The 230,131-nt window shown below is 60.2% G+C and carries 206 protein-coding genes, 1 tRNA gene and 2 pseudogenes (1 of these 209 cut by a window edge); 79 read left to right on the top strand and 130 right to left on the bottom strand.

Annotation, left to right across the window (positions count from 1 at the left end):
• Positions 1-844: the end of a bifunctional lysylphosphatidylglycerol flippase/synthetase MprF gene (mprF, locus tag ACVWVP_RS18010; RefSeq protein ID WP_176994376.1), read on the top strand. The gene continues 1,799 nt to the left of window position 1, outside the view; the window shows 844 of its 2,643 coding nt (coding positions 1,800-2,643); its start codon lies beyond the left edge, outside the window; it ends in the stop codon at positions 842-844.
• On the top strand, positions 844-2,130 hold the full coding sequence (locus ACVWVP_RS18005; RefSeq protein WP_457407487.1) for a virulence factor family protein: 1,287 nt from the start codon (positions 844-846) through the stop codon (positions 2,128-2,130). Before mprF ends, ACVWVP_RS18005 begins: the two co-directional genes overlap by 1 nt.
• A gap of 76 nt (positions 2,131-2,206) precedes the next feature.
• Here the strand turns inward: ACVWVP_RS18005 and recJ are convergent, their stop codons facing one another.
• On the bottom strand, positions 2,207-3,916 hold the full coding sequence (gene recJ, locus ACVWVP_RS18000; RefSeq protein ID WP_259174671.1) for a single-stranded-DNA-specific exonuclease RecJ: 1,710 nt from the start codon (positions 3,914-3,916) through the stop codon (positions 2,207-2,209).
• A 175-nt stretch (positions 3,917-4,091) separates the two neighbouring features.
• The gene (locus ACVWVP_RS17995; protein WP_178921689.1) at positions 4,092-4,634 is read right to left on the bottom strand and encodes a YaeQ family protein; all 543 of its coding nucleotides are present in this window, start codon (positions 4,632-4,634) and stop codon (positions 4,092-4,094) included.
• A 148-nt stretch (positions 4,635-4,782) separates the two neighbouring features.
• Between ACVWVP_RS17995 and ACVWVP_RS17990 the strand changes: the two genes are divergently transcribed.
• Together ACVWVP_RS17990 and ACVWVP_RS17985 are read left to right on the top strand one after the other, a co-directional pair.
• Complete coding sequence (locus ACVWVP_RS17990; RefSeq protein ID WP_259174672.1) at positions 4,783-5,982, top strand: CaiB/BaiF CoA transferase family protein; 1,200 nt, start codon at positions 4,783-4,785, stop codon at positions 5,980-5,982.
• A gap of 44 nt (positions 5,983-6,026) precedes the next feature.
• A complete protein-coding gene (locus ACVWVP_RS17985) occupies positions 6,027-6,869 on the top strand; it encodes a TIGR02285 family protein (protein ID WP_457407483.1) in 843 nt (280 codons plus the stop codon).
• 170 nt (positions 6,870-7,039) lie between these two features.
• Here the strand turns inward: ACVWVP_RS17985 and ACVWVP_RS17980 are convergent, their stop codons facing one another.
• Positions 7,040-7,339 (bottom strand): DUF3509 domain-containing protein, encoded by a 300-nt coding sequence (locus ACVWVP_RS17980; RefSeq protein WP_457407480.1) that lies wholly within the window; start codon positions 7,337-7,339, stop codon positions 7,040-7,042.
• Between the two features lie 312 nt (positions 7,340-7,651).
• Here ACVWVP_RS17980 and ACVWVP_RS17975 point away from each other — a divergent pair, with 312 nt between their 5' ends.
• The gene (locus ACVWVP_RS17975; protein WP_457407478.1) at positions 7,652-7,852 is read left to right on the top strand and encodes a hypothetical protein; all 201 of its coding nucleotides are present in this window, start codon (positions 7,652-7,654) and stop codon (positions 7,850-7,852) included.
• A gap of 89 nt (positions 7,853-7,941) precedes the next feature.
• Here ACVWVP_RS17975 and thrC read toward each other — a convergent pair whose 3' ends face one another.
• The 10 genes from thrC to ffh all read right to left on the bottom strand — a co-directional run bounded on the left by thrC (position 7,942) and on the right by ffh (position 16,842).
• Positions 7,942-9,351, bottom strand: coding sequence for a threonine synthase (thrC, locus tag ACVWVP_RS17970; RefSeq protein ID WP_457407477.1), 1,410 nt, complete (start codon positions 9,349-9,351; stop codon positions 7,942-7,944).
• A gap of 67 nt (positions 9,352-9,418) precedes the next feature.
• Positions 9,419-10,723 carry a homoserine dehydrogenase gene (locus tag ACVWVP_RS17965; protein ID WP_010207988.1) on the bottom strand — a complete coding sequence of 435 codons (1,305 nt, stop codon included), beginning with the start codon at positions 10,721-10,723 and terminating at the stop codon, positions 9,419-9,421.
• Between the two features lie 129 nt (positions 10,724-10,852).
• The gene (locus ACVWVP_RS17960) at positions 10,853-11,584 is read right to left on the bottom strand and encodes a thioredoxin fold domain-containing protein (RefSeq protein ID WP_010207987.1); all 732 of its coding nucleotides are present in this window, start codon (positions 11,582-11,584) and stop codon (positions 10,853-10,855) included.
• A gap of 142 nt (positions 11,585-11,726) precedes the next feature.
• Entirely contained in the window at positions 11,727-12,623 is an 897-nt protein-coding gene (xerD, locus tag ACVWVP_RS17955) for a site-specific tyrosine recombinase XerD (RefSeq protein WP_259174677.1), read from the bottom strand.
• Positions 12,624-12,775: 152 nt separating this feature from the next.
• Entirely contained in the window at positions 12,776-13,189 is a 414-nt protein-coding gene (locus ACVWVP_RS17950) for an acyl-CoA thioesterase (protein ID WP_457407475.1), read from the bottom strand.
• An 81-nt stretch (positions 13,190-13,270) separates the two neighbouring features.
• Complete coding sequence (gene rplS / locus ACVWVP_RS17945; RefSeq protein WP_003175895.1) at positions 13,271-13,621, bottom strand: 50S ribosomal protein L19; 351 nt, start codon at positions 13,619-13,621, stop codon at positions 13,271-13,273.
• A gap of 45 nt (positions 13,622-13,666) precedes the next feature.
• Positions 13,667-14,440: a tRNA (guanosine(37)-N1)-methyltransferase TrmD gene (gene trmD, locus ACVWVP_RS17940; RefSeq protein ID WP_024077235.1), complete on the bottom strand. Its 774-nt coding sequence runs from the start codon at positions 14,438-14,440 to the stop codon at positions 13,667-13,669.
• On the bottom strand, positions 14,422-14,958 hold the full coding sequence (rimM, locus tag ACVWVP_RS17935) for a ribosome maturation factor RimM (RefSeq protein ID WP_003175898.1): 537 nt from the start codon (positions 14,956-14,958) through the stop codon (positions 14,422-14,424). The genes trmD and rimM overlap by 19 nt, the downstream gene beginning before the upstream one ends.
• A 5-nt stretch (positions 14,959-14,963) precedes the next feature.
• On the bottom strand, positions 14,964-15,215 hold the full coding sequence (gene rpsP, locus ACVWVP_RS17930; RefSeq protein ID WP_003209587.1) for a 30S ribosomal protein S16: 252 nt from the start codon (positions 15,213-15,215) through the stop codon (positions 14,964-14,966).
• Between the two features lie 250 nt (positions 15,216-15,465).
• Complete coding sequence (gene ffh, locus ACVWVP_RS17925; protein ID WP_003193965.1) at positions 15,466-16,842, bottom strand: signal recognition particle protein; 1,377 nt, start codon at positions 16,840-16,842, stop codon at positions 15,466-15,468.
• A 219-nt stretch (positions 16,843-17,061) separates the two neighbouring features.
• Here ffh and ACVWVP_RS17920 point away from each other — a divergent pair, with 219 nt between their 5' ends.
• The 3 genes from ACVWVP_RS17920 (at position 17,062) to ACVWVP_RS17910 (ending at position 20,792) form a co-directional block, all read left to right on the top strand.
• Complete coding sequence (locus tag ACVWVP_RS17920) at positions 17,062-17,874, top strand: cytochrome C assembly family protein (RefSeq protein WP_372339912.1); 813 nt, start codon at positions 17,062-17,064, stop codon at positions 17,872-17,874.
• Between the two features lie 12 nt (positions 17,875-17,886).
• Complete coding sequence (locus tag ACVWVP_RS17915; RefSeq protein WP_178921675.1) at positions 17,887-19,125, top strand: transporter associated domain-containing protein; 1,239 nt, start codon at positions 17,887-17,889, stop codon at positions 19,123-19,125.
• A gap of 356 nt (positions 19,126-19,481) precedes the next feature.
• Positions 19,482-20,792, top strand: a complete 1,311-nt coding sequence (locus ACVWVP_RS17910; RefSeq protein WP_457407472.1) for an MFS transporter — start codon at positions 19,482-19,484, stop codon at positions 20,790-20,792.
• Between the two features lie 105 nt (positions 20,793-20,897).
• On the opposite strand, the gene purT is transcribed toward ACVWVP_RS17910, so the two are convergent.
• The 7 genes from purT to ACVWVP_RS17875 form a co-directional block, all read right to left on the bottom strand.
• On the bottom strand, positions 20,898-22,079 hold the full coding sequence (gene purT / locus ACVWVP_RS17905) for a formate-dependent phosphoribosylglycinamide formyltransferase (RefSeq protein ID WP_457407470.1): 1,182 nt from the start codon (positions 22,077-22,079) through the stop codon (positions 20,898-20,900).
• Positions 22,080-22,148: 69 nt separating this feature from the next.
• Positions 22,149-22,616: a VUT family protein gene (locus ACVWVP_RS17900; RefSeq protein WP_178921670.1), complete on the bottom strand. Its 468-nt coding sequence runs from the start codon at positions 22,614-22,616 to the stop codon at positions 22,149-22,151.
• A gap of 162 nt (positions 22,617-22,778) precedes the next feature.
• On the bottom strand, positions 22,779-22,994 hold the full coding sequence (locus tag ACVWVP_RS17895; RefSeq protein WP_178921668.1) for a DUF1289 domain-containing protein: 216 nt from the start codon (positions 22,992-22,994) through the stop codon (positions 22,779-22,781).
• Complete coding sequence (locus ACVWVP_RS17890) at positions 22,991-23,515, bottom strand: gamma carbonic anhydrase family protein (RefSeq protein ID WP_178921665.1); 525 nt, start codon at positions 23,513-23,515, stop codon at positions 22,991-22,993. The genes ACVWVP_RS17895 and ACVWVP_RS17890 overlap by 4 nt, the downstream gene beginning before the upstream one ends.
• 35 nt (positions 23,516-23,550) lie before the next feature.
• Positions 23,551-24,153 carry a CoA pyrophosphatase gene (locus ACVWVP_RS17885; protein WP_016971944.1) on the bottom strand — a complete coding sequence of 201 codons (603 nt, stop codon included), beginning with the start codon at positions 24,151-24,153 and terminating at the stop codon, positions 23,551-23,553.
• A 412-nt stretch (positions 24,154-24,565) separates the two neighbouring features.
• A complete protein-coding gene (locus tag ACVWVP_RS17880) occupies positions 24,566-27,151 on the bottom strand; it encodes a hypothetical protein (RefSeq protein WP_457407466.1) in 2,586 nt (861 codons plus the stop codon).
• Positions 27,141-28,106: a hypothetical protein gene (locus ACVWVP_RS17875; protein WP_457407464.1), complete on the bottom strand. Its 966-nt coding sequence runs from the start codon at positions 28,104-28,106 to the stop codon at positions 27,141-27,143. Before ACVWVP_RS17875 ends, ACVWVP_RS17880 begins: the two co-directional genes overlap by 11 nt.
• Before the next feature lie 214 nt (positions 28,107-28,320).
• Here ACVWVP_RS17875 and ACVWVP_RS17870 point away from each other — a divergent pair, with 214 nt between their 5' ends.
• The 7 genes from ACVWVP_RS17870 to nagE all read left to right on the top strand — a co-directional run bounded on the left by ACVWVP_RS17870 (position 28,321) and on the right by nagE (position 36,833).
• Complete coding sequence (locus ACVWVP_RS17870; protein ID WP_176994392.1) at positions 28,321-28,869, top strand: NUDIX hydrolase; 549 nt, start codon at positions 28,321-28,323, stop codon at positions 28,867-28,869.
• 28 nt (positions 28,870-28,897) lie between these two features.
• Positions 28,898-29,401 carry a L,D-transpeptidase family protein gene (locus ACVWVP_RS17865; RefSeq protein ID WP_178921663.1) on the top strand — a complete coding sequence of 168 codons (504 nt, stop codon included), beginning with the start codon at positions 28,898-28,900 and terminating at the stop codon, positions 29,399-29,401.
• A 264-nt stretch (positions 29,402-29,665) separates the two neighbouring features.
• A complete protein-coding gene (locus ACVWVP_RS17860) occupies positions 29,666-30,424 on the top strand; it encodes a GntR family transcriptional regulator (RefSeq protein WP_259174683.1) in 759 nt (252 codons plus the stop codon).
• Between the two features lie 10 nt (positions 30,425-30,434).
• Positions 30,435-31,541: an N-acetylglucosamine-6-phosphate deacetylase gene (nagA, locus tag ACVWVP_RS17855; RefSeq protein ID WP_259174684.1), complete on the top strand. Its 1,107-nt coding sequence runs from the start codon at positions 30,435-30,437 to the stop codon at positions 31,539-31,541.
• Positions 31,522-32,544 (top strand): SIS domain-containing protein, encoded by a 1,023-nt coding sequence (locus ACVWVP_RS17850; RefSeq protein ID WP_457407458.1) that lies wholly within the window; start codon positions 31,522-31,524, stop codon positions 32,542-32,544. Before nagA ends, ACVWVP_RS17850 begins: the two co-directional genes overlap by 20 nt.
• Before the next feature lie 36 nt (positions 32,545-32,580).
• On the top strand, positions 32,581-35,100 hold the full coding sequence (gene ptsP, locus ACVWVP_RS17845; RefSeq protein WP_457407457.1) for a phosphoenolpyruvate--protein phosphotransferase: 2,520 nt from the start codon (positions 32,581-32,583) through the stop codon (positions 35,098-35,100).
• Between the two features lie 26 nt (positions 35,101-35,126).
• The gene (gene nagE / locus ACVWVP_RS17840; RefSeq protein WP_457407455.1) at positions 35,127-36,833 is read left to right on the top strand and encodes an N-acetylglucosamine-specific PTS transporter subunit IIBC; all 1,707 of its coding nucleotides are present in this window, start codon (positions 35,127-35,129) and stop codon (positions 36,831-36,833) included.
• 104 nt (positions 36,834-36,937) lie between these two features.
• Here nagE and ACVWVP_RS17835 read toward each other — a convergent pair whose 3' ends face one another.
• The 3 genes from ACVWVP_RS17835 to purL form a co-directional block, all read right to left on the bottom strand.
• Positions 36,938-37,324, bottom strand: a complete 387-nt coding sequence (locus ACVWVP_RS17835; protein WP_457407453.1) for a DUF6124 family protein — start codon at positions 37,322-37,324, stop codon at positions 36,938-36,940.
• A 252-nt stretch (positions 37,325-37,576) separates the two neighbouring features.
• On the bottom strand, positions 37,577-37,888 hold the full coding sequence (locus ACVWVP_RS17830) for an NIF3 1 (protein ID WP_016971954.1): 312 nt from the start codon (positions 37,886-37,888) through the stop codon (positions 37,577-37,579).
• Between the two features lie 4 nt (positions 37,889-37,892).
• Positions 37,893-41,789, bottom strand: coding sequence for a phosphoribosylformylglycinamidine synthase (purL, locus tag ACVWVP_RS17825; protein ID WP_259174792.1), 3,897 nt, complete (start codon positions 41,787-41,789; stop codon positions 37,893-37,895).
• Positions 41,790-42,076: 287 nt separating this feature from the next.
• On the opposite strand from purL, the gene mltF reads away from it, so the two are divergent.
• Positions 42,077-43,537, top strand: coding sequence for a membrane-bound lytic murein transglycosylase MltF (gene mltF, locus ACVWVP_RS17820; protein WP_178921653.1), 1,461 nt, complete (start codon positions 42,077-42,079; stop codon positions 43,535-43,537).
• 123 nt (positions 43,538-43,660) lie between these two features.
• Here mltF and ACVWVP_RS17815 read toward each other — a convergent pair whose 3' ends face one another.
• The 5 genes from ACVWVP_RS17815 to treP form a co-directional block, all read right to left on the bottom strand.
• The gene (locus tag ACVWVP_RS17815) at positions 43,661-43,939 is read right to left on the bottom strand and encodes a PTS transporter subunit EIIB (protein ID WP_259174687.1); all 279 of its coding nucleotides are present in this window, start codon (positions 43,937-43,939) and stop codon (positions 43,661-43,663) included.
• A gap of 2 nt (positions 43,940-43,941) precedes the next feature.
• A complete protein-coding gene (gene ptsP / locus ACVWVP_RS17810; RefSeq protein WP_457407451.1) occupies positions 43,942-46,467 on the bottom strand; it encodes a phosphoenolpyruvate--protein phosphotransferase in 2,526 nt (841 codons plus the stop codon).
• A gap of 117 nt (positions 46,468-46,584) precedes the next feature.
• Positions 46,585-47,805, bottom strand: coding sequence for a carbohydrate porin (locus tag ACVWVP_RS17805; RefSeq protein WP_457407449.1), 1,221 nt, complete (start codon positions 47,803-47,805; stop codon positions 46,585-46,587).
• Between the two features lie 131 nt (positions 47,806-47,936).
• Complete coding sequence (treC, locus tag ACVWVP_RS17800) at positions 47,937-49,583, bottom strand: alpha,alpha-phosphotrehalase (protein ID WP_178921647.1); 1,647 nt, start codon at positions 49,581-49,583, stop codon at positions 47,937-47,939.
• Between the two features lie 133 nt (positions 49,584-49,716).
• A complete protein-coding gene (gene treP, locus ACVWVP_RS17795) occupies positions 49,717-51,159 on the bottom strand; it encodes a PTS system trehalose-specific EIIBC component (RefSeq protein WP_457407446.1) in 1,443 nt (480 codons plus the stop codon).
• 268 nt (positions 51,160-51,427) lie between these two features.
• On the opposite strand from treP, the gene treR reads away from it, so the two are divergent.
• Complete coding sequence (gene treR / locus ACVWVP_RS17790) at positions 51,428-52,132, top strand: trehalose operon repressor (protein ID WP_176994407.1); 705 nt, start codon at positions 51,428-51,430, stop codon at positions 52,130-52,132.
• Between the two features lie 228 nt (positions 52,133-52,360).
• A complete protein-coding gene (locus ACVWVP_RS17785) occupies positions 52,361-54,433 on the top strand; it encodes a TerD family protein (protein WP_457407443.1) in 2,073 nt (690 codons plus the stop codon).
• Positions 54,434-54,706: 273 nt separating this feature from the next.
• Here the strand turns inward: ACVWVP_RS17785 and guaA are convergent, their stop codons facing one another.
• The 4 genes from guaA to ACVWVP_RS17765 all read right to left on the bottom strand — a co-directional run bounded on the left by guaA (position 54,707) and on the right by ACVWVP_RS17765 (position 59,514).
• Positions 54,707-56,284 carry a glutamine-hydrolyzing GMP synthase gene (gene guaA, locus ACVWVP_RS17780; RefSeq protein ID WP_177006534.1) on the bottom strand — a complete coding sequence of 526 codons (1,578 nt, stop codon included), beginning with the start codon at positions 56,282-56,284 and terminating at the stop codon, positions 54,707-54,709.
• A gap of 81 nt (positions 56,285-56,365) precedes the next feature.
• A complete protein-coding gene (guaB, locus tag ACVWVP_RS17775; RefSeq protein WP_178921644.1) occupies positions 56,366-57,835 on the bottom strand; it encodes an IMP dehydrogenase in 1,470 nt (489 codons plus the stop codon).
• 220 nt (positions 57,836-58,055) lie between these two features.
• Positions 58,056-58,604, bottom strand: coding sequence for a sugar ABC transporter ATPase (locus ACVWVP_RS17770; protein ID WP_178921643.1), 549 nt, complete (start codon positions 58,602-58,604; stop codon positions 58,056-58,058).
• A 142-nt stretch (positions 58,605-58,746) separates the two neighbouring features.
• The gene (locus ACVWVP_RS17765; RefSeq protein ID WP_259174693.1) at positions 58,747-59,514 is read right to left on the bottom strand and encodes a sulfite exporter TauE/SafE family protein; all 768 of its coding nucleotides are present in this window, start codon (positions 59,512-59,514) and stop codon (positions 58,747-58,749) included.
• Between the two features lie 99 nt (positions 59,515-59,613).
• Between ACVWVP_RS17765 and ACVWVP_RS17760 the strand changes: the two genes are divergently transcribed.
• The 4 genes from ACVWVP_RS17760 to leuA all read left to right on the top strand — a co-directional run bounded on the left by ACVWVP_RS17760 (position 59,614) and on the right by leuA (position 64,824).
• Complete coding sequence (locus ACVWVP_RS17760; RefSeq protein WP_457407439.1) at positions 59,614-60,504, top strand: LysR family transcriptional regulator; 891 nt, start codon at positions 59,614-59,616, stop codon at positions 60,502-60,504.
• A 10-nt stretch (positions 60,505-60,514) separates the two neighbouring features.
• A complete protein-coding gene (gene xseA, locus ACVWVP_RS17755) occupies positions 60,515-61,894 on the top strand; it encodes an exodeoxyribonuclease VII large subunit (protein ID WP_457407436.1) in 1,380 nt (459 codons plus the stop codon).
• Positions 61,895-61,897: 3 nt separating this feature from the next.
• Positions 61,898-62,719, top strand: coding sequence for a peptidoglycan DD-metalloendopeptidase family protein (locus tag ACVWVP_RS17750; protein WP_259174695.1), 822 nt, complete (start codon positions 61,898-61,900; stop codon positions 62,717-62,719).
• 425 nt (positions 62,720-63,144) lie between these two features.
• Complete coding sequence (gene leuA / locus ACVWVP_RS17745; protein ID WP_178921636.1) at positions 63,145-64,824, top strand: 2-isopropylmalate synthase; 1,680 nt, start codon at positions 63,145-63,147, stop codon at positions 64,822-64,824.
• Positions 64,825-64,999: 175 nt separating this feature from the next.
• Here leuA and ACVWVP_RS17740 read toward each other — a convergent pair whose 3' ends face one another.
• From ACVWVP_RS17740 to trmJ, 21 genes are all read right to left on the bottom strand, one after another.
• A complete protein-coding gene (locus ACVWVP_RS17740) occupies positions 65,000-65,791 on the bottom strand; it encodes an amidohydrolase (RefSeq protein ID WP_178921634.1) in 792 nt (263 codons plus the stop codon).
• Positions 65,779-66,927 (bottom strand): pyridoxal phosphate-dependent aminotransferase, encoded by a 1,149-nt coding sequence (locus ACVWVP_RS17735; protein WP_457407432.1) that lies wholly within the window; start codon positions 66,925-66,927, stop codon positions 65,779-65,781. Before ACVWVP_RS17735 ends, ACVWVP_RS17740 begins: the two co-directional genes overlap by 13 nt.
• 115 nt (positions 66,928-67,042) lie before the next feature.
• Positions 67,043-68,512 carry a ribosome biogenesis GTPase Der gene (gene der, locus ACVWVP_RS17730; protein ID WP_178921631.1) on the bottom strand — a complete coding sequence of 490 codons (1,470 nt, stop codon included), beginning with the start codon at positions 68,510-68,512 and terminating at the stop codon, positions 67,043-67,045.
• A gap of 134 nt (positions 68,513-68,646) precedes the next feature.
• A complete protein-coding gene (gene bamB / locus ACVWVP_RS17725; protein ID WP_176997027.1) occupies positions 68,647-69,798 on the bottom strand; it encodes an outer membrane protein assembly factor BamB in 1,152 nt (383 codons plus the stop codon).
• Positions 69,791-70,432: a YfgM family protein gene (locus ACVWVP_RS17720; RefSeq protein ID WP_176997026.1), complete on the bottom strand. Its 642-nt coding sequence runs from the start codon at positions 70,430-70,432 to the stop codon at positions 69,791-69,793. The genes bamB and ACVWVP_RS17720 overlap by 8 nt, the downstream gene beginning before the upstream one ends.
• A 41-nt stretch (positions 70,433-70,473) precedes the next feature.
• Positions 70,474-71,763 carry a histidine--tRNA ligase gene (hisS, locus tag ACVWVP_RS17715; RefSeq protein WP_178921629.1) on the bottom strand — a complete coding sequence of 430 codons (1,290 nt, stop codon included), beginning with the start codon at positions 71,761-71,763 and terminating at the stop codon, positions 70,474-70,476.
• Positions 71,764-71,786: 23 nt separating this feature from the next.
• On the bottom strand, positions 71,787-72,896 hold the full coding sequence (gene ispG, locus ACVWVP_RS17710) for a flavodoxin-dependent (E)-4-hydroxy-3-methylbut-2-enyl-diphosphate synthase (protein WP_025859271.1): 1,110 nt from the start codon (positions 72,894-72,896) through the stop codon (positions 71,787-71,789).
• Between the two features lie 2 nt (positions 72,897-72,898).
• Entirely contained in the window at positions 72,899-73,897 is a 999-nt protein-coding gene (locus tag ACVWVP_RS17705) for a RodZ domain-containing protein (RefSeq protein WP_457407427.1), read from the bottom strand.
• A complete protein-coding gene (pilW, locus tag ACVWVP_RS17700) occupies positions 73,897-74,655 on the bottom strand; it encodes a type IV pilus biogenesis/stability protein PilW (protein ID WP_178921625.1) in 759 nt (252 codons plus the stop codon). The genes ACVWVP_RS17705 and pilW overlap by 1 nt, the downstream gene beginning before the upstream one ends.
• 12 nt (positions 74,656-74,667) lie before the next feature.
• On the bottom strand, positions 74,668-75,816 hold the full coding sequence (gene rlmN, locus ACVWVP_RS17695) for a 23S rRNA (adenine(2503)-C(2))-methyltransferase RlmN (RefSeq protein ID WP_178921624.1): 1,149 nt from the start codon (positions 75,814-75,816) through the stop codon (positions 74,668-74,670).
• 29 nt (positions 75,817-75,845) lie between these two features.
• Positions 75,846-76,271: a nucleoside-diphosphate kinase gene (ndk, locus tag ACVWVP_RS17690; protein ID WP_060754319.1), complete on the bottom strand. Its 426-nt coding sequence runs from the start codon at positions 76,269-76,271 to the stop codon at positions 75,846-75,848.
• Between the two features lie 91 nt (positions 76,272-76,362).
• Entirely contained in the window at positions 76,363-76,563 is a 201-nt protein-coding gene (gene iscX, locus ACVWVP_RS17685; RefSeq protein WP_123715338.1) for a Fe-S cluster assembly protein IscX, read from the bottom strand.
• A 14-nt stretch (positions 76,564-76,577) separates the two neighbouring features.
• Entirely contained in the window at positions 76,578-76,919 is a 342-nt protein-coding gene (gene fdx, locus ACVWVP_RS17680; RefSeq protein ID WP_017736823.1) for an ISC system 2Fe-2S type ferredoxin, read from the bottom strand.
• A gap of 3 nt (positions 76,920-76,922) precedes the next feature.
• Entirely contained in the window at positions 76,923-78,785 is a 1,863-nt protein-coding gene (gene hscA / locus ACVWVP_RS17675; RefSeq protein ID WP_259174701.1) for a Fe-S protein assembly chaperone HscA, read from the bottom strand.
• A 53-nt stretch (positions 78,786-78,838) separates the two neighbouring features.
• On the bottom strand, positions 78,839-79,360 hold the full coding sequence (gene hscB / locus ACVWVP_RS17670; RefSeq protein ID WP_178921619.1) for a co-chaperone HscB: 522 nt from the start codon (positions 79,358-79,360) through the stop codon (positions 78,839-78,841).
• A gap of 8 nt (positions 79,361-79,368) precedes the next feature.
• Positions 79,369-79,692: an iron-sulfur cluster assembly protein IscA gene (gene iscA, locus ACVWVP_RS17665; RefSeq protein WP_003175963.1), complete on the bottom strand. Its 324-nt coding sequence runs from the start codon at positions 79,690-79,692 to the stop codon at positions 79,369-79,371.
• Positions 79,693-79,721: 29 nt separating this feature from the next.
• Positions 79,722-80,108: a Fe-S cluster assembly scaffold IscU gene (gene iscU, locus ACVWVP_RS17660; protein ID WP_010207899.1), complete on the bottom strand. Its 387-nt coding sequence runs from the start codon at positions 80,106-80,108 to the stop codon at positions 79,722-79,724.
• 99 nt (positions 80,109-80,207) lie between these two features.
• Positions 80,208-81,422, bottom strand: coding sequence for an IscS subfamily cysteine desulfurase (locus ACVWVP_RS17655; RefSeq protein WP_176997020.1), 1,215 nt, complete (start codon positions 81,420-81,422; stop codon positions 80,208-80,210).
• A gap of 50 nt (positions 81,423-81,472) precedes the next feature.
• Positions 81,473-81,964: a Fe-S cluster assembly transcriptional regulator IscR gene (iscR, locus tag ACVWVP_RS17650; protein ID WP_003194020.1), complete on the bottom strand. Its 492-nt coding sequence runs from the start codon at positions 81,962-81,964 to the stop codon at positions 81,473-81,475.
• A gap of 254 nt (positions 81,965-82,218) precedes the next feature.
• Complete coding sequence (gene cysE, locus ACVWVP_RS17645) at positions 82,219-83,001, bottom strand: serine O-acetyltransferase (protein ID WP_457407421.1); 783 nt, start codon at positions 82,999-83,001, stop codon at positions 82,219-82,221.
• A 2-nt stretch (positions 83,002-83,003) separates the two neighbouring features.
• Positions 83,004-83,774, bottom strand: coding sequence for a tRNA (cytosine(32)/uridine(32)-2'-O)-methyltransferase TrmJ (gene trmJ, locus ACVWVP_RS17640; RefSeq protein WP_178921615.1), 771 nt, complete (start codon positions 83,772-83,774; stop codon positions 83,004-83,006).
• Between the two features lie 145 nt (positions 83,775-83,919).
• Between trmJ and suhB the strand changes: the two genes are divergently transcribed.
• Positions 83,920-84,735, top strand: a complete 816-nt coding sequence (suhB, locus tag ACVWVP_RS17635; RefSeq protein ID WP_003175971.1) for a type III secretion system regulator SuhB — start codon at positions 83,920-83,922, stop codon at positions 84,733-84,735.
• A 206-nt stretch (positions 84,736-84,941) separates the two neighbouring features.
• Here suhB and ACVWVP_RS17630 read toward each other — a convergent pair whose 3' ends face one another.
• From ACVWVP_RS17630 to queA, 6 genes are all read right to left on the bottom strand, one after another.
• A complete protein-coding gene (locus tag ACVWVP_RS17630) occupies positions 84,942-85,484 on the bottom strand; it encodes a glycine zipper 2TM domain-containing protein (protein WP_178921613.1) in 543 nt (180 codons plus the stop codon).
• Positions 85,485-85,607: 123 nt separating this feature from the next.
• The gene (gene secF, locus ACVWVP_RS17625) at positions 85,608-86,522 is read right to left on the bottom strand and encodes a protein translocase subunit SecF (protein WP_178921611.1); all 915 of its coding nucleotides are present in this window, start codon (positions 86,520-86,522) and stop codon (positions 85,608-85,610) included.
• Positions 86,523-86,531: 9 nt separating this feature from the next.
• Positions 86,532-88,403 carry a protein translocase subunit SecD gene (secD, locus tag ACVWVP_RS17620; RefSeq protein ID WP_178921609.1) on the bottom strand — a complete coding sequence of 624 codons (1,872 nt, stop codon included), beginning with the start codon at positions 88,401-88,403 and terminating at the stop codon, positions 86,532-86,534.
• Positions 88,404-88,466: 63 nt separating this feature from the next.
• Positions 88,467-88,805 carry a preprotein translocase subunit YajC gene (yajC, locus tag ACVWVP_RS17615; protein ID WP_003175975.1) on the bottom strand — a complete coding sequence of 113 codons (339 nt, stop codon included), beginning with the start codon at positions 88,803-88,805 and terminating at the stop codon, positions 88,467-88,469.
• 43 nt (positions 88,806-88,848) lie between these two features.
• The gene (gene tgt / locus ACVWVP_RS17610; RefSeq protein WP_032803964.1) at positions 88,849-89,964 is read right to left on the bottom strand and encodes a tRNA guanosine(34) transglycosylase Tgt; all 1,116 of its coding nucleotides are present in this window, start codon (positions 89,962-89,964) and stop codon (positions 88,849-88,851) included.
• Positions 89,965-89,969: 5 nt separating this feature from the next.
• Positions 89,970-91,019: a tRNA preQ1(34) S-adenosylmethionine ribosyltransferase-isomerase QueA gene (queA, locus tag ACVWVP_RS17605; RefSeq protein ID WP_259174705.1), complete on the bottom strand. Its 1,050-nt coding sequence runs from the start codon at positions 91,017-91,019 to the stop codon at positions 89,970-89,972.
• 108 nt (positions 91,020-91,127) lie between these two features.
• On the opposite strand from queA, the gene ACVWVP_RS17600 reads away from it, so the two are divergent.
• From ACVWVP_RS17600 to ACVWVP_RS17555, 10 genes are all read left to right on the top strand, one after another.
• Positions 91,128-91,212: transfer RNA gene (locus tag ACVWVP_RS17600), tRNA-Leu, on the top strand.
• Positions 91,213-91,376: 164 nt separating this feature from the next.
• A complete protein-coding gene (locus tag ACVWVP_RS17595; protein WP_457407418.1) occupies positions 91,377-92,618 on the top strand; it encodes a tyrosine-type recombinase/integrase in 1,242 nt (413 codons plus the stop codon).
• A gap of 280 nt (positions 92,619-92,898) precedes the next feature.
• Positions 92,899-93,738: a primase C-terminal domain-containing protein gene (locus ACVWVP_RS17590; RefSeq protein ID WP_274658172.1), complete on the top strand. Its 840-nt coding sequence runs from the start codon at positions 92,899-92,901 to the stop codon at positions 93,736-93,738.
• 100 nt (positions 93,739-93,838) lie between these two features.
• Entirely contained in the window at positions 93,839-94,120 is a 282-nt protein-coding gene (locus ACVWVP_RS17585; RefSeq protein WP_085641060.1) for a helix-turn-helix transcriptional regulator, read from the top strand.
• Positions 94,117-94,422 (top strand): hypothetical protein, encoded by a 306-nt coding sequence (locus tag ACVWVP_RS17580; protein ID WP_122711310.1) that lies wholly within the window; start codon positions 94,117-94,119, stop codon positions 94,420-94,422. Before ACVWVP_RS17585 ends, ACVWVP_RS17580 begins: the two co-directional genes overlap by 4 nt.
• Positions 94,423-94,950: 528 nt before the next feature.
• Positions 94,951-95,235: a hypothetical protein gene (locus tag ACVWVP_RS17575; RefSeq protein ID WP_133338415.1), complete on the top strand. Its 285-nt coding sequence runs from the start codon at positions 94,951-94,953 to the stop codon at positions 95,233-95,235.
• A complete protein-coding gene (locus tag ACVWVP_RS17570) occupies positions 95,232-95,504 on the top strand; it encodes a DUF3077 domain-containing protein (protein ID WP_085610930.1) in 273 nt (90 codons plus the stop codon). The genes ACVWVP_RS17575 and ACVWVP_RS17570 overlap by 4 nt, the downstream gene beginning before the upstream one ends.
• Positions 95,501-98,419 carry a DUF927 domain-containing protein gene (locus ACVWVP_RS17565; RefSeq protein ID WP_457407415.1) on the top strand — a complete coding sequence of 973 codons (2,919 nt, stop codon included), beginning with the start codon at positions 95,501-95,503 and terminating at the stop codon, positions 98,417-98,419. Before ACVWVP_RS17570 ends, ACVWVP_RS17565 begins: the two co-directional genes overlap by 4 nt.
• A gap of 215 nt (positions 98,420-98,634) precedes the next feature.
• Entirely contained in the window at positions 98,635-99,477 is an 843-nt protein-coding gene (locus ACVWVP_RS17560; protein ID WP_457407528.1) for a chromosome segregation protein SMC, read from the top strand.
• A 312-nt stretch (positions 99,478-99,789) separates the two neighbouring features.
• The gene (locus ACVWVP_RS17555) at positions 99,790-100,155 is read left to right on the top strand and encodes a histone-like nucleoid-structuring protein, MvaT/MvaU family (protein ID WP_274658166.1); all 366 of its coding nucleotides are present in this window, start codon (positions 99,790-99,792) and stop codon (positions 100,153-100,155) included.
• Positions 100,156-100,309: 154 nt separating this feature from the next.
• Here ACVWVP_RS17555 and ACVWVP_RS17550 read toward each other — a convergent pair whose 3' ends face one another.
• From ACVWVP_RS17550 to ACVWVP_RS17525, 6 genes are all read right to left on the bottom strand, one after another.
• Entirely contained in the window at positions 100,310-101,011 is a 702-nt protein-coding gene (locus ACVWVP_RS17550; protein ID WP_124314308.1) for a hypothetical protein, read from the bottom strand.
• Between the two features lie 4 nt (positions 101,012-101,015).
• The gene (locus ACVWVP_RS17545) at positions 101,016-104,276 is read right to left on the bottom strand and encodes a hypothetical protein (protein ID WP_457407412.1); all 3,261 of its coding nucleotides are present in this window, start codon (positions 104,274-104,276) and stop codon (positions 101,016-101,018) included.
• 1,059 nt (positions 104,277-105,335) lie between these two features.
• Positions 105,336-106,733, bottom strand: coding sequence for a hypothetical protein (locus ACVWVP_RS17540; RefSeq protein WP_457407409.1), 1,398 nt, complete (start codon positions 106,731-106,733; stop codon positions 105,336-105,338).
• A 361-nt stretch (positions 106,734-107,094) separates the two neighbouring features.
• Positions 107,095-109,503, bottom strand: coding sequence for a TonB-dependent siderophore receptor (locus ACVWVP_RS17535; protein WP_259174711.1), 2,409 nt, complete (start codon positions 109,501-109,503; stop codon positions 107,095-107,097).
• Between the two features lie 90 nt (positions 109,504-109,593).
• Positions 109,594-110,559 (bottom strand): FecR domain-containing protein, encoded by a 966-nt coding sequence (locus tag ACVWVP_RS17530; protein WP_178921606.1) that lies wholly within the window; start codon positions 110,557-110,559, stop codon positions 109,594-109,596.
• The gene (locus ACVWVP_RS17525) at positions 110,556-111,092 is read right to left on the bottom strand and encodes a sigma-70 family RNA polymerase sigma factor (RefSeq protein ID WP_457407406.1); all 537 of its coding nucleotides are present in this window, start codon (positions 111,090-111,092) and stop codon (positions 110,556-110,558) included. The genes ACVWVP_RS17530 and ACVWVP_RS17525 overlap by 4 nt, the downstream gene beginning before the upstream one ends.
• A 168-nt stretch (positions 111,093-111,260) precedes the next feature.
• On the opposite strand from ACVWVP_RS17525, the gene ACVWVP_RS17520 reads away from it, so the two are divergent.
• Positions 111,261-111,590: a hypothetical protein gene (locus ACVWVP_RS17520; RefSeq protein WP_178921604.1), complete on the top strand. Its 330-nt coding sequence runs from the start codon at positions 111,261-111,263 to the stop codon at positions 111,588-111,590.
• Positions 111,591-111,598: 8 nt separating this feature from the next.
• Here the strand turns inward: ACVWVP_RS17520 and ACVWVP_RS17515 are convergent, their stop codons facing one another.
• Positions 111,599-112,234, bottom strand: a complete 636-nt coding sequence (locus ACVWVP_RS17515; RefSeq protein WP_178921603.1) for a LysE family translocator — start codon at positions 112,232-112,234, stop codon at positions 111,599-111,601.
• Positions 112,235-112,360: 126 nt separating this feature from the next.
• Here ACVWVP_RS17515 and ACVWVP_RS17510 point away from each other — a divergent pair, with 126 nt between their 5' ends.
• From ACVWVP_RS17510 to ACVWVP_RS17490, 5 genes are all read left to right on the top strand, one after another.
• Positions 112,361-112,732 carry a PH domain-containing protein gene (locus tag ACVWVP_RS17510; protein ID WP_176997007.1) on the top strand — a complete coding sequence of 124 codons (372 nt, stop codon included), beginning with the start codon at positions 112,361-112,363 and terminating at the stop codon, positions 112,730-112,732.
• Positions 112,733-112,879: 147 nt separating this feature from the next.
• On the top strand, positions 112,880-114,034 hold the full coding sequence (locus tag ACVWVP_RS17505; protein ID WP_457407401.1) for an S-type pyocin domain-containing protein: 1,155 nt from the start codon (positions 112,880-112,882) through the stop codon (positions 114,032-114,034).
• Positions 114,035-114,041: 7 nt separating this feature from the next.
• Positions 114,042-114,299 (top strand): colicin E3-like toxin immunity protein, encoded by a 258-nt coding sequence (locus tag ACVWVP_RS17500; protein WP_457407399.1) that lies wholly within the window; start codon positions 114,042-114,044, stop codon positions 114,297-114,299.
• A gap of 24 nt (positions 114,300-114,323) precedes the next feature.
• Complete coding sequence (locus ACVWVP_RS17495) at positions 114,324-114,947, top strand: DUF3916 domain-containing protein (RefSeq protein WP_457407396.1); 624 nt, start codon at positions 114,324-114,326, stop codon at positions 114,945-114,947.
• Positions 114,948-115,005: 58 nt separating this feature from the next.
• Complete coding sequence (locus ACVWVP_RS17490; RefSeq protein ID WP_178925985.1) at positions 115,006-115,287, top strand: colicin E3-like toxin immunity protein; 282 nt, start codon at positions 115,006-115,008, stop codon at positions 115,285-115,287.
• Positions 115,288-115,481: 194 nt separating this feature from the next.
• On the opposite strand, the gene ACVWVP_RS17485 is transcribed toward ACVWVP_RS17490, so the two are convergent.
• A complete protein-coding gene (locus tag ACVWVP_RS17485; protein ID WP_457407393.1) occupies positions 115,482-116,054 on the bottom strand; it encodes a hypothetical protein in 573 nt (190 codons plus the stop codon).
• Between the two features lie 229 nt (positions 116,055-116,283).
• Positions 116,284-116,658 (bottom strand): c-type cytochrome, encoded by a 375-nt coding sequence (locus tag ACVWVP_RS17480; protein ID WP_457407390.1) that lies wholly within the window; start codon positions 116,656-116,658, stop codon positions 116,284-116,286.
• Positions 116,659-116,970: 312 nt separating this feature from the next.
• On the opposite strand from ACVWVP_RS17480, the gene ACVWVP_RS17475 reads away from it, so the two are divergent.
• The 3 genes from ACVWVP_RS17475 (at position 116,971) to ACVWVP_RS17465 (ending at position 120,402) form a co-directional block, all read left to right on the top strand.
• Positions 116,971-117,351 (top strand): response regulator, encoded by a 381-nt coding sequence (locus ACVWVP_RS17475; RefSeq protein ID WP_178925988.1) that lies wholly within the window; start codon positions 116,971-116,973, stop codon positions 117,349-117,351.
• A 196-nt stretch (positions 117,352-117,547) separates the two neighbouring features.
• Positions 117,548-118,162 carry a biliverdin-producing heme oxygenase gene (locus ACVWVP_RS17470; protein WP_178925989.1) on the top strand — a complete coding sequence of 205 codons (615 nt, stop codon included), beginning with the start codon at positions 117,548-117,550 and terminating at the stop codon, positions 118,160-118,162.
• A complete protein-coding gene (locus tag ACVWVP_RS17465; RefSeq protein ID WP_457407385.1) occupies positions 118,159-120,402 on the top strand; it encodes an ATP-binding protein in 2,244 nt (747 codons plus the stop codon). The genes ACVWVP_RS17470 and ACVWVP_RS17465 overlap by 4 nt, the downstream gene beginning before the upstream one ends.
• Positions 120,403-121,129: 727 nt before the next feature.
• On the opposite strand, the gene ACVWVP_RS17460 is transcribed toward ACVWVP_RS17465, so the two are convergent.
• Positions 121,130-121,342, bottom strand: coding sequence for a hypothetical protein (locus ACVWVP_RS17460; protein ID WP_256732985.1), 213 nt, complete (start codon positions 121,340-121,342; stop codon positions 121,130-121,132).
• 33 nt (positions 121,343-121,375) lie between these two features.
• Between ACVWVP_RS17460 and ACVWVP_RS17455 the strand changes: the two genes are divergently transcribed.
• Positions 121,376-122,947: an alkaline phosphatase D family protein gene (locus ACVWVP_RS17455; RefSeq protein WP_259174725.1), complete on the top strand. Its 1,572-nt coding sequence runs from the start codon at positions 121,376-121,378 to the stop codon at positions 122,945-122,947.
• Positions 122,948-123,085: 138 nt separating this feature from the next.
• Complete coding sequence (locus ACVWVP_RS17450) at positions 123,086-124,099, top strand: sensor domain-containing diguanylate cyclase (protein WP_457407381.1); 1,014 nt, start codon at positions 123,086-123,088, stop codon at positions 124,097-124,099.
• On the opposite strand, the gene ACVWVP_RS17445 is transcribed toward ACVWVP_RS17450, so the two are convergent.
• On the bottom strand, positions 124,100-125,128 hold the full coding sequence (locus ACVWVP_RS17445; protein WP_457407378.1) for an amino acid ABC transporter substrate-binding protein: 1,029 nt from the start codon (positions 125,126-125,128) through the stop codon (positions 124,100-124,102).
• 144 nt (positions 125,129-125,272) lie between these two features.
• On the opposite strand from ACVWVP_RS17445, the gene ACVWVP_RS17440 reads away from it, so the two are divergent.
• Complete coding sequence (locus ACVWVP_RS17440; RefSeq protein ID WP_259174728.1) at positions 125,273-126,166, top strand: LysR substrate-binding domain-containing protein; 894 nt, start codon at positions 125,273-125,275, stop codon at positions 126,164-126,166.
• 89 nt (positions 126,167-126,255) lie between these two features.
• On the top strand, positions 126,256-127,506 hold the full coding sequence (locus ACVWVP_RS17435) for a 2-aminoadipate transaminase (RefSeq protein ID WP_457407375.1): 1,251 nt from the start codon (positions 126,256-126,258) through the stop codon (positions 127,504-127,506).
• Here ACVWVP_RS17435 and ACVWVP_RS17430 read toward each other — a convergent pair.
• Positions 127,503-129,527, bottom strand: coding sequence for a c-type cytochrome (locus ACVWVP_RS17430; protein WP_457407372.1), 2,025 nt, complete (start codon positions 129,525-129,527; stop codon positions 127,503-127,505). The genes ACVWVP_RS17435 and ACVWVP_RS17430 overlap by 4 nt on opposite strands.
• 201 nt (positions 129,528-129,728) lie before the next feature.
• Here ACVWVP_RS17430 and ACVWVP_RS17425 point away from each other — a divergent pair, with 201 nt between their 5' ends.
• Both ACVWVP_RS17425 and ACVWVP_RS17420 read left to right on the top strand, forming a co-directional pair.
• Positions 129,729-130,232 carry a DUF6622 family protein gene (locus ACVWVP_RS17425; protein WP_457407370.1) on the top strand — a complete coding sequence of 168 codons (504 nt, stop codon included), beginning with the start codon at positions 129,729-129,731 and terminating at the stop codon, positions 130,230-130,232.
• A gap of 70 nt (positions 130,233-130,302) precedes the next feature.
• Entirely contained in the window at positions 130,303-131,010 is a 708-nt protein-coding gene (locus ACVWVP_RS17420; RefSeq protein WP_457407367.1) for a hypothetical protein, read from the top strand.
• A gap of 10 nt (positions 131,011-131,020) precedes the next feature.
• Here the strand turns inward: ACVWVP_RS17420 and ACVWVP_RS17415 are convergent, their stop codons facing one another.
• The 12 genes from ACVWVP_RS17415 to cyoA form a co-directional block, all read right to left on the bottom strand.
• Positions 131,021-132,139 carry an aminotransferase class V-fold PLP-dependent enzyme gene (locus tag ACVWVP_RS17415; protein ID WP_457407364.1) on the bottom strand — a complete coding sequence of 373 codons (1,119 nt, stop codon included), beginning with the start codon at positions 132,137-132,139 and terminating at the stop codon, positions 131,021-131,023.
• A 1-nt stretch (position 132,140) separates the two neighbouring features.
• Positions 132,141-133,346: an MFS transporter gene (locus tag ACVWVP_RS17410; protein WP_259174734.1), complete on the bottom strand. Its 1,206-nt coding sequence runs from the start codon at positions 133,344-133,346 to the stop codon at positions 132,141-132,143.
• On the bottom strand, positions 133,346-134,596 hold the full coding sequence (locus ACVWVP_RS17405; RefSeq protein WP_178923667.1) for an ATP-grasp domain-containing protein: 1,251 nt from the start codon (positions 134,594-134,596) through the stop codon (positions 133,346-133,348). The genes ACVWVP_RS17410 and ACVWVP_RS17405 overlap by 1 nt, the downstream gene beginning before the upstream one ends.
• Positions 134,597-134,609: 13 nt before the next feature.
• Positions 134,610-135,581, bottom strand: coding sequence for a proline dehydrogenase family protein (locus ACVWVP_RS17400; RefSeq protein WP_457407359.1), 972 nt, complete (start codon positions 135,579-135,581; stop codon positions 134,610-134,612).
• Positions 135,582-135,585: 4 nt separating this feature from the next.
• Positions 135,586-136,656, bottom strand: a complete 1,071-nt coding sequence (locus ACVWVP_RS17395) for a fatty acid desaturase family protein (protein WP_178923665.1) — start codon at positions 136,654-136,656, stop codon at positions 135,586-135,588.
• A gap of 270 nt (positions 136,657-136,926) precedes the next feature.
• Entirely contained in the window at positions 136,927-137,634 is a 708-nt protein-coding gene (locus ACVWVP_RS17390) for a helix-turn-helix transcriptional regulator (protein ID WP_178923663.1), read from the bottom strand.
• 196 nt (positions 137,635-137,830) lie between these two features.
• Positions 137,831-138,916 (bottom strand): pyoverdine biosynthesis transaminase PtaA, encoded by a 1,086-nt coding sequence (gene ptaA / locus ACVWVP_RS17385; RefSeq protein WP_259174737.1) that lies wholly within the window; start codon positions 138,914-138,916, stop codon positions 137,831-137,833.
• A gap of 144 nt (positions 138,917-139,060) precedes the next feature.
• Entirely contained in the window at positions 139,061-139,948 is an 888-nt protein-coding gene (gene cyoE, locus ACVWVP_RS17380; RefSeq protein ID WP_034100500.1) for a heme o synthase, read from the bottom strand.
• Between the two features lie 11 nt (positions 139,949-139,959).
• Positions 139,960-140,301, bottom strand: a complete 342-nt coding sequence (gene cyoD / locus ACVWVP_RS17375; RefSeq protein ID WP_016979640.1) for a cytochrome o ubiquinol oxidase subunit IV — start codon at positions 140,299-140,301, stop codon at positions 139,960-139,962.
• Positions 140,301-140,927, bottom strand: a complete 627-nt coding sequence (locus ACVWVP_RS17370; RefSeq protein ID WP_058426759.1) for a cytochrome o ubiquinol oxidase subunit III — start codon at positions 140,925-140,927, stop codon at positions 140,301-140,303. The genes cyoD and ACVWVP_RS17370 overlap by 1 nt, the downstream gene beginning before the upstream one ends.
• 3 nt (positions 140,928-140,930) lie before the next feature.
• On the bottom strand, positions 140,931-142,949 hold the full coding sequence (gene cyoB / locus ACVWVP_RS17365; RefSeq protein ID WP_176996976.1) for a cytochrome o ubiquinol oxidase subunit I: 2,019 nt from the start codon (positions 142,947-142,949) through the stop codon (positions 140,931-140,933).
• 3 nt (positions 142,950-142,952) lie between these two features.
• Positions 142,953-143,894, bottom strand: coding sequence for a ubiquinol oxidase subunit II (cyoA, locus tag ACVWVP_RS17360; RefSeq protein WP_176996975.1), 942 nt, complete (start codon positions 143,892-143,894; stop codon positions 142,953-142,955).
• A gap of 27 nt (positions 143,895-143,921) precedes the next feature.
• On the opposite strand from cyoA, the pseudogene ACVWVP_RS17355 reads away from it, so the two are divergent.
• Positions 143,922-144,212, top strand: a pseudogene (locus ACVWVP_RS17355) (hypothetical protein).
• A gap of 473 nt (positions 144,213-144,685) precedes the next feature.
• Here the strand turns inward: ACVWVP_RS17355 and ACVWVP_RS17350 are convergent.
• Both ACVWVP_RS17350 and hmpA read right to left on the bottom strand, forming a co-directional pair.
• Positions 144,686-145,192, bottom strand: a complete 507-nt coding sequence (locus ACVWVP_RS17350; protein ID WP_176996974.1) for a disulfide bond formation protein B — start codon at positions 145,190-145,192, stop codon at positions 144,686-144,688.
• Between the two features lie 149 nt (positions 145,193-145,341).
• Positions 145,342-146,523, bottom strand: coding sequence for an NO-inducible flavohemoprotein (hmpA, locus tag ACVWVP_RS17345; RefSeq protein WP_457407355.1), 1,182 nt, complete (start codon positions 146,521-146,523; stop codon positions 145,342-145,344).
• Positions 146,524-146,670: 147 nt separating this feature from the next.
• Between hmpA and norR the strand changes: the two genes are divergently transcribed.
• Positions 146,671-148,218, top strand: a complete 1,548-nt coding sequence (norR, locus tag ACVWVP_RS17340; protein WP_259174740.1) for a nitric oxide reductase transcriptional regulator NorR — start codon at positions 146,671-146,673, stop codon at positions 148,216-148,218.
• 48 nt (positions 148,219-148,266) lie between these two features.
• Here the strand turns inward: norR and ACVWVP_RS17335 are convergent, their stop codons facing one another.
• Positions 148,267-149,169 carry a DMT family transporter gene (locus tag ACVWVP_RS17335; protein ID WP_178923657.1) on the bottom strand — a complete coding sequence of 301 codons (903 nt, stop codon included), beginning with the start codon at positions 149,167-149,169 and terminating at the stop codon, positions 148,267-148,269.
• 138 nt (positions 149,170-149,307) lie between these two features.
• Between ACVWVP_RS17335 and ACVWVP_RS17330 the strand changes: the two genes are divergently transcribed.
• The gene (locus tag ACVWVP_RS17330) at positions 149,308-150,180 is read left to right on the top strand and encodes a helix-turn-helix domain-containing protein (RefSeq protein WP_178923656.1); all 873 of its coding nucleotides are present in this window, start codon (positions 149,308-149,310) and stop codon (positions 150,178-150,180) included.
• 3 nt (positions 150,181-150,183) lie between these two features.
• On the opposite strand, the gene ACVWVP_RS17325 is transcribed toward ACVWVP_RS17330, so the two are convergent.
• From ACVWVP_RS17325 to ACVWVP_RS17290, 8 genes are all read right to left on the bottom strand, one after another.
• Positions 150,184-152,688: a LuxR C-terminal-related transcriptional regulator gene (locus ACVWVP_RS17325; RefSeq protein WP_457407352.1), complete on the bottom strand. Its 2,505-nt coding sequence runs from the start codon at positions 152,686-152,688 to the stop codon at positions 150,184-150,186.
• Between the two features lie 181 nt (positions 152,689-152,869).
• Positions 152,870-154,237: a DUF1329 domain-containing protein gene (locus ACVWVP_RS17320; protein ID WP_178923654.1), complete on the bottom strand. Its 1,368-nt coding sequence runs from the start codon at positions 154,235-154,237 to the stop codon at positions 152,870-152,872.
• Positions 154,238-154,261: 24 nt separating this feature from the next.
• Positions 154,262-156,028 (bottom strand): DUF1302 domain-containing protein, encoded by a 1,767-nt coding sequence (locus ACVWVP_RS17315; RefSeq protein ID WP_178923691.1) that lies wholly within the window; start codon positions 156,026-156,028, stop codon positions 154,262-154,264.
• A 498-nt stretch (positions 156,029-156,526) separates the two neighbouring features.
• Positions 156,527-157,438, bottom strand: a complete 912-nt coding sequence (locus ACVWVP_RS17310; protein ID WP_457407350.1) for an SDR family oxidoreductase — start codon at positions 157,436-157,438, stop codon at positions 156,527-156,529.
• 118 nt (positions 157,439-157,556) lie between these two features.
• A complete protein-coding gene (locus ACVWVP_RS17305) occupies positions 157,557-158,459 on the bottom strand; it encodes an alpha/beta fold hydrolase (protein WP_178923651.1) in 903 nt (300 codons plus the stop codon).
• Positions 158,459-159,241, bottom strand: coding sequence for a class II aldolase/adducin family protein (locus ACVWVP_RS17300; RefSeq protein ID WP_457407348.1), 783 nt, complete (start codon positions 159,239-159,241; stop codon positions 158,459-158,461). The genes ACVWVP_RS17305 and ACVWVP_RS17300 overlap by 1 nt, the downstream gene beginning before the upstream one ends.
• 143 nt (positions 159,242-159,384) lie before the next feature.
• On the bottom strand, positions 159,385-160,071 hold the full coding sequence (locus ACVWVP_RS17295; RefSeq protein ID WP_259174745.1) for an LrgB family protein: 687 nt from the start codon (positions 160,069-160,071) through the stop codon (positions 159,385-159,387).
• A complete protein-coding gene (locus tag ACVWVP_RS17290) occupies positions 160,061-160,447 on the bottom strand; it encodes a CidA/LrgA family protein (protein ID WP_259174746.1) in 387 nt (128 codons plus the stop codon). Before ACVWVP_RS17290 ends, ACVWVP_RS17295 begins: the two co-directional genes overlap by 11 nt.
• Positions 160,448-160,546: 99 nt before the next feature.
• Here ACVWVP_RS17290 and ACVWVP_RS17285 point away from each other — a divergent pair, with 99 nt between their 5' ends.
• Positions 160,547-161,443, top strand: coding sequence for a LysR family transcriptional regulator (locus tag ACVWVP_RS17285; protein WP_259174747.1), 897 nt, complete (start codon positions 160,547-160,549; stop codon positions 161,441-161,443).
• Here the strand turns inward: ACVWVP_RS17285 and ACVWVP_RS17280 are convergent.
• Positions 161,424-161,879, bottom strand: a complete 456-nt coding sequence (locus tag ACVWVP_RS17280) for a flavodoxin (RefSeq protein ID WP_178923646.1) — start codon at positions 161,877-161,879, stop codon at positions 161,424-161,426. The genes ACVWVP_RS17285 and ACVWVP_RS17280 overlap by 20 nt on opposite strands.
• Before the next feature lie 128 nt (positions 161,880-162,007).
• Here ACVWVP_RS17280 and ACVWVP_RS17275 point away from each other — a divergent pair, with 128 nt between their 5' ends.
• Both ACVWVP_RS17275 and ACVWVP_RS17270 read left to right on the top strand, forming a co-directional pair.
• Positions 162,008-162,475 (top strand): PAS domain-containing protein, encoded by a 468-nt coding sequence (locus ACVWVP_RS17275; RefSeq protein WP_178923644.1) that lies wholly within the window; start codon positions 162,008-162,010, stop codon positions 162,473-162,475.
• A gap of 56 nt (positions 162,476-162,531) precedes the next feature.
• A complete protein-coding gene (locus ACVWVP_RS17270; RefSeq protein ID WP_178923642.1) occupies positions 162,532-163,137 on the top strand; it encodes a hypothetical protein in 606 nt (201 codons plus the stop codon).
• 2 nt (positions 163,138-163,139) lie between these two features.
• Here the strand turns inward: ACVWVP_RS17270 and ACVWVP_RS17265 are convergent, their stop codons facing one another.
• Positions 163,140-164,096, bottom strand: coding sequence for a MerR family transcriptional regulator (locus tag ACVWVP_RS17265; protein WP_457407343.1), 957 nt, complete (start codon positions 164,094-164,096; stop codon positions 163,140-163,142).
• 212 nt (positions 164,097-164,308) lie between these two features.
• On the opposite strand from ACVWVP_RS17265, the gene ACVWVP_RS17260 reads away from it, so the two are divergent.
• Genes ACVWVP_RS17260 through ACVWVP_RS17235 form a run of 6 tightly spaced genes read left to right on the top strand, consistent with a single transcriptional unit; the run spans position 164,309 to position 167,244 of the window.
• Positions 164,309-164,869 (top strand): antibiotic biosynthesis monooxygenase, encoded by a 561-nt coding sequence (locus ACVWVP_RS17260; protein ID WP_457407341.1) that lies wholly within the window; start codon positions 164,309-164,311, stop codon positions 164,867-164,869.
• A gap of 56 nt (positions 164,870-164,925) precedes the next feature.
• Positions 164,926-165,636, top strand: a complete 711-nt coding sequence (gene folM / locus ACVWVP_RS17255; protein ID WP_178923635.1) for a dihydromonapterin reductase — start codon at positions 164,926-164,928, stop codon at positions 165,634-165,636.
• 20 nt (positions 165,637-165,656) lie between these two features.
• A complete protein-coding gene (folE, locus tag ACVWVP_RS17250; protein ID WP_176996954.1) occupies positions 165,657-166,217 on the top strand; it encodes a GTP cyclohydrolase I FolE in 561 nt (186 codons plus the stop codon).
• Between the two features lie 2 nt (positions 166,218-166,219).
• Positions 166,220-166,591 carry a dihydroneopterin triphosphate 2'-epimerase gene (folX, locus tag ACVWVP_RS17245; RefSeq protein WP_003176029.1) on the top strand — a complete coding sequence of 124 codons (372 nt, stop codon included), beginning with the start codon at positions 166,220-166,222 and terminating at the stop codon, positions 166,589-166,591.
• A 22-nt stretch (positions 166,592-166,613) separates the two neighbouring features.
• A complete protein-coding gene (locus tag ACVWVP_RS17240; protein ID WP_178923633.1) occupies positions 166,614-166,910 on the top strand; it encodes a DUF1244 domain-containing protein in 297 nt (98 codons plus the stop codon).
• Positions 166,903-167,244, top strand: coding sequence for a HopJ type III effector protein (locus ACVWVP_RS17235; RefSeq protein WP_178923631.1), 342 nt, complete (start codon positions 166,903-166,905; stop codon positions 167,242-167,244). The genes ACVWVP_RS17240 and ACVWVP_RS17235 overlap by 8 nt, the downstream gene beginning before the upstream one ends.
• Before the next feature lie 183 nt (positions 167,245-167,427).
• Here ACVWVP_RS17235 and trxB read toward each other — a convergent pair whose 3' ends face one another.
• Positions 167,428-168,390 (bottom strand): thioredoxin-disulfide reductase, encoded by a 963-nt coding sequence (gene trxB, locus ACVWVP_RS17230; protein ID WP_025858049.1) that lies wholly within the window; start codon positions 168,388-168,390, stop codon positions 167,428-167,430.
• 281 nt (positions 168,391-168,671) lie between these two features.
• Here trxB and cysZ point away from each other — a divergent pair, with 281 nt between their 5' ends.
• Both cysZ and ACVWVP_RS17220 read left to right on the top strand, forming a co-directional pair.
• Entirely contained in the window at positions 168,672-169,439 is a 768-nt protein-coding gene (cysZ, locus tag ACVWVP_RS17225) for a sulfate transporter CysZ (protein WP_178923629.1), read from the top strand.
• A 54-nt stretch (positions 169,440-169,493) separates the two neighbouring features.
• Positions 169,494-170,672, top strand: coding sequence for a glycosyltransferase family 4 protein (locus tag ACVWVP_RS17220; RefSeq protein ID WP_178923627.1), 1,179 nt, complete (start codon positions 169,494-169,496; stop codon positions 170,670-170,672).
• Between the two features lie 336 nt (positions 170,673-171,008).
• Here ACVWVP_RS17220 and ACVWVP_RS17215 read toward each other — a convergent pair whose 3' ends face one another.
• The 7 genes from ACVWVP_RS17215 to rplU all read right to left on the bottom strand — a co-directional run bounded on the left by ACVWVP_RS17215 (position 171,009) and on the right by rplU (position 176,576).
• Complete coding sequence (locus tag ACVWVP_RS17215) at positions 171,009-172,112, bottom strand: NADH:flavin oxidoreductase (protein WP_457407336.1); 1,104 nt, start codon at positions 172,110-172,112, stop codon at positions 171,009-171,011.
• 147 nt (positions 172,113-172,259) lie between these two features.
• Positions 172,260-172,742: a glutathione peroxidase gene (locus ACVWVP_RS17210; protein ID WP_178923623.1), complete on the bottom strand. Its 483-nt coding sequence runs from the start codon at positions 172,740-172,742 to the stop codon at positions 172,260-172,262.
• Positions 172,743-172,843: 101 nt separating this feature from the next.
• The gene (locus ACVWVP_RS17205) at positions 172,844-173,308 is read right to left on the bottom strand and encodes a CreA family protein (protein WP_058425718.1); all 465 of its coding nucleotides are present in this window, start codon (positions 173,306-173,308) and stop codon (positions 172,844-172,846) included.
• A gap of 15 nt (positions 173,309-173,323) precedes the next feature.
• A complete protein-coding gene (gene proB, locus ACVWVP_RS17200; protein ID WP_178923621.1) occupies positions 173,324-174,442 on the bottom strand; it encodes a glutamate 5-kinase in 1,119 nt (372 codons plus the stop codon).
• A gap of 109 nt (positions 174,443-174,551) precedes the next feature.
• Entirely contained in the window at positions 174,552-175,775 is a 1,224-nt protein-coding gene (gene cgtA / locus ACVWVP_RS17195) for an Obg family GTPase CgtA (RefSeq protein WP_176996947.1), read from the bottom strand.
• A 194-nt stretch (positions 175,776-175,969) separates the two neighbouring features.
• Positions 175,970-176,227 carry a 50S ribosomal protein L27 gene (gene rpmA, locus ACVWVP_RS17190; RefSeq protein ID WP_003176049.1) on the bottom strand — a complete coding sequence of 86 codons (258 nt, stop codon included), beginning with the start codon at positions 176,225-176,227 and terminating at the stop codon, positions 175,970-175,972.
• 34 nt (positions 176,228-176,261) lie between these two features.
• A complete protein-coding gene (gene rplU, locus ACVWVP_RS17185; RefSeq protein WP_007950961.1) occupies positions 176,262-176,576 on the bottom strand; it encodes a 50S ribosomal protein L21 in 315 nt (104 codons plus the stop codon).
• 239 nt (positions 176,577-176,815) lie between these two features.
• On the opposite strand from rplU, the gene ACVWVP_RS17180 reads away from it, so the two are divergent.
• The 3 genes from ACVWVP_RS17180 (at position 176,816) to ACVWVP_RS17170 (ending at position 178,755) form a co-directional block, all read left to right on the top strand.
• Positions 176,816-177,784: a polyprenyl synthetase family protein gene (locus ACVWVP_RS17180; RefSeq protein ID WP_176996946.1), complete on the top strand. Its 969-nt coding sequence runs from the start codon at positions 176,816-176,818 to the stop codon at positions 177,782-177,784.
• Between the two features lie 211 nt (positions 177,785-177,995).
• On the top strand, positions 177,996-178,337 hold the full coding sequence (locus ACVWVP_RS17175; protein WP_178923619.1) for a zinc ribbon domain-containing protein YjdM: 342 nt from the start codon (positions 177,996-177,998) through the stop codon (positions 178,335-178,337).
• A gap of 160 nt (positions 178,338-178,497) precedes the next feature.
• Entirely contained in the window at positions 178,498-178,755 is a 258-nt protein-coding gene (locus tag ACVWVP_RS17170; RefSeq protein ID WP_064454108.1) for a PA4570 family protein, read from the top strand.
• Between the two features lie 151 nt (positions 178,756-178,906).
• Here ACVWVP_RS17170 and ACVWVP_RS17165 read toward each other — a convergent pair whose 3' ends face one another.
• Entirely contained in the window at positions 178,907-179,524 is a 618-nt protein-coding gene (locus ACVWVP_RS17165) for an FKBP-type peptidyl-prolyl cis-trans isomerase (RefSeq protein ID WP_106578202.1), read from the bottom strand.
• 176 nt (positions 179,525-179,700) lie between these two features.
• Between ACVWVP_RS17165 and ACVWVP_RS17160 the strand changes: the two genes are divergently transcribed.
• The 3 genes and pseudogenes from ACVWVP_RS17160 to ACVWVP_RS17150 all read left to right on the top strand — a co-directional run bounded on the left by ACVWVP_RS17160 (position 179,701) and on the right by ACVWVP_RS17150 (position 187,479).
• Positions 179,701-185,394: a membrane-targeted effector domain-containing toxin gene (locus ACVWVP_RS17160; protein ID WP_457407330.1), complete on the top strand. Its 5,694-nt coding sequence runs from the start codon at positions 179,701-179,703 to the stop codon at positions 185,392-185,394.
• Between the two features lie 75 nt (positions 185,395-185,469).
• A pseudogene (locus ACVWVP_RS17155) lies at positions 185,470-186,624 on the top strand (methyl-accepting chemotaxis protein); the annotation flags it as partial.
• Positions 186,616-187,479: a methyl-accepting chemotaxis protein gene (locus ACVWVP_RS17150; protein WP_371319360.1), complete on the top strand. Its 864-nt coding sequence runs from the start codon at positions 186,616-186,618 to the stop codon at positions 187,477-187,479. The pseudogene ACVWVP_RS17155 and the gene ACVWVP_RS17150, both read left to right, overlap by 9 nt.
• Before the next feature lie 193 nt (positions 187,480-187,672).
• Here the strand turns inward: ACVWVP_RS17150 and ACVWVP_RS17145 are convergent, their stop codons facing one another.
• The 4 genes from ACVWVP_RS17145 to ACVWVP_RS17130 form a co-directional block, all read right to left on the bottom strand.
• On the bottom strand, positions 187,673-188,041 hold the full coding sequence (locus tag ACVWVP_RS17145) for a glyoxalase superfamily protein (protein ID WP_178923613.1): 369 nt from the start codon (positions 188,039-188,041) through the stop codon (positions 187,673-187,675).
• A gap of 157 nt (positions 188,042-188,198) precedes the next feature.
• A complete protein-coding gene (locus ACVWVP_RS17140; RefSeq protein ID WP_457407328.1) occupies positions 188,199-189,665 on the bottom strand; it encodes an N-acyl-D-amino-acid deacylase family protein in 1,467 nt (488 codons plus the stop codon).
• 1 nt (position 189,666) lies between these two features.
• Positions 189,667-190,527, bottom strand: a complete 861-nt coding sequence (locus tag ACVWVP_RS17135) for a MurR/RpiR family transcriptional regulator (protein WP_259174758.1) — start codon at positions 190,525-190,527, stop codon at positions 189,667-189,669.
• A 12-nt stretch (positions 190,528-190,539) separates the two neighbouring features.
• Positions 190,540-191,889, bottom strand: a complete 1,350-nt coding sequence (locus ACVWVP_RS17130) for a GntT/GntP/DsdX family permease (protein WP_256732910.1) — start codon at positions 191,887-191,889, stop codon at positions 190,540-190,542.
• A 261-nt stretch (positions 191,890-192,150) separates the two neighbouring features.
• Between ACVWVP_RS17130 and ACVWVP_RS17125 the strand changes: the two genes are divergently transcribed.
• Positions 192,151-192,543 carry a lysozyme inhibitor LprI family protein gene (locus ACVWVP_RS17125; RefSeq protein ID WP_176996938.1) on the top strand — a complete coding sequence of 131 codons (393 nt, stop codon included), beginning with the start codon at positions 192,151-192,153 and terminating at the stop codon, positions 192,541-192,543.
• Positions 192,544-192,581: 38 nt separating this feature from the next.
• Here ACVWVP_RS17125 and ACVWVP_RS17120 read toward each other — a convergent pair whose 3' ends face one another.
• The 5 genes from ACVWVP_RS17120 to ACVWVP_RS17100 all read right to left on the bottom strand — a co-directional run bounded on the left by ACVWVP_RS17120 (position 192,582) and on the right by ACVWVP_RS17100 (position 197,672).
• On the bottom strand, positions 192,582-194,027 hold the full coding sequence (locus ACVWVP_RS17120; protein ID WP_178923599.1) for a SulP family inorganic anion transporter: 1,446 nt from the start codon (positions 194,025-194,027) through the stop codon (positions 192,582-192,584).
• Between the two features lie 193 nt (positions 194,028-194,220).
• Complete coding sequence (locus ACVWVP_RS17115) at positions 194,221-195,114, bottom strand: NAD-dependent epimerase/dehydratase family protein (protein ID WP_457407325.1); 894 nt, start codon at positions 195,112-195,114, stop codon at positions 194,221-194,223.
• Between the two features lie 158 nt (positions 195,115-195,272).
• Entirely contained in the window at positions 195,273-196,169 is an 897-nt protein-coding gene (locus ACVWVP_RS17110; RefSeq protein ID WP_178923595.1) for a LysR family transcriptional regulator, read from the bottom strand.
• Between the two features lie 30 nt (positions 196,170-196,199).
• Positions 196,200-196,790 carry an NAD(P)H-dependent oxidoreductase gene (locus ACVWVP_RS17105; RefSeq protein WP_457407323.1) on the bottom strand — a complete coding sequence of 197 codons (591 nt, stop codon included), beginning with the start codon at positions 196,788-196,790 and terminating at the stop codon, positions 196,200-196,202.
• Positions 196,791-196,907: 117 nt separating this feature from the next.
• On the bottom strand, positions 196,908-197,672 hold the full coding sequence (locus tag ACVWVP_RS17100; protein WP_178923591.1) for a sulfite exporter TauE/SafE family protein: 765 nt from the start codon (positions 197,670-197,672) through the stop codon (positions 196,908-196,910).
• A gap of 184 nt (positions 197,673-197,856) precedes the next feature.
• Here ACVWVP_RS17100 and ACVWVP_RS17095 point away from each other — a divergent pair, with 184 nt between their 5' ends.
• Positions 197,857-198,747, top strand: coding sequence for a LysR substrate-binding domain-containing protein (locus tag ACVWVP_RS17095; protein WP_457407319.1), 891 nt, complete (start codon positions 197,857-197,859; stop codon positions 198,745-198,747).
• Here the strand turns inward: ACVWVP_RS17095 and ACVWVP_RS17090 are convergent.
• Together ACVWVP_RS17090 and kynU are read right to left on the bottom strand one after the other, a co-directional pair.
• A complete protein-coding gene (locus ACVWVP_RS17090; RefSeq protein WP_259174764.1) occupies positions 198,693-200,099 on the bottom strand; it encodes an amino acid permease in 1,407 nt (468 codons plus the stop codon). The genes ACVWVP_RS17095 and ACVWVP_RS17090 overlap by 55 nt on opposite strands.
• Positions 200,100-200,210: 111 nt before the next feature.
• Positions 200,211-201,461 (bottom strand): kynureninase, encoded by a 1,251-nt coding sequence (kynU, locus tag ACVWVP_RS17085; RefSeq protein WP_457407315.1) that lies wholly within the window; start codon positions 201,459-201,461, stop codon positions 200,211-200,213.
• A 143-nt stretch (positions 201,462-201,604) separates the two neighbouring features.
• On the opposite strand from kynU, the gene ACVWVP_RS17080 reads away from it, so the two are divergent.
• Entirely contained in the window at positions 201,605-202,078 is a 474-nt protein-coding gene (locus ACVWVP_RS17080) for an Lrp/AsnC family transcriptional regulator (protein ID WP_016974903.1), read from the top strand.
• Positions 202,079-202,208: 130 nt separating this feature from the next.
• On the opposite strand, the gene catA is transcribed toward ACVWVP_RS17080, so the two are convergent.
• Genes catA through ACVWVP_RS17065 form a run of 3 tightly spaced genes read right to left on the bottom strand, consistent with a single transcriptional unit; the run spans position 202,209 to position 204,610 of the window.
• Positions 202,209-203,138 carry a catechol 1,2-dioxygenase gene (catA, locus tag ACVWVP_RS17075; RefSeq protein ID WP_457407313.1) on the bottom strand — a complete coding sequence of 310 codons (930 nt, stop codon included), beginning with the start codon at positions 203,136-203,138 and terminating at the stop codon, positions 202,209-202,211.
• A gap of 41 nt (positions 203,139-203,179) precedes the next feature.
• Positions 203,180-203,470 (bottom strand): muconolactone Delta-isomerase, encoded by a 291-nt coding sequence (gene catC / locus ACVWVP_RS17070; RefSeq protein ID WP_178923581.1) that lies wholly within the window; start codon positions 203,468-203,470, stop codon positions 203,180-203,182.
• 12 nt (positions 203,471-203,482) lie between these two features.
• Positions 203,483-204,610 (bottom strand): muconate cycloisomerase family protein, encoded by a 1,128-nt coding sequence (locus ACVWVP_RS17065; protein ID WP_457407311.1) that lies wholly within the window; start codon positions 204,608-204,610, stop codon positions 203,483-203,485.
• Positions 204,611-204,724: 114 nt separating this feature from the next.
• Between ACVWVP_RS17065 and ACVWVP_RS17060 the strand changes: the two genes are divergently transcribed.
• On the top strand, positions 204,725-205,600 hold the full coding sequence (locus ACVWVP_RS17060) for a LysR family transcriptional regulator (protein WP_178923577.1): 876 nt from the start codon (positions 204,725-204,727) through the stop codon (positions 205,598-205,600).
• Between the two features lie 133 nt (positions 205,601-205,733).
• On the opposite strand, the gene ACVWVP_RS17055 is transcribed toward ACVWVP_RS17060, so the two are convergent.
• Positions 205,734-206,726 (bottom strand): AraC-like ligand-binding domain-containing protein, encoded by a 993-nt coding sequence (locus ACVWVP_RS17055; RefSeq protein ID WP_457407308.1) that lies wholly within the window; start codon positions 206,724-206,726, stop codon positions 205,734-205,736.
• Between the two features lie 327 nt (positions 206,727-207,053).
• On the opposite strand from ACVWVP_RS17055, the gene antA reads away from it, so the two are divergent.
• The 4 genes from antA to ACVWVP_RS17035 all read left to right on the top strand — a co-directional run bounded on the left by antA (position 207,054) and on the right by ACVWVP_RS17035 (position 211,535).
• Positions 207,054-208,445: an anthranilate 1,2-dioxygenase large subunit gene (gene antA, locus ACVWVP_RS17050; RefSeq protein WP_178923573.1), complete on the top strand. Its 1,392-nt coding sequence runs from the start codon at positions 207,054-207,056 to the stop codon at positions 208,443-208,445.
• Positions 208,445-208,936, top strand: coding sequence for an anthranilate 1,2-dioxygenase small subunit (antB, locus tag ACVWVP_RS17045; RefSeq protein WP_178923571.1), 492 nt, complete (start codon positions 208,445-208,447; stop codon positions 208,934-208,936). Before antA ends, antB begins: the two co-directional genes overlap by 1 nt.
• Before the next feature lie 118 nt (positions 208,937-209,054).
• Positions 209,055-210,062, top strand: a complete 1,008-nt coding sequence (antC, locus tag ACVWVP_RS17040; protein ID WP_178923562.1) for an anthranilate 1,2-dioxygenase electron transfer component AntC — start codon at positions 209,055-209,057, stop codon at positions 210,060-210,062.
• 69 nt (positions 210,063-210,131) lie between these two features.
• The gene (locus ACVWVP_RS17035) at positions 210,132-211,535 is read left to right on the top strand and encodes an amino acid permease (protein ID WP_457407305.1); all 1,404 of its coding nucleotides are present in this window, start codon (positions 210,132-210,134) and stop codon (positions 211,533-211,535) included.
• Positions 211,536-211,681: 146 nt separating this feature from the next.
• On the opposite strand, the gene kynA is transcribed toward ACVWVP_RS17035, so the two are convergent.
• Together kynA and kynB are read right to left on the bottom strand one after the other, a co-directional pair.
• Positions 211,682-212,539 carry a tryptophan 2,3-dioxygenase gene (gene kynA / locus ACVWVP_RS17030; RefSeq protein WP_457407302.1) on the bottom strand — a complete coding sequence of 286 codons (858 nt, stop codon included), beginning with the start codon at positions 212,537-212,539 and terminating at the stop codon, positions 211,682-211,684.
• Positions 212,536-213,186, bottom strand: coding sequence for an arylformamidase (kynB, locus tag ACVWVP_RS17025; protein WP_178923556.1), 651 nt, complete (start codon positions 213,184-213,186; stop codon positions 212,536-212,538). Before kynB ends, kynA begins: the two co-directional genes overlap by 4 nt.
• 375 nt (positions 213,187-213,561) lie before the next feature.
• Between kynB and ACVWVP_RS17020 the strand changes: the two genes are divergently transcribed.
• The gene (locus tag ACVWVP_RS17020; RefSeq protein ID WP_010206533.1) at positions 213,562-213,906 is read left to right on the top strand and encodes a cupin domain-containing protein; all 345 of its coding nucleotides are present in this window, start codon (positions 213,562-213,564) and stop codon (positions 213,904-213,906) included.
• Positions 213,907-214,014: 108 nt separating this feature from the next.
• On the opposite strand, the gene mmsB is transcribed toward ACVWVP_RS17020, so the two are convergent.
• Both mmsB and ACVWVP_RS17010 read right to left on the bottom strand, forming a co-directional pair.
• Entirely contained in the window at positions 214,015-214,902 is an 888-nt protein-coding gene (gene mmsB / locus ACVWVP_RS17015; RefSeq protein ID WP_457407298.1) for a 3-hydroxyisobutyrate dehydrogenase, read from the bottom strand.
• A 15-nt stretch (positions 214,903-214,917) separates the two neighbouring features.
• Positions 214,918-216,435: a CoA-acylating methylmalonate-semialdehyde dehydrogenase gene (locus ACVWVP_RS17010; protein ID WP_259174777.1), complete on the bottom strand. Its 1,518-nt coding sequence runs from the start codon at positions 216,433-216,435 to the stop codon at positions 214,918-214,920.
• A gap of 129 nt (positions 216,436-216,564) precedes the next feature.
• Between ACVWVP_RS17010 and ACVWVP_RS17005 the strand changes: the two genes are divergently transcribed.
• Entirely contained in the window at positions 216,565-217,512 is a 948-nt protein-coding gene (locus ACVWVP_RS17005; RefSeq protein ID WP_259174779.1) for a LysR family transcriptional regulator, read from the top strand.
• Positions 217,513-217,838: 326 nt separating this feature from the next.
• On the top strand, positions 217,839-218,129 hold the full coding sequence (locus tag ACVWVP_RS17000) for a DUF3077 domain-containing protein (protein WP_259174780.1): 291 nt from the start codon (positions 217,839-217,841) through the stop codon (positions 218,127-218,129).
• Positions 218,130-218,289: 160 nt separating this feature from the next.
• On the opposite strand, the gene ACVWVP_RS16995 is transcribed toward ACVWVP_RS17000, so the two are convergent.
• The 6 genes from ACVWVP_RS16995 to recC all read right to left on the bottom strand — a co-directional run bounded on the left by ACVWVP_RS16995 (position 218,290) and on the right by recC (position 229,952).
• Positions 218,290-218,781, bottom strand: coding sequence for an OmpA family protein (locus tag ACVWVP_RS16995; protein ID WP_259174781.1), 492 nt, complete (start codon positions 218,779-218,781; stop codon positions 218,290-218,292).
• Positions 218,782-218,785: 4 nt separating this feature from the next.
• The gene (locus ACVWVP_RS16990) at positions 218,786-220,048 is read right to left on the bottom strand and encodes a diguanylate cyclase domain-containing protein (protein WP_457407294.1); all 1,263 of its coding nucleotides are present in this window, start codon (positions 220,046-220,048) and stop codon (positions 218,786-218,788) included.
• A complete protein-coding gene (locus ACVWVP_RS16985; protein ID WP_178923543.1) occupies positions 220,045-220,620 on the bottom strand; it encodes a YfiR family protein in 576 nt (191 codons plus the stop codon). The genes ACVWVP_RS16990 and ACVWVP_RS16985 overlap by 4 nt, the downstream gene beginning before the upstream one ends.
• Before the next feature lie 142 nt (positions 220,621-220,762).
• The gene (gene recD / locus ACVWVP_RS16980) at positions 220,763-222,832 is read right to left on the bottom strand and encodes an exodeoxyribonuclease V subunit alpha (RefSeq protein WP_457407291.1); all 2,070 of its coding nucleotides are present in this window, start codon (positions 222,830-222,832) and stop codon (positions 220,763-220,765) included.
• Positions 222,829-226,503 carry an exodeoxyribonuclease V subunit beta gene (recB, locus tag ACVWVP_RS16975; protein WP_457407289.1) on the bottom strand — a complete coding sequence of 1,225 codons (3,675 nt, stop codon included), beginning with the start codon at positions 226,501-226,503 and terminating at the stop codon, positions 222,829-222,831. Before recB ends, recD begins: the two co-directional genes overlap by 4 nt.
• Positions 226,500-229,952 carry an exodeoxyribonuclease V subunit gamma gene (gene recC / locus ACVWVP_RS16970; RefSeq protein ID WP_457407288.1) on the bottom strand — a complete coding sequence of 1,151 codons (3,453 nt, stop codon included), beginning with the start codon at positions 229,950-229,952 and terminating at the stop codon, positions 226,500-226,502. Before recC ends, recB begins: the two co-directional genes overlap by 4 nt.
• Positions 229,953-230,131: the final 179 nt, after the last annotated feature.

Below are 230,131 nucleotides of genomic sequence, written 5' to 3'. Positions count from 1 at the left end.
GGTGGCCTTGTATGACCCCATCGGCCCGACCCAACCCAGGGCCGAGATGATCTGGCAGTTCCGTGACCTGTGTGACATCCACCACGCCCGCCCAGTGTTCTATCAGGTGCGCGCCGAGAACCTGCCGTACTACATGGACATCGGCCTCACCGCGATCAAACTGGGTGAAGAAGCCCGCGTCGACCTGAAACGCTTTGACCTGGAAGCCAAGGGCAAAGAGATGAAGGATTTGCGCTACACCTGGAACCGTGGCACCCGGGACGGCCTGTCCCTGGAGATCTTCGATCCGGGCCATGCACCGATGGATGAACTCAAGGTCATCTCCGATGCCTGGCTGACCGGCAAGAACGTGCGGGAAAAGGGCTTTTCCCTGGGACGCTTCAGCGACGACTACCTCAAGCACTTTCGCATCGCGATCATTCGCTTCGAAGGGCGCCCGGTGGCCTTCGCCAACCTGCTCGAGACTTACAACCACGACCTGGCCAGCCTCGACCTGATGCGCGCCCACCCGGACGCGCCCAAGCTGACCATGGAGTTCATGATGGTCGGCCTGATCCAACATTATAAGAACCATGACTACGCCCGCTTCAGCCTCGGCATGGTGCCGTTGTCGGGCCTGCAACCGCGTCGTGGCGCCCCGCTGACCCAACGCCTGGGTTCGATGGTGTTCCGCCGTGGCGAGCAGCTGTATAACTTCCAAGGTTTGCGCCGCTTCAAAGACAAGTTCCAGCCTGACTGGGAACCCCGTTACATGGCCGTGCCCGCAGGACTTGATCCGCTGGTGGCACTGGCCGATACCGCCGCCCTGATCGCGGGCGGCTTGACTGGATTGGTGAAACGCTGATGATTCGACGCTCCTGGCGGTATGTATTGGCCTTTGTAGTGCTGCTCGCCCTGATCCTGGGTGGCGGCTATTGGTACTGGAACCGCCCTGCCCCGCAACCGACCCTGGAGCAACAGCCCCAGGCCGACGGTTCTGTCATGACCCGCGTCACCCCGGCCGGCACGGCCAAAGCCCGCGTCGCCGTGGCGGTGCTGGCCGCTGACACCCTGAGCGACAGCCAGTTGATTGCCCTGAGCCAAGGCGGCAAGGCACAGATTGTCCAAGTGATTCTGCCAAAGGATGACTGCACGCTGCAGGAACAAGCCCTACAAGGCGCCCTGAGCCAACTCAAGGGCCCGGCAACCCTCGTCAGCGGCATCGGCCCTGGCGCAGCGCTGGCATGGCGCTGGCTGGCGGCACAGAATGACGACAAGGCCAACGCCATCTCCGTCGGCTTCGCCATGACACAGGAAGGCTGCAAGGACCCATTGCCAAAAACCTCTGCCCACGGCAGCTGGCTGGTGGCCTGGAACGATAACCCTGACGACGATGCCGCCAGTTTCGTACGCGATACGCCGCGCGCCACCACCAGCATCAGCGACTACGACATTCACTACCCGCAAGTACTGAACAACGAACTGCGCAAGCAGCTGGTGGGCTCGGACAACGGCGGCCTGGCCATTCCCGTGGTGGAAGTGCCCGCCGGCCAAGCCAAGGACACCGTGACCCTCTTCCTCTCCGGTGACGGTGGCTGGCGTGACCTGGACCGCGACGTGGCCGGCGAAATGGCCAAGATCGGCTACCCAGTGGTCGGCATCGACACCCTGCGCTACTACTGGCAGCACAAGACCCCGGAACAAAGCGCCAAGGACCTCACCGAGCTGATGCAGCACTACCGGCAGAAATGGGGCACCAAGCGCTTCGTGCTGACCGGCTATTCGTTCGGCGCCGACGTACTGCCGGCCATCTACAACCGCCTGCCGGAAAACGAGCAACAGCGCGTGGATGCGATCATCCTGCTGGCGTTCGCCCGCACCGGCAGCTTCGAGATTGAAGTGGAAGGCTGGCTGGGCAACGCCGGCAAAGAAGCCGCCACCGGCCCGGAAATGGCCAAGCTGCCAGCGGACAAAGTGGTGTGCATCTACGGTGCCGAAGAAGTCGACGAGAGTGGCTGCACCGACAAGACTGCCGTGGGCGAAGCCGTGAAGCTGCCGGGTGGGCATCACTTCGATGAGAACTACCCGGCGCTGGCACAGCGCTTGGTCGACATCATCGTGAAGCACCAGGCCAAGGACAAAGCCGAGTAAGTCCCGGCTGTACACAAACCAAAATGTGGGAGCTGGCTTGCCTGCTCCCACATTTGTTTTGTGGTGTTGCTGAGATCTAGCGCGGTTCGATGTGGGCAATCATCAACTGCACGGTTTCATTCCCGCGAAACTCGTTCACATCCAGCTTATAGGCCAACTCCACCCACTTCACCGTCGGGTTCGGCCAGACCTCTCGGTCCACCCCAAACGCAATCCCGTCCAGCTTCACCGACCCGCACTCGGTCTTGAGCACCACTTTGAGGTGCCGCTCTCCCACCACACGTTGCTCCACCAACTGGAACACCCCGTGAAACACCGGCTCGGGAAAGTGCTGCCCCCATGGGCCGGCGTGGCGCAGTGCACGGGCCAGTTCCAGGTGAAACTCTTCCACGGCCAGGGTGCCGTCAGACAGCAGGCGCCCAGTCAGGTCTTCTTCACGCAGTTGCCGACGCACTTCCGCATCAAAGGCCTCGGCAAACAGTGGGAAGTTTTCCTCAGCCAGCGTCAGCCCCGCCGCCATGGCGTGGCCGCCGTATTTGGCGATCAGGTTGGGATGCTGGCTCGCCACCACCGCCAGCGCATCACGGATGTGAAAACCCTGCACCGAGCGCCCAGAGCCCTTGAGCAGGCCGTCACCGGCGTCGGCGAAGGCGATGGTCGGGCGGAAGTAACGCTCTTTCATGCGCGACGCCAAAATCCCGATCACGCCCTGGTGCCATTCCGGATCGAACAGGCATAAGCCGTAAGGCATCGACTCCACCGGCAAGTCCTTGAGCTGGGCCAGGGCCTCGCGTTGCATGCCTTGCTCGATGGATTTGCGGTCCTGGTTCATGCCATCCAGTTGCGCGGCCATTTCCCGTGCAGCGGCAAAGTCCGTGGTGAGCAGGCATTCAATGCCCAGGCTCATATCATCCAGGCGCCCCGCTGCGTTCAGGCGCGGCCCGAGGATAAAACCCAGGTCAGTGGAGGTGATGCGCGCCGCATCGCGCTTGGCCACTTCCAGGATCGCCTTGATCCCCGGCCGAGCGCGCCCGGCGCGAATGCGCTCCAGGCCCTGGTGCACGAGGATGCGGTTGTTCGCGTCCAGAGGTACAACGTCGGCCACGCTGCCCAAGGCGACCAGATCGAGCAGTTCGCCAATGTTGGGCTGCGGCTTGTTTTCGTACCAACCGAGGCTGCGCAGGCGCGCACGCAGGGCCATCAGCACGTAGAAAATCACGCCCACGCCGGCCAGGGCCTTGCTGGGGAACTCACAGCCGGGCTGGTTCGGGTTGACGATAGCGTCGGCCAGCGGCAGTTCGTCGCCGGGCAAGTGGTGGTCGGTCACCAGCACACTCAGCCCCGCCGCTTTCGCCGCCGCCACGCCTTCGACACTGGAGATGCCGTTGTCCACGGTGATCAGCAACTGCGGCTTGCGCTGCAGGGCCACGGCGACAATTTCGGGGGTGAGGCCGTAGCCATACTCGAAGCGGTTAGGCACCAGGTAATCGACATGCGCCGCGCCGAGCAGGCGCAAGCCCAGGGTGCCCACGGTGCTGGCCGTTGCGCCGTCGGCATCGAAGTCTCCGACGATCAGGATGCGCTGGCGCTGCTCCAAGGCTGTCACCAGCAGGTCCACGGCGGCATCGATGCCCTTGAGTTGCTGGTAGGGAATCAACCGCGCCAGGCTTTTATCCAGCTCGGCTTCCGACTGCACCCCGCGTGCGGCATAGAGACGGGTCAACAGCGGCGGCAATTCACCGAGAAACGGCAGGACAGCAGGCAACGGGCGGGGATCGATACGCATGGGGTGACAGGTGCTTCTCTTCTAATACAGCGGTTAAACAGCAATTCTGAATACAACACAAATCAACTGTGGGAGCTGGCTTGCCTGCGATAGCGGTGTATCGGCAGCAGATGTGCCAACTGACCCACCGCTATCGCAGGCAAGCCAGCTCCTACACGACCCCGTTTCGGCAGGGTCAGCCGCGTTCGCCGGCCAGCCATTGCAATTGCACTTCATGCTGGCCACGGTCGTCGGTGACGAAGATCGTGCCTTCACTGATCATCACGTCCCACTTGATCACGCGGGGCATGTCCTTGGCCAACGTCTCCAGGACTTCCTGCGGTACCGCGGCGATGTGTACATTTTTCAGGTTGTTCGCCACCGGCACGACCTTGCCTTCCCACACGCGCAGGCTGCCGTAGGCCAGCAGGCTGGTGCGCTCGGTGCGGCGCGAGCACCAGGTCAGGCGGTCGGCGTCGGGCTGGCCGACTTCGATCCAGTGCAGGACCCGGTCATCCAGGCTTTTTTCCCACAGGGCAGGTTCGTCTACATCCGACAGGCCACGCCCGAACGACAGCTGCTCGTTGTACCAGAGGGCGTAGGCCAGCAGGCGCACGGTCATGCGTTCTTCGGTTTCCGAAGGATGGCGGGCGATGGTCTGTTTGACACTCTCGTACACCGAGCGATCGAGGTCGGTGAGGTTGAGTTCGAATTTATAAGTCGTGGACGGCTGGGCCATGAACGGGCTTCTAGAGACAGGGAAAGGCGGCCAGTCTAACCGATGGCGAGGTCATTCAACGAATACTGAGCTGCATCATCCTTATCACTGGGCCCCTCGCCTATGTTAAAAGGCATTCCACCACCGCCCTGCACAGACAAGGATCCTCATGTCGTTTAACGCCAAACCGCTTGCCGGCCTGAAAGTCATCGAACTGGGCACCCTGATTGCCGGCCCGTTCGCCTCGCGTATCTGCGCCGAATTCGGTGCCGAGGTGATCAAGGTCGAATCACCGGATGGCGGCGACCCGCTGCGCAAATGGCGCAAGCTGTATGAAGGCACTTCGCTGTGGTGGTTTGTGCAGGCCCGTAATAAAAAATCGCTGACGCTGAACCTCAAGCACCCGGACGGCCTGGCGATTCTCAAGCAACTGCTGGCAGACGCCGACATCCTGATCGAGAACTTCCGCCCCGGCGTGTTGGAAAAACTCGGCCTGAGCTGGGAAACCCTGCATGCACTGAACCCGAAATTGGTGATGGTGCGCCTGTCGGGCTTTGGCCAGACCGGGCCGATGAAGGACCAGCCTGGTTTCGGTGCCGTGGGCGAGTCCATGGGTGGGCTGCGCTACATCACCGGGTTCGAGGATCGCCCGCCCGTGCGCACCGGCATCTCCATCGGCGACTCGATTGCGGCCTTGTGGGCTGTGATCGGCGCACTGATGGCCTTGCGTCACCGCGAGGTGAACGGCGGGCTCGGCCAGGTGGTGGATGTGGCGCTGTACGAAGCGATTTTCGCCATGATGGAAAGCATGATTCCGGAGTTCGACGTGTTCGGCTTCATTCGCGAGCGCACCGGCAACATCATGCCCGGCATCACGCCCTCCTCGATCCACACCAGTGCCGACGGCAAGCACGTGCAGATCGGCGCCAATGGTGACGCGATCTTCAAGCGCTTCATGAGCGCCATCGGCCGTGACGACCTGGCCAATGACCCGGCGCTGTCCAGCAATGACGGGCGTGACAGCCGCCGTGACGAGCTGTACGGCGTGATCGATCGCTGGGTCAATTCGCTGCCGCTGGCGCAGGTGGTCGACCAACTCAACAAGGCCGAAGTGCCCGCCAGCCGTATCTACAGCGCCGAGGACATGCTGGGTGACCCGCAGTTTCTCGCCCGGGAAATGTTCCTCAAGGCGCAGTTGCCGGGAGGCAAAGACTTCAAGATGCCGGGCATCGTGCCCAAGCTTTCGGACACGCCAGGCAGCTGTGAATGGGTGGGTCCGCAATTGGGTGAACACAACAGCGTGGTGCTCAATGAGCTGGGCTACGACGCCTTGGCCATCACCCGCTTGCGTGAGGCTGGCGCGATCTGATGGCTCGCCGCGCCAGGCGCTTGTCCAGGCAACTCTGTCTCGCCATGATGATCGTCAGCTGTGGCTGGCCACTTTTGGCCAACGCCGAGGACACCTTGATCTGGCTGCTGCGCGACTTGCCGCCACTGACCATTTTCGAAGGACCACAGAAAGGCCAGGGCGCGCTGGACGAGTTGTTGCCGATGCTCAAGGAGCGGCTGCCGGAATATCGGCACCAGATCCTGCACGTCAATCGCGCCCGTGGTACGCAAATGCTGCGCGAGCCCTCGTTCACCTGCGACCCGTCACTGCTGTGGACGCCTGAGCGGGCCAGCTACGTGGTGTTTTCGGCCCAGGCCTTTGTGGTGGTCAGCAACGGGGTGATGATCCGTCGCAGCAAAGAGGCCGCGATGGCGGCCTATATCGTCGACGGCCAGTTCGACTTGCAGGCCTTTCTCGAAGCGCACAATGCACGCCTGGGGGCCATTGCCGAGCGCAGCTATGGCCCGGCCATCGACGAGCGGCTCAAGCACGCCGCGCCTCATCGACTGGCGCTGCATTACGGTAACGACGCCCTCGGTAGCCTGTTGCAGATGCAGCGTCTTGGCCGTCTGGAAGCGGTACTGGGCTATTGGACGGAAATCCGCTATCACGCACAGCAGCAAGGTATCGACCCACAAGACCTGGCGTTCTTCCCCATCAAAGGCTCAGCGCCTTACCAACGCACCTACATCGGTTGCTCAGACACCGCCCAGGGGCGGCAGGCCATCGAACGCATCAACGCGGTACTACGAGACATCCCACAAGGGCAAGTACAGCAGTCCTACGCCTCGTGGCTGGACCCCGTTATGCGCGAGCGCTACCTGTCGGACAACCCGAGTTTTTTCCAGGAAGCCCCTGCGCCCTGACAAATCCCGGGCAAAAAGAAACCCCGAAGAGTGGGGAGACACTTCGGGGTTAAACGTGGCCTACAAAGACCAGTACGACAAGCCACAAACACCGGAGCACAATGCTTGCTCTTGCCGTTATAAAGTCTGACCGGCCATGCTGTAGGAAGTTTCCTCAGATAAACTTTTCTTCATGCCACGGCAGCGTTGCGTGTCTGGGCAGCGTTTCTCAGGGCAGCGTTTCTCAGGGCAGCGATGACGGAAGGTTCCAGGCGACCTTCGGCGATTTTCAGGTCTCGCAACAAACAGTCCACCACATCCACCAGCACACGCTTGTCCATCAATTGCGCTCGGTCGACTTCACGCTCGACGACAATAGCGCCAGCAGGGTTCTTCACGGTCACCAGGCACTCGGCCTGCACACCAGAGGTGGTCAGCGTAACCTGATAAGGGCTCAGTGCTTCTTCGAGCAATAGGCTGATACTTTCCATCTCGATCACCACTCAATAGTTCGGGAACAATCGGTTCAACGGGAGCTGCATCTATCCTAAGTGACTGTTTGTGACGTAGGAAAGTTCGCTTTATCGTCTTTATGGGGTCGTCAGGGGTGACGGATTCCAGCATGCGCTTGCAACATGACAACGAAAAAACGGCGCACATACCTGCTTACGCAATAGGCAGCTGTTTTAGGGTTTGCGGAGGGCTGCTGTCCGAGGTGAATCCTAAACTCGGTGAGCGCTGAACAGGCTGTTATGCCGTTAAAAGCGCATGTCAAAAGGCCCTTATTGCGAAGGATGAAGACAATGCTGGAACACGACAAAGAGCAAGCGGCGTTAGAGAAGATTCACGCCGACATATCACGCATCTATGCGGAGCAACGCAAAATCACGGCTGAAACACACAAGATAACCCGTGAAAATTTCTGGTACCCCCTGGGGGTTGTAATGGCCATGTTTACGGCGTTCAGCACCGTATCGGCCATCGCGCAGAAACTTCTAACGTAATCGCTCACGCCAAGCCGGGCCTGCCAGAAACAAAAAAACGCCGCTGTCCCAAGGAAGGGACAGCGGCGTTCTTGTCTACGCGGCTTGCCTTACAGCGGCTTGCCCCGGTTGCCATGCTGGCTCACAAATGCCTGCACCGCCTTCAGGTCATTGGCCAGCACTGTGCAGCGCTCTTCGCGCTCGAACAGGTCAGCCAGGTGCACCGGCAATTCCAGTGCCTTGCCAACGCCGGCTTTCTCCACGGCCTCCGGGAATTTCACCGGGTGCGCAGTGCCCAGGATCACCATCGGGATATCCAGGCTGCGACGGCATTCGCGCGCGGCCTTCACACCGATGGCGGTGTGCGGGTCGAGCAGCTCGCCGGTCTGGGCATAGACTTCTGCGATGGTTTCGCAGGTCTGTGCATCGTCGACGGCCAGGGAGTCGAACAGCTTGCGGGTTTCGGTCCAGCGTTCTTCGTCCACGCTGAAACCGCCGCCGCTCTTGAAGGTGTCCATCAAGCCGGCAATGGCCGCACCGTTGCGACCGTGCATGTCGAACAGCAGGCGTTCGAAGTTCGACGAGACCATGATGTCCATGGACGGCGACAGCGTGGCGTGCAGGGTTTCCTTGACGTACTGGTTGCCGGTCATGAAGCGGTGCAGGATGTCATTGCGGTTGGTGGCGACGATCAACTGGTTGATCGGCAGGCCCATGTTGCGCGCCAGGTAGCCGGCGAAGATGTCACCGAAGTTGCCGGTTGGCACCGAGAACGACACCGAACGCGCCGGGCCGCCCAACTGCAGGGAGGCGTGGAAGTAGTAGACAATCTGGGCCATGATCCGCGCCCAGTTGATCGAGTTCACCGCTACCAGTCGCGTGCCCTTCAGGAAGCTCTGGTCAGCGAAGCTGTTCTTGACCATTTCCTGGCAGTCATCGAAGTTGCCTTCGATGGCGATGTTGTGGATGTTCTCACCAAAGATGGTGGTCATCTGGCGACGCTGTACTTCCGACACGCGCTGGTGCGGGTGCAGGATGAAGATGTCGACGTTTTCGCAGTGCTTGCAGCCTTCGATGGCGGCCGAGCCGGTATCACCGGAGGTAGCACCGATGATCACCACGCGCTCGCCACGTTTTTGCAGCACGTAGTCCAGCAGGCGACCGAGCAGTTGCAGGGCGAAGTCCTTGAACGCCAGGGTCGGGCCGTGGAACAGTTCCAGCACCCACTCGTTGCCGTTCAGCTGGCGCAGAGGCGCGATGGCGTTGTGGGAGAACACGCCGTAGGTCTCTTCCAGGATCTTCTTGAAGTCTGCATCCGGAATGCTGCCGGTGACGAACGGGCGCATCACCCGGAACGCCAGCTCGTGGTACGGCAGGCCGGCCCAGGAAGCGATTTCTTCCTGGGTAAAGCGTGGCAGGTTTTCCGGCACGTACAGGCCGCCATCAGTGGCAAGACCTGCCAGCAGGACGTCTTCGAAATTCAGGGCCGGTGCCTGGCCGCGGGTGCTGATATAACGCATGACTGGCTCCTCTAGAGCATTCTTGAACAAGGGCCGCCGAACCTGCGGGGCCCTTGCAGCAAAACCATTAGTTCAGGTGTTCGACGCGGATCCGCACCACCGGGCCGACCACGCCTTGCAGGGCTTCCAGGGCGGCGATGGCGTCGTTGATGTGCTGCTCGAGCACGCGGTGGGTCAGCAGGATCATCGGCACCTGGCCGTTTTGCTCCTCGACTTCCTTCTGCATGATCGATTCGATGTTGATACCACGCTCCGACAGGATGCTGGCCACCTGGGCCAACACGCCCGGGTGATCCTGGGCCTGGATGCGCAGGTAGTAGGCGCTCTCGCAGGCTTCGATCGGCAGGATCGGATGGGCCGACAGCGAGTCCGGCTGGAAGGCCAGGTGTGGCACGCGGTTTTCCGGGTCGCTGGTCATGGCACGGACCACGTCCACCAGGTCGGCGATGACCGAGGAAGCCGTTGGCTCCATGCCGGCGCCGGCGCCGTAGAACAGGGTCGAACCTGCCGCATCACCGTTGACCATCACCGCGTTCATCACGCCATTGACGTTGGCGATCAGGCGGTCGGCCGGGATCAGCGTCGGGTGCACACGCAGTTCGATACCCGCCGGTGTGCTGCGCGCCACGCCCAGGTGCTTGATCCGGTAGCCCAGCGCTTCGGCGTAGTTCACATCGGCAGTGGTCAGTTTGGTGATGCCTTCGGTGTAGGCCTTGTCGAACTGCAGCGGAATACCAAAGGCGATGGAGGCCAGGATGGTCAGCTTGTGCGCAGCGTCGATGCCTTCCACGTCGAAGGTCGGGTCGGCTTCGGCGTAACCCAGGGCCTGGGCTTCGGCCAGCACGTCTTCGAAGGTACGGCCCTTCTCGCGCATTTCGGTGAGGATGAAGTTACCGGTGCCGTTGATGATACCGGCCACCCAGTTGATACGGTTGGCGGACAGGCCTTCACGGATCGCCTTGATCACCGGGATGCCACCGGCCACGGCGGCTTCGAACGCCACGATCACGCCCTTCTCGCGGGCCTTGGCGAAGATCTCGTTGCCGTGCACGGCGATCAGCGCCTTGTTGGCGGTGACCACGTGCTTGCCGTTCTCGATGGCCTTGAGCACCAACTCACGGGCCACGGTATAACCGCCGACCAGTTCGATGACGATATCGATCTCAGGGTTGGTGGCAACGGCGAACACATCGTTGGTAATCGCAATACCGGTCGTTTCGAACTGAGGCTTTGGCGAACGTGTGGCAATTTGTGCCACTTCAATCCCGCGACCTGCACGGCGGGAAATTTCCTCAGCGTTACGCTGAAGTACGTTAAAGGTGCCGCCACCGACGGTCCCTAACCCACAGATGCCTACTTTGACCGGTTTCACTGAAGAACTCCCCATGAAACGGCCGACGCTAGGTCGGCCGTGGAAAACAGCCGCACGACTGCGGCTTTCAATTAGTGGCCCGCCGACTCATCAGCGGGCCATGATCGTCAAAGGTTCGACGATGCTGGTTTATTTGGCACTCAGCGCCAGTTTGGCAACTTGTGGTGCCGGCTGGTAGCCCGGAATCACTTGGCCGTCCGCCAAAACGATGGCCGGTGTACCGTTCACGCCAATGGACTGGCCCAGGGCGAACTGCTTGGAAACCGGGTTGGCGCATTTGGCTGCCTTGATTTCCTTGCCATCGACCATCTTGTCCATGGCGGCCTTCTTGTCGGCCGAGCACCACACGGCTTGCAGCTGCTCATCACCCGGCGAGCCCAGGCCCTGGCGCGGGAATGCTACGTAGCGCACTTCCACGCCCAGCTTGTTCAGCGCAGGCACTTCGGCGTGCAGCTTGTGGCAGTACGGGCAGGTGGTGTCGGTGAACACGGTGATGTGGGTCTTGGTCTCGCCAATGGCCGGGTAAACCACGGTTTCAGCCACCGGAATGCCGTTGATCAGCTTGGACACGCCCAGGCGCTCGGCTTTCTCGGTCAGGTTGACCGGCTTGCCGTCCTTCAACTGGAACAGGTAGCCCTGGACGATGTACTGGCCGTCGGCACTGGCGTACAGCACACGGCTGCCCTTGAGCTTGACTTCATACAGACCGGCCATGGGGCTGGCGCTGATGCTTTCGATCGGGGTGTCGAGCTGCAGGTTGGCCAGGCTCTTGCGAATGGTCTGCTCGGCGGCGTCATCGGCGAACGCAAAGGTGGAAACCAACGCAATGGCTGCGGCGGCAATAATCTGGGTCAAGCGCATGGGAACTCCTGAAGGCAGATGCAGGGACGGAAGCAGTCGCGCCGATGTGGAAACCCGGGCATGGGCCGTCCCCTTTGCTAACCGGCAAAGCCTACCACAGTTGGGCCGCAGGGCAGCCCGTGACGGGATAAATTGGCGGTTTTCAGCCTCGCGGGTGATGTTTGGCGTGCATATCCTGCAAACGTGCACGGGCCACGTGGGTATAGATCTGGGTTGTGGATAAATCGCTGTGGCCCAGCAGCATCTGGACCACACGTAAATCCGCACCGTGGTTGAGCAAATGCGTGGCAAAGGCATGGCGCAACGTGTGGGGCGACAGTGCCTTGCCGATCCCGGCGACCTTGGCCTGGTGCTTGATGCGGTGCCAGAAGGTCTGGCGCGTCATCTGCTCGCCGCGCAGGCTTGGAAACAGTACATCACTGGGGCGTCCTCCCAGCAGTTCGCTACGTGCCTCCCGCATATAGCGCTCCACCCAAACAATCGCCTCCTCGCCCATCGGCACCAAACGCTCCTTGCTGCCCTTGCCCATCACCCGCAATACGCCCTGGCGCAAGTTGACTTGCTCCAGAGTCAGGCTGATCAGCTCGGTGACGCGCAGGCCGCAGGCGTAGAGCACTTCGAGCATGGCGCGATCACGTTGGCCGATGGCTTCGCTCAGGTCGGGGGCAGCGAGCAAAGCGTCCACATCGGCTTCCGACAGGGATTTGGGCAGCGGCCTGCCGAGCTGCGGCATATCGACCTGCAGGGTGGGGTCGAGGGCGATCAGCTTTTCTCGCAACAAATAGCGATAGAAGCCACGCACACCTGAGAGGAATCGCGCAGTGGAGCGGGGTTTGTAGTTCTGCTCCAGGCGCCAGGCCAGGTGATCGAGGATCAGCTCGCGGCCTGCGTTGACCAGTTCGAGGTTCTTTTCCTGCAGCCAGCCGTTGAACAAGGCCAGGTCGCTGCGGTAGGCCTGGCGGGTGTTGTCGGACAGGCCTTTTTCCAGCCAGAGGGCGTCTAGGAAACGGTCGATCAAAGGGTGGTCAATGGCGGGCATGGGAGCTCAGGCAGTTTTCTGTAGTGTCTGTTAGATCCTATCGCAGGCAAGCCAGCTCCCACAGGGGTTTTGTGTCAGGGCGCTGATATGTGCCCGACACCGATCAAATGTGGGAGCTGGCTTGCCTGCGATGGCCGCGGCTCGGTCCAGGATCAGTCTACAAACCCAGGCAGCACCGGCACCGGCCGCTTGTCGGCATCGATGGCCACAAAGCTGAACACCCCCTGGATCGCCTTCTCGCGACCGTCGGCACTCATACTCTCAACAAACACTTCCACTTCAACCTTGAGGCTGGTGTTGCCGACCTTGATCACCCGGCCGATCAGCTCAACGATGGAGCCGGCAGGGATCGCGTGGTTGAAGTCGATACGGTCGGTAGACACGGTCACCAACGGCAACCGGCAAAAACGCGTGGCGGTAATGAACGACACTTCGTCCATCCAGGCCAGGGCGGTGCCGCCGAACAGGGTGTTGTGGTGGTTGGTGGTCGGCGGGAACACGGCCTTGGTCACATGGGTGACGGACAGGTCGGTGCGGCGCTGGACTTCTTCAAGGCGGGTGGTCATAAACAAATACCGGGACTAGACAAATTTCAGGCACAAAAAAGCAGCCCGTAGGCTGCTTTTTTCTGCATCGGGAAGCTGGACTTAAGCCAGTTTTTCCTTGATGCGAGCTGCTTTACCGGACAGGTCACGCAGGTAGTACAGCTTGGCTTTACGTACGTCACCGCGACGCTTGACGGCCATGCTGTCGATTTGCGGGCTGTAGGTCTGGAAAGTACGCTCTACGCCAACACCGTTGGAGATTTTACGAACAGTGAAAGCACTGTTCACACCACGGTTACGCTTGGCGATTACCACGCCTTCGAACGCTTGCAGACGCGAACGGTCGCCTTCCTTCACTTTCACCTGAACGACAATGGTGTCGCCCGGGGCAAAGGTAGGGATCTCTTTGGTCATCTGCTCTGCTTCGAGTGCAAGGATGATTTTGTTAGTCATGCTGTGCTCCTAAGGTAAGTCAATGGACCTACCATCGATACGTTGTTAACTATCGTCCCGCGCGAGGATGTATTCCTCGAGCAGCTTCTTCTCTTCTCCAGAAAGCGAGCGGCTTTCCAGAAGATCGGCGCGTCGTTCATAGGTCCGACCAAGGGACTGCTGTAAACGCCAACGCCGGATGTGTGCGTGATTGCCACTTAGCAATACGTCGGGAACACGCTGATCCGCATACACCTCCGGTCGGGTGTAGTGCGGGCAATCCAGCAAACCATCCGTGAAGGAATCTTCCTCCGCGGAGTCCGCATGCCCTAAAGCTCCAGGCAGCAGTCGTGTAACCGCATCTATCAGGACCATCGCCGGCAGCTCGCCGCCAGACAGGACATAGTCCCCAATCGACCACTCTTCATCGACATGAGCTTCAATAAACCGCTCGTCAATGCCTTCATAGCGACCGGCAATCAGGATCAGTGCTTCCTCATTCGCCAGTTCGCGTACCGCCGCCTGTTTCAGCTGACGACCTTGAGGGGACAGGTAAATTACCTTCGCCTTCTCCCCGGCAGCAGCCTTGGCCTGAACCAACGCGTCTTCCAGGGGCTTGATCTTCATCACCATGCCCGGGCCACCGCCAAATGGGCGATCGTCCACAGTGTGATGTCGATCCGTCGTGTAGTCTCGCGGGTTCCAACAGGTGAGCTGCAAGAGCCCCTGTTTCACCGCCCGACTGGTGATGCCGTACTCGCTGATGGCGGAAAACATCTCGGGAAACAAACTGATCACTTCAATGCGCAAATTAGCCACGCTTAGAAGTCCGCGTCCCATTCCACCTTCATCTCGCCCGCGGCCAGGTCGACGGCCAACACGCATTGCTCGGTATACGGCAACAGGCGTTCGCGATCATCCAGGCTGCCAGCGCAAGGCTTGACCACCATTACATCATTGGCGCCGGTTTCCAGAAGATGATCGATTTTCCCGAGCAATTGCCCCAGTTGATCGATAACCTTCAGACCTTCCAGCTGGTACCAGTAGTACTCGCCGTCGGTCAATTCAGGGAACAGGTTGCGTGGCACGCAGATCTCATAACCAGCCAGAAGACGAGCTTCTTCACGATCATCAAGACCCTTGAGCTTTGCGACCAGGAACTTGTCGCTCCCGCGTCCACTGACCAGCTCGACCTGTTTCACACTACCTTCGCGCTTGAGCGTCCAGGTCTTGTACTGCAACAGGTTTTCAGTCGGATCAGTAAAGGAATACACCTTCACTTCGCCGCGAACGCCATGAACAGAATAAATCTTGCCGATAACGATCAAATCATCAGCAACAGCTGGCGTCGCGTTCATATCGCTCAGGCCGCAGCCTTAGAAGCGTCCTTCAGCAACTGAGCAACGCGCTCAGAAGGTTGTGCACCAACGCTCAGCCAGTAGGCTACGCGCTCTTGGTTCACGGACAGACGAACTTCTTGACCACGAGCGATCGGGTTGAAGAAGCCAACTTGTTCCTTGTGAGAGCCGTCACGTGGGTTGCGGCTGTCAGTTACGGTCAAGTGGTAAAACGGGCGCTTTTTGGAGCCGCCAAGGGCAAGACGGATTGTTAGCATGTGAACATCGTTCCTGTAGTCGGTGCTGCAAATCTAAATGCACAGCGGGCATAGGTGCCCGAAAGGCCGCATATTCTAAGGAATATCCGGACTTTTGCAAATGTCTTTTTCTGGCGCCTATCGGCGTGCCATTCAGATCTGCTATAGAGCCGTCGGTTAAAACGGCGAGTCAGCGCCCGCCAACGGCGGGTTTGCTGGAGATCCCACATCCCTGTGGGTCGGAGCACAAGCGGGCTTGCGCTCGAATTCTTTACATCTTGGGCATGCCGCCGCCGGGCAACATACCGCCCATGCCGCGCATCATCTTGGCCATGCCGCCTTTGGCAGAGAATTTCTTCATCATCTTCTGCATCTGCTTGTGTTGCTTGATCAAGCGACCGATGTCCTGCACCTGGGTGCCGGAGCCCATGGCGATCCGACGTTTGCGCGAACCGCTGATCAGCTCAGGGTCGCGGCGCTCGGCCGGGGTCATGGAGTTGATGATGGCTTCCATCTGCTTGAACTGCTTCTCTGCCGCGCCTTGGGCATTGCCCATCTGCGCCAGATTCACACCGCCGATGTTCGGCAGTTTGTCCATCAGGCCGCCGAGGCCGCCCATGTTCTTCATTTGTTGCAGCTGGTCGCGGAAGTCTTCGAGGTCGAAGCCCTTGCCCTTCTTCAGCTTCTTGGCCAGCTTGTCGGCCTTGTCTTTGTCGAGCGTGGCTTCGGCCTGCTCGATCAGGCTGAGCACGTCGCCCATGCCGAGGATGCGCGAAGCAATACGCTCAGGGTGGAACGGCTCGAGCGCTTCGCTCTTCTCGCCCATACCGATGAACTTGATTGGCTTGCCGGTGATGGCACGTACCGACAGCGCCGCACCGCCACGGGCATCGCCGTCGACCTTGGTCAGGATCACACCGGTCAGCGGCAGCGCATCACCAAACGCCTTGGCGGTGTTGGCCGCATCCTGGCCGGTCATGGCGTCGACCACGAACAGCGTCTCGACCGGGTTGATCGCGGCATGCAGCGCCTTGATCTCGCCCATCATCTCTTCGTCGATGTGCAGGCGACCGGCGGTATCGACGATGACCACGTCGATGAACTTGAGCTTGGCTTCTTTAATAGCAGCGTTGGCGATGTCGACCGGCTTCTGGCTCAGGTCGGACGGGAAGAAGGTCACACCCACTTCGCCTGCCAGCATTTCCAGCTGCTTGATCGCGGCCGGACGGTAGACGTCAGCCGACACCACCATCACGGACTTCTTCTTGCGCTCTTTAAGGAAGCGCGCCAGCTTGCCGGCGGTGGTGGTCTTACCCGCACCTTGCAGACCGGCCATCAATACGACGGCCGGTGGCACGGCGCTGAGGTTCAGGTCTTCGTTCGCTGCGCCCATCAGGCTTTCGAGTTCGGCCTGGACGATCTTCACAAAGGCCTGGCCCGGGGTCAGGCTGCGGGACACTTCGGTGCCCACCGCGCGCTCTTTGACCGAGTTGACGAAGTCCTTGACCACAGGCAAGGCCACGTCGGCTTCCAGCAACGCCATGCGCACTTCGCGCAGGGTGTCTTTAATATTGTCCTCGGTCAGCTTGGCCTTGCCGGTGACATGGCGCAGCGTCTGCGAGAGACGGTCAGTCAGATTTTCAAACATGCGCGATCCTTTCAGGCCCTATCATAGACCGAGGTAATGGCGGCCCAGGCTGTGGTAAATCGCTATTAAAAACAGCGCTCGGCGAGCCTGCGGCGTGGGCAGGTCGCGGATTATAGCGAAGACTGCGTCGGTGCACACCCGCTGTCTGGCCCGGGAGTCTTTCGTGGAACGCAGGGGTATGCCAAACTCAGCGCCTTTCGGGCTTGTCTATCAGGATTTATGGTCCCCTTGTCACCCAGTTTGCTACCCAGCCTCGCCGCCGCCATTCTGTACGCCGCTGCGACCCTCTATCAGGGCACTCGTCTGGCCCAAGGCACCAAAGCGGACAAACGTCTGCTGGTGGGCCTTGGCGTCCTCGCCCTGCTGGCCCATGCCACGAGCCTGTTCACCCACCTGATGACACCGGTCGGCCTGGGCCTGGACTTTTTCAGCGCCGCCAGCCTGATCGCTGCCGCCGTCATCGCGCTGACCTTGCTGGCCTGCTACCGCATTCCCGTCGAGAACCTGCTGGTGCTGCTATTCCCGCTGGGCATGCTGACGGTACTGCTGGCGCACTTCACCCCGACCGGCACCGTGCAGGTCATCGATGAAGAACCGGGCATCCTCGCCCACATCCTGCTGTCGATCCTCGCCTATGGCATGTTCACCATCGCGGTGTTCCAGGCGCTGCTCCTGCTGCTGCAGGACCACCAGCTCAAAAACAAACACCCGTCCGGGCTGATCAAGAATTTCCCACCGCTGCAAACCATGGAAAGCCTGCTGTTCGGTTTCCTGTGGGCCGGCTGGACGCTGCTGTCGCTGTCGTTGATCTCCGGCTGGCTGTTCGTCGAAAACCTGTTCGCCCAGCACCTGGTGCACAAGACCCTGCTGGCGTGCCTGGCCTGGGTGGTGTTCAGCGTGCTGCTGTGGGGCCGCAACCGTCTCGGCTGGCGTGGGCACAAGGCGATCCGCTGGACCCTGGCCGGTTTCTGCCTGCTGATGCTGGCCTATTTCGGCAGCAAGCTGGTTCGCGAATACATCCTGCATATCTGACGGGCAGCGATCATGGACAACTTGCCCCTTGGGCCGATGCTCGCCGTAATTGCCTTGCTGGTGTTATGGGCTGCGCTTTTTACTGCCATCGAAGCCGCACAGCAGCACCTGCTGGCGCTGCGCCCCGGTACACGCCAGGGCGACAAGGCCGCCGCCCGCCTGAGCTTTCCGCGCAACAGCCTGATCTTGTGCAACAGCCTGTGCCGCGCCGCCGTGGTGATTCTCTGCACCCTGCTGGCTATCTACGCCTGGGCCCAGAACGGCCCGTGGCTCGGTTGGCTGATCTCCTGCGCGATCCTGCTGATCCTCGCCGACTACCTGCCGCGCACCCTGGCCACCCGCCACCCGCAAGCGGTGCTGGGTTTCGGCAATACACTGCTGGGCGTACCGCTGAAAATCCTTTATCCCTTGGCCTGGCTGCTCAATGGCATCAGCCTATTGTTGCTGCGCCCGTTCACGCGCACCTCCGGCGTGGTGAAAAAGAGCGACGAGCCGCTGCCCGAGCATGACGACGAGCCGGAACCCGAAGCCGATGCGGGCCGCACTCCCGGCATGCCCGGTATCCATGCCCTGGATAACATCACCGTCAATGACATCCTGGTGCCGCGCAGCGAAGTGGACGGCATCAACCTGGACGACTCGGTCGAGGACATCATCGAACAACTGCGCACCTCCCAGCGCACGCGCCTGCCGGTGTTCCACAGCGACATCAACCAGGTCGAAGCGGTGCTCAACACCCGGCAGATCCAGCACTTGCTGCCGGATGCCAGCCTGACCAAAGAGGCGTTGCTCGCGGCGTGCCACGAACCCTACTTCGTGCCGGAAAGCACCCCGCTGCAACTGCAATTGCTCAACTTCCACAAGCAGCAACGACGCCTGGGCATGGTGGTGGACGAATACGGCGAAGTGCTGGGCATCGTCACCCTGGAAGACATCCTCGAAGAAATCGTCGGCGAATTCGAAAGCGAGCAGAGTGCAGACAACCCGCACATCGAAGCGCAACCCGACGGCCGCTACATCATCGACGGCGCCGCCTCGATCCGTGAACTGAACAAAAGCCTGGGCTGGCACCTGCCCAGCGATGGCCCCAAGACCCTCAACGGGCTGGTCACCGAAGCGCTGGAGACCATCCCCGACTGCGCGGTGTGCCTGAAGATCGGCCGCTACCGCCTGGAAATCCTCGAGACCGAGGACAACCGGGTGAGCAAGGTGCTGATCTGGCACACCAGCCGGATGCCCGTCGCCGCATAAGCTGCTGCCTAAACACATTATCCATGTGAGAGCGGGCTTGCTCGCGAAAGCGGTGGATCAGTTGAAAATGAGCTGACTGACCCAATGCTTTCGCGAGCAAGCCCGCTCCCACATTTTGCCTTGCGGCGTGTCAGCCCACTTGTTGTATGTTCAAACCCCTTCCTATAATCGCTGCGGCTTACCAGAGCCCCGCCCGACCGCGTGCTACCCGCACCCAGCGTGTCCAGGCACTGCCTTACCGTGTCTGACCGGTGTTTGCTCCCATCCCGAGCCGCTCCGCGCACAACCCTGATCCATGGGTGTTCGACCAATAACAATCCGCGTCCAAACGCGCACTGACCATCAGGGATACCCGCATGAGCACCACCTACAAAGAGGCTGCTACCGCCGCCCCGAGCAACTCGACCGCACGGGTCGCCACGGCGAGCATCGTCGGCACCGCCATCGAGTTCTACGACTTCTACATCTACGCCACCGCCGCCGCGCTGGTGATCGGCCCGGTGTTCTTCCCGCAGACATCCGGCACGGCGCAGATGCTCGCGTCTTTCCTGACCTTCGGCATCGCCTTCATCGCCCGCCCCCTGGGTTCGGCGCTGTTCGGTCACTTCGGCGACCGCATCGGGCGTAAATCCACGCTGGTGGCGTCATTGCTGCTGATGGGCGTGTGTACAACGCTGATCGGCTTGCTGCCCGGCTATGACAGCATCGGGGCCTGGGCGCCGATCCTGTTGTGCGTGCTGCGCTTCGGCCAGGGCCTGGGCCTGGGTGGCGAATGGGGCGGCGCGGCGCTGCTGGCCACCGAGAATGCCCCCAAGGGCAAACGCGCCTGGTTCGGCATGTTCCCGCAACTGGGCCCATCGATTGGGTTTCTGGCGGCCAACGGCCTGTTCCTGATCCTGGCCATGAGCATGAGCGATGAGCAGTTCCGCAGCTGGGGCTGGCGCATTCCGTTCATCCTCAGCGCCGCACTGGTGATGGTCGGCCTGTATGCACGCCTGAAGCTGCATGAGACCCCGGTGTTCGCCAATGCCGTCGCCAACGAAGCCCCGGTGAAGGTGCCGCTGGTGGAACTGCTCAGCCAGCATTGGCTGCCGGTCTTGCTGGGCGCGGCATCGATGGTGGTGTGTTATGCGCTGTTCTACATCACCACCGCGTTTTCCCTGAGCTACGGCGTGTCGACACTGGGCTACAGCCGCGAGACCTTCCTCGGCCTGCTGTGCTTTGCCGTGTTGTTCATGGGCCTGGCGACACCGCTCGCCGCCTTGGCCAGTGATCGCTATGGGCGCAAGCCGGTGCTGATCGTCGGGGCGGTCCTGGCGATTCTGTCGGGCTTTACCATGGAGCCGCTGCTGACCCATGGCACCACCTGGGCAGTTGCCCTGTTCCTGGCGCTGGAGCTGTTCCTGATGGGCGTGACCTTCGCGCCGATGGGCGCCCTGCTGCCGGAACTGTTCCCGACCCGCGTGCGTTATACCGGCGCTTCGGCGGCGTATAACCTGGGTGGGATCGTGGGAGCCTCGGCGGCACCGTTCTTCGCGACCAAGCTGGTGGCGATGGGTGGGCTGAGTTATGTCGGTGGGTATGTGTCGGCGGCCGCGTTGCTCAGCTTGATAGCTGTGTTGTGCCTGAAAGAAACGCGTAACAACGATTTGAACAAAGTGGCCTGATAGGCCGCCTTCGCGAGCAAGCCCGCTCCCACATTCGACCGCATTCCTATTGGATAAATGCGGTCAACTGTGGGAGCGGGCTTGCTCGCGAAGGGCGCGACTCGGTTACAGCTCTACGACGACAGCCTTCGAAGCACGGGTCGCTTTAGCCCGAGCCGCTTCAATCGACTCATCCCGCGCCAACGCCACACCCATGCGGCGCTGACCATTGACTTCCGGTTTGCCAAACAGGCGCAACGCCGTGTCCGGCTCGCTCAAGGCTGCCCCCAGGTTGGCGAACGCGGTCTGGGTCGACTGACCTTCCACCAGGATCACCGCCGAGGCCGAAGGCCCGAACTGACGGATCAATGGGATCGGCAAGCCGAGGATGGCACGTGCATGCAGGGCGAACTGCGACAGGTCCTGGGAAATAAGAGTCACCAAGCCGGTGTCATGGGGGCGCGGCGACACTTCGCTGAACCACACCTGGTCGCCTTTGATGAACAGTTCCACGCCGAACAGGCCACGGCCACCCAAAGCTTCAGTCACCGCCTTGGCAACGCGCTCGGACTCAGCCAGGGCAATCGGGCTCATGGCCTGAGGCTGCCAGGATTCCTGGTAGTCGCCCTTCTCCTGACGGTGGCCAACCGGCGCGCAGAAAGTGGTGCCGCCGATGTGGCGCACGGTCAGCAGGGTGATTTCGTAGTCGAAGTCGATAAAGCCTTCGATGATCACCCGGCCTTTACCGGCACGGCCGCCTTCCTGGGCGTAGTCCCAGGCTTTTTGCACACCGTCGACACTGCGCAGCAGGCTCTGGCCCTTGCCCGACGAACTCATCACCGGTTTGACCACACACGGGAAGCCCAGGTCTTTCACGGCCTTGCTGTAGTCTTCGAAGGTGTCGGCGAAGTGGTACGGCGACGTCGGCAGGTCCAGTTCTTCGGCGGCCAGGCGGCGGATGCCTTCGCGGTTCATGGTCAGCGAAGTGGCGCGGGCGGTCGGGATCACGGTGAAGCCTTCGGCTTCCAGTTCCACCAGGGTGGCGGTGGCGATGGCTTCGATTTCCGGCACGATGAAGTGCGGCTTCTCGGCTTCGATCACGGCACGCAGGGCGGCGCCGTCGAGCATGTTGATCACGTGGCTACGGTGCGCCACCTGCATGGCCGGCGCGTTGGCGTAGCGATCCACAGCAATCACTTCAACGCCCAGGCGTTGCAGTTCGATTACCACTTCCTTGCCCAGCTCACCGCAGCCACACAGCAAAACGCGGGTCGCGGTTGGCGACAATGGAGTTCCGATTCGGGTCATCTCAGGTCCTCAGGGGAGCGGATCATTGGGAGAAAGGCCGGCATTTTACATGAACTGTAGGAATTGGCCTCAGTTGGCGAGGGCCCGCTTGCGGATACGCCAGGCCATGACCAGCCACACCACCGTGACCCCGGCGAATTTGGACACCAATGCAGTACCGGCCACCGCAGGCGTCAGCGCGCCGATCAGGCCGAAGAAGATAAAGGTGTCGAGGGGAATGCTCAGCGCAGAACTTATCCACAGGCGGTCGTGGAGCGGGCGCTTGGTGATGCTGAACACCAGCCAGTCGATGCACTCGGACACGGCGAAGGCCGTGGCGCTGGCCAGGGCAATGGCCGGGTCGGACGTGACATACGACAGCACCAGCGCCGCCAGCATCGCGACGATTGCGCCGTGGCCGAAGCGGGTTTGCACCATGTCCCGCAGGATAAAGACCAGGCCACCCCAGGCGGACCAGATGACGTCCAGGTGCGGAGCGGTGGAGAAGGCGAAGTTGATCAGCACGACGCTGCTGATGTAGGCGATCAGGAAGAGCATGGGAGTGTGGGCCTGTGGGTGATGCCGCACAGGGTACTTCACAATTAGAAATATGTCGTCCGGGCGGGCCTCATCGCAGGCAAGCCAGCTCCCACAGTTGACCGAGTTGCCTTGCCTGGCATCGAACAATGTGGGAGCTGGCTTGCCTGCGATAGCGATCTATCAGGCGCCCGATTTCCCAGGAATCATCCACACCAACCCACTCGCCTTCGCCCGCTCATGACACAACCCCAACACCACCCGGCGCTCGGCGTTGTCCATGCGGCTCCAGCGCGTGATCTCATCCACCGTACGCTGGCAACCCGTGCAGATGTCGTCGTCATCCAAGGCGCAAATGCTCACGCACGGCGAGGCGACGGGGCGTTCAATCGGGTTCATTCTTGCTGCTCAGCCAGGTCACGCGCATAGCGCTGCGAGTTGTGCACATAGTGCGCAGCACTCGCTTCCAACATGCGTTTTTGCGCATCAGTCAGCTCACGCACCACTTTGCCCGGCGAGCCCATCACCAGCGAACCGTCAGGGATTTCCTTGCCTTCGCCGATCAGCGAATTGGCGCCGATGATGCAGTGTTTGCCGATCTTGGCGCCGTTGAGGATCACCGCGTTGATGCCGATCAGGCTGTAGTCGTCGACGGTGCAACCGTGCAGCATGGCGTTATGGCCGATGGTCACGCCGGTGCCCAGGGTCAGCGGGTAGCCCATGTCGGTGTGCATTACGCTGCCATCCTGCACGTTGCTGTTTTTGCCGATCAGGATCAGTTCATTGTCGCCACGCAATACCGCGTTGAACCAGACGTTGGCGCCCTCCTCCAGCTTGACCTTGCCCACCAGCGTGGCATTCGGTGCCACCCAGCTCTGTGGATGAGTCTCGACGCGGGCGTCGCCCAGGCGGTATTTCATGGTTTTTCCTCACGGCTGGCCATTCAAGCGATGGCTTAGATATTGATGAAGCTCTTGGGCGGCTGGTGCAGGCTGATCTTGGCATCGTCATAGAGCAGGTTGATCAGCTCGACGATCATGATTGCCGTCAGCCCCCAGATCTTGTATTCGCCGAACCGATAACTGGGCACGTACCAACTGCGGCCCTGGTAATCGATGCGATGGGTATGTTCGCGCGGGTCCTGCCGGAAAAAATCCAATGGCACGCTGAAAACGGCCGCGATTTCGGCATCATTGGCCAGGTATTCGACGTAATCGGGGATCACGCCCACATACGGCGTCACGCGGATACCGTGCAGGGAAATCAGAGGACTCAAGGGGCCGATCACCTCGACCAGCCCGGGCGGCAGGCCGATTTCTTCTTCGGCTTCGCGCAGCGCGGTGAAGATCAGGTCCGGGTCTTCGGGGTCACGCCGCCCGCCAGGGAACGCCACTTCGCCACCATGGGTCGACAGGCCGCTGGCGCGCAGGGTCAGGATCAGCTCAGGTTCGTCACTGCGGGTAATCGGCACCAGCACGGCGGCCTCGGGGAAACGCCCGTCAGTCTCCAGTGTATGGGGGGTGTGATTGCTTACCCGGCGAAGTAGCTCGTCCAGCATGAGTCATCTCGGTCTGTTGGCTACCTTGCATCATGCACCAAAGCGTGCGGGTGCCCAACCCCAAAACCCGCTTGGTGTCGCTAAACGACTCTATGTAACGCCGAGCGAGAGGAGAGGAGGAATGAATGAGTCGATAATCGATACCATCACATGGGAGGACTCTGAAATTATTGCTGAAAATCACTATGACGGCGGTGCCATAATAGAGCAAATACTTGGAGCACTAATTGCTCCCCCCGATTTCTGCTTCCACGAAAGAAATTACTCGCAATAAAAAGGCTTTGTAGTGGACATAGCAACACCCTAGTGAAAATTATCCATGCCAACAAAAATACGACAACACCTCACTTTAATGACAACACCTCTTATCAACTAATTAATCAGAGTCTAAAAAGGCCCTTATTTTTTCAAACTAAGATCTCTCCTCCTGCTGTTTTATGATTCGCTCTGCATGTCGATCATATGACCCTGCAAGCTCTCGAAGTGAAGCAGCAAACCGAGGATAACCTGCATCTTCCACAGCATTTGCTTTCTCGCGCCAATGGTTAGCCAGCTCTCTCTCTGGACTACCAGTTGGATCAACCCAATGAGCACCTCTAGAATTAAAAACCTCTGTACAAAACCCACTTCTGATCGGCTCCCCATCCCGAGAGTTCAAAATTTTAGCAACACTCTCTACTATCCAAAGCCCACTGGCATCGGAAGGACAGTAAAACAACACCTCACCAAGCTTCATCAATGCAACTTCGAGATGGCCCGACTCAAGACATTTTGCTTTAACACTATTAAACCAGCTATCAAACTCCGCAGCGGAAAAACTATTATCGCTTTGCAAACCTGGAGGCCATTTCCACTCATGCAGAAGGCGCCACGCATTAGTAGCAATTGCTTTCGCCTGATCGCTTAACTCTTCGACATCGTCGTCTTGATCTTTTTTCGATCTATAAACAAGGCTAATCAACTCACAGAAAAAATCTGGCTGAGTAGCTAACTTTTCCTGAAGCAGTTTTGGCCTTGCTTCACTATGAGCGCCAAGCATTGGTAGGTAAGCCCACTCAACACGGAACAGATCATTAGGATCTGTTGCTGGGTCACTCTGTAAGGCTTTGATAAGTTCTGTAATATTGTACGAATCCATACCACTTGATGAATCCTTCTTAACCGCCGCAATGAGAGCTACGGCTGTCCGCTTACTATCAAATGGAAGATGCTTATGAAGCCTGGCACTAAGACACTCTAAAGCTTGTTGAGGGCGAGAAACCCTTAACAAATTATCGACAGCCACTAATAAATCACTTTCAGTCGGATAAGGATTTACGGGAACAGCCTGCCAATATTTATCTTTTTCCGTGCCTAGCCATCGATCTACGAGAACCCAAGTAGTTGACTCAAAGGGTAAGTACATTAGAAACTGACAAACTTGTTCAGCTGCCCAGGCTTTACGATCGAGGCCCTCAACCCAGACGTCCTTACCTAAAAAATATTTGCTCCAAATGTAGCCCTCGATAAATTTCTTGTAGCTATTATTTTCGGTCGTTAGAAAATCTGGAAATAGCCCTTCATCAACCTCAGCACCAGCGACAACACCTAACGCCCAGCCAACCAAATTAGGAGCTTCAACAGATTCTAAAAAGCTCACAACCCCTTGGACACCATAATCATTGAGTATTTCTTTTACTGCTTGCTTTCTCCGCACCTCAAGCTTTTTCCGCTGCCCCTCCCAATCTCCTCTTTCCTCATAAAGATCGAAGTCTCTCGCACTAAAAAGCCGACGATACAAAACATCTTTACTAATTGGAGCAAGACAACCTGCTACCTCATCAACCTTGGATACAACCTCTTCATCCAAAGACCATTCCATGTCAGAGAAGCGGCGATGTTTCGCCACGAATTCATTTAATGTACTCCAAATTGTCAGACGTTGAGGTTCTGAAAGCCCACGAATAGCAGCTGAGGAGAGGTGAGCTAAAAAACGATCGAAAGACGGCGGCGGCAGGTTATCTAAGTTTTTCACTAGCTCCTTGAGTCGTTCTAAATTAAATAAGGACATCTCGACCGCCATTTCTGCATACACTGCAACTTGACTTCGATACTCTTGACTAGAAACTTTTGGTTCCCAATCGTCTGGAACAACTTCAAGCCACCGAGGCTTATAAGTACCAGTTGACGTCTGATGCTGACTCGGCAATAAACCTTTCAACACATTCCATGCAATTTCTGGAAACTCTTCCTTTACAGCCTTCACCGAAACGATCCGCTTTTCAGCATCAGCCATAGTTTGGGGAAACCAAGGTAAAATAATTGTCTTTAGAGAGTTTATGGGTCTGTTACCGTGGTTACCACCCGGGTCGATAGAGGCTAACTCAGCCAAAATTACAACCACACGCATAAAGTTCTCTTCGGTCCATCCCAGAGCTTCCAAAGCCCAAAGAAGACCTGTCATGTAATTCCTGCCACCAAGCCCCCCTCCTCCCTCGGAGAACAGCTTCATAAATGGAGCATTCGGACATCGTAAGGAGTTTTCTACGCAACTCAGAAACTCATTTGGGGCCGCCTCAGCGATATTTGGCAGCAAATCATTCAAACTCCCCCACAAGCGCCAATCTGCCTGACCTAATAGGTCATGAATAACATTAACAGCAATACTCTCTGGCTTGTGCTGAGAGCAGTTGGTGAGAGCTGCACCTTCCGTCCCCAAAAGCGCTAATGTTTCAGAAATTCCACGCCTTAAATCTGTCGAATACCGTAGGGTTTTTCCAAAAACCATAGCAGACGGACGATCTTCACTATCCAACTCAAACTGAGGATCAATTTCTGAAAGAATGTCTTTAAAGCTATATTTTAGTTTTTCTAAATGAGCATCAAAAACCCTGCCTCCTACGCTTTTCCAAAGCGCCTTCCGGTCCACAACCTCCCAGCGACCATTGCGTATTTTTAGAGGAGTTTCTTGCTCTTGAACCAATAATCTAAGATTGGCAATCCAGACATTAAAATTCATCAACTAACCCCCGTACTATCTCAAGGTCGCACTCATTGCTCTCATTCCATCCGCCAAGCAGAGCGGCAACAGCCAATGAGACCAGTTGCTCATGATCCTGCACGAGTGCAGCAGGCTTTGGTGAGCGCGGTACCGCCAACGACGGCGGTATTTCCTCAATTTTCCGCTGCCTGAATATTGCCAGAAGATCCTCTGGCAAATTATCAACCAATATAGTTCCGGCATTTTGATTCGCCGACTGAACTTCTCCCACAAGCCTCGCCCAAGTAGACTCAACATTATCAGCTGAATACAACCCTATCAGGGAATGAAGTAGCGCAAGAGTAACTCCCGCTTTAATATCAAGATCATAGCCCAGCAAATGAAAACGACGAAGAAACTCAAAAACCTCCTCCTGAGTTAAATCAACATCATTATTAGCCGCCTTCAAATGCAACCTAAATGCTTGCAGCTTTGCTCTCTTCGTAGCACTACTAAAATGCGCCAATTCTACCTTTTCAAAAAACTCTTTAGAGTTCTCCGCATGCCTCGCCCAGTCTAGAATTGTTCGAACATCCCCCGTATCAGTAGCACTCAATGGACCTGTAATAAGAGCTATAACGTCGCTGCGCCTATTGAAAAGCTCTTCATTATTGAAGTCACTCCACGCTGACTGAATCACCTCGCCAAACACCGGATCTCCATCCGTTATCGTGATGAAATGTTTTACTTGACCAAGTAATTTGTGTTCGCCTGCACCACCGCCCCCTTGAGTAAAAACGATCAAATCGTCGGTACTGTACCCAGAAAACTTCCCCTGAAGCTTAATTTTGCTGATTGGTTTGCAAGGTAAACATGGCGCATACCCCCCAGTCAGCATTAGAGCCACAAAAGACGCCTGAACGTGCGACTCAAAATGGCCGCCACCATTTCCAGTTGAGAACGGGTTGCTAAGTTTTTTTTCTTTGCTAGTCATATCCACCTCATATTGAGTAGGGGTATGCACCTAACAGCACACAATCTAATTTCCTTAGAAATAGGCATAAAGCCTCCGCAGGACGGTTCCTTTAACCCCACCTTATCAGGCACTACTGTCCGATCACAAAATATGCGTAGAGGAATCATCAAACGACAACTTGCAGGGCTCTGCCCGCCAAGCCAAGATAGGCCCACTCTCCAGGAACCCCAGCATGAACTTCTGCAGCCAGTGCGGTAAACCGGTTACCCAGCGCATTCCCGAAGGCGACGGCCGCCTGCGCTACGTGTGTGATCACTGCTCGACCATTCACTACCAGAACCCCAACATCGTCGCCGGCACCGTGCCGGTATGGGGCGACAAAGTGCTGCTGTGCCGCCGCGCCATCGAACCGCGCCTGGGTTACTGGACCCTGCCTGCAGGCTTCATGGAAAACGGCGAGACCGTGGAACAGGCCGCCGCCCGCGAAACCCTGGAAGAAGCCTGCGCCCGCGTGCGCAACCTGAGCATCTACACCTTGATCGACGTACCGCACATCAGCCAGGTGCATATCTTCTACCGCGCCGAACTGGTCGACCTCGACTTTGCCGCAGGCCCCGAAAGCCTGGAAGTGAAGCTTTTCGACGAAGCCGACATCCCTTGGTCAGAGCTGGCTTTTCGCACGGTCGGGCGTACCTTAGAATACTTTTTCGCCGACCGTCGGCAGCAGGCGTACCCCGTACGCAGCGAAGCCGTCCCGCCCATGGGCAAGCCCACCCAATAAGAACCCGGCACACAGGGATACCGTTTTAATGCGTCTGTTGCTTGCTCTTATCTGTTTGTCGTTCGCTACCCTGTCTTGCGCCTCCACGGTGGAAATCATCGGCGGCAAGCCCGTCGAGAAAATCCTGGTGCTCAAGTCCGCCCGTCAGTTGCAATTGATCAACGACGGCAAGCCCCTCAAGACCTATCGCATCTCCCTGGGCAAGAACCCCAAGGGCGCCAAGCTGATCGAAGGCGACCGCCGCACGCCGGAAGGCTTCTACTGGATCGACTGGCGCAAGACCAGCGAGCGCTTCAACCTGGCCATGCACATCTCCTACCCCAATATCAGCGACGCCGCCCGCGCCCGCCGCGAAGGCGTGAAGCCGGGCAGCATGATCATGATCCATGGCACCCCCGACACCGAAGACTACCCCGAGCAGTGGTTCCACACCCTGGACTGGACCGACGGTTGCATCGGCATGCGCAACGTCGACATGCGCGAAGTCTGGAACCTGGTCAAGGACGGCACCCTGATCGAGATTCGTCCGTAATCCTCGACCGTTCGTAAAATAATCCAAAAAAAAATGCCTGCCTTGTGCGGCGCCTGCCGGTGAATACCAGTTCACCGCGCCGGGCTGCGCTGTTCTGCGCGCAATAAAGACCTCTCTAATACCACTTGATACCAGGCCCCATTACAGCGCCCTGAAACGGCGATTTGCACCGTTTTGGCTGCATTGACATGGTATTTAAGTGGTATTAATTTCCGGCCCATACCGGGCGACAACACTCCAATAACCGCATCGGAACCCTGAACGATGAACCCGATACTGGCCTTGCGCCCTGACGACAAACAATCCACGCCGCTGTACCTGCAATTGGCGCGCAAACTGGAAGCGGCCATCCATGCCGGCCAGTGGACGTCCGAACAGGCGCTACCGTCGGAGCGCGTGCTCAGCGAGCAGTTGAGCATTTCTCGGGTCACCGCCCGCAAGGCACTGGAAGTGCTGTTCGCCCAAGGTTTGATCCGCCGCAGCCAAGGCTCGGGCACCTTTATCACGCCACGCCTGGAACAACCCTTGTCGCGTCTGTCGGGCTTCAGCGAGATGTTGCGCCTCAAGGGCTTCGTGCCCAGCTCCCAATGGCTTGAACGCGACATCACCCCGCCGACCCACGAAGAACTGATCCGCCTGTGCCTGTCCACCAGCGACAAAGTGGCCCGGCTCAAACGCCTGCGCAAAGCCGATGACACGGTGATGGCCATTGAAATGACCGTGGTCCCCGCCTCGGTGCTGCCGCAACCCCAGGCCCTAGGCAGTTCGCTGTACGAATACTTTGAAAGCATCGGCAAGCCCATCGTCCGCGCCCTGCAGCATGTGCAGGCGATCAACGCTTCGGACGAGTTCGCGCGCCTGGTGGGCATCGCCCCCGGCACCGCGATGCTGCTGATGACGCGGGTCGGCTATACCGCCGACAACACGCCCATCGAAATCACCGACACCTACTGCCGCAACGACTACTACGACTTCGTCGCAGAGCTGCGCCGCCACGACTATTCCGCTGAACTGCGAATTTAGAGAACTGCACATGTCCGAAGACAACATCCTCACGCCCAGCGGCTGGATTCGCGGCCGCCTGGTGCACGCGCACGGCAAGGTCGTCGCCATCGAAGGCACACCGTGCGACCCGGCTGAAAACGACTTGCCCTACCTGCTGCCAGGCTTCATTGACCTGCACGTGCACGGCGGTGGCGGTGCGGACATCATGGAAGGCGCGAGCGCCTTCGAGACCATCACCCGCACCCACGTGCGTTTTGGTACCACCTCCCTGCTGGCCACCACCATGACCGCGCCGGTGGAGGAAATCTCCCGCGTGCTCGGCCAACTCGGCAGCTTCTGCGAACAGCGCCCTGCCGGCAGCGCTCGCGTACTCGGCGTGCACCTGGAAGGCCCTTACATCAATCCAGGCAAGCTCGGCGCCCAACCCAACTTCGCCCACACCGCACTGATGGCAGAAGTGGAAGCCTACCTGCGCCTGGCGCCGATCCGCGTCATTACCATCGCGCCGGAAATCGCCGGCCATGACGCCCTGATCCGCGCCCTCAGCGAACGCGGCGTGCGCATGCAGATCGGCCATACCCTGGGCAGCTATGAAGAAGGTGTCGCCGCGATGGCCGCCGGGGCTACCAGCTTCACCCATTTATACAACGCCATGAGCCCGCTGCATCACCGCGAACCCGGCATCGTCGGCGCGGCGTTGGCCCATGCCAAATACGCGGAATTGATCCCCGACTTGCTGCACGTGCACCCCGGCGCGATGCGCGTGGCCCTGCGCTCGATCCCGTGCCTGTATTGCGTCACCGATTCCACCGCCGCCGCCGGCATGCCCGACGGTGAATACAAGCTGGGCAGCCACACCGTGACCAAATGCCTGGGCGGCGTACGACTGGCCGACGGCACCCTGGCCGGCAGCACGCTGACCATGGACCAGGCGCTGCGCAACCTGGTGAAGATCGGCCTGCCCATCAGCGAAGCCTCACAACGCCTGTCGCAATTTCCTGCGGACTACCTGGGCCTGGAAGAACGCGGCCGCCTGCAACCGGGCAGTTTTGCCGACTGCGTGCGCCTGGACCGCTCCCTGACACTCACCGACGTAATGGTCGAAGGAGAAACCATTGACTTCAAAAATGCTTGAAGAGGCCCTGGCCTCCTGTGACGCCGTCGCGGCCCAACTGCAACGCCTGGACCCGCTGCTGGAAGAAATCGCCGGCCGCCTGCGCCGCCAGCCGCCGCAAGTGGCGATGACCATCGCCCGTGGCAGCTCTGACCATGCCGCCAGCTACTTCGCCTACCTGACCATGCAGCATGTGGGTGTGCCAGTGGCGTCGTTGCCGATGTCGGTGGTGACCTTGCTGCAAGCGCCGTTGAAGGTCAGTGGGCAGGTAGCGTTTGGTTTCTCTCAATCGGGGCAAAGCCCGGACCTGGTCAACAGTCTGCGCCTGCTGCGCAAACGCGGTGCGCTGAGCATTTCCATGGTCAACGCCGAAGACTCGCCGCTGGAAGCCGCCTGCGAATTCCATGTGCCGCTGTGCGCCGGGCCGGAACACAGCGTCGCGGCCACCAAGAGCTTTATCGCCACCCTCAGCGCCAGCGCGCAGTTGATCGGCCACTGGAACCAGGAAGCCGAGTTGCTGCAAGCCTGCCGCGCCCTGCCCGATGACCTGCGCGCCGCGGCCAAGCAGGATTGGAGCCGTGCCATCGAAGCCTTGCGCGGTTGCCAGCAACTGATGGTGATCGGCCGTGGCGCCGGGTTTGCCATCGCCCAGGAAGCCGCGCTCAAGCTCAAGGAAACCTCGGCGATCCAGGCCGAAGCCTTCAGCAGCGCCGAAGTGCGTCATGGCCCCATGGCCTTGATCGACAAGAACTACCCACTGCTGGTGTTCGCCCCACGCGGCGCCGAGCAAGCCGGTCTGTTGAGCCTGGCGGCCGACATGCGCCAACGCGGTGCCCGCGTCTTGCTGGCCGCACCCGACGATATCGCCGAACGCGACCTGACCTTGAGCCGCGCCGAACACCCGAGCCTGGACCCGATCCTGGCGATCCAGAGCTTCTACGTGATGGCCGCCGGTTTGGCCCACGCCCGGGGCATGGACCCGGACCAACCGCGCCACCTGAGCAAAGTCACCCGCACTCACTGAGTCGATTGCCGTGTTTTCCTGATGAGTACCGTGCCCATGTCCAACAACAATAATGCATTGACCCTCAGCGCCCCGTTAAGCGGGCCGCTGCTGACCCTGGGCAACGTTCCCGATGAAGTGTTCGCCAGTGGCGCCATGGGCGACGGCATTGCCATCGACCCGCTGAACGATTGCCTGCACGCGCCCTGCGACGGTGTGATCATCCACGTCGCACGTACCGGCCATGCACTGACGATCCGCGCCGAGAACGGTGCCGAAGTGCTCATGCACGTGGGCATCGACACGGTTGAACTCAATGGCGAAGGCTTCGCCTTGCTGGTCAAGGACGGCGCCCGGGTGAGCAAGGGCCAGGCCCTGGTGCAGTTTGACCTGGACCGCATTGCGCGCCAGTGCAAGAGCCTGGTCAGCCTGATCATCCTGACCAACGGCGAGCGATTTGAGCTGCGGCCGGTTGCCGGGAACAGCGTCAAGGTCGGCGAGCCGTTGTTGCAGATCGTGACGCGCTCGACGGCGCAGGCCCAGGCCCAGGCGACTGTGGATAACTCGGTCGCTGAAGCCAGCGCCCGTGTGCGCATCACTCACCGTGGTGGCTTGCATGCACGCCCAGCCGCCTTGGTGCGCAAGACCGCCCAGGATTTCAGCAGCCAGGCGTGGTTGCACTACGGCGATAAATCCGCCTCGTGCGACAGCTTGATCGGCTTGATGGGCCTGGGCATTGGCGAAGGCGATGAGGTGCGCGTGACTTGTCGCGGCAAAGACGCCGACGGCGCCGTACAAGCATTGGTCGCCGCCTTGTCCGCCGCTATCAAGGAAGAACACCACGCCCCCGTCGCCGCCGTTGCGCCACGCAAGGCCAGTACCGAAGCCGGCGTGTTGCAAGGCGTATGCGCCGCACCGGGATTGGTGTGCGGGCCGCTGTTCCGCCTGACCGGCATTGAACTGCCCGCCGACACCGGCAACCACGCCGCCGATGAACAACTGCAACGCCTGGACACCGCGCTGGAGCAAGTGCGCAGCGAGATCCGCAAGACCCTGGACCACGCCCGCCAGCGCAAGAATGTCGAGGAAGAGGACATCTTCGACGCCCACCTTGCCCTGCTGGAAGACCCCAACCTGCTGGAAGCCGCGACCGGTTCAATCGAACAAGGCAGCGCAGCGACGCACGCCTGGCGCGATGCCATCCAGGCGCAGTGCGCGGTATTGCTGGCCCTGGGCAAACCGCTGTTTGCCGAGCGCGCCAATGACCTGCGCGACCTGCAACAACGGGTACTGCGCGCACTGCTCGGGGAAGCCTGGCATTTCGAGTTGCCAGCCGGTGCAATCGTCAGCGCCCATGAACTGACCCCGTCCGACCTGTTGCAACTGAGTGTGCAGCAAGCCGTCGGCATCTGCATGGCCGAAGGCGGCGCCACGTCCCACGTGGCGATCCTGGCCCGTGGTAAAGGCCTGCCGTGTGTGGTCGCGTTGGGCGCCGAAGTGCTCGATGTGCCCCAGGGCCAACGCGTAGTGCTCGACGCTGCCAACGGCCGCCTGGAACTGGCGCCCAGCGAGGCGCGCCACGCCGAGGTGCACCAGATTCGTGATGCACAGAAACTGCGCCGCCAACAGCAACACGCCCAGGCTCAGCAACCGGCACGCACCACCGACGGCATGACCGTCGAAATCGCCGCGAATGTCGCCTCCAGCGCCGAGGCTCAGGTGGCCTTTGAAAACGGCGCTGATGGCGTTGGCCTGCTGCGCACCGAATTCCTGTTTGTCGACCGCCGCACCGCGCCGGATGAACAGGAACAACGCCAGGCCTATCAAGCCGTGTTGGATGCGATGGGTGACAAGTCGGTGATCATCCGCACCATCGACGTGGGCGGCGACAAACAGCTGGATTACCTGCCGCTGCCCGTCGAGGCCAACCCGGTGCTCGGCTTGCGCGGCATTCGCATGGCCCAGGTGCGCCCCGAACTGCTCGATCAGCAACTGCGTGCGCTGCTGCAAGTCAGCCCGCTGGAGCGCTGCCGCATCCTGCTGCCGATGGTCAGTGAAGTGGATGAGTTGCTGCAGATTCGCCAGCGCCTGGATGAACTGTGCGCCGCGCTGGAACTGACCCAGCGCCCCGAACTGGGCGTGATGATCGAAGTGCCCGCCGCCGCGCTGATGGCCGAACAGTTGGCCAAGCATGCGGACTTCTTGTCCATCGGCACCAATGACCTGTCCCAGTACACCCTGGCCATGGACCGCGACCACGCGGGCCTTGCTGCCCGTGTCGATGCGCTGCACCCGGCGCTGCTACGGCTGATCGCCCAGACCTGCGCCGGCGCAGCCAAGCACGGGCGCTGGGTCGGCGTGTGTGGCGCCCTCGCCTCCGACCCGCTGGCCACGCCGGTGCTGGTGGGCCTGGGCGTCAGCGAGCTGTCGGTGAGCCCGCCGCAGATCGGAGAAATCAAGGACCGCGTCCGCCATCTGGACGCGGCGCAATGCCGGCAACTGAGCCAAGGCCTGCTCGACCTGAGCAGCGCCAAGGCCGTTCGCCAAGCCTGTCAACACCACTGGCCGCTGAGCTGACAACAACAAGAAAAGGGAGACTCGCCATGTACCAACATTTCATCGAAGGCCTGCAACGCCTGGGCCGTGCACTGATGCTGCCGATCGCGATCCTGCCGATCGCCGGCCTCCTATTGCGCCTGGGTGACACTGATCTCTTGAACATCGCGGTGATGCACGACGCGGGGCAAGCGATCTTCGCCAACCTGGCGCTGATCTTCGCCATTGGTATTGCCGTGGGTTTTGCCCGCGACAACAACGGCACCGCGGGCCTGGCCGGGGCGATTGGTTACCTGGTGATGATCTCTACCCTCAAGGTGATGGACAGCACCATCAACATGGGCATGCTCGCCGGTATCGCCAGCGGCCTGATGGCGGGCGGGCTGTACAACCGCTTCAAGGACATCAAGCTGCCGGAGTACCTGGCCTTCTTCGGCGGGCGGCGGTTTGTGCCGATTGTCACCGGTTTCTCGGCGGTTGCACTGGGCGTGATCTTTGGCCTCATCTGGCCGCCGATCCAGCACGGCATCAACAGTTTCGGCGTGCTGCTGATGGAAAGCGGCAGCTTCGGCGCCTTCGTGTTTGGCGTGTTCAACCGCCTGCTGATCGTCACCGGCCTGCACCACATCCTCAACAACATGGCCTGGTTTGTGTTCGGCAGCTTCACCGACCCGGTGACCGGCGCGGTGGTGACGGGTGACCTGACTCGCTACTTCGCTGGCGACCCGAAAGGTGGCCAGTTCATGACCGGCATGTTCCCGGTGATGCTCTTCGGCCTGCCGGCGGCCTGTTTGGCGATGTACCGCAATGCCTTGCCGGAGCGCCGTAAAGTGATGGGCGGGATTTTCCTGTCGATGGCGTTGACCTCGTTTTTGACCGGGGTGACCGAGCCGATTGAATTCGCGTTCATGTTCCTCGCGCCGTTTTTGTATCTGATCCACGCGGTGCTGACCGGCCTGTCGATGGCGGTCACCAATATGCTGAATATCCACCTCGGGTTTACCTTTTCCGGTGGGTTTATCGACATGGTGCTGGGCTGGGGCAAGTCCACCAATGGCTGGCTGGTGTTCCCGGTGGGCTTGGTCTATGCGGTGGTCTACTACAGCGTGTTCAACTACTGCATTCGCCGCTTCAACCTGAAGACACCGGGGCGGGAAGATATCCAGGTGGTGCAGGCTGAGGTGATGACGGATAACCAGCGCGCCACGGCGTACATCCAGGCCTTGGGCGGTGCAGAGAATCTGCTGAGCGTCGGTGCCTGCACCACGCGCCTGCGGTTGGACATGGTGGATCGCAACAAGGCAGTGGATGCCGAGTTGAAAGCACTCGGCGCCATGGCCGTGGTTCGGCCGGGGAATGGCGGGAGCTTGCAGGTGGTGGTCGGACCGATGGCCGACAGCATTGCCGATGAGATTCGTTTGGCCATGCCGTCGTTTGTGGCCAGCGCGCCTGTTGCGGTTGCGCCTGTGGATAAGCCGGTGGCGGTGAATGTGCAGGAAGCCGAGAAATGGCTGAACGCACTGGGTGGTCGAGGAAATGTGCGCCAGCTCGAAGCCGTGGCGATGACGCGGCTTCGGGTGGAATTGGGGGATGATTCGGTGCTGTCAGAAACCGATCTGACCGCGCTGGGCTGCCAAGGGGTCAGCCAGATGGAAAGCGGCGTTTGGCACCTGTTGATCGGTGACAAGGCCTCGGGATTGAGCGAGGCGTTGGAGCGGTTGGTCAGTGGCCGCCAGATTGGGGCTGGGGCTTAATTGATCCTTGCCTGAACTGGCCACATCGCGAGCAAGCCCGGCTCCCACATTTCTGATCTGTGGATACATTCAAAATGTGGGAGCTGGCTTGCCTGCGATTAGCCTTAACTGGCGACTGGAGTGTTGAGACTAGAAATGTCATTCAAGTCCAACACCCTATCCACCCTCAACTGGATACCTTCAAGCATACGGTGAACTGCCAGCGCGATCTCTCGTTGGACGCCATCGATCTCAAAGGCCAGGTGCCCCGTCAGAGCCTGTACCGACGCAATATCCTGGGCGGCATTGGCGAGTAAGGTTTCGCTATCGAGACTGAGCCGTACGGTGAAGAGTTGGTCGGTGGGGTGAGCGTCAGACGGGGGATTTGGGCTGTAGACCCGAAGGTCTCCCGCACACAGCCACCATAAATGGCGACCATGAAAAAGCGCCGCAACTATAAAGGCGCTTGTGACTAACGGGTGAGGTTTCGGCGGGCTTGCAGTCCCGGTCACTGAATTGGCAGTGACTGGCGAAGGCTAGTGAGGCGAGTTCCGACGGACAACCTGAAAGGCTTGCCGGAAAGATCTGAGGCGCCTGTGCCGACGCATTCGCGAGCAAGCCCGCTCCCACATTCGATCGCGGTTACCCTGAAGGAATACGGTCGAATGTGGGAGCGGGCTTGCTCGCGAATAGGCTCGTAAAGCCAACAAAAAACCCGCTGACCAAACTGGCCCAGCGGGTTTCTTGTTTTTGCAGCGTGCGAATCAGAAATCCGCCAACTGCCACACCTCATACGCCGGTGTCTCGTACGGGTGGCTCAGTTTGAGCGCAGCCACGACAGCCACGATCAACTCATCCGCCACCACCAGCTCAACCTTCCATTCCTCAACCACTTCAACCTGGCCAATCTGCCCGATAAACGGCTGGCTGCCGTCCATCGCGCGGAATTGGCCCTGGCCCAGCACTTGCCAGGCACAGCTGTCGTAGTTGCCGATGCGCCCGCCGCCGGCAGCGAAGACGGCGGTTTTCACCGTCTCCACGTGGCTTGCGGGTACGAAGAAGGCAAGCTTGTACACCGCCTTAGTTCACCCACACGCGGGCGTTGCGGAACATGCGCATCCAGGCGCCGTCTTCGTTCCACTCTTCCGGGCGCCACGAGTTCTGCACGGCGCGGAATACGCGCTCCGGGTGCGGCATCATGATGGTCACGCGGCCGTCGCGGCTGGTAAGGCCGGTGATCCCGCGCGGCGAGCCGTTCGGGTTGGCCGGGTAGGTCTCGGTGACCTTGCCGTGGTTATCGACGAAACGCATGGCCACGCAGCCGGACAGGTCGGCTTCGAGCAAAGCTTCTTCACTGGAGAACTCGGCATGGCCTTCACCGTGGGCGATGGCGATCGGCATGCGCGAACCGGCCATGCCTTGCAGGAAGATCGAGTTGGACTCCTGCACCTGCACCATGGCGACACGGGCTTCGAACTGCTCGGAACGGTTGCGCACAAAGTGCGGCCAGAACTCGCTGCCCGGGATCAGTTCGCTGAGGTTGGACATCATCTGGCAACCGTTGCACACACCCAGGGTGAAGCTGTCGTTGCGCTCAAAGAAACCTTGGAACGCGTCGCGGGCACGGCTGTTGAACAGGGCCGATTTGGCCCAGCCTTCACCGGCACCCAGCACGTCGCCGTAGGAGAAACCGCCGCAGGCCACCAGACCTTTGAACTCATTGAGGTCAACGCGACCGGCGAGGATGTCGCTCATGTGCACGTCGATCGCATTGAAGCCGGCGCGGTCGAACGCGGCCGCCATTTCCACCTGGCCGTTGACGCCCTGCTCACGCAGTACGGCAACTTGTGGGCGGATGCCTTTCTTGATGTAGGGCGCGGCGATGTCCTGGTTGACGTCGAAGCTGAGCTTGGTGCTCAGGCCCGGGTTGTCTTCTTCCAGGATCACGTCGAATTCCTGCTCGGCGCAGTCGGCGTTATCACGCAGGCGTTGGATCTGGTAGCTGGTTTCAGCCCACTGGCGTTGCAGCAAGCGGCGCTGGCCGGCAAACACGGTATCGCCATTGAACGAGATGTTGATCTCGCCGTTGTTGATCGGCTGGCCGATCACGGCCACGCAATCGTCCAGGCCAGCGGCGCTGAACTGTGCGAGTACGTCTGGCGTTGCGTCCTGGCGAACCTGGATCACCGCACCCAGTTCTTCGTTGAACAGGATGCCGTTGATTTCGGACGCATCCTCGGCAACGCTGTCGAGCACGATGTTCAGGCCGCAGTGACCGGCGAAGGCCATTTCCACGACGCTGGTCAGCAAGCCACCATCGGAACGGTCGTGGTAAGCCAGCAGGTGGCCGTCAGCGTTGAGGCCCTGGATCACCGCGAAGAAGGCTTTTAGGTCTTCGGCGTCATCGACGTCCGGTGCCTGCTTGCCCAACTTGCCATGGGTCTGCGCGAGGATCGAGGCGCCCATGCGGTTCTGGCCACGGCCCAGGTCGATCAGGATCAGGTCGGTGGTGCCCTTGTCCATGCGCAGTTGCGGGGTCAGGGTCTGGCGGATGTCGGTGACCGGCGCAAAACCGGTGACGATCAGCGACAACGGCGAGGTGACGCTCTTGTCCGAACCGTCTTCGTTCCAGCGCGTGGCCATGGACATGGAGTCCTTGCCCACCGGAATGGTCAGGCCCAGCTCAGGGCACAGTTCCATGCCGACCGCTTTAACGGTGTCGTACAGGCGCGCGTCTTCACCCGGGTGACCGGCAGCGGACATCCAGTTGGCCGACAACTTGATGTCGGACAGCTTGCCGATGCGCGACGCCGCGATGTTGGTGAGGGTTTCACCAATGGCCATGCGGCCCGACGCCGGGGCGTCCAGCAGGGCCAGCGGGGTACGCTCGCCCATGGCCATGGCTTCACCGGTGTAGACGTCAAAGCTGGTGGCGGTGACGGCAACGTCAGCCACTGGAACCTGCCATGGGCCAACCATTTGGTCACGGGCAACCAGGCCAGTGATGGTGCGGTCGCCGATGGTGATCAGGAAGCTTTTGCTTGCCACAGCCGGATGGTGCAGCACACGTTCGATGCTGTCGGCCAGTTCCAGTTGGCTTGGGTCGAAGTCGTCGCCCAGCTCGGTTTCACGTACCGCCGAACGGTGCATGCGCGGGGCTTTGCCCAGCAGCACTTCGAGCGGCATGTCCACCGGGCTGTTGCCGAAGTGGCTGTCGGTCACGGTCAGTTGCGGCTCGGCAGTGGCTTCGCCGACCACGGCAAACGGGCAGCGCTCGCGTTCGCAGATGGCCTGGAAGCGCGCGAAGTCTTCTGGGCCGACGGCCAGTACGTAGCGTTCCTGGGATTCGTTGCTCCAGATTTCGTGCGGGGCCATGCCCGGCTCGTCGTTTGGAATGTTGCGCAGTTCGAAACGGCCACCACGGTCGCCGTCGTTGACCAGTTCCGGGAAGGCGTTGGACAGACCGCCCGCGCCGACGTCGTGGATGAAGCTGATCGGGTTCTTGTCACCCAACTGCCAGCAACGGTCGATGACTTCCTGGCAGCGACGCTCCATCTCTGGGTTTTCGCGCTGTACGGAAGCGAAGTCCAAGTCTGCCGAGCTGGTGCCGGTGGCCATGGAGGAAGCCGCGCCGCCGCCCAGGCCGATGAGCATCGCCGGGCCGCCGAGCACGATCAGCTTGGAGCCGACCAGGATCTCGCCTTTCTTGACGTGTTCTTCACGGATGTTGCCCATGCCGCCAGCCAGCATGATCGGCTTGTGGTAGCCGCGCACTTCATCGCCACGGGGGGTGGTGATGGACTGTTCGAAGGTACGGAAGTAGCCCGTCAACGCAGGACGGCCGAATTCGTTGTTGAATGCAGCGCCGCCCAGCGGGCCTTCAATCATGATGTCCAGTGCAGTAACGATGCGCTCAGGCTTGCCGTACGGCACTTCCCACGGCTGTTCGAAGCCCGGGATCTGCAGGTTGGACACGGTGAAACCGGTGAGGCCCGCCTTTGGCTTGGCGCCACGGCCGGTGGCACCTTCGTCACGGATTTCGCCACCGGAACCGGTGGCTGCGCCCGGGAACGGGGCAATCGCGGTCGGGTGGTTGTGGGTTTCAACCTTCATCAGGATGTGCACCGGCTCCTGCACCGCGCCGTACTGGCGGGTCTCAGGGTCCGGGAAGAAACGGCCGGCGACGGAGCCGACGATTACCGAGGCGTTGTCCTTATAAGCCGACAGAACGCCTTCGCTGTGCATCACGTAGGTGTTCTTGATCATGCCGAACAGGCTTTTTTCCTGGCTTTCGCCGTCGATGTCCCAACTGGCGTTGAAGATCTTGTGACGGCAGTGCTCGGAGTTGGCCTGGGCGAACATCATCAGTTCGATGTCGTGCGGGTTGCGCTTCAAGCCATTGAAGGCGTTGACCAGGTAGTCGATCTCGTCTTCGGCCAGGGCCAGGCCCAGTTCGGTGTTGGCCTTCTCGAGGGCGGCGCGGCCACCGCCGAGCACGTCAATCGCGGTCAGCGGCTTGGGCTCGGCGTGGCTGAACAGGCCGGCAGCCTGTTCCAGCTGGCTGACGATGATCTGGGTCATGCGGTCGTGCAGGCTGCTGGCGATCAGCTCGGCGTCGGCATCGCTGAACTGGCCGGCGACGTAGAAAGCGATACCCCGCTCCAGGCGCTGGATTTTTTCCAGGCCGCAGTTGCGGGCGATGTCGCTGGCCTTGCTCGACCAGGGCGAGATGGTGCCGAACCGTGGCAGAACCAGGAACAAGCGGCCAGTCGGCTCTTGAACGGGAACGCTTGGGCCGTACTTCAGAAGGCGCGCCAGCACTTGCTGTTCGTCGGCGGTCAATACGCCGGTAACGTCGGCGAAGTGAGCAAATTCAGCGTACAGGCCTGTAACAGCTGGAACCTTCTGGCTCAGTTGCTCAAGGAGTTTGCTGTGGCGAAAGGCAGAAAGGGCAGGAGCGCCGCGCAGGATCAACATCTTCGGGACAGCCTCGGGAAGGGGGTGTGCTTTGAGGCCGTGCATTCTAGCGTAAACCATCGCCAACGGCACCCGAAACGGCACCGGTGGCCGCTGCCGGACGTCAGTTGGCACGGTTCGCACAGTATCGGGGCGTTATCCCGGACATTCCGCGCAGTTATTTTAACCGTCACAATTGCCCGCCAAGCCCCATTTCTGCGGGCTGCAGCACGCTTTTGCGGTGGCTAGCAGACAAGTCCCACGCTGTCGAGATATGGCGCCGTGGGCCGTTTGCGTATACTGCGCAGATGTTCTCCCCTACTGCTTTGCGCCCGCGATGCGCCAAATGGCTCTTCGCCACCGGACTCTTCCTGTTGCTCAGCGCCTGTGTTGATAAACCCAGCACGCTCGAGCGAATCAAGGAGGATGGCGTATTGCGGGTGGTTACCCGTAACAGTCCGGCCACTTATTTCCAGGACCGCAACGGTGAAACCGGTTTCGAATACGAACTGGTCAAGCGTTTTGCCGATGACCTGGGGGTCAAGCTGGAGATCGAGACCGCCGACAACCTTGACGACCTGTTCGGCCAGCTGGGCAAGCCCAACGGCCCGGTACTGGCGGCCGCAGGCCTGGTGAGCAGCGAGCAGCGCCAGCAGCAGGTGCGTTTCTCCCATCCTTACCTGGAAGTGACCCCGCAGATCATCTACCGCAACGGCCAGTCCCGCCCGACCAACGCGGCAGACCTGGTAGGCAAGAAGATCATGGTGCTCAAGGGCAGCACCCACGCCGAGCAACTGGCGGCGCTTAAAAAGCAGAATCCTGCGATTGAATACGAAGAATCCGACGCCGTTGAGGTGGTCGACCTGCTGCGCATGGTGGACGAGGGCCAGATCGACCTGACCCTGGTGGACTCCAACGAAGTGGCGATGAACCAGGTGTACTTCCCCAACGTGCGCGTGGCCTTCGACCTCGGCAACGCCAGCAACCAGAGCTGGGCCGTGGCGGCAGGTGACGACAACAGCCTGCTCAACGAGATCAACAGCTACCTGGACAAGGTCGAGAAGAACGGCACCCTGCAGCGTCTCAAAGACCGTTACTACGGGCATGTCGATGTCCTCGGTTATGTAGGCGCCTATACCTTCGCCCAGCACTTGCAGCAACGCCTGCCCAAGTACGAGAAGCACTTTCGGACCTACGCCAAGGAAGAGAAGGTCGACTGGCGGCTATTGGCAGCCATTGGCTACCAGGAATCGCTGTGGCAACCGGCCGTCACCTCCAAGACCGGCGTGCGCGGCCTGATGATGCTGACCCAGAACACCGCCCAGGCGATGGGCGTGTCCAACCGCCTGGATGCCAAGCAAAGCATCATGGGGGGCGCCAAGTACCTGGCCAAGATCAAGGACGAACTGGACGACAGCATTGCCGAACCGGATCGCACCTGGTTCGCCCTCGCCGCCTACAACGTCGGCACCGGCCACCTCGACGACGCCCGCACCCTGGCCAAGCGCGAAGGCTTGAACCCGAACAAGTGGCTGGACGTGAAGAAGATGCTGCCACGCCTGTCGCAGAAGCAGTGGTACAGCAAGACCCGCTACGGCTACGCGCGGGGTGGTGAGCCGGTGCACTTTGTGGCGAACATCCGGCGTTACTACGACATCCTCACCTGGGTGACCCAGCCGCAGCTGGAAGGCAACCAGGTGGTGGAAGGCAACCTGCATGTGCCGGGCATCGACAAAACCAAGCCGCCGGAAGACAACCCGCAGTTGTAAGAACACTGCAGAACCCATGTGGGAGCGGGCTTGCTCGCGAAAGCGGTGGATCAGTCAGCATATATAGCGACTGACGCTACGCATTCGCGAGCAAGCCCGCTCCCACATTTTGTTCGTGTCGCCTTATAGACCTGTGATCAGGTGTACGACCCCGCCGGCCAACACCATGACACCCGGCACACCGGCTGCCTTCAATGCCTGTTCATCCAACCGCCCCGCATCCTGCAACTGCACCCTCACCCGTGTCAGCGCCACACGCTGCTGCGACTTAAGATTATCCGCCCCCCCCAGCGCACTCAGCACCCCTACTGACAACTCATTCTGCACCGGGGCGGCGACCGTCTCGGCAATCAGATCCGGCGTCAGCGCTTTCCAAAACGCTCGCTGCAATTTCTCGAACATGCTCAGTGCTCCAAAACAGATGAGGATTCAACGGTGGCCGCGTGGTATTGGCTCAACGCCTCACGCACTTGGGCGGCTTCTTCCAAGCCCAGGATCTGGCGGGCGATGATCTGGCAGTCGGCCAGGTCCAGCTCGCGCACGGTGGCCTTGATGGTCGGGATCAGCGGCACGCTGACCGACAGCTCATCCACGCCCAGCCCGATCAACACCGGCACAGCCAAGGCTTCGGACGCCAACGCGCCGCACACGCCCACCCACTTGCCATGGGCGTGGGCGGCCTTGACCGTGGTGGCGATCAGGCGCAGCACCGCTGGGTGAAAGCTGTCGGCCTGGCTGGCCAGGCGCGGGTGATCGCGGTCCATGGCCAGGGTGTATTGGGTCAGGTCGTTGGTGCCGATGGAGAAGAAATCCACATGGAGTGCAAACACATCGGCCATCAGCGCAGCCGAGGGCACCTCGATCATGATGCCCAGCTTCGGCAACTCGTTGAGCCCGAGTGCTGCCGCCTCCTCTTCCAGGATCTTGCGCGCCAGGTGCAGTTCCGACAGCAGGCTGACCATCGGCAGCATGATGTGCAGCCGCGCAAAACCGGCGCTGGCGAGGATGGCGCGAAACTGTTCGCGCAGCAGTTCAGGACGCTCCAGGCACAGGCGAATGCCGCGTAGCCCTAGGAACGGGTTGGTTTCCGCCTCCATGGGCACATAGGCCAATGGCTTGTCGCCGCCGACGTCCAGGGTGCGCACCACCAGGTTGCGCTCGGCGCCCAGGGCACGGGCGATGGCGGTGTAGGTGCCAGCCTGCTCCTCGGGGCTTGGCGCCCGGTTGCGGTCCAGGTAGAGGAACTCCGAACGCAGCAGGCCGACGCCTTCGCCGCCAAGGGTCAGGGACTGCTCCACCTCTTGCAGCGAGGCGACGTTGGCCGTGACTTCAACGTGATGACCATCGCGGGTCGTGGCGGGCAAGGATGCCTGGGCGACTTCACGCTGACGGCGCAGCGTCTGCTGTTGGCGCGCCGCTTCAAGCCTCTCGATTTCAGCCAGGTCCGGGTTCAGGTGCAGTTCGCCTTTGTCGGCGTCCAGTAATACCTGTTTGCCGTTGGCCAGCGACAGCACCTGCAGCGATACACCGCAGATGGCGGGCAGGCCGAGGGCCCGGGCGAGGATTGCCACGTGGCTGGTGGCACCGCCGCCGACCGTGACAAAACCCAGCACTTTGCGCGTATCGAGACTGGCGGTTTGTGACGGGGTCAGTTGCTCGGCGATCAGGATCGCGCGCTCCGGTAAATCCCAGGCACTGTCTTGAACGCCAAGGATCAGTTTCAACACACGCTGGCCCACATCGGCCAGGTCTGCCGCCCGTTCAGCGAGCAGTGCATTGCCTAGCGCCTTGAACTGCTCGGCGGTGGCGACCGTGGCGCTGTTCCAGGCAAATGCGGCGCTTTTGCCCTCGGCCAGCAGGCGGTGGGCATGTTCAAGCAGGGTCGGATCTTCGAGCAATTCCTGATGGGCCCGGAAGATCTCGGCCTGGGCGCTGCCGGCGGCCTTGGCTTGCAGGGCTTGCAACGCCTCGGTTGCCGCCAGCAGCCCACGTTGCAGGGCAGCGCGTTCGGCGGCTTCACCGGCGCCCGGTTCAGTGATCGCCAGCTCGGGTTCTACCACTTGAACCACCTGGCCAAAGGCCGAACCCGGCGAAGCACAGACGCCGCGCAGCAAGGTTGCCGACGAGACCGCTGCCACCGCTTCGACCGCCTCGGCCACTGCCGCGACCGTCTCCCCGCAACCTTCGACCAGCAGGGTGACGAGCGCCTTGATCGCCGCCTCGGCGTCCTCACCTGCCGCGCTCACCTGCAAGGTGTCGCCGTGCGCAGTTTGCAGCGCCATGATCGCCACCAAGGATTTCGCGTTGGCGCTCTGGGTTTGCTTGTGCAGGTAAATACTCGCGTTAAAGCCTTTGGCCGCCTGGGCAAACACCGCCGCAGGCCGCGCGTGCAACCCGTTGGCATTGGGCAACGTCAGTGGCTTGGAGAACAGTGCGTCGCCCTCCTCTTCATCTGTCGCTTCAATGGCCTCACCCGGAGAAACCTGCATCAGCGGCTGGCCCACTTCCACAAGGCCATTGGCCAACACGGTGAACGGCTCGCCGCTGACCACCAGCACCAGGGTCAACAGGCTGCGGGCATTGAGCGCCACATAGTCGGCATCGAACTCGATCAGCGGTTGGCCCACCGCCACCCGCTGGCCTTCCTGCACCAGCCGGGTGAAACCCTGGCCAGCCAGGTTCACGGTGTCCAGGCCGATGTGCATCAGGACCTGCACGCCATTGTCATCGGTAACGCTGACCGCATGACCACTGTCCTGGATATTGCTGATCACCCCGGCCAGCGGCGCGCACAGCGTCTGCGACGTGGGGTCGATACACAGGCCATCGCCGATCAGGCGGCTGGAAAACACCGGATCGGGCACCGTGTCCAGCGCCAGCAGCACACCGGACAGGGGCGCCAGCAGTTCCAGGGGTTGCGTTGCGGTCATGACTTCACCTGCTGTTTTGTTCTGTAAAAATCATTGGCTGGATGCGGATCCTGGGACAACGAAGATCAACTGTGGGAGCAAGCCCGCTCCCACATTAGTCCGCGTATACCCACATTCTTATTTCCACCAATATTCGACTTGCACACCAAAGTTGGAGCCATGCCGCGCCGTGCCGTAGGAGCCGGTGTCGGACAACGCCGAACCCGCCGCCAGTTCATTCGCCGCGCGTTTGGCCGCTTCGTTCCAGGTTGCATAGGTGTAGTACAAACGCACTTCCGGCCGCGCCCAGAAATCCGGGCCTTTGGGCGACCAGGTCGGGGCGAAGGTAAATTTGCTCAGTTTGCGCGTGCCGCCGGTAGCGTCGACTTGATCGTGCCCGAGTTCAGTGACGAGCTTGAACTGTTCGCTGATGGCATACGCGGGGCGCACCCCGATGGACATCCAGGTCTGGTCCTGGCTACCCGGGCGAATGTCTTTCTGGTACACCGCCTCGATCTGCCCGCCAAAGCGCGGGGTCACCTGCCAGTCGAAGAACTCCACGGCGCGGTAGCTTTTGCTGCTGTTGTCCAGGGTGGTGTCGCCGGTGTAGCCCAAGCCGGTCCCAGGGCCTTCACCGTACTGCAGGGCGAATTTGTTCTTGCCGCCCAGGAAAGGCTTTTGCACATGCTGCGCCGTGATCGCCCAACCGCTGTTGGTGTCGCGGCCACCGGCTTTTTCGATGTAGCTCAAGCCGAACTCCAGCTCACCGCCGGGGTTGGTTTTGAAGCCCGCCACGTTGAAGTCGTGACGGGTGGCGTATTCTTTCTGGTACAGGTTGTCCTTGCGGGAAATGGCGTAGCTGTACTTGAGGTCGCCGATCAACACGTCTTCGACACCACCGCCCGTGGCGCTCTGGTTCCAGTAGTAGAAGTCGGAGATATGGATGTCGTTACGTTTGTAGTAGCGCCGACCGGCCCACACCGAGCCACCATTGAGGCTGGACAAGTTGGACCACTGCGCATACATCTGCGGCATGCGCGCCGAGCCGTTGTCGTCGCCCTGGAATTTAAGGGCACGGTCGTATTTGTTGTAGAGGGACGCCATGGCGTCGACGCTCAGCACCGAGCCATCGTCGAGGGTCAGCAAGTCCTGGCGCAGTTCCAGCTCGGCATACTGTTCGCATTCGTTGCCCAAACGGTACTTGGATTGCGCCCCCGGCAACTGGAAGCACTGCTGCTTGCCACTGCCCGTTGAAGTGCCCGCGCCGCTGCGCAGGTAACCGGCAAACTCCAAGGCCTGAGCGCCCAACGGCAGGCTCAAACAGGATGCAACGAGGCCCAGCTTTATTGTTGTTTTCATGAAGCACTCCTAATGTTTTTCTTATTGTTATTGCGTGGTGCACGCGCCCTTGTAGGAGCCGGCTTGCCGGCGATGGCGATTCAACTGACGCTATCGCCGGCAAGCCGGCTCCTACATGGGGTAGCGGTGTTTCAGTCCTTCAGGTGCAGGACGAAGGATTCGTAGGGGCGCAAGGCGACCGTGGCGGTACGCTGCGGGCAGTCGGGGTAGTTACTGATCACCAGGCGTTGCTCGGCGGCCGGATTGATCACACCGTCCGGGAGTTGGATTTCGCAGGGCGTGCCGTAAAAGTTGTTGAGCACCAGCAAGCGTTCGCCGTGGCCTTCGCGCAGGTAGGCCCAGACCTGCAAGTGGTCTTGCAGCAGTGGGCGGTAAACGCCCTCCTGGATCAGCGGCTCATTACGGCGCAGGGCAATCAGTGCGCGGTAGTGATGCAGCACCGAATCCGGATCGTCCAGCTGGCTTTCGACGTTGATCTGCGCCGCGTTGGCCGGGATGCCGATCCACGGTTCGCCGGTGCTGAAACCCGCATTGGCCTGGGTGTTCCACTGCATCGGCGTGCGGCTGTTGTCCCGCGATTTCTGTTTGATCGCCGCCATGCTTGAGGCTTCGGACTCGCCGGCATCGCGCTTGAGACGGAAGATGTTCAGGGTCTCTACATCGCGGTACTGCGCGATGCTGTCGAAGCCCGGGTTGGTCATGCCCAGCTCTTCGCCCTGGTACACATACGGTGTGCCCTGGAGGAAGTGCAGCGCGGTGCCGAGCATCTTGGCCGAGACCACGCGGTGTTCGCCGTCGTCACCAAAGCGCGAGACCACCCGCGGCTGGTCGTGGTTACACCAGAACAGCGCGTTCCAGCCGCCACCGGCCTGCATGCCCAGTTGCCAGTCAGAAAAAATCTGCTTGAGTTGCAGGAAATCGAAGTCGGCCTTCACCCATTTCTGCATGTTCGGGTAATCGACTTTCAGGTGATGAAAGTTGAAGGTCATCGACAGCTCTCTCGATTCCGGCCGCGAGTAGCGGATGCAGTGTTCGAGGCTGGTGGAGGACATCTCGCCAACGTTGATCAGGTCATGCCCTTCGAAAACTTCGCGGTGCATTTGCTGCAGGTACTCGTGCACGTTCGGGCCGTCGGTGTAGAAACGGCGGCCGTCGGTGTTGTCTTCCGGGAAATCGGCGGGCTTGGAGATCAGGTTGATCACGTCCAGGCGGAAGCCGCCTACGCCTTTGTCGCGCCAGAAGCGCATCAGCTTGAACACTTCGGCGCGCACCTTGGGGTTGTCCCAATTGAGATCGGCCTGGGTGTGGTCGAACAGGTGCAGGAAGTACTGGCCGGTTTGCGCCTCGTATTCCCAGGCCGAGCCGCCGAACTTGGATTCCCAGTTGTTCGGCTGGTCGCGCCAGATGTAGAAGTCGCGGTAAGGGTTGTCGAGGCTGCTGCGCGCCTGCTGGAACCACTCGTGCTCGATGGAGGTGTGGTTGACCACGATATCGAGCATCAATTTGATGCCGCGCTTGGCCGCTTCGCTGATCAGCAGTTCGCAGTCGGCCATGGTGCCGTAGCTGGGGTCGATGGCGTAGTAGTCGCTGATGTCATAACCGTTGTCACGCTGCGGCGAGCGCAGGAACGGGGTGATCCACAGGCAGTCAACGCCCAGCCATTGGAGGTAGTCGAGTTTGTCCACGATCCCCAGCAGGTCACCGGTGGCGTTACCCGCGTGGCTGTGGAAGCTTTTTGGGTAGATCTGGTAGATCACCGAGTGTTGCCAGGTTTGCATGGGGGGTTCCTTCAATTAGTTTTTTTGCTGGCCTTGAAGGCCTCTTCGCGAGCAAGCCCGCTCCCACATTTGAAATGCATTCCCATGTGGGAGCAGCGGTGCGACGATTCGACTTGCTCGCGAAAGCGGTCGATCAGACGACCCGATACCCAGGCCGAACAATCTTCATGCTCAACGCACAGGTCAGCACAAACGGCACGACCATCGCGATGACCATCCCGATCACAAAGCTTGGGATGTACTGCGGGATGATCGAGATGAATCCAGGCAGCCCACCGACGCCGATGGCCGATGCCTGCACCTTGTTGAGCGACAGGAAAATACTGCCCAGCGCCGAGCCCAGCAGCGCGGCATAGAACGGGAACTTGAAGCGCAGGTTCACACCGAACATCGCCGGCTCAGTGATGCCGAAGTACGCAGAAATCGCCGAGGTGGAGGCCATGCTTTTGTCCCGCGCGTTTCGAGTCATGTAGAACACGCCGAGGGCGGCGCTGCCCTGGGCCAGGTTGGACATGACGATCATCGGCCAGATAAAGGTGCCGCCCTGGGTGGAGATCAGTTGCAGGTCCACGGCGAGGAACATGTGGTGCATGCCGGTGATCACCAGCGGCGCATACAGCAGGCCAAAAATCGCCCCGCCGAGCATTGGCGCCAGGTCGAACAGGGTGACCACGCCTTCGGTGATCAGGATGCCGAGGTGACGCGTGACCGGGCCGATGATCGCCAGGGCCAGCACGCCGGTGACCACGATGGTGGTGATGGGTACGACCAGCAGTTGAATGGCGTTCGGCACTCGTGCCCGAAGCCACTTTTCGATCACGCTCATCACGTAGGCGGCCATCAGGATCGGCAGGATCTGCCCCTGGTAGCCCACCTTCTCAATCTTGAACCAGCCGAAAATGTCGAAGTACGGCAGGCTCTGGCCGTCCAGGCCCGCCACGGCCTTGCCGTAGTTCCAGGCATTGAGCAGGTCCGGATGGACCAGCATCAGGCCCAGCACGATGCCGAGGATTTCACTGCCGCCAAAGCGTTTGGCCGCCGACCAGCCCACCAGCGCCGGCAGGAACACGAACGAGGTGTTGGCCATCAGGTTGATCAGGCTCCACAGGCCATCCAGGTTCGGATAGGCCTCCAGCAGCGTCTTGCCCTCGATGAACATGCCCTTGGCGCCCATCAGGTTGTTCACGCCCATCAACAGGCCGGCGATGATCAAGGCGGGCAGGATCGGCATGAACACGTCGGAAAATACCCGCACCAGACGCTGCATGGCGTTGGTCTTGTCGGCACCCTTCTGCTTGACGTCGGCGATGGTCGACACCGCAAGGCCGGTGGCTTCACGCAGGGCGGCGTAGACCTTTTCCACTTCGCCCGGGCCGATCACGATTTGAAACAGGCCGCCGGTAAAGAACGAACCCTTGACCAGATCAACCTGGTTCAACGCGGCGCTGTTGACCCGACTCGGGTCCTTCAGCGCCAGGCGCAGGCGTGTCACGCAGTGGGCAGCTTGCTCAAGGTTGTCGCTGCCCCCGAGGTTCTCGAGAATCTCGCGGGCGATAGCTGGATAGTCGTGGCTCATGCTTGGTTTCCACTTTGGTTTTTTTTATTGGGGGGCAGTCATTGGCAGCACGCCGAGGGCAAAAGTACTCGTCTGTACGAGTTAATGCAACAACTCGTCTGTACGAGTTACAAATTGTTGGCACTGGCTTGCCGGTGATGCTGTTCGTAAGGCCCCCATCGCCGGCAAGCCGGCTCCTACAAAGGCTCGTTCGCAATGGGTCTAATGGACAAACCCCAACGGTGCCACTATGGTTCCTGCCTGAACGCAAAGGCACAGAGCCATCCCCATGAGCAAATACAACCAGATCTATACGGATCTGCTTGCCAGCATCACCACCGAACGCCTGCAACGCGGCACGCGCCTTCCCTCCGAAACAGAATTGATGGACAGCTACCAGGCCAGCCGAGGCACCGTTCGTCGTGCCATCGAGCAGTTGCAGGAGCGCGGATTTGCCCAAAAGATCCACGGCAAGGGCACCTTCGTGCTGTCCCCCAACCCGATCGAATTCCAGTTGGGCGGCATCGTCAGCTTCCACGAAACCCACGCCGACCTGGGCGATGACGTACGCACCGAAGTGGTCGAATTCACCCAGTTCCCGCTGGAAGGCTCACTGCTGCAACACATCGAAGCCGAACCCGGCACCCTCATCACCCGCATCAAACGGGTACGGCGCATTGGCGGCAAACGCGTGATCCTCGACATCAACCACTTCGTCGCCGACCTGATCCCAGGCTTGGACCGCGACATCGCCGAACAGTCGATCTACGCGTTTATCGAACAGACCCTGCAGCTGCAAATCAGCTACGCCCAACGCACCATCGAAGCCCTGCCCCGCAGCAAGGACGACCAGGCACACTTGGACCTCGACGGCCAAAGCCATGTGATCGTGGTGAGTAACCAGACGTTTTTGCAGGACGGGCGACAGTTCGAGTACACCGAGTCGCGGCATACGCTGGATAAGTTTTACTTTTCGGATATTGCGCGGCGGTAAGTCGGACTGCACATCGATTGTTACTGTTGAGGCACACAGCGCTACCTGACAAACAGACAGAACCCTACGTAGAATGCCCACGTGGCTATGGAACACCTTCCTTCTAACCTCCTATGACCTAGGGGTTTCGCTCTCCACACTACGCCTGCTGCTTGCAGGCGTTTTTACATCAGTTGTAAAACCACGCGGCAGCTCGCCCAAGACGGCGATCCAGGGAGAAAGTCAGGTATGAATCAGGGATTGTTCCTGCGGCGCCGCAATAAAGTTCACGTCCCGACGGGCACTGGCGGTGCGACGCGCGCCCAGGTTGCATCAGTGATCCAGGAAGTCGCGGCATTCCGATGCGTACTATCGGAGCCTCTGATTGAACAAATCGGCAGGTTGTCAGCGACAGAACTCAAGTCCTGGCTGCGCGAGATTGTCAGAGTCCTTCGGCGGGAGACAGGGGCTCATGTGCACCACTCCCCGCTTTATCCTGACTTCCCAGAGCAGGTGCTGGCTGCCTCAGAGGCGGAGTTGTACCTTAACGCCGTCATTCACTACCTCACACTTTGGCGCCTACCACCCTCTGAACACGCTCGACCGGCGATGCTTGAAGGCAACTACATCTCCCGCGTGATCGAGCCGGGAAGTGTCTCTGAGTTCGAATCATTGTTCGCGCCGCTGGTGTCATCGCGCAGCTCGCTATCCGAAGAGGAAAGCGCCGACGTGATCTGGTTTATCCGGCAGTACAAAGGCGATGTGTTCCGCCTGCTGCCTGAGGCTATACCTTTCCGTGAGATCCGCGCACAGGTTGGCAGCGCACTTCTCTTGCATGTAGCCGGTGATACGCGAGTGAACGCATTCCTGGAACAGAACGTTGAAACAGCGACTGACGTGCTACGACTTGCGGTAGCACTGAACGCAGGCGACGTGTCGCTGGCGACAGCGTCGACACGTTTCACCGCGATGAAGCGCTCGATGCGCCGCCTGCTGTTGCGGCTGCTCGACGCCATACCCAACGCCGTAGAAGACGTGATGCGCCATACCGAGCGCTGGAAGCGCCTGGCTGAAGTACTGCATCCGGGTGACTACGCCGATAAATACCCACGAGCGCTGGCCGCGATCACGGCAGCGCGTCGCAATGATGCGCCGGCTTCGTTTGGGTCACGTGTAGAAACTTTGTTTGCCCAGCGCCACATCGCCACGCTCACGTCCCTATTGCAGAGTCGTCCTGGTGAGTTTGCACGGCGGTTGGACGCGACCCTGCGACGTACAGAAGAACCCAAGCCGGTTCTAGACGCGTTCGAGGCGGTTGCGGCACACGTGTCCTCACCTGTTCTGCTGCAACTGCTGGCCCAGGTACGTTCGCCACGCCCTCTTCCTCTGCGAGCGTTCACGCCAAAAGGTGCACTGGCCAAAGTCTATGCCATCAAAGATCGGCGCGAGTCTCTGACACCGGACGTGTTGGCGCGTGCAGCGCGAATCTGCGAAGACGCTCTCGTAAAGCGTTTTGCATCGCTGCCGCCACTCGGCCGCTGTTTCATCGATCCCGAGTTACGCGAGTACAGAGTGCCGCTGGCCCAGCGTGCCTCAGCGAAGTCACTGCGTACGCTGGTGCGCGGCAGCCGGTTGCCAATCCCCGATACACGCTTCATTCGCCTGTTCCTATGGTGGAAGAACGGTCGTGCACGCACGGACATCGACTTGTCCGCTGCATTTTTCGACGCCAACTTCGTGTTCAGAGAGGCGGTTGCGTACTACAACCTCAAGGGTTACGGCGGCTACCACAGCGGCGATATCGTGGACGCGCCCGAAGGGGCCTCGGAATTCATCGACCTCGACCTTGATGTCCTTGTCGAGAAGGGAGTCCGCTATGTCGTCACATCCATCAACTCCTTCACCCAGCAACCGTATTGCGATCTTCCAGAATGCTTCGCGGGCTGGATGGCCCGTGCGGACGTGGCATCGGGTGAAGTGTTCGAGCCTAAAACCGTGTTCGACCGTATCGATATCGCGTCCGACACCGTTATCTGTCTGCCGTTTGTGATGGACTTGCAGGAGCGACGCATGATTTGGGCCGATCTGGGACTCACTTCATCGCCACGCTGGAACAACGTCGACAACAACCTCAGCGGGGTATCTTTAATGCTGCGAGCGTTAGTGCATACGCCACGGCCAGATTTGGAGACACTATTCGACCTGCACGTTCGAGCACGGGGAGAACGAGTGGCCTCACTGCAGCAGGCACAGGTGGTATTTGCACCTGATCAAGGAATTACGCCTTTCGATACGGATGTGATTCGATCGCAGTTTCTCTGATACCCGCGCCAGCCTTTACTGCTCGTTGAAAACGACGGCTCTTGCCTCCAATCTTTCTTCCCGTACGCCGGTAGAGCTAACGCCGCACCCCATGTAGGAGCCGGCTTGCCGGCGATGGCGTGCTTGAGATCACTACCTCATTCGAGGGCCTCATCGCTGGCAAGCCAGCTCCTACAGTTGGGGCGAGGCGATCCGTTTACCGTATTCCAAAAACACAAAACCCCGGCGCATGGCCAGGGTTTTGTTATTCAGCATTCACCTGCTAGCGCAGGATCACTCCCACTCAATCGTCGCCGGCGGCTTGCTCGACACGTCATACGTCACGCGCGAGATGCCTTCGATCTCATTGATGATACGGCCACTGACAGTTTCCAGCAGTTCGTACGGCAGATGTGCCCAACGGGCGGTCATGAAGTCGATGGTTTCTACGGCACGCAGGGCCACGACCCACGCGTAACGACGGCCATCGCCAACCACGCCGACGGATTTCACCGGTTGGAACACCACGAATGCCTGGCTGACCTTGTGGTACCAGTCGGCCTTGCGCAGTTCTTCGATGAAGATGTGGTCGGCGCGACGCAGCAGGTCGGCGTATTCCTTCTTCACTTCACCCAGGATGCGCACGCCCAGGCCCGGGCCTGGGAATGGGTGGCGGTAGACCATGTCGTAGGGCAGGCCGAGTTCCAGGCCCAGACGGCGGACTTCGTCCTTGAACAGTTCGCGCAGCGGTTCTACCAGCTTGAGGTTCATTTCCTCAGGCAGGCCACCCACGTTGTGGTGGGACTTGATCACGTGGGCCTTGCCGCTCTTGGCGCCGGCCGACTCGATCACGTCAGGGTAGATGGTGCCCTGGGCGAGGTACTTGATGTTGTCCAGTTTGCTGGACTGGGCATCGAATACGTCGATGAAGGTGCGGCCGATGATTTTGCGCTTCTTCTCTGGGTCGGACTCGCCGGCCAGGTTGTTGAGGAACTGGTCCTCAGCGTTGGCGCGGATCACCTTGACGCCCATGTTCTCGGCGAACATGGCCATCACTTGCTCACCTTCGTGCAGGCGCAGCAGGCCGTTGTCGACGAAGACGCAGGTCAGTTGGTCGCCGATGGCCTTGTGCAGCAGCGCAGCAACCACGGAGGAGTCAACACCACCGGACAGGCCCAGCAGCACGTTGTCGGTACCGACTTGGGCACGAACTTGGGCGATGGCGTCTTCAGCGATCTTCGACGGGGTCCACAGCGCTTCACACTCGCAGATGTCGAGGATGAAGCGCGACAGGATGCGGCCGCCTTGCTTGGTGTGGGTCACTTCCGGGTGGAACTGCACGCCGTAGTAACGACGCTCGTCGCTGAACATGCCGGCAATCGGGCAGCTCGGGGTGCTGGCCAGGATGTGGAAGTCTTCCGGCATCTTGGTGACTTTGTCACCGTGGCTCATCCACACGTCGAGGCCGAACAGGCCATCGGCGTCGACGTGGTCTTCGATGCCGTCCAGCAGGCGGCTCTTGCCGACCACGTCGACACGGGCATAACCGAATTCACGCAGCTCCGAACCTTCAACCTTGCCGCCCAGTTGCTCGGCCATGGTCTGCATGCCGTAGCAGATACCGAAGACGGGCACGCCCAGGTCGAATACTGCTTGCGGGCAACGCGGGCTGTTGGCTTCGTGCACGGACTCTGGGCCACCGGCGAGGATGACGCCTTTGGGTGCGAATTCGCGGATCGCTTCGTCGTCCATGTCGAACGGATGCAGTTCGCAGTACACGCCGATTTCACGCACGCGGCGGGCGATCAGCTGGGTGTACTGGGAACCGAAGTCGAGGATCAGGATGCGGTGGGCGTGAATGTCGAGGGCCATGAAGTCAGTCTCGTCTAATGAATCAGAAACAACTCGGGGCTGAAAGAACAGCCCCGGTTACTTAACGTTTTGCTGGAAGCCTCAACCTACGCGGTAGTTTGGCGCTTCCTTGGTGATCTGCACGTCGTGGACATGGGATTCAGCCATGCCGGCGCCGGTGATCCGCACGAACTCTGGCTTGGTGCGCATTTCTTCGATGTTGGCGCTACCGGTGTAGCCCATCGAGGAACGCAGGCCGCCCATCAGTTGATGGATGATGGCGCTCAGGGTGCCCTTGTAGGGAACACGGCCTTCGATGCCTTCCGGTACGAGCTTCTCGGCGCCTGCCGAAGAGTCCTGGAAGTAGCGGTCGGAAGAACCTTGAGCCTGGGACATGGCGCCCAGCGAACCCATGCCACGGTAAGCCTTGTACGAACGGCCCTGGAACAGTTCGATCTCGCCCGGCGCTTCTTCGGTACCGGCGAACATCGAACCCATCATCACGCAGGAAGCACCGGCCACGATGGCCTTGGACAGGTCACCGGAGAAACGGATGCCGCCGTCGGCGATCAACGGTACGCCCGTGCCTTCAAGGGCAGCGGCGACGTTGGCGATGGCGCTGATTTGCGGCACGCCCACACCGGCAACGATACGGGTGGTGCAGATCGAGCCAGGGCCGATACCGACCTTGACCGCATCCGCGCCCGCCTCGGCCAGGGCCTTGGCAGCAGCGCCGGTGGCGATGTTGCCGCCGATCACTTGCACTTCAGGGAAATTCTCTTTGACCCAACGCACGCGGTCGATCACACCTTTGGAGTGACCGTGGGCGGTGTCGACCACCACCACGTCAACACCCGCAGCCACCAGGGCCGAAACGCGGTCACCGGTGTCTTTGCCGGTACCGACTGCTGCACCAACGCGCAGACGACCTTGGTCATCCTTGCTGGCCAGCGGGTAAGCCTTGGACTTCTCGATGTCCTTGACGGTCATCATGCCCTTGAGGGTGAACTTGCCATCGACAATCAGCACTTTCTCCAGGCGGTGCTTGTGCAGCAGCTCGCGCACTTCGTGCTTGTCGGCGCCTTCGCGCACGGTGACCAAGCGCTCTTTGGGCGTCATCACTTCACGAACAGGAACATCCAGGCGGGTTTCGAAACGCACGTCACGGGAGGTGACGATGCCGACCAGGTCGCCATCGTGCAGTACCGGCACACCGGAAATGTTGTGCATGCGGGTCAGGTCGAGCAAGTCACGCACCGTGGCATCGGCCTCGATGGTGATCGGGTCCTTGACCACACCGGCTTCGAACTTCTTGACCTTGCGCACTTCGGCAGCTTGCTGCTCGATGGTCATGTTCTTGTGGATAATGCCGATGCCGCCTTCCTGAGCCATGGCGATGGCCAGACGGGCTTCAGTGACGGTGTCCATGGCAGCGGAAACAAGGGGAATATTCAGCTCGATGCCACGGGTTAGGCGGGTCTTGAGACTGACTTCGTTAGGAAGCACCTCGGAATAACCGGGCACTAGGAGAATGTCGTCGAATGTCAGAGCTTCTTGGCTGATACGCAGCATCGCGGGGGCTCCCGAGCGGGAAAATGGAAGCGCGCCATTATATACATGCACCCTGCCCGGCTCAATGTAAAACTCTGACAAACTTGGTAATACTGATAGATGGAGAAAAACAGCGCCCTGTAGGAGCCGGCTTGCCGGCGATGAGGCCCTTGAGCCTTGTGCCAAACCAGAGGCCGCCATCGCCGGCAAGCCGGGCACCTACGGGTTGGGCAGCAGAGGTTTAGAGCTCGACTTTGACCCAGCTCATCTTCTGGTCCAGCCAGTCGGCGAATTCGTCGATAAAGCTTTGCTTGAAGCCCGCTTCGGCCCAGTTGTTAAAGATAAAGCCCAGGTTCGAGAAGCCGCATTCCTGCAGGAACAGGAACCCGTTGATGTCATCTTCATGCCCACACAGCGGGCAGGTGAAGTTGTCGGTGTGGCCGGGCATCCACTCCTCCAGGCTTTCGAACAGGGCCTCGCCGACTTCCTTGCGGCACTCCGGGCAGCCGGCTTCTTCGAGAAAGCCTTTGGCGGGGGTGTAGATGCAGCGCTTGTAGATGATCTCCAGGCCGTTGATCGGCTCGTTGAACGGCAGCGCCTGGGGGTGCAGCACCACCGCGCGGGCACCGTCGGCCAGGGCATAGCCCATGCGGTTGCCGGTACGACCGCAGGTGGTCAGCTCTTCCTTGATGATGTTCTTGCGCACCAGCCAGCGCACGATCGCCCGGGCGCGGGGTTCGTGGACGGGCAAGGTGGAGATTTTCGGGACAAGGATGCTTTGGGAGTTCATGAGGCCTGAGAGTCCTGCGGTGTGTCGTCTGACGCCTTCGCGGGCAAGCCCGCTCCCACAGGGGGTCGCATTCCAATGTGGGAGCGGGCTTGCCCGCGAAGGGGCCCTGAAGGCTGGCAGCTTAATCCCTACCCCACACAGGTCAAGTACTCAAGTATCGCCCAATCAAGGCAAGCCCACTGGCCAACACCAACCACGTCACCAACCGCACAAAGGCTTCACGGGACATGCGCATCGTCAGCCTGCGCCCAACCCACAGCCCCAATGCCATCGCCGGCAACAGGCACAGCGCCAACATCAACAACGGCAAATCCGCATACACCCCGGCTATCAGGAACAGGCTCAGGCGCACCACCGTGCTGCAACTGATCAACGCACTCTGGGTCGCGCGCGCCGCCTCCTTGGGCAGGCGACTGTTCAGGTAGATGGCATATAAAAAGCCACCACTGCCGAACAACGCGCCAAACAGTCCGCCCACCGTGCCCATGGGAATCGACCACTCGGCCGCCAGTTGTGTTGGCCGAGCCTTCACCGCCAGGCTGTAGATCGCGTAGGCACTGATGAACAGGCCCATCAACAGCAGCAACAGGTCTGAATGCAGGTTCAGCAAAAACACCACGCCCAGCGTACAACCGATGGCCATGCACGGCAGCAAGCGCAGCAGCTCCGGCGTGTTCACCTCCCGCCGCGATTGCAGCAGGTTGCCGAACGCCGCGACAAAATCCAGCAGCACCAGCAATGGGATGATCTTTGACAACGGCATGAACAGGATCAGCACCGGCCCCGCCACCAGCGCTGTGCCAAAGCCAGCAATGCCGAACACCACGTAGGCCACGATGATGCCCAGGCCGATCACCAGCCACTCCACGCCACCAAACGACCACTGACTCATCAGCTCAACCGGGCTCATGGGCGATTCCTTATTCGAGATGGCGATCACTTTAGCCATCCATGAGTGTTGCGACTAATATCTTCAAAGCCCTCCACCCATCTCGAAAAGGCATGACGCGTGATCTCAACCCGCCAACTGCGCTACTTCGTCGAAATCGCCGACAGCGGCAGCTTCAGTGCCGCCGCCGAGCGCCTGTTCGTGGCGCAATCGGCCTTGAGCCGGCAGATCAAGGAGCTGGAAACCCAGCTGCAAACCCCACTGTTCGAACGCACGGCACGCCAACCCCGGCTGACTGCGGCGGGCGAGGCCTTTTACCCCCGTGCACGCAACCTGCTGAGTGAGCTGCTCAAGGCCAGCGAGATGGCAACGCAAGTGGGCAACGGCGAACTGGGTACGCTGCGCCTGAGCCATTCGAGCACCGTGCCGATGAGCGGCCCGCTATTGAAAGGCATCAGCACCTGGCTGGAGCGCTGCCCGGGGGTGTCCATGGATATCGTCAAACTGTCCTCCGAGGCGCAGTTGGAGGAAATCGCCGACGGGCGGCTGGAAGTCGGGCTGTTGCGCCTGCCCGTGTTGCGCCAGCGCGAAGGGGTGCGGATCGTGCCGTTATACAGCGAACAATTGCTGCTGGCGGTGCCACCCAATCATCGGCTGTCGCACAGCAACACGCCGGTCGAACTGGCGCGGCTCAAGGATGAGGCGTTTATTTCTATCCCCCATCCCCAGCGCGGCGGCCTGAGCTACCTGTCAGCCGAGTTATGCATGCGCGCCGGGTTTTTCCCCAAGGCGGCGCGGGTCATGTCGCGCAAGACCACCCAGTTGCAGTTGATCCAGGCCGGCTTTGGAATAGCCTTGTTACCAAAATCCATGCAGGACATCGCGCCGGCCAATGTGCACTTTTTGCCCCTGGCCGACCCGGAGTGCCTCAGCACCGTGGCCTTGGCCTGTGCACAGGCGCCGAGCGCGCTGGTGGAGCAATTCTGCCAAACCTTGAACGAATGCCTATAAACTGCCGCCCATGATTAAAGATCCTTTTGCCCGCCTGGGCCTGGACCGCGAAGTCCTGACTGTCAGCCAGCTCAACGGCCGCGCGCGGGTGTTGCTCGAAGACGTGTTCACCAATATCTGGGTCGAAGGCGAGATCTCCAACCTCGCCCGCCCGGCCTCCGGTCACGTGTATTTCACCCTCAAGGACAGCGGCGCGCAGGTGCGTTGTGCACTGTTTCGCAACAACGCCGCGCGGGTACGCCAAGCGTTGAAGGATGGCCTGGCAGTGAAGGTGCGGGGCAAGGTCTCGCTGTTCGAAGGCCGGGGTGATTACCAACTGATCCTCGATACCGTCGAGCCCGCCGGTGATGGCGCGCTGCGCCTGGCGTTCGATGCGCTGAAGGAAAAGCTCAGCGCCGAGGGCCTGTTCAGCGCCGAGCGCAAGGCGCCACTGCCGGCGCACCCTCGCCGCATCGGCATCATCAGTTCGCCAACCGGCGCGGTCATCCGCGACATTATCAGCGTGTTCCGCCGCCGTGCGCCAAACGTTGAACTGACCCTGATCCCCACTGCCGTGCAAGGCCGCGAAGCCATCCCGCAGATTGTGCGCGCCTTGAAACTGGCCGATGCGCGGGGCTTCGATGCGCTGATCCTGGCCCGTGGCGGCGGCTCGTTGGAAGACCTCTGGTGTTTCAACGAAGAAGCCGTGGCCCGTGCGGTGGACGCCTGCGTCACGCCAATCGTCAGCGCCGTCGGGCATGAGACCGATGTGTCCATCAGCGATTTCGTCGCTGACGTGCGCGCCCCGACGCCCTCCGCTGCGGCTGAACTGCTCGCACCCGACGCCAGCCACCTGGTGCGCCAGGTCGACAACCTGCACCGCCGCCTGGTGATGCTGATGCGCAATCGCCTGAGCCACGACCGCCTGCGCCTGGAGGGCATGGCCCGTCGCCTGCGTCACCCCGGCGAACGCCTGCGCCAACAGGCCCAGCGCCTGGATGACCTGGACATGCGCCTGCGCCGTGCCTTCGAACGCAGCCTCAATACCCGCCGCGAGCGGTTGATCCGCCTGGAAACCCGCCTCGCCGGCCAACACCCTGGCCGCCAGCTGGCCCTGCTGCGCCAGCGCCTGGACAGCCTCGCCGAGCGCCTGCCCCGCGCCATGCGCGAAGGCCTCAAGGCGCGCCGCCTGCACCTGCAAAACCAGGTTCAGACACTTCACGTGGTCAGCCCCCTGGCGACCCTGGGCCGAGGCTACAGCATCTTGCTGGACGAGCGCGGCCAGGCGATCCGCAATGCCGCGCAAACCCACACCGGCCAGCGGCTCACCGCGCGCCTGGGTGAAGGCCAATTGCAAGTGCGGGTGGAAGACAACCACCTGACACCCGTCACCCTTTCGTTACTGGATTGATCGATGCCACGTTTTCTCGGTTTGTTGATGCTCGCCTGCCTGACCTTCAATGCCCACGCCGACAGCTATATCACCCGTCTGCTGAACAAGCCGGTGCCTGGTGGCGTTGCGGTGGTCGATCTGGGCACAGCGGCGGCCGCCCCCAAGGCCACGTACCTGAACCGGCCGGTGCTGGTGGTCAAGGAACAGAACAACTGGCTGGCGATCGTCGGTATCCCGCTGACCGTCAAGCCCGGCACCCAGCGTATTACCAGCGGCTCGCAAAACCTGCCGTTTGTGGTGGGCTTCAAGAAGTACCCCGAGCAGCACATCACCTTGAAGAACAAGAGCCAGGTGAACCCGGACCCGGCGCAGCTCAAGCGCATCGAGGGTGAACTGGCGGTGCAGCTCAAGGCTTACCGCAGCTTCAGCCCGAACACGCCGAGCAACCTGCTCCTGGATAAACCGGTCAACGGGCCGCTGTCGAGCAAGTTTGGCGTGCGCCGGTTCTTCAACGGCGAAGAACGCAACCCGCACTCGGGCCTGGACTTCGCAGTCGGCGCCGGCACGCCGATCAAGACCCCGGCAGCCGGCAAGGTGATCCTGACCGGCAACTACTTCTTCAACGGCAACACGGTGTTTGTCGACCATGGTCAGGGCTTTATCAGCATGTTCTGCCACATGTCCAAGATCGACGTGAAAGTCGGCGATCAACTGGCCCGTGGCACGGTGGTGGGCAAGGTCGGCTCCACGGGACGCGCCACCGGGCCACACATGCATTGGAACATCAGCCTCAACGATGCGCGGGTCGACCCAGCGATCTTTATCGGCGCGTTCCAGCCTTGATATGAAGGGTGAGGCTACTGACCTCATCGCGGGCAAGCCCAGCTCCCACATGGGAACACCCTCTTCTGTACGAGCTGGCTTGCCAGCGATGGCGCCAGATCAGTCGCCCTATTGCGCGACCAATAAATGCAGCGCAAACAAAACATAACCCACCAGAAAAAACAGCAATAAAATCTCGCATAACACGCAGATAGCAGAACTTATCTCAATTTTTCTCGACTGCTTGCCATCTTTCACCTCGGCGGTTAGGGTTGGGCTTATGAAAACCTCTCACACCCTCATTCAGCTCCGCCAGCACCGCAGCCTGTGCCTCGTCAGCGCACGACTGCCAGGCTGAATCGATCTGCCTCGCCCCACGTTTTACCCCAAACAATAGTTACTCGGCAGGCCGCCTTTTCTCGGCCCCTACTACAAAGGATTCCCCGATGAGCATGCTCAAAGACCCGTCTTCGAAGTACCGCGCGTTCCCGACCATCGATATTCCAGACCGCACCTGGCCGTCGAAAACCATCACTGAGGCGCCGATCTGGTGCAGTTCCGACCTGCGTGATGGCAACCAGTCGCTGATCGAACCGATGGACGCGGCGAAAAAGCTGCGCTTCTGGAAAACCCTGGTGGCCGTGGGCGTGAAGGAAATCGAAGCGTCGTTCCCGTCCGCCTCGCAAACCGACTTTGACTTCGTGCGTACCCTGATCGAAGAAGGCCACATCCCGGACGACACCACCATCCAGGTGCTGACCCAGGCCCGCGAAGACCTGATCGCACGTACCTTCGAGTCGTTGCGCGGCGCGAAAAAAGCCATCGTTCACCTGTACAACGCCACGTCGCCCTCCTTCCGTCGCATTGTGTTCAACCAGGACAAGGACGGCGTCAAGGCGATCGCGGTCAACGCGGCCAAGCTGTTCGTCAAATACGCAGCCCAACAGCCGGAAACCCAGTGGACGTTCCAGTATTCGCCGGAAACCTTCAGCGCCACTGAACTGGAGTTCGCCAAAGAAGTGTGCGACGCGGTCATCGAGGTGTGGAACCCGACGCCTGAGCACAAGGTGATCCTCAACCTGCCAGCCACCGTTGAATGCGCCACGCCGAACATCTATGCCGACCAGATCGAATGGTTCGGTCGCCATATCAACCGCCGTGACAGCGTGATCATCAGCCTGCACACCCACAACGACCGTGGCACCGGCGTGGCCGCCACCGAGCTGGGCCTGATGGCCGGCGCCGACCGTGTCGAAGGCTGCCTGTTCGGCAACGGCGAGCGCACCGGCAACGTCGACCTCGTCACCGTGGCATTGAACATGTACACCCAGGGCCTGGATCCGCAGCTGGACTTCTCCGACATCGACGGCGTGCGCAAAGTCGTTGAAGAATGCAACCAGATCCAGGTGCACCCTCGTCACCCGTATGTTGGCGACTTGGTCCACACCGCCTTCTCCGGCTCCCACCAGGACGCAATCCGCAAGGGCTTCGCCCAGCAGAAGGACGGCGCGCTGTGGGAAGTGCCGTACTTGCCGATCGACCCAGCCGATATCGGCCGCAGCTACGAAGCGGTGATCCGTGTGAACAGCCAGTCGGGCAAGGGCGGCATCGCCTACCTGCTGGAGCAGGAATACGACATCAGCTTGCCACGCCGCATGCAGATCGAGTTCAGCCAGGTGGTACAGGCCGAAACCGACCGCGTGGGCCTGGAAATGACGGCGCCACAGATCTACGCCTTGCTGCAGCGTGAATACCTGCAAGCCAACACCCCGTACGCGCTGGTCAGCCACCGCCTGCAGGAAGAAAACGGCAACAGCTTTGTCGAGGTCGAAGTCTCGGGCAAAGGCCAGGGCGAAACCAACCTGCACTGGAAAGGCAAAGGCAACGGCGCCCTGGAAGCGCTGGTGGCTGGCTTGCCGATTGGCGTGGAGATCATGGACTACAACGAACACGCTATCGGTGCGGGCACCAATGCCAAGGCCGCGGCCTACATCGAACTGCGCGTGAACGGCGAGCGCCCGGTGCATGGTGTGGGCATTGATGAAAACATCACTACTGCCAGCTTCAAGGCGTTGTTCAGCGCGCTGAACCGCTCGTTGAGCCAGCAGGAAGCCAAGGCGGCGTAATCAGCTGCTGAAATGCGAAAGGCCCCTGGGTGTGAATCCAGGGGCCTTTTTTATTTGAGAGGTGTGGTGAGGGTTCTGACCTCTTCGCGAGCAAGCCCGCTCCCACATTCGACCGCGTTTTTCCTGTAGGAATGCAGTTCAATGTGGGAGCGGGCTTGCTCGCGAAAGCGGTCTGTCAGACAAACTGGAAAGTATCAGCATCCAGGTTCGCCGGGAATTTAGTGCGATACGCCGCCAACTCCGCCGCATTCAGGCTCACCTGAAACACCCCGTCCGCCTCCCCCGCACTCAGCAGCGTCTCCCCCTGGAAATCCAGCACCTGGCTGTCGCCGGTGTAGGCAAAGCCCTTGCCGTCGGTACCGACCCGGTTCACCGCCGCCACGTAGCACAGGTTCTCGATGGCGCGTGCCGGCAACAGTCGATTCCAATGTTGGCGCCGTGCACCGGGCCAGTTGGCGGTGTACAGCAGCAGGTCGGTGTCGTGAGCGTCGCGGCTCCACACCGGGAAGCGCAGGTCGTAACAAATCAGCGGGCGAATGCGCCAGCCCTTCAACTCGAACTGCACCTGGCGCTCACCCGGCGTGTAGTGATCGTGCTCGCCGGCCATACGAAAGAGGTGACGTTTGTCGTAATGCAGCACCTCACCATCCGGCCGTGCCCACAACAGGCGGTTGCGGTGGCTGCCGTCGGCGGCCTGGATGATCACGCTACCGGTGATCACCGCGTTGTACTTGGCAGCCTGGGCCTGGAGCCAATGGTGGGTCGGGCCGCGCTCCGGCTCGGCAAGGGTTGCCGAGGCCATGGAGAAACCGGTGGTGAACATCTCCGGCAACACGATCAGGTCAGCGCCCCTGGCCTGCTCCAACAGCCCCTCGAAATGTTCGAGGTTGGCCTGGCGGTCGTGCCAGGCCAGGGTGGTCTGGATCAGGGCGATGTTCAGGTCGGGCAATGCATTCAGATCACGCATAGTTTTTCCGCTGCCTGCTGCAGCGTCTCCTCGCGTTTGGCAAAGCACAGGCGCACCAGGCGCTGACCTTGGGGCGGGTCCTGATAGAACACCGAGACCGGGATGGTCGCCACGCCGTGCACGCGGGTCATCCACAAGGACATGGCGACGTCATCCAAGTCCGGGCGAATCTGTGAGTAATCCACCAATTGGAAATAGGTGCCGGTCACCCGGGTGAAGCTGAACCGCGATGGCGCCAGCAAGTCGCAGAACAGATCGCGCTTGGCCTGGTAGAACGCTGGCAGTTCCTCGACGTGTTCCGGGTGCTCGGCCATGAAGTCGGCCAACGCGTATTGCAGCGGAGTCACGCCGCAGAAGTTGACGTATTGGTGCACCTTGCGCAGCTCGGCCGTGAGGGCCGGCGGGGCGACTACATAGCCGGTTTTCCAACCCGTGACGTGGTAGGTCTTGCCGAAGGAGCTGACCACGAACGCCCGCTGGTACAGCTCTTCATGGGCCAGCACGCTGACGTGGGGCACGCCATCAAAGACCAGGTGTTCGTAGACTTCATCGCTGACCAGGTAGATATCGCGGTCACGGATCAAGTCGGCCAATTGGTCCAGCTCGGCACGGCTGATCAGCGCGCCGGTCGGGTTGTGCGGCGAATTGAGAATGATCATGCGCGTGCGCGATGACAGCGCCGCCTTGATCTTCTCGAAGTCCAGCGCGAAGCCATCAAGGCTCAGTTGCACGTGCACACAGCGCCCACCGGCCAGCTGGACCGAGGGTTCATAGCTGTCGTAGCTGGGGTCGAACACGATGACTTCATCACCGTTGCGAATCACCGCCTGGATCGCGCAGAAGATCGCCTCGGTCGCGCCCGGGGTGATAGTCACTTCACTGTCGGCATTGACCGTGGCGCCATAGCTACAGGAGATTTTGGCAGCCACCTGCTGACGCAGTACGGGCAGGCCGGTCATGGGGGCATATTGGTTGTGGCCGAGGGCGATATGCCTGCCCACTGCATCGAGCAAACCCTGGGGGCCATTGAAGTCAGGGAAGCCCTGGGACAGGTTGAGCGCGCCGGTTTCGGCGGCCAGTTGCGACATGGTGGTGAAGATGGTCGTGCCGACATTCGGCAGCTTGCTGGTGATCATCGAAAGGCCCCTGCAGGTGAACCCCAAGTTTTAAGCTGCCGGCCGCACGGGGTCAAGGCACAAACCCTCGCGCACAAAAAAGGGCTCATCAAGAGCCCTTTTTGCGAGGTCGGAATCAGCGCTTGTCGCGGCGCTTCTTGTCGGCCTTCTTGTGGTGAGTCATCAAACGACGCTTCTTGTTCACCTGGCGGTCAGTCAGCGTGTTCTTGTTGCCTTCGTACGGGTTGTCACCGCCTTTGAACTCGATGCGGATCGGCGTACCGACCAGCTTCAAGACGCGACGGTAGGTGTTTTCCAGATAACGCACGTAGGACTTTGGCACCTTCTCGATCTGGTTACCGTGGATCACGATAATCGGCGGGTTGGCACCCCCCAAGTGGGCGTAACGCAGCTTGATCCGACGGTTGTTGACCATCGGCGGCGCGTGCTCGCCCACCGCGTCTTCCAGGATCTGGGTGAGGCGGTTGGTCGGCCAGCGGGTGACCGCGGACTTGAACGAGTTCTGGACGGACGCGTAGAGGTTGCCCACGCCGGTGCCGTGCAGGGCCGAAATGAAGTGGATATCGGCGAACTCGACGAAGAACAGCCGGCGTTGCAGCTCGATCTTCACGAAATCGCGCTCGCTTGGCGTCATGCCGTCCCACTTGTTGATCGCAATCACCAGCGCCCGACCGGCTTCAAGAGCAAAGCCCAGCAGGTTGAGATCGTGATCCACCACGCCTTCGCGGGCGTCCATCACAAAGATCACCACGTTGGCGTCTTTGATCGCTTGCAGGGTTTTCACCACGGAGAACTTTTCAACTTCCTCGTGGATCTTGCCGCGCTTGCGCACACCGGCGGTGTCGATCAGCGTGTACTTCTCGTCGTTACGCTCGAACGGGATGTAGATACTGTCGCGGGTGGTGCCAGGTTGGTCGTACACGATAACCCGATCTTCACCGAGCATGCGGTTGACCAGCGTGGACTTGCCGACGTTGGGGCGGCCGATGATGGCGATCTTGATACCGTCTTTTTCGCTCGGGCCAGGAATGCGCTTGGCTTCCTCACCTTCGGCAACGATCTCTTCTTCGCCCTCTTCTTCCTCGACGTCATCCTTCGGGAAACTGCTCAGGGCAATTTCCAGCATCTGCGTAATGCCGCGACCGTGAGCACCGGCGATCGGGATCGCATCACCCAGGCCCATTGGGCTGAATTCGGCACGGGCCAGTTCAGGATCGATGTTGTCGATCTTGTTGGCGACCACGTAGGAACGCTTGTTGCGCTTGCGCAGGTGCTCGCCAATCATCTGGTCGGCAGCGGTGTAGCCCGCACGGGCGTCCACCAGGAACAACACGACATCGGCTTCTTCAATGGCCAGCAGCGACTGCTCGGCCATCTTTTCGTCCATGCCATGCTCGTCACCGGAGATACCACCGGTGTCGACAATAATGTAGGAGCGCCCTTGCCACTTTGCCTCACCGTATTGGCGATCACGGGTCAGACCGGACAAGTCGCCAACGATGGCGTCACGAGTCCTAGTCAGGCGGTTGAACAAGGTGGACTTGCCGACGTTAGGTCGGCCCACCAGGGCGATTACGGGAACCATGCGGCTCTCCACTTCGTTATTTCAGAAAATACAAAAGCCGCTGCAAGGCAGCGGCTGGTGCTCGGGGCAGCATCGTCAGATGCCGCATGCCCCGCCGAAGCGGGGCCGCCTGGGTGTTACCCCAAGCATAGTTCTTACTTGATGGTCAGCGCTTCCAGCTTGCCGCTGTTGCCAAACACATAAAGCATGTTACCCACGACCAGCGGACGAGCGCGCAGGCCGTCGCTGTCGATACGCTCGCGACCGACAAAGCGACCGTCCACCTGGCTCAGCAGGTGCAGGTAGCCTTCGAAGTCGCCCACGGCAACGTAGCTGGAGAAGACTTCCGGTGCCGACAGTTGACGGCGAGCCAGGGAGTCATTGCTCCACAACGCAGTGGTGGAACGCTCGTCGACACTTTCAACGGTGCCCGACGCCAGGCTCACATAGACGCTGCCAAACCCTTGGGCGACACCGGCATAGCTGGAAGCATCACGCTGCCAGTTGATGCGGCCGCTCTGCAGGTCCAGCGCAGCCACGCGGCCTTGGTAGGTCGCGACGTAGATGGTTTCACCCGACAGCAGCAGGCCGCCGTCGATGTCCACTACGCGGTCCAGTTCGGAACGACCTTGAGGGATTGCCACGCGGGTTTCCCAGGCCGGCACGCCGTTCTGGGTATCCAGGGCGACCACTTTACCGGTCGACAGGCCTGCAACGGCCAGATTATTGGTCACAATCGGACCACTGGTGCCGCGCAACGTCAGGACCGCAGGGGTGCTGTCGTACAACCAGCGCTGGTTGCCGGTAGCGGCATCCAGGCCGATCACGCGGTCATCCTGGGTTTGCACCACCACGACGTCGCCGTTCGTAGCCGGTGCAGCCAGTACTTCGCTGGTCACGCGAGCGCGCCATTTTTCTTCACCGCTGCTGGAGTCCAGGGCAATCACATCACCCTTGAGCGTGCCCACCAGCACCAGGCCGTAGCCGACGCCCACACCACCGGAAACCGGCAGTTCGAGGTCTTTTTTCCACTTCACGTCGCCGTTCATGCGATCCATGGAGATGATCACACCCGTGGAGTCAGTGGCGACAATGTTGTCGCCATCGATCGCGGGCTGCAGCAGGTTGTAGAGGTCACCCTGACCATCACCCACCGAGCGGCTCCACTGCTTTTGCAGGATCACTTCTTCCTTGAAGCTGGTCAGCTCGGCAGGAGGCAGTTCTTTTTTGCTGTTGCTGCTGCAACCCGCGGCCAAAACGGCCAGAGCCAGCAATGCTGCATGTTTCCAACGGATCACGTCACGCATCCCCTTTGGCCAAGTCGTCCAGCTTGATTTGTAAGCCACCGACCGCCGCTTCATCAGACAGCGCCGCCTTGGCTTTTTTGTACGCAGCATTGGCTTCGTCGTTACGACCCAGTTGGACCAGCAGGTCGCCCTTGAGCTCTTCACGAGTGGCTACAAATGCCTTGTCAGCATCGCCGTCGAGCAGTTTGAGTGCTTCGTCAGCCTTGTTCTGTGCTGCCAATACCTGAGCCAGGCGCTGACGTGCGATTTCACCCAGGGTCGGGTTGGTCGGCTTGTCGGCGATGGCCTTCAGCTCAGCCGCAGCGTCATCCAGCTTGCCGGTGTCGACCGCGACCTTCGCGACGAACAGGCTGCCGTATTGGGCGTAGGTGCTACCGCCGAATTCGCTTTTCAGCTTGCCGGCCAGGTCCGCCACCTGCGCAGGATCAGGCTTGCCGTCCGGCGTCAGCGTGGTTTCCAGCAATTGCTGATAGAGGATCGAGGCGCCTTGGGACTGGTTGGCCTGATACTTGTGCCAGGCTTGCCAGCCGAACACCACCACTAAAGCCAGCAGGCCGCCAGTCACCAGGGGCTTGCCGTTACGCTGCCACCAGTCCTTCAGCTCGGCCAGTTGCTCATCATCAGTACTCGACACCCCAATACTCCTTAATCGCTAAATTCGGCTGTTCGACAGCTTCAACCCTGCACGACGCAGGTGGCCAAGTGCGCGGCGAGCGCATCAAAGGCAATGTTCTGTTGCTCGCCCTGGCCACGCAGGGGTTTGAAACCTATCACTTGCTGGGCCAGTTCGTCATCGCCCAGGATCAGCGCATACAGCGCACCGCTCTTGTCGGCCTTCTTGAACTGGCTCTTGAAGCTGCCGGCGCCGGCATTGATCTGCAGGCGCAGGTTCGGCAACTGGTCGCGCACTTTTTCGCTCAAGGCCAGGGCTGCCAGTTCGGCAGCCTCGCCAAAGGCGCACAGGTACACGTCCACCTGACGGGAGATCTCTTCCGGGACCTTCTCCAGAGTTTCCAGCAGCAGGATAAGCCGCTCGATACCCATGGCGAAGCCAACGCCTGTGGTCGGCTTGCCGCCCATCTGCTCGACCAGGCCGTCGTAACGACCACCGGCACATACGGTGCCCTGGGCGCCGAGTTTGTCGGTGACCCACTCGAATACGGTCTTGCTGTAGTAGTCGAGGCCACGCACCAGCTTGGTGTTGATCACGAACGGAATACCGGCCGCCTCCAAACGAGCCTTGAGGCCCTCGAAGTGGATACGGGACTCGTCGTCCAGGTAATCGGCCATTTTCGGCGCATTGACCAGCACAGCCTGGGTGTCAGCGTTCTTGGTATCCAGCACGCGCAACGGGTTGGTTTTCAGACGGCGCTGGCTGTCTTCGTCCAATTTGTCCAGGTGGGCCGACAGGTACTCGACCAAGGCTACTTTATAGCGGCCACGGGATTCGCTGGTGCCCAGGCTGTTGAGTTCAAGCTTGACCGCGTCACGGATGCCCAACAGGCCCCACAGGCGCCAGGTCAGCACGATCAGCTCGGCATCGATGTCCGGGCCTTCGATGTTGAACACTTCCAGGCCGATCTGGTGAAACTGGCGATAACGGCCTTTCTGAGGACGTTCGTGACGGAACATCGGGCCGATGTACCACAGTTTCTGCGGCTGGCCAGCACCGGTGAGACCATGCTCAAGCACTGCACGCACGCACGCCGCGGTGCCTTCCGGACGCAGGGTCAGGGAGTCGCCGTTGCGGTCTTCAAAGGTGTACATCTCTTTTTCGACGATGTCGGTCACTTCACCGATGGAGCGCTTGAACAGCTCGGTGAATTCCACGATCGGCATGCGGATCTGCTTGTAACCGTAGTTATCCAGCAGGCGCGCGACGGTGCCTTCGAAGTAACGCCACAGCGGCGTCTGCTCCGGCAGGATGTCGTTCATGCCACGAATGGCTTGCAGAGACTTGCTCACATCAAATCCTTAAATTCGTTCAATCAGCCGCGCGCGATCAGCGCTGCGTCAGCCGCGACCTTCTCGGCCGCTTTCTCGCGGATCAGTCTTTCGAGCTCATCCACCAGATTGTCATTCGTCAGCTTCTGCGACGGCTTGCCGTCGATGTAGATCAGGTTCGGCGTACCGCCGGTCAACCCGATGTGTGCCTCTTTGGCTTCACCCGGGCCGTTGACCACGCATCCAATGACCGCAACATCCAGCGGCACCAGCAGGTCCTCGAGGCGCCCTTCCAGTTCGTTCATGGTTTTCACCACGTCGAAGTTCTGCCGCGAGCAGCTCGGGCAGGCAATGAAGTTGATGCCACGGGAACGCAAATGCAGGGACTTGAGAATGTCGTAACCGACTTTCACTTCCTCTACCGGGTCTGCCGCCAGGGAGATGCGGATGGTATCGCCAATCCCTTCGGCGAGCAGCATACCGAGACCCACCGCAGATTTCACTGTGCCTGAGCGCAAACCGCCTGCTTCAGTGATACCCAAGTGCAGGGGCTGCACGATTTCCTTGGCCAGCAGGCGGTAGGCTTCCACCGCCATGAACACGTCGGAGGCCTTTACGCTGACCTTGAAGTCCTGGAAATTCAGGCGTTCAAGGTGCTCGACGTGGCGCAACGCCGATTCAACCAGCGCAGCCGGTGTCGGCTCACCGTATTTTTTCTGCAGGTCTTTTTCCAGGGAACCGGCGTTCACGCCGATGCGAATCGGAATCCCGCGATCACGGGCGGCGTCCACCACGGCACGCACGCGGTCTTCACGACCGATGTTGCCCGGGTTGATCCGCAGGCAATCAACGCCCAGTTCGGCTACACGCAACGCGATCTTGTAGTCGAAGTGGATGTCGGCAACCAGTGGCACCTTGACCAGTTGCTTGATGCGACCAAAGGCTTCGGCAGCGTCCATGTCCGGCACGGAGACGCGCACGATGTCCACGCCAGCCGCTTCCAGACGGTTGATCTGGGCAACGGTGGCAGCCACATCATTGGTGTCGCTGTTGGTCATGCTCTGTACCGCGATGGGGGCGTCGCCACCCACCGGCACCGAGCCGACCCAGATCTTGCGCGATACGCGACGTTTGATTGGAGATTCGCCGTGCATGACTATTGTCCCAACTTCAGGCGAGCGGTCTCGCCACTGGTGAACGGCGCTACGTCCACAGGCTGGCCGTTGTAGGCCACTTGCGCGCCACGGGCAAAGCCCAGACGCAGCGTCAAAGGAGGCTTGCCGCCCTGGTCAAGAGTATCTCCCTTACGCTTCAGACCGCTAAACAGCACTTTGCCATTGCCATCGGTGACTTGCGTCCAGCAGTCAGCGATGAAGGTAATCTGGATACGCCCGTCGCCCGCGATCAATGCAGGGGTGGTGGGTGGTGAAATCGCTGGCGCAGCCGGTGTGGCTGGCGCAGGGGTCGCTGGCGCTTGAACCGGCGCGGCAGGCGTATGGGCCTGGGCAACGGGAGCCACCGGGGTATGGGCCGGTGCAGCCGGGGCGGGCACGGCAGCGGTGGCGGCAGGCGCGGTTTCAGGCGCTGGCTGCTCGGTGGCAGCAGGTGCTTCAGGCGCAGCCTGGCTCTCGGCGACGGCCTGGTCTTCCGGCTCGTCCAGCGGATGAATCTGGGTGGTGCCGTCGGCGCTTTCGACTTCGACGTGCTCCATGGCATTGCTCGTCAGGTCTTTGTTGCGCTGGGACGTCTGGTCTTGCCACCAGACGAAGCCGCCGCCGATCACGGCGATCAGCAACAACAGGCTGACGATGCGCAAAATAGTGTGGGAAACCCGCACCGGCTCTTCGATACGGCCCAGGCCATGCACATTGCTGCCCTGAGAGTCCGTACCGGTGAACTGGTCGAATTCCTGGACCAGAACGGCCTGGTCAATGCCCAGCAACTTGGCGTAAGCGCGGATATAGCCGCGGGCAAAGGTATGCCCAGGCAGCTTGTCGAACGCGCCGGCTTCCAGGTTGGCCAGGGATGTACTGGTCAAATTGAGCTTGAGGGCCACTTCTGCCAGCGACCAGCCATTGCTTTCGCGGGCCTGACGCAAGGTCTCGCCTGGGTTTACGCGATTAGCTGCTACAACTTCCGGGTGCGCCGCTTTCATCATTGCTCCGACAGGTATTGCTGATATTCCGGCGTACCGGGATAGAGTCGTTCGAGTTGCTGGCCAAAACGTGCGGCCGTGTCGCGTTCTTCATGAACCGTCGCCAGGCGCACACCGAGCAATAGACTACGTGCATTTTGCCCGCTGAGCAGGCTAAAACGCTCGTAATAGTCACGTGCCGGCACATAATGCCTGTCTTCGTAAGACATCTCAGCCATTTCGAGCAACGCACGTGGCTGGCGACTGTTCAAGTGCAGGGCTTTTTCCAGATGCTGACGGGCGCTGTCGCGCTGGCCGAGGCGCATCGAGGTCACCCCAAGGTTCTCGAACACCCGCGAACGTTCAGGATAGAGGGTATCGGCAGCGGCTTGCTGGAAATAACGGGCGGCCTGGTCATACCGCTTGTGCGCGAAGAGGAAGCTGCCGTAGTTGTTCAGCAGCCGCGCATCGGCGGGACGGGTGGCCAAGGCCTTCTGGAAATACTGATCGGCCAGTTCAGGCTCGGCCTGGGCCTGGAACACCAGGGCCAGGGCCGCATTGGCGTCGGCATCGTCGCTGTCGAGCTCAAGAGCCTTCTTCAACGGCACCTTGGCCTGTTCGCTCATGCCTTGCTGCAGGTAACCCAAACCCAGTTGCACATAGGCAACTCGCGCCTCGTCACGGCCTTTACCGGTTTGCAAAGGGCTGTCATGGCCCGATGAAACACAACCGGCCGCAAGACCGGTAACAAGCAAAAGCAGCGCAAGGCGCAAGGGCATAGAGATCCTCTCTCAGATTCGATTCACAGCGATCAGCGGCAAATCGTCGGCGGCGTTCTGTTCGCGTCCGGCGATATAACGTTCGCTGCGGCGGGTGCGGTCCATCACCTGCCCTACCAATTGGCCACAGGCGGCGTCGATGTCTTCACCACGGGTGGTGCGGACGGTGACGTTGTAGCCAGCCTGGTGCAGTTGATCCTGGAAACGGCGGATGGCGTTGTTGCTCGGCCGCTCGTAGCCAGAATGGGGAAACGGGTTAAACGGAATCAGGTTGATCTTGCACGGGGTATCCTTGAGCAACTCGATCATCTCGATCGCGTGCTCGACCTTGTCGTTGATGTCCTTGAGCAGGGTGTACTCAATGGTCAACACACGCTTTTCGCCCAAGGTCGCCATGTAGCGCTGGCAAGATTCGAGCAGCATCTTAAGCGGATACTTCTTGTTGATCGGCACCAATTGGTTACGCAATGCGTCATTGGGTGCGTGCAGCGACAGCGCCAGGGAGACGTCGATGTGCTTGGCCAGTTCATCGATCATCGGTACCACGCCGGAGGTCGACAGGGTTACACGGCGCTTGGAGATGCCGTAGCCCAGGTCGTCCATCATCAGGTGCATGGCCGAAATGACGTTGTCGAAGTTCAGCAGCGGCTCACCCATGCCCATCATCACCACGTTGGTGATGGCACGGTCGACGGTCGCCGGGACGCTGCCAAAGGATTTGTTGGCAATCCACACTTGGCCGATGACTTCGGCGGCGGTGAGGTTGCTGTTGAAGCCTTGCTTGCCGGTGGAGCAGAAACTGCAGTCCAGGGCACAGCCTGCCTGGGACGAAACGCACAAGGTGCCGCGCTTGCCCTGGGGAATGTAGACGGTCTCGACGCAGCTGCCGGACGCCACGCGCACCACCCACTTACGGGTGCCGTCGCTGGAGATGTCCTCGCTGACCACTTCGGGACCACGGACCTCGGCAATGGCCTTGAGCTTGTCGCGCAGGGCCTTGCTGACGTTCGTCATGGCGTCGAAATCGTCGACGCCAAAGTGGTGAATCCACTTCATTACCTGACCGGCACGGAAACGCTTCTCCCCGATTGAGTCGAAGAATTTCTCCATTTCCGGCTGAGTCAGACCCAGCAGGTTGGTTTTAACAGTCGATGTAGTCATGGATTCACCCTCACTCTTTAAGCCGATGCTTAGCGAGCGGTTACTTCAGTAGCAGCGAAAAAGTAAGCGATTTCGCGAGCAGCAGCGGCTTCGGAGTCCGAACCGTGAACAGCGTTGGCGTCGATGGACTCGGCGAAGTCAGCACGGATGGTGCCAGCAGCCGCTTCTTTAGGGTTGGTAGCGCCCATCAGCTCACGGTTCAGAGCGATAGCGTTTTCGCCTTCCAGAACCTGAACAACAACAGGACCGGAGATCATGAAGGCAACCAGGTCGCCGAAGAAACCACGAGCGCTGTGCTCAGCGTAGAAGCCTTCAGCTTCAGCTTTGGACAGTTGCTTGAGTTTCGAAGCTACAACCTTCAGGCCGGCTTTTTCGAAACGAGTGGTGATCTCGCCGATGACGTTTTTTGCAACAGCGTCAGGCTTGATGATGGAGAAAGTACGTTGAACAGCCATGGTGTAACTCCAGAAACGGTAATTTACGAAAAATTAAACCCGCGAATTATACGCGGGTTATTGGGTATTGCCTAACTGCGTAAAGGAGGCGTCAGTCCTGTTCTTCTTTCCAGGCAGTCTGGATCGCTTCCAGGACCTTCTCACCGCCGCGATCACGCTCATCTTCGAACCCTGGCAATGCCATGACCATGTCACGCAAAGCAACAAAGTTCAGCGAATAAGGGTCCAGGTCCGGATGACCATCCGCCAACAGAATGGCGATTTCTTGTACATCAACCCATTTCAGGCTCATGACATTTCCTTGAATCAATGCGGCGCTTCGGCGGCATGGTTGAGGGAATATTTCGGGATTTCGACGGTAATGTCTTCCGTTCCGACCTTTGCCTGACAGCTTAGGCGCGAATGGGCTTCCAGGCCCCATGCGCGGTCAAGAAAGTCCTCCTCCAGCTCGTCGGCCTCTTCCAGCGTATTGAAACCCTCGCGGATAATGCAGTGACAAGTGGTGCAGGCGCAGACGCCGCCGCAGGCACTCTCGATCTCGATGTGGTTGTCATGGGCAACTTCGAGGATGGACTTGCCGGTCTCAGCCTCCACGACCATACCGTCCGGGCAATGCTCGGCGTGTGGCAGAAAAATGACCTGCGGCATTAATTATTCCTCGATTTCATTCAGGTTGCGTCCCGCCAGGGCGGCTTTTACCGTCTGGTCCATACGACGGGCGGCAAAGGCATCGGTCACTTGCGACAGGCGCTTGGTCTGTTGCTCGATGGCATAACCATCGGTGCCCTTCATCAGTTCGGCCAGCTCCTGCATCTGCAGGTCGATGACCAGGCGCTCTTCGGCATCCAGCAGACGCTCGCCGTCGACCTCAAGGGCGCCCTGCACAGCCTCCAGCAGGCGCTGGGCGTCGACTTGCTGCTCACGCAGCACGCGGGCGACCTTGTCGTCACCGGCGTACTGGAACGAATCCTTGAGCATCTTGGCGATTTCACCGTCGGTGAGGCCGTAGGACGGCTTGACCTGGATACTGGCTTCAACACCCGAGCCCAGCTCGCGCGCAGCCACATTCAGCAGGCCGTCGGCGTCGACCTGGAAGGTCACGCGAATCTTTGCTGCGCCCGCGACCATGGCCGGGATACCGCGCAATTCAAAGCGTGCCAGGGAGCGGCAGTCGCTGATCAGTTCGCGCTCGCCTTGCAGCACATGAATCATCATGGCCGTCTGGCCATCTTTGTAGGTGGTGAAGTCCTGGGCACGGGCGACGGGGATGGTGGTGTTGCGCGGAATCACCTTCTCCATCAGACCGCCCATGGTTTCCAGACCCAAGGACAACGGAATCACATCGAGCAGCAGCAGTTCGCCACCATCGCGCTTGTTGCCAGCCAGGGTATCGGCCTGGATCGCTGCACCAATGGCCACGACTTGATCCGGGTCGATTTCCGTCAGCGGCTGGCGACCGAAGGCTTCAGCAACCGCTTCACGCACGCGCGGCACGCGGGTAGAGCCACCGACCATGACCACGGCACCGACGTCTTCCAGCTCGATACCAGAATCGCGCACGGCGCGGCGGCAGGCTTTAAGGCTGCGGGCAACCATCGGTTCGATCAACGTATCGAAGGCCTCTCGAGTCAATTGGGCCGACCAGGTGCCGTAGGACACTTCAACCGTTGCAGCATCCGTCAGTGCTTCCTTGGCGGCGCAGGCAGTTTGCAGCAAGTTGCGCTGCGCGCCCGGGTCCAGGTCGGCCGACAAGCCGGCGCTGCTGATGATCCAGCCTGCGATGGCATGGTCGAAGTCATCGCCGCCCAAGGCACTGTCGCCACCGGTAGCGAGCACTTCGAAGACACCGCCGGTCAGGCGCAGGATCGAAATATCAAAGGTGCCGCCGCCCAGGTCATAAATGGCAACCAGGCCTTCCGCGTGCTGGTCCAGGCCATAAGCCACGGCTGCTGCAGTCGGCTCGTTGAGCAGGCGCAACACGTTCAGGCCGGCGAGTTTTGCCGCGTCCTTGGTGGCTTGGCGCTGGGCGTCATCGAAGTAAGCAGGCACAGTGATCACCGCGCCGACCAGTTCGCCGCCCAACGTGCTTTCCGCGCGCTGGCGCAGCACCTTGAGGATATCGGCCGACACTTCCACCGGGCTTTTCGGGCCCTGGACGGTGTCGATGAACGGCATATGGGATTCGCCACCGACAAAACGGTACGGCAGCTGGTCGCCCAGTTGCTTGACGTCGGACAGACCACGACCCATCAAGCGCTTGACCGACAGCACGGTATTCAGAGGGTCGGTAGACGCCGCCAGCTTGGCCGACTCACCGACTTCGGTGCGATCAGCGTGGTAGCGCACGGCAGACGGCAGGATCACCTGGCCATCCGCGTCAGGCAACGGCTCGGACAGGCCGCTGCGCAGGGCAGCAACCAGGGAATTGGTGGTGCCCAGGTCAATCCCGACCGCCAGGCGACGCTGGTGCGGTTGAGGGCTTTGGCCGGGTTCGGCGATTTGCAGTAGGGCCATGGTAATCAGGTCTTATCTGTCTATCAGGCGTGCATCACGGGCAGCACACGGGGTTAATCGTCGAGGCGCTCTTCTAGCTGGCGCACTTCGTAGGTGAGCTTGTCGAGGAACTGCATGCGCCGCATCAGGCGTTCGGCCTGCTCGCGTTGCGCCGCATCATCCCAACAGGCTGCGAAGCTTTCGTTGAGCGCATCCTGGGCCGTTTTCAGACGACGCTTGAAGACCGCGACACCCGCCAGATCGGCTTCGTCCTGCAAGTCTTCGAGCTCTTCGCGCCACTGCATCTGCTGCATCAGGAAGTCCGGGTCGTGCACCGTGACTTCCAACGGCAACTCCCCACCGTTCATGGCGAGCAGATAGCGCGCACGCTTGGGCGGGTTTTTCAGCGTCTGATAGGCTTCGTTGAGGCTGGCCGATTTCTCCAGCGCCACGCGCTGCTCACGCTCGGAGGCGTCAGCAAAGCGGTCTGGATGCACGCCACGCGCCAGCTCTCGGTAGCGCGCAGCAAGCTGATCGAGGTCCAGGCGAAAGCTCGGCTGCAGCTCGAATAAAGCGAAATGACAAGGAGTACCCACGAATAGCCTCAGATGTTGAAGCTTTCGCCGCAGCCACATTCACCGCGCACGTTGGGGTTGTTGAACTTGAAGCCTTCGTTCAACCCTTCCTTGACGAAATCGAGTTCGGTGCCGTCCAGGTAGGTCAGGCTTTTAGGGTCGATGATCACTTTTTCGCCGTGACTTTCGAACACCTGGTCTTCCGCAACCACCTCGTCGACAAACTCCAGCACGTAGGCAAGGCCGGAACAGCCCGTGGTGCGAACACCCAGACGAATCCCCTCACCTTTACCGCGCCCATTCAGGGAGCGGCGAATGTGCTGCGCAGCCGCTTCTGTCATGCTGATAGCCATCGTTGACTCCTTACTCGTCGCCAAATTGCTTAGATCAAGCCTTTCTTCTGCTTGTAGTCGCGAACGGCCGCCTTGATGGCGTCTTCTGCGAGTACCGAGCAGTGGATTTTCACTGGCGGCAGGGCCAGTTCTTCGGCCAGCTGGGTGTTGCTGATAGTGACAGCCTCATCCAGGGTCTTGCCTTTCATCCATTCGGTCGCCAGGGAGCTGGAGGCGATGGCAGAACCGCAGCCGTAAGTCTTGAACTTGGCGTCTTCGATGACGCCGTTGTCATTGACCTTGATCTGCAGGCGCATGACGTCGCCGCACGCCGGAGCGCCGACCATGCCGGTGCCGACATCTGGGTCTTCCGCGTCCATCTTGCCGACGTTACGCGGGTTTTCGTAGTGGTCGATGACCTTTTCGCTGTAAGCCATGGTACTGAATCCTCACTCATCAGGGCCGCTCTGGAACCCTGTAGAAACGCCTGCGTTTTCCGCCACGTTCCTACAGAGCTGGGGTGGCGGCTTCTATAGTTAGTGTGCCGCCCACTCGATCTTGGAAATATCGACACCGTCTTTGTACATGTCCCACAGCGGCGACAGAACGCGCAGCTTGTTGACGGCTTCGCAGACTTTCTGCGCGGCGTAGTCGACTTGCTCTTCGGTGGTGAAACGGCCGAACGTAAAGCGGATCGAGCTGTGTGCCAGTTCGTCGTTGCGGCCCAGGGCGCGCAGCACGTACGAAGGCTCAAGGGACGCCGAGGTGCAGGCCGAACCGGACGAAACCGCCAGGTCCTTGAGCGCCATGATCAGCGACTCGCCTTCGACGTAGTTGAAGCTCAAATTCAGGTTGTGCGGTACACGGGCGGTCATGCTGCCGTTGATGTACAGCTCTTCGAGGCCTTCGACCTGCTTGTAGAAGCGGTCGCTCAGGGCTTTGATACGGATGTTTTCGGCAGCCATGTCTTCCTTGGCTACGCGGAAGGCTTCGCCCATGCCAACGATCTGGTGGGTCGCCAGGGTGCCCGAACGCATGCCGCGCTCGTGACCGCCGCCGTGCATGGTGGCTTCGATACGCACACGTGGCTTGCGGCTCACGTACAGGGCGCCGATGCCTTTAGGGCCATAGGTCTTGTGGGCAGAGAACGACATCAAGTCGACTTTCAGTTTCGACAGGTCGATATCGACCTTGCCGGTGGACTGGGCAGCGTCGACGTGCAGCAGCACACCCTTGGAGCGGGTCAGCTCGCCGATGGCCGCGATGTCGTTGATGGTGCCGATTTCGTTGTTCACGTGGATCACGGAAACCAGGATGGTGTCTTCACGCAGGGCCGCTTCGATCATGGCCGGGGTGACGATACCGTCGGTGGTTGGCTCAAGGTAGGTGACCTCGAAACCTTCACGCTCCAGTTGGCGCATGGTGTCCAGGACAGCCTTGTGCTCAATCTTGGTGGTGATCAGGTGCTTGCCTTTGGTCGCGTAGAAATGCGCCGCGCCCTTGATTGCCAGGTTGTCGGACTCGGTAGCACCGGAAGTCCAGACGATTTCGCGCGGATCGGCGTTGACCAGGTCGGCGACTTGGCGACGAGCGTTCTCGACCGCTTCCTCGGCTTTCCAGCCGAATACGTGGGAACGGGAGGCCGGGTTGCCGAAGTTTCCGTCAACCAGCAGGCATTCGCTCATCTTTTGCGCGACACGCGGATCAACCGGGGTGGTCGCAGAGTAATCAAGGTAAATCGGCAATTTCATGGACTTTCTCCTAAATCAGGCTGGCTGGCGTGCCGTTAGCTCTTCGGCTGTCACTCGACGGCGGACGCTTCAATCTTGTCCAGACGCGGCGCCTTGGTGTTGCAACGGCGCTGGTCCTGACGCTGGGCTACTTCTTGCACCTCACGGCGAGTTACAAGATCAGCCAAGCTGATACCACTCAAAAACTCATGGATCTGCAGGCTCAAGTCACACCACAGGTGGTGCGTCAGGCAGGTGTCACCGGCGTGGCAATCACCCAAACCCTGGCATTTGGTGGCATCGACGGATTCGTTGACCGCATCGATCACCTGCGCTACCTGGATACCCTGCATGTCGCGGGACAACTGATAGCCGCCACCTGGCCCACGCACACTGGAGACCAGGTTGCTGCGGCGCAATTTGGCGAACAGTTGCTCGAGATAGGACAGGGAAATGCCTTGGCGCTCGGAGATATCGGCCAGGGACACCGGCCCAGTTTGCGCGTGCAAGGCCAGGTCAAGCATGGCGGTCACCGCGTATCGGCCTTTTGTAGTCAGTCTCATGGACAAGTACCAAGGTGTTTCAGAATGGGAGCAAGTATGCGATTCCCGAGTATTTAAGTCAACTATAAGACCTAGTACTTTAGTCAGGATTACCCGTAAAAAGGGCGCGCGAATCATAGCAGGGTGCGAGGGGTAATGGCACATTCAACATCATGTGGCCGATAAAGCGTACGCCTTGTAGGCGCCTGGCTTGCAGGCGATTGCGACCCTGAGGACGCCACCGCCGGCAAGCCGGGCTCCTACAAGGGAGTATTTCAGCTGGCCTGCTGGTTGGTTTCGGCCTTGATCTCGGCAAAGTCTTCCTCGCGCAACTCAGGCAGATCTTTCGCACAGTAGGGGCTACCCAAGTCCTTCAACGCACCACACATGCCGTCCAGCTTGCCATCCACAGCCTGCAGATGATCGAGCAACTGGCCAATGGCGCGCGCCACAGGGTCGGGCATGTCCTCACTGACGCCATAGGCATCAAAGCCGATCTTCTCGGCCATGGCCTTGCGCTTGGCTTCCTGCTCATCGCCCACTTCAGGCTTGACGATGATGCGACCCGGGATGCCGACAACGGTAGCGCCCGGTGGCACAGCCTTGGTCACCACCGCATTGGAGCCAACCTTCGCCCCCGCGCCAACCGTGAAAGGACCGAGCACCTTGGCGCCCGCCCCCACCACCACGCCATTACCCAGCGTCGGGTGGCGCTTGCCTTTGTTCCAGCTGGTGCCGCCCAGGGTCACGCCCTGATAAAGGGTCACGTCATCGCCGATCTCGGCCGTTTCGCCAATCACGATGCCCATGCCATGGTCGATAAAGAAGCGGCGGCCCACCTTGGCACCCGGGTGAATCTCGATCCCGGTCAGCCAACGCCCGAAGTTCGACACCAGCCGCGCCAGCCATTTCCAGCCCATGCCCCACAGGGCGCCGGACAAGCGGTGAATCCAGATCGCATGCATGCCGGGGTAGCAGGTCAGCACTTCAAAGGCGTTGCGCGCCGCCGGGTCACGGTGGAAAACACTCTGGATATCTTCTCGCAAACGCTCGAACATTTTTAATCCTTCCGCTTAAGAAGCTCGCCACGGGCCGCCTTCTGGGTTTCCGTGAGGATGCCACGCAATATATTCATTTCTGCCCGACTGACCGAGCTACGTCCGTAAAGTCGACGCAGGCGAGCCATCAAGTGCCGTGGCTTTTCAGGATCGAGAAACTCGATGGCCACCAGGGTTTGCTCCAGGTGTTCATAGAACCGCTCCAGCTCGTCCATGGTGGCCAACTCGCCACTCTTGGTCGAGGCAACCTCTTCCTTCTCCACCTTGCTCGGCTGGCCAGCAGCGGCCAGCCAGGCCATGCGCACTTCGTAGGTCAACACCTGCACCGCTGCCCCGAGGTTCAGCGAGCTGAACCCAGGGTCTGATGGAATGTGCACGTGGTAATGACATCGCTGCAGCTCTTCATTGGTCAGGCCGGAATCTTCACGACCAAAGACCAAGGCGATTTCAGCGCCGCCAGCGGCCTCTTCCACCACTTTGGTCCCGCATTCGCGCGGGTCCAGTAGCGGCCAGGGGATGCGGCGGTCGCGAGCGCTGGTGCCGAGCACCAGGTTGCAGCCGACCAACGCATCTTCCAAGGTGGCGACGACCTGGGCGTTTTCAAGGATGTCATTGGCGCCGGATGCACGGGCATCGGCCTCGTGATGCGGGAACACGCGGGGCTCGACCAGCACCAGGCGCGTCAACCCCATGTTTTTCATGGCTCGCGCCACCCCGCCGATGTTGCCGGGATGACTGGTATTGACCAAGACGACACGAATGTTTTGCAGCAAGGGAGGCGCTCTCGGACACGGGAAAGGGGAGCAAATCTTACAGAACAGCCTAAGGTTATGCCATGAAAGCTAACGTCGTCCTTCACCTGAAGAAAGTTTCTGCTAGAATGCTCGGCTTTCTTTAACAACCTTAGGTGACACATCCATGCAGCCCATGCTGAATATCGCGCTGCGCGCCGCCCGCAGCGCCAGTGAATTGATCTTCCGCTCCATCGAGCGCCTGGATACCATCAAGGTCGACGAAAAAGACGCCAAGGATTACGTATCCGAGGTGGATCGCGCCGCCGAACAGAAAATCATCGACGCCCTGCGCAAGGCCTACCCTACCCACGGCATCCTCGGTGAAGAAACCGGCCTGCACAAAGGCAGCGGTGAAGGCGAAGACTACCTGTGGATCATCGACCCACTGGATGGCACCACCAACTTCCTGCGCGGGATCCCGCACTTTGCCGTGAGCATCGCGTGCAAATACCGTGGCCGCCTGGAACACGCCGTTGTTCTGGACCCCGTCCGCCAAGAAGAATTCACCGCCAGCCGTGGCCGTGGCGCCCAACTGAATGGTCGTCGCCTGCGCGTCAGCGGCCGCACCAGCCTGGACGGCGCCCTGCTGGGCACCGGCTTCCCATTCCGCGATGACCAGATGGACAACCTGGAAAACTACCTGGGCATGTTCCGCGCCCTGGTTGGCCAGACCGCCGGCATCCGTCGCGCAGGCGCTGCGAGCCTGGACTTGGCTTATGTGGCCGCTGGTCGCTTCGATGCGTTCTGGGAGTCGGGCCTGTCCGAGTGGGACATGGCGGCAGGCGCCCTGCTGATCCAGGAAGCGGGCGGTCTGGTGAGCGATTTCACCGGCGGTCACGACTTCCTTGAGAAAGGTCACGTGGTTGCTGGCAACACCAAATGCTTCAAGGCAGTGCTGACGGCGATTCAGCCGCACCTGCCGGCTTCGCTGAAGCGCTAAGCGAGCAGGCACAAAAAAGCACCCTTCGGGGTGCTTTTTTTATGCCTGGGATTAGGGTGACGCTGCATTTCCTGCCACAACATACACCCAATGCGGGAGCGGGCTTGCCCGCGAATGCTGTGGGTCAGTCAATACATCCAGCGACTGACACTCCGCTTTCGCGGGCAAGCCCGCTCCCACATTTTGAACCACACCAGACTTAGGGATTACTGCTGGTTCTGACCGAGAATCAAGCGACCTTCTTTGTCGACCGGAATCTGGTTGCCCGGGTCACGCTCCATGCGCACCGAACCCTCTTTGCCATCCAGGGTGTAACGCACGTCATAACCGACCACCTTGTCGCTGATGTCGTTGACGGTGTTACAACGGGTCTGCGTGGTGGTGTAGGTATCGCGGTTCTGCATACCTTCCTGAACCTTGTTCCCGGCATAACCACCACCCACTGCACCGGCCACGGTGGCCAGCTTCTTGCCATTACCGCCGCCGACCTGGTTGCCCAGCAGGCCACCGGCCAGGGCACCCACGACGGTACCGACGATCTGATGTTGATCCTGAACCGGCTTCTGCCGGGTTACGGCGACGTCCTTGCAGACCTCGCGCGGGGTTTTGATCTGGGTCTTGACCGGCTGCACCGCCAGCACTTGCGCATACTCAGGGCCGCTTTTTACCAGGCTGTAGGTGGCAACAGCACCCCCGGCAGTCACACCGACAGCACCCAATACCGCACCAACCAGCAACGACTTGTTCACGTGAACCTCCTGACCATCACAAACGGACCGAAACGTCCGCGCTATACCCAGCCTTGGAGCAAAAAAAAAGGCACGAGTTCAATACTCGTGCCTTCTTTGTAACAGCGGATCAACAAACGCCCATCAAGGGCGGTCGTCGACCTCCTTGCCAGTACTGGCCGGAGGGATCAGGTCTTCGCTGTTGAGGTTCAGCCAGATCAGCACCACGTTGGCGATGTAGATCGACGAGTAGGTACCCGCCAGAACGCCAATGAACAGCGCCAGGGAGAAGCCCCACAGGTTGTCGCCACCAAAGATCATCAGGGCCGCGATCGCCAGCAAGGTGGAGATCGACGTCGCCATGGTCCGCAGCAGGGTCTGGGTGGTGGAAACGTTGATGTTCTCGATCAACGACGCCTTGCGCAGTACGCGGAAGTTCTCGCGAACCCGGTCGAATACCACGATGGTGTCGTTGAGGGAGTAACCAATGATCGCCAGCACAGCCGCCAGGACGGTCAGGTCGAAGGTCACCTGGAAGTACGCCAGGATACCCACGGTCACGATCACGTCGTGGATCAGCGACACAATGGCGCCGACACCGAACTTCCACTGAAAGCGGAACGCCAGGTAGATCATGATACCGACCAGCGCCATCAGCATGCCGAGGCCGCCCTGGTCGCGCAGCTCTTCACCCACTTGCGGGCCGACGAACTCGACGCGCTTGACCGACGCCGGGTTGTCGCCACCGACCTTCTGCAAGGCCTCGGCCACCTGGTGACCCAGTTGCGGGTCTTCGCCCGGCATACGCACCAGCAGGTCGGTGGTTGCACCAAAGCTCTGCACGATGGCTTCGTGATAGCCGGCCTTGACCAGCTCGTTGCGCACCAGCGTCACATCGGCCGGCTTCTCGTAGGTCAGCTCGATGAGCGTACCGCCGGTGAAGTCCAGACCGTAGTTCAGGCCCTTATGGAACCAGCTGAACAACGCCAGGACGGTAAGGAGCACGGTGACGCCGAACGCAACGTTGCGAACGCCCATGAAGTTGATTGTACGTAACATGGCAGCCCCTTAAATCCACAACTTCTTGAAGTCACGCCCGCCAAAGATCAGGTTGACCATTGCGCGGGTCACCATGATGGCCGTGAACATCGAGGTAAAGATACCGAGGGACATGGTCACCGCAAAACCCTTGACCGGGCCTGTGCCCATGGCAAAGAGAATCCCGCCGACCAGCAAAGTGGTCAAGTTGGAGTCGAGAATCGCGGTAAATGCCCGGCCGAAGCCTTCGTTGATTGCACGCTGTACGGTCATGCCCGCCGCGATCTCTTCACGAATCCGCGAGAAGATCAGCACGTTGGCGTCTACCGCCATACCCATGGTCAGTACGATACCGGCGATACCTGGCAAGGTCAGGGTAGCGCCCAGCAGCGACATCAGGGCCAGCAGCATCACCATGTTGCCCGCCAGGGCCACGGTGGCGATGATGCCGAAGAAGCGGTAGATGGCGATGATGAACAGGGACACGAACAGCATGCCCCACAAGGCCGCGTCGATACCCTTGGTGATGTTGTCAGCACCCAGGCTCGGGCCGATGGTACGTTCTTCAGCGAAGTACATCGGGGCAGCCAGGCCACCGGCACGCAACAGCAGCGCCAGTTCGGACGACTCGCCCTGGCCATTCAGGCCGGTGATGCGGAATTGAGCACCCAGCGGCGACTGGATGGTCGCCAGGCTGATGATCTTCTTCTCTTCCTTGAAGGTCTGTACCGGTACGTCTTTCTCTACACCGTCGACCACTTGCTTGGTGTAAGTGGTAACCGGACGCTGCTCGATGAAGATCACCGCCATGCTGCGACCAACGTTGCTGCGCGTGGCGCGGCTCATCAGGTCGCCACCGTGGCCATCCAGACGGATGTTCACTTCAGGGGTGCCGTGCTGCGAGTCAAAACCTGCCTTGGCGTCGGTTACCTGGTCACCGGTAATGATCAAGCCACGTTCGATCAGTGCAGGTGGACGGTTACCTTCGCGGAACTCGAACTCCTCGGCAGTGGCACGGGTAGCACCCGGCTCAGCGGCCAGACGGAATTCCAGGTTGGCGGTTTTACCCAGGATACGCTTGGCTTCAGCGGTGTCCTGTACGCCCGGCAGCTCAACCACGATGCGGTTGGCGCCTTGGCGCTGAACGATCGGCTCGGCCACACCCAGCTCATTGACGCGGTTACGTACCGTGGTCAAGTTCTGCTTGATGGAGTATTCGCGGATTTCCGCCAGCTTGGCCGGGGTCATCGCCAGACGCAGCACAGGTTGACCGTTCAGGTCGGCCGGTACGATGTCGAAATCATTGAAGTTCTTGCGAACCAGTGCACGGGCCTGTTCACGGGACGCCTCATCAGAGAAGCCCAGCTGGATGGCACCGTTGAGCTGCGGCAGGCTGCGATAACGCAACTTCTCTTTGCGCAGCAGGCTCTTCACGTCGCCTTCGTAGACTTTCAGGCGTGCGTCGAGGGCCTTGTCCATGTCGACTTCCAGCAGGAAGTGCACACCACCGGACAAGTCCAGACCCAGCTTCATCGGGTGCGCGCCAATGCTGCGCAGCCATTTTGGCGTGGTCTGTGCCAGGTTGAGCGCGACCACGTAGTCATCACCCATGGCCTTGCGCACGACGTCTTTGGCCGGCAATTGGTCTTCTGCCTTGGTCAGGCGCAACAAACCGCCCTTCGCATCAGCCGCCAATGTTGCCGCCTTGACCTGGATGCCCGCATCGGTGAGCGCTTTGCTCGCGCGCTCCAGGTCAGCCTGATTGACTTGCAGCGAAGTGCTGGCGCCAGTGATCTGGATCGCCGGGTCATCAGGATAGAGATTGGGAGCGGAATAAATAAAACCGATCGCCAGCACCGCCAGGATCAGTACGTATTTCCACAGAGGGTATTTGTTCAGCATCACGCCGCCCGCTTATAACGCGGGGCGCCTTGCGCGCCCCGTCGATTGGTAAAGGTTGTTACTTTAGATCGCTTTGAGCGTGCCTTTTGGCAGCGTGGCGGCGATGGCGCCCTTCTGGAACTTCATTTCTACGGTGTCGGAGACTTCCAGAACCACGAAAGCGTCGGAAACCTTGGTGATCTTGCCAGCGATACCGCCGGTGGTCACAACTTCGTCACCTTTTTGCAGGCTGCCCAGCAGGTTTTTCTGCTCTTTGGCGCGCTTGGCCTGTGGACGCCAGATCATCAGGTAGAAGATGACCAGGAAGCCGACCAGGAAAATCCACTCGAAACCACCGCCCATAGGACCGGCAGCGGCAGGCGCAGCGGCATCAGCCATGGCGTTAGAGATAAAAAAGCTCATTTAGCACTCCAGTTGCAAATAGTGAATCTTAGGGTCGGAAAACTCAGTCCAAGGGCGGCACAGGGAGCCCGCGCTTGGCATAGAAGGCATCGACGAAGGCGGCCAATGTACCCTGTTGAATAGCCTCGCGCAAACCAGCCATCAGGACTTGGTAGTGACGCAAATTGTGGATGGTATTCAACATGCTACCCAGCATTTCCCCGCACTTGTCCAGATGGTGCAGATAAGCACGGGAGAAGTTCTGGCAGGTGTAGCAATCACAGGTGGGATCCAGCGGCGAATCATCATGGCGATGGAACGCGTTACGGATCTTCAGCACGCCTGTATCGATGAACAGATGCCCATTGCGGGCATTACGGGTTGGCATCACGCAATCGAACATGTCCACACCGCGGCGCACACCCTCTACGAGATCCTCCGGTTTGCCAACGCCCATAAGGTAACGAGGTTTGTCAGCGGGCATCAGGCCCGGCAGGTAATCCAGCACCTTGATCATCTCGTGCTTGGGTTCGCCCACCGACAGACCGCCGATGGCCAGGCCGTCAAAGCCAATCTTGTCGAGGCCTTCCAGCGAGCGCTTGCGCAGGCTTTCATGCATGCCGCCCTGCACGATACCGAACAGCGCGGCCGTATTGTCACCGTGGGCATTCTTCGAACGCTGGGCCCAACGCAGGGACAATTCCATGGAAATCCGCGCGACGTCTTCATCGGCCGGGTACGGGGTGCACTCGTCGAAAATCATCACGATGTCGGAACCCAGGTCACGCTGCACCTGCATCGACTCTTCCGGCCCCATGAACACTTTGGCGCCGTCCACCGGCGAGGCGAAGGTCACGCCCTCCTCCTTGATCTTGCGCATGGCGCCCAGGCTGAACACCTGGAAACCACCCGAGTCGGTCAGGATCGGGCCTTGCCACTTCATGAAGTCATGCAGGTCGCCGTGCTTCTTGATCACTTCCGTGCCCGGGCGCAGCCACAGGTGGAAGGTGTTGCCGAGGATGATCTCGGCGCCGGTGGCGACGATGTCACGCGGCAGCATGCCTTTAACGGTGCCGTAGGTACCCACCGGCATGAAGGCCGGGGTCTCGACGGTACCGCGTGGGAAGGTCAAACGGCCGCGGCGAGCTTTACCATCCGTGGCCAGCAATTCAAACGACATACGACTCATGATTGTTCCTCAGGGCCGCGCGGCGCCGGGTTACGGGTGATAAACATCGCATCACCGTAGCTGAAAAAACGGTACTCGTTGGCGATGGCGGCTTGATAAGCGGCCATGGTTTCCGGGTAACCGGCAAATGCCGACACCAGCATCAACAGTGTGGATTCCGGCAAATGGAAGTTAGTCACCAGGCAATCGACCACATGGAACGGCCGGCCCGGGAAAATAAAGATATCGGTGTCGCCACTGAACGGCTTGAGCACGCCATCACGCGCCGCACTCTCCAGCGAACGCACGCTGGTGGTGCCCACGGCAACCACCCGACCGCCGCGCGCCTTGCACGCGGCCACCGCATCCACCACTTCCTGGCTGACTTCCAGCCACTCGCTGTGCATATGGTGGTCTTCGATCTTGTCCACACGCACCGGCTGAAACGTACCGGCCCCCACGTGCAGGGTCACATAAGCCGTTTCGACGCCCTTGGCGGCAATCGCATCCAGCAGCGGCTGATCAAAGTGCAGCCCGGCAGTCGGCGCGGCCACTGCACCAAGTCGCTGGGAGTACACGGTTTGATAGCGCTCGCGGTCCGCGTCTTCGTCGGGGCGGTCTATATAAGGAGGCAGCGGCATATGGCCGACGCGCTCTAGCAACGGCAGCACTTCCTCGGCGAACTTGAGCTCGAACAACGCATCATGGCGCGCCACCATCTCGGCTTCGCCACCGCCATCAATGAGGATGCTCGAACCCGGTTTCGGCGACTTGCTGGAGCGCACATGGGCCAGCACGCGATGGCTGTCCAGCACCCGCTCCACCAGGATTTCCAGCTTGCCGCCGGAAGCTTTCTGGCCAAAAAGGCGAGCCGGAATCACCCGGGTATTGTTGAACACCATCAGATCGCCTGGGCGCAAATGCTCAAGCAAATCAGTGAATTGACGGTGTGCGAGGGCACCGCTCACCCCGTCCAGGGTCAGCAGTCGACTGGCGCGACGCTCGGCCAACGGGTGGCGAGCGATCAGCGAATCAGGGAGCTCAAAAGTAAAGTCAGCAACGCGCATGATGGGGTTCGTCTAGCAGGGCCGGGAAGTCTAGCGGAAATAGTGAAAATTGACCATGAAACGTGATTGACCAACGGTAATCACCTCTCTATACTTCGCCGCCATTGAGCCCTGATGGCGGAATTGGTAGACGCGGCGGATTCAAAATCCGTTTTCGAAAGGAGTGGGAGTTCGAGTCTCCCTCGGGGCACCAAATAGCAGTATCTGAGAGTCTCTACCAACCTCTCAGACCCAAAGAAACCGGCCAGTTGGCTGGTTTTTTTGTGCCTGGCTGTCTACCCCTGTCTCCCCTTATCCGTTGTATCCCTGTATCCCTGCTTGTATCCTGAGAAAAATACCGAACTTTGGGATACAAGGATGAAGCGCGCAGACATCAAGCGCCGCCCTCTCGCTGACACGACACTTGCGGGATTGGAGCCGGAATCAAAGGAATACAGGGAGCTGGACGGAAACGGCCTCTACTTCAGGGTTAAACCTGATGGTGGTAAATCCTGGCAGCTCCGCTACAAACGTCCGGCGGGCAATTGGGCTTGGATGGGGCTCGGGGGTTACCCGGAAGTTAGTGGCGCGTTGGCAAGGGACAAAGCTGCCGATCTACGCAAAGTAGTGAGTAGCGGTGCCGATCCTCTTGAACAAAAGCGATCCGCGAAAGCTGCTATCGATGCGGCCAAGACCCGAACCTTTCGAGCTGCCGCTGATGCCTGGCTGAAGGCAAAAGAGGAAAAGGGTCTCGCATCCTCCACTCTCAACAAAATCCGCACCTACCTCGACAAAGACATACTTCCGGCACTGGGAGATAAGCCTCTAGACGAAGTCACCCGTACCGACTGCGCGGAGCTCCAAGCATCCATCGAAGCCCGGGACGCACACAACGTGGCGGAAAAGTGTCGCACTTGGATCAATCAGATATTCGGGCGAGCCATCGGTTTGGGCCTCACGGAAAACGATCCGGGCAGTCGGCTACGAGATATTGCAGCTCAAGCTCCGAAGACTCAGCAACATCCTCATTTACTTGAGCCTGAGTTGGCAGAGTTCCTCCAAGCACTCAAAAACACTCCCAGCAGGCTGACGGCCCGGACTGCAGCATGGCTCTGTATCTGGACCGCATCTAGACCGGGCATGGTTCGGTTAGCTGAATGGAAAGAGTTCGACCTTGATAAAGCGTTATGGACGACGCCTGCCGCCAAGATGAAGATGCGCAGGGACTTTGTATGCCCACTCCCTAAGCAAGCGCTTTCCGCTCTCAAAGAACTTCACTGCCTTACTGGTCGCAGCCGCTGGCTTTTCCCCGGAGTGGGCGCGAAGAATCCAACGATTAGTGAAAACACAATCAATAAAGTCTTCGCGACGGTTGGTTACAAAGGCCGCTTGGTTGGGCATGGGACTCGCCACACCGCCAGCACTTTGCTCAGGGAACACGGCTGGCCGAAAGAGCATGTCGAAGCGCAGCTTGCTCACAAAGAAGAGGGAATATCCGGGGTATACAACAAGGCTCAATACCTAGAGTACAGGGTGAAGATGATGCAGTGGTATGCAGATCACCTTGATGCGTTGGCAAACGACCAGGTGACCAAGGAACAATTTGGAGAAGCGGTATGAATGCACCTATCCATACCGCCTCCAGAATCCATGTTACGAGTGTTACTCGTGTAACGGTGCCGGCCAATCCCCCGGATTCATTGGCTTTGAACCCCGTTACACTCCAGCACGCTATTCCGTACACTCGATGTAACGCACGCCGATTGTGTAACGCTACGATAGGCCCCTTGCCTGCTGCGGGCCGACACTCCCTCACACTTGGCCATAGCGCAAAGCCCGCTGGCTACGCTTCAAACACGCAGGGCGCGGGAAAGCGGGTTGCACGTCGAGAGCCATTCGCATGATTGATACCCACCCGATTTTGCACTCGGCGCTAACCGCTGGACTGATCCAATATCTCTCAGAGCAGCCACTCTACGTGCTCTGCAATGAACAGATCACTGACGCGTGCGAGCTGATCAATCAGTGCTGCATTCGCATCCACGCCGGCAACATCAGCAGCGACATGAGCAGCATGTGCATCCAGACAACGATGCATGAGGAGGCTATTTTTCAGTACGCCTCAACCGACAAAAAAAACCGTCTCGCGCATTGGGTTCGCCAATACAGCAAGTGCCATTCAGCATCGGAACGCGAGGCATACGCAGCCTACATCATGGCCTGCGCAGTAAAAGCGCTGAGCGCCTTAGCGGACTGGATGCGCTCCACCGAACAAGAGGCTTGGTCGCATGTTGCCGAGCCTCCGACGGATTGGCCGTGGGACCTTTATTGTCAGGTTGTGGAAAGGCAGGTCGATCCTAACGAACGTATTGAGGCACTGGACCAGTACGTGCTGTTTTTGGAGCCCATAACATCCCTACCCTGCTTGATCAGTGACGAGCTGACCCCAATCGCTTACAGGGCAATCGAGAACGCTATCCGCACTAAGGGAGGCATCATCAGCGGAATGGAGCGTAACGAAGAAATCGGCGCACGAGATACAGCAATCATTAGGCAAGGTCGACACTACGTGGCTAGCGGAATGTCACGGCGTAACGTGACCACGGCGGTTCACGCCTGGCTGGAACGGGAGGTGTCCAAACCACTCAAGCAGCGCGCTGAGTGGGTGACACTGGAAACCGAAAAAGCGCTAACCCGCAAAAGCGTGGAGGGAATCCTGAAGCGCAATTTGGTGGTGTGACCGATATTTCAATGTCATTTCAAATGGAAGTGAACTGCTCACCGCCGACCAATCTCTAGACCATTGCTCTCGTTGTCCAAATCAATCGAGAGCAATACCTATGAACACCTCTGTCACCGATTTTCCCCGCAAGACTCCCGCCAACGCCGCCTCACTTTTTGATGCCGCTTCCACGTTAATCCGCATGCGGGAGGTGGAAGGCATCGTGGGGATGAAACGTTCGACCATTTACAAACTGATGCAGCGCACCGACTGCGGCTTTCCGCAGCCCGTCAAACTGAGCAACAGCAACGCACGCGGCGCCCCTGTCGCCTGGGTGCTTTCCGAAGTTCAAGCGTGGGCGCGCAGCCGCATCGAGGCACGTGATCAGGTGGCTGCATGAGCCACAAGACCGCAAACAACGCTTTGATGCACCCCTTTTCCGTGTTGCGTCGGATCGGTTTTTCGTCTCGCGTCATGCAGCGTCTTGAACGCTACCGCAGCCAGCAGGACAGGCAAGGTCGCGTTGTTAGCGTGCTCAGCTGGGCCGACGGTACCTGGTGCGCCCTCTCCCTCCATTGCGAAAAGACCGGGGCCGTTGTCGTCGACGAAGGCCAGCAAGTCGACGCCTACGAAGACGCCCGCTCCATGCTCAGCGGCGGATTTCTGCCCCTTCTTTCCCTGCGCTGGGAAGCCCATGCCTGAAGCAAAAACGCCTCCGGGGGCGATCCGGAGGCGTTGAGGTCAATCTACATGCACGAACAATTTATGCCGCACCTGAAAAATCCGCAAGCCATCAGCGCAGTTGCACTTTCCAAAGACGGACGTTACTCTCTGGCCGTCGCTGCAAATTCAGCGACCGGGTTTGGCGACCCGAGTTACTTGGCGCACAGGCGCCCCATCCGACAGCAGGCGCTTTTTTTGTGCCCGCCGTTTCGTGTTATGGCAGCTGTGCGTGGGAGACCTTCGGGTCTGCCGGGTTCCAAGTTCCCGGTTCGCCAACCTGCGCACAGCTGCCACCCTAAATCGTTTGGCGACGATCAGTGGCAGCTCCATCTTCAAACTTGGAGTGTCACCTATGCCTGCCCTCAATCCGTCCAAAATTCGCGCCGCTGCACACCGTGCAATGGCTCTCGCCGCTTTACACGCCAACTCCAGCCTCGCTACACGCCTCTCCCGCTACAACGCTCACATGGCCAAAGCCCGCGCGCTCGAAACCGCAGGCGGTGCCCAATGAACAACTCACTGAGTTTTGCCCTGCCCGAAAACCTGCTTTGCGTGAATCCGACCGCAGAGGCCGGCATTCCTATCGACGCCATCACCTGCGCTATCGACCGCGCTGACTCGGTGCTGACGTTGCTTGAGGATCACTTCGAAAACGAATCCTCGCGCCTTGCCAATCACGTCATTGCTGCCGTCCTCTGGGACGTTCGCGGCACCCTCGGCCTGATCAAAACGCTGGCCATGCACGGCGACACCACGTCAACGCCTGCGGTGCAGAAAGGCGGTGCGCTATGACCACCTCCACCACGCTAGGTCACGCCACCTTTTCCCGCGTCAATGCCTCTGACCTGAAGCTGTTTCGCGTCAATGCCGGTGTGCCAGTCGAAGACGCACTGGAGATGGTGTCGTTGCTTCAGCATCACGCGAATCAACTCAATTTCGACGCTGCCATGAGTGACAACGGCGAGCGTTTCAGTTGGCCCGCCCTATACCTGGGCGAGATGGCCAAAGCATTGATCGACGACATCAACGACGCGCTGTTTCTGCCGAGGGCTGACACATGAGCCAGCGCCCGAACAGCACTGCGAAACGTCCAAGCTTCGCCGACGTGAAAGCCGCCGCGCTGACAGACATTGATCGTGTCTTGTCGCATTGGCTGCCCAACGGCAAGCGCGTCGACGGCGGCAAGGAATACACCGCTCCGAATCCGACCCGCAGCGACAAGCGCGCCGGATCGCTCAAGGTCAATTTGAGCAAGGGCACCTGGGCGGATTTTGCTACCGGCGACAAAGGCGGCGACCTGATCGATCTGGTGCGCTATCTCGACGGCGGCACCGACGTTGAAGCCTGCCACAAACTGGCCGACTGGCTGAACGTTGCGCCCGGCGTCGCCAAGACGAAAGCAGCACCGAGCAATCCCAAGGCAGCAACATGGAACGCCATCCAGCCGATCCCTACCGAGGCCATGAACAAGTGTCCGGCCAAGCACCGTGATCACGGTGTGCCGTCCAAGGTGTGGATCTACCGTGACGCGCAGGGGCAGCCCCTCATGGCGTTGTATCGCTTCGACCTTGGTCCGGATGAAGACGGCAAGCCGAAGAAGGTCTTTGCGCCCCTGACGTGGTGTCAGCGTGCCGATAGCCAAACCAAACAATGGCGCTGGCAGGGTCTGCCGGATCCGCGGCCGCTGCTGCGCCTTGATGAACTGGCCCTGCGCGCTGACTCACCGGTGGTTCTGTGCGAAGGCGAGAAAGCGGCAGATGCCGCCGCTGAGTTGCTGCAGGACTACGTGGCCACCTGCTGGCCGAACGGCTCCAACTCCTGGCACAAAGCCGACCTGACGCCGCTCAAGGGACGCGACGTGGTGTTGTGGCCGGACAACGATGATAGCGGTAAAGCCTGCATGGAGATCGTCGCCGAGAGGCTGCGGGAAATCGGCGCCGCCTCGGTCCGGGTCATCGCGCTGGAGGTGTTTAAACGCAAGCCAACGTTGAAGAACGACCACGCCGCGTTCGCCAAAGGTGGTCAATGGGATGACGGCGACGATGCCGCCGATGCGCTCGCCAAAGGCTGGAGCGCGGGCCACTTCGCCGAACTGCAAAGCAGCGGCGAGCTGTTCGGAGTGATCGAAGAAAAACCGGTAATTGCCCAGGTGGGACCCAAGCCGGAACCAGAGCCGGAAGCGAAACCCAAAGCAGCAACCAAGCGTCCGGCAAAATCGAAAAACGATCTGATGCCGGGAGGCTTTCGCCTGACGCCCGAAGGTGTGTTTTATGCCGGCGACGACGGTGAAGCACGCCCGGTATGTTCGCCGCTGGCGATCCTTGCGCGTACCCGTGACGAGAAGGGCCACAACTGGGGCTTGCTGGTCGAGTTCGACGACCCCGACGGCACCAAGAAACGCTGGAACATCCCGGCGCGCACCATGACCGGCGACTTCGGTAAGGACGTACTCGGCCCATTGGTGGACATGGGGTTGCGTCTAGCCGGCAGTCGTTCGGGGCGCAACGCACGCAACGATTTGCAGAGTTACCTGGGCGGCTTCGACAGTGCTCAACGTGCGCGTCTGGTCACTCGTTTGGGTTGGCATGACAACGCCTTTCTGTTGCCCGAGCAACAGGTCGGCATGCACGCGGAACACCTGCACTTCTACGAGGCCGGCGCGCAGCTTCCGCCGATCAGCGAAGCGGGCACGTTGGAACAATGGCAACAGCAAATCGGTGCGCTGTGTATCGGCAACCATCGTTTGGCGTTTGTCGTCGGCGTGGCCTTCGCCGGCCCCCTGTTGCACATGCTCGGCCACGAATCGGGCGGCTTTCACCTGTACGGCGACAGCTCCGGCGGCAAGACCACGCACCTGCAGGTTGCCGCCTCGGTTTACGGAGGGCCGCGCCTGGTGCGCTCGTGGCGCTCGACCGACAACGCGCTGGAGTCGATCGCTGCCGCGCATTCCGATGGGCTTCTGGTGCTCGATGAAATCGGCATGTGTGATGCCCGCATCATCGGCGAGACCGTGTACATGCTCGGCAACGGCACCGGCAAGGCCCGCGCCAATGATCGAGGCCAAGCGGGCCGACAGGTGCAGGAATGGCGCCTGCTGTTTCTCTCCACCGGTGAAAAGACCTTAGCCCAGCACATGGCCGAGGCCAACAAGGAGCTGAAAGCCGGCATGGAGGTACGCATGCTCGCCGTTCCGGCGGATGCCAGCAAAGGCCTTGGCATGTTCGACACACTCAACGGTTTCGAAGACGCCGCCACTCTGTCCGACGCACTCAAGGCTCGCGTAGCGAAATACTACGGCACCCCGCTTACCGCGTTCCTGTCCGCGCTATGCGAACCCGGCAAGCGCCACGGCTGGGCGGCAATCCTGCGCCGCACGCTGGAAGGCTTTATTGCGCAGTCGCTCCCTGCATCCGCCAGCGGACAGGCGCACCGCGCTGCCGCCCGCTTCGGCCTTGCAGCAGCCGCTGGCGAGTTGGCCACCGCGATGGGCATCACCGGCTGGCCGGATGGCACGGCCACCACCGCCGCTCGCGTGTGCTTGAACGCTTGGCTCCACGAGCGCGGTGGCGCCGGAAACTTCGAGGGCGATGCGATTTTGGCGCGGCTGCGCCAGGTCATCGAACGCTTCGGCGAAAGTCGCTTCACTCGCTGGGAATCGGCAGCGGCGAAGATCGATGAACACGGTCCGCGCACCATCGACCGCCTCGGTTTTCGCAAGACGCTGGAGCACGGTATGGGCGACACCATGCACACCACCAACACCTATTACGTGCTGCCGGAGGCATGGCGCTCCGAAATCTTCCGGGGCATGAACATCAACGCCGTGAACAAGGAGTTGTTGCAGCGCGGCGTGCTGGAGCCGGCCAGCGATGGCAAGGCATCAAGCCTGGTCCGATTGCCCGGACTTGGGCCCCAGCGCTGCTACATCGTGAAGAGGATTCCGGGAACGGATGAGAGCGAGGCTCGGGCTGCCTGAAAGCACGTCCGCTGATCGAGGTAGCGCCGGCTTATTCCCGGCCTCGCCAGCCGCTCATTCAAGCCAAACCCATTTTTGAAGGAACAAGACAGATGAGCGAATTCCACGCTTCTACCGAACAACACGAACTGCTCGGCCGCGAGACCACCGGGCTGGCACGGCCGGTTTCGGACAACGCTGCCGCGACCGGTCATTGTGACAAGAATCAACGGTTGATCGACGAGATCAACCATCTGACCGCCCAACGCGATAAACACCTGAGCGTCGCTGAACAGCACCACACCAAGATGGCGCCGCTGGAGGCGCTATTGGAAAGCGACGAAGTCCTCGAGGAGGAACGGCTGACCGAAATCCGCAAGGAGCACAGCAGCCTGAAAGTTCCTTACGACGCCAGTAAGCACCGTGCCTGGCTGCTCGATGCGAAGATCACTCGCCGCGAGAAACTGCTCAATCATGAAACCCTGATGGCGGGTTACACCGAGTCGATGGCGAACTGGAAAGCCGACGAACAAGAACTCAACGAAAAACGCGACAGCCTCAGCACCCGCTTGGCGCAGATTCAGCAGCAAGCGGAAGAGGACATGGCCAAGGCCCGGCAAGCCGAAACCGACGCCGCCACCGCCTATGCGCAGGCCGTGGCCTGGGGCGATACCGAAGGCGAAAAGAACGCCAATGCCGATGCGCAGAAGGCTGCGAAAAACCTCGCGACGGCGACCGAACACAATCGGCGCCAACACCTGATCATCACTGCACTGGAACAAGAGCTGGCCATCGTCGACCAGCACATTGCCGAGGCGAAAAGGGAATACGGCTTGATCCAAAAAACAGCGATGTTCCTGGCCCGCACAGTGCTGGAGGAACAATGGAACGAACAAGCGCAAGCGCTGATGGAGTTGGGCGGCAAGCTGTGGAATGTACAAGGCATGTTGGGAGGGGAACACCTCAGCCTGATGAAGCTGGTACTTCCACAAGAAGGCGAAGACTTCCATAGCTGGACCTGGCGCGAGCTGTCGGATCGAGCCGGCAAGTACAGCGTGCAAGACATCCTTTCGCTGTAGGGCATTGAGCCACCGAAACAGCCTGCGCAGGTAGGCTGTTCAACCTCAACAGGCTAAAAAATGATCATTCAATTTGACCTTAGAAACACCCCCAACTGGAAAGACCTACTGAAAGCAAGAATAGCCTCCTTAACGGAAATGCTGGAGTTCGTGGACAAACCTCGCATAAAAACGAAAGTCGAGATTCTCACGGTAAAATTGATCAAGGCAGAGATTATTAGCATTAAGGAGTATCTGAAGCTGCCAGAATAGGGCTGAACTTTTGAGCTGCACAAAATTCAAACTGTCATTAAACAAACATAGGAAAAAACCATGTCCAAACTTGCCGAATACCGTCAGCTGGAAAAACACCTCGCTGAACAGCTCCAGGCACTGGAGTCGATGAAGAGCGACGGTGCACTGAAAAAAGAGATCGAGTTCGAGACCAAGCTGCGAGAGCTGCTGAATCAGTACGGTTTCAGCCTCAAGCACATCATCAACCTGCTGGATCCACAGAGCACGAAGCGCGCTTCAACGCCGGCGGCGGCACCAGGCAAGCGTAAACCTCGTGAACTGAAGATCTACAAGAACCCGCACACAGGTGAAGTGGTTGAAACCAAAGGCGGCAATCACAAGACGCTGAAGGAGTGGAAAAACCAGCACGGTTCCGATGTAGTCGAGAGCTGGCTGAACAAGTAAGATCGCTTCATCTGAAAAAGGGCTCAAGAGAGCCCTTTTTGTTTATGCGCAAACAGTGAAGAGTGTTTAACATCTCACAGTAATCTTATGGTCTGCCTTCGACTTTCTGAGTATTTCAGGAAAGTATACCGTTAGACCTTCTTCGCTATAGATGCTATCGCAATGAGGGTAGGTTGAGATAGCAACGCAAAGCATGAATTAGCTCAACGACTTTCATCAAATCCTCTCGCATCCCGTGTAGTTTTACAAACCTATGAAGCTGCGCTTTACCGTCCCGGGTAAATTCATGATGCGTTTTATCTGCTAGAACATTGCGTTTTTTAATAGCGCCGTAATGCTCATCATCGAAAGCACTTATCAACTCCTCGGAAACCAAATCTTCTATTTCCCAGTCCAAACCCTTATATGGCTCATTACTACGAGCAAAAGCCGCTGCAACTGTTCCCGGGTCCAAATTACCTGGTTCAGGCATAACAGGCATCAACCTAAAAACATCTTTGTATTCTAGAATACTGGAATCCAGATCACGAGCAGTTGCGATGGCTCTTCTGCCAGCCCAATCGTTATCAAACAACCCGACAAATCTATAAACAGGTTTCCCGTTGGGTTGCAAAAAAGTTCTTGCCATCCCTCGGAATGCAATTAGTTCCCGCACAACACCATTCACCCCTCCTTGATCTCTCTCTCCTGCTGCAACAATAGCAAAGTCCCCAAAAAGTTCTTTGCCAGAGAGTTCTTTTTCGAGAGATGAAACCAAACCCAAGAGTGCGACATCAGATGTGCCCTCTACTAAAATAGTACGGGGCTTGATTTGCATACCAAGAGATGCGGCGTACATCGCGATATGGTCCGTCATAACGCTATTCATCCCGTTGAGTTGATGACAGAACGGGACGCAAAAATGGCCCATTATGTCCAAAAGATACGTGTGCAAAGAACCTTATTCCCGGCTTAAGCTCACGATGGCCAAATTCTTGTACCCTAAAAGGTACAGCGACGTTGACAAACTCTTGAACTTTAGCAAGCGATCGCTTCTCATAGTCCGATCCAGTTTCGGCATGAACCACTTGAAGTTGATCGGAATCAGCTATCCGCAACCATCTAAGCCGAGTGGGAACCTGAACATAATATTCGCTATCCCTCCATGTCCTCCTCAGGTCCCTAAAAATTCGATCACCTTCAACTGCCCTACCTACCTGAAATAGTAAAATTGCGTACTCCAAGCTTAGCTGAAGCGGAGCGCGGTAATTCGAAGATACTATTTGTTCCAATATCTCAAGCTGCCCTTTATAACCATAAGGCTCATTGAGAGAAATCAGTTCATAACGTAGACTAAGGACCTGGATATTTCCAACACCCAAAGAGTGAGACAAAAGATCAATAGCTTCTGATCTAGTTTCCTTAGAGACCATAGAGAAATCCATTCTCTCTAAATCAGGAAAGTCACGCGCCAAAATCTTCCATGCATTAACGAGCATATCAATAGCATTCTCAGGCTCCTTTGCCGCCAAATCGAAAGGACTTAGCCTGAACAACTTACGTATTGCCTCATCCGCTAGACTTTGCAGCTGTACATTTCGCCTAGTATGAGAATTTGACGATAGCGCCGAGAACAACACACCTAATATTTCTACGCAGTGGCCAATAGCGCTTTCCACTGGCGCTAGCGATGCTTCTTCCAATAAATGCTTAACATACGTCTCAATTACAAATGGACTGCTCGGATTTTGATCGTATGCCTTTTTCGTGGCGACACTAGCCAACAACATATTTTCAATAATATCTGGCTTTGGCTCTCCCAGAGCTGTCTGGATTCGAGCCAAGTCTAAATACGCATTAGCCAAAGAGTTATATAAATTTATATCCGGCTCCGAGCCTGGCTCATACTGTATAAACTCAAGCGCATACCGAATATCCACAATCGCGGCCTGAAGTAACTCTTTCCTTTCAAGACTACTGACGGTATTACTACGCTCATCAATCTTTGCAATCCGCCGCCTTGAAATAGCTGTATGGTGCCGAAAAACCCTACTAGTATTACGCAAACCTGACGGCATACGATCTAAGGCATCAAGTACCTCTCGCCAAAAAAATAGAAAATTAGCGCGACCATGTGCTGGGTCAATTTTAAAAATAGACTTAGAAAAATCTTCACCGATGGTTCTGTAACGGACCTCCCCAAGCTGAGACTTTTGTGATATCTGCTCTAGGACCAAAAACCTTAGATGCTCGGCATCCCGTGCTGCATCCAGCCCTAAAAGAATTTTCATTGCATTATCGTAAAATATTGCATTTAGCAGAAAGCGCCCAAGAATATCGTGAGTAAGAGCCCAGTATCGCTCGCCATTAGCGGCGACCTTCACTAACCCAAGCGATGACAGCGCCGCCCTCTGGTCTTCTAATAAATGAGAGGTAGGCCATTGGCCTGGCTCGGAAATCAGAAGACCTTCAGGCAAAGGGAGACGCTCCGAACTCAGCGCCGCAATTTCAACTACTGCGCGCTGGATGAGGACGCTGTCGGTTGACTCTTTAAAATTACGATACATCCACGTCTGTATAGATTCAGACAGATCGTACTGCCCTTGTATCCAAAATGAGAGCGCAACCCAAAAAGCTGCTACTCCCTCTATATATTCGACTGAGTGGGACTTATAAAAGTTATTCCACTGAGCTTCATTTCTTACTTTCCCATAAACTTTCAAAAACTTATTGAGATGACGCCCCAAATCACGAGTACTCTCCTCATCGATCGCATGATTAAGCTCGGCAAGCTTCTTGAATACGGAACTATAATAAGAAAGACCAAGAACAGTGCCGGTCACAACCAATAGACAAGCTGGACGGCCGGATTTAATTAATTCTTGATTAAACCTTTGCAACTCCGCGTCGCGCCCTTGCCAATGCAAGCTATCAAACAATATTACCCAAGGAGTTTCGTACCTCTTGGATGCGCTACCCTTGGTGGTAACAACCTCCCCCTCCCCCGAATCCACTACCGCCGACGCCCCAGTCTCAAAGCACTCGTGCGCACGAGTAAGGAAATTTGAAACACTTAACGCATCAGGAGTAAATGGCAAGTGTTTAGCTATGAGTACCGGGTATCCCTCGCGTGCTAGCTCCCATGCGAGAGCACGAGCTAATGTAGTTCCGCCGGCGCCTGACTCAGATGCGATATATGCAATACAGTTATCGTCAGCACCTGTTGCGTCCAGGCGATTCATGTAGCCTGTCAACTTCCTTGAAGCTGCTTTATCTCTAATCCAAGGCACCCCTGCAGCGTAGGGCTTCCAAGAATCCTCAGAGTTTTTAAAAAAATCAATAAATTCCTCTTCAGGTAAATCTTCTGGAACCAGCGGCGATAAATCTTTTAATTGGATGATGCTATAATTTTCAGAGATTGGACGCTGAGGGTCATCAGCAGAGGATAGATCGACATTTCGAAAACCACCGTCTCTCTGCCTCATTCTTACCATAGTAGCAGTATCTGGGTATGTTTCGTGATACCTGCTAATAACCTCCACACTTAATTCATCTATACTTCGATGTAAAAAGTTTGCTGTATGGGTATCGCCATGCTTATCAACCCACTGCTCCAAAAGGTTAATAGCGCCTGGAACAGTTGTACATACCGTGAGATAAGATTTAAATCCCGAATCCCAAAGCTCGCCTAATGCGGCAGGAACTGCATCCACGCCCTCGCCTATTACCAAAACGTTTCTGACTTGAGACTCTTGTAATACATTTAGCATCGACATTCGTCGAAGCTTACTTTTGAAATCATTTGTCTGGAGGGAAGATCTGCCAGATAAAAGGTAGAGAGGCAAACATCTATGAGGCAAAGTTATAGCTGAGGGGTCGCTATCAACAACCTGTATAAAACCGCGCTTTCGAGTCTCTGATGCTTCAAAGCTTAGCGAACTCTCAAGTAACTTTATTACCTCTGGGCAGTAGGACTCCATGAACACCGAGCGCCATGGCAGCCCAATAAACTTTGCTAACGTCTCAGCTGAGAACTTATTATTATCGATATCTCTAACCCAAAGAGATACGTCCCGATTTTCGATACTAGTAATTAAGGAGTTAGGAACTGCATTCAAAGTAATTACTTTAATTTCAACCATTCTATTGCTCCTTAACCTTCATTATCCTCGCCTCCATGATCATAACGCCGGAAGCCACCCTGGCCCTTTAGTGAAGGGCCGACAGAGATTCACATGAAGGCAAATTGCCCCAAGCCACACAAAACGTCAATGCGCTATTTTAGCTAAGCGGATGTACTCACAGGTCACGCCCTTTGTGGCCGGCTCATCGTGGTTCTCTGGGCGGTTAGCCGCGTCGCCTTCCAAGGCCTGCCGAAGCCCTGCCAAGCGTTGTTTTTTCTGTGGAAGTCAATCCACTATTCACTCTGAGTGTCGGAACGTATGGCATTCTCGACCACATTATTAGAAAGGGCCACCCCTCCCTTTTCTGCCTTGTAAGTGCTGCCTTCAAGCCTCTACCTTTCAACTTTCAAGCGTTACACCTATTGGACTAGTAACACTCATCAAAACGCGCACACAAAGCGAATGTTACTTTGTCCATATCCAATAAATACAGGCACTTACCCCGCTTCGTTACACCCGTAACTTCAGTAACACCAATCTATTCACGGTTTCGGATCCCCACTCCCCGGAGGCATCAATCGCCGCCAGCGATATCAGGCGTTTTTCCCATGTTGTGCCGGAGCCCCTGAGACTAGGTTTGAGACACGGGTCGGTAACCCGCGGGACGGTGTCAGCGGACAGGTGCCCAGCTTAGTGAACTGGTGAACTAGATGAATACGCAGCTCAACAGTGCACTTGCACAAGGTACTGGGAGGTAGCCGGGGAGTCTGGGTATTTCTAAACGACCCGGGGCATAAAACCCGCGTGATCTTGAGGCCGGTTGACTTTTTTGCATTGGTTGACAGGTTGCCATGGTTGACGACCGAAGACGTGCGGAATCATCAACACAACAAGCCATCGTTACCGCCCCTGTAACGATGGCCTTTTTCAAACGAAACCCTTTCGATTTCAATGATTGAAATTCAATAAGCTTGAAGTTGTGCCGCTAACAAGATCCCGCGGGTTTCCGACCCCGTGTGTGCAAGGATCTCCCAGGGGCCCCGACGTATTTTGGAGCGGCGGGTGACAACAGGCAGATCAATGAATGCTGGTCGCAAAATGAGCATTCATTGCCGCCTCCTCTCTATCGGCCCATTTCATATATTCCCCGAACCACTTGGCGAGTTGCCCAGATCTAAGTCGACCATGACGCAGATCTTCCACACCGAATGCCTCGATTGCTCTAATCAATGCCATCTCTGCAACGCTCGCAGCATTAGCTGCTCCCGCGTCCAGATCCAAAGAAGCTGGGGATATTGAGCCATGAACAAGACGAGATCTGAGATCATAGGCAGCTTTCGATCTATTAAACCATTCCTCACGACTTACTTCCGGACTGAAACATAACGCAGCAACTCGCTGAGAAACTAAAGCTGCAATATCATCTCTTTCATCTGTCATGAGCAATCTTTCAAGCGAGGTAACATACTTAACGGTTTTAGTCGCATTGCTAGAATCACGAGCTGCCTCTCCAAACCATTGAGCCGCGTCGATAACCCTTCTACTAACTGGGCGATCTAAATCAGGATCAACAGTCACCTCGAGGACAGCATCGAACAAATTCTTAAAATAAATGCTTCTGGGCTCAGACAACATCTCAGACCAGCCATCCCTATAAATTACCTCTCCTAAATACGAGAATGAAAGTGACGGTTCTAGCTCACCAGAACGGCCAATAGTTAACTTTGCTCGACTGTCACCATTGACGTTGAACCCACCCAGCTGCATGCGGCTTGTATTCCCGACTCCTAACAGCAGATGCAAACAATTAAGGCTTGCCGTGACAGCCTCTTCTGCAAGTCGGCTGGAGGTCGGTCCATCGCATCGAGGAATTGTCACCTCTGCCACCCAGCGAAAATTTCGGTAATACCGTAAAGCTTTTACAAGTAAACTCCTCTTATATCTTTCATCTTCATTAGCCTTTTCACAACCTTTCCTCAACCCAGCCTTATTTAAAACACGTCGAGACATACTTACCCTGTTATGAAACGTGACACTCCCCATAGTAAAGAAGCAGGGATCCTTAGCATTCATAAGGTGGCATGGAATAAAATGGGTAATAGTCTCCAAGTGTTTCTCACACGCTTTATAAGTAGAACTAAAAAGACGATCTATTTGCTTGGTATCAATCTCTCTTTCTTCTTTAAAAAAGCGAATTACAAACAGGCAAGCTAGCTCTTTCCGTACATTTGCCAAGCTGACTCGCTTGGACAATCCCCCCCGAACCGCAGCTTCCTTAGCGAAATTGGTAATAATGGCAGCGGCGGCGGTTCCGCAAAGCATCTCACCGCGTCCACCGGGATGTGGCAAAGAGGCCATATGATCGATTCGACCAATGGACTTCAAGCCGCCTTGATTTATGAGTACCTGGATGCGGGCACACTCTGAAACCACGAATTTAGCGTCATTAACCAGGGCTTCTTTGCTGTAGCTCATCTGCCTGTCTTCCTTGTTGGGTTGAGGTAGAATGGAGCAGGGATTTAGTTAATGCACTGATCACTTGCTCAGCAGAGGCTTGCTTCCTGTATCCCTCCTTGTATCCCTGATCACACATTTACGCTGCAAGCCACGACTTATATGGAAGTCTCGAGTCTCCCTCGGGGCACCATCTTAAAAAAAGACCTTGAAATTCAAGGTCTTTTTTTTCGCCTGCAGAAAAGTGGGCAGCCAGCGAAATCACTGCTCACCGCCCTCTCCACCTTGAAACACAACCTCAACTCACCGACCTAAACACACGCTTGAACACTACCTCATTCGCCAAACCGGCCTGCAAGGCGTCTAGCGAATCAGGCGCGATTCAAAACGTATACTTAAAACTCGTCATAACATTACGCGGCGCACCATAAACACTCCAACTATCCGCATACGCGTAGTAGCTGCGATCAAACACGTTGTTCACGTTCAACGTCGCACTCAAATTCTTGCTGATGTCATACCGCGCCATCAAATTGGTCAGCGCATAACTGCCCTGATCGAACGTGTGCAGGTCCATCCCCGTCTTGCTCTGCCAGTTCACGCCACCGCCCACGGTGATCTTGTCGAGCACACCTGGCAGGCGGTATGTGGTGAAGGTCTTGAGGCTGTGCCGTGGGCTGGTGGTGACAATGCGCTGATCGTCCTGGTTGGTGCTCACGCTGTACGCATAGCCCGCCGACGCTTGCCAGCCTTCGCTCAGTTCGCCGTTGAGTTCCAGTTCGACGCCTTGGGTGGTGGTGCCTTGCTCCAGGCGGTAGATGTCCGGCGCGCGCACGTACACCGCGAGGTTGTCCTGGTCGATCTTGAACAGCGCCAGGCTGGCGTTGAGTTTGTCGTCGTTGAAGCTGCCTTTCACCCCGACTTCATAGCCGGTGCCTTCCTGCGGGTCGAGGGCTTTGTTGTTTTCGTCGTGGACGCCATAGGCCTGCGGGTTGAAGATTTTGGTGTAGCTGGCGTACACCGCCCACGTTTCGCTCAGGTCGTAGACGATACCCGCGTAGGGCAGGAAAACGCCGTTGCGGGTTTCCTTGCTTTCGGTGTCTTGGGTCGGGTCAGCGTACACGCTGGATTCGTTGTTGCGCTTCCAGTTGGTGACGCGGCTGCCGAGGATGACCGCGGTGTTGTCGGTGACATGAAAGCGCGAGGTCAGGTAGGCGGCGTATTGGTTTTCTTCGATGTGGGTCTTGCCCACCGGCGTGGTGTCCGGGCGATTGGCGCCGCTGCCGTTCCAGTTGAAGATGTTGGGCACCGTGCCGTCGTAGCCGGTCCAGGAGCCGAACCAACCGCCGTGGCTCGGGGTGTTTTCGTTGTAGCGCGACATCGTGACGCCGGCGATCAACTCATGCTCGCGGCCGAGCAGGCTGAAGGGTCCGGTGAGGTAGGCATCGAGGTTGTTCTGGCGCGGTGTACCGGACCAGCGGTTGGGGTACAGATAAGCGCCCGCACCCGTGGCCTGATCGATGTCGCCATTCATGTAGTTGATCAGTTCATCGAACTGGTTCTGGGTGTGGCTGACTTCCACCTTGCCGCTCCAACCGTTGTCGAACTGATGCTCGATGGAGGTGAAGACGTTGGTCTGCTTGCGGTCGTTGTACGCCCAGTCCGGTGCGCTGTTGGCGGAGCGGCTGAAATGGGTGCGGTTGCCGTTGCTGTAGAACATCTGGAAGCCGGTGCGCAGCGGGTCGTTGACTTGGTTGTTGATATAGCTGAAGCCCGCCGTGAGCATGGTGGCGTCGCTCAGGTCGAACTCGGAAATGCCGTACACCAGTTGCGAGTCGGTGTTGACGCGATCAACCCAGGAGTTCTGTTTCTTGTAGTCCACCACCAGGCGTCCGCGAACATTGCCGCTGTCGTTCAAGGGCCCGGACACATCGAAGCCCGTGCCATAACGGTCCCAACTGCCCGCCTCGCCCGTGATGCTGGCCTGGGCTTCGGCGGTCGGGCGCTTGCGGATCAGGTTGATGGTCGCCGAGGGCGTGCCCGAGCCGCTGATCAGGCCAGTGGCGCCGCGCACCACTTCAACACGGTCGTACATGGCGGTGTTTTGCGTGGTGTTGTCCAGGCGCGCCGAGGTGGGTACGCCGTCGATCTCGAAGTTGTTGATCTGGAAACCACGGGACCAGTACGTATCGTTCTCCGCGCCTACACCGACGCGCAGCACGGTGATGCCCGGCGTGGCTTCCAGCACTTCGGTGAGGTTGGTGAGCTTCTGGTCGTCGAGGCGCTGACGGGTGATGACCGTGAGCGACTGCGGGGTTTCTTTTTGAGTCAGGTTCAGCCGCGTCGAACTGCTGGACGAGTACGTGGTGTACAAGCCGGTGCCTTCAGTGGTCGAGCCCGGCGCCATGCCGGAGATCGACACCGTACTCAGTTGCAACGCGCCGCCTGCACCCGGCTGCAATTGATAGCGCCCCTCGCCGGTCTGCACCACCGTCAGCTCACTGCCTGCCAATAGCGTTTGCAGTGCCTGGTCGACCGTGTAGCTGCCGCGCAATGCCGGGCCGGTCTTGCCAGCGGTCAGCGCGGCATTGCCTGCCAGGTAGATGCCGGCCTGGGCGGCGAGCCGGTTGAGTTGGTCAGCCAGGGCGCCGGCCGGCAGATCGTAGGTCTGCACGCTGGCCTGCTCGGCGGCTGCCGCCCGTGGCGCCATGCTCAGGCTGGTGGGAATGGCCAAGGCAAACGCGATAGCCAGCGCCAAAGGTTGTGGTGAGTTACGCAGGAATGAGGACATAAAACGGTTCCGGTCGAAGGAGGCATCAAGCCGTTGTCCTTCACTAATTCGAATGAGCAACCAAAACCGGAAGCACACGATGCAAAAAAATCAGCGCGGAACCACCGTGGTCCACCAGGCGAAGCGCCGCTCGATGCGCACGGGCAAGACCTGCTCCAGCATCGCCAGCACTTGATCGGTGTCTTGCAGGGGATACGTGCCCATCACCCGAAGGTTGGCGACCTGCGGGTCAATGCCCAGATGGCCATGGCGATAGCTGGCCAGTTCGCCGATAAAGTCCCCCAGGCGCATATCGTTCGCCATCAGCACACCTTTTGCCCAAGCCTCACGCCCAGGTTGCGCACGTTGCGTTGCGCCCAGGTGCTGACGGTCAAATAGAACGCCCTGCCCCGCCGGTATGATGCGGCGTTGATCCGTGTCACCGCAGCTGGCCTCCACGCTGCCCTCAAATACATTGAGCAGCGTGTGCCCCTCCTGTTCACGCACGCTGAAGCGTGTGCCGAGCGGACGCACGCGGCCCTGCGGCGTATCCACCACGAAGGGGCGGCCGTCCTTGCCGGTATTGATCAGGATTTCGCCGCTGTAGAGTTTCAACTCGCGCCGACCGGCGCTGAATTTCACATCCAACGCCGTGCCGCTGTTGAGCCAAATGCGCGTTCCGTCGGCCAACAACTGCTCGCCCAACACCGTGGTGCTCGTATGGAAATCCGCGTTCCAAGCCCCCGCCACCCAACGCTGCTGCCAACCGGCCCACCCCAACAGCGTACCGCCCAAGACCACCGACAACCCACGCAACACCTGGCGCCGCGAACGCTGGGACTGCCGCAAACTCTCCAACGTCTTGTTGGCACTCACGGCATCGTCCTGCAACGGTGCAAAGCGTTGCCCCACACGTGCGACATAGCTCCAGGCCAGACGGTTGACTTCACTGTGGGCATGCCATTGGCGCCAGGCCTCATGCAGCGGCAACGCGTTGGGTTCGGCATTCAGGCGGGCGAACCAGTCGGCGGCCTGTTGCAAAGTGGCGTGGTCGAGGCCACCGGGGTTGGTGCTCATGCCAAGGCACCGTCCAACTCAGCCTCCAGCACCATGCACTGGAACATGGCTTGGCCGATGTATTTGGTAACGGTGCGCTCGCTCACGCCAATCCGTAACGCGATCTCGCGATAGCTCAAGCCCTCGATCTGGGCCAGGCAGAATGCCTCGGACACCTTGGTCGGCAAGCGATCAAGCATCGCCTGCAAATGCACGAGGGCCTCCAGCACCAATGCCCGGTGCTCTTCCGAAGGCGCGCACGCTTCAGGCCGGCTCGCCAACACCTCAAGCCAGGCCTGCTCCACGTGCTTGCGTCGGAAGAAATCCACACACACATTGCGCGACAAGGTACTGAGGTACGCACGCGCATGCCCTTCGCTGCCGAACTCACGCGGGTGGCTCAACAGCCTGACAAACACATCATGAGCCAGCTCGGCGGCATCACTGACATTGCCGAGTTTTCGCGCCAGCCAGCGTTGAATCCAACCGTGATGGGCGCAATACAGGCTACTGATGCTCAAAGATGCGGTGCCGGGCTCGGGAAGCGGGGGCATACACAGCCCTACGAATAAGAATTGTTCCCAATGGTAATGAGAAAAACTGGCCACCACAACGAGCAAAAGCAACGGCATTGCGGCGGACAGCGTGAAGCACGAGGTCTTTTTTTTCCGCTACAGAACAGGGATCATCGCCCTCCCAAAAGACGCCGAGGAACCGAAACCATGGAATTGACGCTGGAAGCGGTGGCGCTCTTTGCACTGAAACTGGTGCACGAGACGGACGGCGGCAGCCCGATTTTGCGCGATGACCCGGTGATGGTGGGGTATGACCGCGAGGTGTTTGGGTTGTTGGTGCGGCAGGGGGATCTGGCGGCTATTCAACTCAAGGTTGATGAATGCCTGACACTGGCACTCAAGTCTCTGGGCGGCGCCGATACCGTGATGGGGCGAGAGCTGCAACGGCTTGCGGTGGACGTGCGCCAAGCGTCAACACTTGAAGCACTCAATGCCCCGCTCAGCACACTCAAGGACTATCTGAAAGCCATCCTGTAAAGCGCGACTCAGCGTCGCCCTTCCACCGCCATCCGCACCGCCAACCCCATCAACACCGAACCCATCAACCAGCGCTGCACCACTTGCCAGCCCGGCCGGGTGACGAAAAACACCGCGATAGAACCGGCCATGGTGGCAATCATCGCGTTGACGCTCACGCTGATAAAAATCTGCGTGAAGCCCAGCACCAACGATTGCGTCAGCACACTGCCATGGCCATTCGGGTCGATGAATTGAGGCAGCAACGACAGGTACATCACCGCTACCTTGGGGTTCAGCAGGTTGGTCACCAGGCCCATGGTGAACAGCTTGCGCGGGCTGTCTTGAGGCAGGTCCCGTACCTGAAACGGTGAACGCCCGCCCGGCTTCACGGCCTGCCAGGCCATGTAGAGCAGATACAACGCACCGCCAAAACGCAGGGCGTCGTAGGCAAACGGCACCGCCATCACCAGCGCCGTGATCCCCAGCGCCGCACACAGCATGTAAACCAGAAACCCCAACGCCACGCCGCCCAGCGAGATCAACCCCGCCGTGCGCCCCTGGCAGATCGAGCGGGAAATGAGGTAAATCATGTTCGGGCCGGGGGTGAGCACCATGCCGAGGGAAATCAGCGCGTAGGCTAGCCAGCTGGACAGTTCAGGCATGATGGGGCTCCGCTTTTCTAAACATCTGGCCAAGGTTGTCAGGTTGTCCGCCATGGTAGGGTGTTCGAAATGCCCGTGTTAGATACAGATCCGTGAGCAAAACGGCATACACACAAGGACAGGCACATGATCGACTTCAATAACAAAGGCTTTTTCAAACTCAAGCAAAACAACGAATACGCCGAACGCGTCTCGGCGCTGCTGCTGGACGGCGAAGAAGTGGTCGACGCCTACAAGGCCATGCGCGATGGCGTGGTCTTCACCACCAAACGCATCATCGCGGTCAACGTGCAGGGGATTACCGGCAGCAAGAAGGACTTCACCTCGCTGCCGTACAAGAACATCGTGGCGTATTCGGTGGAAACGGCTGGGACGTTTGATCTGGATTCGGAGTTGGAGATCTACTTTTCTTCGCTCGGGAAAGTGAAGTTTGAATTCACCGGGAAGACCTCGATTGTGGAAATCTCGCGGTTGATTTCCAAGCATCTGCTGGGCTGATCGGCAGGTAAAAAGCGACACCCTCACAACATTTCCGCGATTACAAACCCGCTGACTTTTCCCACGGGCACCATCGAACAAAGCCAATATCAACCCTCACTTCCGCCCTCGTAGGCTCACTCCCCCACACAAGGAAGTGAGCCGGTCATGTCAGAGCGCTTTTACCCTCCCACCGAAGAAGAACTGCTCAAACAGCGCATCCTGACCCCGCAACCATCGCGCGCGCCCTATTCGCCGGTGATCGATTCTTTCATCCCCGCTCCCCCCTCAAAACCGCCCCCCGCCAAACCTCCCGGCTGTACCTTCACCAAACCCTGCCAACTGCCCGACGGCATCATTCGTTACAGCGATCCGACGGGGTATGTGCCGCTGGAACTGATCAAGGACTACGGCCATTTCAGCCTGTTGGGCGGGCGCGAGGTGGACAGCCAGGGCGTGGTTGCTCTGCGCAAGATCAGCGGCAGTGCACTGCCTGTTGGGTTGGGGCAGTTGGCGTTACATTCGGTCGCTTTGGAGACGGCAGTCGCGGCGGCAGGCACTGTGGCCGCAGGGCTACTGACGGGGCTGGTCGCGTTGGTCTGGCCATCAGAGTTGGGGGACAGCGCGCTTTACACCGAAGAACAGTTGCGTTCGATGCAGCGGGCGCGTTCGCAGATGCGGTTGCAGGTTGAGCAGCGTGAGGATGGCACGCTCAAGGGGTATGGGTTTTACACGGGCAACCATGCCGATTGGCAGATGATTGATGTGGTGCAGTTTCAAGCCCGTGGCGATCAGTTTGTGGCGGATTTGGGTGAGGGTGTTGAACTGATCTGGACGCCTGCGGTTGACCCGAGCGACACGCTGGGTATTCCGGCCTTGGAGGCTGCGCCACAAGCGCCAGTGATGTGGATTTACCCGCCGACGGAGAAGGTGGCGCAGATTCTGGTGAACCCGATTTATCCGCCGGAGTATCGGGATTTTATTCTGGTGTTCCCGGTGGAGTCGGGGGTTCGGCCGCTGTATGTGGTGGTGAGTGTTAAGGCTGGGGATCACAAGTACCACAAGGCGCCGAATACTAAACAAATAACTGGTTTTGAAAACCTGATAAAAGCAAAACCAATGACTCCCAGACGAGGAGGTGCCGGCCTGAGAGAGCGCTGGATTGAAGAGAAAGGCAGGAGAATCTATGAGTGGGATTCCCAGCATGGAGAATTGGAAGTTTATCTAGCAAGTGATGGAAGCCATATAGGTGCGTTCAATCACATAACCGGCGAGCAGTTAGAAGGGCCGAAGAAAAAGCGAAACATCAAAAAATATCTGTGAGGGACACGTGGGATTAAAAGTGAGACTGGAATGGTTCGACAGAACCACCGAGCGTCTAAGCGGGACGGAGGACTCAGCGGATTTGGGAGACGACTACTCCGTGATTTCCAAGCTTGGGCTATCGATAGATGAGGATGTCAACAACGGTATGTTTGAGCTGCGTCGCGAGTGGTTATCGCTGGTACAGGTGCACTTCTCTCACGGAATCGCTCTTTCAGAAAGCGATTACTTCATCGCATTTGATTACGAAGATGCGAACGAATAACACAGACGTAGAGGGTTCAGCTTCATGCGCAGACTGTCACTGACAGACAAAAAGCTCCGAAACATTCCCAGGCACCTCAGAGCCCTGACCCGCTGGGCAGACAACTTCGAAGGCTGCTTTTACGAAGAGTTACCGCCACGACCTGACTTCGTGAATATAAGAATCCCAGTTATCGAAAATCTTGTTGAAGGCAAACAAACCACGTCGGAGATTCTGGCGCACTGCGCTCAACAATTGATCATAGTTGCAGGCCATTTGCTTGAAGCACGATCAGACAATGACCCTGAGTGTTGGGTTGTCGCCTGCATCATGGTCCCGAACATGTTCTCTAGCCGTGTCTGTGTCTACACCGACAAAGCACGCCACCTCGGCCACACTCAGCCCTTCAACTACGACTACTTCCGCCAAACCCGTATCACCGGCCGAAGCCTCGCCAGTGAATGGCGCCTGACCGTTCCGCCAGGGCTTCACGAGGTTGGCTTTCACTTCGTTCATGAGGACGAAAAAGGAAACGTCTTCGAGTCAGAGCATTGGTACTTCGGCGAAGTCAGTACGAACGATGAAGACCCAGGCGGAGAACGTTGGAAGTATCAAACCTTCAGGTCCTTCCAAGCGCAGCATCCGCACCTGTTCGGCCCGTCCGTTTAACCCGCGCCGTCACCAGAACTGTCGTCATTGACGATAGAGAGAGGCCTCCAAAAAGGTGATGAAGATCAGATTGCGATGGTACGAAAAACAAAGCAATGACTTGAAGGCAGCTGAGTACTCATCGGATATCGAAGATCCAGACAGTGTTTTTGAAGCATTGGGTCTAGGCGAAGAGACCGCGATATACGCCGACGTATTCAACGTACTGCCTAACTGGATAACGATTATTCAACCGTATTTTCAGCACATGATTGAACCCAACAAGCTCGACTACCAAATTTCCTTCCGCTACCAGGGCGCCTGGCCGCCAGCTCCAAAGCAACCTAAGAAGGCGTCTTGATGCAATGAAACCTACACCACAAAAGCCCCTCCTCTACCGCTCAGCCGGCCTGCTGCAAAAGGTCAATCCGCGTCTGACGCCCGAGCAGATGAACCCCTTTTACGACGGCTACACCCACACCTTCAACGGGGTGGTATTCGCACAACCTTCAGCGCGCAAACGGTGGGCAATGCCCACCGTTCAATCAAGCCTGCTTACCCCTCCTTCGCTTCACTCCCTTCCCCCCCAATCAACACCCGATTCGCCGGATCGGTAATATCAAACACCTGCTGCGCACACGCCGCGCGGTTGCTTCTGAACTGGAACTCCACCAGGTACACCTTCGCCTTCTCCGGGCTGAATGTGCTCATCACCGGCCCACAGCTGTAATACGCGCCGTTGCCCTGGCTTCTCGCCGAGCTGGACACGGTGAGTTGCTTGCCCGGATCGACCTGAACCTCCAGCTGTGGAAAACGCTTGAACCCGGCGCTGGCGACGGTCTGGTTGAGTTTGGCGATCCAGTTAAAGACCTTGCCTTCCCCCGTGTCCATCACGGTGCCAAGGGTTTCCAGGCGTTGGTCGGGGTCACCTTCACGGCGGATGGCGAACTCGACGGGGTTGGTGCCGCCGCTGGCCTTCATGATGACTTTGGCGTGCTCGGCATCCACAGCTACAGTTTTCTGGCGGAATTGCACGCCGTCCTTGAGCAGGCTGGGCGAAGAGTCGCGTTGGTTGGAGTGGCAGGCGCCCAGGGCCAGGGCGAGGGAGAGCAGCGCGACGCGCTTCATGGGGATGTCCTTATCGGGATGAGAGTGATGACTGGACCCGAGTTTAAACAGTTTGTTCCCCACGGGAACGAACAGCGGCTGAGGCTCAAGAAAACAGCGGTGCGGGCATTGTGGTTTGGCAGGCGTACCCAGGCGCCCTCCACTCCCAGATTTGCCCGGTGTCACGCTCGACACCGCTCAATCTGTGCGGGAGCGGTAGCACTTCAGCAAGGCGGATAGGCGCCAGTGATCACTTCGGCTGGAACGTCTCGAGGTACGCCAGGATGTTCTGGATTTTTTCCTGATCGCTGATGCCCCAGAAAATCATGCGCGTGCCGCTGACGACTTTCTTTGGCGCCTCGATGTAGGCGGCGAGTTTATCGCGAGTCCAGACCACGCCGGAGTTCTTCATCGCGTCGGAATATTGATAGTCGGTGGTGGTGCCGGCCGGGCGGTCGATGATGCCGTTGAGCTGCGGCCCGAAACCGCCGCGCGCGCCTTCGCCGATGCTATGGCAACCGCCGCAGGTCTTGGTGAAGAGCTTGCCACCGGCTTCGGCATCGCCCGCGGAGAAGGCCGGGGCGCTGAGGATCATGGCAAGGGTCAATAAGGCGACACGTTTCATGGAAAACTCCACATCAAGGTACCGTCCATTATGCCCAATATCGCTTGTAGTGAGCGGGCTTGCCCCGCGCGGCGGTGTGTCAGATAAGCACGATGTACCTGACACTCCGCAGCGCGGGGCAAGCCCGCTCACTACAAGCTGCCCCAGGCATCAGATTTGGCGGTGGGAGAGCCTTGTGCACTGCAACAACACTAGGCAACCGCGCAAGCCTGCGTGTTTGAGCAACCATCCATCGTTTAGCACATATCCAATCGAACCTATTGAGGCCTGCCCCACTCCACCCATTTGAACCCTGATGGTGGAGTAAGGATCATGGCTCAGCCATCGATTTTAGTGTTGGAAGACGACGAGATCATTCGCTCGTTGATGGTGGACGTGCTGGAGGAGTTTGGTGCCCATGTCACTTCCTTTCCTTCGGCGGATGAAGGGATGATTTTCCTGGAGCGGGCCGATGACCCGGTGGACCTGATTGTCAGCGATATCCAGATGCCGGGTTTGCTCAACGGTTATGACTTGAGTCGGGTAGTAGCCCATCGCTGGCCTTCGGTGCCGGTAGTGCTGACATCTGGCAATACCAAGCTGGCAGCGCAACTGGGCAGCAGCGTGCGCTTCCTGCCCAAGCCCTGGAGCGCCGAGCATCTGCTTGAATGTGTGCAAACGGCATTGACTCAGCAAGGATTGTCCATGCATTGATAGCCTTGCGATATCACTTAAAGCGAACTTGGTACGGGAGCTTGTGGTCATTCAATAGAGCAAGGAGCGACTTTTCTGATCCGCTGGTCAGGCTTTTCGCCTTGTGCGTACAGCCGACGGCAATGAGTTGTGTAGAATCGTCGCCCATTTTCACGCGTCATTCATGGCCGCAAGGCCCACTGTTCGAGCTCATTGCATGCATTCACAGGCCCATGACGTCGGTGCGCCCTCACTGCTGGAAACACTGCGTACAGGCACTGCCCTGTTGCATGTGGCGTTGGAAAAGCGCCTGCCGTTCTTCTCCGAGCGCCTGGATACCGACTGGTATCGGCGCCTGCTCCAGGCGTATTACGGTTTTTACCGTCCAATGGAAACAGCACTGTATGACAGTGGGTTGATCCCCGAGGGGTTCGATACAGTGATGCGTGTGAAAACACCTACACTGGCGAAAGACCTTCACGCACTCGGTCTGGATGACAGCACCCTCGACGCCTTGCCTCGCTGCAACGCACTGCCCATTTTTGACACCCCCGCTGCCTGCCTCGGCGCCCTGTATGTGCTCGAAGGCGCGACGCTGGGCGGCCAAGTGCTGCGCCGGGAAATGGCCCAGCGCTTGGGCCTGGATGCAGACAACGGTGGAGCGTTTCTCAATGTTTATGGCGCCGAGACCGGACGGCGCTGGAAAGACTTTCTCGACTACCTGGGCCGCCTGCCACTGGATGCACCCGCCAAACAGCACGCGGTAGAGGCTGCCCGTTCGACATTCAGCGGCTTTGAGCAATGGCTCGACCGCCAGGAGGTACTGCTATGAAACCCGAAGATTTTGAAGAGCTGCTTGCCAACTGCGCCGACGAGCCCATCCGTTTCCCAGGGGCTATCCAACCCCACGGCGTACTGCTGACCTTGTCGGAACCCGGCCTGGATATCATCCAGGTCAGTGCCAACGTTGGCACCTTGTTCGGCCACATGCCCGAGGCGCTGCTGGGCAAGCCTCTGCACACCTTGTTGGGCGCTGAGCACGTCAACGCCGTGCAATCCATGGCGGAAAACAACACGTTTTTCGATGCACCGCCCCTGCATGTCACCCTCAACGGCGCGTCGTTCGAAGGCCTGCTGCATCGCCATCAGAACGTGCTGGTGCTGGAGTTCGAACCGCGGATTGAAGACTTCAAACCACGAGCGCTGAACGGTCGCACCAGTGACCTGGGCAAAATGTTGCAGCGTCTGCAGTCGGCGAAAACCCTGCAAGCGTTGTACGAAATCAGTGTGAACGAAATCCAGGCCATGACCGGTTATGACCGGGTGCTGATCTACCGCTTCGAAGAGGAAGGTCACGGCCAGGTCATTGCCGAAGCGTCGGCGCCGTCCATGGAGCTGTTCAACGGGTTGTTCTTCCCCGCGTCCGACATCCCGGAACAAGCCCGCGAGCTGTACCGTACCAACTGGCTGCGCATCATTCCGAATGCCGCCTATGAACCGGTGCCGCTGCTGCCCAAGCTGCGCCCGGACACCGGCCAGCCGCTGGACCTGAGTTTCGCCACCCTGCGCAGCGTGTCGCCGATTCACTGCCAATACATGCAGAACATGGGCGTGCTGTCCTCCATGAGCATTTCCCTGATGAAGGGCGATAAGCTCTGGGGCCTGATCAGTTGCGGCAACCGCGAACCGTTGCTGGTACCCAATGAGCTGCGCACGGCCTGCCAGACCATCGGCCAGGTGCTGTCGTTGCAGATCAGCGCCATGGAAGCACTGGACCTGAGCCGTCAGCGTGAAGAGAAGGTCGAGGCCCTGGCATTGCTGGAGCAGGCGATGAAGGCCAGCGAAGAAAACGTCTTCGACGGCCTCGCCCAACAGCCGCAAGTGTTGATGGACCTGACCCTGTCCGGCGGTGTGGCGATCATCGAAGACAAGCAACTGCATCGCTACGGCAATTGCCCGGAGCCGGCGCAGATCCGCGCCCTGCACAAGTGGCTGATCGAGACCGGCGAGCCGGTGTTTTCCAGCCACAACCTGGCGTCGGTGTACCCGCCTGCCGCCGAGTATCAGCAAGTCGCCAGTGGCGTATTGGCCATGAGCCTGCCCAAGCCGGTGGATAACGGTGTGCTGTGGTTCCGCCCGGAAGTCAAAGAGAACATCAACTGGAGTGGCGACCCGAGCAAACCGCTGGACCTGGAAAATTCCGACGCGGGTTTGCGCCTTCGCCCACGCACGTCGTTTGAAATCTGGAAAGTGGAAATGGCCGGCATCTCCACCAAGTGGAGCCACGGCGACCGCTTTGCTGCCAACGACCTGCGTCGCTCCGCCCTGGAAAACGACCTGGCCCGTCAGGTACTGCGCGAGCAACAGGCGGTACGCGCTCGTGATGAGCTGGTGGCGGTGGTGTCCCACGACCTGCGCAACCCGATGACCGTAATCTCGATGCTGTGCGGCATGATGCAAAAAGCCTTCAGCTCCGATGGCCCGCACACCTCGCGGCGGATTTCCTCGGCCATCGACACCATGCAACAGGCGGCCGGACGCATGAACGTGCTGCTGGAAGATTTGCTCGACACCTCGAAAATCGAAGCAGGGCGCTATGTGGTCAAGCCGGTGCCCCTGGATGTCAGCCAGATCTTTGAAGAAGCTTATTCACTGCTGGCGCCGTTGGCGATGGAGAAAGGCATCGACCTGTCGTTCAACACCGAGCCCGGCCTGCAGATCAACGCCGACCCGGAGCGCTTGTTCCAGGTGCTGTCGAACCTGATCGGCAACGCCATCAAGTTCACTCCGCGCCAAGGCAATATCGGCATCAGCGCCATGAGCAATGGCGAGGAGATTGTGTTTTCGGTGCGCGACTCCGGCGAAGGGATTGCACCAGAACAACTGCCTCATGTGTTTGATCGCTATTGGACACAGACCGAAAACAATCCGACCGGCAGCGGCCTTGGGCTGTACATCACGCAAGGCATCGTCCAGGCCCATGGCGGCAAGATTGTTGCTGAAAGTGAAGTGGGTCGTGGCAGCGAGTTCCGGTTCACCGTGCCTAAAGTGACAGACGACGTACTCCGATAATCGATCACCCTGCCGGGCAGCCTTGCTGCCCCGGCCTTCCCTCTTACCGGATAAATACTTTGTATTTATTCGCGCACCTGAACACTGATGCGATTAAGCGACAGTTAATTAAAAAACCCACAAACCCTTAACTTTTTTATAAAAAAATATCCACGCAATACATTACAACCAGTAGCACTCCCCACCTCGCCATTCAAAGCAAAAACAATTAACTTGCCTCTCGCACTGTTACAGGGAAGAACATGCCGTGTAGAACTTACTATCAACTTTAAAAAGAGATATCACCATGATCAACTCTATCAGCACCTACCCTGTTTTATACCTTGTCAGCCCGGACACTCAACACAACCCGCCAATCAACGCTCGCCAAAAGCGCAGCCTTGACGAGGCAGACCTCCAGGCTTCGGCCTTTGACACCACGTCCAGTGCTGACAAATCTCGCAGGCGTACTGGTGGAGGCCTGGACAGTCTTGGCCGAGGCAACTTACTGTAAATTCAACGTTCATTAAATAGTTCCGTGAAAGCAGCGCTCAATGCGCTGCTTTCTCTATCTTCACGCACGCTGCATTTAAAAAACGCGACCTATTAACGAAACTTCTACATTCATTATTGTACCCTGCCGCTCTACCTCTTAACGTGAGCTATCCGTTTGATGCCAGAGCCATCATCGCTCCCCTCCGTACTCGCCGGCCCCTTACTACGCCGTGTAGAACCCAAGCGCCTGGTGTTATGGCTCGTGGCCAGTCGGCAGCTGACGCTGACCCTGAAGTTGCAACTTCCTCACACAACCTTGGCTATTCCCCTGGCCGCTCATAGCCAGGTCATTGCCGTCGGTCGTCACGCCTTTATCCATCTGATCGATGTGCCCTTGGCAGAGGAAATGCCCAGCGATGTGAACATAGGCTTCGATTTGCTGATCGACAATCAGGGTATCGTCCAATGGGCCCCCCACTTGCTTTACGCAGGGGCCTCAATGCCCCACTTCGTCTTACACAGCCGCATTCACCAACTGGTTCACGGCTCCTGCCGCAAGCCTCATCACCGCGCCGACGAAGGCCTGCTCTGTGTCGACCGCCTGCTGGCCAACGCCCCTACCCCGGCCGAGCGTCCCGCCCTGCTGATGATGAGCGGCGACCAGGTCTATGCCGATGACGTTGCCGGGCCGATGCTGCGGGCGATCCATGCCTTGATCGCGCGCCTGGGCCTGTTCGATGAATACCTGGAAGGCGCCGTGGTGGACGACAGCGCCAGCCTCTACGGGCATCGCGCCAGTTACTACCATCGTGCCGATTTGCTGCCCGCGCTGGACAGCAACGAGACCCTGCGCGAGCGCTTCTTTGGCGGCGTGAAAAAGCCGATCTTCACCAGCAGCACTGCCGACAATCATCTGGTGACCTTCGCCGAAGTGATCGCGATGTATTTGCTGGTCTGGTCGCCCACGCCCTGGACGTTGGTCGACACGCAGGCCCCGACGTTGAGCGCACCCGAACAACAGCGCTACGCCCGCGAACAGGTGCAGATCGACCAATTCCGCCAGGGGCTGCCGGGTGTCGCACGGGTGTTCGCTCACCTGTCCACCCTGATGATCTTTGACGATCACGACATCACCGACGACTGGAACCTCAGCGCCCAGTGGGAACAAACCGCCTACGGCCATCCCTTTTCCCGGCGCATCATCGGCAATGCCCTGCTCGCCTACCTGCTGTGCCAGGGCTGGGGCAACCAGCCGGAGGTGTTTGGCGAACTGGTGGACCAGACCCGCGCATTGACTGCGCGAGCGCAGGACAACCACCTGGATGCCTCTGCGCAGGATGAGTTGCTCAAGACCTTGCTGAGGTTCCAACACTGGCACTACGTACTGCCCACCACCCCCGCCCTGGTGGTGCTTGACACCCGCACCCGACGTTGGCGCAGTGAGTTCGCCCTCAAGCAACCCTCTGGCCTGCTCGACTGGGAAGCCTTGAGCGAACTGCAACAAGAACTGCTGGACCACCCCTCGGCCATCATCGTCTCGCCCGCGCCGATCTTCGGGGTCAAGCTGATCGAAACCGTGCAGAAAGTCTTCAGCTGGTGCGGCCACCCGTTACTGGTGGACGCGGAAAACTGGATGGCCCATCGCGGCGCCGCCCACGCGATCCTCAACATCTTCCGCCACTCCCGCACGCCGGGTAACTACGTGATTCTTTCGGGCGATGTGCACTACTCGTTCGTCTACGAAGTGCTGATCCGTCACCGCAATGCCGGCCCCCAGATCTGGCAGATCACCAGCAGCGGCATCAAGAACGAATTCCCGCCGCGCCTGCTGGAATGGTTCGACCGCCTCAACCGGTGGCTCTACTCGCCACGCTCGCCCCTCAACGGCTTCACCCGCCGTCGCGCCCTGCAGGTAGTGCCCCATACCCCGGAGCACGCCGAAGCCGGCGAGCGGCTGTGGAACAGTGCAGGGATCGGCCAGGTGTTTTTCAATGAGCAGGGGCAACCTGAGGAAATCTACCAGCACAACGCGGATGGCAAGCCTCGGACGAGAATGGTGGCGCCGAAGTGATAACGCTTCACTCCTACTAAAGCATCGCCCCCACCCTATTCAACCCCCACCCGCCCCGTTGTACAGTAGCCCCAGCCACGGAGTATCGGCGTAAACAACGACTGGCCTTGGGAGCCAGCCCACGCAGGAAGCGCATATATGGACGATACATCCGACAGCAAGCCGCTACGCAATGATTTTTCCGACCTCAATGCCGACATGCTGCATGCCGTCATGGAGCTGGTCAGCGACGGTATCTGGGACTGGAACGCCAATACCGGGTTCGTCTACCGCAACCCCGGCTGGTACGAAATGCTCGGCTATCCCCGCCACTCCCTGGAGAACAGTGTGTTCACCTGGGAAAACGTGATCCACCCCGAAGACTACCCGCAGGTCATGACGCTGTTTGATGCCTACATCAGCCGTCGCGCGCCCCACTACCGAGCCGAATACCGTTGCCGCAAGAAGGATGGCACCTACCTGTGGATAGAAGACCGCGGCTACGTGATCGCGCGTAACCCCGACGGTACGGTGGCCCGCATGGTGGGGGCCCATCGCGATATCCATACGCGCAAGTCGTCGATCGAGCAGTTGGAACGACGTAATCAATCCCTTGAAGCCCTGGTGGCAGAGCGCACCCGCGAACTGTCGCGGGTCAATCAGCAACTGCAAGTGCAACTGGACGAAAACCGCTCCCTGGCCGAACTCGACACCCTGACCCGCGTCGCCAACCGATACCGCCTGGAAAAAGTGCTGCGGGAAGAATGTGACCGTGCCGAGCGCTTCCGCCTGCCGTTGACGCTGATCGCCATGGACATCGATGATTTCAAGCCGATCAATGACAAACATGGTCACGCGGTGGGCGACCAGACCCTGGTGCGTGTGGTGCAAAACCTGGTGGCGCGCGTGCGCCCCGGCGAGTTGCTCGCCCGCTGGGGCGGTGACGAGTTCATGCTGGTCCTGCCCAAAAGCAACCTGGAGGCGGCGAAGGCTGTGGCCCAGAGCATTCGCCAACAGATCATTCAGGTGCCCGCCGTGGGCGATTTCAAGGTGACCCTGAGCCTGGGCGTGGCCGAGCGCCAAAGCGGTGAATCCCCTGCCGCACTGATGGCGCGTGCCGATCAGGCGTTGTACCGCGCCAAGGCGGCAGGGAAGGACACCGCGTCGGAATAACTAGCGCACGGGCGGTGCGTACTGGATACCGCCTTGGCTCCACAGGGCGTTGAGCCCGCGCTTGATCTTCAGCACGCTGCCCTGGCCAATGTTGCGCTCGAACACTTCGTCGTAGTTACCCACCTGCTTGACGATCTGCACCACCCAATCCTTGCGCAGTTTGAGGTCCCGCCCGTATTCACCGTCGGCACCGAGCAAGCGCGCCACATCCGGGTTCTTGGTGGTCTTGGCCTGCTCCTCGACGTTCTGCGAGGTGATGCCCATTTCCTCGGCATTGAGCATGGCGAACAGGGTCCATTTGACGATGCTGAACCACTCATCATCGCCCTTGCGCACCAACGGCCCCAGCGGCTCCTTGGAAATCACTTCCGGCAGCACCACGAACTCATCCGGGTGGGCCATCTTGATGCGCTGGGCATACAGGCCCGACTGGTCGGTGGTCAGCACGTCGCAGCGCCCGGACTCCAGGCCCTTGGCGCTTTCATCGGCGGTGTCGAAGGTGATCGGCGTGTACTTCATGCCGTTGGTGCGAAAGTAATCCGACACGTTGAGTTCGGTGGTGGTGCCGGCCTGGATACAGATGGTCGCGCCGTCCAGTTGCTTGGCACCGGTCACGCCCAGCTTGTTGTTCACCAGGAAGCCGATGCCGTCGTAGTAGGTCACGCCGGTAAATACCAGGCCCATCCCTGAGTCGCGGGAGCTGGTCCAGGTGGTGTTGCGCGAGATCACATCCACCTCACCCGATTGCAGCGCGGTGAAGCGCTCCTTGGCGGTCAGTTGGCTGAACTTCACTTTCGAAGCGTCACCAAACACTGCCGCCGCAACGGCGTGGCACACATCCACGTCGATGCCGGTCATCTTGCCCTTGCTGTCCGGTACACCAAAGCCTGGCAGGCCATCGCTGACACCGCACTGGATAAAGCCCTTCTTCTGGATCGCATCCAGTGTGGCGCCCGCATGCGCGGTACCGGCCAAGCCCAATACGGCGGTGGCGCCCAGTGCGGCCAAGGTGGTTTTGAATGGATTCATGCAAGGCACTCCCTGTCATTCCTTATTATTCGGCGCCTCACAGCCCGCGCCGGTTTATAGTGCTGCCGGGCAGTATCCACGGCTTTACGGCGCTGCCACAAACGACCTTTAGGCAAAGGCTCCTTCCGATTTGGAATGAACTGCATGATTTCAAAACGTTTGACCCCTTCGATGACCGCCCTGCAATGCTTCGAAGCCGCCGCCCGCCACCTGAGCTTCACCCGCGCCGCCGAAGAGCTGCACCTGACCCAGAGCGCAGTGAGCAAACAAGTCGCGCAGTTGGAAGAGATGCTCTGCCACAACCTGTTCGAACGGGTGCGCCAGCGCTTGTACCTGTCACCGGCGGGCTCGCTGTACCTGGCCGAGGTGCACAAGATCCTGACCCAGGTGGACATCTCCAGCCGTTACATCCTCACCTACGGTGGCGAGACCGAAGTGCTGCGCATCGCCACCCAGCCGACCTTCGGCGACCGCTGGCTGGTGCCCAAGCTCAAGGATTTCGCGGCCAAGCACCCGAATATCCACCTCGATGTGCGCAACGAACTGGAGCCCTTCGACGTGCTGCAGGCCAAGGCCGATATCGCGTTTTTCTTCGGCCAGGGTTCGTGGCCCGGGGCAACATGCATCGAGCTGTTTCGTGAAGCCGTGGTGCCGGTCTGCGCACCGGGCTTCGTCGCCGACGGCAGCGATGCCTCATCACGCCACACCCTGCTGCAATGCACCTCGCGCCCGGAAGCCTGGCACGAGTGGTTCCTGGAACAGGGCCTGCATTCGCAGAACAGCTACCACGGGCCGCGCTTCGACACGTTCTACATGTGCATCCGCGCCGCGCAATCGGGCTACGGGGTGGCGCTGGTGCCCCAATACCTGGTGGCCGAAGAGCTGGACAACGGCAGCCTGATGATCCCCTGGAATTACACGATGCCCAGCGCCGGCGCGCACTTTATCGCCCACGCCGAACACGCCGGCGAAGTACCGAAAGTGAAGGCCTTCCTGAAATGGATGGTGAGCTACATCAAGGCACATCCCGACTTTTAATAATGACCCGGCGACTTTATTTCGTTTGCGGCAAGGCCGGGCGCACGGCTTAGATAAAAAGACGCCCGCCATTGCCGAGTCCAAGATTCATGAGCCGCGAAACCATCAGCCAATCGATTTCCGTCGTCCACCCCATCAGCCTCAGCCACGGCAAGAACGCCGAAGTATGGGACACCACGGGCAAGCGCTACATCGACTTTGTTGGCGGCATCGGCGTGCTCAACCTTGGCCACTGTCACCCCGGCGTGGTGGAGGCGATTCGTGAACAGGCCACCCAGCTCACGCACTACGCGTTCAACGCCGCCCCACATGCGCCCTACATTGAGCTGATGGAACGTCTGACCGCGTTCATCCCGGTGGGCTACCCGGTCAGCGGCATGCTCACCAACAGTGGCGCAGAAGCCGCAGAAAACGCCTTGAAGATCGTACGCGGCGCCACTGGCCGCACGGCGGTGATCGCATTCGATGGTGCGTTCCACGGGCGCACCCTGGCCACCCTCAACCTCAATGGCAAGGTGGCGCCCTACAAGCAAAAGGTCGGCGTGCTGCCCGGCCCGGTGTACCACCTGCCCTATCCCAGCGCCGATAACGGCGTGAGCTGCACCGAGGCCCTGAAGGCCATGGACCGCCTGTTCAGCGTGGAAATCGACGTGGACGACGTCGCCTGTTTCATCATCGAACCCGTCCAGGGCGAAGGTGGTTTCCTCGCCCTGGATGTCGAGTTCGCCCAGGCGCTGCGGCGTTTCTGCGACGAGAACAACATCCTGCTGATCGCCGATGAAATCCAGTCGGGGTTCGGGCGTACCGGCCAGCGTTTTGCGTTCTCGCGCCTGGGCATCGAACCGGACCTGCTCCTGCTGGGTAAAAGCATTGCCGGTGGCGTACCGCTCGGTGCCGTCGTGGGGCGCAAAGCGCTGATGGACAACCTGCCCAAAGGTGGCCTGGGCGGCACCTATTCCGGCAACCCCATCGCCTGTGCTGCAGCGCTGGCCACCCTCGATGCAATGACCGATGAACACCTGCAAGCCTGGGGCTCACACCAGCAAGAGGCCATCGCCGGCCGTTATGACACCTGGCGCGCACAAGGCCTTACGCCCTACCTCGGCCGCCTGACCGGCGTCGGAGCGATGCGAGGTATCGAGCTGGTCAACGCCGACGGTTCGCCCGCGCCGAAACAGCTGGCTCAACTATTGAGCCTGGCGCGGGACGCCGGTTTGCTGCTGATGCCCAGTGGCAAATCGCGGCACATCATCCGCCTGTTGGCACCGCTGACCATCGAGCCTGCAGTACTCGAAGAAGGCCTGGATATTCTCGAGGCCTGCCTCAAGCAGTTGGACTAATAGCGCGCATCGGCGGGTTTGCCGCCGTTGGGCCAGTCCTTGACCTTGTCCGGGAAGTCCGGACGCGGTTGCCCCGAGAAATACGCCGCCACGTCCACCGCGTCCTGGTCTGTCAAACCGCCCTGACCCAGCGGGAATTTTTCGTGGAAGCCGATCGGCATGTTGCGTTTGACGAACGCCGCTGCCGTGTAAGGGCGGGCCATGCCGGCGCCGATGTTAAACGATTGCTCGCCCCACAGCGGCGGGTACACCAGTTCCCCATCGGCACGCGCCAAGCCCTGGCCGTTATCGCCATGGCACACCGCACATTGCTGGGCGTAGACCGCCTTGCCATTGGTCAGATCCGGTTTGATCGCCGGGTCGATCTTGCCCACGCCGCGCCCGGCTACTTTGTCTTCGGGGCGTGTGTTGTTTTTCATCCAGTCGAAATACGCGACCATGGCCTGCATGTCCGCCGATTGCGGCGCCAACGGCGTGCCGTTCATCGACCGGCGGAAGCAGCCGTTGATGCGCTCTTCGAGGCTGACCACCTTGCCCGCACGCGGCGCATAGCTGGGGAAAAACGCCGACACGCCGACAAAGGGCGAACCGTCCGCCACGGTGCCGGCGTTGAGATGGCAGCTGGTGCAATTGAGTGAGTTGCCGACGTTATCCGGCAGCAGCGCCTTGGTTTGCAGGTGCAGGCGCATGCCACGCACCACCTGGCCGGCGTTGGGGGCGGCGAGCAGGTCGGCCAGGCGCGGGGTTTCAAACGCCGATGAATCGGTGGTGGCCGGGTTGAGTTGGGCACGCAGTGTCTTCACGTGGGCGGCGCTGATCGGGGTGCCCTCATTGCCCCATCGGGTGCGCACGAAGCTCAGGATCTCGGCAATTTCCGAGTCCGCCAGGCGCGCGAAACCGGGCATGGTGTAGACCCGTGGATGGGCCGCCGTTTGCGCGGTCTCCCAACCGGTGAGGGTGATGTGCAGCAGCGACGTCGGGTTGCTGGACGCAATGCTCGGGTTGCCAGCCAAGGGTGGGAACAGGCCCTTCACCCCGGCGCCATCGGCACGGTGGCAGTCGCTGCAAAACTGCATGTACCCCAACCCGCCCCGGCTGGTGAACAAATCGGCAGGCGGCGCGGCCGGGGCGCGGGCGACGGCGGGCATCGGCAGGTCGTCTTTGCCCGGTGGCAGGGATTTGAGGTAACTGGCGACAGCGGTGAGATCGTCGTCACTGAAGTGTTGGGTGCTGTGGTGAATCACATCCGCCATGTTGCCGGCCACCGTGGCAAAGCGGTTCTGCCCGGTCTTGAGCAGTTGCACGGTGTCTTCCACGGTCCACAGGTTGCGCAGGCTCAAGGCGCGCCAGTGCTCGACGGTTTCGCCTGCCAGGTAATGCCGGCCGCTGCGGCCCTCATCGCTCATGGCCTTTTCCTGGAAGGCGATGCCGCGTGGAGTGTGGCAAGAACCGCAGTGCCCCAGGCCCTGGACCAGGTAGGCGCCACGGTTGAGCACCTCGTTACGGGCTGGGTCGGGGGTGAAGGGTTGCTTGTCGAGAAAGGCGAAATTCCACAACGCCAGGCCCCAGCGCTGGTTGAAGGGGAAGCCCATGTCGGCGTCGAGGTTGGCCTGTTGCACGGGCTCCACACCCTGCATCAGGTAGGCGTACAAGGCACGCATGTCCGCTTCGCTCATCTTCGCGTAGGAAGGATACGGCATCGCCGGGTACAGGTTCATACCGGCCGGGGTAACACCTTCACGCATCACCCGGTCGAACTGTTCGAAGGTGTAGGCGCCGATACCCGTCTCACGGTCCGGGGTGATATTGCTGGAGTAGATCGTGCCCATGGGCGTGCTCAACGCCAGCCCACCGGCCATCACTTTGCCCTGCTGGGCAGTGTGGCAGGCGATACAGTCGCCCAGTTGCGCAACGTATCGGCCGTGTTCGATGAGAGGGGTATCGGGTACGTTGGCGTGCAAGGGTAGCGCCAGACACAGCGTCGCCCCCAGCAAGACCAGGCGGGAGAGGGAAAGCGCCATCGCATTAGTCCTTTAATAACCCGGCGTGGGGTGGGCCCCTCGGCGCAGGTCGGTGGTCATTTTTATGGGTTCATCAGGCCTCTGTGTTGTAACGGTTTTGTCGACATGGCGTTTTGATGTGGGTCAGGCTCAATTCGATAGACAAACCCCTGAACCCTCGACGACTATCCACCGCTCACCCCTACCGCACGGACGCAGCCCATGCTCGACATCCTCCAAGGCACGCCCCTGTGGGTGTACGCCGTTTACCTGTGGATTTGCTACTACGGCATCAAGGCCTGCCTGGGTGGGCGCGAAAGTCGTCGCTCGTTGTTGATCCTGCCTGTGGTGCTGGTGGTGTGGTCGTTGATGGCGTTGCCGCCTTCGCTGCTGTCGAGCAGCGCCTGGGTGGGTGGCGCCATCGTGAGCAGCCTGCTGGGCATGCGGTTGTTCAATGCCAACGGTGCGCATCTGGATGCCAACGGCGAAAGCCTGGTGCTGGCGGGCACCTGGAAAACCCTGTTGATCTCCCAGCTGTTCTTTGCAGTGAAGTACTACTTTGGCTACCAGCAGGCGGTGCATCCGCTGCTGTTGAGCACGCCAGAGATGCGGGTGGCGGTCGGCGCGGTCTCGGGGTTTACCGTTGGTCTGTTCTGCGGGCGAGCCGTGCGGCTGCACCGGGCGCTGGCCGCGTTGCGCGGCAAGGTGGGCAGCGTGCTGCCTTGACCTGATCCCCCTCCCCCCTGAAAATGCCCGACGCTTTTTTGTCTCCGTTTACTGAAGTAGTGAAATTTCAATGTCCGATTCCTACACCGAAGAAGAATCCGTAGTCGCCTTGCAATCCAAAGCTGAATACGAAAACGCCATCAATCTTTCACAGCATGTGCCAGCGGCCAAGATCATCAGTGAAATGGTGCTGGACGCCTTCCACACCTCCAAGGAAAGCGACCAGATCCGCGAACTGCGCGTCGCTATCCGCCAGGCCCACGATGCCTTCGATGACGACAAGGCCTACGAACTGATGGGCCAGCTCAAGCAACTGAAAGACGCCGAGGCTGCCGACAATGCCGCCCTGGAAAACCTCAGCAGCCAATTCTCCATCAGTCGCATCCTGTCCAGCTTCAAGGACGACCCCGCGTTCCAGGAGCTGGTCTACGGCCTGGCCCTCAAGGTGCTGAACCAGAGCCACCAGGCCATCAGCAACCCGAGCGCCGGCAAGAGCAAGGCCGCACGGGCCAAGAAAGAAGCCGAAGTGTTCGTGATCAGCAAGGACGGCATCAGTGTCACCCTGCCGTTGCGCACACCGCGCTCCAAGCTCAACGTCGACCGTGAAGCGTTGGAGTTCCTCGGCTTTGCCTTCGTGGGCGAAGGCAGCGAGGCCGAACTGGAAAGCGAAACCTTCTTCGACAACAGCGGCGTCGAGCAGCCGGTCACCCGCAAAAGCATCGTGACCGCGCTGCAGCAGCAGAGCGCGTTCGACGGCTACACCATCGCCGCGCAGTGACTGCCTGACACTACAAGCTGCGCAGTGTCACCAGGGCCTGCTCCACCTGGGCCAGGGTGACCTGCCGGCCGACTGAGGCGCGCACGAAATGCGTGGCGCCCAAGTCCTTGAGCAGCAGCGGCGTGTGGGCGGCAGTGCCCGCCCACAGGTTGAGGCCCAATTCGCGGGCCAGGCTGACAAACACCTTGGCCGAGCTGTTGCGCGGCACGAACGACACAATCCCGGTTTGCTCGAACTGCTCACACAGCAGTTGCACCTGCGGCAAGCGCCGCAGCTCCTGCACCAGCAACGCATAAGGTTCGGTGTTCACCGCCGCGCCCACCTCCGCGTATTCGCCCATCGCCGTGTGCAAGCCCACCAGGGCTGAAAAACTCTTCTCGGCAATCTCCAGCACCCGCGCACTGGACACCTCGATACGGTTGACCTCGCCGTCGGTGCTGGCCGCATGCAGGTCGGCAAAGTTCAGTTCCAACTGGCCAAGCAAACGCGGCGACACATAGGCAATCCCGCTGCCACGCGGCCCGCAGAGAAACTTGCGCCCCGCGCCCGTCAACAAATCACAGTGAATGTCACGTACGTCCAGCGGCAACTGGCCCAGGGATTGGCACGCGTCGACCACGTACAACGCGCTCGAGTCCTTGAGCAACGCGCCCAGCGCTTCCACCGGGTTGATCACGCCGCAGCACGACGGCAGGTGCGACACACTGACCAGGAACACCTCGTCGTCCAGGTTGCGCTGCACCCAATCCAGGTCCAGCGGGGTGGTCGCGGTGGTTGGGATCACCTCGACACGGATGTCGCGAGACAGCTTGAGGTAGTTGAAAAAGATCAGGTTGGCCGCGTACTCCGAGGTCGACACCCACACCCGCTTGCCCCGGGGGAAGTCGAGCTTGCCAAGGATGCTGGTCCAGGCCTCGGTGGCACTGCTGAAAAAACCGATGTCGGTCGGCTGCGCATTCAACAGCCCGGCGGCGACCCGGTACAGGTCGACGTTGAGCAACTCCTCGTAGGCCAGTTCCGTCTCATAACTGCCAATGCGCGCTTCGATCGAGGTAAAGCGCTGGATCGCATTCAACGTGGCCGTGGACATCAGGCCCGCGCCAGCGGTGTTCAAGTGCACGATGCTCATTTCACGCTTCCTTGTTCCACAAGAGGGTTGAGCTTTTCATCACGCCCACCGCCACCGCGAACAGCAGCAACACGGTGCCGGCCAGCAACCACGGTGATGGCAGGGACGGCTGCGCCACCAACATGAACGCCAGCGACGGCGTGATCATGACCCCGATGTTGACCCCCGCCGAGTAGTAACCCAGGTTGCGGTCCACGGTGTGCCGGCTGGAGATGCTGCTCACGTAATGGGTGATGCCGGGGAACACGATCATCTCGCCCAGGCTCCACAGCACGGTGGCCACCAGCAGCATCGCGCCGACATGGCTGAAGCCCATCAGGAAAAAACCGACCCCGGCCAACAGGAACCCCGCCACCAGTGAACGGCTGCTCGACAGGTGCGCCATGCGTTGGTTGATCGGCACTTCGAACAGAATCACCAGCAAGGCGTTGATGAAGAAAATGATGCCGACGTAATACGCCGGCAGTTCGGTGTAAGTGATGATGTAGGCCGACAGGAAAGTCGGCGGCAAGGCGTAGGCCACATGCACCGGCAGCGCTGCTAGCAAGATCACCAGCAAGCGCGAGCGCTCATGCGGTGCCGTCTCCGGCAAGCCATTGCCCTTGCTCGCCAGTGGCGCTGCCTGTGCCGCGCCAACCGTGACCGCACGGCCGAATCGCAGGCAGGCGGCAAACGACACCAGGGACAACGCTGCGTTGATGTAAAACACTGCGTCGGCATTGCTCAGGAAAATCAGGCTGCCCAACAGCGGCCCGATCGCCATGCCGATGTTGATCGCCAGGCGGTTGCAGGAAAACGCCACCTTGCGCGTCTCGCTGCTGCTGTGGGTCACCGTCTCGGAGAACGTCGCCGGCGTGAAGGCTTCGTAGCAGGCACCCCAGAGGAACGACAGCACGAACAGCGCGGCGGTGTTGTCCACCGACGGGATGATCAACAGCAGCAACGCGTTGAGCAGCAACGAGCCGAGGATCACCCGGTTGGCCCCCAGGCGCTTGATCACCGCACCGATGATCAAGTCCACGAACAGCGCTCCCGCGCCATACACGCCGACCAACAGGCCGGCCGTGCCCGCCGACACGGCGTGCTGATGAATCAGGTACGCCGCGTAGAACGGGAACGCCATGGTGCCCATGCGGAACACCAAGGTGATCATGAACAGCGATTGCAGCCGGGCGTTGAGCCCGCGTAACGCGCGATAAGTGCCCATCAGCGGATCACGTAGACGTTGTCTTTGTACTGGCGGATCTGCTCGTAATCCTGGTCGATATCCCGCTGGTTCTCCGACAGCAGGAACACACGCAACGGACTGCTGAGCAGGTCGACGGTCTTCTTCATCAGCTTGCCGGCCTTGTACTTCACGCTCAGTTTGTGCACCGAGGGCAGCGCTTCGATCAGGTGAATGGCCGCTTCGTTGAAGCCGGTCACTTCGCCTTGCAGCGTGGTGTCGGTGTTGATCACGCAGGCTTCCTTGAGCTTGTGGTAGCGCTTGCCGGCGTAACCGGCCTTGAACGCCTCGCCGTCGCAGTAGGCCAGGTAGGTCAACTGCGCCTGGTTGCCGCCCAGGCTGATGTCGTGGAAATTGGGTTCCATGTTGCCGTTCAGCCGCGCACCGACTTCCACCAGCGCAGGGCCGGCCTCGGTCAGGATCACCTCCGAGTGCGCCGGGCCGTTGTTGATTCCCAGGGCCTTGAGCACCTTGACGATGTAGTCCACCAGCACGTTGGCTTCCGGGCTGTCAGGGGCGATCAGCACGTCACGGTCATAGATGTTCTTGCCGCCGCTGACTTCGCGCTTCACATAACGCCAGATCCCGCAGACATACACCTGCCCGTCACGGCTCACCGTATCGACGATGAACTCCGGCCCCTTGAGGTAGGACTGGCAGAGGATCTCGGTGTTGGCCAGGCCGAAGATGTCCAGGTTGGACACCACTTCCTGGCACGCGCGCTTCACGTCCTCGACGTTGTGGCAGATCGAAACCCCGTCGGTAGACGCCGAGCTGAGTGGCTTGACCACGCACGGGAACACCTGGCCGGCCTCGACCCACGCCAGCAACTCGGCAGGGTCGGCGGACTTGATTTGCCGCGCGGTCAGCAGGCCGGCAGCGGCCACCTTGCCGATCATTTCAAACTTGTCGCGGCGCGCCCGGGAGCCGGCGCTGCCGTTGGAGGTTGGCAATTGCAGTTGCTCGCTCAGGTAGTCGGCAAACGGCACGCCAGGCTCCTGGCCGGCGATCACCGCCACCACATCGAACTCACGCAGGCGGCGCACCACGGCTTCGGCGCTGCCGTTGAAGATCAGGTTGTGCTCGAACTCATCCAGGTTCGGCCCGAGCATGCTCGGCATCAGTTCCGGGGTGCTCTGTACATGGATCAAGCCCAGGCCGGCATCCCGAAAGAATTTGGGCAGGAAGTTACCGCTGGAGTAGACATCAACCAAGGCGACGTACTGTTTCATGAGGATGTCCTTTTCAGTAATGAGTGGCGGTTTCGGAAGGGCGCGGCGACGCCACGTCGTCCAGCGCGAGGAAAATGTTCTGGGGGAATTCAGCGACGCGGTGCAGCAGGTGCAAATACCAATTGGTGCCGTACACCGCCGACACGCGGGTCTTGACCTGGCCAGCGTCCTTGACGGTCTTGATCAACTCAGGACGCACGCCGTGGAGCATCTCCAGCTCGCCACGGCTGGCGATGCCGCTGGCGAGGATCTGCTCGACCAGTAGCGGGTCCTGGGTGGCGAACGCGTAGTTGCTGCTGGCGCCGTTGATGCGGTCGAGCAGGCCCAGGTAACGCTCGTTCAATTGCGCACCACGGGGCAAGGCAATGGCGGCCGGCTCGGCGTAGACGCCTTTGACCAGGCGCACCTTGCAGCCGGTGCCGAGGATCTCGCCCAGGTCATCGGGCGTTCGGTTCAATTGCGCCTGCAGGGTGATGCCCAGGTTGGGGAACCGCTCACTCAGGTGCATGAAGATGTCGAGGATCGAGTCGGTCCACTGGGACCGCTCCATGCTGAGGATCACGCCGACGTCCTTGTCGGCCGCATGGGTGAGGATCTTCGAGCAGTTCTCGATTGCCAGTTCCCGGGAAATGATGGTGCCGACGTTGGACAGGTCGAAGCCCAGTTGCGGCGGTTCGCTGAGTGTCGGGTGCAGCGCCATCAGGTCGATCAGCTTGAGGTATTCATCGGTGGCGGTGGTCACCTCGGCCAGGGTGGTGGCCTCTTCGCCCACGTATTCCACACCGGTGCGATAGCCCTTGCCTTGCAGGGCAGCGAGCTTGTCGAGCATCTCCAGGCGGTCTTCGGAAATGATGTAGCGCAAGGCGGCCGGGCGCAGGAAATCACGCAGGGTGTCGCTGGCCAGGAACAGGTCGCGGTAGGTCTTGTTGGCCGCCAGTTTTTTCAGGGCCAGGGTCGCCAGCAGGCTGTTGTCTGTGTCGTTCATGGTGTCAAACCCCGTAGGCCTGGTTGAGCATGCGACGGGCGAAGCTTGAGTCGTCGGCATGATTGGCAATCTTGTGGGCGCGGAACTTGGCCGCGTAGCTGAGCATGGTTTCCTTGTGCGGGCTGTGGCGGTCGCGGGTAAAAATCCCGGCCCACAGGTTGTCCCAACGGGCGTACTCGGGGTGCGACATCAGCAGCTCGTGGGCCTTGCGCATGTTCCAGTGGGGAATGGCCGGGTGCAGGTGGTGCACCAGGTGGTAGTTGTCGTCGTGGCGGCCGAAAAAGAAGTTCTCCAGTGCATTGCCCTTGCGGTTGCGGGTCAGCAGCAGCTTCTCGGTTTCAGCGGCGGGCAGCGGGTAGTGCTCGGCCAGCTCGATGATCCAGCCCACGGCCACGGCGGTGGTGAACAGCGGTACGAGCCAGAACAGCAGCAGCTCGGTGACCACGCCGAAGCTGGCGGCCACGGCGAAGATCGCTGCCCAGTAGGTCCACAGCATGAGGCGTTCGTTGCGGATCTTCTTGTCCGAACCCTGGGCCTTGACGCGGTCTTTGATGATGTAGCGGATGTACTGCAGGGTGCGGTAGCCGGACAGGGCCAGCAGCACGTTTTTCAGGAAGAACTCACGCTCGCTCTGCTTGACGTCATACAGCCCGCATTTGAGGTGGAAGTTGTAGTCCGGGTCTTTTTCCGGGTGGCCCAGGTGCACGTGGTGGTTCTTGATGTGCGAGATGCTGTAGGACTGGTGCAGGTGGAAAATCAAATAACCGGAGAGGAACGTGCCGGAAAACCAGTTGATAAAGCGATTTTTGGCCAACATCTTGTGCGCCGACTCATGCAGCACGTTGGCCAGAGCGCGTTGGGTGGTGCCAATCAGAAACAGCGAAACCGGGTAGAACCAGTAGCTGATCCCCAAGGACAGGTAGATGGCAAACGCGATGATGGCGTAGTCCTTGCCCAGCGCGACGGCCCAGTGATAGTTATCTTTTTTGCATAAGTGCTTGAGCATCCCGAAGGTCTCGCGAGAGATACCCGCGGCGTATTCGCCAGCAGCTTCTTTGTTCTGATTGACCAGCATAATCACTCCATTAATTAAGTGGCACGCTGCAACACCCAACCCGCGCGAGTGGCACTGGACTTCCTGGCTCATTACCGGCTCGGGCATTTTTTTAGGTATTACAGCTAACGTTTTTTTTGCCTGAGCTAGACTCATCGGCTGCGAAAAAAACTAAAGCACCGCCCTATCGCTAACAAGCTGCCCTTTTAGACAGGTAGGCCCCAATGCCACGCGCACGCGAACGCGCGCCTGCGAAAAATCGCAGGCGGGCGTGGGATTAACAGGTGTGGGTCAGGCTTGTTCGCGGATATAGCCCAGTTGCAGGGCCTTGCGAATGGCTGATTTGCCGTTGGTGACGTCCAGTTTGTCGAAGACGTTTTTCATGTGGAACTTGACCGTGCGCGGGCTCATTGACGTCAGCAGGGCAATTTCGTTGTAGGTCTTGCCCAGGCTGGTCCAGGACAGCACTTCGGTTTCACGGGGGGTGAGAACGGTCTGCTGGGTCTGTGCGGGCGCACAGCTCTCCAATGCCTCGTCGTACACCGAGACCAGCAACATCTGCAGCTCGCTCTTGTTGGCCAGCACGGTATCGCGAAAATGCTGGCCCTCGCCGAAGCTGCACAGGTTGAGGATCGAGTAAAACCCACGGTTGCCGTGCACGATAAAACTCGCCCCCTCCCCCACCGGCGCGCAGGGCCCGGGAACCGGGACGGCCTCTTCAGCCGGGGCCAGCAGGTTTTCATCGCTCCAGAAAAAAGGTTTTACCCGGCCCTTGGACAAGGAGAGCAACTGGCCACGCTGATAGAAGTCGTCGGCGGAGTCCGCTCGCTCTAGGGCGTCGGGGTAATTGGAGATGATCTCCGCCTCATCCAGCGTCGGCCCGCATTGATAGACCTCGAAGTGCCCAAGCCCCCGTCGGGTCAGCTCGGCATCGAGCAGTTGGCGCACGTCGGCAGGCTGCATGGGCGTGCTGTTATTGGGTTGACCATTGCTTCGCATGAATCTCGTCCCTGATGAGTGACTACGGGTGAGCCTAGCGTTCTGGCCAGGGCGCTTCAATCCCAAAGCTCCCGATTCAGAGTCGACTCACCCAGTAGGAAATATCCCTACACAACAAGAAGAATGAAACATGCCCCAAACGCCTTGTCCAGTGGTTCCCATGGCGAGCCGACCATGGGCACGGGATTCACCTGGCTCAGACCACCTGCGCGGCAAACACCTCACGGAAGCGCTGCATCTGCTGTGCACTACCAACGGTTACTCGCACCCACTGCGGCCAGTTCTTCCACACCCGCCCGATCAACACGCCGTGCTCGGCCAGCCGCTCGATGACCTGCTCGGCGGGGCGTTTCACGTCGATCATGAAGCAGTTGCTGGCGGACACCGTACAGGTGAAACCGCGCGCCTTGAGCCAGGCCACCGTCTCATCCCGCGCCCGGGCGTTGAGCGCCTTGCGTTGGGGCAACAGCTTCACGTCCTCCAGGCTGGCATGGGCGCCCAGCAGGCTGGAGCCGGCCGGCACGTTGTCGCCGCCGAACACCGCCAGCCGCTCCAGTAGCGCCGGGTGGCCGATCGCCAGGCCCACGCGGGCGCCGGCCAGTCCGTAGATTTTCGAGAAAGTCCGTAGCACCAGCAGGTCGTCGTGCTCATTGACCCAACTGATGCAACTGGGCGCATCGGAGAAGTCGATATAGGCCTCGTCCACCACCAGCACGCTGCCTTTGGGCTTGTTTGCCAGTGCCTCGCGGATGGCGTCGGTGGGAGTCAGGGTGCCGGTGGGGTTGTTGGGGTTGCACACGTAGAGCATGCCGGCCTGGGGGTCGGCAGCGAGCATGGCGGGAATGTCGTGGGCATGCGCGGCGTCGAGGTCCACTTCCTGCACGGGCGCCTTCCAGTTTTCGGCCGCCTGGCGCGGCACTTCATAGGACGGCGTGGCCATCACCAGGCCACGGGTGGTGCTGGTGAACGCCAGCACCGCATAGCGCAGGGCCGCCATCGAGCCGGAAAACACCGCCACCTGGTCTTCGGCAATGCCTTGTTGCTGGGCGAACAGTTCGGCCAGCGCATACATATGACCATAGGGATACAGCGCAGCAGTAGCGATCCCGCGCTGCATGGCCTCCTGCGCCGCGCCGGAGGGGCCGTAGGGGCTTTCGTTGTAGTTCAGCCGCAGCCTGTCAGCCTTGGCCGGTGGCGGGCTGGCAACGGCCCAATCCAGGCGCCCCAGCAATGGCAGGGCTGCGCCCACGGTGAGAAGGGACCGGCGACTGACGCTGAACATGGAGCTACTCCTTGTAGGCGGGCGATGAATTCTCACTACTCATTCAGAGGGGTATGACGAGAATGGTCCCGGCCGATTTAACCAGCGCCCAAGAAAAAGCCCCGCGCTTCTCTCGAAGGCGGGGCTCTTTCACTGCAGGACCACTCAGTGAGCGTAGGTCAGCAACAGCTCTTTCGGCACTTGGAAATCCAGGGACATCATCACGCTGAGCGCGGTGATGGTGAAGATCGAGAACACGAACAGCTTGCGCGCCCAGACGGTGTCATCCACCGCCTTGTAGCCGGTCCAGGCCATGTACAACCAGTACATGCCCATGGCGGCGGCGACGGCGAGGTAGCTCATGCCGGCGTAGCCACTGAAGGTCAACATCAAGGTCGCCACGAGGAAGGCCAGGATGTAGAGCAGGATGTGTTTCTTGGCCACCTGGATGCCACGCTTGACCGGTAATACCGGAATCGACGCAGCCAGGTAGTCATTGAAGCGGAAAATCGCAATGGCGTAGGAGTGCGGCATCTGCCACAGGCTGAACATCACCAGTAGCGTCAGCGCGGCCATGTCGAAGCTATTGGTCACAGCCACATAACCAATCACCGGCGGCATCGCCCCCGACAGACTGCCCACCAGCGTGCCGTGAACCGACTTGCGCTTGAGGTACAGGCTGTAGAGGCCGACGTAGATGACAAACCCGATCACGGCAAACAGCGCCGCCAACGGGTTGGCCACCTTGTACAACAGTGCCACACCGGCAACACCCAGGACGGTCGCGTAGACCAGTGCCAGTTTCAGGGAGATTAAGCCCTGGACCAGCACGCGGTTCTTGGTGCGCTCCATCTTGATATCGATGTCACGGTCGATGCAGTTGTTGAACACACATCCGGAAGCTACCACCAGGGAAGTGCCGATCATTGCAGCCAGGAAGATGGCCAGATCGACATGTCCCTTGGAGGCCAGGAAGAAACCGCCCGCCACAGAAAGCACGTTACCGAAAATGATCCCCGGTTTGGTGATTTGGATAAAGTGCTTAAGCGACATCGGGTCTTACCTCACTTCGCCATCATGAACGTATGGATGCTGAACATGATCCATATCGACAGGCCAACCAGCAGCACGATTACGATCCCTGCGAACACGAAGGCAACCACGTTATCGCGCTGTTCCTTGGAACGATCCAGGTGCAGGAAGTACACCAGGTGAACCAGAACCTGAATCACCGCGAATGCCAGCACGATCATCAAGGTGATCGACTTTGGCAGGGTCGGGTACATCACCAGACCAAACGGGATGAGCGTCAGGATGACCGACAAGATGAAGCCGATAGCGTAGGACTTTACGCTGCCGTGGCTCGCATCATGGCTGTCATGGTCATGGGAGTGTGCATTAGCCATTACAGAGTCCCCATCAAGTAGACGACGGTGAATACGCAGATCCAGACCACGTCCAGGAAGTGCCAGAACAGGCTCAGGCAGGTCAGGCGAGTCTTGTTGGTGTTGGTCAGGCCGTGTTTATTGACCTGATACATCATCACCGCCATCCACAGCAGGCCAGCCGAAACGTGCAGACCGTGGGTGCCTACCAGCGTGAAGAACGCGGACAGGAAGCCGGAACGGTGCGGGCCGTAGCCTTCGGAGATCAGCAGGTGGAACTCGTTGATCTCCATGCCGATGAAGCCCAGGCCGAACAGGAAGGTCAGTGCCAACCAGCTCAGAACGCCTTTCTTGTTGCCCTTGTAGAAGGCCAACATGGCGAAGCCGTAGGTGATCGAACTGAACAACAGCAAGGCGGTTTCGCCGAGCACGTAAGGCAGTTCGAAGATGTCGTGGCCCGACGGGCCACCCGCTACGTTGTTTACCAGTACCGCGTACACCGCGAAGATCGACGCAAACAAGATGCAGTCGGTCATCAGGTAGAGCCAGAAACCGAAAACGGTCATTGGCCCCGAGTCGTGGTGATGGTCATCGTGCCCATGGTCATCGACATGGGCGTGTCCAGCATTGGTCACTAAGTTCGACATGGTTTAAGCCTGTTCCAACGAGGTTTCTACACGGTTGGCCGGAATCTTCTTCTCGGCTACCAGGCGAGCGTGCTGCTCGGCTTCGATGCGCTCGATCGTCTCGACCGGCACCATGTAGCCTTGATCATCACGGGCAGCGTGAATGATGAAGTAACCGATAGTGCCCACCAGGCTCACGATCGCCAGCCACCAGATGTGCCAGATCATCGCGAAACCGAACACGGTCAGCAGGCCGCCCATCACCACGCCAGTGGCGGTGTTGTTTGGCATGTGGATCGGTTCGTAATGCTTCGGACGCTGGTACGCAGTACCGTCTTCCTTGGCTTCGGTGAACGCATCAATGGTGTTCGCAGTAGGGATCACGGCGAAGTTGTAGAACGGCGGTGGCGACGAAGTCGACCATTCCAGGGTGTGGCCATTCCATGGGTCACCGGAGTCGCAAGCGTTCTGCTTACGGTCACGGACACTCACGTACAACTGGATCAGCTGGCAGGCAATACCCACAGCGATCATCACCGCACCGAACATGGCGACGTACAGGTACGGCACCCACTCAGGGTTGGTAGTAGCGTTCAGACGACGGGTCATGCCCATGAAGCCCAGCGCGTAGAGCGGCATGAACGCGACGAAGAAGCCCGAGATCCAGAACCAGAATGCAGCCTTGCCCCAACCTTCGTGCAGCTTGAAGCCGAACGCTTTCGGGAAGTAGAAGCTGAAACCAGCGATGTAACCGAATACAGCACCACCGATGATCACGTTGTGGAAGTGAGCGATCACGAACAGGCTGTTGTGCAGGACGAAGTCAGCACCCGGAATGGCCAGCAGTACGCCAGTCATGCCGCCGATGGCGAAGGTCACCATGAAGCCCAGGGTCCACAGAACCTGGCTGGTGATACGCAGACGGCCGTGGTAGATGGTGAACAGCCAGTTGAATAGCTTCACCCCCGTAGGGATGGAAATCAGCATGGTCGCCAGGCCGAAGAAGGCGTTGACGCTGGCACCCGAACCCATGGTGAAGAAGTGGTGCAGCCACACCATGAAGCCCAGTACAGAGATTGCGCCCGATGCGTAGACCATCGAGTGGTGACCGAACAGGCGTTTGCCGGTAAAGGTCGAGATCACTTCAGAGAAGATACCGAACGCTGGCAGGATCAGGATGTACACCTCAGGGTGACCCCATGCCCAGAACAGGTTCACGTACATCATTGGATTGCCACCAAGTTCGTTGGTGAAAATGTGGAAATCCAGGTAACGGTCAAGCGACAGCAGCGCCATGGTAGCGGCCAGGATCGGGAACGAAGCCACGATCAGGACGTTGGCCCAGGTGCAGGTCCAGGTGAAGATCGGCATGTCCATCAGTTTCATGCCAGGGGCGCGCATTTTCAGTACGGTGGCCAGGAAGTTGACCCCCGTTAGCGTCGTCCCGAGCCCTGATAACTGTAGCGCCCAGATGTAGTAGTCCACACCCACGCCCGGACTGTACTGAATGCCCGACAGTGGCGGATACGCAACCCAACCGGTCTTGGCGAATTCGCCGACGCCCAGGGAAACGTTGATCAGCACAACGCCGGAAACCAGCAGCCAGAAGCTCAGGGAGTTCAGGAACGGGTAGGCAACGTCACGGGCACCGATCTGCAGCGGCAAGGCAAGGTTCATCAGGCCGGTGAAGAATGGCATCGCCATGAAGATGATCATGATCACACCGTGAGCGGTGAAGATCTGGTCATAGTGTTCAGGTGGCAGATAGCCAGGCGAACCTTCGGTGGCCATGGCCAGCTGGGTACGCATCATGATGGCGTCGGCAAAACCACGCAGCAGCATGACCATGGCAACGATGACGTACATGACGCCGATTTTCTTGTGGTCGACCGACGTCAACCACTCGGTCCACAGGTAGGACCATTTCTTGAAATAGGTGATACCTGCTACGAGCGCCAGACCACCCAGCGCGATCATGGCGATAGTCACCATTACGATCGGCTCGTGGAACGGGACCGCATCCCAACTTAATTTACCAAACATCGTTTACTCCTCTGCCCCAGCAGTTGAATGCGCGCCCGTTTCAGAACCTTCAACCGCGGCCACTTCTTTCTTCTCGTGCTTGACCGGCTTGCCTGGCTTCATACCTTCGTACTTGTCGACGATTTTCTGAAACAGGTTCGGCTCGTACGTGGAGTACAGGGCGACTGGGTTGTTCTGGCTTGGTTTGGTCAGGGCATCGTATTCAGCTTGATCAAGCTGTTTAGGTGCGGCCTTGACTTCGGCTACCCAGGCGTTGAAATCGTCCTGGCTCGTCGAGATCGCTTTGAATTTCATGCCGGTGAAGCCAGCACCGCTGTAGTTAGCGGAGATGCCTTCCATTTCAGCTTTTTCGTTGGCGATCAGGTGCAGGCGAGTCTGCATGCCTGCCATCGCGTAGATCTGACCGCCCAGGGCTGGGATGAAGAACGAGTTCATCACGGCGTCGGAGGTGATCCGGAAGTTAAGCGGGGTGTTCTCTGGGAACTTGATCTCGTTGACCGTGGCGATACCCAGGTCCGGGTAGATGAACAGCCACTTCCAGTCCAGCGCGACCACTTCGATGTTGATCGGCTTGACGTCGGATTCCAGCGGACGGTACGGGTCCAGCTCGTGGGTCGACTTATAGGTGATGTAACCCAGGGCGATGATGATGAGGACCGGTACCAGCCACACCGCGATTTCAATCTTGGTGGAGTGCGACCACTTGGGCGCGTAGGTAGCGCTGGTGTTCGACGCGCGGTATTTCCAGGCGAAGGCGAAGGTCATGATGATCACAGGGACCACGACCAGCAGCATCAGCAGAGTAGCGGTGATGATCAGGTTGCGTTGATCCAGACCGATCTGTCCTTTTGGGTCCATCAAGGTCCACTTGCAGCCTCCGAGCATTAACATCATGCCAAGCAGCGGCAAAAAGCCTAGTAATCGGGGGTACCTGTTTTTACTCATCTCACGACCTCTAAAGCAGCTTGCGCAATGCAGTTGGGTTTTGATCGCCAACACTTCACCCTGCCAAGGGTTGGCATTTCTCTTCGATTGAATAAGAGCCTGCCCGCTACGCCATAACGGAGCGTTTCACGGACCTGCGGTGAGTTCTTATTCGATTTCGTGGTTAAAGGCCTTGTTACAGACCAATTCCATTTGGTGCGGATAGTTGAAAGGCTGCCGGAACCTGGGGTCGCACAGAGCCATCCATCTGCCCCTCGACCGCTCCAATGCTCAAATATTGAACAGCACCGGACATTCAGTGCGGGCGATTGTAGTTAGCTAGCGATGTATAAACCATGTCTTATAAAGAAATAATTTTTATCGATTACAGCAATAATCCTTCACCATTATTGCAACGGTTCGCGATCTTATCGCGTTCGATTCTCAACAAAAACCACAAAAATTGCCGTGTTATTCGGTAAACCGTCACATCCCTTACACGCTGTAAGGGCATGCGAAACGGATCCAACCCCCCATAAAACAAGGCATTCGGACATCACCGAACGGCTCGGACGACAGGTGTTTCGCGGGATCGTTCAAACGACGAACTGACAGCACACATCACGCGCCCGAGGCAAATTTAATGGGTTGCACATTGGGTCAGAAACGTCCTGCGACAGGTTCCGTGTGACAACATGTCGCACGCTGCGCACGCCCGAAATTGCTCCTCGTCACGGCAATTTCACAAATTCCTACACAGCAAAACGCCCCGGCCTCCCATCAGGAGAACCGGGGCGTTTTGCCTAAACGACTCAGGCGTTGCGTTGGCGATTACGGTAGATGCCCAGCGGCACCAGGATCACCGTCAGCACGAACGCCACCAGCGCCCACTGCGCCAGGGACAGGCCGAGGATCGGTGGGTACGGCGTGCTGCAGAAGCCATCCACCTGGAACCCCAACGGGAACACCTTGGCCAGGGGCAGCTCATCGACGATCGGCTGCAGCACGTCCACGCCGCAGCTGACCTCTGGGAAGAACTGGGTGTACACATGATGACCGGCCGCCGCGACGCCACCCAGGGCGCTCAGAATCACCAACCCTTCGAACAGCGTGACCGCGCCTTTGGTGCGCATGGCCGCGCCGATGAACGCGAACACGGCAATCAGCAGCAACGCATAGCGCTGCAGGATACACAGCGGGCAAGGCGCCTCGCCCAACACTACCTGCATGTACAGCGCACCGCCGATCAGCGCCAGGCAGATGATGCCCAGCAACACCAGAAAGCGCCGCTCCCTGCCTAAACGCAATTCGTCACTCATCTCGGGTTCTCTTTGTTTGGTTGTGCCAATGGCCGCAAGTTTACACACAGAGAGTGGTTTAAACAGAAGGGGGTTAACGGGGGATTAATCGGGGGGAATAGAGAAACAAATGTGGGAGTGGCACCGCCACTCCCACATTTTTGACCGCGTTATTCCAACGCCGACGCCGGGCCGAAGAATTCATAACGGCTTTGTTTCTCCGGCACACCCAACGCCTTGAGGTGGCGCTTGATTGCGCTCATGAAGCCTTTAGGCCCCAGGAAGTAAGCATCCACGTCACGCTGCTCCGGCAACCATGCCGCCAGCTGTTCCTGGGTGAGCATGCCCACCTTGTCCGCCGCCGGGCTCACGCCGTCATCTTCGGCATAGCAGTAAAAGCGTTTGAGCTGCGGGTGCTTGGCGGCCAGGCCGTCCACCCAGTCACGGAACGCATGCACCCCGCCGTTACGCGCACAATGGATAAAGTGCACCGGGCGCTCGGTGGCCAGGGCCGCTTCCAGCATCGGCAGGGTCGGCGTGATGCCCACGCCGCCGCTGATCAGCACCAGCGGTTTGTCACTGGCCGCCAGGGTGAACTCGCCCGACGGCGGGAACAGGTCGATGGTCGCACCGACGTGCATCTGGTCATGCAGGTAGTTGGACACCCGCCCACCGGCTTCGCGCTTGACGCTGATACGGTACAGGCCCGCATCGCTCAAGGCCGAGAGGGAATAGTTGCGGCGCACTTCTTCACCGTCGAGCACCAGCTTCATGCCAATGTATTGGCCAGGTGCAGCCGCCAGGATCGGGCCATTGTCCACCGGGGCAAAATAGAAGGAGATGATTTCATCGCTCTCCTCCACACGCTTGACCAGGATGAACGGCCGCGCACCGCGCCAGCCGCCCGGGGCCTGGGCTTTTTCGTCGTAGATGGCGGCTTCGGCGCCGATCAGGATGTCGGCCAGTTGGCCATAGGCGGCGCCCCAGGCACTCATCACCTCAGGCGTGGCGATCTCGCTGCCCAGCACTTCGGAAATCGCACGCAGCAGGCAGGCGCCGACGATCGGGTAGTGCTCTGGCAGGATCTGCAGGGCCACGTGCTTGTTGATGATCTTGGCGACGAGGTCGCCCAGTTGGTCCAGTTGGTCGATGTGCCGTGCGTACATCAGCACGCCGTTGGCCAAGGCGCGGGGCTGGTCGCCACTGGCCTGGTGGGCCTGGTTGAACAGCGGGCGAACCTGCGGGTACTCGGAGAGCATCATGCGGTAGAAATGGGTGATCAGCGCTTCGCCGCCGCTTTCCAGCAGGGGCACAGTGGATTTGACGATGGCACGGTCTTGGGCACTAAGCATGGCAGACTCCTGGGTCTTTTGACTGATTGCCTTTAGATACTCAGTATTCGTGCCAATTTTTTAATCCTTATATTTCAATGACTTGAATAATTTATAGTCATTTTGACTTCCTACACCGTATAGTCATAAGGACTACAAGGAGTCACTATGACTGCACACTCCCTACTCACCACCCTGCTCCCCCTGGTCGCCGACCTGTCCCGCGATCTGCCCGAAAGCGAGCGCTACCGCCGCCTGCTGCAGGCCATGCGCGCCCTGCTGCCCTGCGATGCCGCCGCCTTGTTGCGCCTGGACGGCGAGTGGTTGGTGCCGCTGGCGGTGGATGGCTTGAGTGCCGACACCCTGGGCCGACGCTTCAAGGTCAGTGAGCACCCACGCTTCGAGGTGTTGCTGAGCAGCCCCGGCCCGACCCGTTTTGACAGTGACAGCCAACTGCCCGACCCCTACGACGGTCTGGTGGACGGTATGCACGGGCACCTGGAAGTCCACGATTGCATGGGCTGCCCGCTGTTTGTCGACGACCGGCCGTGGGGACTGCTGACCTTGGACGCCCTCGACACCGAGCGTTTCGAACGGGTCGAGCTGGATGCCCTGCAAGCCTTCGCCAGCCTGGCGGCGGCCACGGTGAATGTCGCCCAGCGCATCGAGCGCCTGGCCCTGCGCGCCGAAGATGAACATCAGCGCGCCGAAATCTATCGCCAGGCCAGCGGCCAGCAGCACAAGGAAATGATCGGTCAGAGCAAGGCACACAAGCGCCTGGTCGAGGAAATCAAACTGGTGGGCGGCAGCGACCTGACAGTGCTGATCACCGGCGAAACCGGCGTGGGCAAAGAGTTGGTGGCGCAGGCGATCCATGCCGCGTCCGCACGCGCCGACAAACCGCTGATCAGCCTCAACTGCGCGGCCCTGCCGGAAACCCTGGTCGAGAGCGAACTGTTCGGCCACGTGCGCGGCGCCTTTACCGGCGCGCTGAACGAACGCCGTGGCAAATTCGAGCTGGCCAATGGCGGCACGCTGTTCCTGGACGAAGTGGGCGAGTTGTCCCTGACCGTGCAGGCCAAGCTGTTGCGCGTGCTGCAAAGCGGTCAGTTGCAGCGCCTGGGGTCGGACAAGGAGCACCAGGTGGATGTGCGCCTGATCGCCGCCACCAACCGCGACCTCGCCGAGGAGGTGCGTAACGGCCGCTACCGCGCCGACTTCTACCACCGCCTGAGCGTGTACCCGCTGCAAGTGCCGGCGCTGCGCGAGCGTGGCCGTGATGTGTTGTTGCTGGCGGGTTACTTTCTGGAGCAAAACCGCTCGCGCATGGGCCTGGGCAGCCTGCGCCTGACCAGCGATGCCCAGGCGGCGCTGCTGGCCTACAACTGGCCAGGTAACGTGCGGGAGCTGGAACATTTGATTGGCCGCAGCGCACTCAAGGCCCTGGGCAATTGCCCCGAGCGGCCGAAGATCCTCAGCCTAAGCGCCCAGGACCTGGACCTGCCCGACGTCAGCGCGCCGCCTGCACTGGAAGCCGCGACCGAAACAGCCCCCGTGGTCACCGGCGACCTGCGCCAGGCCACCGAGGAGTACCAGCGCCAGGTGATCAGCGCCTGCCTGGAGCGCCATCAGCACAACTGGGCCAGCGCCGCCCGAGAACTGGGACTGGACCGCGCCAACCTCGGCCGCATGGCCAAGCGCCTGGGCCTCAAATAGAAAGGTCAACACAATCCAAATGTGGGAGCGGGCTTGCTCGCTCCCACATTAGATTGTCTTCGCCTTTAAGATTACGTTCGCAGGTTTGGGCTTTCGAAACACCAACACATTGCCCAACATCACCAACACCAACCCCGCCAGCGCGGGCGCGGTCCATTGGTAACCCTCGGCAAACGCCGAGACGTTCAGCGCCACCACCGGGAACAGCACGGTGCAGTACGCCGCACGCTCCGGGCCCATACGCCCGACCAGGGTGAGGTAGGCGGTAAAGCCGATCACCGAGCCTGGGATCACCAGGTACCACAGGGCGCCGATATAACGCGCGCTCCAATCCATGTCGAACGGGATGCCGCGCACCGCGCAGTAGGTCGCCAGCATCGCCGCCCCGTAAGCCATGCCCCAGGCGTTGGTGGTCAGCGGCTTGAGCCCGGCCTTCTGTTGCAGGCTCGAGAGCATGTTGCCCGCCGAGAAACACATCGTGCCGAGCAACGCCAGGCCTAACCCCAGCAAGGTCTGCGGGCTGGCGGTATGCCCGACCAGTTCCGGCCAGAACAAGAAGCCCAGCCCCAACAAGCCCAGCGCGCCGCCCATCAATACGTTGCGCGCGACACGTTGGCCAAAGAACACCCGGGCATTCAACGCGTTCCACAGCGTGGCGGTGGAAAACACCACGGCCACCAGGCCGCTGGGGATCCATTGGCTGGCGGTGAGAAAGCACATGAAGTTCACGCAAAACAGGCACAAGCCCTGGGCCAGGCAGATCAGGTGCCCGCGTCGGTTCATCACCTGCAACTTGCGGCTGAGCAACAACAGCGCAAACAGCACCAGGGCCGCCAGGCCAAAGCGGTAGACGATCGACACGGGAATCGCCACAACGCCCAACTGCCATTTGAGGGCGATCCAGGTGGTGCCCCAGATCAGCACGGTGAGTAAATACAGGAAAAGGTTCATGGTGGGCTCCGGTGATTGAGCCACAGTGTCCCTCGCAGCCAGCCCCGATCTCTTGCACATTCTTGCGCTTTTGTCGGATCACGGGATCACAGCGCAACCCGCGCGGAGTAGGATGCAAGGCGTCGGAGAATACACACCATGCCTGATCTGCAATCCCTGCAAGTCTTTCAAGCCCTCAACCGCTCGCCCCACGCTCGCCTCGAAGCCTGCGCCGAGCTCGGTGACGGCTTGTCGGCAGCCTTGTGGAGCAACCACCACGACTCCCAGGATTACCAGGCGCCGGGCCACCATACTTTGTCGTGCTATATCGGCGGCGGCACCGGCACGTTCCGCCGCGACCAGCCGGGCACCAAGGGCGGTCCCGACAAGCTGTGCATCCTGCCGGCCGAACACCGCTCGGCCTGGGTGATCAACGGCGAAATCCGCCTGGCCCACGTGTATTTCAGTCCGGAGCAGTTTGCCCTCGGCTGCGTCACCCTGCTCGACCGCGAGCCCCGCGAGCTGCAATTGCGCGAAAGCACCTTTCTTGAAGACGCCCGCCAGGCCCAACGTTTTCACCAATTGATCGCGCTCAACTGGCAAGAACCGGCCGAGCGCTTGCTGACCAGCAGCCTGGCCCATGAAATGCTCAGCCACACCTTGCTCAGCCAGGTGGGCGCACGTGAAGGGTTGCGCTTGAAAGGCGGGCTGGCCGCACACCAGCGGCGGCTGTTGGTGGACTACATCGAGCATCACTTGGAAGAGCCGATCAGCCTCGGTCAACTCGCCGGTTTGTGTGCGTTGTCGGAATACCACTTTGCGCGGATGTTCCGCCAAAGCTTCGGCCTGCCGCCGCACCAATACCTGCTGGCGCGCCGTCTGGCCCGCGCACAAGCCTTGCTGCGTGGGGGCACCCTGCCGCTGGGCGAGATCGCCTGGTTGTGCGGCTTCTCCAGCGCCAGCCACTTCACCCACCGTTTCCGCCAGGCCATGGGCGCGACGCCCGGGGAATACCGCCAGGCGTTCGCTTAACCTTCAACCGCCCATCAAGCCCAATGTCTTGGCCTTGGCCACCGCTTGCGTGCGCCGCTCCACGCCCAGCTTGCTGTGAATACGCCGTGCGTGGGTCTTCACGGTGTGCAGAGAGATAAACAAACGGTCGGCGATTTCCAGATTAGAGTTGCCCAGGGCAATCAATTGCAGCACCTCCAGCTCGCGCTGGCTCAGCGGGTTGTCCACCGCACCGGCGGGCGTCGCCTGTGGCTCCAGGCCCAGCTCACTCAACAACCCGGGGGAACGCAGGCGCAACTCGCGAATGGCTTGTTGCACCTGGCAACGCCCTGCCAACTCCAAGCCCGCACGCAACGCACTGCGGGCCTGGACGGCGTCACCCAGTTGCCAAGCCACCTCCCCCAACACCAACTGCAGCTCGGTTTCCAGGCACAGCATGCCGCGCTCGCGGGTGGCGTCGAGCAAGGCCGTGAGCCGTGGGATCGGTTGCTCGGCGCAGCCCAGTCTGACCTCGGCCAATACCAGCAGGTATTCCAGGCGCGGTATCAATTCCAGCGTGGCCGGCGGCGCCTGGCGGGCGTTTGGCCCACGGAAGTGGCGCAACACCCGGCGAACCGCTTCCACCGTCAATTCAGCGCGACCTTGCTGCAACCAGAAATGCCCGCTGACCAACAACAACACCGCGCGATACACCGTGTCCGGTACGTGGCGTTGTTGCATCAAGCGCTCGGCCTCACGCAACTGGATAAACGCCTGGGCGTAATCGCCACGGTTCGCCGCCAACAATGCCAACCCAAGAAACCCGTACAGCACGCGCTTGTCCTGACTGTGCAGGCACATCTTCAAGCCCGCGTCGAAACACTCGGCCGCCAATTCATCCTGGCCTTGGCGCAACGCCAGGTGCCCGCGCCGCAACGCGATGCGCCCCACCAGCGGGCCGGCCTTCAGCCGCTGTTGAAGCAACCTCGCTTGCACTTGTTCGAGCAGGCTTTGTGCCCGGTACGGCGCGCCCCGCTGTTCGAGCAATTGCGCGTGATCCAGCTCCAACAGAGACTCCAGCAGCAGCGAGCCGTGGGCACGCGCCAGGCACAGCGCCTCACGGCTCAAGGCTTGGGCGGTATCGAGCTCGCCGCGCAGCAAGGCTTGCTGGGTCAGCCCCGACAAGCACATCAGGCGTGACGTCCACGCACTGTCGGGCAAGGCTTGCAGCGCCTCCAGAAAGTGCTCGCGGGAACGCTCGGCATCGCCGCCCAGGTGCAACAACCAGCCCCACTGCGCCTGCCAGCGCGCCAGCAGATAACGTTGCTGGGCCGCCGTCGGTTGCGGCGCAAAACGTGCCAGTTGGTCGATACATTGCGCGGCCTGCTCAAAGCGCCCGGCGAACAGCAACGCAGCCGTGACCAGCCCGACCAGTTGCGCAGAGCCGAGCATCAATTCATCGCCATGCTGCTCGTGCAGGCGCAACAACAACGCGGCGTTCTGCTGGCGGAACAGGTCTTCGAAACTGAAGTGCTGCAACAGGCTCACGGCCACTTCGTACTCTTCGGCGAGCAGCGCCTGCTCGAAGGCGGCCTGCCAGTCCTGCTCGGCGGTGAACCACTGGCAGGCCCGCCGGTGCCAGGAGCGTTTGGCCGGCCAGGGTTCGTCACTCAGCAATCGGGCAAGCGGCGGGAAGACCTGGAGCCAGTCGGTGTCTTCCCACGGCTGGATGAATGCGCCGAGCGCCTGCAGCTCCCGCAGGTAGTGGTCACCGTCACCAAAGCCGAACAAGTGCTCGCACAGCCCCGCGTTGAAGCGCGGCAGATGGGCGAGTACGCGCCAGGCCTCTGCCAGCTCGGCGGGCAAGGTGCCGAACAGTTCGTGTTGCAGGTAGTCGAACAAGGTTTTTTCGGGGTGGCCGTCCCCCAGCAAAGCGATGCGCACGCCCGCGCACCAGCCGCCGCTGAACTGCATGACACGTTCAACCGACTGCCCTGGCGCATGCCGCAGCAGTGACTGGACCTCCGCCGGGTTGAATGCCAATTCGGCGCCGCACTCCAACAGCTCATCATCGAGCAGCAAGCGTGGCCAGTTGCATAACGGCCGTCGGCGCGCACCCAGCCACCACGTCAGCGCGGGGCTGCTGGAGGTGAACAGGCGGTCGAGCAAGGCGTCGGTGCCTGGCGTGGGCAGACGGCAGAAGTCGTCGAGCAATACCCATGCCGGGGTTTGCCATCGGGAAAGGTCCAGCAGCAGCGAGGCTTCATCGGTAAACACCAGGCCAAGGTTTTGCGCCAGCCGCTGGCACAGCTCGAGGGGGCTCAAGACCGCGCCATTGAGTGGCAACCAGTACACCTGGCAACCCACCGGCGCCTGCATGGCGCACTCAGCGAGCAACGCACTTTTGCCGCTGCCACCGGGCGCGCACAGCAACTTCACGCGCACCTGCGCCGCCAGCAACGGTTCGGCCAGGCGCGGGCGCAATAAATGGTGGGAGGACAGCCGTGGCATGAATCCAGGACGGTCCAGGCAGCGTGTCATGGCGGTCATTGCTGCATCCTGCTTTTTTATTGTTATGCAACCTGGCGCCTACCCTAGTCCTGTGGTCGGCGGTTGTTGAAGAAGTATTCAGCGAACTGATTTCAAGCCATAAAAAAGGCCGGAATTCCCAAGGGAGCCCGGCCTTTCTCTGTAGGAGCCGGCTTGCCGGCTCCTACAAGGGGGGGTGCGATCAGCGAATGCCTTCGGACCTCAGGGCTGCCGGGGTGTAGTCCGCTGCTTTTGCCGCGAAGCCGAACACGAAGCTGCTCTTCTCTTCGTTTTTCATGCCCAGGGCGATGTAGCGCCCGGCGATGAGGTCGTACAGGGTTTCCACGGTGTAGGCCGGCACCTGGTGGTCGTAGTAGAACTGCGCATGACCTTCGGCCACCCGCCACAGCTGGCCACGGCCGTCGTAGTGATCCACCAGTGCCACCTGCCAGCTGTCTTCGTCGATGTACATGTGGCGCTTGGCGTAGATGTGCCGCTCGCTCGGCTTGACCGTGCCGACCACTTCCCACACGCGGTGCAGCTCATAGCGGGTCAGGTCCTGATTGATGTGGCCGGCCTTGATGATGTCGTCGTACTTGAGGGTCGGCTGGTCCAGCTTGTAGCTGTTGTAGGGAATGTACATCTCCTTCTTGCCCACCAGCTTCCAGTCGTAACGGTCCGGGGCGCCGGAGAACATGTCGAAGTTGTCGGAGGTGCGCAGGCCGTCGGACGCCGTGCCCGGCCCGTCATACGCCACTTGCGGCGCGCGGCGTACCCGGCGTTGGCCGGCATTGTAGATCCACGCCAGGCGCGGTTCCTTCACCTGGTCGAGGGTCTCATGCACCAGCAGCACGTTACCGGCCAGGCGCGCCGGCGCGGTCACCGACTGCTTGAAGAAGGTCAGCACGTTGGCGCCCTTGGCCGGGTCCATGTCCGGAATCAACTGCGGCACTGCCACTTCTTCTTCGAAGCGGATCGGGGTGTAGCTGCCGTTGGTCTGCGGGGTGGCCTGGGTGATGATGCGGCGCAGGTTGCCACCGTGGTAACGGGTGATGTGGTTCCACAGCACCTCCACGCCATTCTTCGGAATCGGGAACGCGTAGTAGCGGTTGCCGGTGAAGTTCTCCAGGCCGTTGCCGTCGTTGATCGCGTGCACATTCAGGGCGCTGCGCTTGATCGACTCGTAGATGTCCGCTGGCAAGTTGACCGTGCGGTGGCTGGGGTACACCGGGATCTTGTAGGTCTCGGGGTAGCGCTTGAACATGGCGACCTGGCCGTCGGAGAGTTTGTCCTTGTACTTGTCGACGGTGGCCGCGGTGATCACGAACAGCGGTTTCTCACTGGCGAATGGGTCGGCGAGAAAACCCTTGCTGTCCACCGCGCCGGCGTTTTTCGGGATGCCGCCCGTCCAGGCCGGGATCGAGCCATCGGCGTTGCCGGCCTTTTCCGAGCCCATGGGGGTCAGGGTGGTGCCGAGCTTGGCGGCTTCGTCCGGGGACACAGCGGCCATGACATTGGCGGCCATCAGGCTAAGGGCCAATACGCCGCATTGCAGAATCATCTTGCGCATGAAGTTGTCCTTTTCAAACCGTGATCAGAAGTTCGCACCGACGCTGAGGGACAGGAAGTCGCGGTCGGTCAGGGTGTTGTAGTGGCCACCGAAAAAGTCGGTGTAACTGAGGCTGGCGGTGTAGGTGTTTCGGTAGTCGGCATCGACACCGATGCTCACCGCCTTGGCGCCTTCGTTGAACAGGCCGTTGGGGCCGTAGCCTTTCACGTCATGGGACCAAGACAGGTTCGGCTTGAGGTTGACCCCGGCAAACACGTTGCTGTAGTCGAGGATCGCCCGGGCGCGGTAACCATAGGAGGTGGCGGTGACAAACCCATCGGTATCACCTTGGTAGCCGTAAACGCCGTAAACCGAATCACGCCCATAGCGCAGCTTGCTCTTGGATTCCAGGCCCGCCACATAGGTGACGCCCGCCTCGCCCACCAAGGTCAGACGGTCAGCGCCCAAGACCTGATCGAAGAACTGAGTAAAGGTGGTTTGAGCCTGGGTGATTTGCTTGCGGCGGTAGCCTTTGTTGTCGGCGCCGGCAGAGGAACTGATGACCGAAGTTCCGGGAGTTGCCGGGTTAACCAGCGCCAGCGTCAGGTCGGTGGTGTTCAACTGCACGGGGGCGTTGGGCCGGTAGCTGATTTCGCCGCTCCACGCCGTGCCGGTGGGCAAGGTGGTCGAGAAGCTGGCGCCGTAGAGGCGAATGTCTTCCGGGTATTCGAGGTAGTACTGGCCACGACCAAGCATGACGCTTGATTTGAGCGACGGCAGTAACGCCGCAGGGACAAACCCTGCCATACCGGCCAACGCATTCAGCGTGCCCTGCCCGGCACTGGTGGTACCCACCGTCGGTGTACGGCTGTGGTAATTCATGAAATACAACGCGTACTCAGTGTCGTCCCCCAGCCAGCGCAAGGCACCGCCAAACTGGCCGCCGTCGCGGGCCTCACGGTCCTTACCACGCTGTACCACAATCCCTTCGTTGGTCACTGCAAAGCCTTGCCCGAAAGCCCTGGCCAGCGGCTGGAACCCCGCCGCCGCCGCAGTCCCCACGGTGTAGTTGTTGTTACAACCGTGGGCTACTACGTCATTGCCAAAGAACGTCCCGCAGTTATCCACCACGGTGTTTTCCCAGTTCAACTGGTAGAAGCCTTCCACGGTCAGTTGGTTGGTGAGGCTCTGCGAAGCGAACAGCATGTTCACCGGAATCAGCCCTTCCTTGATCTCCGCACCTGGGCGGCGGAAGGCCGAGACATCGATGGGGTTGATGCTATTGATGGAGTTGCCGATAAAGGTGCTCTCGCCCCAACTGACCACTTGCTTGCCCACGCGCACGTTGCCCGGCAGGTCGGCGATGGAGTAGTTGTGATAGACAAAGGCATCGAGCAATTCGTAGCCGGAGGAACGTGCGCCTTCATCGCGATGGTGATTGCTGATCTGCTTGAACTCGCGGTCTTCGTCCTGCAACTCGAAGTCGTACCAGTACTTGCCGCGCACGAAGACGCCGCTGTCACCGTACTTGAGCTCCAGGTCGTGAATGCCCTTGAAAATCTTGGAGAAGGTCTCGCCCTTCTTGAAGTTCAGCCGCCCGTCATCCCCGGTAGACGCCTGCCCCGTACCGCCATTGGTCACGCCCACCAACTTCTTGTCGGCATCGCGCATGCCCCAACTCGCGCCGACCGACAGCGAGGAGTCGAATTGCCCTTCGATCTCGCCAATGTTGAACGAAACAGCCTGCGCCTGGGCGCAGCAACCCAGTGCAACCGCAGCCGCCAGCGCTTGCGGCGTGAAGATGGCGCGCATTGTTGTTTTTGTCATGCGTCTTCCCCGGTGAGTGACAGAAGGCCCCACCCTACTGCCGCACATCAGGAGCGATAAGCGCACCAAAGGGGTATTCGTGCTGTCGCTCAAAAGGATTAGCCGGCGCTCTGGCCGGGGTTTTCGCGGGGGCATGGACCGGGTGGATGGCGGGTTATCAGGGGCATGGATGGTGCGCCGCGCAACTGTTGCCAATTCAGTAACAGTCCTTGTCCCGATCCGCTATTACTCATTCTGTTACAACCGAATATGCTTACCGGGTTTTCAGGGCGAACCGCCCGCTTCCGCAACCGGAAGAACAGCTGGATTCAAATGGATTGAGGCCTGTTTTCAATCTGTTATCGGTGTTCACTGACGTTGATTTGTCGCTCCTTGATCCAACGTCTTACTTCGGCCGCTGCCTGTGCAGCGGCCTTTTTTATGCCCCAAATAAAACGGGGCGCTCTCAGCGCCCCGTGGGATTCAACCGTGTTCCAGCAACGATCAGAGGCTGAACTTCTGTAAGTTGGCCATCATCTCCTTCAATGCTTCGATGTTGTCCTTGGGGTGCGCCGCGCCGTGGAAGTCGCAGATCTGCGCCCAATGCGCCGCCACATCGTCAGGGGAGAAACCGGCCTCGGGGTCAAAGCCCATGCCCAGGCTGCGCTCCCAACGGGTCTTGCCGATCCATCCGCCGCCCACCTCGAACAACCCCGAGGTTTCCTGGCACGCCTCGCTGCCCAGGTACACCACCAAGGGGCTGACCAACTCCGGCTTGAGGCGCTCGAACACTTGCGGCGGGATCAGGCCTTCGGTCATGCGCGTGCCGCCCGTGGGCGCAATGGCGTTGACCAGGATGTTGTTCTTGCGCCCTTCCAGCGCCAGGGTGCGGGTCAGGCCATACAAGCCGAGCTTGGCCATGCCGTAGTTGGACTGGCCGAAATTGCCGTAGATGCCCGAGGTGGAGGCGGTGAAGATCACCCGGCCATAGCCTTGCTCACGCAGGTGCGGCCAGGCGGCGCGGGTGACTTTGTAGGCGCCTTCGACATGCACCCGGTAAACCAGGTCCCAGTCGCTGTCGTCCATTTTGTGGAAGGTCTTGTCGCGCAGGATGCCAGCGTTGTTGACCACCACGTCGATGCGGCCGAAGGCGTCCAGCGCGTTCTGTACGATCTTGTCGCCGTCGGTGACGGAATCATGGTTGGCTTCGGCAATGCCGCCCGCTTCGCGGATTTCGGCGACCACGCGGTCGGCAGCGGAGGCATTGGCGCCTTCACCTTGGGTAGAGCCGCCTAAGTCGTTGACCAGCACTTTAGCCCCATGCCTGGCGAACAGCAGCGCATGGGCCCGGCCCAACCCGCCGCCGGCACCGGTGACGATCACGACCTTATCCTGGAACTGCACTGACTCACTCATACCGAACTCCGCTGGCGACAATGGGAATGGGTTGAGTGTCAGGCACAGCGCCTGCGGTCACAATAAAGTCGGCCGAGGCTGAATGGTGCTCGATAAGGCAGCGGGATGATTGTGCGACTCAGGAATAGGCAACCCGAGGCGCCGGATGCCCAATACGCTCGCGAAACGCCAGGTAATGCTTGAGCACCTGCACCGGCGCCTCAATCTGCGGGTAGTGGCCGATGCCTGCCAGCAGCACCGTGTCAGCGTGCGGTACCAACTGGTGATAACGCTCCACCATGTGCGCGCCGGAGATCGGGTCGACCTCACCGTCGATCACCCGCAAGGGCACGTCGCCACGCTGCATCGCCGCGACCCATCGCTCACGCTGGCGACGGCGCTGGGGAATATAGGCGATCAGTTTGTGCAGGATGCGCGTGCCGTCGTTGCAGTGGATCAGGCTCCAGAAGTCATCCAGGGCGCTTTCGCTGGGCCGGGTGTGGGGCCCGAAAATCTGGCTGAAGCTGTCCGACAACGCGTTGCGCCCAAAGGCGCGACCGATCATCCAGCCCAGGGGGCTGAGCAGCAGTTTCTGTACCAGGGCCGGGCGATGGGTTTCGGGAAACAGGCCGCCGTTGAGGAACACGCAACTGGCCATCTGAAAGCGACCCTCGTAATGCCGCGCCAGCAATTCCTGGGCAACGCTGTCGCCGTAATCATGGGCCAGCACATGCACCGGCTGCTCCACCCGCAGGTGTTCAAGCAAGGCTTGCTGCAAATCGGCCTGTTCCAGCAGGCAGTAGTCGTGATCCAACGGCTTGGCGGATTCGCCGAACCCCAGCATGTCGCACGCGATCACCAGGTTGCGCTGGGCCAGGGGCTGCCACAGGTAATGCCAGTCCCAGCTGGCGGTGGGAAAGCCGTGAATCAACAATAGCGGTTCGCCTTGCCCGGCCACCCAGTAACGGATCGTGCGGCCACGGAAGTCGAAGGCCTGGCTGCGCTTGCGCCAGGCTCTGAGCGGGATCTCGGCGAGTGGCATCAGCTTTTATACCCCGGGTCTTGGCTGTCCAGCTTACGCAGCAACGCCGGCCAGGCCAGCGCGCCTCCCATACCTTGGGCGCTCTTTGTGACAGCCGCCACCATCGCCTTGGCCCCGGCCAGGATCTGCGGCCCGATGGCAATCAACTCGGCCCCGCCGTTTTGCGCCAGCACCTGGATTTCGCAGGCGCGCTGGAAGGTGAACATCATCAGGAAGGTGTCGGCAATGCTGCTGCCGCAGGTGAGCAAGCCGTGGTTGTGCAGCATCAGGAAGCTGTTTTCGCCCAGGTCGGCCTGCAGGCGGGCTTTCTCTTCGTGGTTCAGCGCCACGCCTTCATAGGCATGATAGGCCAGGCTGGACAGCACGAAGATCGATTGCTGGCTGATCGGCAACACGCCCTGCTTCTGCGCGGCGACCGCCACACCTGCTGCGGTGTGGGTATGCAGTACGCACGTCACATCGTGGCGCACTTCATGGATAGCGCTGTGGATGGTGTAGCCCGCCGGGTTGATCTCGTAGGGGCTGTCCATCAGCTTGTTGCCGGCCTGGTCCACCTTGACCAGGCTCGACGCCGTGATCTCATGGAACATCAGCCCATAGGGGTTGATGAGGAAATCATCGGTGCCCGGCACCTTCGCCGAAATATGGGTGAAGATCAGGTCGTCCCAGCCATGCAGCGCCACCAGGCGATAGCAGGCTGCCAGGTCGACACGGGCTTGCCATTCGGCAGCGCTGACCTGGTCTTTGACATTCTGTGGCGTTAGAACGGGGGCTAGGCTCACGGCAATGACCTCCTTGGCGCACTTCTTAATTATTGTTTTTTTCGGTGATGAGCCAGTCTAGTCAGACACCCCGGCCACCGTAGTTGCCTTGGCAGCCAGCTTGATGACCGTGCGAGTCAGTCAGAAGAATAGTCCAAATGGCGTCAGAGAAGCGCCGCCAATAAAGGCACGGCGAACAGGTTGAGCAGCCCGGTCAGCACCATCACCAGGCCCGCCACCGAACCCTCTTCGCCGCCCACTTCCCGCGCCCGGCTGACGCCTGCGCCATGGGCACCCACGCCAAACAGGGCACCCCGCGCCAGTGGTGTGCGCAACGGCAACCACTTGAGCAGCACGCCGCCGAGCATGGCGCCGAACACACCGGTGAACATCACGAACACAGCGGTGAGTTCCGGCACGCCGCCGAGGTCGGAACTCACCGGCATGGCAAACGGCGTGGTGATGGAGCGCGGTACCAGGGACATTGTCACCGAGCTGTCCAGCGCCAGCGCCTTGGCGAGGCCGAACGAGGTGGCGATGGACGCCGCACTGCCCGCGATCATCCCCAGCAGCAACGCCGACCAGTGGCGTGCCAGCAACCGGCGCTGTTGCCAGATCGGCACGGCGAACGCCACGGTGACCGGGCCCAGTACCAGCATCAGCCAATGGGTGTCGGCGGCGTATTCGGCGTAGGCCGTTTTCATCGGCACGGCCACCGCCAGCAGCAACACCGGCACCAGAATCAATGGCGACAACAGGTAGCGCCCGGTGCGGCGGTAGATCCAGCGGCTGAAGATGTAGGCGCCCAGGGTCAGTACGAGCCAGAACACCGGCATCAGCTCAAGCTTCACGGCGCATTCTCCAGCGGCACACCAGCTCGACGGTAAACGCGGTCACCAGCATCACCGCCAGCGTGCTGAAGCCGATCACCAGCAGGATGCGCCAGCCGTCGTTGCGCAACAGGCCGCCGTAATCGAGCAGGCTCATCAAGGCCGGGATAAAGAACAGCAGCATCTCCGCCATCAACACCCCGGCGCCCAGTTGCAGGGCCGCCGGCTTGACCAGCCCACTGGCGAAGGTCGCCAGCAACAGTCCCAGGCCCACTACGCCGCCCGGAATCGGCCAGGCCAGCCATACGGCCAGTTCACACCCCAACAGGTAGATAGCCAATAGCACGACCAACTCCGCCAGCAGACGGCCGAGGTGTTTGAAGGTGAAACGTTTCATGGGCTTTGATTCCTCGCAGAACGCCATTTTAAAGAGGCCATGCCCATCCCCACAGCGAATTGTTAGACTGCCAACTATTCCAAACTGGAATCACGCCCCATGGAATTCAAACAGCTGCGCAGCTTTGTCGAAGTGATCCACCGTGGAGGTTTTACCCAGGCCGGTAGAACCCTGCACATCAGCCAATCGGCCGTCAGCAAACAGGTCGCGCAGTTGGAGGAAAGCCTGGGCACTCCCTTGCTGGAGCGCACCGGCTCGCAGATCCGCCTGACCGCCGCCGGCGAGGTGGTGCTGCAGCGGGCCGAGGCCATGCTGCGCCTGCAGGCCGAGTTACTCAGCGAACTGGATGACATGCAGCAACTGACCCGCGGCGAGTTGCGCCTGGGCCTGCCGCTGTTGGCGGGAGACACGTTGTTTGCCGGGCTATTTGCCGAGTACCGCAGGCGCTACCCGAACGTCACCATTCAATTGCTGGAGGGTGGCAGTCGTACGATCGAGCAGGCGATCCTCAGCGGCGAGCTGGACGTGGGTGGCAGCCTGATGCCCAGCGACCCGGCCTTTGCCTGGCAAGCGTTCTGCGATGAACCGCTGGATGCCTTGCTGCCGATGGACCATCCCTTGGCGGACAATGCCCAAGTCCGTCTTGAGGAATTGGCTGACACGCCGTTCCTGATGTACCAGCGCAGTTTTGTGCTGAACGATCGGCTGATGCAGGCCTGCCAGCAATTGGGTTTCACCCCGAAGGAAATCGGCCGCAGCGGGCAGGCAGATTTCCTCGTGGCGCTGGTGGCGGCCGGCCAGGGCGTGGTGTTGCTGCCCAGTGTGGTCGCCCGTGGGCTGGTGCGACCAGGGGTGGTACGCCTGACGCTCAAGGCGCCGGAGTACCTGCGCTGGGACATCGCCTTTATCTGGCGTGAGGGCGCCTATCTGTCCAAAGCCGCCCAGGCCTGGCTGGCGTTGCTGCGCGAGTTTCCGGTCAGCCGCGCAGTGCAGTGACCAGCTCCGCCAGCCACGGCTCGGCGTCAGCTTCGGGGGTGACGCTTTCGCTGGCGTCCAGGCGCAGCATTGGCAGCACTTCGCGCACACCCAACTCGCCGAACAGCTCGCGCATTTGCTCGCCGCCTCCGCAGAAGGTATCGCCATAGCTCGCATCACCCAAACCGATCACCGCGCCTGGCAGGCCACGCCAGGCGGCAGGCAACTGGTCGCGGATGGACGAGTACAGCGGTTGCAGGTTGTCAGGCAACTCACCCATGCCGGTGGTGGAGGTCACTGCCAGGAACGCCTCGGGGGCGAAAGCCTGCACGTCGGCCAAGGTCGCACGCGGGTTGTGCCAGGCGTCAAAGCCGGCGGCCTTGAGGATGCCGGCGGCGTGGCGGGCGACTTCTTCTGCGGTGCCGTAGACCGAGCCGGAAAGGATGGCGACTTTCATCAATCTGATCCTGTAGTTGAGCGAAAGCGTGGGATATTAACAGCTGGCGCAAATATTTCGGCGTGTACCGTGCAACATTCAAGGCGTGCCATAAACTCCACATTCCAGAACTCGCCATAGAACGCTCAATGATCAACGCCCACCTGATGCAAATGGTCATCAACGCCTCCAACGACGGGATTGTCGTCGCCGAACGGGAAGGCAAAGACAAACCGCTGATCTACGTCAACCCGGCTTTCGAACGGATGACCGGCTATGACCTGGACGACATCCTGTACCAGGACTGCCGCTTCCTGCAGTCGGGCGACCGAGACCAGCCGGCCCTGATGGCCATTCGCGAGGCCCTCGACAGCGGCGGCAGTTGCCGGGAAATCCTGCGCAATTACCGCAAGGACGGCACCCACTTCTGGAACGAGCTGTCGATTTCGACGGTTTTCAACGAGACCGACAAGCAGACTTATTTTGTGGGCGTGCAAAAAGACGTGACCGCCCAGGTCAGGGCACAGCAGCGCGTTGCACAGCTGGAAGCACAGGTGGCCGAGCTGAAAGAGCAGGTGGCCGCCCTTCAGGCGACGAGTGGAATCAACAAATTGTAGAAAACGCGGTCTTTAGAGCGATAATGGCTTTTTAATGTCTCACCGTGAGCACCCTCATGCATCGCGACGCTCTACTGACCCAGGACGAACTGGACTTCATCCAGAACATGCAGCACAACCCGCAGCTCAACTTGCGGGACGCATCGTCGAGCCTGACCGTCAACGGCGGCGCGCAGATTCGTGATTTGCTCACCCGGCTGGCCGCTCACGACCACCTCACCATCCAGGCCCAATTCGACAACCAGCAACTGACCTTTCCCCTGCATCTGGTGGAAGATGAGTTTCACGCGGTGCATTTGCGCCTGGGCGTACCCAGCATCTTCGAAGACGGGCCGATGATCCGTCCGTGGCGCCTGGCACTTGAAACACCGGTGGCACTGGAAAACGTCAGGGGCAGCCCTGGCGCGCTGTGGGTGCATGAAGTGTCATTCAAGGGGGTGCTGGTGGAAATCCGTGGCCGGATCAAACCGCCAAAATCCTTTTCCCTGTGGTTCAGCCCGTCCGGGTACGAGCGTATCGCGCTGCGCGGCACGCTGGAGCGGGAAACCGCCCGCGGCTTGTTCGCTTACCGCCTGAGCCAGGGCGACGCGGATGAAACCGAGCGCCTGCGCCAGTTCATCCTGCACCAGCACCGCCTGGTGCATCCACAGGTCCACGCCTGATATCAGGTATCCAGCCGGCCGCCGAGAAACTGCTGCAAGCGACGCGGCATCAGCCGTGCGTCATTGCCCAGGCAGCCAATCGACGACCCGTTCAAGCTCGTTTCTGCCAAGTCTGATGCATCACCGGCCAACAGCAACGGGCAATCCAGGGTCATGGCAAGGCGCTTGAGGCGCGACGGCAATTCGCTGCCTGGGAAACGATTGGAAAACAGCACCAGGGCCTGAGGCCGGGTCTTTTCGCAGACCAGCGTCAGCTCATCGAAGGGCTGGCCAACCCCCAGGACTTTGACCGCGAGGCTTTCCGTCGACATCAACAAGCCTGCAACCAATAACTCCAGCTCGCGGCATTCCCCGGCGATGGCGGATAACAACACCCTGGGCGCAGGCGTTGCCGTCGCCATTTGTAGGCGTTGCGCGGTACGTGAACGCAGGAAGTTGTCGAAGAACAGCCATTCGCTGGCCTGGCCGAAGCCACCGTGGTGACGCAGCAGTTGTTGCCACAGCGGCATCAGGATGTCCTGGAACACCACGGCCATGGAGTAGGCCGAGAAGATCTGGCCATATAGGCGGTCAAGCTGGCGGTCATCGAATGCGCTGATGGCCTGGCGCAATTGCACTTGCCATTGGCGCCACTCCAGCTCGGTATCGACGCGCGAAGCGCTGATCGACTGGCTGCTGGCGTCATCTCGCGCGAGAATCTTGCCCACCTTGCTCACCGCGACGCCGCGTTCGATCCAGTCGAGGATGCGATGAACGGTGTCGATATCGGTGCTTGAGTACAACCGATGCCCACTTTCGGTGCGCACAGGCTGGATCAACCCATAGCGTCGCTCCCAGGCACGCAGCGTGACCGGGTTTACGCCGGTGAGCCTTGCGACTTCGCGAATTGGAAACAACACCACATCGTCAGCCTGGCTGTCTTGTGTGGTTTCACGCTGTGGGGCAATGATTTCGGGCATCAGAGGTCGGAAAGATCCGTGCAAATGTGGATCCTATTTAACGCCCATTGCCGTCGCCGGTTCAAGGTCTGCGGCGATCTGTCCGAAGTCTCTGGCGTATTTGGATAAAACAGGAATAATCCTTGCCTGTTTTTACGTGGCAGCCCCACCCGGCCGCTACGTTCGTGCGCCGCCTACCCGGCCCAGCGCACCTGATTACTCGGAGATACACAATGTCTACCTCACCCGTCACCCTGATGGTTGCGCGCCGCGTGGCCAAAGGACGCTATGAAGACTTGATGACCTGGCTGCGCGAAGGCGAGCAACTGGCCACCGACTTCCCCGGCTACCTGGGCTCAGGCGTGCTTGCACCGCCGCCCAACGACGACGAATTCCAGATCATTTTCCGTTTTGCCGACGAGAAAACCCTGCATGCCTGGGAGTTTTCCGCCTCCCGCAGCGCCTGGCTGGACCGAGGAAGCGAACTGTTTGCCGACCCGTCCGAGCATCGCGTGAGCGGCATCGATGGCTGGTTCGGCGCCGCAGGCGCGCGACCGCCGCGCTGGAAGCAAGCCGTGGCGATCTGGCTGGCGTTTTTCCCGGTGTCGCTGATTTTCAACTTTGTACTGGGCCCGTTGCTCGGCGAGTTGGACCTGCTTCCCCGCGTACTGGTCAGCACCCTGGCGCTCACGCCACTGATGGTTTACCTGTTCATTCCGCTGTCGACTCACCTGCTGGCCAACTGGCTGCATCCCGCACCCACACCGCGCAAGGCCACCGAAGCCGCCGCGTGAGTACAGGGGGCCCGGTCGCTGGTATGATTTGAGCCTGCCAGCGAATCGAGCCCCCCATGACTGCAACAGACGCCCCGATCCTGATCACCGGTGCCGGCCAGCGTGTCGGCCTGCATTGTGCCGAGCGCCTGCTGGATGACGGCCACTCGGTGATTTTCAGCTACCGCAGCGAACGCCCCGGCGTACACACCCTGCGCGAGCGGGGAGCGGTGGGCGTGTTTGCCGATTTCTCCAGCGAGGCCGGGATCCTGGCCTTCATCGCTGAGCTGAAGACTCACACCGACAGCCTGCGCGCGATCATCCACAACGCCTCGGCGTGGGTTGCAGAAGCCCCAGGCGACGAGAGCCGCGCGTTCAGCGACATGTTCAGCGTGCACATGCTTGCGCCCTACCTGATCAACCTGCATTGTTCACCCTTGCTGCAACGCTCGACACCGGCGGACATCGTGCACATCAGCGATGACGTGGTGCGCAAGGGCAGCCGCCAGCACATCGCCTACTGCGCCACCAAGGCCGGGCTCGACAGCCTCACGTTGTCGTTCGCCGCGCAGTTCGCGCCGCTGATCAAGGTCAACGGCATCGCCCCGGCGATGGTGATGTTCAACGAGGGCGACGACGCGGCCTACCGCGCCAAAGTGCTGGCCAAATCGGCCCTGGGCATCGAGCCCGGGCCCGAAGTGATCTACCAGAGCGTGCGTTACCTGCTGGATAACCCTTATGTCACTGGTACCACCCTGACCGTCAACGGCGGGCGGCATATCAAGTAAGCCGTTTGTGAGGATGTTGTATGACCTTGTCCCTGCCCCAACACTACCGCGAGATCCTCAAAAGCCTGGGCGAAGACCCGGAGCGCGAAGGGTTGCTCGACACGCCCAAGCGCGCCGCCAAGGCCATGCAGTACCTGTGTCATGGCTACGAGCAGAACCTGGAAACCATCGTCAACGGCGCGCTGTTCACCTCCGACAATGACGAGATGGTGATCCTCAAGGACATCGAGCTGTATTCGTTGTGCGAGCATCACCTGCTGCCCTTCATCGGCAAGGCTCATGTGGCCTACATTCCGACAGGCAAAGTGCTGGGCCTGTCGAAACTGGCGCGCATTGTCGACATGTACGCACGGCGCCTGCAGATCCAGGAAAACCTCACGCGGCAAATCGCCGACGCCATCCAGAGCGTCACCCAGGCGGCCGGTGTGGCGGTGGTGATCGAGGCGCAGCATATGTGCATGATGATGCGCGGCGTGGAAAAACAGAATTCAACCATGAACACCTCGGTGATGCTCGGCGCGTTCCGCGAGTCGAACACCACGCGCATGGAGTTCCTGCAACTGATTGGACGGAGCAAGTAGCAATGCCACAACTTCAACCAGGCATGGCGCGCATCCGGGTCAAGGACCTGTGCCTGCGCACATACATCGGCATCAACGAAGATGAGATCCTCAACAAGCAGGACGTGCTGATCAACCTGACCATCCTGTATGCCGCGCAGGAAGCCGTGCGTGACAACGATATCGATCACGCGCTGAACTACCGCACCATCACCAAGGCGATCATTGCCCACGTCGAAGGCAACCGCTTTGCCTTGCTGGAGCGCCTGACCCAGGAACTGCTGGACCTGGTGATGAGCAACGAGTCCGTGCTGTATGCCGAAGTCGAAGTGGACAAGCCCCATGCGCTGCGCTTTGCCGAGTCGGTGTCGATTACCCTGGCGGCCAGCCGCTAACCCCTGAACCTGCGTGAGCCCTATGAACGATCAACAACGCCTCGAACTCGAAGCCGCCGCCTTCCGCCGGTTGGTGGCGCACCTGGACAGCCGCAAGGATGTGCAGAACATCGACCTGATGAACCTCTCGGGCTTCTGCCGCAACTGCTTGTCCAAGTGGTACAAGGCCGAGGCCGACGAACGCCACATCGAGCTGAGCCTCGATGACGCCCGCGAAGTGGTGTACGGCATGCCGTACGCCGAATGGAAAGCCCACTATCAGAAAGAAGCCAGCGCCGACCAACAGGCGGCGTTTGCCAAAGGAAAACCCCATGACTGACTTGAACACCCTGCGCGCCAGCCTCAACAGCGGCGAACACGTTTTTGCCGACACCCTGGCGTTTGTCGCTGCCGGTTACGACTACCAGCCGCAAGCGTTCACCAACGGTCCTGTGGATAACGCGGCCGGGCAGAACGAAGGCTCGTGCAAGACCCTGGGCCTGGCGTTGCTGGAAGGTTTGAACGACCAGGAAGCGCTGCTGGCGTTTGGTGAGCATTATCGTTCGGTGGTGGCCACGCCGGAAGGCAGCGACCATGGCAACATTCGTGCGTTGATCGCGCACGGCCTGGCCGGTGTGAAGTTCACTGCACAGCCACTGACCCGCAAATTCTGAGTCAGACATAGATAAAAATGTGGGAGCGGGCTTGCTCGCGAAAGCGGTGGATCAGTCGACTTATTCGGTGACTGACACTCAGCATTCGCGAGCAAGCCCGCTCCCACATTTGAACTGCGGTGATCATCAAATCACGCGCATAAAAAAACCGGCCTCTCAGCCGGTTTTTTTATTTCAACGGGTTTAGAACGCAGCGTCCTTCAACCCATCGAGGTAACGCTCGGCATCCAGGGCTGCCATGCAACCGGCGCCGGCCGAGGTAATGGCTTGGCGGTACACGTGGTCAGCCACGTCACCGGCGGCGAAGATGCCCTCGATGTTGGTGGCAGTGGCGTTGCCTTCACGGCCGCCCTGCACCACCAGGTAGCCGTCTTTGGCTTCCAGCACGCCTTCGAACAGCGACGTGTTCGGGGTGTGGCCGATGGCGATGAACACGCCGTCGACTTTCAGTTCGTCGAAGCTGCCGTCGTTGTTTTTCAGGCGGGCACCGGTCACGCCCATATTGTCGCCCAGGACTTCGTCCAGGGTGGCATTGAGCTTGAGGATGATCTTGCCTTCAGCGACACGGGCGTGCAGCTTGTCGATCAGGATCTTCTCGGCACGGAAGGTCTCGCGACGGTGAACCAGGGTCACGGTGCTGGCGATGTTGGCCAGGTACAGTGCCTCTTCCACGGCGGTGTTGCCACCGCCGACTACGGCGACCGGTTTGTTACGGTAGAAGAAACCGTCGCAGGTTGCGCAAGCGGAAACGCCCTTGCCCATGAACGCTTCTTCCGATGGCAGGCCCAGGTAGCGAGCGCTGGCGCCGGTGGCGATGATCAGGGCGTCACAGGTGTAGACGCCGCTGTCGCCGGTCAGGCTGTAAGGCTTCTTGGAGAAGTCGACCTTGTTGATGTGGTCGAAGACGATCTCGGTTTCGAAGCGCTCGGCATGCTCTTTCATGCGCTCCATCAGCACCGGGCCGGTCAGGCCATGGACGTCGCCCGGCCAGTTGTCGACTTCGGTGGTGGTGGTCAACTGACCGCCCGCCTGCATGCCGGTGATCAGCAGCGGCTTGAGGTTGGCCCGGGCAGCGTAGACCGCAGCGCTGTAACCGGCAGGGCCGGAACCGAGAATAATCACTCGCGAATGACGGGTATCAGACATGACTCACTCCTATCGACCACCCGGGCAACAGGGCGGCTGGAATAAAAAAGGACCGCGAAGCACTTGGGGAAGGCTTGAACTCGCACGTCCTGAAAATAATGGGTGCAGCGTATAGAGGGGGGCAAGATTAAGGAAATACGGAATAACAATCCAGCTCATAGGTGGTCTCTATGCAGTCGACCCGGTTGATCGATGGGTTTGTTACTGCTGATGTCGTGACTTTCGCCTGTTCAGCAAAGCCGGTAAGGTCGGCGCGTTCGTCCCTTTGCTCGGAGTTCTCCATGCCCGCCCCTGCTCTTTCCGGCCCGCAATACCTGCGTGAAGGCCTCAAACTGGTGCTGAGCCCTGGCCTGCGCCTGTTTGTGCTGCTGCCGCTGGCGATCAACCTGGTGCTGTTCGTCGGCTTGATCTATTTCGCCGGCCACCAGTTCAGCCTGTGGGTCGACCATTTGATGCCGACGCTACCCAGTTGGCTGGGTTTTCTGAATTACCTCTTGTGGCCACTGTTTGTGGTGCTGGTGGTGTTGATGGTGTTTTTCACCTTCACCATGCTGGCCAACATCATCGCCGCGCCGTTCAACGGTTTTCTCTCGGAGAAGGTTGAGGTGGTGGTGCGCGGCACGGATGACTTCCCAGCCTTCAGCTGGGGCGAACTGATCGCCATGGTGCCGCGCACCCTGGCCCGCGAAATGCGCAAGCTGGGCTACTTCCTGCCACGGGCCATCGGCCTGTTTATCCTGTCGTTCATCCCGGTGGTCAACTTGGTCGCCGCACCGCTGTGGCTGTTGTTCGGCGTGTGGATGATGGCGATCCAGTACATCGACTACCCGGCCGACAACCACAAGCTGGGCTGGAACGAAATGCTCGCCTGGCTGCGCCAGAAGCGCTGGCAGAGCATGAGCTTCGGCGGGATTGTCTACCTGGTGCTGCTGGTGCCGGTGGTCAACCTGCTGATGATGCCGGCGGCAGTGGCCGGGGCCACGCTGTTCTGGGTGCGCGAACAAGGTGCCGAGGCGATGGCACAGCAGAAAAAAGTGACCCCGTCATAAATCCATCATCCCGATGACACAATGACGACATGGCCCACGGTGACACTGTGGGTCATGACGACAGCCTCGCTTCACATCACCCTTATTACCGAAACCTTCCCGCCAGAAATCAACGGGGTGGCCAATACCCTTGGCCGCCTGTGCGAGGGTTTGCGCGCGCGCGGCCATCAAGTCGAGCTGGTACGCCCACGCCAGGGCAGCGACCAGAGCCGCCCCAGCGACGACGAATTGCTGCTGTGTCGTGGCTGGCCATTGCCGGGTTACCCCGGCCTGCAATGGGGCCAGTCGTCGATGCACAAGTTGCTCAGGCGCTGGACGCGCCAGCGCCCGGATGTGCTGTATATCGCCACGGAAGGGCCACTGGGACTGTCTGCCCTGCGCGCAGCCAGGCGCTTGGGCATCAGCGTGGTCAGTGGCTTTCACACCAACTTCCAGCAGTACTCCAACCAATACGGCTTGAGTGTGTTGAGCCGGATGGTCACCCATTACTTGCGCTGGTTTCACAACCGCTCGACCTTGACCCTGGTGCCCAGCGCCAGCCAGCGCCTGGAACTGGAGCGCCGGCACTTCGAGCGCTTGGGCATGCTGTCACGCGGTGTGGACAGCCAGTTGTTCCACCCGGCCAAGCGCGACAGTGCGCTGCGTGAAAGCTGGGCCTTGAACGACGAGCAAACCGCTGTGCTGTATGTGGGGCGATTGGCGCAGGAAAAAAACCTGGGGCTGCTCAAGCGGTGCTTCGAGACGTTGCAAGACACCTACCCCATGCGCCAGATGAAACTGATCATCGTCGGCGATGGGCCGCAACGGGCCACCATGGAGAAGGAACTGCCCGAGGCGATTTTCTGCGGCACCTTGCGCGGTGAAGCACTCGCGCGGCATTACGCCTCGGGTGACGTGTTCCTGTTTCCCAGCCTGACGGAAACCTTCGGCAATGTGGTGCTGGAAGCCATGGCGTCGGGGTTGGGAGTGGTGGCCTACGATCAGGCCGCAGCGACCCAGCATATTCGCCATGGCTACAACGGTGTGCTGGCGATGCCCGGGGACGAAGGTGCGTTCTGCGATGCCGCCAACTGGCTGCTGGAAGACGCCGAAAGCCTGCGCCGCATGCGCCTCAATGCCCGGCAACATGCCAGCCGGCAAGGCTGGCCGGCAATTATCGAGCAGTTTGAGCGGCAGTTGCGCGGGGTGTGCGGCGAAAACTTTGCGCTACCTACGCAGCCTTTCGTGCAATGAAGCGTTAAGTCTTTCCCTATGTTTACATCAGGAACTCCGATAGCGCTGAGCGCCAATTATTGATACCTGCGATTCAAGCAGGCTCTTCAATTGACGGAGATACGAAAAATGTCAGCTTATGGAATGGGTGTACGTAATGGCGTCAACATGCCAAACGCCGAATGGGCGCGCCAGCAACAAGTCTTGGATAAATCTCGAGCTGAACCCCCTGTCTACGGCCAGCCTGGGCAAGTCGACCCGCATAAAATCGATCGCACTAGAGAGCTATACAAAGGGCCGCAATATTAACCGCTAAGGCGACAAGACTCCCTGTGCGAGCACAGGGAGTCGAGCCACTCACACCAGGGTCGTCAGCGCTTCACGGCTGAACGGCAGGATGTCACCCTCGCGACCTTCACGCACCTTCAGCGCCCAATCCGGGTCCACCAGCAGGGCACGGCCCACGGCGACCAGGTCGAACTCGTCGTTGTTCAAACGCTCCAGCAGCTTTTCCAGGCTGGCCGGTTGCGCGACCTTGTCGGTATTGACCATGAACTGCAGGAACTCGCCATCCAGGCCGACGCTGCCCACGGTGATGGTCGGCTTGCCGGTGAGCTGACGGGTCCAGCCGGCCAGGTTGAGGTCGGAACCTTCGAATTCGGGCTCCCAGAAACGGCGGGTGGAGCAGTGGAAAATATCCACACCTGCATCGGCCAACGGCTTGAGGAACTCACCCAGCGCTTGCGGGGTTTGCACCAGGCGTGCGGTGTAGTCCTGCTGCTTCCACTGGGAGAAACGGAAGATGATCGGGAAATCCGGACCGACAGCGGCGCGGGTGGCCTGGATCAGTTCGATGGCAAAGCGCGAGCGGTTGGCCAGGCTGCCGCCGTATTCGTCGGTGCGCTGGTTGCTGCCTTCCCAGAAGAACTGGTCCACCAGGTAACCGTGGGCACCGTGGATCTCCACGCCGTCCATGCCGATGCTCTGGGCATCCTTGGCGGCTTGGGCGAAGGCGTTGATCACGTCCTTGATGTCTTGCTGGGTCATGCCGTGGACGACCACGTTGCCGTCCTTGAGCTTTTCCATCGGACCGTAAGCCGGCACGCTGGCATCCGGCTCGGTACCGATACGGCGCACGCTGCCCACGTGCCACAGCTGCGGGACGATCTTGCCACCTTCGGCGTGCACGGCGTCGACCACTTTTTTCCAACCAGCCAAGGCGCCTTCGCCGTAGAAGTGCGGCACGTTCGGGTAGCCATTGGAAGCCGGGTGCCCCACCACCGTACCTTCGGTGATGATCAGGCCCACACCGGCTGCGGCGCGACGACGGTAGTACTCGATGACTTTGGAGTTGGGTACGCCACCCGGGGAGAACGAGCGGGTCATCGGCGCCATCACGACACGGGTCGACAGTTGCAATGCGCCGAGCTGGAAGGGTTTGAACAAGGCTTGCACAGGCATGGGAGCACTCCACGTCAGAGGGATTTATGATGTGGATAATATGGAGAGTGCAGCGTGTTGGATAGCACTATTGATTTGGGTGATTAAGGGGTAAAAGCGGCGCAATCCTGTAGGAGCCGGCTTGCCGGCTCCTACACAGGGATAGTGTCAGCTCAGGGCTTTTTCGATGGCCTGGACGATGGTGGGATCATCCGGTGCGGTACGGGGAGAGAAACGGGCAAGTACGCGCCCATCCTTGCCCAGCAGGAATTTTTCGAAGTTCCAGGTGATGTCCCCGGGGAATTCAGCGCCCTCACCCGCCAGCAAGCGGTACAGCTGATGACGGTCATGGCCATTGACGTCGAGCTTGCTGCCCAAGGGGAAGGTCACACCATAGTTCAGGCTGCAGAACTCGCGGATCTCCTCTTCGGTGCCTGGCTCCTGGCCGGCAAACTGGTTGCACGGCAGGCCAAGCACGGTAAACCCCTGGTCCTTGTATTGCTGGTAGAGGTTTTCCAAGGCCGCGTATTGCGGGGTCAAACCACATTTGGAGGCCACATTCACCACCAGCACAACGTGCCCCTTGAAGGGCGCCAATGGCAGCTCTTGTCCGTCCAAAGCTTTGAGTTTCAGGTCGTGGAAAGCACTCATGACGAACTCCAGATATCCCATGTTCTTCGCATTGCGGCGCTTCGAGATTACAACCCGCAAGCCTGCAATCATAGACGTCGATGACAAAACTCGCCTGCGGGTTACTGAGCGGTCGGCCAGGGCAGAATCGGTATGGCGGTCACCGCATTTTGCGGGCTGCCTTCGATCAAACGGTCGCTGTACACCAGGTAAACGAGGGTGTTGCGCTTCTTGTCGAGGAAGCGCACCACCTGCATGGTCTTGAACACAAGGGAGGTGCGCTCCTTGAACACTTCGTCGCCATCCTTGAGCTCGCCCTTGAAGCGGATCGGGCCCACCTGGCGGCAGGCAATCGAGGCTTCGGCGCGGTCTTCAGCCAGGCCCAGGCCGCCTTTGACGCCGCCAGTCTTGGCGCGCGACAGGTAACAGGTCACGCCGTCGACCTTGGGGTCATCGAAGGCTTCGACAACGATCCGGTCGTTGGGGCCGACGAATTTGAATACGGTCGACACCTGGCCGATTTCTTCGGCCGAGGCCAGCAGTGGCATGGCCAGCAGCAGGCCGAGCAATCCCTTTATCACGCGCATCGTGTATTCCTTTGGTTAGACCAGGATCAGGTTGTCGCGGTGGACCAACTCAGGTTCCGCCATGTAACCCAATAATCCGACAATCGCATCGGAAGATTGTCCAATGATTTTCTGCGCTTCCAAGGCGCTGTAGTTGGCCAGGCCACGGGCGATCTCACGGCCATCCGGCGCAACGCACACCACCATCTCACCACGGCGGAAGCTGCCCTGCACCAGCTTGACGCCCACCGGCAGCAAACTCTTGTTGCCCTGGGACAACGCCGACACCGCGCCATCATCCAGCACCAGGGTGCCACGGGTTTGCAGATGACCGGCCAGCCATTGTTTGCGCGCCGCCAGCATGCCGCGTTCCGGCGACAGCAGCGTACCGATGCGCTCGCCGGCCTTGAGACGGTCCAGCACACGCTCGATGCGCCCACCCACGATGATGGTGTGGGCACCAGAGCGCGCTGCCAGGCGTGCCGCACGCAGCTTGGTCTGCATGCCGCCACGGCCCAGGGCACCGCCGACGCTGCCGGCCACGGCGTCCAGGGCCGGGTCATCGGCGCGGGCTTCGAAGATCAACTGGGCATCGGGGTTGTTGCGCGGGTCGGCGTCAAACATGCCGTCGCGGTCGGTGAGGATCACCAGCAGATCGGCTTCCACCAGGTTGGCCACCAGGGCGGCCAGGGTGTCGTTGTCGCCAAAGCGGATTTCGTCGGTGACCACGGTATCGTTTTCGTTGATCACCGGGATGACTTTCAGCTCTACCAGCGCGCGCAGGGTGCTACGGGCGTTGAGGTAGCGCTTGCGGTCGGACAGGTCGTCGTGGGTCAGCAGGATCTGCGCCGTGTGGCGGCCGTGCTCGGCAAAGCTGGATTCCCAGGCTTGCACCAGGCCCATCTGGCCGATGGCGGCGGCGGCTTGCAGTTCGTGCATCGCGCTGGGTCGCGCGGTCCAGCCGAGGCGGCTCATCCCGGCGGCAACGGCCCCGGACGACACCAGCACCAGCTCCACACCGGCCTCATGCAAGGCCACCATCTGCTCGACCCAGACGCCCATGGCTGCGCGATCCAGACCTTTGCCATCCGCCGTCAGCAACGCACTTCCGATCTTTACGACCCAGCGCTGCGCACCTGTCACTTTGCTCCGCATCATCTTCAACCTTAGATTGAGGGCTGCGCGACCCAGCGCGGCCCATAACGTTAAACCCGGATACTAAAACGCCGCTCCAGGGAGCGGCGTTCAAGTTTACTGCAACGGATCAGTCGCGCACGTAAATGATTTCCGGACCGTCTTCATCATCCACGTCTTCTTCGTCCCAATCGTCGTCGCCGATGTCGTGGACCGACTTCACGCCACTGCGGCGCAAGGCACGCTGGTCGTCCAGGGCCTGCAGCTGGGCGCGGGCTTCGTCTTCGATGCGCTGGTCGAGTTCGGCCAGTTCGGCCTTGAACACCGGGTCGGCCGCCAGGCGGTCGGCGCGGTCTTCCAGGTAGCGCATGATGTCGCGGGTCAGGCGCTCGGTGCCTTCTTTGGCGATGGCCGAGATCACGTAGACCGGGCCTTCCCACTCCAGGCGGTCGACGATTTCCTTGACGCGCGCCTCGTGCTCTTCTTCGAGGATCTGGTCGCACTTGTTCAGCACCAGCCAACGATCACGCTCGGCCAGGGACGGGCTGAACTTGGTCAGTTCGCTGACGATCACTTCGGCGGCATCCGGTGCGCTGGTGTCATCCAGTGGCGCCATGTCCACGAGGTGCAGCAGCAGACGGGTACGGGACAAGTGCTTGAGGAAGCGAATCCCCAGGCCTGCGCCATCGGAAGCACCTTCGATCAGACCGGGAATGTCGGCGATCACGAAGCTTTTCCAGCGGTCAACGCTGACCACGCCCAGGTTAGGCACCAGGGTGGTGAACGGGTAGTCGGCAACTTTCGGCTTCGCGGCCGAGACCGAGCGGATGAAGGTACTTTTACCGGCGTTCGGCAGGCCCAACAGGCCCACGTCGGCCAATACTTTCATTTCCAGCTTCAGGTCACGCTGTTCGCCCGGCTTGCCTGGAGTGGTCTGGCGCGGCGCGCGGTTGGTACTGGACTTGAATCGGGTGTTGCCCAGACCGTGCCAGCCGCCCTGCACAACCATCAGCTTCTGGCCGGCCTTGGTCAGGTCGCCAATCACTTCCTGGGTGGCAGAGTCGATGATGGTGGTGCCGACCGGTACGCGCAGTACCAGGTCTTCGCCTTTTTTACCGGTGCAGTCGGTGCTGCCGCCGTTGGAGCCACGCTCGGCATCGAAGTGCCGGGTGTAACGGTAGTCGACCAGGGTGTTGAGGTTTTCGTCGGCCATCATGTAGATGGAACCGCCGTCACCGCCGTCACCGCCGTTGGGGCCACCGTTTTCGATGAATTTTTCGCGACGGAAACTCATGCAACCGTTACCGCCGTCGCCTGCTTTTACTCGGATGGAAACTTCATCAACGAACTTCATAACAAAACGCCTCTCGTCGCGTGGACGAGCTTAAGAAACCAAGACATAAGACTCTTGCAAAAATGAGCGTAGCGACCTCAAGCAACCGCCGCAAATGCGGCGGCTTGCGCCCATTACAAACAGCTTTGCAAGAGACTCACCCCACAAACGAAAAAGCCCCGTCGCAAGACAGGGCTTTTCCAGCGATCTCGCAATTAAGCTGCGACAACGCTCACGTAACGGCGATTGAACGCGCCTTTTACTTCAAACTTGATCACGCCTTCGATTTTCGCGAAGAGAGTGTGATCTTTACCCATGCCTACACCGTAACCGGCGTGGAATTGGGTGCCGCGCTGACGCACGATGATGTTGCCCGGAATGATTTTCTGGCCGCCATACATCTTCACGCCAAGGCGTTTGGCTTCTGAGTCGCGACCGTTACGGGTACTACCACCAGCTTTTTTGTGTGCCATGAGTCAATTCTCCTAGTGAGGAATTAGGCTGAAATTAAGCCTGAATACCGGTGATTTTGATCTCGGTGTACCACTGGCGGTGGCCCATACGCTTCATGTGGTGCTTACGACGACGGAACTTGATGATGCGGACTTTATCGTGACGACCTTGGGAGATCACTTCAGCCACAACGGTAGCGCCAGCAACAACTGGAGCGCCGATGTTCACGTCATCGCCATTGGCGACCAACAGAACGCGATCAAAAGTCACGGATTCGCCAGTAGCGACTTCCAGTTTTTCGATCTTCAGGTATTCACCTGGGGCGACTTTGTATTGCTTGCCACCAGTAACAATTACTGCGTACGACATGGTATTTCTCCGATAATCCTGCTCACCCAGCGCTTTATAAGAAGAGGTATTGGCTGGCATGGCTGCATGGGATGGACGTCCCGAATGCAATTGCGTAAGGCAGGTGCTGCCCAGGAAGTTCAGGGTGCGCGATTGTACGCAAGGTAAAGGGGTGTTGCAAGGGGCCGTCTATCGCGCCTTGACACCCGGGGGTCAGGGTCCTAGCATGCCGCGCAACCCTTCTGGAGCGACTGTCGCTGATGCAACCCCAAGCTTTCTACCGCGCGGTCGCGGACGATTTTAGCGCCGTCGACGGCATCATCAAGCAGCAGCTGACATCTAAAGTGCCGCTGGTCTCCAAAATCGGCGACTACATTACGTCGGCGGGCGGCAAACGCCTGCGTCCTTTATTAGTGTTGCTGTGCGGCAAGGCCCTGGGCCGTGAGGGCGATGACCTGCGCCTCCTGGCCGCCACCATTGAGTTCCTGCACACCGCTACCCTGCTGCATGACGACGTGGTCGACATGTCCGGCATGCGCCGTGGCCGCGAGACCGCCAACGCAATGTGGGGCAATGCCCCCAGCGTACTGGTGGGTGACTTCCTGTATTCGCGCTCCTTCGAAATGATGGTCGAGCTGGGCTCGATGCCAGTGATGAAGATTCTTTCACAGGCCACACGCATCATCGCCGAGGGCGAAGTGTTGCAGCTGTCGAAGGTCCGCGACGCCAGCACCACCGAAGAAACCTACATGGAAGTGATTCGCGGCAAGACCGCGATGCTCTTCGAAGCCTCGACCCACAGTGCCGCAGCGCTGTGTGGCGCGACCGCCGAACAGGCCGAAGCGCTGCGCACCTTTGGTGATCACCTGGGCGTGGCGTTCCAACTGGTGGACGACCTGCTCGACTACCGTGGCGACGCCGAAACCCTGGGCAAGAACGTGGGTGACGACCTGGCCGAAGGCAAGCCGACCCTGCCGTTGATCTACACCATGCGCGAAGGCACACCGGAACAGGCAGCCCTGGTGCGCAAGGCGATCCAGAAAGGCGGGATCGAAGACCTGGAGGCCATCCGTGCCGCCGTTGAAGCTTCGGGCTCGCTGGATTACACCGCTCAGCTGGCGCGTGACTTCGTCGCCCGTGCCATCCAGTGCCTGGAAGTGATTCCAGCCAGCGAATACCGGGACGCCTTGGTCGAGCTGAGTGAGTTTGCGGTAGCCCGCACTCACTGATCCGGCCCTATGTAGGAAAGGGCTTGTGTGGGAGCGGGCTTGCTCGCGAAAGCGGTGTATCAGTCGGTATATGTGCTGACTGAAATCCGCTTTCGCGAGCAAGCCCGCTCCCACATTTAGTTTGTATTGCCAGCTCAAGACTGCGTCCTCCCTCGCAATAAACCCTATATAATGTGCGCCCTTTAGCCATCCTGACTCTCAAGGAGCCTTAGTGAGCACGTTGCCACCCTGCCCGAAATGCAATTCCGAATACACCTACGAAGACGGCGCCCAGCTGATCTGCCCGGAATGCGCCCATGAGTGGTCCGCCAACGGCGAGACCGAAGCAGCCGGTGATGAAACCGTGAAGAAAGATGCTGTAGGCAATGTGCTGCAGGACGGCGATACCATCACCGTGATCAAGGACCTCAAGGTCAAGGGCACTTCCCTGGTGGTCAAGGTCGGCACCAAGGTCAAGAACATCCGCCTGTGCGACGGCGACCACGATATCGATTGCAAGATCGACGGTATCGGCCCGATGAAGCTCAAGTCCGAGTTCGTGCGCAAGGTCTGAACCTGCTGCTTCCATCCCGCGCCCGTCGCGGGATGGCGTTTCGCCCTCCCCGTTGATCCCGCGCAATATCCACACAGAAAAATCCAGAATCCGCCAATAGGCACTTGCTATTCCACGAATAAGAATTATTCTCATTGAAACCCATCAAGGAGAATGACTCATGACGTATTTGATCGATGCCTGGCTGGACCGCCCACACCCTTACCTGCGCATCCTGCATCGGGAAACCGGTGAAGTCTGTGCGGTGCTGGAAGAGGAAGCGCTGAATGAGCTGCAGGACCAGGGCGACCTGGACGTGAGTGGCCTGAGTTCCAGTGAGCCTGGGGTGTTGAAGGAGGTCGTGCGTAACCTGTTTCTGTTCTGCTATGCCCGAGCGTTGCGCCCGGCCACTGAGTTGAATGGCAAGTTCCATCCATGAAGCAAACTGTACAGTCTTTGGGAACGGGCTTTATGTGGGAGCGGGCTTGCTCGCGAAGCGGACAACACGGTGTATCAGACAGACCGCGTTGATGCATTCGCGAGCAAGCCCGCTCCCACACAAGCCCAACACCCGCAGTAATCAGCAGGTCTTACAGAACGTCGAGCAGCTCGACGTCGAACACCAGAACGCTGTGCGGCGGGATGCTGCCAACGCCTTGAGCGCCATAAGCCAGTTCGCTCGGCACGTACAGGCGCCATTTGCTGCCGGCATTCATCAGTTGCAGGGCTTCGGTCCAGCCAGCGATCACGCCACCGACCGGGAATTCTGCAGGCTGGCCGCGCTCGTAGGAGCTGTCAAACACAGTGCCGTCGATCAGGGTGCCGTGGTAGTGGGTACGCACTTGGTCTTCACGGGTTGGCTTGGCGCCAGTACCCGCGGTCAGCACTTCAAATTGCAGGCCAGAAGCCAGGGTGGTGATGCCATCACGCTTGGCATTTTCAGCCAGGAATGCCAGGCCAGCGCCAGCAGCCGCTTCAGCCTTGGCAGCCGCTTCGGCTTGCATGATTTCACGGATGACCTTGAAGCTTGCAGCCATTTGCTCCTGGTCAACACGGCTTGGCTTACCGGCGAACGCGTCGGTCAAGCCGGCCAGGATCGCGTCGATGCTCACGCCCGGTGGCGGGTTGTCGCGCAGTTGGTCGCCCAGTTGACGGCCAATACCGTAGCTGACGCGGGTTTCGTCGGTGGACAGATTAACTTCGGACATGAAGGTGCTCCGCTGTAGGACGGCACGAATGTCCGTGCCCTCCAGATCTAAAAGGGCCAGCAGACTAGCACACAACACCCAACCTTGATGAGCGTCCCGCTATAGCTATCTACAGCCGGACCCCCATCGCCACTCCCCATGCTGGTGGTTCCATTCATCACCCTGGGACCGTGCCGATGAGTACGCCGAATCACCGCCTCCCCCTGCAACAACTCCACAGTCACCTGCTGGAAATCGCCCCAACGCTGCGCCCCCATAGTCGGCGCCCCGTCACCTTGCCAGATGAGCGGCTGGCACTGGACACCCTCAACACGACCCTCAAGCGCATCAACCAAGCCTATATGACCCAGGCCAGCGCCCTTTACCAGGCGCTGGACCTGACCGACCCCGGCCAACTGGCCAAACTGAAAACCCGCCTGGACACCCAGCTGCAACACCTGGATGACACCAGCACCGTCAATGGCCAGAGCCGCAAGACCTACCTGACTGACACTGCCGGCATCAAGGCGCTGGAACAGGAAACCCGGCTCAATGTCAGCGATACCTTGCTGTCCCCCCTCGACCTGCAGATGCTGGAAGACTGCTCCCGGCCTCCGACGTTGCGCCCTGGTCTGTACGCCTTGACCTTTGATTACCAGGACCGACGCATCGAATTCGCCGGGGCGTTCGTGCTGACACGCCAGGCTACCCCGAGCGTTGACCGCTTGAGCGGCGATGCCGTCGTGGGCCCGGTGCTGCTCTTCACGCCCTCACGTGGGTTGGAAGCCTTCGCCACCTTGCAAGACCTTGACCAGGGCCTGCTGCATACCATGGCACTGCGCAGCGGCCACGCTGAATTCAGCCGTCACTTGCCGGTGCAGTATCAGCACCTGGATGTCACCGATATCTGGCCGCTGGCACTGCAACCGATCACCGATCAACCGCTGTTCGAACATGCTTATCAAGCCCTGCTCGACAAACGTAAAAAAGACATCCACCACGCCCTGAGCCTGGCCGAAAATGCTCAGTTGAACGCTACCCAACTCAAGCAGCACCTCGACGACGCCCTCCACGCCGCGCTGCCCGACCTCACGCCGCGCCTGGACTTTCGCGCCCAACGCCTGCTGGAGCGCGACCTGTTCAATGCCCTGCCCGACTGGTATCGCAGCGCCAACACGCGCGAGCGCGCGACCATCGACCAGCACCTGCAGCGCTACAATCAAGCCCGCCAGGCTTTCCTCGAACTGTTCGGCCCCGCCGCGACACCTCAAGCCCTGGCCCGCCATCAATGGGCCGAGCAACTGGCCGATGAGCTGGATATCCACGACCTGGACCCGGACCTGCTGCACATCACCACGCTTCGTACCGTGCCTCAGGTTGGCACCTACAACCAGCAACGGTCATTGGTGGAGCTGACCCTGCGCGGCCTGCACCCCGGCGACAGTACGCCCGGTTCGGCGTTCCTCGATCGCAGCACCTTGAGCTACGCCGGAGCGCCGCTTGGCGCCGCCCACGCGCACCTCAACCTGCCCACCTTGCTCACGCTGCTGCAAGACCTGCAACCGCGCCTGGACTTCGCCAGCACGCTGAAAACCGCACTGGCCGCTCCACAAGTCAAATTGGCGGCACGGAGGCTCTTCGATCAGCGCCTGGTGCTCATGGCCAACCTCGCCCGGCTGCAAGGCCATCTGGGCCCGGACGATTTCCAACGTTTCGAAGACTTGCAAAAACACACACGCCAATCGTTGCACGCCCAGACCGTGTTGCTCCACGGCGCACAACTCAAGGACCTGTGGCTGCTGCGCGAAGATGACGGCCAGGGCCAGGTCAAACGCCTCCTGCTGTGTACGCCCGACGCACCGAGCGCCCGGCAGTTCATCGCATTCAACACACTGCGCGAATGCCAGACCCATATCATCGGCTGGACGGACAGCAAGGCCCGCCTCAAGGGGCGCACCATGAGCGACTACCTGCTGGATCAGGTGCCGCAGCGTTTCAGGCCAAAGATGCGTGACTTTCTGCGCAGCATCAGCCTGCGCCCTGACGCCAACGAGCACCTGGAAGTGACTTTTGGCAAACCGTGCACCTATGCCGACTGCCTGGAAGCGATAGCCGCGCACCAGTTGACGATACAGTTGGATGACTACGAGTTCAGCTCACCGGCCTGGTACCGCACGGCCTCTGTCAATGATCGCAGCCGCCTGGCAAGCCTGGCCGACGATGCGGCCGGCGCACTGCGTGTCTATAACGCAAGGCCAGACGCTGAATCCAGCGTCCCTGCGTTCGAGCACTACCTGCATGACCAAGCCAGGCTCAGTCTCAACCGTCTGTTAGGTCGCCAGCAAAACGATATTGACCCGGATACAGTATTTGCCTATGCCCCCAAACCACTGGTGGGCGCTGCGGCGACGCCAGTGTCGTACACCACGCTGTATCGCGATGGGTATGAAGACGGCATCGGCTTTCTCAATGAAAAATTCCCAACCTCCGCGACCTTCCGCGGCCCGCCCGACGTAGACCTGAGCCCGTTGACAGCGCAGAACGTAGCACGCTCCGTCACGGGCGTCTGGATCGGCCAACGCTACACCGATGAAATCCGTCGACGCCTGCAAAACAGTGACAGCCCAGGCTATGACGAGCGACGCACTGCCGTGCTGGCCATCGTGCAACTGCAGATGAAAAGCGCGGCTCTGGAGTCCCGCCTGCAAGGGCATCTCACTCCAGCTGACCTGGCCTGGCTGGAGAAGGCCATTGAGGGTCTTTCCGACAGCGGCAACACCGAGCGCAACATCTACAGGGTGCACCGACTGTCCATTGATGGAGACTGGGTGATCGGCAACTACCTGTTCAGCCACGGCGACAACCCGATACTGCTTTACACCCCTGATGCGCCGGACGGCATCCGTTGGCGCGAGGCCAGGCTGTTCAACTACGTGCTCAAAAAAGTTGAGGGGATGCCCGCTTACTGGGGCGCGCGGGTACCGTTGCCGTCAATGGCACGGGTTGCACAGTTCCTGAAAACCGCTCGTGAAGGGTTGCCGGTCGAGATCGACCGCACCACCCCGAGCCCTGCCCGGTATGACAGCATCCAGCACATCACACCGCTGACCGATCTGCGCCATGAGTTCTACAACATGAGCCTGCAACGCAAGATCGATGACGTGCACGCGACAACAGTCAATCGGCTCCAGATGATCACTGGCATTCTGTGGACCTGCGTCGAGTGGCTGACCGCGGTCGCCACCATGCCGTTCCCACTGCTCAGTCTGACCCTGGGCGGCCTACTGGCCTTCAAGGACGCCATGCTCGCCCTCAACGCCTACCACCAGAACGACACGGACAGCGCCCTGCAGCACTATCTCGGCTACCTGGCCAATGTGGGTGGGGCGCTGTTGTTCGACGCGCGTCCGGCATTGAAGGGCGCCTTCAAGTCACTGCGTCCGACGATTCGCACGAGCACACAAGCTGCCGACAACGCAGTGCTCAGCCAGGTAGACATGCTCAAACCCGAGGGCATGCAGCCGGTGCTGTTCGACGGAAACTCACTGTGGGCGTCACACACCCCGGATGCATTGGGTCGCTACTTGCTGTATCGCCATGACCCGCAGAGCGGCCAGTTGCTGTCCACCTCACGGTTGGTCAACCGCAATGCCGACGGCCAATGGGTGCGTTCCGGTGTGGTCGGTGGCGGGCGCAAGAAATACGAAAAGCTGTTGGCCGACGAGAGCAGCCCACTGGAGGCATTCGACGTCGCGCCCGAGCAAGCCAAGACCTTCCGCGCGATGCTCGACCCGGAGTTCAAGGCCCGCCTGGAGGGGATGGGGGCCGAATATGGCGGTGCCGCACAAGGTAATGCCTTCAACCAAGCGGCCCCCTTGCGCACGGCATATGCCAAGCAGATCGAACGGCTGAACCAGCGTGCCGACGCCTTCTTCCCGGCGCTCCCCGCTGCGGCGCCCAAGTCCCCCTTGCCCGTGTTCGCGGTCGATACCGCACCTGTGGATATCCTCAAGTCGCTGTTCAATCGCCACAAACGCCTGATCATCGGCGCCCTCGACAGCTCCATCGCCAGCAAGCAACTGTTGATCGAACAATTGCCTGCGCTGGCCGAACAGGGGCTCACGCGCGTCTACATCGAAAACCTGCCCCGCGACCTGTTCCATCGCAAGCTGAAGGTCCTCAACAACCAGCTCGGCGGCAACAAGGCCCAGGCGCTGGCCCAGATCGAGCGGCATCTGATGCAAGTCGATCAAGCCCTGGGGCTCACGGCCGATGCCCCGTTCACTTATCGAAAATTGCTGCTGGAAACCCAACGCTTGAATATTGCCATCGATGGCATCGACGGGTCCGCCTCGTACCATATGGAGCACGTACTGGCTCTTGGGGAGGGTCCGCGCTTCATTCCCCGCAGCAGCAAGCTGCGCAATGCCTACTCCCACTCCGTGATTGAACAAAACCTGAAAAACAACCCCGGCGAAGGCTGGTTGGCGCTGGTGGACTCCAACCGCCTGGGCACTCATGAACAGGTCGCGGGCCTGGCAGATCTACAAAACACTCCGGCCCTGCGGGTTGAAGACGCCGCACCCGGCCAACGCATCGGCGTATGGCCCGACACCGCCACCCGCGCGCAGTCTCGCGGTGACTTCATCCTGACCCTGCCAACCATCCACGCCACGTTGCGCAGACCCAGTACGTCGGGCACACCGGCGGGCGCTGCCAGCCATTACGCCGCGTTCGACCTGCCCTCGGACATTCGCAGCGATATCAACCTGATCAGGCAGACCCATCGCGGCCTCGACACTCGCTACTCAATTGCCACCCCCCGACATGCTGCCGCGCAATCCACCTTCAGCCAAACCCGGCAGCGGCTTTCGGACAACGCCAAGATTTTTTTCAACGAGCTCACATTGCCCCCGCGCAGTTTGCCGGCGAACCTGGCCACGACCAGCAGTGAAACCGTGTTCATCGAGCGGCTGTACCAACAAAAACTCGGGCTGGTCATTGGCGAAGCCCACAGCGCCCGCGCCAGCAAGCGGCTGCTGATCGACAACTTCAAGCTCCTGAAAAAACAGGGCGTCAAGACGCTATACATGGAGCATCTGCTCACCGACCTGCACCAGGCCGCGCTGGAGACTTACCAGCGCACGCTGAAAATGCCGCCCATTCTGGAGCATTACCTGCTGAGTCTGGACGCCGGTCACATGCCGCAATACAGAGGCCCGGACACCTTCACTCAAGTCGTCAAGGCAGCCAACAAGCACGGGATTCGCATACGCGCACTGGACTGCACCGCCAGCTATCACGTCAAAGGCCTCGGTGGGGATACCCCCCGCGCCCGGCTGTTCAGCTACTTTGCCAACCAGGTGATCAGCGCAGACCAACAGGCCCTGGGTCCGCATAAGTGGGTAGCGTTCATGGGCAGTACGCACACGGACATGCATGTCGGCGTACCCGGTATCGCGCAGTTGCAGGATGCCGTCAGCCTGCATGTGCGTGATACCGCGCCGTCATTGGCCAAACCGTTGCACAGCGCTGGCTGGCAGAGGGTTGACGACCACTACGGCGTGGCCTTGCGCAGCGACTACCGCGTTGAAGTGGGCATTGCAGGGCGGCCGCTGCCCCCCGTCGAACCGCTGCCGGACCGCAGCAAGCTAACGGCGCCCGGACAGTTCTTCATCGAGCGCCCCACTGACGGCGAGGCCAACCTGGTGCACTTCTCGCGCAGCAATGAAATTCTCACCACGCCGATTCAAATCGACGACAAGGGCCAGTACTTCGTCGAACGCTGGGAGTCCTTCAGCCCCCTGCGCTTCTACTACTTGTCTCAATTGGTCGAGGCGCTCAAAACCCCTCCCCCAAGAGGCATGGGGTTAACACAAGTGGCCGGATAAGCCACCAGCACCCTGCCCGTTCATCGGGCAGAGTGCCTGTTTCACCCCACCAGCCGAAAAAGCCATTTCAGATTCATGTATCGCCGCCGATACCCATCTACTTACTTTGGCTGGCTCAAACAACAACACCGTCCAGCAGACAAACATCAACTTGCGGAGCATTCGATGAACAGCTGGTTCGGCAACATCAGCGTCAACCTCAAACTGGGCCTGGGCTTCGGCCTGGTATTGGTCCTCACCTCGATCCTGGCCTTGACCGGCTGGACCAGCCTGGGCGGCCTGATCGATCGCAGTAACTGGATGAGCGACATCACCCAGCTCAACGCCTCGTTGACCAAGCTGCGCATCGTGCGCTTGCAGTACATGCTGGCCAACGGTGATGAGGCCGTGGCGCAGAACGTGCAGACCAACCTCGACGCCTTCGCCGCCCAGCAACAGAAACTGCTGGACAGCTTCAAGAGCCCGGAAAACCTCAAGCTGCTCAACGAGCAGAAGAGCATCATCACCGCTTACCAGCAGTCTTTGAACAAGATGCGCGAGGCCTATCGCAACGGCAGCGCCGCGCGCCAGGTCATGGGCGACAAGGCTGACATCGCCAACGCCCAGATCAACGCCCTGGAAACCAACGTGCAGCAGATGCCCGACAGTGCAGAGCGCTTCACGCAATACCAGGCCGTGACAGATGCCAAGGAAGACTTCCAACTGGCGCGCTATGAAGTGCGCGGCTACACCAACAACGTCAACGCCGAGACCGAAGCCAGCGCCGCCGCACAAATCGAAAAAGCCATCGGCGGCTTGAAGAAGCTGAGCGCCGCGTTCGGCAGCAGCCAGCAAGCCGCATTGGCTTCGCTGGAAACGGCACTGGGCGCCTATCGCAGCGCCGTGCAGAGCTACAAGGCCGCCAACGCCAACATCGTGACCGCTCGTGCCGAGATGACCACCCAGGGCACTGACATCGTCTCGATCAGCGAAAAGCTCTACGACATCCAGCTGGATCGCCGCGACGCAGAAAGCGCCCAGGCCCGCAGCCTGCAATTGATCAGCACCCTGCTGGCCCTGCTGGTCGGCATCATTGCCGCACTGGTCATCACCCGCCAGATCACCCGCCCACTGCAAGACACCCTGGCCGTGGTTGAACGCATCGCCTCGGGCGACTTGAGCCACAACATCCAGGTCACCCGCCGCGACGAACTGGGCGTGCTGCAACAAGGCATCCAGCGCATGGGCACCACGTTGCGTGAACTGATCAGCGGTATCCGCGATGGCGTGATGCAGATCTCCAGCGCCGCCGAAGAGCTGTCGGCCGTGACCGAACAGACCAGTGCAGGCGTGAACAGCCAGAAGATCGAGACCGATCAAGTGGCCACTGCCATGCACGAGATGACCGCTACCGTGCAGGAAGTGGCGCGCAATGCCGAGCAAGCCTCCCAGGCCGCCTCCGACGCCGACGGCCAGGCCCGTGAAGGCGACAAGGTGGTGGCCGAAGCCATTGCCCAGATCGAGCGCCTGGCCGCCGAAGTGGCGCGCTCCACCGATGCCATGACGCACCTGCAGCAAGAGAGCAACAAGATCGGCAGCGTGATGGACGTGATCAAGGCCGTGGCCGAACAGACCAACCTGCTCGCCCTCAATGCGGCGATCGAAGCGGCACGTGCCGGTGAAGCCGGTCGTGGGTTTGCCGTGGTGGCGGATGAAGTGCGCGGACTGGCCCAGCGCACGCAGAAATCCACCGAAGAAATCGAAGGCCTGGTGGCCGGTTTGCAGAACGGTACGCAGCAAGTGGCCAACGTGATGAACAACAGCCGCAGCCTCACTGACAGCAGCGTCGAACTGACGCGCAAGGCCGGCGTGTCACTGGAAAACATCACCCGTACGGTGTCGAACATCCAGTCGATGAACCAGCAGATCGCAGCCGCCGCCGAGCAGCAGAGCGCCGTGGCGGAAGAGATCAGCCGCAGTATCGTGAATGTGCGTGATGTGTCTGAGCAGACCGCAACGGCGAGTGACGAGACGGCTAAATCGAGTGTGGAGCTGGCGCGCTTGGGCAGCCAGTTGCAGCAGATGGTCAGTCATTTCCGGGTTTAAGCGTAATCAATGTGGCGAGGGAGCTTGCTCCCTCGCCACAGGTGCAAACTCAGACATACTCGGCCCTCCGTGAGTTGGGCCTTACCTCCAGCGCACTTACCGGAACACGTGAGCCCTCGGACGCAGGTCGATGCGTCCTTTGAGAGCGCAGCCCCAGCCACTAACTGGGTTTTTTATTGCCTGCGATTTCCCCTCAGCCCTCGCCTTCCTCGACAAACACCAGCCGATTCCCAAACGGGTCTTTGATGCTCATCTCACGCGAGCCCCAGGGCGTGTCTTCAACCCCTGGCTTGGCATACCGGTAGTCCTTGCCCACCAACTGCTGCTGATAGGCGTCCACCCCTTGCGCCTGGATCCGCACCGCCGCGCCCGGCGACGCATCGCCATGGTGCTCGGACAAATGCAGCACGCAGTCGCCCAGCGATACTTGTAAATACAGCGGAAAATTCGCTTCGAAGCGATGCTGCCAATCCACCTTGAACCCCAGGAAATCGACGTAAAACTCCAGCGCCTTGGCCTCGTCGAAAATCCGCAAAATGGGGGTGACTTTTCCTAAGTGCATGCATCCGCCTCCGTGTCTGAAAACCACAACTATAGGGGGTTCCATTGTTGAATGGCAGATCGAAATCGCAGGCAGCTCCCACAGTGGATCGCATTCATCCAGCCCCACCCCGATCCACTGTGGGAGCTGGCTTGCCTGCGATGAAGGCCAAACCGATCTACCGCCCCGCCACAAACCCACCCCGCAAATCCCCACTGCGCGCCAGGAACCGCCCCGGCCTTTCGCCGTTCGCATGCCCTTCGCTGTAGCTCAACACGCCGTTGACCCACACCCCATCAATCCCTTCCGCTGCCTGCTGCGGCGCCTTGAAATCCGCCACATCGCGCACGCGCAACGGGTCGAACAGCACCAGGTCAGCCCAGTGCCCTTCGCGGATTTCGCCGCGTTCGGACAACCCGAATCGCGCGGCCGACAGCCCGGTCATCTTGTGCACGGCGGTATGCAACGGGAACAAGCCGACATCCCGACTGAAATGCCCCAGCACCCGCGGAAACGCCCCCCACAAACGCGGATGCGGGAACGGGTCTTCCGGCAGCCCGTCCGACCCGACCATCGATAAGGGATGCGCCAAAATACGCCGCACATCCGCCTCATCCATCCCGTAGTACACCGCCCCGGCAGGTTGTAGCCGGCGCGCGGCATCCATCAGCGAAACATCCCACTCGGCCGCAATATCCTGCAAATCACGCCCGCCCATCTCCGGGTGTGGCGTCGACCAGGTGATGGTGATGCGGAACGCATCGGTGACCTGCTTGAGGTCCAGCGTCGAAGAGCTCGCCGCATAGGGGTAGCAATCGCAGCCTACCGGGTGGGTTTTCGCCGCCTCTTCCAAGGACGCCAGCAGCTGCGGACTACGTCCCCAGTTACCCGCACCGGCGCACTTGAGGTGGGAAATGATCACCGGCACCCTGGCATGCCGGCCAATCAGGAAGGCCTCGTCCATCGCCTCCAGCACCGGTTCGAACTCACTGCGCAAATGGGTGGTGTACACCGCGCCAAACGCGGTCAGTTCCTCACTCAATTGCAGCACTTCATCGGTCTCGGCGTTGAACGCGCTGGCGTAGGCCAGGCCTGTGGATAAACCGAGGGCGCCGGCTTCGAGGCTTTCTTGCAGTTGCACACGCATGGCCGAAATTTCATCCGGCGTGGCGGTGCGATGCAGGTCATCCATATGGTTGCTGCGCAAGGCCGTATGGCCGATCAGCGCAGCGACGTTGACCGCTGGGTGGGCGCTTTCCACTGCAGCACGGTAATCGGAAAACCGTGGGTAAGTGAACGCCGCGCGCGTGCCCAACAGGTTCATCGGGTCCGGAGGGTCACCGCGCAAACTGACCGGCGATGCACTGATGCCGCAATTGCCGACAATCACCGTCGTAACCCCTTGGCTGAGCTTGGGCAGCATCTGCGGTTGGCGGATCACCACCGTGTCATCGTGGGTGTGCACGTCGATAAAGCCCGGCGCCAACACGCGCCCCGTCGCATCCACTTCATGGGTGGCCGTCGCCTCGGATAAGTCGCCGATGGTCTCGATGCGCCCTTCGCGCAGCCCGACGTCAGCAACATAGCCGGGCGTGTTGCTGCCATCGATGATCAACGCCTGGCGAATCAGCGTGTCGTACGTCATGTCAGTCTCCAAGCGGCAGGCTGTCGGGGCCGCCGCGATAATCGTCCAGCGCCAGCTTGATCCGGCGCAGGCGTTCCTGGTTGTCGTCCGGCATGGCCAGCGCCAGCTCGGTGGCGAGCAGGTCGATGGCCAACAGCAGTCCGTAGCGCGCCGCCGTGGGTTTGTAGATAAAACTGGTTTCAGCCGGTTGCAGCGGCAGCACCACGTCGGCCAGTTCGGCCAGCGGGGAACCGGCAAGGGTGATGGCGATGATGCGCGCATCGTAGTTGCGCGCCAGCCTGACCACGTCCAGCAACTCCGGCGTTAGGCCGGTGAGCGAGCACACAATCAGCGCGTGCTCAGGGCCCAACGTCGCAGCGGTGACTCGCATCATCACCGGGTCATGGCTGGCGGCAATCGGATAACCCAGACGCACCAGGCGGACCTGCAGCTCATCGCTGCACAGGCTCGACGGGCCGCCCATGCCAAACGCATGGATCATCCGCGCCTTGCCCAACAGGCTCACCGCATCGGCAAAACTCGCCTGGTTGAAACCCGACAAATGCTGGCGCAAGGTCGCCTCGATATCCCCCAGGATCTGCCGATGAAAGGCCGACTGTTCCGGCAACCCCGACGGGTCCAGGAAACGGCTGCCCACGCCACTGGCCTGGGCCAGTTGCAGGCGCAAATCGCGCAGATCCCGACAGCCCACACTGCGCGCGAACCGCGACAGCGTCGCCGTGCTGACCTCGGCCCGTTGGGACAACGCTTCCAGACTGGCGGACGCGGCAAACCCCACGTCTTCGAGCATCAACCTGGCGATACGCCCTTCACCGGCGCTGAAAGAATCCTGGCGGGCGCGGATCTGGTAGAGGATGTCCATGGGGTCTCCGGGTTACAGGATGCAGGACAGACCATAGGTCAGACCGAAGGCGACCACTGAAATGAGGGTCTCCAACACGGTCCAGGTCTTGAAGGTCTGGATCACCGTCATATTGAAGTATTCCTTGATCAGCCAGAAGCCGCCGTCGTTCACGTGGGAAAAGATCACCGAGCCCGCGCCCGTGGCCAGTACCAGCAATTCGGGGTGTGGATAACCCAGGCCCATGGCAACTGGGGCAACCACGCCAGACGCGGTGGTCATGGCCACCGTCGCCGAACCGGTGGCAATACGCATCAACGCAGCAAACAGCCACCCCATCACCAGCGGCGACAGGTGAAAGGCGTGGGCCAAACCGAGAATTTCGTGGGTAACGCCCGCGTCGACCAGGATGCGATTCAAACCACCGCCCGCGCCCACCAGCAAGGTGATACTCGCGGTCGGTGCCAGGCACTCATTGGTGAACTTGAGGATCGACTCGCGATTGAAGCCCTGTGCAATGCCCAAGGTCCAGAAGCTCACCAAGGTCGCCACCAACAACGCGATCACCGAGTTGCCGATAAACAGCAGGAATTGATTGAAGCCGGTGCCCGGTGTAGAAATCACATTGGCCCAACCGCCGATCATCATCAGCACCACCGGCAGCAAAATAGTGCCCATGGTCAGCGTGAAGCTCGGCAGGCGGGTGCGCGGTTCGCGGTCGATGAACTGGCGTTCCAGCGGGTTTTCGGCCGGCAAGTGAATGCGCGGCACGATGAATTTGGCGTAGACAGGACCGGCGATGATGGCGGTAGGAATGCCGATCAAAATCGCATACAGCACGGTCTGCCCCACTGACGCGTTGTACGCCAGCACCGCCATCATCGCCGCCGGGTGCGGTGGCACCAACGCGTGCACCACCGACAGGCCGGCGACCATCGGCAAGCCGACCATCAGGATCGACACGCCCACGCGCCGCGCCACGGTAAAGGCGATCGGCACCAGCAACACAAAACCGACCTCGAAAAACAGCGGTAACCCCACCAGGAAGGCAATGCACACCATGGCCCAATGGGCGTTGCGCTCGCCAAAACGGCTGATCAGCGTGCGCGCCACCTGTTCGGCGCCACCGGACTCGGCCATCATCTTGCCCAGCATGGTGCCCAGCGCGACAACCAGGGCGATATGCCCCAGGGTCTTGCCGACGCCCGCCTCGTAGGAGCCCATGATGGTGTCGGCCGGCATGCCGGCCATCAGCGCCAGGCCAATCGACACCAGGGTGATGACGATGAACGGGTTGAGCCGGTAACGTGCAATCAGCACGATCAATGCAATGATGGCAATGGCAGCGTATGCCAATAGCCCGAAGCCCGGTGATGCGGCCATGCGGTACTCCTCGGAAAGGGTCACGTCGATTTGTGGGTGAAACTCATAAATCATTACCGAGGAGCATTTTCAATTTTCATGAAAGTAATTTTCGCCTACGGATAAGCGCTGTCGCTTTGGGATATGCCAGGCGACCGTTCATGAAAATCCGGAGGGTGTTCTTACATGAAGTTTTTTGCGTGCCGAAACTCAATGGCCGGGGCCGAGTCTCAGATTGCGGCGCCCTCACCGCCCAGTACTCACGACCAGGAAAAACAGACAATGAATCGCAAAGCCCTGCTAGTTCCTTTTGCCGCCAGCGCCCTGCTGCTCGCGCTGTGCGGCAACGCCTCGGCCGCCGATAACCCGGCGCTGAAAAAATGCATGGACGGCGCCAACACCACCGCGGACATGGTCGGCTGCAACACCAAGGAGGCCAAGGTGCAGGATGACCGCTTGAACAAAGCCTACAAGACCGCGCTGGCCGCCCAGGAAGGCGACCGCAAACAGAAGCTGCAAGACGTGCAGCGTTTGTGGATCAAATACCGCGACGCCAATTGCGGCTTCGCCGGCAGCGCCACCGGCGGCACCATCGACCAGGTCAACGGCACCGGCTGTGTGCTCGACATGACCCAGACCCGCGCCCAGGAACTCGAAGACCTGGTCGGGCCGTAACCTCCAACTGTAGGAGCCGGCTTGCCGGCTCCTACAGGTTAATCGTGGTGGACCTTGGCGCGCTTGAGCAGCTTCTTGCACCGCTCGGACAGGTGCAGCACCCGCAGGTGCTTGCCGGCCTTGGTGTAGCGTTCGCGCAGGGTCATCAGCGCAGCAATCGCTGAATAGTCGACAAAGCTCAGGTGGCGGCAGTCCAGCGTCACCTGGGCCGGGTCGTTGGCCGGGTCGAAGCGGTTCAAAAACGGCGTGGTCGAGGCGAAGAACAACGTGCCGTGCACGCGGTACAACTTGCTGCCATCGGCTTCCAAGTGCTCATCGGCATACAGCTCCCGCGCCTGTTGCCAGGCAAAGTTCAGCGCCGCAATCACGATCCCGCACAGCACTGCCGTGGCCAGGTCGGTGAACACCGTGATCACGGTCACCGCCAGAATCACCAGCACGTCGTTGAGCGGCACCTTGTTGATCACCCGCAAGGACGCCCAGGCGAACGTCTGCTGGGACACCACGAACATCACCCCCACCAGCGCCGCCAGCGGAATCCGCTCGATGAACGGCGACAGAAACAGGATGAACAACAGGATCATCACCCCGGCGAACACCCCGGAGAAACGCCCGCGCCCACCGGAGCTGAGGTTGATCACGGTTTGCCCGATCATTGCGCAACCGCCCATGCCGCCGAACACACCCGAGACCATATTCGCCGCGCCCAAGGCCACGCTTTCGCGGTCGGGGTAGCCACGGGTCTCGGTGATTTCGTCAGTGAGGTTGAGGGTGAGCAGGGTTTCCAGCAGGCCGACCATGGCCATCAGGAACGCGTAGGGCGCGATGATGGCGAGGGTTTCCAGGGTCCAGGGAACCTGCGGCAGCGCGAAGGTCGGCAGGCCACCGGCGATGTGGGCCATGTCGCCCAGGGTGCGCGTGGGCAAACCGAGCAGGTACACCGCCAGGCCTACGCCGAGGATCGCCACCAAGGCCGGCGGCACGGCGCGGGTGATACGTGGCAGCAGGTACACGATGGCCATGGTCACCAGCACCAAACCGATCATCACGTACAGCGGCGTGCCGTTGAGCCAGTGCTCACCGCTCTTGAAGTGCTCCAGTTGCGCCAACGCGATGATGATCGCCAGGCCGTTGACGAAGCCCAGCATCACCGGGTGCGGCACCATGCGCACCAGCTTGCCCAGGCGCAGCAGGCCGAAGGCGATCATGATCAACCCGCCCAGCAGCACCGTGGCCAGCAGATATTCCACACCGTGCTGTACCACCAGCGCGACGATCACCACCGCCATCGACCCGGCTGCGCCCGAGACCATGCCAGGCCGGCCACCGAACAGCGCCGTGAGGGTGCAGATGATAAACGCGCCGTAGAGCCCCATCAGCGGGTTGAGATGAGCCACCAGGGCAAAGGCGATGCATTCGGGCAGCAGTGCGAACGACGTGGTGAGGCCGGCCAGGGCATCGGCGCGCAGACGGGAGAGGGTCATGAGGTACCAGGGTCATGCGGGGATAAGGCGGGGGATGGTACGGAATTGAAGGGGTTGCGGCTAGCCTCGAAAACCGCGCCGCCTCCTTCGCGAGCAAGCCCGCTCCCACACTGACTGCATTTCAAAGCTGAAACTCGGTCAATTGTGGGAGCGGGCTTGCTCGCGAAGGCAGCACCGCGGTGCTAAGCGAACGTCACACCATCTCGTGGCGAATCCACTCCACCACCGACGTACGCTTCGGCGCCCAGCCCAGCAGCTCGCGCGCATGCTTTCCGCGCACGCGGCTGTTGGAGCCCAGGCCATAGTTGGCCATTTCATAGCCCCACTCGGCTTCAGCGTCGGCCAATGGCCAATCCTGTGGTTCACCCAGGTTCAGGGCTTGAGCGATGGCGGCGGTCATGTCGATAAACGACGCCTCACTGCTTTCCACAAAGTAGAACGTGCCCGGCACATTCTTGGTCAGCGCCAGCAGGTACAAGGCCACCACGTCTTCAATGTGCACGTTGGACCAGATGTTCTGCCCGGTGCCCACGTGGCGCACCACACCGCTCTTGCGGGCTTGCTTGAGCAAGCGCGGCAATTGCACGCTGTCACGTTTCACGCCCAGGCTGTGGCCGTAGATCAAGGTGTTGCAGATGACTGCCGAGTTGACGCCTTCTTTGGCCGCGGCCAGGATCAGGTTGTCGATGGCCACGCGAGCGGCTTTATCCACCGTCGGCTCGGGCAAGTTGTCTTCGAAGTAGATAACGTCGCTGGATTTACCGCCAGACGCGTCACCGACGATGCTCGAACCGCTGGTGTGCAAGAAGGGTTTGTTCGAACCTTTCAGCGCAGCTAGCAAGGTTTCAACGGCGGCGCGGTGGTCGCTGCTGGCGGCGTTGATCACGGCGTCGGCCTTCTGCGCCTGTTCGGTCAATACCGGAGCGTCGTCAAGCGTGCCGATGATCGGTTTGATGCCCAGGGCGGTCATTTCTGCCGCTTGTTCGGCACTGCGCACCAGGCCGGTGACGCTGTGGCCGGCCTTGACCAGGCCGGTGGCGATGGAACCACCGATAAAACCTGCGGCACCGGTTACGAATACGTTCATGGAGTGTTCTCCTGACTGGGTAAGTGATGGGTGTAGGAGTTGTCGAGCGCAAGCGAGGCTGCGATGGGTGCGACTCGATGTATGCCCGGATGATGAAGGGACGACGGCTGTCGAATAAGCCCGTCCCGCCCAATTCACTCTTGCGCGAAGATCACGAATCAGCAGGCATACCGCGCCAGCTTGGCCTGGATGAAATCCAGGAAACACTGGATACGCAACGCCAACTGCGAGTTGCGGTAGAACACCGCGTGGATCGGCTGGCGATACCCGCTGTTGAAATTCTCCAGCACCGGCACCAGGCGCCCCGCCTCGATGTCGTCGATGGTCATGAAGTTCGACAGGCAACAAATGCCCTGGCCCTCCAAGGCCAAATGCCGCACGGTTTCACCACTGGACGCGGCCACACTGGGCTGGATCAGCCAGCGGTCGCCCTCCACATGACGCAGCGGCCAGTGGTTGAGGGTTTCGGTCTGGGTGAAGCCGAGTAAGGTGTGCTCCGCCAACTCGGCGACCGTCTGCGGGGTGCCGTGCCGCTTGAGGTAGTCGGGGCTGGCGAGGATATGCAGCGGCGTGCAACCGAGGGAGCGCGCGTGCAGGGTGGAGTCGGCCAGCACACCGATGCGAATGGCGATGTCGGTGCTCTGTTCCAGCAGGTCGATGATCAAGTCATCGCTGTTGAGCTCCAGCTGAATGTCCGGGTACAGGCTGCGGAATTCGGCGATGTACGGCACGATCCCATGCAGCATGAACGGCACGGCGGCGTTGATCCGCAGCCGCCCGGCCGGTTTTTTCTGGCGCGACGACAGGCGCTCTTCCAACTCATCCATCTGCGCCAGGATCACCTTGGCCTGCTCGAAGAAGTACTTGCCCTCCTCGGTCAGGTCCATGCGCCGCGTGGTGCGGTTGATCAGCGTGGTGTCGAGCTTGGCTTCCAGGCGCGACAAGGTGCGGCTGACCGCCGACGGCGTCTGCCCGACCTGCTCCGCCGCCGCGGAAATCGAGCCGCACTCAATCACGCTGACAAAGATCTGTAGCTCATCGGATCGGGCTTTCACGGGCAGTCCTCTTTTTCGGTTGCTGGCAGCTTACACCGAGAAATTGAACACCTGCGCCAGATGCCGCTCGTAGCGCGCCACGTCAGCCTCGATCGCCGGGCGCTTCATCACGTCCACACAGAGGAAAGTCGGCAGACCGGTCATGCCAAGGAACTCATTGGCTTTGTGGAACGGGAAGTACACCGCGTCCACGCCCTTGGCTTCGAAGAAGTCGGTAGGGTCGTCGAAGGCTTGCTGCGGCGCGTTCCAGGTCAGCGACAGCATGTACTGCTTGCCCTGGATCAGCCCACCGCTGCCGTACTTCTGCGACGAGTCAGAGCGCGTGCGGCCGTCGCTGGCGTAGAGGCTGCCGTGGCCTTCAGTGAAGACTTCGTCGATGTACTTCTTGACGATCCACGGCGCGCCCATCCACCAGCCGGGCATCTGGTAGATGATCACGTCGGCCCAAAGGTATTTGGCGACTTCTTCGGCCACTTCGTAGCCTGCGTCGATGTGGGTGACCTTGACGTCGATGCCGGCACGGTCCAATACCGCCACGGCGGCGTCATGCAGGGTGGTGTTATAGCGGCCGTCGGAGTGCGCAAATTGCTTGCCGCCGTTGAGCAGGAGGACTTTTTTCATGGGGGATTCCAAAGGGTTAGAAATGTCTGCCGGCAGGCTATCGACATTGCCCCCTCGGAATAAGCAGCGGCGCGGCAAAATACATTTGATCAAAATGCACGAATAAGGCGTTGATCTTTAACCGCTGATCAGCAGATGGGCGCCCAACAATGCCATGCCGACGAAAAACACGCGCTTGAACAACACCGCGCTGATGCGCTGGCGTACCGCCTGGCCCAGCCACATGCCCAGCAGCGCCGGCACCAGCGCCAGCAGCGACGCATTGATCTCGCCGCCCCCCAGCGAACCGCGCCAGGCCAGGCCGGCGGCGAGCGCCAGGGTCGACACGGTGAACGACAGCCCCAGCGCCTGCACCAGTTGATCACGGTTCAAGCCCAAGGCCTGCAGGTACGGCACCGCAGGAATCACAAACACGCCGGTGGCCGAGGTGATGATGCCGGTGATCACGCCGCACACCGGGCCCAGCCAGCGCTCGGCCTCAGGCTTGACCTTGAAAGTGGGCAGGAACAGCCCGCTCAGCGCATACACCAGCAACGCGCCGCCCAACGCATGCACCACCCAGCCACCGCCATCCATGCCCAGCCACAGCGTACCGAGCCCGGTGCCGAGGAAAATCAGCAGCAGCATCGGCCACAGGCGTTTGAGCAACGCACTCAAATGACCGCCAAATGCCAGTTGCCACAGGTTGGTGACCGTCGACGGAATGATCAGCAGCGCCGCAGCCTGCGCCGGCAGCATAGCCAGGCCGAGCAAGCCCATGGCCACGGTGGGCAGGCCAAGGCCGATCACGCCCTTGACGGTACCGGCCAGCAGGAAAGTGCCGATCACCAACAGGGTCAGGGCTGGGCCGATGTCTTGGTAGAACGCTAGGAAGGTATTCATGGAGGGATTGTGAGGGATTTCGGCCTGATCGGAAATTCGCCATATACTGAGGCAGCCTCTTGTTTTGCATGAGGCTGAGGCCGCCTTCGCGAGCAAGCCCGCTCCCACATTTGGAATGCATTTCAAAATGTGGGAGCGGGCTTGCTCGCGAAGGGGCCAGTCCTGTCAACCGAGAAACCCAGCCATGCACTTTGACCTGATCGACCTGCGCCTCTACCTGCACATCCTCGACACCGGCAACATCACCGCCGGCGCAGCCCGCAGCCATCTGTCCCTGGCCGCCGCCAGCGCACGCATCCGCGCGATGGAAGCCTCACTGGGCATCGAGTTTCTGGAGCGCAACCGCCGCGGTGTCACGCCCACCCCCGCAGGCAAAGCCCTGGCCCGTCACGCTCGCCTGTTGCTGCAACAAGCCGAACACCTGCAACAGGACCTGGCGGAATACGCCAATGGCATCAAAGGCCAGGTGCGCTTGCTGTGCAACACCACGGCCCTTAGCGAATACCTGCCGGAACTGCTCGCCGACTTTTTGCGCCAGCACCCCAACCTCGATATCGACCTGCAGGAGCTGCCGAGCCTGCGCATCACCCAGGCCCTGCGCCAGGGCACGGCAGACCTGGGGATCATTTCCGACGCGGTAGACACCCACGGCCTGCAAACCCTGCCCTTTCGCGACGACCCACTGGTGCTGATCACGCCGCTGGATCATCCGTTCACCGGTGGAAGTTTTATCGACAGCCTGCAACACGACTTCGTCGGCCTGGCCGCCAACAGCGCATTGACCGTGTACCTGGAAGAACAGGCGCTGCACGCAGGGTTCCGCCTGCAAACGCGCATCCGCGCCGAGGGGTTTGAGGGGGTGATGCGCATGGTCGCAGGCGGTGCCGGCCTGGGGATTGTCCCCCAGGCGGCACTGGAGCGCTGGCCACTGGCGCCGCGTTTCAACACCCAGCCTTTGCAGGAAGACTGGGCCTGCCGGAAATTGCTGCTCGCGGCGCGTGCGTTCGAACAGCTGCCCGGTTACGCCAAGGCCTTGTTCGACGCCTTGGCCCTGCCCTTGCGGAAGAACCCGTAATACACCGCCGACAGGATCAGCAGGAAGGGCACGCCAAACACCAGGGTCATCTTGAACGCGTCAGTGAAGTAGGTGGTGATCATCACCGCGCCCATCAGCACCAGGCCCAGCAGCGTGCTGTAGGGAAACAGGCGCAGCTGGAACGACAGCGTCGGCCCGCCGTGGCGCTTGCGGTAACGGCGGAAGAAGAAGTGGGTGAGGAAGATCATGAACCAAGTGAAGATCGCGCCAAACATGGAAATAGCCATCATCAGCGTGAATGAGCTTTCCGGGTACACCACGTTGAGCAACGTCGCCAGGGCAATCCCCGAGCTGGACAGCAACAGCGCGTTCAGTGGGATGCCGCTCTTGCTCAAGGCGCCCATGGCCTTGGGCGCAAACCCGGCGCGGGACAAGCTGAACATCATGCGCGTGGTGATGTAGAGCTGGCTGTTCATGGCCGACAACGCCGCGATCAGGATCACGAAATTCATCACCCCGGTGGCGCCGGGAATGCCGATGGTCTGCATCACCGTGACGAACGGGCTCTGGGTCTGCCCGGCCTGGTTCCACGGCACGATGGCGAGCATCAACGCCAGGGTCAGCAGGTAAAACACCACCAGGCGCACGATGGTGGCGCGGAAGGCCTTCTTCACCGCCTGCTCCGGGTCGGCGGCTTCACCGGCGGCCACGGCGATCATCTCCACGCTCAGGTAGCTGAAGATCGACACAATCACCGCGATCCACATGCCACTCAGGCCATGGGGGAAAAAACCGTCGTGGGCCGTGTAGTTCTGCACGCCGTACTCCGGGTTGCCCGAGCCGAACACCACGTAGACGGCGAGGATGATGAAGCCGACGATGGCGCTGATCTTGATCGTGGAAAACCAGTATTCGAAATTGCCGAAGGTCTTCACGCTGATCGCATTGAGCAGGATCAGCACGCTGGAAAACGACACGATCCACACCCATTCCGGCACATTGGCGAACCAGTACTTCATGTACATCGCCACCGCCGTGACCTCGGCGCCCACAGCCAGCACAATCGCCGCCCAATAGGCGTAACGCACCAGGAACCCGGCCAGCGGGCTGATGTAGAACTCGGCGTAGGCACCAAACGAGCCCGAGGTGGAATGGGCCACCGTCATCTCCGCCAGACAACCCATCAACAGCAAGGTGATCAACGCACCGATGGCGTAGCTCACCAGTACGCTGGGCCCGGCGTAACCAATGGCATAGGCGCTGCCCATGAACAGCCCGGTGCCGATGGCGCCACCGATGGCGATCATGCTCATCTGGCCGGAAGTGAGCTGGCGCCTCAGGCCCAGTTCGCGGTGGGTGATCTCTGCAAAGCCGTTGTCTGGCGTGGTCACGTGGTGTGCCCCTTTATTATTGTGATTGCACTGTTTTAGGCGGTTGTCACAGATCCACTGTGGGAGCTGGCTTTGTGTGGGAGCCGGCTCCACATTTTGATCTGCGTTGTGTCAGGTGACGCTGTTGCGCACTTTGAATTGCGGCTGGTCCCAGGTGCGGTTGTCGAGGATCTCGCCAAGGATTTCCACGGCGTCGAACACCTCGGTGAAGCTTGTGTACAACGGCGTAAACCCGAACCGCATGATGCGCGGCTCACGGTAATCACCGATCACGCCACGGGCAATCAGCGCCTGGATCACCGCGTAGCCTTCAGGGTGTTCAAAGCTCACGTGACTGCCGCGCTTGGCGTGCTCACGCGGGGTGATCAGCACCAGGCCATGGGCAGCGCAACGCGCTTCGACCAATGCGATGAACACGTCGGTCAATGCCAGGGATTTGCTGCGCAGGCTGGCCATGTCGGTCTGGGCAAAAATCTCCAGGCCGCATTCCACCATGGCCAGCGACGTGATCGGCTGCGTGCCGCACAGGTAACGGGCGATGCCCGCACTCGGCGCGTAGTTGGATTCCATGGCGAACTGGCGGGTATGCCCGAACCAGCCCGACAGCGGCTGGCGCACCACGTCCACCAGGGCCGGGTTGACCCACACGAACGCCTGGGAGCCGGGGCCGCCATTCAGGTATTTGTAGGTGCAGCCAATCGCGTAGTCCGCACCGGCCGTGTGCAAGTCGATGGGCACCGCGCCCGCCGAATGCGCCAGGTCCCAGATGCTCAGCGCGCCGCACTCGTGGCTCAAGGCCGTGACCGCTTGCATGTCGTACATGTAGCCGGTCTTGTAGTTGACGTGGGTGAGCATCACCACCGCCACATCGTTGTCGATGGCTTCGGGCAGTTCGTCCGGGCTGTTGACCAGCCGCAAGGAATAACCCTGTTGCAGCAACTCGGTGAGGCCTTCGGCGATGTACAGGTCAGTGGGGAAGTTGCTGGCTTCGCTGACGATCACCTTGCGCGCCGGTGTGCGTTGGCGCTGCACCGTGAGGGCGGCACTGAGTACCTTGAACAGGTTGATCGAAGTGGTATCGGTGATCACCACTTCGCCGTCTCGTGCACCGATCAGCGGGGCCAGGCGGTTGCCCAGGCGTTGCGACAAGTCGGCCCAGCCAGCGCTGTTCCAACTGCGGATCAAGCCATTGCCCCACTCCTCGGCGATCACCGCTTGCGCCCGCTCCAGCGCGGCCACCGGGCGTGCGCCGAGGGAGTTGCCATCGAGGTAGATCACGCCGTCAGGCAGCGCGAACTGACGGCGCAAGGGCGCCAGCGGGTCCTGGTCATCCAGGGCTAGGCAGTGGCTTCGAGTGGTCATGGGTTGTCCTGTTTTTATAAGTGAAGATGGACAAAATATTGAACGAAGCTTTACAAAATTTTCGTGCAAAGTAACGGCTAAAAGGCTAATTAAGCTGTAGGAAATTCGAATTTAACCCCTAAACACGCGGATTTATTCTAACCATGATTCTCGACGCCACCGACCTGCGCCTCCTGCATTTCCTGCAACAGGATGGCCGTATCAGCAACCAGGAGCTGGCGGAAAAAGTCGCGCTGTCGCCGTCCGCCTGCCTGCGCCGTTTGCGCCTGCTGGAGAGCGAAGGAATCATCAGCGGCTATCGCGCAGTGCTCAACGCCGAGCAATTGGGCATCGAGCTGGAGGCCATCGTGCACCTGTCGTTGCGCCAGGATGTGGAGGATTGGCACGAGACGTTCATCAAGAAGGTGCAGGGCTGGCCCGAGGTGGCCAGCGCCTACGTGATCACCGGCGCCAGCAACTATGTGCTGCGGGTGCAGGCGAGGAACCTGAAGCACTTTTCGGACTTTATCGTGAACCACCTGAACCGCACGGCGGGGGTGATGGATATCCGTTCAGAGATTGTGCTGCAGAAGATCAAGGATCGGGATGAAGTGCTGGATTTGGTTATCCGCAAATAACCAGCAACACCACAAAAAAACCTATGAAAACTGGAACCTGTGGGAGCTGGCTTGCCGGCGATAGCTATGTAACATTCACCACCGCTATCGCAGGCAAGCCAGCTCCCACATTTTGAAGCGTGTTCGCTGTTTAGTCTTCGAGGGCGCGCACGCGCTGCATGCGTTTTTGCTCGACCGGTGCCGCCGAGGCCTGCAACTCGAAGTCAAAGTCGATCTGCGCAAACCGCCCTTCCACACCAAACTCCCGCGCCAGTTGCTGATCGTCACTGAAGCGGATTTCAGCAATCAATTCTTCCCGCGTCGCATAGGCAAAATCATCATGCAGGTACGGGTCATCCGACAGGTTGATCTGCGTGGTCAGGTGCCGATGCCCGGGCGCCGAGATGAAGAAGTGAATATGCGCCGGCCGCTGCCCATGACGCCCCAGTTGATCGAGCAACTGCTGGGTCGGGCCGGTCGGTGGGCAGCCGTAGCCTGACGGCACGATGCTGCGAAAACGGTAGTTGCCCTGGGCATCGGTTTCGATGCGCCGACGCAGGTTGAATTCCGACTGCGTCGGGTCGAACCAGGAGTAAGTGCCACCCGTGTTGGCCTGCCACACATCCACAATGGCCCCGGCCAATGGCTTGCCATGCGTGTCGCGTACTTGCCCGCGCATGAACAGCGGCACGGCCGCGTCAGTGCCGTCGTCCAGGCGTGCCTCGTATTTCGACAAAGGCGCCCCAGCCACATACAACGGGCCTTCGATGGTACGCGGTGTGCCGCCGGATTTGCCGGCCTCTTCGTCGGCAGCGTCCATCAGCAAGTCCAGGTAATGCTCCAGACCCAGGCCGGCCGCGAGCAAACCGGCTTCCTGGTTCTTGCCCAGCTCATTCAAGTAGTTGACCGCCTTCCAGAACTCTTCCGGGGTCACTTCCAGGTCTTCGATGATGTTCACGGTATCGCGCAGGATCCGGTAGATCAGCGCCTTGGTACGCGGGTTGCCACCGTCGTTGAGGTTGCCGCTGGCTTCTTCGAGAAACTGTTGGGCATGGGCAGTCTGGGACAGTCGGATGGACATGGTGCATTCCTCATCTTGTAGTTATTCGTGTGGAAAACGGCCTAGCGGTCGTCCTCATGGATCGACGAAGGGTGACGACACAGGGCGTTCACTTCGATGGCCATATAGGGGAACAGCGGCAGTTGCATCAGCAGATCGTGCAAGTCCTGCACGCTGTCGACATCGAACACGCTGTAGTTGGCGTAGTGCCCGGCGATGCGCCACAGGTGGCGCCATTTGCCTTCTTGTTGCAGGCGCTGGGCCAAGGCTTTTTCTTCGGCCTTGAGGCCAGCAGCGCGCTCGGGACTCATGTCGAGGGGCAGGTTCACGGTCATTTTTACGTGGAACAACATGGCAGGCGCCTCTTAGTGTTTGTCACGACGGAAGAACGCCAGGCGCTCTTCATCGATGGCCAGGCCCAGGCCCGGGGCGGTGGAAACATGCAGCTGGAAATCGCGGTAAACCGGTGGTTCGACGAGGATGTCTTCGGTGAGCAGCAGCGGGCCGAACAGCTCGGTGTCCCACGCCAGTTTGTTCAGCGTGAGGAAGGCGTGGGCCGAGGCCAGCGTGCCGATACCGCCTTCGAGCATGGTGCCGCCGTACAGGCCAATGCCCGCCGCTTCAGCAATCGCCGCGGTGCGCAACACAGCACGGGGCCCGCCGTTCTTGGCAATCTTGAGGGCGAACACCGAGGCCGCACCTTCGCGGGCCAGGTTGAAGGCATCCTCGACACACTCGATGGACTCATCGGCCATGATCGGCGCCGGGCTCGACAGGTTGAGCCGCGCCATGCCGCTGCGGTTGTTGCGCGAGATCGGCTGTTCGATCAGGTCGATGCCGTTATCGCCTAGCACCTTGCACGCCCGCAACGCAACGGCTTCATCCCAGGCCTGATTGACGTCGACCCGCACGCTGGCGCGATCACCCAGGGCTTTTTTGATGGCAATGACGTGAGCCAGGTCGTGGGCGACTTCACCGGCACCAATCTTCAATTTGAAAATGCGGTGACGGCGCAGGTCGAGCATCTTTTCAGCTTCGGCAATGTCCTTGTCCGTATGGCCGCTGGCCAGGGTCCAGGCCACCGGCAAGGCATCACGCACGCGACCGCCGAGCAGTTCGCTGACCGGCAAGTTCAGCCGTTTGCCCAAGGCATCGAGCAAGGCGCTTTCGATCCCGGACTTAGCAAAGGTGTTGCCACGGATGCTGCGCTCCAGACGCAACATGGCCGCGTTGATATTGCTGGCGTCCTGACCGATCAGCAGCGGGGCGAAGTGGCGGTCGATGTTGATCTTGATGCTGTCAGGGCTTTCGTCGCCGTAGCTCAGGCCGCCGATGGTGGTGGCTTCGCCGATGCCTTCAATGCCGTCGGCGCAACGCAGACGGATGATCACCAGCGTCTGGTTTTGCATCGTGTGCATCGCCAGCTTGTGCGGGCGAATAGTGGGAAGGTCGACGATGATCGTCTCGATCGTCTCGATGGCGCAAATCGGCATGGCTATACCCGTTGGGTTCTTTTTAGGTTTGAGCCGATTCTGTGCCGTATCTTTAAAGGCTTCCAATATAGAATGGGTCTCGAGCAATACCCTCAAGGTATGAAAGGAGCCATCATGGAGCTGCGTCATCTGCGCTATTTCCAGGTGCTGGGTGAAACCCTCAACTTCACCCGCGCCGCCGAACGCCTGCACATTGCCCAGCCGCCGTTGAGCCGGCAGATCCAGCAATTGGAGGACGAATTGGGGGTGATCCTGCTGGAACGCGGCCGACCGCTGCGGCTGACCGAAGCCGGACGGTTTTTCTACGAACATGCCAATGTGTTGCTCGAACAATTGAGCAAGGTCTGCGACAACACGCGGCGCATTGGCCAGGGCGAGAAGACCTGGCTGGGCATCGGCTTTGCCCCGTCGACCCTGTACGGCGTGCTGCCGGAACTGATCCGTCGCCTGCGCACCCATGAGGCGTTGGAGCTGGAGTTGGGGCTGTCGGAAATGACCACCTTGCAGCAGGTCGAAGCGCTCAAGGCTGGAAGGATTGATGTGGGGTTCGGGCGCATTCGCATCGACGACCCGGCCATCGTCCAGCGCGTGCTGGTGGAAGATCGACTGGTGGCCGTGCTGCCCGCCGGCCACCCGTTGCTGGAGGCGCCGGCCACCCTCGCCCAATTGGCCGCCGAACCGATTGTGCTCTACCCCGGCAACCCACGGCCCAGCTACGCCGACCATGTGATCGCGCTGTTCGACGCCCACGGTTTGAGCCTCAAGGTGGCGCAGTGGACCAACGAATTGCAGACCGCCATCGGGCTGGTGGGCGCGGGGATGGGCGTGACGCTGGTGCCTGCGTCGGTGCAGGTGCTGCACCGTGCAGACATCGGCTACACGCCGATTGTGGAGGCCACGGCGACCTCGCCGATCATTCTCAGCCGACGGGTGAATGACCAGTCGCCGGGGCTGAATCATTGCCTGCAACTGGTGGAAGAATTGATCTGATTCCTCCCAAACACCACATCTCCACTGTGGGAGCGGGCTTGCTCGCGAATGCGGTCTGCCAGTCGCCGGATGTATTGGCTGACACACTGCTTTCGCGAGCAAGCCCGCTCCCACATTTGGATCCTCATTGAGGTCAGCTACTGCGCAGGCGTTTGCGCTGCAGGGTTTGGCTGGGGGATTCATCGAACAGCTTGCGGTACTCCGCAGAGAACCGCCCCAGGTGCGTAAACCCCCACCCCAGGGCAATTTCGGAGATGGTGCGTGTGGAGCCTTGTTCAAGGATCTCCTGACGCACTGCGCCCAACCGATGCTTCTTGAGGTACGCCATGGGCGACAGCGCGAAGTACTTGCGAAACGCATCGAACAGCTTGAAGCGCGTCACCCCGGAAACAGCTTCCAGGTCTTCCAGACACACCGCCTCACGAGCGTTGTCGTGCAGGTACTGGCGCGCCCGAATCAGGTAGTGCGGCAGTTTCACACCGAGTACGTCGCGCAGTTCTTCGGAGTAGTTGTTCGGCTGCGCCAGGATCAGCCCCTTGATCAATGAGCTTTCCAGGTCTCGGGTAAACGCCGCCTGTTCATATAACTCGCTGCTGCGCTCCAGCTCTGCAATGAAGTAACGCGCCATGCGCCACCACGACGCCGATGCGCCGTCCACCGCATCCATCACCGACTCGAACCGCAGCGGTGATTCGATCGGCCGTTGCAACAAACCTTCCAGCGTTTCGCTCATCGCCGCGCGGGTGATCACCACCTGCAACTTGCGACAGTCGCCAGAGATCGCCAGCACCTGATGCTCGTTGGGCGAGAGGATCACGCCTTGGTCGCGGTTGGAACTCAGGCGCTCACCGTTCTTGCTCAGTTCCTGCTCACCCACCAGCGGCAGGCTCAGGCTGTAGCTGCTGAAGTGTTCGGCGTCTTCGATGTCGATGGTCACGTCGGTGCCGTACTCGATCACGCCCAGGGTGGTGGCGCGGGACTTGAACACGTTGGCACTGTGGTGAAAACGCAGGCGCTCAGGCGTGGACGTCGCCAGCCTGTGCGGCCCACAGATGCCGGACATCCAGCTGCAGGCGCCTTCCAGGTCAAAGCGTTGAATATGGATTTCGCGTGTATGGCTACTCATCAAGGTGCACCCACGGCGGTTAGGCTTTTTGCGCGCTCTGGCGGCGCGTCGTTATTGTTCGACAGCAAGTTATGCGCCACACGCGCCCCATGGCCACTGAGTGGATAGGAACAGTCGACTATGTGGATAAGTCGCCGGTTTGCGCGCCCCTTGCCCTGCAAGACAGTAGCGCATCCCGTCACCGCCCTGCACCGGGTTGGGTATTTGCTGCCCAATTTTGCGGCCCAACTTTCCGGCGCAGGTTCGCCCATTTAGCGGATAGCCCGCGCGCTGCCCCGCCCCCTCTAATGAGCCACCGATTAGCCCTGATCAAAAAAGGTGCCTCCCATGAGTGGTGCAAGAAGCGTCGAGCAGTGGAAAACGTTTATCGAAGGCTGCCTGGATTTTCGCCCGGTGGATGAAGTGTTCCGCATCGCCCGGGACATGTTCACCGAGCCGGAATTGTTCGACCTGGAGATGGAACTGATCTTCGAAAAGAACTGGATCTACGCCTGCCATGAAAGTGAACTGGCCAACCCCCACGACTTCGTGACAATGCGCGCCGGGCGCCAGCCGATGATCATCACCCGCGATGGCGAAGGCCGGCTCAATGCGCTGATCAACGCCTGCCAGCATCGGGGTACCACCCTGACGCGGGTCGGCAAGGGCAACCAATCGACCTTCACCTGCCCGTTCCACGCCTGGTGCTACAAGAGCGACGGCCGGTTGGTGAAGGTCAAGGCACCGGGGGAATACCCAGAGGGCTTCGACAAGGCTACGCGCGGCCTGAAAAAGGCACGCATCGACAGCTACAAGGGCTTTGTCTTCATCAGCCTGGACGTGAATGGCAGCGACAGCCTGGAAGACTTCCTCGGTGATGCCAAAGTGTTCTTCGACATGATGGTCGCGCAGTCTGCCACCGGCGAACTGGAAGTACTGCCGGGCAAGTCCGCCTACACCTACGACGGTAACTGGAAGCTGCAAAACGAGAACGGCCTGGACGGTTATCACGTCAGCACCGTGCACTACAACTACGTGGCCACGGTGCAGCATCGCCAGCAGGTCAACACCGAAAACGGCACCGGCTCGGGCAGCACCCTGGACTACAGCAAGCTCGGCGCCGGTGACGCAAACACTGACGACGGCTGGTTCGCCTTCAACAACGGCCACAGCCTGTTGTTCAGCGACATGCCCAACCCGAGCGTGCGCTCCGGCTACGCCACCATCATGCCGCGCCTGGTGGAAGAACACGGCCAGCAGAAGGCCGAGTGGATGATGCACCGCCTGCGCAACCTGAACATCTATCCGAGCCTGTTCTTCCTTGATCAGATCAGTTCGCAACTGCGCATCATCCGCCCGGTGGCATGGAACAAGACCGAGATCATCAGCCAGTGCCTGGGGGTGAAGAACGAATCCGACGCCGACCGTGAAAACCGTATCCGCCAGTTCGAGGATTTCTTCAACGTCTCGGGCATGGGCACGCCGGATGACCTGGTGGAGTTCCGCGAAGCCCAGCGCGGTTTCCAGGGGCGCCTGGAGCGCTGGAGCGATATCTCGCGTGGCAGTCATCGCTGGGAAACCGGGCCGACACCCAACAGCGAAGCCATCGGCATTCAACCGGCCATGACCGGCACCGAATTCACCCATGAAGGCCTGTATGTGAACCAGCACCGCAACTGGCAGCAATTCCTGCTCGATGGCCTGGACAAGCAAGCGCTGACCCTGCGGGAGGTGGAGTGATGAATGCCCCATTGCAGTACCGAATCGAGCAGTTCTTCTACCGCAAGGCCGAGCTGTGCGATGCCCAGGATTGGGACGCCTATGTGCAGCTGTTCGACCCGCAGAGTGAATTCCACCTGCCGCAGTGGGACTCGGAGCACGTCTACACCCGCGACCCCAAGCGTGAGATGTCGTTGATCTATTACGCCAACCGCTCCGGCCTGGAAGACCGTGTGTTCCGACTGCGCACCGGCAAAGCCGCGTCGGCCACGCCGATGCCGCGCACCTTGCACCTGATCAACAACGTGCGCATTGCCGAGCAGGGGGATGGAACGCTGGAGGTGAAATTGAACTGGCACACGCTGTTCTATCGCCTGGCCACCTCGGAGCAGTTCTACGGGCATGCCACGTACCGCCTCAAGCCCCACGGCGACAGTTGGTTGATCACCCGCAAGCATGCGCTGCTGCTCAACGACACCATCAACTCGGTGCTCGATTTCTATCACCTCTGACAACGGACTGTAGTGAGCGGGCTTGCCCCGCGCGGCGGTGTGTCAGATACGGCTTGTGTGTCTGGTTGACCGCGGCGCGGGGCAAGCCCGCTCACTACAAGTTCTGTGAGCCAATAAGATGAATCACAAAGTGGCGTTCAGTTTTGCCGATGGCAAGACGCTGTTTTTCCCGGTGGCCGCTAATGAAATCCTGCTGGATGCGGCGCTGCGCAATGGCATCAAGATCCCGCTGGATTGCCGCGAGGGCGTGTGCGGCACCTGCCAGGGGCGCTGCGAGAGCGGCGATTACACCCAGGATTATGTCGACGAAGAAGCCCTGTCCAGCCTCGACCTGCAACAGCGCAAGATGCTCAGTTGCCAGACGCGGGTGAAGTCTGACGCGACGTTCTATTTCGACTTCGACTCAAGCCTGTGCAATGCGCCGGGGCCGGTGCAGGTACGGGGCAGCGTGAGCGCGGTGGAGCAGGTGTCGGCCAGCACGGCGATCCTGCAGGTGCAGTTGGAACAGGCCCTGGATTTTCTGCCGGGCCAATATGCGCGCCTGTCGGTGCCAGGCACGAACAGCTGGCGGTCATACTCCTTCGCCAACCTGCCGGGTAATCAGCTGCAGTTCCTGGTGCGCCTGCTGCCCGACGGGGTGATGAGCAACTACCTGCGCGAACGCTGCCAGGTGGGCGATGAGCTGGTGATGGAAGCCCCGCTGGGCGCGTTTTACCTGCGCCACGTGACCAAGCCGCTGGTGCTGGTGGCCGGCGGCACCGGGCTGTCGGCCTTGCTGGGCATGCTCGACGAACTGGCTGCCAACGGCTGCGACCACCCCGTTCATCTGTATTACGGCGTGCGCGGGGCCGAAGACTTGTGCGAAGCGCCGCGCATCCAGGCCTATGCTTCGAAAATTCCGGGCTTTCGCTACACCGAAGTGCTCAGCGCGCCCGCCGAAGACTGGCCCGGCAAGCGCGGCTACCTCACCGAGCATTTCGACTTGGCCGAATGGCGGGACAGTTCGGCAGATATGTACCTGTGCGGCCCCCCTCCAATGGTCGAATCCGTCCAACAATGGCTGGCGGATCAGGCACTTGATGGCGTTCAGCTGTATTACGAAAAGTTTACGCAGAGTAATATCTGACCCTCAGTACTTCTGAGGGGCAGCTGCGCGTGCACTTACCCTAAGAAAAACAAGTAGAAGGGAATGTTAATGGCGGATGACATGGTTAACCCGGTAGGCCTCAAGCGTGGCCTGAAGAACCGGCATATTCAGCTGATCGCCTTGGGAGGGGCGATTGGCACGGGGTTGTTCCTCGGCTCGGCCGGGGTACTCAAGTCGGCAGGGCCGTCGATGATCCTGGGCTACGCGATTGCCGGTTTCATCGCGTTCCTGATCATGCGCCAGCTCGGCGAGATGATCGTCGAAGAGCCGGTGGCCGGCTCCTTCAGCCACTTCGCCCACAAATACTGGGGCGGCTACGCGGGCTTCCTGGCGGGCTGGAACTACTGGGTGCTCTACGTACTGGTGGGCATGGCCGAACTGACGGCGGTGGGCAAGTACATCCAGTTCTGGTGGCCGGAGATCCCGACCTGGGTCAGTGCACTGGTGTTCTTTGTGGCCGTGAACCTGATCAACACCCTGAACGTGAAGTTCTTCGGTGAAGCGGAGTTCTGGTTCGCGATCATCAAGGTGGTGGCGATTGTCGGCATGATCGTGCTCGGCTGCTACCTGCTGTTCAGCGGCACCGGTGGCCCGCAAGCGACCGTCAGCAACCTGTGGAGCCACGGCGGGTTCTTCCCCAATGGCGGCATGGGGCTGTTGATGTCCATGGCGTTCATCATGTTCTCGTTCGGCGGCCTGGAGCTGGTGGGCATCACCGCCGCCGAGGCCAGCGAGCCGCGCAAGGTGATCCCGAAGGCGATCAACCAGGTGGTCTACCGGATCCTGATTTTCTACGTCGGCGCCCTGACCGTGCTGCTGTCGCTGTACCCATGGGACCAACTGCTGCAAACCCTCGGCGCGTCGGGCGATGCCTACAGCGGCAGCCCGTTCGTGCAGATCTTCTCGCTGATCGGCAACGACACCGCTGCCCACATCCTCAACTTCGTGGTGCTGACTGCGGCGCTGTCGGTGTACAACAGCGGCGTGTACTGCAACAGCCGCATGCTGTTCGGCCTGGCCGAGCAAGGCGATGCTCCGAAATCGTTGATGAAGCTGAACAAGCAAGGCGTGCCGATTCGCGCCCTGGCGATTTCGGCACTGGTGACGATGCTGTGCGTGGTGGTCAACTACGTGGCACCGAAGAGCGCGCTGGAGTTGCTGTTCGCGCTGGTGGTTGCCTCGCTGATGATCAACTGGGCGCTGATCAGCATCACCCACATCAAGTTCCGCAAAGCCATGGGCCAGCAAGGCGTGACGCCGTCGTTCAAGACCTTCTGGTTCCCGTTCAGCAACTACCTGTGCCTGGCGTTCATGGTGATGATCATCAGCGTGATGCTGGCGATTCCGGGAATCAGCGAGTCGGTGTATGCGATGCCGGTGTGGGTGGGGATTATCTATGTAGCCTACCGGTTGCGGGTTCGCAAAAGCAACGCGGTAGTGAACGCACAATAATTCCTGTGGGAGCCGGGCTTGCCCGCGATGGCGGAGTATCAGTCGCTGAATGTGTTAGCTGATATACCGCTATCGCAGGCAAGCCAGCTCCCACAGTTTTGAATGCATTCCAAATGAAAAAGCCCCGGTAATCCGGGGCTTTTTGTTTAGAGCGTAGAGCGTACTCGCCATAGCTCTGGGAACAACACGGTGTCGAGCATCTTGCGCAAATACCCCACGCCCTCGGTGCCGCCGGTTCCCGGCTGGAAACCAATAATCCGTTCCACCGTCGTCACATGGCGAAAACGCCACTGGCGGAACGAATCCTCCAGGTCGATAAACTTCTCGGCCAACTGGTACAAATCCCAATACCGGCTCGGGTCGCGGTACACCTCGCGCCACGCCGCCTCCACGGACTCATCATGTACCGTCGGCGCCGTCGGGTCGCGTTCGGCGCGTGTCGGGTCAATCGCCAGGCCGGCCTTGGCCATCAGGTTGATCGCCTCGTCATACAGCGACGGTGTGGCAATCGCCACTTTCAACTCGTTCAACAGCTCCGGCCGATGGGCGTGGGGCCGCAACAACGCCGCGCTCTTGTTGCCGAGGATGAATTCGATCTCGCGGTACTGGAACGATTGGAACCCCGACGACTGCCCGAGGAACGGGCGGATCGCCTTGTACTCCGACGGCGTCATGGTCGCCAGCACTGCCCAGGCGTGCACCAGTTGATCGAAGATCCGCGACACCCGCGCCAGCATCTTGAACGCCGGCGGCAACTCGCCCAGGCGTACATGTTCGCGAGCGGCCTTGAGTTCGTGGAGCATGAGTTTCATCCACAGCTCAGAGGTCTGGTGCTGGATGATGAAGAGCATTTCGTTGTGGTCCGGCGACAGCGGGTGCTGGGCGCTGAGGACTTTGCCCAGGTCCAGGTAATCGCCATAGCTCATGGACTCGGAAAAATTCAGTTCGGCGTTATGCCATTCTTCAGGCGGCTGGTAATCAGAAGAGAAAGGACACTGACTCATCGCGTGGGCTCCTTGAGCGGGCGGAGAATGGCGCGGACTGGGCTGGCGTCGAGGTTGGCAAACCGCAGCGGCAGCGCGATCAGTTCATAGTCGCCCTCCGGTACGTCGTCGAGCACGATGCCTTCGAGAATCGCCATGCCATGGCGCGCCACGGCGTTGTGCGAATCCATGGTCTTGGACTGCTGCGGGTCAAGCGACGGGGTGTCGATGCCGATCAAACGCACGCCCAGGCTGGCAAGCAGCTCGATGGTTTGCGGGGCGATGGCGGTGAAGCCCGAATCCCACTCAGTCAGCGGCGCTTGTGGATAAGTGCGCAGCAGCACGCGCTCCGGCAAGTTATCCACACGCCCTTCCAACTGATGCGGCTGCACCAGGGCGCCGCTGTCCAGGCAATGCAGCACGCGGCACGGGCCCATGTACACGTCCAGCGACACCTCGCCAATCGGCGCGCCGTCGGCGCTGTAATGCAGGGGTGCGTCCACGTGGGCGCCGGTGTGCGGCGACAAGGTGATGCGCCCCACATTCACCGGGCACTCCGGGCCAAACTGCCATACGCGCTCTTCCTGGAACGGCGTATCTCCCGGCCAGGTCGGGGTCGCCGTACTCAAGGGCGGGCTGATATCCCACCACGTTTTTATTGGGTTCATCTGAAGGCTCTCGGCGGTTACTGGGGTGAATGATACGAGGGCCTGTTGCGAATTTTCTTGCGAAATCTGGCGTGGATCGGGAAATTTTTCGCACTTACTGCGAAGAAATGGCGGATTTACGAACAAGTCTATCGTCCAGATGCGCCACCACTCCCTGTGGGAGCCGGGCTTGCCCGCGATGACGGTGGCACTGCTTGCATCTGCATCGCCTGACACTCCGCTATCGCGGGCAAGCCCGGCTCCCACAAGGGTTCGCGGTGGTTTCCGGATCATCGCACCGCTGCGCTTCTGGGCATCCCGATGTCGAGTTCAGACCACTGACACAACGCCCAAGGCCTTAGGGTGGCTCTTTCCATTCCCTGCCCTGGAGACATCATGTCCAAGCCCATCACCGTACTGCGCGACACCCACCCCTTGCCGGTCCTGGATGCCTGCAAATGGGAAAAACTCGAAGGCGACCCGCACACCGTCAACCTCAACGCCTACACCAGCGAAGACGGCAGCAAGATCATGGGCACCTGGATCTGCACCCCGGGCAAGTGGTACGTGGACTACGTGAAGTGGGAATACTGCCACTTCCAGGAAGGCTACTGCATCATCACTCCAGAAGGCCTGGAGCCGATTCACCTGCGGGCTGGGGATATCTTCGTGGTGGAGCCGGGGATGAAGGGGACGTGGGAAGTGGTCGAGACAGTGCGTAAGTATTTTGTGTTTGCCTAAACAACACCTTGTGGCGAGGGAGCTTGCTCCCGCTGGAGTGCGCAGCGCTCCCAGGCTTTTTGGGGCTGCTTCGCAGCCCAGCGGGAGCAAGCTCCCTCGCCACAGTGTTTATTTGGGCTTGCGATAGCTGTTGATGATCGCCGAGAAGTCCTTGCCCCCTTCCCCACGCTGGCTCATCGATTGATACAACTGCTGGGCCACGGCCCCCAGAATCACGGGTTGCTTGGCCTGACGCGCCGCTTCGGTGGCCAAGCCCAAATCCTTGAGCATCAGGTCGGCGCCAAACCCACCGGTGTACCCCCGCGACGACGGCGCCGTTCCAATCACGCCCGGCCATGGGTTGTAGGTGTCTGAACTCCAGCAGCGCCCGGTCGAGCTGTTGATGATCCCCGCCAGCACTTGCGTGTCGATGCCCAGCGCATCGCCCAACGCCATGGCTTCGCTGACGCCGACCATGCTGATCCCCAACAGCAGGTTGTTGCAGATCTTGGCGATTTGCCCGGTGCCCACGTCGCCGCAGTGCACGATGTTGCGGCCCATCTGCGCCAGCACCGGTTGCAGGGTGGCGAACAGTTCCGGGGTGGCGCCGACCATGAAGGTCAACGTCCCAGCGGCAGCGCCGCCGGTGCCGCCGGAGACCGGGGCGTCGGCCACGGCCACACCTTGCTTGGCCGCCACTGTCGCGACGTCACGGATGGTCTGCGGGTCGATGGTGCTGCAATCCACCGCCGGCACCCCTTTGCCGATGCCGGCGAGTACGCCGTCTTCATTCAGCCACACGCTGCGCACATGGGCGGCAGCAGGCAGCATGGTGATCACCAGTTCAGCGCCGGTGGCCGCATCACGCGGTGAGTCGCTGATGGTGCCGCCCAACTCGGCCAGTTCCTTGAGCACCGCCTGGTTCAAGTCGAACAGGTTCAGCGCATGGCCGGCCTTGATCAGGTTGCGGGCCATGGGCGCGCCCATGTTGCCCAAGCCGATAAATGCAATCTTCATGGTCGTCTCCCGGAGTCAGCGCAGGTTGATGGTGGTGTTGACGCCATCGTTGACCGTATCGTCGTCGAACCAGCGGCTGGTGACGGTCTTGGTCTGGGTGTAGAACTGCACCACTTGCTTGCCGTACGGGCCCAGGTCGCCGAGCTTGGAACCACGCGAGCCGGTGAAGCTGAAGAACGGCACCGGCACCGGGATCGGGATGTTGATGCCGACCTGGCCGACATCGATTTCGCTCTGGAACTTACGCGCCGCCGCGCCGCTCTGGGTGAACAGGCCGGTGCCGTTGCCGAACGGGTTGGCGTTGACCAGGGCGATGGCCTCGTCGAGGGTCGCGACTTCAATCACCACCAGCACCGGGCCGAAGATTTCCTGGGTGTAGATCTGCATATCGGTGGTCACGCCCGAGAACAGGGTCGGGCCGACAAAGTTGCCTTGCTCGAAGCCCGGCACCTTGATGTCACGGCCGTCCAGCTCCAGCTTGGCGCCTTCTTTCACGCCGCTTTCGATCAGGTCCAGGATGCGTGCCTTGGCGCGCTTGGAGATCACCGGGCCGACATCCGTGCCCGCTTCGCTGCCGGCATTCACCTTGAGTTTCTGCGCCAGTGCTTTCAGGTCCGGCAACCATTGCTTGGACGCGCCCACCAGCACCACCACCGAAGTGGCCATGCAGCGCTGGCCCGCCGCACCGAAACCGGCGCCGACCAGGGCATTGAGGGTGTGTTCACGGTTGGCATCCGGCAGCACCACGGCGTGGTTCTTGGCGCCCATCATCGATTGCACGCGCTTGCCGTGTTTGCCGGCCAGGTCATACACGTGGGTGCCCACGGCAGTCGAGCCGACGAAGGACACGGCCTTGATGTCTTTGTGAGTGCACAGCGCATCCACCACGTCCTTGCCGCCGTGCACCACGTTGAGCACGCCAGCCGGCACACCGGCTTCCAGCGCCAGCTCCACCAGCAACATCGTCGACAGCGGGTCCTGCTCGGACGGTTTAAGGACGAAGGTGTTACCGCAGGCGATGGCCATCGGGAACATCCACAGCGGGATCATCGCCGGGAAGTTGAATGGGGTGATGCCGGCGCAGACGCCGATCGGTTGGCGCAGGGTGTAGGTGTCGACGCCCCCAGCGACGTTCTCGGCGAACTCGCCCATTTGCAGGGTGCCGATGGAGCAGGCGTGCTCCACCACTTCCAGGCCACGGAAAATATCGCCCTCGGCATCGGCAATGGTCTTGCCCTGCTCAGCGCTGAGGACCACGGCGATGCGTTTGGAATGTTCGCGGATCAAGGCTTGCAGCTTGAGCATGATGCGCATGCGCGCGCCGATTGGCGTCAGCTTCCAAGTCTGGAAGGCGCGATGGGCGGCGTCGATGGCGGCATTGACTTCATCGGCGGTGGCGAAGGGGACTTTGGCCAGCACCTCTTGGGTGGCCGGGTTGACGATGTCGTGCCACTCGGTGGTCTTGGACTCGACCCACTCACCGTTGATCAGCAGCTTGACCTGTTGCACGGAAATATCGGCAGATGCGTTCATGTGGTCTCCAATCTTGTAGTTATGCAGAGACAAGGCGCGTGAATCGCCTTGGAAATGAGGCGTTCGGACTGTTTTTCGAGTATAGATGTGCAAATCTCTAATAAGAACGCACATAAAAGCCGGACCAATATGCAAAAAAACATCACATCCCTGGGCTCCCTGAACTGGGATGACCTGAAGTTTTTCCTCGAAGTGGCCCGCACCCGCAAGGCCAGCGTGGCCGCCAAGCGCCTGGCGGTGGACTACACCACGGTGTCGCGGCGCATCAGTTCACTGGAAGTGTCCCTCGGCACCCTGCTGTTCGAAAAATCCCGGACCAATGGCTTCGTCCTCACCACCGAGGGCCAGCGTTTGCTGGGTTACGCCGAGTCCATCGAAAGCACTTTGCACATGGCCTGCGAGCAAGTCTCCGGCTCCGGTGTGGCGCTGTCCGGCCATGTGCGCATGGGCTGCACCGAAGGGTTCGGCAGCTTCTTCGTCACCCCGCAGTTGAGCCACTTCGTCGACACCTACCCGGCCATCTCGGTGGACATCCTGCCCCTGCCCCACTTCATCAGCCTGTCCAAGCGCGAAGCCGACATCGTCATCGCCCTGGAACGCCCGGAACATGGGCCCTATGTGTGCTGCAAACTGTGCGACTACAAGTTGCAGCTGTACGCGACCCAGGAATACCTGGACCAGCACCCGCCCATCCGTAAACCGGCGGATTTGGCCGAGCATCCGTTTATCAGCTATGTGGATGATTTGGCGTTCAGCTCGGAGTTGCTCTACCTGGCCAACGTGGTGCCCGGCGCCAGCGCGAGTTTGCGCAGCACCAGCGTGATCGCGCAGTACGTGGCGGCGCAGCAGGGGCGGTCGATGGCAATATTGCCGTGCTTTCTGGCGGCGCAGGATCCGCGCTTGTTACCGGTGCTGGGGGAGCAGATTGCGATCACACGACAGTTCTGGATGTACTGCCGGGAGGATCTGAGGAAGTTGAAGCGGATTACGTTGTTGTGGGACTACATCAGGGAAGTGACGGAGCAGAATCAGGGGTTGTTGATGGGGGAGACGCGGGAGATCCGGTTCGCGGATTAAAGGGCCATCAACGATGATTCGCTTTAAATTGCAGGACGTTTCCTAGAGACTCTCTACCCCATTGCGCCTTACCGTTGGGGTCACTAGCCTCCTGACTTCGCTGCTCATCAGCGATCGGGTTTAGCGACTCGGATTAGTTGGGATGTGATGCCAAAGTATTGCCAGGCTGTTTACCTGTCTTTACCGTTTTATGGCGGCTGTACGCGGGAGACCTTCGGGTCTGCCGGGTTCCCAAATTTACCGGTTCGCTAACCCGTGTACAGCTGCCACCTCTTCATGTTTAGCGACATGCCGTGGTGACCCCTACTGCAAATTTGGGAAACATCATGTCAAAAATCGTCCCCGATCCCCCGCTTTCCTCCATCACCACCCTCGGCGTAGTCACCTTCGGCGACTACGGCGAAAACGAAAAACCGCTGTTTCGCGTCAACGCCGGCATGCCAATAGAGGAAGCGTTAGAGCACGCCTCCACCCTGCTTTTCTACTCCAAGAAACTCGCAATGGACGCCGCCATGGATGTGCGTGGCGAGCAATACGCGTGGGCCGCGCATTACCTGTGTGAGATGGGCAAGGCCGTGGTGGATGACTTGACGCAGGCGATGACACCGGGCCGTTAAGCGAACAAGGTCTCAAGCACACCGCAAAACCCACTGTGGGAGCTGGCTTGCCTGCGATGGCAGTGTGTCAGTCAGGACATCCAGTACTGAGACACCGCTATCGCAGGCAAGCCAGCTCCCACAGTTGATTGGGTTTCACATTGAGATTGGGGGGACGGGTTCAGTCCGCAATCACCACAATCGATACCCGGCGATTTTCGGTGCGCCCCGCTGCCGTGGTGTTCGGCGCGACCGGTTCGCTGCTGCCCAGGCCGCGCAGTTGGATGTTTTCTTCTTTCATCCCGACACCTTGCAGCACCGTGGCCACGCTTTTGGCGCGGCGCAGGGACAGTTGCTGGTTGTAGGTTTCCTTACCCGAGGCATCGGTATGGCCGTCGACGCGCACGCGTTCGATACCGACGCCCAGCAGGGCCTTGCCGATGCGTTGGACGATGTCGGTACTGGGCTGGTTGAGGGTTTCGACGTCGCTGCCGAACAGTACTTTGCCGGACAGGCCGAATGCCCAGCCTTCGTCAGTGAGTTCGAAACCTTGCTGCTTGAGGACGGCGACCTGGGCCGGGGTCAGGCCTTTTGGGGGGGCTGTCTGGCATCCACCGAGGGCAAGGAATGCCACCAGCAAGGTGATAAACATAAATCGTGCAGTCGAGAACAAGGGATCAACTCCTGTGTTGAACGTTGACGACGGGGCTCTCCGACTCCGCCGTTTGCTGGCCACCGGACGATAAACGCTTGGCCTGGTACATCGCCGCGTCGGCGGCATTGAGCAGGGTGCCGGGAGTGGCGCCATGATCGGGGTAGAGGGCAATGCCGATACTGAGTGAGGTCAACACCTGGGTGTTGCCGGGCACCGGGATCGGCTGGTCCATGCTGGCAATGATTTTGTCGGCGATGCGCTGGGCATCTTCCACGTTGTGCAAGGGCGCCAGCAAGATGGCGAACTCATCACCGCCCAGGCGCGCCACCAGGTCATCTTCGCGCAGCTGGGCGCGCACACGGTCCGCCACGGCCACCAGCACCGCATCGCCTGCGGCGTGGCCAAAGCTGTCGTTGATTTCTTTGAAACGGTCGCTGTCGAGGTACAACACCGCCACCCGTTCCTTGGCCTTGGCCGCGCTGCGCAGGGCACGAATCAGGCGCCCTTCGAAGAACGCACGGTTGGGCAGGCCGGTGAGGCTGTCGTGATTGGCCTGGTGGGCGAGGGATTCGTTTTCACTTTGCAGGTGGCTTTGCCAGGCTTCCATCTCGCCGAGCAACGCGTTGAAGTCACTGCCCAGGCTGTCGAGTTCGGCAATTCGCGCCGGAGGCACGCGGCGGTCGAAGTCGCGCTCGCTGCGGGCGGCGTGGGCCACGGAGGCGAGACTCTGCAGGGGGCCGGTGATGCCACGCAACAGGCGTCGGGCCAGGTGCAAGGCGACCCAGGCGCTCAGGGCGGTGCAAATCAGGATCCCGGCCAGGCCGCTGAGCAAAAAGCGCAGCAAGCTGCCGCCATGGCCGGTCAGGTGAATACTGCCGATGGTTCGCCCTTGGTGCAGGATCGGTTGGTTGATGGGTTGTTCGAGCAGCGTATGGGCCAGCGCCAGTTCGACACGCGAGAGCATGCCGGTTTCCGGTCGGGTCCATTGCGCGAGCACCTTGCCATTCACGTCCTGCACTTGGGCCTCGGCGACCTCTTCAGTGGACGCAATCAGGCTGAGGGCCTCCGTGGCCGCAGCGCTGTCATTGAACACCACCGCTGCCTCCACGGTGTAGTTGATGGAGCGCGCGATCAGGTGCAGGTTGTGCTCGGCGTACACCCGCAGCGCCAGCACGCCGAGCAGGGTCAGGGAGACACTCGCCAGCGTCACCGCCACCAGCGCCAGGATCAAATGCCCTCGGCCAATGACGGAGCGCAGGGTTGGCCGCGCTTTTTCAAGGCTCATGGCGCAGGCGCCCGACGACGAGACAGTTGCAGCACGCTGGGGTGGATTCGCACACCGCTGCGAGCGACGGAATCGAGGTTGACCTCGAACGACACCTGGTCATCCGCCACGCGCAGGCAGAACAGGCTGCCCACGGTGCATTGGTCGCCGCCTTCGCTGATGCTGAGCACCGGGTGGCCGATCAACGAGGTAAACAAGCGGCCACGCTCATCGGCGGTGAGCTTGCCGATGTACACCGCGTCACAGGCGTTGACGATATCGGGATGATCCGCCAGCAGGCGTTGCACCACCACCGGTCGGCCGGTGGCCTGGGTGGTGCCTTTGACCAGGTCGTCGGTGTATTGGGTCGGCCCGATGATGCACAGGCGCAATTGCGCAGGCTCCACCGGCCAGCGGGCATAACTGAGGATGCCAAGCACCACTTGGGTGACCGCCTGGGCACGCTGGTCAGCCAGGCTGGCCGGGGCAGGCGACTGGGCAAATACCCGGGGCGCGAGCAGGCACAGAACCGCCACCAGTAACATGCGTCTCCAGCTCAAACTGCGCTCTGCGGGCGAGACAGCCACGTTCATGCAGCAATTCTCTCAGGTGTTTTCAAGGTGATGCCGCAACGATAGCACAGCGGCGGAAAACCCCGCGAAGAGTAGGTCTTCACGGGGCGCGCTATTTTTTCAGAAAAATCAGACGACTGAATCAGAAATATTGCGTGACCTGTCAGTCAATTTTTTCAGCGGCATGATCCAGCTCAAGCATCAGCCCGCTCAAACGCTTGACCTTGCGTCGCACTGCCTCCTCGAACACACCGCCACGGGGCTCGATCAGGCTGAACCAACGCTTGGCCCGGGTGATACCGGTGTAGATCAGCTCCTTGGTTAGTACCGGGTTCAGTGCGTCCGGCAGGATCAAGGCGGTGTGGGTGAACTCCGAGCCCTGGGATTTGTGCACGGTCATGGCGTATACGGTTTCCACGTCGTTGAGCCGGCTGGGCAGCACAAAGCGCACACCGCCCTGGCCGTCGTTGCGCGGGAAGGCCACACGCAGCACCTGGGGGCCGCCATCGCTTTCGGGCAATTTCAAAGCAATGCCGATGTCACCGTTCATCAGGCCCAGGCCGTAATCGTTGCGGGTCATCAATACCGGGCGACCTTCGTACCATTGATCATCGCCTTCGATCAGCCGCACTTTGCGCAGGGCCGCCGTGATACGCAGGTTGAGACCTTCGACGCCCCACGGCCCCTTGCGCACGGCACAGAGCAATTGGAAGGCGTCGAAAGCCTCGAGCAACTGTTGCGCCCAGTGGGTCCACGCCGCGTTTTCGCGCGGCGTATCAAGGGGCGGTCGGGCGCTTTGCAGCAGATTGAGGTAATAACGATACCCCTGGGCGCCTTCGCCCTGCCCGTCCAGCACCAGGCGCTCCAATGCGTGGTCGTGCTCGCCTTTGAGGCTGAGGCAGAACAGGTCGGCGTGACTGCGTGCCGCCAGGAGCTTGCGAGCCTCTTCGGCATTTTGCTGGTTGACCCAACGCGCCAGTTGCCCGATGCCGCTGCCTTCGCCAAATCGCCGCGAATAACGCAGCATCACCACCTGTTGCGCCAACGGGTGACTGCCGTCGAGGTCTTCTTGCAGGCCGCTGGCGCTGAGGTCTTCGCCGCTGACCGCTTGCAGCCAATGCCGCGTGTGAGGGCTGTACCAGCCAGCCTCGGCATCGCGGCACAGATCGCCGAGTACCGCGCCCGCCTCGACCGAGGCGAGTTGGTCTTTGTCCCCCAGCAATACCAGACGTGCGTGGGGCGGCAAGGCGTCCAGCAAGTTGGCCATCATTTCCAGGTCGATCATCGAGGCTTCGTCCACCACCAGCACATCCAGGGGCAGCGGGTTACCGACGTGATGACGGAAGTGCCGCGTGCCCGGGCGGCTGCCCAGCAAGCGGTGAACGGTGGTGACCTGGGTCGGGATTTTTTCCTTCACGCTGTCCGGCACTTTCAGCGACAGCACCTGCTGGCTGATGGATTCGGTAAGGCGTGCCGCGGCTTTACCGGTGGGGGCGGCCAGACGGATGCGCAGCGGGCTGCCGGTTTCCACAGCCGGGGCCTGCAACAGCGCGAGCAGGCGCACCACGGTGGTGGTCTTGCCGGTGCCGGGGCCGCCGGTGACGATGCTGAAAGCGCCTCGAGTGGCCAGGGCACAGGCCAGTTTCTGCCAGTCGATCACACCGTCAGGCGGGGGCTGATCGAACAGGCCATTGAGTCGCTGGGGCAAGTCGGCGCTGACGGTTTCCTGGGTCGCCAGTCGCAGGCGCAGAGCCGTGTCGATGCGCCGCTCGTAGGTCCAGTAGCGGCGCAGATACAGGCGTTTTCCCGACAGGACCAAGGGCCGGCTTTGGGCGGCTTCGCTGCCATCGACGGCCAGGGCGACTAAGTGGCTGGCAGCCAGCGCATGGCACCAATGAGCACCGTCCAACCCGTCGAGCAGTTGCGACGGCAACAGCATGGCGCCGGTTTGCAGGTCGCCTTCGGGCGGCAGGGACAGGGCAAAGTCGGGGGCCTTGAGGGTTTCGAACAGGTCGAGGCAGACGTGACCGTGGCCCAACTGGTGGCTGGTCAAGGCCGCCGCCAGCAGCACCAACGGGTCGGCCTGTGGGTCGAGTTCGTGCAGGAAACCGACGAACGCTTTGTCCAAGGCACGCAGCCAGCCACGATCAACCCATCGCTCCAGCAGTTGCACCAGGTCACCCGCTCGGCTGAGGGGCTTGAGCGCTTCAAGCGGTAGCGGCGAAAGGCTCATAGCAGCACTCCTTGTTCCCAGGCGGGCTCGGCCTTGGGCGGGATGGATTTGCCCTGGAACATCAGGTCCAGACCTTCGATCAACGCCCGTGGTGGCCGGGTGAAATAAGCGCCTTGGCTGGCGGACTGAGTACCGCGCAGAAATACATACAACGCACCGCCCACATGGCGCTCGTAGTCGTAGTTCGGCAGGCGCGCCTTCAGTTGTCGGTGCAGGGCCAGCAGGTAAAGTACGTACTGCAGGTCGTACCGATGGTCGAGAATCGACTGTTCCATAGCCTCATGGGTGTAGGCCGAATCGTCAGGGCCGAGCCAGTTGGATTTGTAATCGGCCACGTAATAGCGGCCGTCGTGTTCGAAGGTCAGGTCGATAAACCCCTTGAACATGCCGTTGAGCAACACCGGTTCGGCGGCGACGCGAGAGACGCCCCCGTGGGTGTACTGGCACACCAGTTTGTCGAGGGCGAGCACGTCGACTTTGTGGCTGGCGAACCAGAACTCCATTTCGATCTGGTACTGCGTGAGGCCGCTGAGGGTGATGTGGCCGTTATCCACCGGCAACGGTGTTTGCAGCAGGTGGCCCAGCCAACTGCTCAAGGTGACGATCCAGCCTTCCCAGTTACGGCGGTTGCAGCGGGCGCCCACGGCTTTTTCGATAGCTACCGGGGTGACGTTGAAGCCCTCCTCACCCGCCCATTCCAACAGGCCGTGGAGGAACGTGCCTGGGTTCGGCCCTCGTGGGAAACGGTGAATGTCACCGCCAGACGCAGCCACTTCGCGCGGTGCGTCGGGGTCCAGGCGCTCGTCATCGAACAGCTTCTGGGCCTGAGGGTTTTCCGGTGCTTCGAGGCTGGCGGCGCTCATGCTGTCGCCAATACGCAGCGCGCTGTAGGACGCTATCCACCAGTTCTCCGCCGCCTTGCGTTTGGGCAGCAAGGGTGCGAGCAAGGTGGCTTCATTTTTGGGTGGATGGAACAGGGTGCTGGTGACTTCGGGCACCGGGCCATAGTGGATGGCCTGGCAGCCTTCCTGAAGATCCAGCAGCCAACGTGCAAGGCCAGCGGACTCGCCCAGCGAGGCTCCCGCACCCAGTAGATAACCGAGTGCCGAAAGGTGCAGCACGGAGCTGCTGTTGTTGCCGCGCTTGAGGTCGGCGATGCCGAGCCAGCACGCATGCTTGGCGCGGGTCAGCGCCACGTAGAACAAGCGCAGGTCTTCGGCGAGGCGCTCGTCATCGGCTTGGGCGATCAGCTCGACGGTTGGGCGCAGGCTGACCTGGGATTTACCGTTTTCATCATGGTAGTGAAGTGGCAAGCGGCTGCCGTCGACCGGCTTGGCCGAACAGATGAAGGGCAGGAAAACCAGGTCGTACTCCAGGCCCTTGGACTTGTGAATGGTCACCACCTTGACCAGTTGCTCATCGCTTTCCAGGCGCAGGATCTGCTCTTCACCGGCTTGCCCGGAGAGTGCCAGGTGCTCGGCCAGGTGGCGGATCAGCGCCTGTTCACCGTCCAGTTCCGATGCAGCCTGTTGCAACAGTTCACTGAGATGCAGCAGGTTGGTCAGCACGCGCTCGCCGTCACTGCGGGCGATCAGGGTTTGTGGCAGTTGGAAGTCATGGAGCAGGCGTCGCAACATTGGCAGCACGCCTTGGGTGCGCCAGATCGCACGGTAACCTCGGAACTGCATGACGCGGGTTTCCCACGCCAGTTCGTCTTGATTCAGGCGCTCCAGTTCCGGCAACGAAAGGTTCAGGGTGACGCAGGCCAAGGCGGCACGCAGGGGGCGCTCGACATCCGGCTTGGCGCAGGCCTTGAGCCACGCGAGCAGGTCATGGGCTTCCTGGGCGGCAAAGACGGAGTCTTTATCCGACAAGTAAACGCTGCGCACGCCCCGGGCGGCCAACTCGGCCCGCACCGCCTGGGCCTCCTTGCCATCACGAACCAGGATGGCGATATCCGATGGAAGCACGCCCTTGAAGCTCGCGTCCGGCTGCAGGAAACCCGCCGTACCTTGCTGCCCGCCATTGAGCAACTCAACAATTTGCGTGGCACAGGCCGCTGCCAGTTGCTGGCGATAAACCACGTTGGATATCGGCTGGTCGGTGGACAAGTGCCAGAGGTTCATGGCGGGCAGCGTATGCCCGTCCACTTGCAGCTGTTCCTTGCGGCCCTGGGACAGCACCGACTGGAACGGCACCGGGTTTTCGCCATCCGGCTGACGGAACAGGAAAGCGCCACGGCCGGTTTCCGCACGTTGGAACACATGGTTGACCGCCTCGACCATCGCGTGGCTGGAGCGGAAGTTGGTGCCCAGGGTGTGGTGGCGACCGGTGGTGGACTGGCGCGCGCGCAGGTAGGTGTAGATGTCGGCACCGCGGAAAGCGTAGATCGCTTGCTTGGGGTCGCCGATCAGGAACAGGCCGCTGTCGAGGTGGTTTTCTTCGATGCGGTAGATGCTGTCGAAGATGCTGTATTGCACCGGGTCCGTGTCCTGGAACTCATCGATCAGCGCCACCGGGAACTGTTCGCGAATCACACTGGCCAGGCGCTCACCGCCGTCGGCTTGCAGGGCGGCATTGAGGCGGATGAGCATGTCGTCGAAGCCCATTTCGGCACGACGGCGTTTTTCGTCCTCAAAGCGTTTGCCGACCCAACCAGCGGCGTGTTGCAACACGGCGGCGTCAGGGTTTGGCAGCGCGTCGAGAGCAGCCTTGAGGCCGGCCATGGCGTCGATGCCGGGGTGATGCGGTGGCTCACCTTTCCAGGCTTCGGCCATGCCGTCGGGCGTAAGGCGGGTGAAACCGGTACCGATGTCCAGTTGTTCCAGGGTTTCGTCAGCGGCCCAGGCACTGATTTTTTCGAACCAGGGCTCGAAGTAGCGGGCTTGCATCTTGCGGCCATCGACGGCTTTGGCGGCCACGGCTTGCAGGCAGATGTCGCGCAGCTCGGCGGCCCATTGTTGCCAGGGGGCCTTGATTTGTATCAGCGCCTCACGGCGCTCCTGCAGGCAGGCGTTGATCAACTCGGCAGGGTCGCGGGTTTCGTCGGTGGGCCGTTCGCTGCCGAACAGTGCGCGCACTCGCGGCATCAATGCGGCAGGGCCGCCCCAGTTATTGCGCACCCAGTTGAGCGCGTCGTCGTGCATGGGGTAGCAGAACAGCCGCCAGTAGTCGCGCAGGACTTCGCCGAGCAGGTCGCTGTGGTCGGTTTCCAGGGTCTGGGTGAACAGGCTGCCGCTGTCGAAGGCGTGTTCGCGCAGCATGCGCTGGCACCAACTGTGGATCGTGGAGACAGCGGCTTCGTCCATCCATTGGGCTGCGATGTCCAATCGGTTAGCGCAGGCGGGCCATTGTTCCGGTGGGTATTGATCACGCAAGTCGGCGATCAAGGTGTCCGGCTGCGGGATTTCGTCACGGAAGAAGCGCGCGGCCTCGGACAGACGGATGCGGATGCGCTCACGCAGCTCCTTGGTGGCCGCGTCGGTGAAGGTCACCACCAGGATTTGCGGTGGCAGCAGTTCGCGGCCAAAGCCTGACTCATCACCACCGTGCCCGAGCACAAGGCGCAGATAGAGGGCGGAGATAGTGAAGGTCTTGCCGGTGCCGGCGCTGGCTTCAATCAGCTGGCTGCCTTTGAGCGGGAAGGCCAGGGCCAAGGGTTTGCTGCTCATGCGCCGGCCTCCTCGCCTGTCAGTGATCGCCATGGAGCGTTGAGCAGGGGGCGATATAGGGTTTCGCACCAACCTTCGAACTCTTCACTCGCCATCAGGGTGGCGAAGTCGGGGAACTGTCGCGTGAGCGCTGGGGTTTCACGGCGTTCACCATCGGTTGTGAGGCCGTCGCCCTCGTAGGCTTTACTCGCTGCTGCCAGGGCTTTTACAGGATCGGTTTGGCCGAGCCAGGCGAAGGCGGTTTTAACGGCGACAGGCAGCGGTTTGCTCATGCCGGTATGCCAGGCCAGCAGCAGGTGGCCGAGGATTTCCTGGGCGGCAGGTTTATCCAGAGGTGACAGCAGCAAAGTGTCATCGCTGGCCACCAAGCCGGTACTCAACGGCAGCCCGCAGGCGCAGGCAACCACGTGATTGACCCAGGGACGGATCAGGCGATGCCATTTGCGTGATTTGATCGAGCCGATGCTGTTGGGGATGGTGGTGACACTCAACAAGCCACCATCACTGCGCCGGTGCAGGCCACTGATCCAGCCGTCAAGTTGAATGCCTTGATGCTCAAAATTGATCGGTTCCGCGCCAGTGTGAGGCGTCGGCCAGAGGGCGAGTAATTGTTGGTAACGTTGCAGCAAGTCAGGCAACGGCTCGATCAGCTCGTTACGCAAACATTCGCCAAAGCCGACCATGGGCAACAGGCCGCTGCCTTGCAAGCGCAGGGCCTGCGCGCTTAGGGCTTGGTCGAGATGGTCGGGCTGCGTCAGTGCGGCATTCAGCAGGCTGTCGCTGAGGCTGTAGCGTTGCAGCGCGTCGAGTACGAAGGGTTCTTCGTCTGCCAGCGGCACTTCAGCGGCCTCAAAGAAAACTTTCAGACGCTGGCTGAAGAAGTGTTTGACCGGGTTGCGCAGGAAGTCCTGCAACTGACCGAGGGTCAGGGGTTCTTCCTGCTCGTGTTGTGTGAGCCCTTCTTCTTCAAGCCTGGTAACCGGTGCTTCGTGGAGCAACTGCCATTCACGGGCGTAGCTGAACAGTGGGTCACCTTCGTGGAAATAGCGCGCGCTGAAGGGTTGGAGTGGGTGTTCCTGGGTCATGGCGTCCAACAGGAGTTCGTCTGTGTTTGCGTTGTGCCAGCCACTGGCGAGGTGGTCACGCAATTGACCGATCAGCACGGAGGCTGGGCGGTCACTGTTGTCGCGGATGCTGCGGCCCACCCAGCTGATGTACAACTGGTCTCGGGCTGACAACAGGGCTTCGAGTAGCAGGTAACGGTCGTCTTCACGGCGTGAACGGTCGCCAGGACGGTAATCACTGCCCATGAGGTCGAAGTCCAAGGGTGGCTGGGCGCGCGGGTAGTCGCCGTCGTTCATGCCGAGCAGGCATACGAGCCTGAACGGGATCGCACGCATAGGCATCAAGGTGCAAAAATTGACAGCTCCAGCGAGGAAGCGTTGGGACAGGCGACCTTGATCCAGTCCGGCCAGCCAGGCTTCACGGACGACGGTGAGCGGCAACTCATCCTGCAAGCCGACGGACTCACAGGTTTCCAACCAGGTCTCTCGCAGTTGCTCGAGTTGGCCCAGCAAGTAGTCGTCGTGTTCACTGCTCGGCAGGAAGAACAGTTGCATCAAGCGTTGCAGTCGCTCGCCCCATTGTTGAGGGGCGGCTGGTTGGGACAGCGCTTGGTGCGCGTCATTCAATGCATCGAGCAGGGCGACCAAGGGACCGATAAGGGCAGCGTCAAGGCCACCAATTTCGTCGTAGGGCTCGATACCGTGACACGCAGCGCCGGAGCCGACCGCGTAACCCAGCAACATGCGGCGCAGGCCGAACCGCCAACTGTTTTGCTCCAGCTCATCCGGCAGGCCGAGACCCGCGCGTTGTTCGGCATTGAGCCCCCAGCGGATGCCGGCGCCTTCGATCCAGCGATGCAGTGTGGGCAGGTCGCGTTCCTTGATCGCGAAGCGCTCGCGCAGGGCGGGCACGTCAAGCAAGTCGAGGATTTCGCTGACGGGGAAGCGGCTGTCGGGGAGTTTGAGCAGGTGTTCGACAGCGATCAGCAGAGGGTCGCGGCCGCGTTGGCCTTGGTCGGTGAGGGTAAAGGGAATGAAACGGGGGTCGCTTTTTTCCAGTTGGCCGAACACTGCGCGAATATGCGGTGCGTAGCTGTCGACGTCGGGGACCATGACGATGATGTCCCGGGGGCGCAGCGTGGGGTCTGCGCTGAAGCGCTGGAGCAATTGGTCGTGGAGGATTTCCACTTCGCGCTGGGCGCTGTGGGAAATGTGGAAGCGGATTGAGGTGTCGTGTTCCAGGTCCACGGCGGGCCATAGCTCGCGGGTTTCGTTGAGCGGGCGCAGTTCGAGGATGTCGTCCTGGAGCTGGTTGAGCAGCGTGGTGGGCTGGCTGTCGCTGAACAGGTCGATGCGCCCATCGCGGAAGGCAGCGCGGTAGCTGTTGGGGTCGTCGTAGCTGTCCAGCAGGCTGATGTAGTCGCGACCTTGTTTGCCCCAGGCTGCCAGCAGTGGATGGGCGTGCTGGTGCAAGGTTTGTGGGTCGATGGTGACCGGCATTCCGGCTTTACGAGCTTGGCGCTTGTATTCGTTACGCAGCAGGTCTTTGTCGGCGACGATGTCAGACCAGTGGTGACGGCAAGGGTTGTGCACGCACAACAAGACTTGGCTGAAGCGTGCCAGGCCGGCGAGAGCTTCCAACGCTTGCGCGGGCAAAGATGAGATGCCGAACACAATCACCCGGGATGGCAAGCCTGCCGGAGCTTTTTCAAGGCTGTTGATGCGTTCGATAAAACGCTGGTGAACACCGGCGCGGCTTTCGGCCATGCCCTCTTCTCCTACGTCCAACAGCAGCGCGCGCCATAGCTCGGCTTGCCAGCAGTTGGCGGGGTTGAGTGGCTTGGGCTCGCCTCTGGCGCTACGCAATTGGTGGCGGCCGGCTGCCCAGTCCTCCAGCCAGTCGGCACGATAGACCTGGTATTGATCGAACAGGTCAGCCAGACGCTCGGCGAGTTGGTAGCGTTTGCGCAGGTCAGTGTCGTGGGTGAGGAAACGCTGCAATGGTTCAAAGTGCGGTTGATTGATGAGCTCTGGAAGCAGCCGCATGAGGCGCCAGGTCAGCGGCGCTTTATCGAGCAGAGACTTGGGCGGGATTTCATCCTTGCCCAAGACCATGCGATAGAGCTGCCACATGAAACTACCGGGTAGCTGCACGTCAATTGCAGCAGCGATGCCACAACCGCCCATGTCGTCGTCTTCCGGATCTTCAGCCAGGGCCAGTTTGAGCCACTGTGCGATACCGTTGCTTTGTACCAAGGCAATTTCGTTTTCCAGGGGCGCCAGTGGATAGCGGCGCATCCAACTGACCACCAGGCTGCGCAGTTCGTCCAGGCGGTTGCCGTGAACCACCATGAATCCAGCGCTGAGGGACGTTGCATCCGGCATAACGGCTTCCTTGGGAAAAGCAAAATCGAGGGTGCGACTTTAGCACTGTGGGGAGTTGTTGGCGGAGTTGGGATGTTAGCTGGCTTTTCGACCGCCCAAAACAAAACCCCATCTGCTTTCGCAAATGGGGTTTCGGAATTTAATCTTGACGATGACCTACTCTCACATGGGGAAACCCC

The organism is Pseudomonas sp. TE24901 (assembly GCF_054058375.1).
Note: the sequence above shows the minus strand (reverse complement) of the source record. Positions and strands in the feature narration are given on the sequence as shown.

Excerpts from the sequence above, each read along its gene's own strand:
- ACVWVP_RS17805 (WP_457407449.1), bottom strand. The coding sequence starts at position 47,805 with ATGAAAACAACAATAAAGCTGGGCCTCGTTGCATCCTGTTTGAGCCTG.
- ACVWVP_RS17590 (WP_274658172.1), top strand. The coding sequence starts at position 92,899 with ATGATTGATACCCACCCGATTTTGCACTCGGCGCTAACCGCTGGACTG.
- ACVWVP_RS17865 (WP_178921663.1), top strand. The coding sequence starts at position 28,898 with ATGCGTCTGTTGCTTGCTCTTATCTGTTTGTCGTTCGCTACCCTGTCT.
- cyoD (WP_016979640.1), bottom strand. The coding sequence starts at position 140,301 with ATGGCTAATGCACACTCCCATGACCATGACAGCCATGATGCGAGCCAC.
- hscA (WP_259174701.1), bottom strand. The coding sequence starts at position 78,785 with ATGGCCCTACTGCAAATCGCCGAACCCGGCCAAAGCCCTCAACCGCAC.
- xseA (WP_457407436.1), top strand. The coding sequence starts at position 60,515 with ATGATTAAAGATCCTTTTGCCCGCCTGGGCCTGGACCGCGAAGTCCTG.
- ACVWVP_RS17785 (WP_457407443.1), top strand. The coding sequence starts at position 52,361 with ATGAATCAGGGATTGTTCCTGCGGCGCCGCAATAAAGTTCACGTCCCG.
- ACVWVP_RS17485 (WP_457407393.1), bottom strand. The coding sequence starts at position 116,054 with ATGAAGCGCGTCGCGCTGCTCTCCCTCGCCCTGGCCCTGGGCGCCTGC.
- ACVWVP_RS17010 (WP_259174777.1), bottom strand. The coding sequence starts at position 216,435 with ATGAACGCATCTGCCGATATTTCCGTGCAACAGGTCAAGCTGCTGATC.
- cyoE (WP_034100500.1), bottom strand. The coding sequence starts at position 139,948 with ATGTCGCTTAAGCACTTTATCCAAATCACCAAACCGGGGATCATTTTC.
- ACVWVP_RS17980 (WP_457407480.1), bottom strand. The coding sequence starts at position 7,339 with ATGGAAAGTATCAGCCTATTGCTCGAAGAAGCACTGAGCCCTTATCAG.
- antA (WP_178923573.1), top strand. The coding sequence starts at position 207,054 with ATGAGTGGTGCAAGAAGCGTCGAGCAGTGGAAAACGTTTATCGAAGGC.
- suhB (WP_003175971.1), top strand. The coding sequence starts at position 83,920 with ATGCAGCCCATGCTGAATATCGCGCTGCGCGCCGCCCGCAGCGCCAGT.
- ACVWVP_RS17995 (WP_178921689.1), bottom strand. The coding sequence starts at position 4,634 with ATGGCCCAGCCGTCCACGACTTATAAATTCGAACTCAACCTCACCGAC.
- rpsP (WP_003209587.1), bottom strand. The coding sequence starts at position 15,215 with ATGCTAACAATCCGTCTTGCCCTTGGCGGCTCCAAAAAGCGCCCGTTT.
- ACVWVP_RS17425 (WP_457407370.1), top strand. The coding sequence starts at position 129,729 with ATGCTCGACATCCTCCAAGGCACGCCCCTGTGGGTGTACGCCGTTTAC.
- ACVWVP_RS17435 (WP_457407375.1), top strand. The coding sequence starts at position 126,256 with ATGAGCCGCGAAACCATCAGCCAATCGATTTCCGTCGTCCACCCCATC.
- ptsP (WP_457407451.1), bottom strand. The coding sequence starts at position 46,467 with ATGACCGCAACGCAACCCCTGGAACTGCTGGCGCCCCTGTCCGGTGTG.
- ACVWVP_RS17310 (WP_457407350.1), bottom strand. The coding sequence starts at position 157,438 with ATGAGTGAGTCAGTGCAGTTCCAGGATAAGGTCGTGATCGTCACCGGT.
- norR (WP_259174740.1), top strand. The coding sequence starts at position 146,671 with ATGACTGCACACTCCCTACTCACCACCCTGCTCCCCCTGGTCGCCGAC.
- mltF (WP_178921653.1), top strand. The coding sequence starts at position 42,077 with ATGTTCTCCCCTACTGCTTTGCGCCCGCGATGCGCCAAATGGCTCTTC.
- ispG (WP_025859271.1), bottom strand. The coding sequence starts at position 72,896 with ATGCACGGCGAATCTCCAATCAAACGTCGCGTATCGCGCAAGATCTGG.
- nagE (WP_457407455.1), top strand. The coding sequence starts at position 35,127 with ATGTACCAACATTTCATCGAAGGCCTGCAACGCCTGGGCCGTGCACTG.
- trxB (WP_025858049.1), bottom strand. The coding sequence starts at position 168,390 with ATGTCTGATACCCGTCATTCGCGAGTGATTATTCTCGGTTCCGGCCCT.
- nagA (WP_259174684.1), top strand. The coding sequence starts at position 30,435 with ATGTCCGAAGACAACATCCTCACGCCCAGCGGCTGGATTCGCGGCCGC.
- ACVWVP_RS17060 (WP_178923577.1), top strand. The coding sequence starts at position 204,725 with ATGGAGCTGCGTCATCTGCGCTATTTCCAGGTGCTGGGTGAAACCCTC.
- ACVWVP_RS17545 (WP_457407412.1), bottom strand. The coding sequence starts at position 104,276 with ATGGTTGAAATTAAAGTAATTACTTTGAATGCAGTTCCTAACTCCTTA.
- ffh (WP_003193965.1), bottom strand. The coding sequence starts at position 16,842 with ATGTTTGAAAATCTGACTGACCGTCTCTCGCAGACGCTGCGCCATGTC.
- ACVWVP_RS17705 (WP_457407427.1), bottom strand. The coding sequence starts at position 73,897 with ATGAAAGCGGCGCACCCGGAAGTTGTAGCAGCTAATCGCGTAAACCCA.
- rplS (WP_003175895.1), bottom strand. The coding sequence starts at position 13,621 with ATGACTAACAAAATCATCCTTGCACTCGAAGCAGAGCAGATGACCAAA.
- ACVWVP_RS17145 (WP_178923613.1), bottom strand. The coding sequence starts at position 188,041 with ATGCACTTAGGAAAAGTCACCCCCATTTTGCGGATTTTCGACGAGGCC.
- ACVWVP_RS17290 (WP_259174746.1), bottom strand. The coding sequence starts at position 160,447 with ATGAAACGTTTCACCTTCAAACACCTCGGCCGTCTGCTGGCGGAGTTG.
- ACVWVP_RS17575 (WP_133338415.1), top strand. The coding sequence starts at position 94,951 with ATGAACAACTCACTGAGTTTTGCCCTGCCCGAAAACCTGCTTTGCGTG.
- cyoB (WP_176996976.1), bottom strand. The coding sequence starts at position 142,949 with ATGTTTGGTAAATTAAGTTGGGATGCGGTCCCGTTCCACGAGCCGATC.
- ACVWVP_RS17120 (WP_178923599.1), bottom strand. The coding sequence starts at position 194,027 with ATGACCCTCTCCCGTCTGCGCGCCGATGCCCTGGCCGGCCTCACCACG.
- ACVWVP_RS17095 (WP_457407319.1), top strand. The coding sequence starts at position 197,857 with ATGCACTTTGACCTGATCGACCTGCGCCTCTACCTGCACATCCTCGAC.
- iscU (WP_010207899.1), bottom strand. The coding sequence starts at position 80,108 with ATGGCTTACAGCGAAAAGGTCATCGACCACTACGAAAACCCGCGTAAC.
- ACVWVP_RS16990 (WP_457407294.1), bottom strand. The coding sequence starts at position 220,048 with ATGAGCCTTGAAAAAGCGCGGCCAACCCTGCGCTCCGTCATTGGCCGA.
- ACVWVP_RS17470 (WP_178925989.1), top strand. The coding sequence starts at position 117,548 with ATGCATTCACAGGCCCATGACGTCGGTGCGCCCTCACTGCTGGAAACA.
- rimM (WP_003175898.1), bottom strand. The coding sequence starts at position 14,958 with ATGAACGCGACGCCAGCTGTTGCTGATGATTTGATCGTTATCGGCAAG.
- ACVWVP_RS17000 (WP_259174780.1), top strand. The coding sequence starts at position 217,839 with ATGTCAAAAATCGTCCCCGATCCCCCGCTTTCCTCCATCACCACCCTC.
- ACVWVP_RS17465 (WP_457407385.1), top strand. The coding sequence starts at position 118,159 with ATGAAACCCGAAGATTTTGAAGAGCTGCTTGCCAACTGCGCCGACGAG.
- ACVWVP_RS17410 (WP_259174734.1), bottom strand. The coding sequence starts at position 133,346 with ATGGGCACTTATCGCGCGTTACGCGGGCTCAACGCCCGGCTGCAATCG.
- ACVWVP_RS17910 (WP_457407472.1), top strand. The coding sequence starts at position 19,482 with ATGAGCACCACCTACAAAGAGGCTGCTACCGCCGCCCCGAGCAACTCG.
- yajC (WP_003175975.1), bottom strand. The coding sequence starts at position 88,805 with ATGAGCTTTTTTATCTCTAACGCCATGGCTGATGCCGCTGCGCCTGCC.
- ACVWVP_RS17440 (WP_259174728.1), top strand. The coding sequence starts at position 125,273 with ATGATTTCAAAACGTTTGACCCCTTCGATGACCGCCCTGCAATGCTTC.
- ACVWVP_RS18005 (WP_457407487.1), top strand. The coding sequence starts at position 844 with ATGATTCGACGCTCCTGGCGGTATGTATTGGCCTTTGTAGTGCTGCTC.
- folM (WP_178923635.1), top strand. The coding sequence starts at position 164,926 with ATGACTGCAACAGACGCCCCGATCCTGATCACCGGTGCCGGCCAGCGT.
- hmpA (WP_457407355.1), bottom strand. The coding sequence starts at position 146,523 with ATGCTTAGTGCCCAAGACCGTGCCATCGTCAAATCCACTGTGCCCCTG.
- ACVWVP_RS17005 (WP_259174779.1), top strand. The coding sequence starts at position 216,565 with ATGCAAAAAAACATCACATCCCTGGGCTCCCTGAACTGGGATGACCTG.
- folX (WP_003176029.1), top strand. The coding sequence starts at position 166,220 with ATGCCACAACTTCAACCAGGCATGGCGCGCATCCGGGTCAAGGACCTG.
- ACVWVP_RS17415 (WP_457407364.1), bottom strand. The coding sequence starts at position 132,139 with ATGAGCATCGTGCACTTGAACACCGCTGGCGCGGGCCTGATGTCCACG.
- ACVWVP_RS17950 (WP_457407475.1), bottom strand. The coding sequence starts at position 13,189 with ATGACCACCCGCCTTGAAGAAGTCCAGCGCCGCACCGACCTGTCCGTC.
- ACVWVP_RS17530 (WP_178921606.1), bottom strand. The coding sequence starts at position 110,559 with ATGAGCACCAACCCCGGTGGCCTCGACCACGCCACTTTGCAACAGGCC.
- proB (WP_178923621.1), bottom strand. The coding sequence starts at position 174,442 with ATGCGGAGCAAAGTGACAGGTGCGCAGCGCTGGGTCGTAAAGATCGGA.
- kynA (WP_457407302.1), bottom strand. The coding sequence starts at position 212,539 with ATGAGTCAGTGTCCTTTCTCTTCTGATTACCAGCCGCCTGAAGAATGG.
- ACVWVP_RS17525 (WP_457407406.1), bottom strand. The coding sequence starts at position 111,092 with ATGCCCCCGCTTCCCGAGCCCGGCACCGCATCTTTGAGCATCAGTAGC.
- ACVWVP_RS17985 (WP_457407483.1), top strand. The coding sequence starts at position 6,027 with ATGATGATCGTCAGCTGTGGCTGGCCACTTTTGGCCAACGCCGAGGAC.
- ACVWVP_RS17205 (WP_058425718.1), bottom strand. The coding sequence starts at position 173,308 with ATGCGCGTGATAAAGGGATTGCTCGGCCTGCTGCTGGCCATGCCACTG.
- ACVWVP_RS17555 (WP_274658166.1), top strand. The coding sequence starts at position 99,790 with ATGTCCAAACTTGCCGAATACCGTCAGCTGGAAAAACACCTCGCTGAA.
- ACVWVP_RS17535 (WP_259174711.1), bottom strand. The coding sequence starts at position 109,503 with ATGTCCTCATTCCTGCGTAACTCACCACAACCTTTGGCGCTGGCTATC.
- treC (WP_178921647.1), bottom strand. The coding sequence starts at position 49,583 with ATGCAAACCTGGCAACACTCGGTGATCTACCAGATCTACCCAAAAAGC.
- antB (WP_178923571.1), top strand. The coding sequence starts at position 208,445 with ATGAATGCCCCATTGCAGTACCGAATCGAGCAGTTCTTCTACCGCAAG.
- ACVWVP_RS17430 (WP_457407372.1), bottom strand. The coding sequence starts at position 129,527 with ATGGCGCTTTCCCTCTCCCGCCTGGTCTTGCTGGGGGCGACGCTGTGT.
- ACVWVP_RS17815 (WP_259174687.1), bottom strand. The coding sequence starts at position 43,939 with ATGTTCGAGAAATTGCAGCGAGCGTTTTGGAAAGCGCTGACGCCGGAT.
- ACVWVP_RS17895 (WP_178921668.1), bottom strand. The coding sequence starts at position 22,994 with ATGAACCCGATTGAACGCCCCGTCGCCTCGCCGTGCGTGAGCATTTGC.
- ACVWVP_RS17890 (WP_178921665.1), bottom strand. The coding sequence starts at position 23,515 with ATGAAATACCGCCTGGGCGACGCCCGCGTCGAGACTCATCCACAGAGC.
- rplU (WP_007950961.1), bottom strand. The coding sequence starts at position 176,576 with ATGTCGTACGCAGTAATTGTTACTGGTGGCAAGCAATACAAAGTCGCC.
- cyoA (WP_176996975.1), bottom strand. The coding sequence starts at position 143,894 with ATGAGTAAAAACAGGTACCCCCGATTACTAGGCTTTTTGCCGCTGCTT.
- queA (WP_259174705.1), bottom strand. The coding sequence starts at position 91,019 with ATGCGCGTTGCTGACTTTACTTTTGAGCTCCCTGATTCGCTGATCGCT.
- guaB (WP_178921644.1), bottom strand. The coding sequence starts at position 57,835 with ATGCTGCGTATCAGCCAAGAAGCTCTGACATTCGACGACATTCTCCTA.
- catA (WP_457407313.1), bottom strand. The coding sequence starts at position 203,138 with ATGTCCATCCGACTGTCCCAGACTGCCCATGCCCAACAGTTTCTCGAA.
- recJ (WP_259174671.1), bottom strand. The coding sequence starts at position 3,916 with ATGCGTATCGATCCCCGCCCGTTGCCTGCTGTCCTGCCGTTTCTCGGT.
- ACVWVP_RS17170 (WP_064454108.1), top strand. The coding sequence starts at position 178,498 with ATGACGTATTTGATCGATGCCTGGCTGGACCGCCCACACCCTTACCTG.
- ACVWVP_RS17515 (WP_178921603.1), bottom strand. The coding sequence starts at position 112,234 with ATGCCTGAACTGTCCAGCTGGCTAGCCTACGCGCTGATTTCCCTCGGC.
- catC (WP_178923581.1), bottom strand. The coding sequence starts at position 203,470 with ATGTTGTTCCACGTAAAAATGACCGTGAACCTGCCCCTCGACATGAGT.
- ACVWVP_RS17565 (WP_457407415.1), top strand. The coding sequence starts at position 95,501 with ATGAGCCAGCGCCCGAACAGCACTGCGAAACGTCCAAGCTTCGCCGAC.
- ACVWVP_RS17135 (WP_259174758.1), bottom strand. The coding sequence starts at position 190,527 with ATGGACATCCTCTACCAGATCCGCGCCCGCCAGGATTCTTTCAGCGCC.
- ACVWVP_RS17325 (WP_457407352.1), bottom strand. The coding sequence starts at position 152,688 with ATGACCGCCATGACACGCTGCCTGGACCGTCCTGGATTCATGCCACGG.
- ACVWVP_RS17920 (WP_372339912.1), top strand. The coding sequence starts at position 17,062 with ATGGTCCCCTTGTCACCCAGTTTGCTACCCAGCCTCGCCGCCGCCATT.
- ACVWVP_RS17210 (WP_178923623.1), bottom strand. The coding sequence starts at position 172,742 with ATGAGTGCTTTCCACGACCTGAAACTCAAAGCTTTGGACGGACAAGAG.
- ACVWVP_RS17540 (WP_457407409.1), bottom strand. The coding sequence starts at position 106,733 with ATGAGCTACAGCAAAGAAGCCCTGGTTAATGACGCTAAATTCGTGGTT.
- ACVWVP_RS17115 (WP_457407325.1), bottom strand. The coding sequence starts at position 195,114 with ATGAACGTATTCGTAACCGGTGCCGCAGGTTTTATCGGTGGTTCCATC.
- guaA (WP_177006534.1), bottom strand. The coding sequence starts at position 56,284 with ATGGCCCTCGACATTCACGCCCACCGCATCCTGATCCTCGACTTCGGT.
- antC (WP_178923562.1), top strand. The coding sequence starts at position 209,055 with ATGAATCACAAAGTGGCGTTCAGTTTTGCCGATGGCAAGACGCTGTTT.
- ACVWVP_RS17450 (WP_457407381.1), top strand. The coding sequence starts at position 123,086 with ATGGACGATACATCCGACAGCAAGCCGCTACGCAATGATTTTTCCGAC.
- kynB (WP_178923556.1), bottom strand. The coding sequence starts at position 213,186 with ATGAACCCAATAAAAACGTGGTGGGATATCAGCCCGCCCTTGAGTACG.
- ACVWVP_RS17240 (WP_178923633.1), top strand. The coding sequence starts at position 166,614 with ATGAACGATCAACAACGCCTCGAACTCGAAGCCGCCGCCTTCCGCCGG.
- ACVWVP_RS17585 (WP_085641060.1), top strand. The coding sequence starts at position 93,839 with ATGAACACCTCTGTCACCGATTTTCCCCGCAAGACTCCCGCCAACGCC.
- leuA (WP_178921636.1), top strand. The coding sequence starts at position 63,145 with ATGAGCATGCTCAAAGACCCGTCTTCGAAGTACCGCGCGTTCCCGACC.
- ACVWVP_RS16985 (WP_178923543.1), bottom strand. The coding sequence starts at position 220,620 with ATGAACGTGGCTGTCTCGCCCGCAGAGCGCAGTTTGAGCTGGAGACGC.
- ACVWVP_RS17125 (WP_176996938.1), top strand. The coding sequence starts at position 192,151 with ATGAATCGCAAAGCCCTGCTAGTTCCTTTTGCCGCCAGCGCCCTGCTG.
- ACVWVP_RS17280 (WP_178923646.1), bottom strand. The coding sequence starts at position 161,879 with ATGAAAGTCGCCATCCTTTCCGGCTCGGTCTACGGCACCGCAGAAGAA.
- ACVWVP_RS17505 (WP_457407401.1), top strand. The coding sequence starts at position 112,880 with ATGTCAGAGCGCTTTTACCCTCCCACCGAAGAAGAACTGCTCAAACAG.
- secD (WP_178921609.1), bottom strand. The coding sequence starts at position 88,403 with ATGCTGAACAAATACCCTCTGTGGAAATACGTACTGATCCTGGCGGTG.
- ACVWVP_RS17270 (WP_178923642.1), top strand. The coding sequence starts at position 162,532 with ATGCATCGCGACGCTCTACTGACCCAGGACGAACTGGACTTCATCCAG.
- ndk (WP_060754319.1), bottom strand. The coding sequence starts at position 76,271 with ATGGCTGTTCAACGTACTTTCTCCATCATCAAGCCTGACGCTGTTGCA.
- recD (WP_457407291.1), bottom strand. The coding sequence starts at position 222,832 with ATGAGCCTTTCGCCGCTACCGCTTGAAGCGCTCAAGCCCCTCAGCCGA.
- ACVWVP_RS17445 (WP_457407378.1), bottom strand. The coding sequence starts at position 125,128 with ATGAATCCATTCAAAACCACCTTGGCCGCACTGGGCGCCACCGCCGTA.
- ACVWVP_RS17960 (WP_010207987.1), bottom strand. The coding sequence starts at position 11,584 with ATGCGCTTGACCCAGATTATTGCCGCCGCAGCCATTGCGTTGGTTTCC.
- trmD (WP_024077235.1), bottom strand. The coding sequence starts at position 14,440 with ATGGGACGCGGACTTCTAAGCGTGGCTAATTTGCGCATTGAAGTGATC.
- ACVWVP_RS17140 (WP_457407328.1), bottom strand. The coding sequence starts at position 189,665 with ATGACGTACGACACGCTGATTCGCCAGGCGTTGATCATCGATGGCAGC.
- ACVWVP_RS17395 (WP_178923665.1), bottom strand. The coding sequence starts at position 136,656 with ATGCTGGTCAATCAGAACAAAGAAGCTGCTGGCGAATACGCCGCGGGT.
- ACVWVP_RS17975 (WP_457407478.1), top strand. The coding sequence starts at position 7,652 with ATGCTGGAACACGACAAAGAGCAAGCGGCGTTAGAGAAGATTCACGCC.
- ptaA (WP_259174737.1), bottom strand. The coding sequence starts at position 138,916 with ATGTTCAGCGTCAGTCGCCGGTCCCTTCTCACCGTGGGCGCAGCCCTG.
- ACVWVP_RS17870 (WP_176994392.1), top strand. The coding sequence starts at position 28,321 with ATGAACTTCTGCAGCCAGTGCGGTAAACCGGTTACCCAGCGCATTCCC.
- bamB (WP_176997027.1), bottom strand. The coding sequence starts at position 69,798 with ATGCGTGACGTGATCCGTTGGAAACATGCAGCATTGCTGGCTCTGGCC.
- ACVWVP_RS17875 (WP_457407464.1), bottom strand. The coding sequence starts at position 28,106 with ATGACTAGCAAAGAAAAAAAACTTAGCAACCCGTTCTCAACTGGAAAT.
- ACVWVP_RS17570 (WP_085610930.1), top strand. The coding sequence starts at position 95,232 with ATGACCACCTCCACCACGCTAGGTCACGCCACCTTTTCCCGCGTCAAT.
- ACVWVP_RS17520 (WP_178921604.1), top strand. The coding sequence starts at position 111,261 with ATGGAATTGACGCTGGAAGCGGTGGCGCTCTTTGCACTGAAACTGGTG.
- ACVWVP_RS17750 (WP_259174695.1), top strand. The coding sequence starts at position 61,898 with ATGCCACGTTTTCTCGGTTTGTTGATGCTCGCCTGCCTGACCTTCAAT.
- treR (WP_176994407.1), top strand. The coding sequence starts at position 51,428 with ATGAGCAAATACAACCAGATCTATACGGATCTGCTTGCCAGCATCACC.
- ACVWVP_RS17480 (WP_457407390.1), bottom strand. The coding sequence starts at position 116,658 with ATGAAACGTGTCGCCTTATTGACCCTTGCCATGATCCTCAGCGCCCCG.
- ACVWVP_RS17260 (WP_457407341.1), top strand. The coding sequence starts at position 164,309 with ATGTCTACCTCACCCGTCACCCTGATGGTTGCGCGCCGCGTGGCCAAA.
- ACVWVP_RS17370 (WP_058426759.1), bottom strand. The coding sequence starts at position 140,927 with ATGTCGAACTTAGTGACCAATGCTGGACACGCCCATGTCGATGACCAT.
- ACVWVP_RS17885 (WP_016971944.1), bottom strand. The coding sequence starts at position 24,153 with ATGCTGGACGAGCTACTTCGCCGGGTAAGCAATCACACCCCCCATACA.
- rlmN (WP_178921624.1), bottom strand. The coding sequence starts at position 75,816 with ATGACTACATCGACTGTTAAAACCAACCTGCTGGGTCTGACTCAGCCG.
- cysZ (WP_178923629.1), top strand. The coding sequence starts at position 168,672 with ATGCCCGCCCCTGCTCTTTCCGGCCCGCAATACCTGCGTGAAGGCCTC.
- ACVWVP_RS17235 (WP_178923631.1), top strand. The coding sequence starts at position 166,903 with ATGACTGACTTGAACACCCTGCGCGCCAGCCTCAACAGCGGCGAACAC.
- ACVWVP_RS17150 (WP_371319360.1), top strand. The coding sequence starts at position 186,616 with ATGGGCACCACGTTGCGTGAACTGATCAGCGGTATCCGCGATGGCGTG.
- ACVWVP_RS17035 (WP_457407305.1), top strand. The coding sequence starts at position 210,132 with ATGGCGGATGACATGGTTAACCCGGTAGGCCTCAAGCGTGGCCTGAAG.
- rpmA (WP_003176049.1), bottom strand. The coding sequence starts at position 176,227 with ATGGCACACAAAAAAGCTGGTGGTAGTACCCGTAACGGTCGCGACTCA.
- recC (WP_457407288.1), bottom strand. The coding sequence starts at position 229,952 with ATGCCGGATGCAACGTCCCTCAGCGCTGGATTCATGGTGGTTCACGGC.
- ACVWVP_RS17495 (WP_457407396.1), top strand. The coding sequence starts at position 114,324 with ATGCGCAGACTGTCACTGACAGACAAAAAGCTCCGAAACATTCCCAGG.
- ACVWVP_RS17475 (WP_178925988.1), top strand. The coding sequence starts at position 116,971 with ATGGCTCAGCCATCGATTTTAGTGTTGGAAGACGACGAGATCATTCGC.
- der (WP_178921631.1), bottom strand. The coding sequence starts at position 68,512 with ATGGTTCCCGTAATCGCCCTGGTGGGCCGACCTAACGTCGGCAAGTCC.
- ACVWVP_RS17130 (WP_256732910.1), bottom strand. The coding sequence starts at position 191,889 with ATGGCCGCATCACCGGGCTTCGGGCTATTGGCATACGCTGCCATTGCC.
- iscR (WP_003194020.1), bottom strand. The coding sequence starts at position 81,964 with ATGAGACTGACTACAAAAGGCCGATACGCGGTGACCGCCATGCTTGAC.
- ACVWVP_RS17860 (WP_259174683.1), top strand. The coding sequence starts at position 29,666 with ATGAACCCGATACTGGCCTTGCGCCCTGACGACAAACAATCCACGCCG.
- ACVWVP_RS17990 (WP_259174672.1), top strand. The coding sequence starts at position 4,783 with ATGTCGTTTAACGCCAAACCGCTTGCCGGCCTGAAAGTCATCGAACTG.
- iscX (WP_123715338.1), bottom strand. The coding sequence starts at position 76,563 with ATGAGCCTGAAATGGGTTGATGTACAAGAAATCGCCATTCTGTTGGCG.
- ACVWVP_RS17490 (WP_178925985.1), top strand. The coding sequence starts at position 115,006 with ATGAAGATCAGATTGCGATGGTACGAAAAACAAAGCAATGACTTGAAG.
- ACVWVP_RS17320 (WP_178923654.1), bottom strand. The coding sequence starts at position 154,237 with ATGCGCAAGATGATTCTGCAATGCGGCGTATTGGCCCTTAGCCTGATG.
- recB (WP_457407289.1), bottom strand. The coding sequence starts at position 226,503 with ATGAGCAGCAAACCCTTGGCCCTGGCCTTCCCGCTCAAAGGCAGCCAG.
- ACVWVP_RS17735 (WP_457407432.1), bottom strand. The coding sequence starts at position 66,927 with ATGATCACCAGCAAGCTGCCGAATGTCGGCACGACCATCTTCACCACC.
- ACVWVP_RS17220 (WP_178923627.1), top strand. The coding sequence starts at position 169,494 with ATGACGACAGCCTCGCTTCACATCACCCTTATTACCGAAACCTTCCCG.
- ACVWVP_RS17915 (WP_178921675.1), top strand. The coding sequence starts at position 17,887 with ATGGACAACTTGCCCCTTGGGCCGATGCTCGCCGTAATTGCCTTGCTG.
- ACVWVP_RS17350 (WP_176996974.1), bottom strand. The coding sequence starts at position 145,192 with ATGAGTGACGAATTGCGTTTAGGCAGGGAGCGGCGCTTTCTGGTGTTG.
- ACVWVP_RS17105 (WP_457407323.1), bottom strand. The coding sequence starts at position 196,790 with ATGAAAAAAGTCCTCCTGCTCAACGGCGGCAAGCAATTTGCGCACTCC.
- fdx (WP_017736823.1), bottom strand. The coding sequence starts at position 76,919 with ATGCCGCAGGTCATTTTTCTGCCACACGCCGAGCATTGCCCGGACGGT.
- ACVWVP_RS17265 (WP_457407343.1), bottom strand. The coding sequence starts at position 164,096 with ATGCCCGAAATCATTGCCCCACAGCGTGAAACCACACAAGACAGCCAG.
- ACVWVP_RS17400 (WP_457407359.1), bottom strand. The coding sequence starts at position 135,581 with ATGAACGACACAGACAACAGCCTGCTGGCGACCCTGGCCCTGAAAAAA.
- thrC (WP_457407477.1), bottom strand. The coding sequence starts at position 9,351 with ATGCGTTATATCAGCACCCGCGGCCAGGCACCGGCCCTGAATTTCGAA.
- ACVWVP_RS17420 (WP_457407367.1), top strand. The coding sequence starts at position 130,303 with ATGTCCGATTCCTACACCGAAGAAGAATCCGTAGTCGCCTTGCAATCC.
- ACVWVP_RS17595 (WP_457407418.1), top strand. The coding sequence starts at position 91,377 with ATGAAGCGCGCAGACATCAAGCGCCGCCCTCTCGCTGACACGACACTT.
- ACVWVP_RS17510 (WP_176997007.1), top strand. The coding sequence starts at position 112,361 with ATGATCGACTTCAATAACAAAGGCTTTTTCAAACTCAAGCAAAACAAC.
- ACVWVP_RS17900 (WP_178921670.1), bottom strand. The coding sequence starts at position 22,616 with ATGCTCTTCCTGATCGCCTACATCAGCAGCGTCGTGCTGATCAACTTC.
- kynU (WP_457407315.1), bottom strand. The coding sequence starts at position 201,461 with ATGACCACTCGAAGCCACTGCCTAGCCCTGGATGACCAGGACCCGCTG.
- folE (WP_176996954.1), top strand. The coding sequence starts at position 165,657 with ATGACCTTGTCCCTGCCCCAACACTACCGCGAGATCCTCAAAAGCCTG.
- ACVWVP_RS17305 (WP_178923651.1), bottom strand. The coding sequence starts at position 158,459 with ATGCCACTCGCCGAGATCCCGCTCAGAGCCTGGCGCAAGCGCAGCCAG.
- ACVWVP_RS17455 (WP_259174725.1), top strand. The coding sequence starts at position 121,376 with ATGCCCCACTTCGTCTTACACAGCCGCATTCACCAACTGGTTCACGGC.
- pilW (WP_178921625.1), bottom strand. The coding sequence starts at position 74,655 with ATGCCCTTGCGCCTTGCGCTGCTTTTGCTTGTTACCGGTCTTGCGGCC.
- secF (WP_178921611.1), bottom strand. The coding sequence starts at position 86,522 with ATGTTACGTACAATCAACTTCATGGGCGTTCGCAACGTTGCGTTCGGC.
- ptsP (WP_457407457.1), top strand. The coding sequence starts at position 32,581 with ATGTCCAACAACAATAATGCATTGACCCTCAGCGCCCCGTTAAGCGGG.
- ACVWVP_RS17330 (WP_178923656.1), top strand. The coding sequence starts at position 149,308 with ATGCCTGATCTGCAATCCCTGCAAGTCTTTCAAGCCCTCAACCGCTCG.
- tgt (WP_032803964.1), bottom strand. The coding sequence starts at position 89,964 with ATGTCGTTTGAATTGCTGGCCACGGATGGTAAAGCTCGCCGCGGCCGT.
- ACVWVP_RS17215 (WP_457407336.1), bottom strand. The coding sequence starts at position 172,112 with ATGCCTGTGCAAGCCTTGTTCAAACCCTTCCAGCTCGGCGCATTGCAA.
- ACVWVP_RS17020 (WP_010206533.1), top strand. The coding sequence starts at position 213,562 with ATGTCCAAGCCCATCACCGTACTGCGCGACACCCACCCCTTGCCGGTC.
- mmsB (WP_457407298.1), bottom strand. The coding sequence starts at position 214,902 with ATGAAGATTGCATTTATCGGCTTGGGCAACATGGGCGCGCCCATGGCC.
- ACVWVP_RS17160 (WP_457407330.1), top strand. The coding sequence starts at position 179,701 with ATGAGTACGCCGAATCACCGCCTCCCCCTGCAACAACTCCACAGTCAC.
- ACVWVP_RS17550 (WP_124314308.1), bottom strand. The coding sequence starts at position 101,011 with ATGACGGACCATATCGCGATGTACGCCGCATCTCTTGGTATGCAAATC.
- ACVWVP_RS17405 (WP_178923667.1), bottom strand. The coding sequence starts at position 134,596 with ATGAAACAGTACGTCGCCTTGGTTGATGTCTACTCCAGCGGTAACTTC.
- ACVWVP_RS17335 (WP_178923657.1), bottom strand. The coding sequence starts at position 149,169 with ATGAACCTTTTCCTGTATTTACTCACCGTGCTGATCTGGGGCACCACC.
- ACVWVP_RS17390 (WP_178923663.1), bottom strand. The coding sequence starts at position 137,634 with ATGCGAAGCAATGGTCAACCCAATAACAGCACGCCCATGCAGCCTGCC.
- iscA (WP_003175963.1), bottom strand. The coding sequence starts at position 79,692 with ATGGCTATCAGCATGACAGAAGCGGCTGCGCAGCACATTCGCCGCTCC.
- ACVWVP_RS17315 (WP_178923691.1), bottom strand. The coding sequence starts at position 156,028 with ATGCGCGCCATCTTCACGCCGCAAGCGCTGGCGGCTGCGGTTGCACTG.
- ACVWVP_RS17285 (WP_259174747.1), top strand. The coding sequence starts at position 160,547 with ATGGAATTCAAACAGCTGCGCAGCTTTGTCGAAGTGATCCACCGTGGA.
- treP (WP_457407446.1), bottom strand. The coding sequence starts at position 51,159 with ATGAGCCACGACTATCCAGCTATCGCCCGCGAGATTCTCGAGAACCTC.
- ACVWVP_RS17770 (WP_178921643.1), bottom strand. The coding sequence starts at position 58,604 with ATGAACTCCCAAAGCATCCTTGTCCCGAAAATCTCCACCTTGCCCGTC.
- ACVWVP_RS17100 (WP_178923591.1), bottom strand. The coding sequence starts at position 197,672 with ATGAATACCTTCCTAGCGTTCTACCAAGACATCGGCCCAGCCCTGACC.
- cysE (WP_457407421.1), bottom strand. The coding sequence starts at position 83,001 with ATGTTCGAGCGTTTGCGAGAAGATATCCAGAGTGTTTTCCACCGTGAC.
- purL (WP_259174792.1), bottom strand. The coding sequence starts at position 41,789 with ATGTTGATCCTGCGCGGCGCTCCTGCCCTTTCTGCCTTTCGCCACAGC.
- purT (WP_457407470.1), bottom strand. The coding sequence starts at position 22,079 with ATGACCCGAATCGGAACTCCATTGTCGCCAACCGCGACCCGCGTTTTG.
- ACVWVP_RS17880 (WP_457407466.1), bottom strand. The coding sequence starts at position 27,151 with ATGAATTTTAATGTCTGGATTGCCAATCTTAGATTATTGGTTCAAGAG.
- ACVWVP_RS17580 (WP_122711310.1), top strand. The coding sequence starts at position 94,117 with ATGAGCCACAAGACCGCAAACAACGCTTTGATGCACCCCTTTTCCGTG.
- cgtA (WP_176996947.1), bottom strand. The coding sequence starts at position 175,775 with ATGAAGTTCGTTGATGAAGTTTCCATCCGAGTAAAAGCAGGCGACGGC.
- ACVWVP_RS17180 (WP_176996946.1), top strand. The coding sequence starts at position 176,816 with ATGCAACCCCAAGCTTTCTACCGCGCGGTCGCGGACGATTTTAGCGCC.
- ACVWVP_RS17740 (WP_178921634.1), bottom strand. The coding sequence starts at position 65,791 with ATGCGTGATCTGAATGCATTGCCCGACCTGAACATCGCCCTGATCCAG.
- ACVWVP_RS17165 (WP_106578202.1), bottom strand. The coding sequence starts at position 179,524 with ATGTCCGAAGTTAATCTGTCCACCGACGAAACCCGCGTCAGCTACGGT.
- ACVWVP_RS17275 (WP_178923644.1), top strand. The coding sequence starts at position 162,008 with ATGATCAACGCCCACCTGATGCAAATGGTCATCAACGCCTCCAACGAC.
- ACVWVP_RS17080 (WP_016974903.1), top strand. The coding sequence starts at position 201,605 with ATGATTCTCGACGCCACCGACCTGCGCCTCCTGCATTTCCTGCAACAG.
- ACVWVP_RS17765 (WP_259174693.1), bottom strand. The coding sequence starts at position 59,514 with ATGAGCCCGGTTGAGCTGATGAGTCAGTGGTCGTTTGGTGGCGTGGAG.
- ACVWVP_RS17655 (WP_176997020.1), bottom strand. The coding sequence starts at position 81,422 with ATGAAATTGCCGATTTACCTTGATTACTCTGCGACCACCCCGGTTGAT.
- xerD (WP_259174677.1), bottom strand. The coding sequence starts at position 12,623 with ATGCCCGCCATTGACCACCCTTTGATCGACCGTTTCCTAGACGCCCTC.
- ACVWVP_RS17065 (WP_457407311.1), bottom strand. The coding sequence starts at position 204,610 with ATGCCGATTTGCGCCATCGAGACGATCGAGACGATCATCGTCGACCTT.
- ACVWVP_RS17055 (WP_457407308.1), bottom strand. The coding sequence starts at position 206,726 with ATGAGTAGCCATACACGCGAAATCCATATTCAACGCTTTGACCTGGAA.